This is a genomic window from Gemmata obscuriglobus, assembly GCF_008065095.1.
Lineage (GTDB): Bacteria > Planctomycetota > Planctomycetia > Gemmatales > Gemmataceae > Gemmata > Gemmata obscuriglobus.
Genome location: NZ_CP042911.1, coordinates 3,274,425 through 3,505,110, shown reverse-complemented (window position 1 = coordinate 3,505,110; position 230,686 = coordinate 3,274,425). Strand labels below are relative to the sequence as shown.

The following is a 230,686-nucleotide window of genomic DNA, read 5'->3' as shown; positions in this document are numbered from 1 at the left end:
CGGTCGCAATATAAAACACCCGGAACTGTCACCGCGTTGCCGCACAAGGAACGTTCATCATGCCGGCCGAAGTCCCGGAATCCGTTCTCGAAGCCTTGCGGAAGTACGACACGCCGACCGTGTGCAACGTGTTGGAACTCTTCGAATGCCGGTCGCGGATCGTAGGCTACACAGACGCCCGCATCAAGGCGTGTTACCCGTCCCTGCCGCCGATGGTGGGATTCGCGACCACCGCGACCTTCCGGGCCGGTGCCCCCCTGCGGGGCGGCGACACATACATGGGTTTGGGGGCACAGGTCGAGCGAATCGCTGCCCTGAGCGGACCGAAAGTGGTCGTGTTCCAGGACCTCGATGATCCGCCCGTCGCCGCGACTTTCGGCGAGATCATGTGTACCACTTACCAGGCGTTCGGGTGCGTGGGGCTCGTGACGAGCGGCTGCGGGCGCGACCTCGATCAGGTCGAGCCTCTCAAGTTCCCGTGCTTTACGGCGGGTACGATGCCGTCGCACGGCTACACACAGATCGTGGAACTGGAAGTGCCGGTGCGAGTTGGTGGGGTTTGGATCGCCCCCGGAGAGCTGCTGCACGGTGACCGGAACGGGATCACCACAATTCCGCCCGAGTTGGCCGCTTTGACCGCCGAGGGGTGCGCGGGCTTCATGGACGCGGAAGCCGTTGTGCTCAACTACCTTCGCCAGGGAAGTGCAACCGCGTCGGGGTTTGTAGCGGCCCGTGACGAGTGCAAACGGCGGATGACTGAACTCGGAAAGAGCCTCAAGTCACGGGCCGCTGCCGTCCGATAAAGAGGGTACAATTGACGCTTCGCCCCGCGACCGATAAAATTTGGTGAGTGAGTTGTCGCCGGCCTCGTAGCCAAGTGGTAAGGCAACGGTTTGCAAAACCGTCATTCCCCGGTTCAAATCCGGGCGAGGCCTCTCGGTCAAAAACCATGGACCCTCACAAGCCCCTGAAATTTCAGGAGCTTGTGTCGTTTGTCAGCACGACTTACTCGCGGCCCGTTTACCGCCGTATTCGGGCTCTTGCCTGTTCGCAACATACTCGCTATACTCAGCTCTGTAACTGGCTCGGTTCGAAGCGAATTGGGGAATGGTGTAACGGTAGCACGAGTGACTCTGACTCACTTAGTCTAGGTTCGAATCCTAGTTCCCCAACTCAACACAAAGCCCGCCACAACAACGAGTTATGGCGGGCCTTGTGCGTTTCTCAATTGGCAAGGATTTCGAGGTAGACCACGGGCTAGTGCAGCGTCAGGTTTTAATTTTAGGGTAGAGCGAGTTCAGTTTGGTTCTCGCGTCGTCGGTGCGAAATTGCCACTCGACGCCGCGCGGCTTGTCGTTGACGTACTCGTGCCACGCGACCGTCTCCGCGCGCAACGCCTCGATCGTCGCGAACCGGCGGCCGTGCACGCATTGCCGGGTCCTCGCGCTCAGCTCGTTCTCGGCGATGTTGAGCCCGCTGCCGTGCTTGGGCGTGTGGCGGAACTCGAGCCGACGCACCAGGGCCCGGGCCGTGACCGGATCGAATGCCTCGTAGAACGCCCCGATGGTGTGCGTGTTCCGGTTGTCGCACACCCGGATCACCTTCTCGGCGGCCGCGTACCGGCCCCGCAACAGCGCCCCCATCTCCACCGCCCAGTCGACCTTGGCCCGGTGCTCCCGGCCCCGCCCCTGGCGCCACCCGGCCAGGGGCTCACCGAACATGAAGATGCTCGCCGTCCCGGCCCGCTCGTACTCGTAATCGACCCGCCGCGGGTGATTCGTCGTGGCCGGGATCGGGACCCGCGTCTCCTTCAGCAACGGGATTGGCTGCTCGTCCCTGTTCAGCACCGGGTACCGGCAATCGTAGGGCGTGGTGTACGTGTCCAGGACCACCTCCATGTGGGCCACGAACTCCCCATCGGCCTTCGGTGGGATCACCCCGTACTCGATCTTGCGACTCGTCAGTCCACTTTTTTTAGGGTCCGGCGGATCGTCTCGTGGCTGATCGCGGGCACGATCTCCAGGGCCACGACGTTCTCGGCCAGGAGCCGCAAGGTCCAGTTGGCGAACCCCTTGGGGGGGCGGCCCCAACCGCATCGCGATGACCTGGGCTTCTTGCTGGCCGTCGAGCACCTTGGGCCGGGGCGCGTGGCCCCGGGGCCGACCGTTGAGGGCCACTTCGAACCCCGACGTGACGAGCCGCTCGCGCACGTTCTCCACGGTCTACGTCCGGCACCTCACGGCCTCGGCGATCTTCGCGTCGGTCCACCCCGGGCCGTCCGCGTCGGCCTTCAGCAGGATCTGCGCGCGGCGCACCTTCTGCGACGACCCCTTGAGCTTCTGGACCACGTCCGCCAGCGTCGCGCGCTCATCCGCCGTGAGCCGGACGATATACTTCTTCTGCATGACAGAGCCCCGGAGGATGCCACCAGTGCCCCACAAACCGGGCTCAGTAACATCCTAATTCCTTGGCTTGACGATGCACTAGATCAGGCTGGCTGAATCGGCCTTCCATCACGACGGGAGTTTCGTCATCCTCGCGGGGTATCCCAGATTGACACCCCGTGCGGAGCCGGTCATGCCAGGGAAGGCCGCCAAGGTGGTCATCACGGAGCGGCAGCAAGAGATCCTCCAACGGTGGGTTCGGTCCCGCTCCTGCCCGCGGGGATTGGCACAGCGAGCCGAGATCATCCTGCTCGCCTTCGACCGCCTGCAGAACGGACCGATCGCCGAGCCACTCGGGTGTGAGCGGCCCGCCGTCGGGATCTGGCGGCGACGCTGGGCGGACGTCTTCGACACCCTGGTCCGCATCGAGTGCCTCGAAGGTCTCTCGGCCCTGGAGACGGCGATCGAGGATGTCCTGAGTGACAACCCCAGGTCCGGTTGCCCGGGGACGTTTGCTCCCGACCCGATCGCCCGGATCATCGCGGTCGCGTGTGAGCCGCCGGAGGATTCGGGCCGACCCGTGACGCACTGGACCCCGGCCGAGTTGGCCGAGGAGGTCGTGGCACGCGGGATCGTTCCGGCCATCTCCGTCCGCCACGTCGGACGCTTTTTAAAAGTGCCGAACTCCAGCCCCATCGGAGTCGGTACTGGCTGAACGCGAACCCCAAGGATCCCGAGGCGTTCGCCCAACACGTCCGGGAGGTGTGCGACTGCTACCCGGCGGCCCCGGATCGGTCGAAGGCCGGGGTTCACACGGTGTGCGTGGACGAGATGACGGGGGTCCAGGCGAAGGAGCGGATCGCCCCGACCCGGCCGATGCGGCCGGGTCAGACCGAAAAGGTCGAGTTCGAGTACAAGCGGCATGGGACGCAGTGCTTGATCGGGAACTTCGCGGTGGCAACGGGTCAGGCGATCGCCCCGACGGTTCAGGCGACGCGGGGCGAGAAGGACTTCGCCACCCACATCGAACAGACGGTGGCGACGGACCCAGAGGCGGGGTGGATCTTCGTGGCGGACAACCTGACGACGCACACCTCGGCGACGCTGGTGTTGTGGGTGGCGTCGCTGTGCGGGATCGCGGCGGAGTCGCTGGGGGAGAAGGGGAAGAGTGGCATTCTGAAGTCGGTGGCGACGCGGAAGGCGTTCCTGACGGATGCGAGCTGTACTTTCCGCGAATTTGTAGGCCGGGCGGTGATGGTGGTACGTTCGAAGTAGACGAATGCCGGCCCGTCCGGGAGGATGGCGTTACCACACGACCTCCCAACCCGAACGGACGCGGCGATGCCATCTTCGCACACTCCGGCCCCGCGGTGCCAGTGGTTTTCGATTCTGGCCGGTGCCTTGGATCGGCGCTCGGGCCGGCGGTTGGCGCTGTTGTTCCTGGGGGTGCTGTTGGCCCGCGGGCGACAGGCCCGGAGTTGCTGGATCCGAGCCGCCGGGTTGTCGTCCCAGTACCGCCGCTGCTACCCCACCGCGGCCGCCGTCGGGCGCCGGGCCGAGGCCATCGCCACCCGGTTGTTGGTCGAGGTGCTCCGGCCGTTGGTGACCGGGCCGCGGGTCGTGCTCGCGTTGGATGACACCCCGACGGCGCGGTACGGTTCCCAGGTGCAAGGGGCCGGGGTGCACCACAACCCGACCCCCGGGCCGGCCGGGAGCGGGTTCGTGTACGGGCACGTGTGGGTGGTCCTCGGGTTGCTGGTGGCGCACCCGCTGGGCGGGGTCGTGGCGTTACCCCTGTTGGCCCGGCGGTACATCCGGAAGGCGAACCTGGGGGCGGTTCGGGCGGCGGACCGGCCCCCGTTCGCAACCAAGCTGACCATGGCCGTGGGCTTGGTGCGGTGGGCGCACGGGTGGCTGGCGTTGTGGGGGAAGGCGGTGTGGGTGGTGGCCGACGGGGCGTACGCCCAGGGGCCGGTGCTCAAGCCGCTGCGGAAGCTCGGGGTGACGGTGGTGAGCCGACTGCGCCGGGATGCGGCCCTGTGCTCGGTGCCACCGGCGCGAGTACCCGGGCGGCCCGGGCGGCCGCGGGTGTACGGGACCGAGCGGGTGTCGCTGGCCAAGCGGGCCGCCCACCCCGGCGGGTGGAGCACCGGCATGTTCACCGTGTACGGGAAGTCGGTCGAGAAGCGGTACAAGACGTTCGTGGCCACGTGGCGCCCGGCCGGTGGGGCGATCCGGGTGGTGTTGGTGGACGAGCCCCACGGATGGGTCGCGTTCTTCGGCACCGACACCACCGCGACCGTGGCCGACATCCTGGAGCGGGTGGCCGACCGGTTCACCCTGGAGACCTGTTTTCGGGATCTCAAACAAGTCGCCGGGGCGGGTCAGCAGCAGGTGCGCGGGGTGCCGTCGAACGTGGGGTGCTTCCACCTGTGCGCGTGGGCCCACACCCTGACCGAGGTGTGGGCCTGGAACCAGAACGCCGAGGCCCTGGTGGGGCACCGATCCGCATCCCCGTGGGACGACCCGAACCGGCGCCCGAGCCACGCGGACAAGCGCCGGGCCTGGCAACACGAGCTGTTGGCCCAGGAGATTCAGGCCGTTGTGGGCGAGCACCACGACCACGCGAAAATCCGCGACCTCGCCCACCGGTGCTTGGATCTGGCCGCGTGAGCGCGGCCGATTCGCGGAAACTACAGATGCGAGCCATCGGGTTCGTTTCGTGTACGTACCCAAGCACACGTCGTGGCGGAACCAGGTGGAGATCGGGTTCCGCGTGCTGGCCAGGCGTGTGTTGCGTCGAGGGAACTTCCGTTCGGTGGCGGACCTGCGTGAGAAGATACTGGCGTACATCGCGTACTACAACCGGACGCGAGCCAAGCCCTACAAGTGGACCTACGCGGGCCGCCCGCTCAATGTGTGAAACCAGGGAACCGTCTGCCTTGGTGGAAGGTCGATTCAGCCAACGTGATCTAGGGCGTGCGGACATAAACGCAAATCTGACTATTTTAGCTCCCCTCGATTTGGAGAGCTATTGATGCGGTCCCGCCACACCATTTCGGACGCCGACTGGGCTCGCATTGAGCCGCTGCTGCCCAAGTATGGTCCGGCGGGAACCAAGCGGCGGTTCATCGATGCGGTTCTGTTCGTGGGCAAGACCGGGATCCCGTGGCGTGACCTGCCGGACCGGTTCGGGGACTGGAACGGGGTGTGGAAGCGGTTCGACCGTTGGTCCCGAGCGGGGCTCTGGCAGAAGCTGTTCGATGCGCTCCAGGATCCGGACCTGGAGTGGTTGATCCTCGATTCGACGGTGATCCGGGCGCACCCGTGCGCCGCTGGTGCGAAAAACAGTCCGACGGAACCGGAGGCCAAGAGGAGCAGGCGTTGGGCCGCAGCCGGGGCGGGTTCGGAACTAAGATCCACGTCCGAGTGAACGGGCTCGGGTTGCCCACCCGGTTGCTGCTGAGCCCGGGCCAAGACGCGGACATCACGCACGCTGAGGAGTTGCTGGCCGGGGCTCCACCGGCGGTGACCATCGGCGACAAGGGATATGACAAACAGGAACTCGTGGATGGCATTGAGGCCCGGGGTGGCGAGGCGGTGATTCCGAGCCGCAAGAACCGGGCCGAGCAGCGGCACATCGATACCGACCGGTACAAGGACCGCAATCTGGTCGAGCGGTTCTGGGCTAAGGCCAAACAATACCGACGGGTTGCGACACGGTACGACAAAACCGCGCGCAACTCCCTCGCATTCGTTCACATTGCATCCATTATGATCTTGCTACGGTAAGGGACTCGGCAAAAAATAACTATCCCAACGGAGGCAGTTCGTGGCCAGGGATGTCCACGAACCAATCGTTGAGATCCGGCAGCCGATGAACCTCGTCTTCGACCTGCGCCATTTCCTTTTTCGTCAAGCGGACGCCCTTCGGGTAGGCATCGGTCAGTACCTCAACGGTGGGATGCTTGCCGCCCCAGGTCATCGACCGGGCGAACCCGAGGACCGCTTCGCGGGTGTCTAACAGATCTCCGCCCCAGTGGTTCTCGAGTACCCCCCAGCAGTGCTCGATCGGGTTGTACTTGCTGTGGTAGGGCGGGTAATACGCCAGCCGCACGAGCCGCCTCCGCTGACGCGCCAAGGCCACCATCCTCTTGAGGAACTGGGTTCGCCGGCCTTTGTTCTCCGGCCCGTTGTCTTGGTTGATGACCAGTGTCCGGACCCGCGGGAAGCGCGGCTGGTGCTGTACCCACCAGCGGTCCAGGATGTCCACGATGAAATCGCTCGTCACCCGCGACGTCGTGAAGTACAGCCACAGGTCGCTGTCACGCGGCAGCAACAGCCCGTAGGGTGTCAGGACCTCTTCGGCCCGGAAGTCGTGGTCCGCGGCCTTCGTTCGTACTCGGTTCTTGCCCTTGCGCGAGTACGCCCCCACCTGAACACCGGCTTTCGCGTCCAGCGACAGCCGCAGCGTGTCGGCACTAGCGTCGGCCTGCGGGTTGATCTCCTTCAGCCGTGCGAAGATGGCATCGGTCTGGGGGATCTTTTTTTGGGCACGCACTTGAGAACCTTGGTCGGGTGGAACCCGAGGTCGTTGAGCTTGGTGCGGAGGGTTCGCGCCTGGGGCAACTGGTCCGCGCGGTACCCCTTCGTGGCGACCAGCTGACGCCGCACTTCTTCGGCCGTCAGCCGGGTATACAGGCGCAGGGTGCGGAACCGCGGGTCCGCCTGGCTCTGGCTGGTGACGAGGTCCCGGATGTCGGCCAGCAGGTCGGGCAATCGGTCCTCGGCACGGTGCCGGCCTCGCGCCGAGAACGCGTCGCGGGCCACGACGCCCGAGTTCAGTTCCCGCATGCCCTTGCGGATGGTGACCCGGTTCCACCCGAACGCCTCTTCGGCTCGGCGTTGACCGCCGGGACCCAACGCACGCACCACCCGGGCCATGAACAACCGTCGTTGCGCCCCGCGCAGATCGTTCGCCGCCTCGATCAACGCGGGCGTGAGTGTCTCGCCGAACGGAATCACAGCGACCTCCTGCGGGTACCACCGAGAAGGTCATCCTACGATACGAGACTTGGGATAGTTATTTTTTGCCGAGTCCCTAACTGTCCACACGCCCTAGGCCGCCCGGACGACGACACGGTCACCCTTTTGCTGGCGACCGTCTACCGGGACCAGAAGCGCTGGACCGCGAGCGACGAGTTGTACCAGCGCGTGCTGGACAAGTTGCGCCCGCAAGCCGCGAGCAACCCGCGAACCGCTGACATGTGCGCGACCGCGATCGAGGGGCTCGCGTTCAACGCCCGTGCGGACCGTCCGCCCGGTCGACGCCGAACTGGCCCTGAAGATGGGGCTGGACGTGCTCCCCGGGCGTGCGGCCCAGTTCCACCTCCAACTCGGCCGACACTACCACGACGGCGGCCGGCCCGGCCCCGCCCGGGAGCACCTGCGGGAGGCCGCACGGCTCGACCCTCGAACGGAGCCGGAGGTCGGAAAGGTGCTGCGCCAGATCAACACCGCCACGCCCGGTTGCTTCTCCTGGCAGTAAAGTGACCGCGGCAGGTGTGCGCTGCGGCGTCGGTCCGTCCGGGTCAGGCTCGTTATGAACCGGACAACCGTCTGCTCAGCGCGAGTCGCCCGGCGCGCGTCCGTCGGCGGTGCTATCGGTGCCGCCCCCCGGCGGCGGGGTCATGACCGGGGGCGGGGTGATCGTCGCGTGCGCCCCGGTGGAACCCGGATCGGCGCCGCTCTTGGTGGTCAGCGATTCGAGCGCCAGCTTCCACTCGTGCGCGTCGCTGGGCCGACGGGCCGGGTTGTGTGACACGCTCTGCACCAGCAGCGAAACGATGCTGCGCGTCAGCCCCAGCGCGCGGAGGTCGTCGGCCATGTCCGGCCCGGGCCAGCGCGTCAGATCCCCCATCAACATCTGGAACCCGAGCACCCCGAGCGCGTACACGTCGTCCCGCGGATCCGGCGGGTCGCCGTTGCGCTGCTGCGGGCTGGCGTACCCGAAGCTGCCGGCGGCGCGGAGCAGAGTGGGCACCCGCCCACTGTTGGTCAAATACCCGTGCGTGGCCCCGTCCGCGGGGGGCGCGCTCGCGGCGCCGCCGATCCCGAAGTCGGTCACCCGGAACGTGCCCGTCGCGTCGCGCAGCACGTTAGCGGGCTTCAGGTCGCGGTGAACGATGGGGATCTTCAGGCGGTGGCAGTGTGCGATGGCCGCCGCGACCGCGAACAGCGTGCGCACCGCCCGGCGGACCCGCTTCGGCGCGGTGCGAACCTGCCACTCGCGGACCGCGTCGATCAGCGTCCCGCCCTCGACGTACTCATACATCAGCCACGGCATGTCGCCGTCCAGGTTGCACTCCAGCAGCGGGACGATGTTCGGGTGGTCGCCCGCGTGCTTCATGACGCGAACCAGCACCTTCTTTTCGTGGGTGACGAGCCGGTGCCGCACGTCGGGGTGGGTGAAGAACTTGACCGCGCGGCGCTCTGCTTTCCACTCGTGCCGCACCAGCCACACCTCGCCGAACCCGCCGGCCCCGATCTGCCGTTCCAGCACCCAACTCGATAGCCCCGGCAGCGGGTCGCCGGTCGCGAACGACAGCCGGATCGGCTCGACGGCCTGGACCGCCGAGAGCGGGTCGAGGCGGGCGCGCTCGACGCTGCCCTGCGCGCGGGTGTCCGGCAACGGGAGCGGGCCGCCGGGGGAATCCGGGCGGAGGGGGCCTCCCTCCCCGCTCAGTTCGGGGACGAAACGGAACCCGCACCGCGGGCAGGTGATAACCTTTCCGCCGCGCAGGCGCATGGGCGTTTTCAGCGCGACCCCGCAGCCGGGGTTCGGGCACCTGTACGAAACGGGCATTCGGCGCTCCCGCCTCAATGCGAACTGGGGCGATGACTGGGCGAGCTTCGGGCTCACGACGTGTGAAAAGTATGGTAGCAGCGCGGGCCACAAGTTGGAATCCGAGACCGCTTCGGCGTCGAATAACGGATATCGGTGACGACTTTCTCGACACTTCGCGCGTGGCGCGGTCGCGCCACGCGCGACCGCGCCTCCGTTCCCTAACGACGGCTCCAAAAATTACGAAATCGATCAGTTTCGCTGACGTCTAAGGCACGAGCGGGAAGGTGATCTCCCAGTGACCTCTGGGATCGGCTACAAGGTATGCCTCACGGGGGAGGTCGTGATAGCAGAACTCACGGACGACGCCCGGTGGGCCATCCTACTGGCCGCGACGCTGCTCACCGGGCACAAGCGGCGGCGATTCCAGGCCGAGATGGCTCATACCTACTGCGGCGGCTCCGCCCGCCACGCCGAGACCACCTTCGGGTGGGGACGCGACACCGTCCACACCGGCCTGAACGAATTCCGGACCGGCTATAGTGGACCCCGAAAACTGGACCGCCGGTTAAGCTATACCGGAGGCCCAGGAAAGGGGAACCCATGGCGGGCAAGCGGAAGAGTCACTCGGCGGCGTTCAAGGCCCAGGTCGCGCTGGCGGCCCTCAAGGGCGACAAGACCATCAACGAACTGGCGAGTCAGCACGGCGTCCACCCGACCCTGATTCATGGGTGGAAGAAGCAGTTGCTCACCGGGGCCGAGGCCGTGTTCGCCTCGGGGGCGAAGGGCACCGGCCCCCCGGAAGACAAGACGACCGAGTTGTACGAGCAGATCGGCCGCCTCAAGGTGGAACTCGACTGGGTGAAAAAAAAATCGGCCGCCCTCGGCTGAGGCCAAGCGTGCCCGGATCGAGGCCGAGCACCCGGAGCTGAGCGTCCGGCGCCAGTGCGAGCTGATCGGATTGAACCGCTCGACGGTGTACTACGAGCCGACCCCGGAGAGCGCGGAGAACCTGACGCTGATGCGGTTGATCGACGAGCAGTACACGACGTGCCCGTTCTACGGGAGCCGGCGCCTGGCCGCGTGGCTGGGCACCCAGGGCCACGAGGTGAACCGCAAGCGGGTGCAGCGGCTGTTGCGGATCATGGGGTTGGAGGCCCTGTACCCCAAGCCCAAGCTGTCGGTCGGGTCCGGGCACAAGGTGTACCCGTACCTGTTGCGGGGCGTGGCCATCGACCGGGTCCATCAGGTGTGGAGCACGGACATCACGTACATCCCGATGCCCACCGGGTTCATGTACCTGGCCGCAACGATGGACTGGTTCAGCCGGTACGTGGTGGCCTGGCGACTGTCCAACACGTTGGACGGGTCATTCTGCCAGGACATGCTGGAGGAGGCCTTGGGCCGGGGCAAGCCGGAGGTGTTCAACACGGACCAGGGAGTCCAGTTCACGGCCGCCGCGTGGGTCGGGCGATTGGAGCGGGCCGGGGTCGCGGTGAGCATGGACGGGCGGGGCCGGTGCCTGGACAACGTGTTCGTGGAGCGCCTGTGGCGGAGCGTCAAGTACGAGGACGTGTACCTCAAGGGTTACGAGTCGGTGCCGGCCCTGGAGAGTGGGCTCCGGGCGTACTTCGGGTTCTACAACACCGAGCGGTTACACCAGTCCCTGGACTACCGCACCCCGGCTCAGGTGTATGGCGTCGGAGCCACGAAGGCCCCGACGAAACAGTAGCGAAGGATAGCAACTTTTTGGTCTAGACAATGGGGTCCACTGTAGGCATCCGGTGCGTCGAGGACTTCGAATCCCGCGGGCGGACGGCGACCGAGGACTTGCACCCCAAGGTCGAAGTGCACATCCGCCGCCTGGTCGCTCCGCACGCCCAGGCCGGTCCCACGTTCCAGACCCCGTTGGCCTATACCCGGGTTACCGCCATGGCCGTCCGCGAGGCGTTGCTGGCCGTCCCCGAACGGGCCGGGAAGGTGCCGACCCGCCAGACCGTCGGTGACATCCTGAACCGCCTCGGGTACAAGCTCTGCCGGGTTCCGTTCGGCGTACGACGTGGAACTGGGTACCGATTGTGGACGTCAGGCCATCGGTGCCGTTGAGGTCACGACCAACGGCACCGATAGCGGACAACTCACGCCATTGGTGGGCCAGACGCGGGCACGGCACGGGATGTACCCGCGAGAGGTCTTGTCCGACGGCGGGTGCGTCGACCTGTCGGACATTCAGGCGGTTGAGGACGCGCCACGGGGATGTACCGTGTACGCGCCGGTGCCGGAGCCGAAAGATCCGACTCGGGACCGGTACCAACCGCTTGCCACGGACCATCCGACGGTCCGCCAGTGGCTCCCCCGGATGGGGACCGAGGCGGCCCAAGACGTGTACCGACATCGGGCCGCGACGATCGAGTGCGTGAACGCCCAGGCCCGGAACCGCGGTCTGTTGCGATGACTGGTTCGCGGGGTGGAGAAGGTGATGTCCGTGGTCCTGTGGTTTGCGGTCGCTCACAACCTGGCTTGCGGGGCAAGGCCGCGCGCCGCGGAAATGGTGCCCTGACGAGGCAAAAACGGTGCAGGCGCGACGCATGCCGCCAATAGCCTGGGAGCAAACCCGAGCACCGCCCCACAGACCCTCTCACCACGACTGCGAACGGAATCGATTGCCGCCCGAGAGGGTTTGATTCACAGGCTCTGAACTCGACTGATGCCGAATCTGTGACGCTTATCCGGCGGGTGCGAGCGTGGTAAGCAAGAGCTCGCGCACGGGCTCCGGGAGTTTATCAAGACCCATGGTTTGCCCGGCCTGTGGCAAAAGTGCCTCGGCCCAGAGCCACCGCCGGACCGCCGCCAACGCATCGGAGAATGTTGCGACGGTATTGCCCGGCCATTCCACGACCCCGGTTCGCTTCGATGCGGGCAGGGTGTGGAACTGGACCGCCACCACGGTGTACAACCGGAACAGGCACGGGGCCGCCCGCAACACGGTCTTCTCGCGCCGCCCGCGGGTCGTCTCCAGGCCCAGTTCCGCGCGCATTTCTTGGAACGTACTCCTCAATAGCTCAGCCATAATGCCTCCGAAGGTAGAGGTGGGGTGGCCCGGTCGGCTGGCAACCGGGCCGGTTCCAGTCTACCGCGCCGGCCGCGGTTTGGGCTTCTCCAGCTCCTCGAAGCGAGCCTTATTCGCCCATGTGCGGGGGAGTTGGTGAAGGGTTCGCAGGCGCTCTAGTTCTTCGGCGTCGACCCAGATCACGTGGTGCGCGTTCTCGTCACGACGGACGTTCACCCACTTCACTTTCACCCAACGACGGACCGTGTCGCGGTTGACGCCCAGACGATGCGCCAAACTACCCGGACGGTACTCGTCGGTCACTGCTGCGCACATCTGGCTTGGGCTATAACGTCTTGACCCATCAGGACGTTGAGGATCTGTCGTGCCATCCGCAACCGGGACGGCGTCCGCGGCGAACGGTTTCTCCGCCGAAGTGCTACACCGCCTACCGCTGGCCGAGGCGTTTTACACCGTATGGGGGTACCTCGCCTCGGACGCCGTCCTCGCGGACCTGTTCGACCGGTATCGGGGTCGGTGCTACGAGGACCAGCTCACCTTCGCCGAGTTGGTCCGGGTGCTCGCCGACGCCCTCACCCGGTACCGGGGCCACGGTCGCGGGGCCATCCTCGACGCGGTCCAGCGGAACCAGATCTCGTGCCAAGTGCGGGCCGTGTACGGCAAACTCGCGCGCCTCCCGTTGCCGCTGGCCGAGGCCCTCCTTACCACCCTCACCCCGCGCCTCCGCCCGCTGCTCCCGGCGGACGCCCGGCCGGCCGCTGTGCCGGCCAGCCTGAGCGGGCTGTCGGTGGTGGTGGTCGATGGGAAGAAGATCAAGAGGGTGGCCAAGCGGCTGCTCCCGACCCGGAACCAGCCGGGCAAACTATACGGCGGGAAGTTGCTGGTCGCGTACCTACCCGCCGAGGGCGTGGCGGTCGGTCTGGCTGCCGATGTTGACGGGGAGGCCAATGACATCCGGTCCATTCCGGCTCTGTTGCCGACCGTCCGTGAGGTGGTGACGGGGCCACGGCGGTGGGTGGCCGACCGCCAGTTCTGCGACCTGATCCAGCCCCGTCGGTTCGCCGCCGACGGAGACCACTTCGCGGTCCGGTACGGGCACAACACGGGGTTCCACCCGGACCCGACGCGGGCCCCGGTCACGGGCACGGATGATGACGGCCGCGCGGTTCGTCAGGAGTGGGGGTGGCTCGGGGCCGAAGGGCAAGGGGAGCGCCGGTTGTACGTGCGACGGGTCACCCTGATCCGCCCGGGCGACGAGGACGTGGGGGTGATTACGGACCGGCTCGACGACCGACGGCACCCCGGCGCCGATCTGCTGGCGGTGTACCTCACGCGGTGGCAAATCGAGAACGTGTTCCAACAGATCACCGAGGTGCTCCACCTGCAACGACTGATCGGGTGCCGTCCGCCCGCGACCGTGTTCCAGGGGGCCCTGTGCCTGGTACTGTTCAACGTGCTGCAACTGGTGCGAGCGTACATCACGGCCGGTCGCCCCGAGCCCACGCCCGTTGAGGATGTGTCCGCCGAGCAGGTGCTCGCGGACATGACCCGTGAGTTGATCGGGTTGCACGAGGTGCTGACGCTCGACGAGGTGACCGCCGCCCTCCCGGTGCCGGGCGGCGATGAGCGGGTGCGCGGTCGCGTGCGAGAGTTGCTCTCCACGCAATGGTCGCCGAAGTGGGCCAAGGTGCCGAACCAGAAGCCGCGACCGGAGAAGCCTCCGCCGCGAAAGTCTGGGGGGCACACCTCGATTCACAAGCTGCTCCAGCCGAAGCCGCCAAACGGTCGGACATAACGGCACGCATCAGATGTGCGCAGCAGTGGCCCCCGGCCGCCTAAGTGACTGTCCCATATGTGGCGGTTGGGTGGGTAGAATGGTCCATGCGAACCCAATCCTACCCGAGCGACGTGACCGACGAGCAGTGGGGGCTCATCGAGCCACACATCCCCGTGTACCCCGGCGGCCGTCCCCGCACCACCGCCCTGCGGGACGTCACCGACGCGGTCTTCTACGTGCTGCGGACCGGTTGCCAGTGGCGGTACCGGCCCAAGGACTTCCCGCCCAAGTCCACGGTCGGGCGGTACTTCGACGAGTGGCGACACAACGGCACCCGCGACACGATCCATGACCTTCTCCGCAAAAAGGTCCGCACCGCCGAGAGGCCGTACTCGCCCCGGACGACCGCGAGCGTGGATAGCTAGTCGGTGGACACGACCTCCGGCGGCGAGGAGCGGGGCCGGGACAACGCCAAGAACGTGGACGGGCGGAAGCGGCACATCCTCGTGGATTCCATGGGGTTGCTGCTGGCCGTGCTGGTGACGGCCGCGAGCGTCGATGATGCCAAGGCGGCGGCCGAACTGTTCGGCCGGCTGGACGAGCAACCGATGGGGAAGGTGCGCCGGGTGTTCGCCGACCGCAAGTACCACAACTACGCCCTGTACGAGTGGGTCGAGACGAACGCCCGGTGGGAGCTGGTCATCGTCCGCCGCCCGGACGGGGCCAAGGGGTGGGTGAAGTTACCGCGGCGGTGGACGGTGGAGCGGACGTTCGCCTGGCTGGGGACGTGCCGGCGGTTGTCCAAGGACCGGGAGAAGGCGGTGCGGTCGTCGGAGGCGTTCGTCAAGTTGGCCATGATCCACCTGATGCTCAACCGGCTTGAGCCGAAAGGGGGCGACGCCGAGTTTCAATACCACACGGGTAACCGTTCACGGGGTGCGGGCCGTGCATTTTCCAGGCCTTTGTGACTCGATTCTGCGCGGGGTTGCCTCAAGAGCCGGTGTTCCGTAATCGAACGGACGCGATGACATCTGTTCCTCAACCGCCGGAGCTACCGAGTGACCTGCCGCCAGCGGTGGTGGCGTACATTCGTGCGCTGGAAGCGACGGTTGCGCAGTTGCAGGCCACGGTCGCGGCTCTCCAGGTCACGGTGGCCGACCTTCAGACCCGGCTCAACCAGAATTCCAGCAACTCGTCGAAACCGCCCTCGTCGGATGGTCCGCAGGTGAAGCCGGCCCCGCCCAAGAGTCCCTCGGGGAAGCGGCGCGGCGGTCAATCGGGGCACCCCAAGGCCGAGCGCACCGTGCTGCCGCCCGACACGGTCCACACCCTCAAACCGGACACCTGCCGCGGGTGTGCGTGCCCACTCACCGGGGACGACCCGAACCCGTCGATTCACCAGGTGCATGAGATCCCGGTCGTCCGGCCGCAGGTGACCGAGTATCGGTGCCATCGGCTCCGGTGCCCGCACTGCGGCGCCGTGACGACCGCACCGGTGCCCGCCGACGCGGCTCCCGGGTACGGTCCCCGGGTCCAGGCGGTGGCCGCCATGCTCACCGGTTCGTGCCGCCTGGGCAAGCGGGTGGTGAGCCAACTGTTCGACGACCTGTTCGGGTTGCCCATCCGTCCGGCCACGGTGTGCAAACTCCAGCACACGACCGCGGCGGCTCTGGCCCCGGTGGCCGAAGCGGCTCTCGCGTACACCCGCGGGCACCCGGCGAACGTGGACGAAACGGGCTGGACGCAAGGGCGCCAGCGGGCCTGGTTGTGGGTCGCGGTGAGCACCTCGGTGGTCGCATTCCTGATCCGCGCCACCCGGGGCCGGAGCGCGTTCGACGACCTGCGGGACGGGTCCGCCCAGGTCCACACGACCGATCGGTATCCGGTGTACACGCATCTGCCGGTGCATCGGCGCCAGGTGTGCTGGGCGCACCTGCGGCGGGACTTCCAGGCGATGATCGATCGGGGCAACGACGGATCCCCGATCGGGGCCGCCCTGTTGGCCTGTTCCGACGAACTGTTCGGGCACTGGTTCCGGGTGCGGGACGGGACGTTAGCCCGGTCCACGTTCGCTCGCGTGTACGCCCGCGCCGTGCGGGCCCGGTTCCGCACGCACCTGGGGTACGGGGGCCGGTGCGGGTGCCCCAAGACCGGGGCCGTGTGCCGCGAGCTGTTGGCGGTGGAGCCGGCCCTGTGGACGTTCGCACGCGTGGGCGGGGTGGAACCGACCAACAACGCGGCCGAGCGGGCCCTGCGTCACGCCGTGTGCTGGCGCAAGACCAGCTACGGCACCGACTCCGAACGCGGTAGCCGGTTCGTGGAGCGGATCCTCACGGTCCTGGCCTCGTGTCGCCGGCAGGGCCGCAACGTGCTCGCATTCCTCACCGACGCCGTCACCGCACACCGTACCGGGGCAAAGCCACCAACACTGATCCCGGTCCCGGCTCAACAACCACCGATGATGAACCCAACTTTCGCTGGCTGTTGAGATACACCCGCATCAACTGTGAACGCTTACCCACACGGTGGCATAAATCTCACATATGGGACAGTCACTAAGCTCAGCGAGTCGCCTCCACACCGATCTCCTGCTCCCTAGTACTACTCCGTTAGATTTGAATCGGATGTAAGTGCTGTGCCCGGCAGTGGACACAATCCGGCTGGGCCCACGGGCGCAGCAGCTGTTGCAAGGCGCGCCGCACCCCGGGCAGGGTCAGGGGCGGTTCGGCGCCCCCTTTTTTACCCGCTCCGGGCGGGTGCGGTTGGCCCGATCCCGTTCGGCCCCGAGCCGGTCTCTCTCGAGCAACAGGAACCCGTACGCCAACAGGGTCATGGCCGCGTGGTGGTGGAACCCGCGCCACGACCGGCCCTCGAAGTGGTCCAACCCCAACTCCTCCTTCAATTGCTGGTACCCCTGTTCCACCGGCCACCGGCTCTTCCACAGCCGCACCGCCGCGATCCGACTCGTGCCCGCCGGTCGGTTCGAGAATGCGAACTTCAACGGACCATCCTCGCCTTGCTTCTCGACCAACACCCACAACGGCTTCTCGTCCGCACACTCGCCCGTCTTCCACCCGTGGGCCGGCCACACCCGCACCCACGCGAAGTGCCCGGACAACGTCCCCTTCGTGCCCTCGCGCCAGCCCACCCGGTGCCGCGCGACCCGTTCGGCCAACGCGCTCAGCGGCACCGGGCGCGGGTTGCTCGCCGCCAGCCGCGGCGGCTTGCGGGGGCGACCTCGACCGCCCGAGTTATCAGCCCCGGGTCGATCCCATTTGGGTTCTGCCGTGAAAACCACGAGGTCCCCGGTCACCCCCACGATGTACTTCAGCCCCCGTTGCTCCAGCCCGGCCCGGAACGCGCCGGAGACCCCGTACCCAACATCGGCCACCACCGCGCGGCCGGGTAAACCTTCGCCCCGCACCCGGTCCAACAGTTCCAGGGCGATCTCGTGCTTGGTTCGAGCGATGCGTTGATCCTCGGGCACGCCCACTCGGCCCAACCGCGTGGCGTCGGCGAGCCACGCGTCCGGCAGGTACAGTTGCAGGTCCAGGGGGTAGTGACCTTTGGGGCCGACGTACTGCACGGACACCGCGACCTGGCAGTTGACCGTCTTGCCCAGCGCGCCGCAGTATTGGCGCGGAACGCCCACGGAGTGGGTGCCCTGTTTGGGGAACAAGACGTCGTCGAACAGGAAGATCCCGTCGGGGCTGGCGAAGGTCTGAGCGAGGTGGGCACGATAGCGCGTGAGGACGGGCTTCTGATCCCAGGGGCTTTGGTTGACGAACTGTTGGAGTGCCTGCTCGGGATCGGTGCTGGTGAGCTCGTCGGGCAGGGTGATGCGGCGTGAGAGTGTGTTTTGAAACCTACGGGTTGGGGTACAATTTGCGGAGCATGCGGTGAATCATGGCGGCTTGGATCATGGCTTCGGTGGTTTCGGTGTGGTACTCGTAATCGACCATGAGCCGCCGGTACCGGACGAACCAAGCGAACGTGCGCTCCACCACCCACCGCCGGGTGTGCACCTTGAACCCGTCCTTGGCGTTGGCGGTGATGGTCACCGCCCATCGGCACACGTTGCGGACGAACTGCTGGAACCGCTTGGAGAACCCGCTGTCGGCGATCACCTCACGCACCCGCGGCAGCCGGTGCCGCACCGCGCCCAGCAGCCACCGCCCGCCGTCCCGATCCTGGATGTCGGCCGTGAGCACCGACAGGGCCCACACCAACCCGAGCGAATCGACCCCGATGAACCGCTTGCGGCCGTTCACCTTTTTTCCCCCCGTCGTACCCCTTCGGGCCGCCGCGGTGGGTGATCTTGACCGTCTGACTGTCGACCCGCAAGGTCTCCGGGGTGGCGGGGTACCCGGCCTCGATGCGCACCTCCTCGCGGAGCGCCGCATGCACCTGATCCCAGGCGCCGGCGAGGCGCCAGTCGCGGAACAGGCCGTACACCGTTTGCCACGCCGGGAAGTCGTGGGGGAGCATGCGCCACGCCCCGCCCGCGCGCCGGTGGTAGAAGATCGCGTTCACCACCTCGCGCCGGTCCACCACCACCGGGTGACCACCCTTGGCGGTCCCGCACTTGGGCTTCGGCAACAGCCGGTCCAACTGCTCCCATTGCGCATCCGTCAGATCCGTCGGGTATCGCTTCCTACTCATGGCGGCCATGAGTAGACCATCTGCTGCTCAAAATCTAGAGCGGTTTCAAAACACACTCTGAGAGCGGTTCGATGGACTTGCGCTCGCCGTCGAGGAGCAAGCCCTGGAGGTAGACCCCGGCCCAGAGGGCGGGCTTGGACTGGGGGAAGTCATCCGCAAACAGGGCCGCGTAATCACGCAACCGCTCGAGAACAGCCGCGTCGAGGGTTGGAGTAAAGGTTCTCATGCAAGATTAGAGGTCGGAACCGCTTAAAGCGATTCCGACCTCTAACGGAGTAGTACTAGCTCGGGAGACACGACCATGCCCGACGAAAGCGTCTCCACGTTCTGGACCGACCTCCTCCACCTACCGGGGTTCGCGGTCGTCCACGTGCGTGAGGACGAGGTCTGCCAGCGGTACGTCATCACCGTGGTTCCCGAACACCCCGTCGGTGTGTGCCCGCACTGCCATCGGGTGACCGAGATGGTCAAGCAACGCCGCACTCGGGAGGGCATCCTCGACTGGCCCATCGGCTCCCACGCCGTCGAGTTGACGGTCCGCGTCGGACAATTCGAGTGCCCACACTGCGACCGATGTTTTACCCTGACCATCGAGTTCTTGGCCGAAGGGGCACACGGCACGGAGCGGTTACTGGGGCGTGTCGCCGAGTTGATCCGCCACAGCGACGTGTCCAACGCGGCCCGGTTCTTCGGGGTTGCGGAGAAGACGTTGGAGGGCTGATACTACGACTACGTGGCGCGCCAGCAACCGGACCTCGCCCGGACGCCGACCGGGCCGATCCGGCGGATCGGGATCGACGAGCTGTCGCTCAAAAGCGGCACCGACAGTTCGTCGCCGTGATCATCGATCACGACCACGGGCTGAATGTGCTGGAGAACCGGGAGAAAGCCACGGTCCTGGCGTACCGGAAGGCGGCCAAGGCGAGTGGCCTGCTGGCGACCGTCGAGGAGGTGACGACGGACATGTGGGACGCCTATGTGGAGGCATCTCGGGAGGCGTTCGGGGAGGGCGTCGCCATCACCATCGACCGGTTCCATGTGATGAAGAACTTCCAGGACGGGTTGACGGCGGCCCGCCGGGAGTTGCAGCGGGGCCTGTCGGCGGAGGCCAAGACCCGGTTGAAGGGGAGCCGGTGGTGGGTGACGAACCCGGAGAACCTGCGCGAGGAGGACCGGGAACCGTTCGCCCGGTTGCGGCAGGAGTTCCCGGCATTGGGTGCGTTGTGGGACCAACGGGAGGGTCTGCGTGCCATCTTCGAGGATCGAACGATGGTCACGGCGGAGCAGGGCCGAAAGCGGTTAGAGGGCTGGATGAGTGAGGTCCGGAAACTCGGCCTGTCGGCGTTGGAGAAGTTCTGCAAGACGTTGACGAACGGGATGGGCCGGATCGCGAACTACTTCGGGAACCGGAACAGCAACGGTCGGACCGAGGGATTCAACCACGGGCGGCGCGCCATCCTGTGGCGTGCCTGGGGAATGGTCAACTTCAAGAAATTCCGGCTCTGCGTGTTGGACCGCTTCGGCCGGGCGAAAGCTTGAACGTCCCCAAGAATCGCGGAGAGCCGGACAACCCAGCGGCGCCCGCTGCTCGACCGAACAAGGCACACCCGTCCGTCGCGGACCAGGATCGCCGCCGCTTGTCGCACCCAGATCGGCATCGGTTTCTCCCCGCGCGGGCAGTTCCAGTGTGTCTTCTCGCATCGGGGAGAGTGGTCAAGCTTCTGCGGACACATTCTGCAGATTCGGGCGACGCGGACCGCGGGTTCTATAATTCCTCCTCAAAACCGCGCCCGCCGGCCCACGCCGTCGCGCGGCTTACAGGTGACGAATGTTGACGCGGCCAGACCAGTTGAGTGTGCGACAGGTGATGATGTCGACCCCCGTGCGGGTTCCGCCGTCCTGCCCGCTGCGCGACGTGATGGGGGAGATGAACCGGCTGCGGATCGGTGCCGTACTCGTAACGACCGGCGAACACAAGTTACAGGGAATCTTCACCGAGCGCGACCTACTGCGCCGCGTCGCGGACGCCGACCCGGGCTGGCGCGAGCTGCCGGTGTCGGCTTGGATGACGCCAGACCCGATCACCATTGGCCCGAATGAAGCGTGGGAGGCGGCGGTCTCCCTGATGGAGCAGAAGCGGGTGCGGCACCTGCCCGTGGTCGAGGACCGTACGGTACTCGGCTTACTTTCCACCCGGATGCTGCTGGGCCGGCGCGCGGACGACCTCAACCGGGTGGTCGAACACCGCACGCACGAACTGAAGCGGGCGCTGGGCGAGATCATGGCCCGCGATGCGGAGATGCGGCACAACCTCCGCGCCGCCGGTCAGCTTCAAACCCGGCTCCTGTTGCCGCACTCGCCCCCTCCTTGGCCGGAACTGCGGTGGGGGGTGCATTATGCCCCGCTCGATCACCTTGGCGGTGATTACTATGACGTAGCCCAGCCGGACGCGGACCACATCGGGTTCCTGATCGCCGACGCCAGCGGGCACAGCATTGCGGCGGCGATGGTGGCCATCATGTCGCGGTCCGCGTTCGCCGACATCGCGAGTGGGACCATCTCACCGGGAGTGGTGCTGTCCGAGATGAACACCCGGCTCCAAGGGCTCGCTGACGACCGTTTCGTGACGGCATTCTACGGGGTGCTGAACCGCCGCACCCGGGTGCTAACCTACGCCAGCGCGGGGCACCCGTACCCGTTGCGGTTCGTCGCCCGCACCGGCACGGTGCAGCCGCTTTCGGCTCAAGGCTTCCTCCTCGGAATCGTGCCCGACGAGCAGTACCGCGAGCGCACTGTGCAGCTCGAACCGGGAGACCGGCTGTGCTTCTATACCGACGGCTTGGTGGAAGCGCGGGACGACCGTGGCGAGGGATATGGTACAGACCGGTTGGAAGCCGCGCTCACGGCTGGCGGGGCTCTATCGGCCCAATTGCTCCTGGACCGGTTGCTCGCGGACCAGAAGCAATTTCGAGGAGATCAGAAGCTGTCCGATGATGTCACGCTCGTTGTGTGCGAGTTGGCCAAGTATTGACACGACATGCGTTGTTCGTCAGCGGATCGCGTCCGTGATACCGCACAAGCGATTCCAGTAGTTTCAAGTTGGCGGCTTGGTTTTGTTGGCCGATCGTGCAGTAGTAATGGACTTATTTTCGCCATCTGTAGGTGCCAGCCCATCGGCCAACAGTATCAGGCATACCGCCGCCAGTGTCCACCCGAGGCCGCGGGCTGAGCGGGACCACAACCAGGCGTTACGCAGGATCAGCCCGACGGCGACCCACAGGAGTCGCACGACCCCATCGGTGGTCGAGGTCCGGGGCCGAACCTGCCCCAACTGGCGGTAGCTGCTCTCGATCCCGAATCGGGTCCGGTACAGGTCCCGAATCGCCACCGGGCTCCCGCTCACCCGCCACGCCGCGTACAGTAACTTCTTGCTCCGCCGGCCCCCGGTCCGCCGGTACCGGTAGCTCTTGTGAGCGATCACCACGTGCACCCGCACCGAGGTGCCCCGATCCGCGTGGGTGTACGCATATCGACCCGCGCCCCGCCGCCGCACGGCCCGCAACCCGACCCCCTTCACCCCGGGCCGGGGCTTGCGGCCCCGGACCACGGCCGGGATCACGAACGGCACACCCCGCGCCTGGAGCAACCGCATCACCGCGATCGAGAAGAACGCCTTGTCCAGCAGCGCGACCCGGACCGTAACCCGTGCCGCCGTCACCTGATCCAACAGCCGGGTGAGCACCGCGGTCATCGGCTCCTTCTCGCCCACGGCCGTCAACCCGAGCGTGTACCGGTCCGGTCCCCCGACGAGGCACGCGGTGGCGTACGTGTGGAACGTGTGGGTGCCGCCGGCCCCCTTGGACCGGGTGGTGTCCCGGTTCGGCGTCCCGAAGTACCCGATCCGGTGGTAGTCGATCGCGACCCGAGCCGCCCGCTTCCGCTTGCCGAGCGGGGCGTGGAGGGCCGGCCGCAACCGCCGCTCGAGGGTGCGGCGCCGCTTGGGCAGCGTGAGGTACAAGCAATCCCAGATGGCCTGCCCGGACGGGGCGTCGGCGATCGCGGCACAGGCCGCGGCCACCGAGCGGGCGAACGCCGCGGCGAACAGCACCACCCGCCACACCACCTCGGGTGTACAGGTGCGGCGACGCTTGGGCAGTTGGACCGCACGGCCGAGCCAGTCGGTCAGGACCGGACGGAGGTGCCGGGTGGCGTGGGCCGGGGTGGCTCGGATAGACTGACGTTTGGGTCGCATGGGGGCTCCGACAGTGGAGGCGTGGTAACCACCATTGACCGGTAAACCCATGCGGCCCGCTACTCATAAATCGCCCAACTTGAAACTACTGGATTCCAGTAGTTTCAAGTAGGCCTGTAGTTTCCGCGAATCGGCCGCGCTCACGCGGCCAGATCCAAGCACCGGTGGGCGAGGTCGCGGATTTTCGCGTGGTCGTGGTGCTCGCCCACAACGGCCTGAATCTCCTGGGCCAACAGCTCGTGTTGCCAGGCCCGGCGCTTGTCCGCGTGGCTCGGGCGCCGGTTCGGGTCGTCCCACGGGGATGCGGATCGGTGCCCCACCAGGGCCTCGGCGTTCTGGTTCCAGGCCCACACCTCGGTCAGGGTGTGGGCCCACGCGCACAGGTGGAAGCACCCCACGTTCGACGGCACCCCGCGCACCTGCTGCTGACCCGCCCCGGCGACTTGTTTGAGATCCCGAAAACAGGTCTCCAGGGTGAACCGGTCGGCCACCCGCTCCAGGATGTCGGCCACGGTCGCGGTGGTGTCGGTGCCGAAGAACGCGACCCATCCGTGGGGCTCGTCCACCAACACCACCCGGATCGCCCCACCGGCCGGGCGCCACGTGGCCACGAACGTCTTGTACCGCTTCTCGACCGACTTCCCGTACACGGTGAACATGCCGGTGCTCCACCCGCCGGGGTGGGCGGCCCGCTTGGCCAGCGACACCCGCTCGGTCCCGTACACCCGCGGCCGCCGGGCCGCCCGGGTACTCGCGCCGGTGGCACCGAGCACAGGGCCGCATCCCGGCGCAGTCGGCTCACCACCGTCACCCCGAGCTTCCGCAGCGGCTTGAGCACCGGCCCCTGGGCGTACGCCCCGTCGGCCACCACCCACACCGCCTTCCCCCACAACGCCAGCCACCCGTGCGCCCACCGCACCAAGCCCACGGCCATGGTCAGCTTGGTTGCGAACGGGGGCCGGTCCGCCGCCCGAACCGCCCCCAGGTTCGCCTTCCGGATGTACCGCCGGGCCAACAGGGGTAACGCCACGACCCCGCCCAGCGGGTGCGCCACCAGCAACCCGAGGACCACCCACACGTGCCCGTACACGAACCCGCTCCCGGCCGGCCCGGGGGTCGGGTTGTGGTGCACCCCGGCCCCTTGCACCTGGGAACCGTACCGCGCCGTCGGGGTGTCATCCAACGCGAGCACGACCCGCGGCCCGGTCACCAACGGCCGGAGCACCTCGACCAACAACCGGGTGGCGATGGCCTCGGCCCGGCGCCCGACGGCGGCCGCGGTGGGGTAGCAGCGGCGGTACTGGGACGACAACCCGGCGGCTCGGATCCAGCAACTCCGGGCCTGTCGCCCGCGGGCCAACAGCACCCCCAGGAACAACAGCGCCAACCGCCGGCCCGAGCGCCGATCCAAGGCACCGGCCAGAATCGAAAACCACTGGCACCGCGGGGCCGGAGTGTGCGAAGATGGCATCGCCGCGTCCGTTCGGGTTGGGAGGTCGTGTGGTAACGCCATCCTCCCGGACGGGCCGGCATTCGTCTACTCCGAACGTACCACCATCACCGCCCGGCCTACAAATTCGCGGAAAGTACAGTTTTACCCATCCAATGTTCTGCCCCGGGCCACTCCCGCGCCAGCGCCCGTAGTCGATTGGAACTGCTACATGCTCGCGACACCGATCTCCTTCAGCACTTTCGCGAGCCGGTCGATCTCGGCTTCGGTCGTGTAGAAGTGGTGGCTCACCCGGATCAGCAACCGGCCCGGGCGCTCGATCACCGGGATCTCCACCCGGCGCGCCCACAGCTCCTTCCGCAACGCGGGGGCGGTCCGGCCGTCCGGCAGTTCGAACGCCGTCATCGCGCCGCACAGCCCCGGTACCGAGGGGGTTGCCAGCGGCAGCCCCAGCCCGCCGATCACCGCGCGCGTGTACGCCGCCAGTTCCGCGATGCGGCCGCGCACCGCGTCGAAGCCGTACTCGGACTGGAAGTCGATCGCCGCCGGCACCGCCAGCCACGGGCACAGGTCCCGCGTCCCCTCGAACTCCAGGAAGCGCGTCCGCGGCGTGCTGCCGTATGTGTCTTGCGCGTCGGGGCCGACCGACCGCACGGCCTCGCCGATCGGGTACTTGTCGGGGTAATAGCCCCAGCTCACGTGGAGCGGCTGGAGGCGGTCCTCGTTACCCGGTCCCACCACCAGGAATCCGGCCCCGGACGGCGCCAGCAGCCACTTGTGCAGGTTCGCGGCGTAGAAGTCCGCGCCCACGTCCGACACGTCCAGCGGGACGTACACCGGCGCGTGCGCGCCGTCCACCACGGTCACGACGCCGCGCCGGCGGGCCTCGGCGCACAGCGCCTTCGCGGGCAGCACCAGTCCCGTGGGCGAAAGCACGTGGCTGAAGAACAGCAGCCGCGTCCGCCGGGTCATCGCCTTCGTGGCGGCGTCCACAATTTCCGCCGGGTCGCTCGCCATCGTCGGCAGAGGGAACGTGCGGATCGTCAGCCCCTGCCGCTGGACGGCACGCTCCCAGCACCAGATCATCGCCCCGTACTCGTGGTCGCTCATCAGGATCTCGCCGGGGGCGTTAAGCCGCAGCCCCGACGCGACCAGGTTGATCGCCGCCGACACGTTCGACGTGAACACCAGCCGCTGCGGCGCCGTGCCGAGGAACGCGGCCGTTCGCTCGCGGGCCGCCCAGAGGAGCGGCGGCGCTTGGCGCACGAAGAAGTTCGTCGGCCCGGCGGCCAGCATCCGGCGCAGCTCTGTGGCCCGGTCGAACACCGGCACCGGGAGCGGCCCGAACGACCCGGTGTTGAGCATCGTTACGGTCGGGTCCAGCAACATCCGGGTGCGGGCCGCGGCCCAGTCGATCGTGCGGCCCGCAGCAGGTTCATTGTTTGACATTCGGCCCCCTCATTCCGCACGGGGTCCCCTCCGGGGGTTGACAGACGCCCCGCACCCCGCCATCGTCTATAAATACTCCCGCACCGTACATTTACAGACGGCGGAAGCCGCGCAGGTCGGACATGGCCCATTCTCAGGCTCAAGAGCCCGAAGACCTCCCGCCCGAGGAAATCCCGGAGGACGCCCCCCGACCGGAGGCAAAAGCCAGAACCGCGGGCCGCTCGACCGACGGCTCCGGTTCCGAACGCGCCCGGAAGCGGCGCGACGCCCCCGACGGCGATGGCCCGGCCCGGCGCAAGAAGCGCGGCCCCAAGGTGCCGTACCCGCCCAGCCCCGAGGGCGTGCCCGAGGACCTCACCGACTACCCCGCGGCCTACGTCCGGCAGCAGAACCTGCTGCTCTCCGGCCTGTTCCTGTTCCTCATGTTCTACATCGGGGCGGTGCTGTTCTTCGCCCTTGTCGGGTTCTGGTGCGTGTGGAGCCTGGGCCACTGGCTCCCCGTCAAAGTCGTCGGCATCGTCGTCTCCAGCGTGTTCTTCCTGTACCTCGTAAAGGGCTTCTTCAAGCGGCACCCGGTCGACAAGGAGCTGCACATCGAGATCACCGCGGACGAGCAACCGGTGCTGTTCGCGTTCATCGACCAACTGTGCGACGAGCTCGACGCGCCCAAGCCCAACCGCGTGTTCGTCTCCCCGGACGTGAACGCGGCAGTAATGCCGCGAGCCACCCTCATCAACCTGTTCGTCGAGCCCAAGAAGGACCTGCTCATCGGCCTGGGGCTGGTGAACTGCATGAACCTGACCGAGTTCAAGTCGGTGCTCGCGCACGAGTTTGGCCACTTCAGCCAGTCCGCCACGTCGTCCAGTTACGCCTACGTGGCGAGCCGCATCATCGGCGACCTGGTATCCGGCGAGGACTGGTTTGACCGTGCGGTGAACTGGTGCCGGCGGCAGAACAACGTCCTGTCGGTCCTCGGTCTAGGCGTTGGCGGGGTCCTGTGGGTGGGCCGGACCGTCCTGTGGCAGATCTTCAAGGTCATCACCCTCCAGCGGATGGCGGTGATGCGGGAGGCCGAGTTCCACGCCGACCTGGTGGCGGTGAAGGCGGCCGGCAGCGACGCGGTCGCGCTCAGCCTGTTCCGGCTGAAGTTCGGCAACCTGTGCCTGATGCAGGCGGTCCAGGATCTGGCCGTGGCCCGCGACCACAAGCTGCACAGCCGGGACATGTTCCTCCACCAGGACCGCGCCGCCGCGGTGGTCCGGCTGAAGCGCAAGAACCCGGATCTGGGGCTCCCGCCGGCGCTGGACCACCCGATGGCCGGCAAAACGGTGCAACTGTTCGACCCTGCGGACGGGGACGACACCGACGACGTTCCGGAGATGCGCCGCACGCACCCCCCGGCCCACGAGCTGGAGGCCAACGCCAAGCGGACCTACGTCCCGGCGGCCGCCGACCACCGGTCGCCGTGGATCCTGTTCGCCGACGCGGACGACCTCCGGGAGCGGATGACGTACAAGTTCTACCGCATGGTGTTCAAGGTGCCGAAGAACACCGAGCTGGTGAGCGCGGCCGAGGTGCAGACGTTCATCGACAACGAGCACTCCGAAACGACGTACGACTCGAAGTACAAGGAGTGCTACGACGACCGGCCGCTCGAGCCCGGCGACCTCAGCGAGCTGAACGGCCTCGTCCGGGACAAGCCCTGGGCCGAAGAGCGCATGGAGAAGGTGCTGGAGAAGCTGTACGACGGCTGCGAGCAGAACGTCGAGACGCGCAACGAGATCCACAAGGAGCTCGAATCGCTCCACAGCAGCGCGACCGGGCGCCCGTCGCCCAAGCTCAAGCGCCGGATCGAGGACGCCGAGCGGAAGCGCGACGAGAACTGGGAGTGGTTCAAGTCGTTCGACCGGCGGGTGTACCTGCTGCACGTGCAGATGGCGGCACAGGTCGCCCCCGAGCTGAAGGACGAGCTGGTCGAGCGGTACCGGTTCCAGTTGGAGGTGCAGCGGCTGTACATGGAGTCGCGGCACGCGTACGACGAAGCCGAGCGGCACCTCGCGGTCCTCTCGCACCTCCAGCAGCAGCACGGCGACCAGGTGTCCAGCGAGTTCGTCGGCGAGGTGCTGCGGGTGCTGCGGGCGTCGTGGAAGTCGCTGCGGAACATCATCCGCGACGCCAAGGAACTCAACCTGCCGGCGATGAAGAACTTCGAGGAGGGCGAGAACCTCGCCGATTTCATTCTCGAAGGCAAGATGGTGCCGGAGCCGCCGCTGAGCTACGTCAAGGGGACCTGGATCGTCAAGCTGCAGCAGCAGCTCCAGAGCGCCCGGTCCAAGTGCTTCCGGCTGCACTTCAAGAGCGTCGGCGGGATCTTGCGGATGCAGGAGGAGATCGCGGCCAAGTGGAAGGCCGAGCGCGAGCCGATCAGCGCCGAAGTGATCGGAACCAGTAGCTCCGAGACGGCGCCGGCCGAGGTTATTGAGGCGGAAGTGATCGACGCCGAAATCATCGACGCGGAAGTGATCGACGCCGAGGTCATCGACGCGGAGGTGTTACCCGGCGCGCCTCCCGCGCCGCAAGCCGCCGCCGCGGCGGTACCGGCGCTCGGCCATTTTTCGCCCGCAGAACCCGAGCCGCGGGTCGAACAACCGTCGGGACCGGTCGAACCGGAACTGAGCACGCGAGCCGCCCCCGCGGTGGTCGTTGCGGTGGAACTGCCCGTCGGTCCGCCGGTAGCCGCGGCCGATGTGTTCGCACTCGGTCGGACTCCCGAGCCGGTGCCGGAACCGTCCCCCGCGCCCACAATGGAAGGCAGACCCACACCCGGCGCCAACGAACCCGTTACCGGCGCCGCCCTGGGGCCGGCGTCCCCCGGCCCAGAAACAGACGAGTTCGTTGGCGCGGTCGAGGTGATCGGAGAAGCAACGCCGAAGCCGGCGGCGCCGGCACTCTCGGGCATCACGGAACTGCCAACGCCCCGCGCCGCGGAACCGGCCGTTATAAATTTGAGCCTCGACGCGGGCACCGATCTCGGCTTCCCGGCACCCCCGGCAACGCCCGGGCTGAAGCCGGCGAACGGCAAACGGCCGGGGATCCGAATCACGACGGTGCTGCCCGGTGACCGCTCACCGCTGGCGAAGTGACGCTTGCCCGGCCGGCGTGGATTTGTTTTCGTTGTTGGTTGTTCAGGGGGTGAGGGTGGCCGCTCGCGCCGCGAGCGGCGCCGGCACTCCCGTCCGTGACTTTCGGTCACTGAACCTTCCGGAACACCGCGGTCACGCCCTGTTCCAGGCTCGGGTGATGGAGTTCGTCGTCCTCGAAGATGACGATAAAGTTTCGCTCACCGGACGTGCCGGTCAGGAGCAGTTTCAGCCCTTTCGTTCCGACCAATCCCTTCACTTCATACTGCCCGCCGGCGGTCACAGCCCCGGAACCGGTGCGGGTCACGGTGTAAGACCCGTAGGCGGTGCATGTGAGTTGCTCGCGCGTACCGCTGCCCAGATCGGCGGCCCAGGTCCTGACCAGCGCGGCGGTGTGTTTCGCGACCAGACGCTTCGCCTCGGCCGGTGCCACCACGCCGCCGTTGAGCGCAACACTCGGCGCGCCTGACAGCCTCGGATCGGTCGGTCACTTCGGTGCGCCGGGCGGCACGACGTTGACGGCCGGCGGAGTCAACTTTGGGGCCATTTTCCCGCCCGGAACCGGCTGCACATCGACCGGCGGAATGTCTTCGGGAGCCATCCCGCCTTCGGCCGCCTCGCTCTGCTTCTTCTTGTAGAGGAAGAACGCCAGGACCAGCATGATAACGACAAGAACGCCGAGGATGACGAACCGCAGCGGGGAGTTCTTGTAAGACCCTTCGTCGTCCGCCGCGCGGCGCTTCTTCTTTTTCTTCCGGGGCCGCTCGTCCTCTTCCTCGTCGTCTTCGTCAGCGACGGCCGCCCTCACGGCCTTCACCGCGGCCCGGGGCTTGGCCGGCTCGTCGCCCTCGTCCGGGTCCTCGACCACGAAGTACGTTTCGCACTTGGGGCAGCACACGGTCTGCCCGGCCTTAAACCCCGAACCCGACTTCAAACCGGCGCGACACTCCGGGCACTTGAGTTTCAGCACGCTCACGGTTCGGCGCTCCAAAAGTATCGAAATGAGGCGGTAACGAACTGGCGCCACTGTAACCGGCCCCGTACCGGCGGGCCACCGCTACTTTCTCCCGGGCGCGTGTGGTACAATGCTGAGTTATGGAACGTCTCAACAAATATCTGGCGCACGCGGGTGTCGGGTCGCGCCGGCACTGCGACAAGCTCATCTCCGCCGGGCGAGTCAAAGTGAACGGCGTGAAGGTGACCGAACTGGGCCTGAAGATCGACCCGTCGGCCCACCAGATCGCGGTCGACGACCAGCCCGTGCGGGCCGAAAAACTGGTGTACTGGGCGGTCAACAAGCCGGTCGGTCACCTCTGCACGAACCACGACCCCGCGGGCCGGCCGCGTGCCGTGGACCTGCTCCCGCACGTGGAGCAGCGGGTGTACACCGTCGGCCGCCTCGACGAGGGGAGCGACGGCCTGCTCCTGATGACCAACGACGGCGACCTCGCGCAGGGGCTGACCCACCCGCGGTACGGGGTCCCCAAAATGTACTTCGTTCTGGTCGCCGGCCGCCCGACCGATGATGACCTCCAGAAGCTCATGGACGGGGTGTGGCTGAGCGACGGCAAGGTGCGGGCGAAGAGCGCCAAGCGGATCAAGGCGCAAGGCAACGGCACCTGGGTCCGCGTGGTGCTCACGGAAGGGAAGAACCGCGAGATCCGGCGCATGCTGGCGAAGTTCGGTCACAAGGTCATGCGACTAAAGCGGGTGGCGATCGGGCCGGTGAAGCTGGACAAGCTCCCCAAGGGCAAAGCGCGGCGGATCAGCGATGAAGAGCTGAAGGCGCTCAAGGCGTTCGTTACACGGGCGCGGCAAAAGATCACCGCGGCGCGGTTGAAAGCGGCGGACGGTGGCCGCAAAACATCACAAGACGCGCCCAAGAGGCCCCGGAAAACCGACGGCGCGTGAGCCGCGCCGGCGGCGCGGCGGGCCATCGCCGGTGTTGTCGGCGGCCCCTCCTGTGCGTTTTGTGCTCCTTTGCGGCCATCCCCGGTTCTCTGATGTTTCACCTAACAGCGCCGGTTCTCGAACACACCAAACTCGCCGCGCGCACCTACCGCGTGCGGCTCCGCGCCCCGGAGATCGCGGCGGCGATTCGCCCCGGGCAGTTCGTGATGCTCCGGCTGCCCGGCACCAGCGACCCGCTCCTGGGGCGCCCGTTCGCGCTCTACGATACCGTCCTCGAAAACGGCCAACCGGTCGCGATCGATGTCGTTTACCTCGTCGTCGGCAAGATGACGGGGCGGCTCGTGGAGGTGAACGCGGGCGAGCCCCTTCAGGTGTGGGGGCCGCTCGGCAAGCCGTTCCTCGACACGGGGCCGGCCGACCGAGTGACCCTGGTGGCGGGCGGGATCGGACAGACGCCGTTTCTCGCGTTCGCGCGCGAGCTGCTCGGCGCCCGGGGGTTCGGGGGCGATGCGCCACGGCCGCGGGCCAAACAGGTCGCCCTTTACTACGGCGTTCGGAGTGCCGAACTGGCGGCCGGGGTCGAAGATTTCCGGGCCGCGGGCGTCGAGGTGCACCTCGCCTCGGACGACGGCAGCGTCGGGACGAAAGGCTTCGTCACCCAGTTGCTCGAATCACACGGCCCGACCGGCCCGCTGGTCGGGTGCGGCCCCGAGCCGATGCTTCACGCCCTCGCCAAACTGGCGGCGCGGTGGAACGTGCCGTGTCAGGTGTCGCTGGAAACCCCGATGGCGTGCGGGATCGGGGTCTGCTTCAGTTGCGTGGCGAAGGTGAAAACGCCCGACGGCGACGACTACAAGCGCGTGTGCGTTGACGGCCCGTGCTTCGACGCCGCGAAGCTGGTCTGGGAGTGACGTAAACCCGCGCCGCTCAAGTCCAGTCGTTTCAAGTTCGCGCCGCGCGTCTCGGTTTTGAGCGCGGTCCGCTCGCTCCGAGGGTGTGATTTTTTGCCCCCGGCGTCCCCTCCCTTGCGCCCTCGCCGCCCCGCGGGTCACACGCCTTGTGGCTCGCGATTGTGTTCGCTTGCTTTTCGTGCGGCCTCGCGCAGGGTATCCGTCCATGGTCGCTGCGGGTGCTTGTGGGCGCACCGCCGGATGGTCTGGAACAAGTTGTGCACGAGCGCGTGGAGCACCACCACGGCTCGCACCGCGACCAACCCGCGGACACGGAACTGGTACAACCCGCGGTTACGCATGCCGGCGTTCACCCACTCGGCGGCCGGCGCCCGCTCCTTGTAAATGGCCTGACCGTCCGGGGTCCCCATGCGCACCCGCAGGGCCTTCATCCCGGGTCCGTCCCTCCGCTTCGGGGCGCATGGGTCCCGGCCCGCCAACCGGTCCGCTCGGGCCCCTTTCGGGGGCATGAACACGGTGACCCCGCTCCGCGCCGCCCGCTCCACATCGGCCCCGCTCGCGAACCCGCCGTCCACCAGCGCCTCACCCGGCTTCCGCCCGTAGGTCGCTTCGACCCGGTCCAGCATCGGCCCCAGCAGCCCACCATCGGTTCCTTGATTGGTCACGTCTACCGCCACGATGATCTTCTCGGCGGTGGTGGTCATCGCCGGCACGTTGTACGCCGGCCGGTACCCGCCATCGGGCATCTTCATGCGACGGCACGCGGGGTCGGTGGACGACGCCCGGGGCGCGGACCGTACCGGGTCGGCGGCCGCTTTCGCCGCCGCCGGTGGGTTCCGTCGGAGCCGCGCCGCCCGCGCGCGCCAACTCGGCCGCGTCCTGTTGGGCCACCTTCAGCCGCTCGAGCTTCTCCCGCGCGTGCCGCTCCCGGGCCGCCCGGGAGCGGCACGCGGCGGTCCCCTTGGGCTGGTCCGGTTGGTCCTGGAGCAACCGCAGCGGCTCGGCCACCTCGCGCGGACATTGCTCCAACGATTCGAGCCGGTGGAACGAGCCGGCGCCGGCGTGGGCCCGCACCCGCATCCCGTCCTGGGCCACCCGCTTCAGGTGCACCAACTCGGCGTGCATCCGGATCGCCACGTGCTCGTGGAACAGGGCCTCCAATTCGGTTCCCGCGTGGGTGCGGAAGTTGGACAGCAGGTGGTAGTTGACCGTGACACCCCCGCACAACCAACGGAACCCCACATCCCGCACGCACAACCGGGCCAACCGGCGGGCCGACCCGACCCCCTCGACCGTGGCGAACATCCACAGGGCCACCAGCAGCCGTGGGTCCGTCGCATTCCGCCCGGGGCGCCCTTCCACCGCGCGGATCGTGGCTACGAACCGATCCAGGTTCAGCGTCGTCACGTCGCTCCAGATCACCCGCACCGGGTCGTCCGCCGAAACCAACTCGTCAATCGTTAGCGACGCCACCGTCGCCGCCCGGTCCAGGGTTCGCAGTCGCGGCAACGCGTCCATCACAAGGTCCCAACAGCCCGCACCCCTGGAATCAACACTGCGACAATTATAGAGCCAATAGATTAACCAGACGCCGGGAAAATCACAGCCTTTCCGCGAGCGGTGCGCCGGGTATCCGCGAGCGGTTACGAATCTCGGCACTGACCGCAATGCAACCGCTCGCGGACCACATACACCGGACACATTCGCACAACCTCAGTCACCCGCACCGGCGCGGCAAATCGCGTTGAACACCAGCTTGAACGTGGCGTGAGGCTGCGCCCGGTACAACACCTGTGAACCATACGCCACGACCCGCCCCTTACCGACGGCGGCGTCCAGCACTGCAACCCCGCCGTCGAGGTGCTCCTGCCCGAACGCCCAGCCGCTCCGCAGGGGCGTCTTGCCCGCGAACCATCCCACGCGCTCCACCCCCGACCCGTTCGCCGGGGCGCGGAACGTCGGGCTGTTCGCGAACATCACGTCGGTCTCATCTCCCATGCCCCACGCGAGCGGGTGCGCCGGATCGACCTTCATCCGCAGCACGGACGGCGGGACGTAGAACTTGTCGCGCCCGAGCGGCTTCTCCTTACCGTCGGCGCCCTTCTCGACCAAGTGGTTCTCGACCTTCACGCCGAGTTGACCGGCCAACGCGGTCGAGCTACCGATCGTGAGGAGCGTACCCCCGGCGGCAACGAACTTCTTCAGTTCGGGCACCGTCTTGGTCGCGGTGATGCTGCCGCGACGGCCGCGGAACTCGGCGGGCAGTCCCAGTTCGTCCACCACGTTCGATTCCGGCGGCTGGTCCCCGCCCCCGCCGCCACCGCCGCGTGACCCGCCCATGCCGTCCACGAGCACAATCACGTCGAACTGCTCGCGCAGTTTGCCGCGATCCAGGTCCGGCGGGTAGACCACGGTAAACGGGTACTCGAACTGCTCGAACAGCCACCGGGTCCACCCGGACGGCATCGACCCGCCGTAGCGGTCCACCAGCGCGATCCGCGCCGGTTTGAGGGCCGCGGCCTCGCGCCCGGGGGCCTCCGGACTGCCCACGAACCGGGTTCCCAGTGCCGTCGCGATCGTTTCCAGTCGCTTCTGCGTGCCCGCTTTCTTAGTTACGAAGAACATGCCGGCCGGGTGCTTCGCGCCGCCGACCGCGGCCGGCTTCGTGAGCCGCCGCACCTCCTCCCCCGCGGCGAGCAACTGGTTCACCGCGCGGAACGCGTCGTTGGTCCGCGGGTGCAGGAAGAACCCGACCGCCCCGTCCGCGTCGAGCACCTGTCCCGGGGGCGGAGGCACTTCGCCCTTCAGTTCCTCGAACGGCCCGCTCACCGCGTCCAGAGCGCGGTCGAACTGAACGCCCATCTGGAACGCCAGCGTGTACCCGGCGGCGTCGTAGGGCGGGGTCGGCGGCGCGCCCGGGTACGCGAAATCGTCCGGGTGGTCCTGCGGCTCGAACATGTCGAGCACGTGCGCGCGGAACGCCTGGGCCGATTTCACAACGTAGGAACCGGCCCGGTACTTCTTCCCGCCGACGGTGAACCCGTCGGTCGCGCGGTGGACCGTCACGCCGGTACCGATGAGCGTGTTCACGAACTTGGTCGCGGTGAGGAAGTCCGGCTGGTCGGACGGCAGGATGTACGCGCGGGCGTCGCGCTTCGCGGGGTCACGGAAGAACTTCTGGAACGCGTCCGCGCCGCGGCCGCCCTTCGCCGCCGTCACCACCTTCGGCGTCACCGTCCAACTGTCCTTGCCGCCGCGGTCGATCGCGTTCTTGCCCATCAGCCAGATGTTGTACAGGAGCTGCTCGCGGTGCCGGGAGGCGTAGTCGAGTACCGCCCGGTTCGCGGTCACCGAGTAGTCGACCGACTGCCGGAAGTGCCACTCTTGCGGCGCGACGGGGGCGAGCAGGTCGGCCCGGGGGAGCTGGAGCGCCGGGTTGAAGGGGATGCGCGACGGCGTGGGGCTGCCGATCGTCTCCGTGAGCAGCCCGATCATGTTGTGGAAGTACGCGGTGGTGCGGAGGCCGCCGTTGAACCACGTGGAGTAGCGGGCGCCGGACCGCGTGGTGGCGCCGGGCTTGTCCTCCGCGAGGAACCGCTGCATCATCGCTGCGCCGACGGCGTCGATCCCGCTGACGACGAGCGGGTCGAAGTTGTAGTTGAACGGGTCGCGGAACGGCGGGCAAAACAGCACCGTTCCGGGCGGGCCGGTCTGGTGGTGGTTATACACGATTTGCGGCAACCACTCGCGGTACATGACGCGGTTCATGTTCCGCGTCTCGGCCTGCGTGTTGGCGTAGAAGTCGCGGTTGTTGTCGTGGCCGATGTACTTCTGGTACAGCCGCGGGAGCCCGCCCAGCGAGCGCTTCTTGGGCTCCTTCTCGCGCATGTACCAGTCCGCGACGAGGTCGTGCCCGTCCGGGTTCGCGTGGACGAACAGGATGATGACGTCGTCGAGGATGCGGAGCGATTCGGCGTCGGTCGCGCTCACGAACTGGTAGATCGTTTCGGCCAGCGCCTGCGCGCACAGGGTCTCGCTCGCGTGCAGACCGCCGTCGATCCACACCACCGCCTTGCCTTCGGCCGCGAGCCGCTTCGCGGCTTCGGGCGTGACCCCATCGGCGTTCGCGAGTTGTTTCGCGACGGCCTGGTAGCGCGCGAGCAGCTTGTGGTTCGCCGGTGCGGTGACCACCGCCATCAGTTGCGGGCGCTTCTCGGCCGTCTTGCCGATCTCCACCACCTTGATGCGGTCGGACTCTTTTTCGAGCTTCGCGAGGTACGCGGCGTACTGCTCGTAGTTGGCCAGACAGTAGTCGTCACCCAGGTTGAAACCGAAGTGCGCCTTCGGGGTGGTGACCTTCGGCGCCGGCTTCGGTTCGGCGGACCGCAGCGCCTCGTGCGGGGACAGGAACACCGTCCCGCTCAGCACGAGTGCGAGAGCGACGATTCGACGCATAAGGAGTCTCGGCGGTGTGCGAAGTGATGGCAGGGGTTGCGAGTGACCGGTGGACAGAATACAGAGCACTCACCACGAAGAAGCCCCGCGTGCGGGAGAACAGTCAACACAAAGGAACACGAAGAAAACGGGAATCAGGTGCCACGTTTCGAGTACAGAATGCTCGTTAACGCCCCGCATCCGCGGCTTCGCGTTACTGCCGTTCCCGACAAGAAGGTGCCACTTCTCTTCGTGCGCCTTTGTGTTTACGTTGTGCCTCGTTGGTGAGTCCTTCTGCTCCTTTACTTCTTCTTCGGGTTCTTGACGTACGTGTCGAGCCACGCGATCCACCGCGCCCAGAGGTCGAGGTTGGTTTCGCGGCTGATCGGCCCGTGCCCCTCGTAAGGGTACATGTACAACGCGGCCGGCTTGCCCAGCCCGTCGAGGGCGGCGAACAGTCCCTCCGAGTTCATCGGGTGCGTGCCCACGTTCGCGTCCTCCATCCCGTGGTACATCAGCAGCGCGCCGTTGATCTGGTTGGCGCGGAGCAGCGGGGACATCTCCAGGTATGTCTCGCGGGCGTCCCACAGTTGCCGCCGCTCGCTCTGGAACGTCATGCTGGTGAGCGTGCGGTTGTAGCACCCGTCGCCCGCGATGCCGGCCTTGAAGAACGGCGTGTGCGCCAGCGCGTTCGCCGTGCTGAACGCCCCGTAACTGTGCCCCCCGCACGCGAGCCGGTCGCGGTCGATGATCCCGCGCCGGTCGCACTCGTCGATGGCGGCCCAGAGGCCGTTCCGCAGGTCCGAGACGTAGTTGTCGTTCATCTTCCCGGCCGGCCCCACGATCGGCACGTCGGGCTCCACGACGGCGTACCCGGCCAGCGTCAGAATCGCGACGTGGCGCGGGGTCGGGCCGGTGAACCGCCCCGGACCGGCGGCCGCAGCGCCACCGCGGCCGGCCTTCTGGTCGTAGTCCGCTTGATCCGTGTACTCGCGCGGGTAGATCCAGAACAGCGCGGGGAGCTTCCCTTCCGCCTTCGGCGGGAGCGTCACCTTGACCCAGAACTTGAACCCGTCCACCCGCGTCACGCGGAACCGCTCGGTCTTCAGTTCGTGGAACCACGGCGCGCGGTCCACGTTGTTGGTCAACTTCGTGACCGTGCCGGTCGCCAGTTCGGTCATGAAGCAGTTGGGAACGACCTTCGTGTTCTGCCGCGTGGTGTACACGCGGGCGACGTCGTTCCCGTCCACCGCGTCGATCGTTTCGGGCAGGTCGGACTTGCTCTCGAACACCCGCGTCTTCTTGCCGGTCGTGATGTTGATCGCGTCGATGTACGGCCGCGGCTGGGTCGCCTCCCCGGCGCCGCGCCCGCGCTCCGTCCCGGACAGGTACACCTCGCCGGCGCTCGACACGCGCACGACGCTGACCCCGGCGACCGGTTGCGACAGCAGCCCCACGCCGAACGTCGCACCGCCGCGGAACCCCGGCGGCTGTTCGTCCCCGGCCGTCTCGTTCTTCTTGGGCGGCGTGTCCCCCTTTTTCGGCCCACCGAAACCGGTTCCGCCGCGCGAAATCACGTAACTCTTCTTCGAGTCGGCCAGATCGACCGCCGTGATTTGCCTCGCCGAATCGACCGTCTGCGACACGAACAGCCACTTGCCGTCAGCCGAGTACTGCGCCCCGGTGATGCGGTTCGGCGACTCGTACACCACCTTCGCGTCGTCCTTACCGAACGGCGGCAGCCACTGCATCACGCGGTCCTTGCGAACCGTTTTCGTGTCGTCCTTCTTGGCCTCTTCCTTCTTCACATCCTTTTTGGGCTCTTCCTTCTTTCCGTCCTTCTTCTCGTCCTTTGCAGTCGGCTCCAGTTGCAGGAACGACATCCCTTTCCCGTCCGGGCGCCAGTTCAGGTCACGCTTGGCGTCCGGATCGAACGGCTCGGGCGCCACCGGCGCGGGGTCGTCCGGGTTCATGGGGTTCGTCGGCACCGGCTGAGTCGGGTTGGGAGCGGGAGGTTGAGTCGGATCGGGCACGGGCACCCCACCCTTCCCGCCGGCGCCCTTCGTGAGCCCGCCTTTCGGGGCGGTCGGGGCCGTCGGCGGGGGCGCTGCCGGCTGGGGCTCGCCTTCGCGCAGGTTCCGATCGGATAGCGTCACGAGCGACTTACCGCGCCCGTCCCACACGACCTCCTGCGAGCCGAACCGCTGGAACGGGGCGTAGTACGAGAACGGCTTTTTCACCGTCGAAACGCGAAACGCCTCCTCGCCCGGCGCGGCGCTGACGCTCCGCACCATCGCCGGCTCGCCGACGTTCGTGACCGCCCCGTCCGCGACACCCACGAGCGCCACCTGCCCGGTGAGCAAGTGTTCCAGAAGCTGCATCTGGTACGGGGATTCGAGCAGATAGCGGTAGGTCCGGGACGGGTCCTTGCCGTCGCGCGCGACGCGCACCTTGGGGCTCTCCGCCACGCCCGGCTTCGGTACGGGGCGCTTGCCCCCCTCGGGCAGCAGCACCGTCTGGAGCCGCGTCCCGTCGTACGCCCACTGGAGCGTGGTCACGAGCGTCGCAAGAACGGGCGTCTTGGTGATCTGGCGGCACGCGCCGGTCTCGGTATCGGCCACGCAGATGTGGGTAGCGTCGGAGAACAGCGCCAGGAACGCGAGCTTGGAACCGTCCGGGGACCACGCCGGGCTCCCCACCCGGGCACCGGTTGGTGCCCTCACGGGCACCGTGCGGTTCTCGGCCGGGAAAAACAGTTCGAACGACTCCGCGCTGTTGACCCACAGGTCGCGGGAGCGGCACGCGACCGGGTCGAACGCCATTTCCGCGAGGTGAACGCACGGGCACCCGAGGCGCTCGACCGGCGGCAGCGGGTCGCGCTTGGCGACCAGGAACTTGCGCCCGTCGGGGCTCAGGTTCGTGAGCGCCACGATTTCGCCCCGGGACGCGAGCACCGCGTCGGCAATCTCTTTCGGCGGCAGCAGGTACGCTTCGCGGCTCAGCGGCGTCAGTTCCGCCGGCGCGGGTGCCCCCGCCAGCCGCGGGGCAGGTACGGGCTCTGGCGCCGGCGTGTCGGCAGCCCCGGCGTGCAGCAACCCGGCGAGTGCGATCAGCCCGGCGCACGCAGCCGAACGGCGGAGGAAATGGCAGGTTCCTCGCATGGTCCGGTTCCTTGAATTTGGTGGTGGGAACGGCTCGGGGAGAGGTGCGGGCCGCGGTGGCATTGTTGTACCCACCGGCGGACGTTCGGTCGCGAGAAACACCGCCTTCACATCGGTCTCTCATTATTTCGTGCCGCGGCCCCGCGCGGCATTCGTTCGCACTCCGGTTATTGATGTCTGTCTCGCGCCACAAACACAACCATCCGGCCCGAGTACAAGAGCCCTTGATTGAAGTCGGCAGTAGTTACGCCACGCCCCGTTCGGACCGGACTGGGTTTCCGATTGTTTCAAACAACGCCTGAAGTCCATGAACGTGCTTGCAGCAGTACGCGTGGCGGTACTCGCCGTGGTACACCGCATCGGGACAGGTGCAGTGCCAGTTCAGGTAACCGTCGGCGGTGCGCTCGGCAGCGATCTGGTACTCCTCGCGCCCGCCAGAGACCACCCACGTCATCAGGCACCCGGGCTCGTTCGGGTCCGGGTTGCGGTACGTCACACGGAACAGGTACGGGGCCGGCGCCCGCTTGCGATCCGGACCGGGGAGAACAACGGTCACGATCGCGTATGGCTTGTGCGCGTCGGGCGCATGTTTTTTGACCACATAGCACCTCCGATTCCAGTTGGGTTTAGTAAGGAATTTTATCCGAACAGATGTCCACTACGGATGTCCGTAGCCCAGGCGGTACATTTCCTGGAACCCGAACGGAGCGGCGCCGATGGACGACAAGACGCAACCGACCGACGCGCAGACGATTAAGCAGTTCATCCGCGAGCTGGCGCGCAAGAACCGCGTCGCGCAGAAGAACAAGGACCCGATCAGCCGCGACATCTGCGCGAAGTTCGTCGCGCTCCCGGCTTACGAATCCGCAAAAACGGTGATGTGGTACGTGGACGCCGGAAGTGAGGTGCGCACCCGCCACGCGCTGCCCGACGCCCTCACCCACGGCAAGCGGGTCGTCGTCCCGTGGTGCGTGGTCGAGACGAACGAACTCGAACTGTTCCTGCTCGAAGACATGAGCGAACTGGTCGAAGGGGCATACAAGATTCTGGAACCGAAAGAGGAACTTCGGAACCTCCCGGCGAAGAAGGTGCAGCCGGAGGAACTCGACCTGGTGATGGTTCCGGGCACCGCGTTCGACGTGCGCGGCGGGCGAATGGGTCAGGGTAAGGGCTACTACGACCGGCTGCTCGCGCGCGCCCGCCCGGACGCCCCGCTCGTGGCGATCGGGTTCGACTGCCAAGTCTTCGAAGAGATTCCGGTCGCGTCCCACGACGTGTTCATGGACCTGGTGCTGACCGAAGCCCGCACGATCACCGGGAAGGGCCGCAGCGCGGCGTGAACCATGTCGGACCGCGCCCAGGCGTCTCAGTTCTGGCAATCCGTGCTGCTCCGGCTCATTCTCATTTGGCTGCTCGGCTGGGGCACGATCGTGTGGTTCCGCGGGTGCCTCGTACCGGCGACACGCGACGAGCTGCGTGAGGACCACCGGAAGGCGCTCCCGCCGGAACCGCCCTCCCCTTCGGGGCGAGCGTCGTCTGGCTCGTGAGTCTTCACACGACAGCGGCGTTTACACCGTACTTACACGAACAGTCTGATACAGACCGAGTGGATTCAGCGTGACTGTATCGCGTCAGCGCCAGGCGCGGTTCGGGAAGCCGCGTCAGTACGTGTAATAGTAACCCGCCGACTGGCCGGGCGAGGAACTGGTATAGGTGTACGACGGGGATGGGGACGCGGACGTGCTCGTTCCCGAACTCGAACTGCTCGGTGTGGTCGGGCGGCTCGGCGCGGTGCTTGTCGCCGGCGCCGAGGTACTCGTTGCGTACGGCCCAACGCCCTGGCTCAGTTGCGTCATGAACAGCCCATAACCGACCGCTCCTTTATTGGTCGTGGCGCCCGCGTACCGAACCGTGTACTTCCCGGCCGTGAGGTACTTCGTCGCGGTCACCGGCGGTTGCCCGACCCGCGCTGTCAGCACGAACACCACGTTGCCGTCCTCGTCGTAAACGGTCATCGTGACGGCATCGCCGGCGGCGCCGGCCTGGGCACCGAGCGCGAATTGGAACACACCGGCTTCATCGAGCTGGAGCGTTTCGCCCGCGGTCGCGGCACCCGGGGCGGTGGTCCCGCTCGCGACGGCATCGAACACGAGCGGCGAGAGCTGGTTGAAGTCGGCCGCGATGAAGTACCCGCCGGTCGTCTTCGCAGCCCCTTCCCGCGCCGAAACCTGAATGTAGTAGTCCTGCCCCGCGACCGCGTTCAGCACCTGCACACTGAACAGCCCGCGGTCGTTCGACAGCACCTGAAACGCCACCGCGCTCCCGGCGGCATCGAACACCCGCACCCGCGGGTCGACGCCGTTGGCGTCCAGCGCCCATACCAGCACGTTCAGCGTCACCGCATCGCCAGGAGCGAAACCGCGCGTGCGCACCTTGTACGTGTCCACATCGAACCGGTCCTCGATCACGCCGCGGTAGACGGCGTCGAACCGGGCGTCCGCCCCCGTGTTGGCTTGGAGCACTCGGGCGCTCGCGAGTACGTCGTCGGTGTGGCCGTCGAGCACACCCGTGAGGGCCGTGGTGATCGGCGAGAGCGCTCCGCCGATCGACAGGAAGTCTACCGCGAGCTTGTACCCGCCGACGTCGAACACGTCCCCGCTCGCGCCCTCTACCTTGATCGTGTAGTTCCCGCCCAGCAGCCCGGGGTTGAACGTCAGCGTGATGTCATTGCTCAGCGGGTCGGTGCTGGCCCCGCTCGCGACCGCGCGCCCGGCGGCGTCGTACACCGTGACCTTCGCGGTCAACAGGCTCAGCCCGGCGGCCTTGAGCCGCACGGTCACGTTGCTCAGCCAGGATGTCAGCGCCGGCGCGGTGAACTTGTAGTAGTCCACGTCCGACGGGCTGCTGATGTCGGCGGTGGCGAGTAACTGGGTGACCGAGTTGCGCGGGATCGCGCTGGCGCGGGCGGCGGTATTGTTCCCGCCGGTGCCTTCGAACGCGTCCGGGGTGCGGGTGCCGTACAGTTCTTGCAGGTGCTCAATGTCTTCGGCGCTCAGCCCGGTCTGGTACTCGTACCCGGCGTGGATCGCCGAGGCGTGTCCGTCGTGCTCGTGGTCGAGCCCGAACACGTGCCCCGCTTCGTGCAGGAGCACCGAGTAGAGGTCGTACACCGAACCGAACGGCACGTTCGCGTTCAGCACCACGTCCCCGCTGAGGGTGGAGCCGGTGAAGCTGAACGGGGCCGCACTCGCGAGCACGTCCGGGGACAGCCCGGCGGCGGCGATCCGGATGTCCCCGAACCGCGTGTCGCCCTGCACCGCGCCGACCGCGCCGAGCGCCTGGCCGCCGTCGGACACGAGCCCGATGTTGATGTTCGCGTTCACCGCCCAGGTCTGGAAGGCGCGAAGGATCTCGCGCTTCCACTCCGCACTCGTGCCGCTCGAACCGAGAAGTTGCGCCAGCGAACTGGCCCCGAGCGGGGTCTGGGTGCCGTCATTAACGAAGCTGAGCGTCAGGTGCTCGGGATCGGCCCAGGGAACGCCGAACGTAGACGGGAGGGCGCGGTCTTCGAGGTATTCGAACGAAGAGCCGATCTTCGGTGCCGGGGTCATCGCGTGCTCGCTACGTGCGGCGGACGAGGGGGCGGTACACCGCCGAACCAACTGCGGTGTACCGGAGAAAGGCGGCGCCGGGCAGTCACCCGCCACGGAATTCACCGTTTCTCGGACCGTGGAGCGTTGAGCGCCTTCGCGTCTGCGACCAGAGCCTTAAAGTCTTGATCGTCGCGTAACGAATCGAGGTCCGTGTCCGTGTCCACGATGTCGAGCGCGAACCCGGTTTTCAGACCGTCCCAGAGGAGTTTGCGCGCCTCGCGCTTGTCGTCGGGGTGTGTTTTGGCGGTGAGCGCGTAGATGCACCCCACCTGATACAGGTTCGAGGCGTGGGTGTCGCGCCGGAGCGCGTCCCGGGCGTCGCGCAGCGCCTCCTCGCGCTTCCCCGCGCGGGCCAGCAGCACCCCGCGCCCGGCCCGCGCCGGAACGTAATCGGGATGCAGTTCCACCGCGCGGTCGAGCACCTTTAGTGCGTCCTCCGGGCGCTTCAGCCCTTCCGACAAGATCGCGGCCTTCATCTGAAGTGCGAAGACCGACCGACCGTTCTCCTTCAGTGCCTCGTCGGCGTCGGCGAGGGCACCCGTAGGGTCTTCCGTCCAGCGGTTTTCGGCCCGCGCGACCCAGCTCAGCTCGTCGGTCGGCGTGACCTGGAACCCGGCCTCGCGGTCGGCCTTCGCGCCGTCCCGATCGCCGGCACGGAACTTCGCGGTCGCGCGCTTGAAATAGGCCCGCGCCGGGGCGGTGCCGGTCTCGAGCGCCTGGGTGTAGTCCCCGATCGCCCCGGCGCTGTCGCCGACCGCCTCGCGCAACTGGCCGCGCTGGATGTACGCCTCGGTCAGTTTCGGGTCCAGTTTCAGGGCGCGGTCGTAGTCGTCGCGGCCGGCGTCGTAATGCCGCATCCGGAAGAACGCCAACCCGCGGTTCATCCACGCCGGCGCGAAGTCCGGGCGCAGGGCCACGCACGCCCCGAAGCACATCGCGGCCAGGTCGTTCTGCTCGAGCGCGAGGTGCGCGGTCCCGCGGAGGAACCAGGCGGAGAAGTTCTCGGGGTCCGCCTGGGTCGCCTTCTGAAGGAGCTTGAGCGACTCCAAGTGACGGCCGTTGCGGGTCAGTTGACTGCCGGCGAGGTACAGGTCGCGGGCCAGATCCAGCGGGATCGATTCGGCCTCGGCTCGGCCCCGCTCTGCGGCCGCGTGGTCGCCCTTCAGTTCCATCAGTGTGACCCGCTGCTCGCCGATCGCGCGCGGGAGGCGGTGGGCGCCGTAGCTCGCGGCCAGCGCGTGCCAGTTGTTCGCCCGGGTCAACTGAGCGGCCCGTCCCGCCCCGTCGCCTTCGGACGCCTGTAGCAGCGCGACCTGGGCCATCAGGAAGAAGGTTTCGCCAACGTTCCCACACACCTGATCGCGGTCCGCTTCTGGCAGCCGTCGGTAGGCCGCCATGTGTCGCCAATCTTCAGAAACGAACGGATCGTCCGACACCCCGTATGTGTCCAGCACCCCGCGGAGCTTGGCGAGCCGCTCGTCGAGCCTCCCTTCGGACCGCGTCTGGTCGTCGAGAAACGACTGTGCGTCGCGGAACGCGGCTTGGTGATCGGCGAACCGCCCCCGTGCCTCCACATCGCGGGTGCGTTCGCGCGAATAGACCGCCGCCCCCACCACGAGTGTCAGCACCACGCCGGCAACGGCGGCGACGCTAGCAGACGAAGTGAGGCGCGGGTGCCGACGCGCCCACTTGCGCGCCCGCTCCCGCACCGACGGCTCCGGAGCGAACTTCAGCGGGCGGTTGGCGAGGTGGCGGTCGATGTCCTCACGCAGGTCATCCGCCCGCTGGTACCGGTCCGACGGGTTCGGCGCGAGGCACCTCCGGACGATCGCCTCGGCGCCCGGTGACACCGCGGGGTTCAGAGCCCGAACCGACGGCGCGGCGGCGCGGTCGGCAATCATCTGGGGTACTGTGACCCGCGGATAGCCGCGGCGGAGCGGAAACGGGTGCCGGCCGGTGAGCAGTTCGAACAGGATCACCCCGAGCCCGTACACGTCGCACCGCGGGTCGAGCGTCCCCTCGCCGGTGCGGAACGCTTCCAGGTGCTCGGGCGCCATGTACGGGAGGGTACCGCCCATCATCGCGCGCTCGGCCGAGCCGCGCAACTTCGTGTCTTCGGCGAGGTTGAAGTCGAGCAGCATCGGGCGCCCGTCGTCGGCCAGCAGCACGTTCGCGGGCTTGAGGTCGCGGTGCAAGATGCCGCGCCGGTGCGCGTGCGCCAGCCCTTCCGCGAGTTGCCCGCCGATCGCCAGAACCGCCTCTACGTATGGGAACTGATCGAGCCGCGCCCAGCCCTCCGCAGCTTCCAGCGCGGCACCTTCGGATGCCGCGCTGGAAGCCGGCGCCGGTACCTCGTGGGGGTAAATGACCGATCCCCCCATCGACCCGGTCCGGGTGGACGAATCGAACCGCCCGCCGACGAGCGTGCTGCGGATCTCCTTACCCGAGTTGGGCACGCTCGCGCGCCGACTCAAGCTCTGGACCACGCCCGCGAGTGTGGTGCCGCCCAGGAACGGCATGCAAACCGCCTGGAACGGGCCGGCGCTGTGGTACGAGTAGATCGGGACGATGTTCGGGTGCTGCAACTGCGCCAGCGTGTTCGACTCGGCCCCCAGGCCGCGCGCCACCTTGAGCGCGACCGGGCGTCCGGCGAGGTCGCCCTGGCGCGCCAGGTACACCCGCCCGAACGCCCCGCGGCCGAGTTCCTTCGCGAGAAAGAACCCGACGAAATCGGTGCCCACGTCCGGGAGCGAGGACACCGAGTCCTGCCAGTCGGACAGCGCGTCGGCCTCGGCCAGGGCTTGCGCGCGGGCGTTCGGCAGGGGCGGCGCGCCGAGCCGATCGTGCGTCCGCTGAAGTTGCGGCACCTCGGCAGTGCGGAACTCGTCCCGCGGCTGCGGCCCCATGATCCGGTCGGTCGCCGCGTCGGCCGCGCTCACCGAGCCCGGTCGCGGGGTCTGAACCTCGGAACCGAGTTCGGCCCACCCGCTCGTGGGCACGCCGTACTTGTTGGCGTACTCCTCGGGGCGCGGGGTCTCGCCGGCCCGGACCCGCTGCCGGTACTCCTCGAACGCCACGGCCGCGAGTAGCGCGGGGTTGGTGAGCACCGCGGGGAACCGCGCCGTGTACTCGGACACCCGCTTCGGCCGCCCGCGCGTCCAGGCGAGTTCCAGGTCGACGCGCACCAGTTCGCCCAGCACGGCGAGGTACAACGGGTGATCGACCGCGGGCAACTGCCGCGCGAAATCCGCGTTCGGGTCGGTTTCGAGAGCCAGCTCGAACGCCTCGACGCGATGAGCGAGTTCGGCCGCGAGCGAGTGCGTGGCGACGGAGAGTTTCACGAGAGCGGCCCCCGGATGGTCTACTCGCTGCGGGACAGGCGGGCACGGAAGTCTTGCAACACGCGCTCGACGGTGCGGCGCGACCGGCCCGTGACCTGGGCGATCTCACCCACCTCGTAGCCCTCGGTGCGCAGCCGGATGATGGTGCGGTTCGACTCCGGCAGCGCCTCGACCTGCTCGTCCATGACGAGGCGCAAGAACGCGGCGGCGGAGTCGTCGGCGGCCAGCGCGGTGTGGGAGTCGAAGTCGCTGACGGAGGCCGTGTGCCGGACGGCCCGCTTGTCGGCCTGGTGGTGCCCGACGAGGGCGCGAATTTTGTTGAGTGCGAGCACCATCAGCAGCCCCCACAACTCCCCCTCCGGGGGAACGTCGTAGTCGCGGTACCGGGCGCCGTGGAAGAACGCACGGAACACGGACTGGATCACGTCGTCGGCATCGAACCGGCCGGCGTAGTTGGGCGTGCAGTACTGGCGCGCCAGGGCGCGCAGCCGCTGTGCGTACCGAACGTAGATGTCGGTCGCGGCGGTCTCGTCACCCGTTCGGTACCGGTGAAGAAGTGTCGCGTCGGTACCCGCGGGCGGCGGGCTCGGGTCGAATCGCCCGGCCATGTCAGGTTTTTCCCTCGCTGCGGCGCGTCGTGTCTGCGGTCACGCCTCGCCGTTTTTCGCGATGTACCGTAGTACGGGATCGTTTGCTCGGGACCGCATTTTTCGAATTCACTGCTCGGCAGGAAATTACGTCACGCCGGCACACAAATTCACCCCTCCCCTGAGCGCATCTCGCGCGGGTGAAGAGTCCGTGATCGACAGCGATCCGTTGGCCGTGCCCCCGCACCTTGCGCCGCCGACCTGACTTGAATCGATCTTCACGATCCGGACGGTTTCGTTCAGGAACGGTTCCGGTGCCGCCGATAACACCAGTGATGCCGGTGGGAGCCGTTATCCGGTTCAGGGTGCGGGAGGAGTGACCATGAGCGTTCGGCGCGGGAAAAGTGTGTTCGTCGTCGCCGGGCTGCTTCTTTCGACGGTCGGGTGTATGCACGGGTCGCCCCGCGACTACTTCGGCACCCCGCCGATGCCGCACAACTCCAACGCATCGATCCAAGTACCGCCAACGGGTGCTGTGCCCCGCGAGTTGGACATGGTTGCGCTGCCGCCCTACGTCATCGGCCCGCCGGACCAGTTGCTTATTGAGGTCGTGCAGCGGGTCACGGTGCCCAGAACGAACGAAAAAGGTGACATCCTTTACGAGGACGCCCCCACGAACAAAAAGCCGTTTACGGTCGAGGCGACCGAGAGGTTAGGCGTACAGCCCATCTCGGGTCAGTTCCAGGTGCGTCCCGATGGTACTGTCGGTCTGGGGTTCTGGGGAAACGTAACGGTCTCGGGGCTGACGCTCGATCAGGCGGCCGAGGCGATTCGCGCACATCTGGTGGAACAGGTGGAATTGAGGAAGCTGCGCCAGACTCCCAACAGTATTGTCGTGATCGTGGACGTGATCGCGTACAACAGCAAGCGTTACTATGTGATCACCGACGGCGGCGGCTTCGGGGAGCAGGTGTTCCCGTTCCCGATCACCGGGGGCGAGACCGTGCTGGACGCGATCGGCAACATCAACGGCCTTCCCGATGTCGCGAGCAAGCGGAACATCTGGATCGCGCGGCGCACCCCGCACCCCGGGCAGCCGTGGCAGCTCCTGCCGGTGGACTGGGTCGGCCTCACCCAGCACGGGATCAGTCATACGAACTACCAGGTGCTCCCGGGCGACCGGATCTACGTCAAGGCCCAGCGCCTGGTGACCATCGACCGCACAATGGCTCGGCTGTTCGCACCGGTTGAGCGGGTGTTCGGTATCACACTGCTCGGGTCGAACACGATCAACAACATCGCCGGACGCGGGAACGGGTTCAACAACAACAATTAGTGAGGCCCCGGAACCGAACCGGGCGACGAGTCGGCAGGGCGGAAACGGCGAGATGGCACAGGGTTCGCCGAGAATACAGGCGACCGTGTAACCGAGTCGTGGGAGGGACACACATGATGCGCTTCGTGCTAATCGCAGCGGGTGGGCTCGTGACGTGCGCAACCGCGTCCGCACAGTACCCCATGTCACCTTACTACCAGCCGCCGGCCGCGATGCCGAACGTGTACAACCCGGCGAACCAGCCGCTGAGCCCGTACCTGAACCTGCTCCGCGGGGGCAGTCCGGCGGTGAACTACTACTACGGCGTTCGCCCGGGCACCGTGGGCGGCACGGGTCAGGGGTTGGGCGCGCCGTTTACAGCCGGGGGCGGTCAGCGCGCACTGTTCTTCCCGCAAATGGCGAGCGCCCCGGACCCGCTCCAGCCCCGTGAGGCGGCCCCCGGAAGCGTGCTCCCGCCGGCCGGCCACCCGACCGTTTTCAACAGCACCGGAGGCTACTTCCCGTCGCCGAACAACCGCGGCGGGATGCGCCCGGGGTTAGCGGGCGTGGGCACCACCCGGCGCTAAGTGACTCGCGGCGCAGGCAACGGAATGCGGCACTGCACTCTCAAGGACGAGGCCATGCGGACGATCGTGGGTGTAATCGCGGTGCTGGGGTTGGCCGTGGCGGTGGCCAGTGCGCAACCGCCACGTGCCCGGGGCGCGTCGTTCCGACCGCCGGAACCGCTCGGCGCGAACGAAACCGCGGCGGGAACCGTGGCGCGGGGCGCGTCCGAAGAGTTCCCGCCGTCATCCTTCCCGACCACGCCGGTCGCGCGGCCCGGTAAAGCGCCGGCCGACGCCCGCGGCCCGGCGTGGCTCAGCGGAGTTGATTCGGGTGTGCTCCCGGCCGCGGGCAGCGCGTCCCGGAGCGGCAACGTACGCCCGCTGTCCCCGGCGGCAGCCTCTGCCGAACACCGGGAAGACCCGTTCACGCCGCCGAAGGGGCTGGACAAACTCAAAGGCGCGGGACGCGCACAGCAGGCGTCGGCGCCCCAGCCGCCCGAGCAACCGACCGCCACGACCCCGTTCCGCGGCACGGCCGCCGACGGCGCCCCGGTGTACGCCGGGCCGCCCGCGTACCGCTGGTACGGGTGGGGAACGGTAACGCCCGGCGCCAACCAGTTCGCGCCCACCGGCCAGTACCCGAAGGCGTCCGCGAGTTGGTACTCGATCACCGGAGCCACCCCCGGCGCGTTCCCGGTGCCGGTGATGAACCCGCTCCGCAACCCGCCGGGCATCGACCCGCCCGCCTACGCCACCGCCAAACCCGCCACAACGGTGGCCTCGGCGTCCGAGCCCGCCGCACCGGTTCAACAGCAACTGCCCGCACAGGTGCAGCCACAACTGCAACCGCAGCCGCGCCCGCTGCCGGTCGAACGACCGGAAGCGCCGAAGCCGTCCCCGAACGCGGAGTCGAAGTTCGTCGCGCCCCCGCCGCCGGTGAACGTGCCGAAACTCACGCCGCCACCGACAACCGTGCTGACACCGCCGTCAACCGTGCTGACGCCGCCGGCGACCGCTCCGGTCGCGGTGGCGCCGGTCCCGGCCCCGATCGTGCCGCCGGTCGTCCGCGAGCCGGACCCGATCGTTCCACCCGCACCGCAGAAATCCGAACCGGTCGCGTTCGTTCCGCCGACCGTTCAGCCGCTGGCCGCACCATCACCGAGCGTACCGCCTCCGGACACAGAAGCCGCGCCCGCCTTCCCTTCGGTCGAACCGACGAAACCGGTTGTAGCGGTGCCGAGCCCGCTCCCGATCTCGCTGACGACGGAAGTGAAACCGGAGGAACCGAAGCGGCCCGAGCCGAAGCCCGAGCCGCGCCGCGAGGAGCACCTGTGGCAGGCCGCGCCTGAACCGGCGCAACCCGCTCCGGGCACTTGGACCCCCGCAGGAGGCCGTCCCGCGCAACCGCCGGCCGCGGCACCGACCACCGTGCCGGCGTGGAAGTCCGGTGCGGCGAACACGAAGCCCATCGTGGCACGAGCACAAATGGGCGAAACGGGACCGGACCCGATCGAAACCCTGATCCGGCAACTGTGCCAGGACCGCGCCGAGGGCGTCGAAGTCCGGTGGTCCGGCACGAAGAAGATTATGGTGTGCTTCGAGGTGCGCACCGCACCCGAAGCTCAGAAGCTCGTGACCGATATCAGCAAGCGGCCGGAGCTGTCCCAGTACCAAATCGATTTCTGCGCGGTACTGAAGAAGTAGCGGACGAGGGGCGGCGGACGAACGCGGCGGGGCGCCCACGTGGCGCCCCGCCGCGTTCGTCCGCCGCCCCTCTTCTGTTTTCCTCCTGGTGGTAAACTGCCGTCATGGCGCTCACGAAGTTGGCCGGCGGAACGGTGTACGATCCCGCGAACGGTGTTCACGGCGAGGTCCGCGATTTGTGGATCGACGGCGGGAAGGTCGTCGCACCGCCGACCGATCCGACCGTCCACCCGGCGCGCACCATCGACCTTTCGGGCCTCGTGGTCATGCCCGGCGGCGTGGATATGCACGCTCACATCGCCGGCCCAAAGGTGAATGTCGCTCGGAAGCTGCGCCCGGAAGACCGCCGCGACAACACGCCGTTCCTCCGCACCGACCTGTTGCGGTCGGGCACGCTGGGGAGCACACCCACCACGTTCACCACCGGCTACCTGTACGCCGGGCTGGGGTACACCACGGTGTTCGACGCGGCGATCCCGCCGCTCGGCGCGCGCCACACGCACGAAGAGTTCCACGACACGCCGGTGATCGACAAGGGCTTCTTCGTCCTGGTCGGCAACAACCACTACCTGATGGACCAACTCGGGCGCGGGGAGCCGGAGCGGGCGCGCGCCTTCTGCGGGTGGCTGCTCAACGCCACCCGCGGTTACGCGCTCAAGGTGGTGAACCCCGGCGGCGTCGAGATCTGGAAGCAGGGCGGTTCCGGACTCGCACACTTTGACGACGAGGTTCCCGGTTTCGGCGTGTCCCCGCGCGTCATCGTGAACGCGGTCGCGCGCACGGCGGACGAGCTGAAGCTCCCGCACGCCGCGCACATCCACTGCAACCAGCTCGGAATGCCGGGCAACTGGTCCACCACCCTCGACACCATGCGCGCGGTCGAGGGGCACCGCGGGCACTTCACGCACATCCAGTTCCACAGCTACGGCGGCGGGCCGGACGACCAGGGGACGTTCTGCTCGAAGGTGCCGCAGCTCGCCGAATACGTTAACGCGCACCCGAACGTCACCGTGGACGTGGGCCAGGTGATGTTCGGCGAAACCACGTCGATGACCGGCGACGGTCCGCTCGGCCACTTCCTTCACAAGGTGACCGGTCGGAAGTGGTTCAACGGCGACACCGAGTGCGAGGGCGGGTGCGGGATCGTACCCATCGAGTACAAGGAGAAGAGTTTCGTTCACGCGCTCCAGTGGGCGATCGGGCTGGAGTGGTATCTTCTGGTGGAAGACCCGTGGCGGGTGGCGATGAGCACTGACCACCCCAACGGCGGCTCGTTCCTGGCGTACCCTGAGATCTGCGCTCTCCTGATGAGCCGCGACTACCGCCGCGAGGTGCTGAAACGTCTACCCGAGAAGTTGCGCGCCGTGTGTACCCTTCCCGACCTGGAGCGCGAGTACACGCTCTCCGAGATCGCCATCGTCACGCGCGCCGGCCCGGCACGGATGCTCGGGCTCACGCACAAGGGCCACCTTGGAGCCGGTGCGGACGCGGACATCACCGTGTACACGCCGGGGGCCGACCTCAAGGCGATGTTCGAGCTGCCCCGGTTCGTGTTCAAGGCTGGTGACTTGGTGGTCGAACACGGGGAAATTCGCGTGGTGCCTTACGGGCCATCGTTGGCAGTACGGCCGGCGTTCGATGAGGGCGCGGTGCCGCACATCCGCGAATGGTTCGAGGGGGCGTACTCGCTCAGGTTTGCCAACTACGCCGTCGGGCCGGAATACGCCAGTCACGGCGAAACCCTGGTGCCGACGCGCAAGTAGCCACTCGCATCGGTTGACGCCTGCGCCCACCCCTCGCTTCGTATCTCCCAAGCGAGCACGCACTTCTCTCCGTCCGTGATGCTCCCGCTCGTGACCAATATCATCCGCCCGCGGTCGTGCCACACGCTCCGACCGCGTACCGCACCGGTTGGGGTACGAACTGGTAACCCTCTGTCCCGACACCAGAACCGCAACGCCTTTCTTGCTAAGCCCTTCCGGCCGAACCACTATGGCCGGTCGTGTCGTGTTTTCCGATTTTCGGGACGGCGATCGCCCTTCGCGGGCTCTATCCGTGTAGAACGGCGATGAAACGGAGGTCTCGCGTGGTTCGCCAGCTTTCCAGCCTCGTTCACCACCTCAACTGGATAGTCGCGAGTGACCGCTTGGCGCAACTCGCGGACGGTGAGTTGCTTGAGCGCTTTACGGCGGAACAGGACGCCGCCGCGTTCGAGGCTCTGATCTGGCGGCACGGCCCGATGGTACGTGACGTGTGCCGGCGGGTACTCGGCAACGACATCGACGCGGACGACGCATTTCAGGCCACATTTCTCGTGCTCGTGAGGCGCGCCCGCGAGGTTCGATCCCGGGAATCACTCGCCGGGTGGCTGTACCGGGTGGCTCACCGAACCAGCACGCGTCTCGGTCGCGAAACCGCCCGGCGCGTCGCCCGAGAGCGGCGGGCGGCCCGGCCGGAAGCCGTTACCACCACGAACCCAGACACCTGCGACTGGCGGGCGGCACTCGATCGCGATGTGGAACGGCTGCCGGTGGTGTACCGCGACGCGTTCGTTCTGTGCCACCTTGAAGGCCGAACACAACCCGATGCCGCACGAGAACTAGGCTGCCCGGTCGGCACGCTCCAGTCCCGACTTGCGCGGGCCAAGGAACGGCTCCGCGCGGGACTCACCGCTCGCGGGGTGACGCTCCCGGCCGTGTCTCTGGGAACGGTCCCCGCAGCTCTCGTAGCCGCAACCGCGTCTGCGGCCGCCAAACTCGCAGAGGGCGCTCCGACCACGGCGGTCGCAGCGGCCGTCGCCCTTTCACAGGAAGTGGGGAACACAATGGGATTGTTCAAGGCAAAGCTGGTGCTGTTGGCCCTGGTGACGACTGCCGCCCTGGGGACAGCGATCGGACAGGTCGGACCGCCGGCGGCACCGGCGACGACGGAAGTGCCTATGCCAGTGGGAGCGACTCTCGAAGATCTCAAGAAGGAGAACGAGCGGTTGCGGCGCGAGGTGGAAGCGCTCAAGAAGAAGCTGGCTGTCGCCGAGGCACGGGTCCTAGGCGACGAGCCGACGGACCAAGAGGTGATCCGCGCGCTCCCGAAGCCTGCGGCCGGGGTCGTCCGGGACGACATTGTGATCGTAAAAGACAAGATCTTGGATCGCCTGGACACGGTAGCCCCGGCACGTCTCGACTCGGCCATCGGTCCGGCGCAGCTCCGGGTCCAGCATTGGGAGTGCCGCACCTACTGCACCGAAAGCGTGGAACTGCCGTGGCCCCTGCCGCCGAAGCTCACCAAGTCGCGCGTCTACGTGGCGTACGTTGACAGAAACGTACTCGTACCTGTGAAGGGCGAACAACGGCCGGTTCAAAAATAGTTCGGCAAGGAGAAAGAGCGAGCCGTACCTGTGCTGCGCGGGGTTGGCTCAACGGATCGGTTCTCGGGCTCGCTGTCATGGAAATAGAGCGCCCCGGGTGGGACGGCCCGCCCCTCATCTATTTCGCCATCGGTCGCCGGTGCCAAACGGTTGTCGCCGCGCTGTTCAACGGGCGGTTTGCTATTCTGGACACAAACCGCGGGGTCCTCGAACCGCGCCGCGTCCACTTCCGTCCGCCGGGTCCGAATCATGAAGCTCATCCTCGCCATCATTCAGCCGTCCAAACTCGACGCCGTGAAAGAAGCGCTGAACAAAGTTGAAGTGTTCCGGCTCACCATCGTGGATGTGCTCGGCTTCGGGCGGCAGAAGGGGCACACGGAGGTGTACCGCGGGCACGAACTGACCGTCAACATGCTGCGCAAGGTGCAGTTGCAAATCGCGGTCAACGAAGACTTTGTGGAACCGACGGTCAACGCGATCATGGACGCGGCCCGCACGGGGCCGGAGGGGCGCATCGGGGACGGGAAGATCTTCATCCTGCCTCTGGAGGACTGTATCCGCATCCGCACCGGTGAGCGTGGCCCCGAAGCGATTTGAGCCTCACCGGTAAGAGACCGCGACGACGGCTTCTTCGGCAGGCCGGACCCGGTAACCGACACGCACGCTTTGGACCCATTCGCCGGCATGTTACCGAATCCGATTGGCCCTTATCCACGCCGTATTCTGTAGCCGGCCTCTGTGAGGCCGGTGCTACCTCGGTCATGTCGCACCGGCCTCACAGAGGCCGGCTACAGGAGGCAGTTACTCTTCAATTGGGTTCGGCATCAGTCCGGCGGCCCGACGTACACGAACGGCGCCCAGAAGAACGGCGCTTCCCAGCCGGGGGTGCGTTTCACCGCCAACCGGGCGTCCTTCAGCGCTTCGGGGTACGCGGTTCCCTTCCCCCCGCCCGCACGGATCGACCCGAAGAACCCGGACATCATCTCGGCGGTCGCGCGGTCGTCCACCGACCAGCAGCTCGCCATCACCCCGCGCGAGCCGGCGCCCAGAAACGCACCGGCGAGCGTCACGCCGGCCTCCAGCGGGCGCTGCGGACCGACGTTCGTCACGCACGCGCTCAGCACGGTGAGTTCGCACCCGGTCAGCTTCAGTCGGGAGATTTCGTGGAGCGTCAGGAACCCGTCGTTGCCCGGCTCCTCGCTCCCCCGCGGCGGCGGGGTCAGCGCGACCGCGGCGAACGCGTTGCCGAACGCCTCGTCCGCGAACCCGTGCGCCGCCAAGTGGACGAACCGCTTACCGGGCATGGCGGCGACCACGTTCTGCTCGGTGGCCCTGTCCTGCTCCAGAGCGACCACTTTATCGGCGGGGAAGTGCTGGCGCACCTTCCGGCTCTCGGTGGCGGTGAACGGCAGCCGCGGGAGCTGCCCGCCGCCCGATCGCTTGGTCCCGGACGCCGCTTCCGGATATGCGGGATCGCCGACGGTGAGCAGCGAGGCCGCCGCGTCGGTCGCGCGGGGCCGGCTCAGAACCACCGCCAGCGCCCCGATCGACGGCGCGTAGCACACCGGCGGCAGCTCATCGAGCGCGTACCGCGGCCCGGCAGCGCCTGAGAGCAGCAGCGCCTCGAACGGCAGCTTGTGGAGCGCGCCGTCCGGGACGAGCACCAGCCGCTTCGCCCCGCTCGCCCGGATCTTCTCGCGCAGAGCCGGGGGCAGCACCGCGTCCCCGATGCCCTCTGCGGCGATCGCCCGGGTGCCCTGCCCCGCGGTCCGCGACACCAGCGCGATGCCCCGCGTCGGGTTGAACGACGGATCGGCGATCTGTCGCAGATAATGGTTTACGAGCCGCGCCGCGACCGCGTCCGTGAGCGCGACCGCCTCGGCGGGGGCGGGCGGCGGTCGCTCGGGTTGCGGGGCGACCGCCCGCACCGCGACCCCGCGGAACCCGGCCCGCGCGACCAGTTCGCCGGCCGGCGGCTCGCCGACATCGGCAGCAACTGCTCGGGCCACCCCGAGCCTGAACACCTGCGGGGCGGCCGCGGGGTCGGTGCAAAGGACCGCAAAGCTCGCGTCGCGCCCCACCATGTACGTGAGCAGCGCCCCGCCCACCCGGTGCGCCTCCTTGCGGACCTGTGCGAGCGCCTGCTCGGCGAACGCGGGGTCCGTGAGGACGCGCGTGATGGGGTCGGCGTTGGCGATCTCGCGCCACGCGTCGGCGTACTCCTTTTGGGCCGTTTCGAGTTCGGCGACGAGCTTCTTCGCCTCCGGCTCGTCGGCCTGCTCGGGGGTGAACAGCATCGCCCGCGAGCGGAGCCGCGACACCGCCCGGCGCGCCACCGCCTCGCGCTCGAGGAGCGTCTTGCGCGTGTCCGCGGGCAGCCGGTCGCGCGGGTCCACGCCGGCGGCCAGCATTTGGTCCAGGAGGGTGCGGCTGCGGCTGCGGGTGACGACGCGGAGCAGCCCTTCCCCGTCGCCGTCGCGGGCGCACCACGACGCCAGCAGTTCAAACATCGGCGCGAACTGCACGAAGAACTGCGCCCGCTGCGCGGCCTCGCCGAAGGTGCTCAGTCGGGCGCGGTCGGCGATGTCGAACACTTCGCCGAGGAACTTTTTGGCCTCAGCCGGCTTCCCCGCTTTATCGGTCAGTACAGCGAGGCGCCACAGCGTGATCGCACAGGTGGCGGGGGGGCAACGCGGGCGCCCCGCCTGGAACGCCCGCGACTCCGCGAACCGCTTCAGCGCGTCCGCGTCGGCCCCGCGCAGTTCGGCGCAGACCCCGAGAAAGTTGAGGGTGCGGGCCAGGAGCACGTCGCCCGTCGTCCGTTGCGCGGCGGCCAGTTCGCCCCACACCGTCTCGGCCGCTGCGAGATCCTTACGCCCGAGCGCGTCGAGCGCGCGGATGTGACGGGCGGTGGCCCAGAGGTATTCACTTTGCCGCCCGCCCTGCGCGCCGGCCGCCTCGAGTGCCGGCACCAGCGCCGCGGCGCTCTTGACCTGCCCCTGAGACAGGTACAGGTCGGCGCGGACGGCGTCGATGATGGCGGCGCTCAAGTCGTCGCGTTCGCCGAACCGGGCGAGCACCCCGGCGGCGCGGGTGAGCGCCTCGCTCGCGGCGGCGGCGTCGCCCTGCTCTTTGTGGATCAGCGCGCTGTTGAGCCACAGGTTAAAGCGCGTGGCGTCGGCGTCGGCCCCGACGAGATCGCACCGGGCCAGCCCGTCCCGGAAGAACCCGATCGCGCCTGCGAAATCGCCCCGGCGCGACGCCGCGACCCCAGAAAGGTAATCGGCTTCGACCCGCAGTGCGTCCGGCGGGAGCTTGTGCTTGCGGTACAGTTCGGCGCACCGCTTGAGGGCCACTTCGGCGTCTTCGGGCGCGTCACATCCGAGTTGTGCGGCGGCCAAATTCACCAGCACTTTGGGCAACACCCGCAGGTTCACCGGCTCAACCGGTTCGAGGGCCGACAGTGCCGCAGTAAGTGACTTTCGCGCGGCCGGGTGGGCCGCTGCCATCAGTTCTAATGCCCCCTGGTCCGATTTCAGACGGGCATCAAGAAGGGTGTCGCCCGACCACCGAGCCCCCGCCTGACGTGCGGCGTCGAGGGCCTGTGTGAACTGGTTAGCGGAGCGGGTGAGCGCCTGGAGCCGCACGAACGCGGCCAGTGCCCCTCCGGCGTCGGTGGTGGCACCGAGCGCGGCCTTGTACTCGGCCGCGGCGCGGTCGCGGAGCGTGGTGGCGTCAGCCGTCTTACCGGCGGCCAGCGCCGCCGCGGCCCATTCCGCGAGGATGTCGCCGGCCGTGACCCGCTGCTCGGGTTGGGCCTTCCGGTGCAGCGTGAGTGCTTCGGTGAACAGCGGTTCGGCGCTGGCGAACTGTCTCCGGGCGGCGAGGAGCTTGGCGCGCTGGAGTTGCGTGTCCCGCCGGCCGAGCGCGTCGGACAGCGCGTCGTGCAGTGCCGGCAGGCCTTCCAGGGCTGCCAGTGCCGCCGCGCGGTCCCCTCGCTTGGCGAGCGCGTCCGCCAGCGCGCGAGCGGCGGCCACACGAACCGCGGCGGTGTTGGTGCGTTCTGCGACCTTTAGCGTGTCCGCCGCGGCGCGCTCCAGTTCGGCCCACCGCCGGGTCTCGGAGCCGTCCCGCTTCAGGGCGGCGGTTTCGCAGCGGAGCCGAAGCGCGTCGAGCACCAGCGGCGGCGCGAGGGGCGGTCTGGCGCCCAGCGCGGCGGTGACGTGCGTCTCAGCGGTGTCGGGGTAGCCCAGGTCGAGGTGGCACTGCGCCGTGAGCAGCTCCAGGGCGCCCGAGCCGTCGGGATCGCCGACGGTTTTGAGCCACTCGCGGAAGGCATCGCCGGTACGCAGGGCTTTATCGGGACGCCCGGAACGGACGTAAAGGCTCATGAGCCGGTTGAACGCCTGGCGCTTGAGGAAGCGGTCGTCGGTGTCGAGTGCGGAGCGGTAAAGCGGCTCGGCGTCGCCGAACCGGTCCTCGGCGGCGAACCGTTCGGCCTGCCGAAACGCCTCGGCCGGAGCCGGTTGGGCTGCGAGCAGCAGAACCACTGTGGGCAACATGGTAAACCTCACGCGACGGAATCCGAGCAACTCTAGCTCAATCCGAACGCGAGAGCTTTCGGGTGTCCCAAGGATGACGTGCACAGCAACCAACACCACCCACGGCGCCCCGCGGCGCTGTAACGGGGGTTACAGCGCCGCTTCAGTTTCCACGAATTGGCTTCGAGTGGGCCTCGGGCGGGCACATGCAATACCGGCGGACTACCGGTTTACTGGGTCCGCCGCTACCCACAAATCACGCCTAAAACCTCCGATTCCGGTCCCGCAATCAGACGGGAATCGATTCCAATCAGGCCCCGAAATAATGGCGCAACATATTTTCAAGATATCACTTAAGTCAAAATCGCGAGCAGCTGAATGTGAAGCAACGAGAACGCCGCCGAGCCCGGGATACCCGATCCATCGGCCCAACGAGCAGCGGTTCACGGAATACGGCAAAAATAAGCGTCGGGAGTGCAGAATGTACCATTCGGCGCCCCCGACACCGGTACAACCTGACCGGGCAACCTTACCCGCGCACACGACACCGCAGCGAACCGAACTATTTCACTTTCCGAATGCGGTGACTGTTTGTGTCCCCAATGTACAGCGCCCCGTCCGGCCCGACTGCGACCCCGTGTGGTCGGCCGAGCGTCGCACCCGTCGCCGGACCGTTGTCACCGAGTCCCGGGGTCTTGGTTCGACCCTTCCCGGCAATGGTTGTGACGACACCGCTCTTCGCGTCGATTTTTCGGATGACTTCGTTTTCGGTGTCCACGACGAAAACGTTTCCGTCCTTATCGATGTCGATTTCTTTCGGCCCGTCGAACGTCGCGTCCAGCGCCTTCGTGCCGTCGCCGGTGTAGCCCTTCTTGCCCGTACCGGCGAACCGTTCGATACGGCCCTTGGCGAGATCGATGACGCGCACGCAGTGCCCGTTGCGCTCCACAACGTACAGCCGTCCGTTCGGCCCGACCGCGACCGCACGGGGGCCGTTGAGTGTCGCGTCCTTGATCGGCCCGCCGTCGCCTGCGGTGACACCTTTACCATTGCCGAGCAGCGTCGAAATCGTGCCCGTCGCGAGATCGACGGCGCGCACCCGGTGCCCCGCAACGTCGGCGATGTACAGTCCGCCCTTCCCGTCGAGGCACAAGCCGTTCGGCTCCACGAGCAGGGCCTTGTTCGCGGGGCCACCGTCGCCCCCGTACCCGACCTTGCCGCCTGTGCCCGCGACGGTGGAAATGACGGCCGTCTTGCCGTCCACTTTGCGCACGCAGAAATTCAGCCGGTCCACGATGTACAGGTTGCCGTCGGCATCGAGTTCGATGCCGTAAGGCTCGTTCAGACTCGCTTCGGTCGCTTTTCCACCGTCACCACCGAACCCCTTCCTCCCGTTGCCGGCAACGGTTGTAATCGTACCGGTCTTCGCGTCCACCTTGCGCACGAGGTGGTTAAACGTGTCCGAGAAGTACAGGTTGCCGGCCTTGTCGAAGGCCACGTCAAAGGGCTGATCGAGTTCGGCCTTCGCGGCCGGCCCGCCGTCGCCCGCGAAGCCCTTCTTACCCGATCCCACCGGCGAGGTGATGACCGGCGCGGCGTCCGCGCCGGCAGAAGCGAGCACCAACACGAGAGGCAGCATGTTGTTACCTTCAACGGGGGGAGCGGGCTGTTACTCGAACCGGATCACCAAGTCGCCACCTTCCACCTGTGCCCCAGGACGAACCAGCACTTCGGCCACCTTCCCGGGCCGGTCGGCGTAGATGGTGGTTTCCATCTTCATGGCTTCCAGCGTGAGCAGTTTGGCCCCGGCAGCGACCTCCTCGCCCGGGGCCACGGCCACCGCGACGACGGCGCCCGGCATCGGCGCCGCGATGTGCTTCGCGTTGCCGTTCTCGGCCTTCGGGCGCGACTTGACCGCTCCGGCGCCGAGGGTACGGTCCACGACGCGGAACTCGCGCGGCTGGCCGTTCAGCTCGAAGTAGACCACGCGGTAGCCGTCGGGCTGCGGCTCACCCACCGTGAAGAACTTGATGATCAGCGTCTTACCGGGTTCGATCTCGATGCTGACCTCTTCGCCCTTCGCGAGCCCGAAAAAGAAGCTGGGCGTCGGCAGCACGCTCACGTCGGAGTACTTCGCCTGGTGCTCCGCGAAGTCGCTGAACACCTTCGGATAAAGGACGTACGAGATGACGTCCTGGTCGGACGGCGCGCGCCGCAGCTTCGGCTCGAGTTCGGCCTTCGCCTTCGCGAGGTCGACGGGCGGGAGCGTGGCCCCGGGTCGGTCGGTGAGCGGCTTCCGCCCGCGGAGGATGCGGGTCTGGAGCGCCGGCGGAAACCCGCCCGGGGGCTGGCCGAGCTTGCCCTCGAAGAACTCCACCACCGACTCCGGGAACGCGATCTCTTTCTTCGGGTCGAGTACCATTTCGGGCGTCAGGTTGTTCGCGAGCATGAACAGCGTCATGTCGCCGACCACCTTCGATGTCGGCGTGACCTTGACGATATCGCCGAACAGCCGGTTGACCGCCGCGTACATCCGCCCCACTTCCGCCCACCGGTCCGCCACCCCGAGCGACTGGGCCTGCTGGTACAGGTTCGCGTACTGCCCGCCCGGCATCTCGTGGAGGTACACTTCCGCGGAGCCGGCGAGCTGACCGGTTTCGAAGGGCGCGTACAGACGCCGCACCCCGTCCCAGTAGGTAGCCGTTTCCTGAAGGGCGTCGAAGTCGAGTCGGGTGCTCCGGTCGGTATACCGCACGGCCTCGACGAGCGCGTTAAGGCTCGGCTGCGAGGTCACCCCGGCCATCGGCGCGAACGCGCAGTCCACGACGCTCACGCCCTCCTCCGCTGCCATCAGGTAAGAGGCGAGTTGACCGCCGGCGCTGTCGTGCGTGTGGAAGTGGATCGGCAGCCCGACCTCTTCACGAAGCGCCTTCACCAGTTTCTTCGCGGCGTAAGGTTTGAGCAACCCGGCCATGTCCTTGATCGCCAGGAAGTGCGTCCCGAGCTTCTCCAGTTCTTTAGCCAGGTTCACGAAATAGGTGAGCGTGTATTTGTCCCGCTTGGGATCGAGAATGTCGCCGGTGTAACAGATCGCGGCCTCACAGATCGCGTCGGTCTTCAGCACCGCGTCTATGCCGAGCTTGATGTTGGGGAGCCAGTTGTTCGCGTCGAAGATGCGGAAGATGTCCATTCCGGCTTGCGCGGACAGCCGAATGAACTCGTACACCACGTTGTCCGGGTAGTTGGTGTACCCGACGGCACTGGCCGCCCGCACCAGCATCTGAAACAGGACGTTGGGAACGCGCTCGCGGAGCTTCGCGAGCCGGTCCCACGGGGACTCCTTCAGGAACCGCATCGCGGTGTCGAACGTGGCCCCACCCCACATCTCCATCGAGAAGAGGTCCGCGTGCCGCTCCGCGTACCGGTCCGCGATCGCGAGCATGTCGAAGGTGCGCATCCGGGTCGCGAACAGCGACTGGTGCGCGTCGCGCATGGTGGTGTCGGTGACGAACAGTTGCTTCTGCGCCCGGGTCCACTTGGCGAACCCCGCGGCGCCGAGTTCCTTGAACCGGTCGCGGGTGCCCTTCGGCTTCTCCGCCCGCGACGCCATGGGCGGAGTTGGCGAGGGCGATGCGACTGCCGGCACGCGCTCGGCGTACTTCCCCTTCAATTCCGGGTGCCCGTTTACGATGACGTCGGCCAGGTAACCGAGCAACTTCGACGCGCGGTCGCGGCGGGCGGTGAACTGGAACAGGCCCGGGGTTTCATCAAGGAACCGGGTGGTAACGTCTCCGGCAAGGAACTGCGGATGTCCGATCAAGTTCAACAGGAACGGGATGTTCGTCTTCACCCCGCGAACGCGGAACTCCTGAAGGCACCGCTCCATCCGCGTCGCGCAGTCCTCGAACGTCAGGCCGCCGACGGTCACCTTCACCAAAAGCGAGTCGTAGAACGGCGTAATGACCGCGCCGCCGAACGCGGTGCCGGCGTCGAGGCGAATGCCCGGGCCGCCGCTGGAACGGTACGCGGTGAGCCGGCCGTAATCCGGCACGAACCCGTTCGCAGGGTCTTCGGTGGTAACGCGACACTGGATCGCAAAACCGCGCGTGCTGATCGCGCTTTGCTCCAGACCGATACGGTCGTGATTCAGGGGCAGGCCGGATGCGATCAGGATTTGCGACCGCACGATGTCGAACCCGGTGACCTGCTCGGTGACCGTGTGCTCGACCTGAATGCGCGGGTTCACCTCAATGAAGTAGAACCTCTGCGCGTCAGTATCGTAAAGGAACTCGACGGTGCTGGCGTTGTCGATGCCGCAGGCACGGCCCACCGCCAGGGCGGCGTCGAGAATGCCATGGCGCACGTCGGCGGGCAGGTTCGGTGCGGGCGCCAGCTCGACCACCTTCTGGTGCCGCCGCTGGACCGAGCAGTCGCGCTCGAACAGGTGAACCAACCCGCCGTGCCGGTCGCCGAGCAGTTGCACCTCAATGTGCTTGGCGCGCTGGACGAACTTTTCGAGGAACACGTCCGCGATGCCGAACGCGGCGCCCGCCTCCCGCTGAGCCGATTCGACCGCCTCTTGCAACTTGTCGGCGGTGTGAACCACCCGCATGCCGCGCCCGCCGCCGCCCATCGACGCCTTGACGATTACCGGATAGCCGAGCTTCTCGGCGAGCGCGTGAGCCTCATCGATCAAGGCGAGCGGCGTCTCACCACCGGAGAGGACCGGCACCTGAGCTTTCTTGGCTATACCCCGAGCAGTGACCTTGTCGCCGAGTTGCTCCAGCACCTCGGGACGCGGGCCGACGAACGTGATCCCGGCCGCGGCGCAGGCGCGCGCGAACTGCGCGTTTTCCGACAGGAAGCCGTACCCCGGGTGGATCGCGTCCACACCCACCGACTTCGCCAGTTGAACAATGCTCTCGATGTCCAGGTACGAGCGGATCGGTTCGCCCGGCTTACCCACTTGGTACGCCTCATCGGCTTTGAAGCGGTGAAGGGCGAACCGGTCTTCGTGGGAGTAGATCGCGACGGTGCGGATTCCGAGTTCGTGCGCCGAGCGGAACACCCGAATGGCGATCTCACTGCGGTTCGCGACGAGCAGCTTTTGAAACGGACGGGACTTCGGGTCCGGCATCGAACCAACCTCGGCGGGAGAGCGAGCGCGACACGTGTTGCGGCAGGACGAATGAAACCGGTGTGGCGGGCGGGAGCGGCACCAGGCGAGATGCGAACGCGCCCCCAGTGCCGACCTTGTTATATGACTGCCCCAGCGTGGCGACACCGCGATGAGGAGCGGCCGTGTGGACCCGCCGGCAAATACTCGATCACTCGCCGGAGCGGCCGAGCACCAGTTCCGAACCGCGGCGTGGCAGCAATACTGGCAAGCGGCGCAAGGCCGCTCGCCCCCGTCGCGCAGGAACACCGGAACCGAGCGGCACAAGCAATCGATGAAGAACACAAGATTTAAAGACGAAACCGTTGGTGCTCAAAATTCCATAACTCTCGTCAATTTCACGCTTGCAATGACATAATTATTACGCTGTATTTTCCGAAATATCATTCCACCTTCTGGCGTAACAGGTACAGCCGGCAGCAAAGAGACGCCGCACGACATCCCGTCGGTGTGGTAGATCTTGCCGCACACGGCGCCAACTCGTTCGCAAGTGCCTGGACGCTCAGGGACGAGTCGTCGGACACGGTACTGGCGGTGTCGAGCGGCGACGACCCGGTTGTGATCCCCGGGGGCTCGATTATGGTGCCGTCCGAGCCGAGAAGGCGAAAATGAGACAATGGCCTACGACAGATCCGACTGAACGGTCAGAGTTATCGGAGCTACGGCCGAGCGATCGTGCGCGGCCACCAGTGAGTTGTCCATCGCCATCCCACTTGGCGAATTGCGGGCAGTATCAATCTATCGCGACTTCCAAACACAACCGGAGCGATTCGCCGAACGAGTCAACTGCGAACTCACCTACCCCGACCGAAGGCGATAATGCATACAAAAATAAAACCAACAACGCACAACATTGTACACAATCACGCTCGACTTAGCCTCTACGCTGTGGCTGTCGCGGTTGTCTCGTATTGGGCGTGGCCGTGTGCGGCTCAGCCTGCAGCCGGCGCCGCGAGGACTGACACGTTTCTAAAGGATCTCAGAGCTGCCGGCTCCAAGTTGCACGACGCCATGTATCGGAACATTCGTATTTCCACCGTGATCCAAAGTTACGACCTGTCGGGCCAGTCAAGCGGGACCGTCCGCACCCTTTACCTGGGTGATGATCAGAGTTCCCTCTTAACCGTCGACAACGAAGTGTTGCAGCGGACCACTCACTCCATCATTCGGGGTGACGCCGAATACCAGCTTGTCGCGGACCAGGGCCAGTCGCTCCGTGTTACCAAATCACAACTCTTCCCCCAGTCATTGCAAGAGCAGATCATTGCAACGCCGCGGTACAAGTTCACGGGGTACGACTTCAACAGCGGGCTTGGGTTCGGCCTCGCATACTGGCAAGTCGATTACTATTCGCTGTTCACCGAGGTAAAGGAGCCGGACGGCAGCACGTGGTCCTTCTCGGTAAAGTCCATTACAGATTGTGTGGAAGACGGTAAGGCGGCTATACGGGTCGACGCTAGATTCCCCCAACCGACGCCGAAGACAGAACCCCCGTTCGGTGTCCGATCCGAGTTCTACTTTAGTCCGAACAGCCTCGTCTGCTTTAAGTACCGCGACCACCTGTCGAACGGGGCGGTCCGAAGCGCGACCCTTATCGGCGACGAGATTGACAACGTCAACAAGTTTGTGCCGAGACAAATCGTGCAAGAGTTTGTCGGCCCTCAAACGGGGGGCAAACCGGTCGTTACCCGTCGGGTCGAGATCGTCGAATACGCGAAGTTGCCCCCGGACCCATCGAGTTTCCGCCTCGAGCAGTTCGGCGTGCCGGAGTTGTCCGACCTCGCGTCTCGCCCGCGCCGGTTGAAGGCCCTACTCCGGTTTCTTGGTGTGACAGCAGGCTTGGGCATGTGCCTCGCTCTCGCTGTGCGGTACTTCCGCAGCCGCGCACGGCGCTCGAACGCGGGCGTCGGCCGTTCCGGATTCACGTTACTGGAACTGCTCGTAGCGGTTGCCATCGTCGGCGTACTCGTCGCTTTGATGGCCGGTGCAATCCTGCCGCTGCGATTGGCGGCGCCCCGCCCCCCGCGGCATTGCGCTTCGCGGCACACATGCCTCTACAGTCAGGCCACATTGAACGGGTTGGCTCATGAAGCCATCGGGAGGGAGTGGTGAGCCCAAATAGTGTGTGGTACAAGACCGAGGTCCGGGCGTCGGAAGTGACCGTCAAGCGCAAACAAAAGGGATTCGACGGCAAGCAAGAGGAGGTCAAGCTGACCGAGGAATTATCGACACGCAACAACGCCAAGATCGAATCGGCCGAAACCTTCAAAGCCGGCTGTAACGCGGTCGCACGCGACCTGAAGAGCAAATCGCTCACATCCACCTCCGACGCCCTTCACCCGGCCGTCGCGGTCGGGTATTCTTCTTTCGCGCCCTCATCTCCTGTGGAGTTGCTGCAAATGTCCTCTCCCGACCGCCGTGCTTTCATCGCGGGTTCTGCCGCTTCTGCTCTCGCGCTGGGTGCTCCCGCTATTCAGGCCCGAGGGGCGAACGAGAAGCTCAGCATCGGCCTCATCGGCAGCGGCAACCGCGGCCGCACCATCGCGACCGAGTGCGTGAAGGCGGGCCACCACGTCGTCGCGGTCGCGGACGTGGCGAAGTTCCGGCACGAGTTCATCACCGGCGAGTTGGCAAAAGTGAGGGGCGCGAAGCCCGAAGTGTACGACGACTACCGCAAACTGCTCGAGCACAAGGGGCTGGACGCGGTCATCATCGCGACGCCGGACCACCACCACAAGGAGCAACTCGTCGCCGCGATGGCCGCGGACAAGCACGCCTACTGCGAGAAGCCGCTCAGCCACACCATCGAGCAGGGCAAGGAGATGGTGGCGGCGGTGCGCAAGGCGAAGAAGGTGGTGCAGGTCGGTAACCAGCGCCACAGCGGTGAGCACTGGGTGCGGTGCAAGGAGGCCATCAACTCAAAAGACTTCGGCGACCTCGTGTGGGTGAAGGTCTGGGACTGCCGCAACTGGCTCAAGCGCGACCCGTTCGCCCCGCCGAAGACCTTCGACGCCGAGCAGATTCGAGGCGTGAACTGGGCGGCGTTCCTGGGCACCGCCAAGAAGGTCGCGTTCGACCCGGTCCGCTACTGGGCGTGGCGGTGGTACTGGGACTACGCGGGCGGGTTGCTCACCGACATCGGCGCGCACCAGCTCGACATCGTCCAGTGGCTCGGCGGCGTGGACGCGCCCGTGAGCGTGACCGCGAACGGAGGCACGTACCACTTCAAACACTGGGAAACGCCGGACGTGGTTCACGGTGTGTGGGACTACGGCAAGTTCGTGGCGACGTTCGCGGTGGAGTTCGTGAACGGTTACGACGGCGTGGGCGCGACGTTCTACGGCACCAAGCAAACGCTCCACTGCGATGCGGACGCGGGCGGCGCTATCAAGTTGTTCGACACCATCGACAAGTTCGTGCCCACGATGAAGCCCAAGGCCGAGTGGAAGGTGGAGAACGAAACGCCGCTGCACGTCCGCAACTGGCTGAACGCGGTGAAGGACAACAAGGACCCGAGTTCGCCGATCGAGCTGGGGCACAAGGTCATCACCGCGGCGCACCTCGCGAACATCTCGTACCGCACCGGGAAGAAGGTGGTGTGGGACGCGAAGAAAGAGCAGATCGTGAGCGGGTGAACCATCCGCGCAGGTGCGGCGTCTGCTCCTCGCCTTCTCCATGTGGAGAGTGCGACCCTACAACCTCCGCGTGCCCTGATGTCCGACGAAGCGGCGTTCCTCGAAGCGCTGAAAACGAACCCCGCCGACGACACCGTGCGGCTGGTGTACGCCGACTGGCTCGATGAACACAACGCCCCCCGAAAAGCCGAGTATTTGCGGCTCGTTCAAGCAGTCGCAAGCAGCGAGGGTGATGCAGCAAATCATCCGAGCGGCCCCAGAATAGTGGCGCTCGCGCAGGAGCTGCCGGCATGGTGGCGGTTCGCAAGCGCCTCGCGATTCGCGCTGATGTTGAACCAGTTCAGCGATCTCGTCAAAACCGTCAAATGGTGTCGCGAAATTACGGGGTGCGGTTTGGGCGAAGCTAAGGCCGCACTGGAAGCCTCTCCCACTACGGTTTATGCCTGTGTGCCCTTTGAGATGGCTTACTCCGCGTACAAGCTCTCACCTGGCGAATCGAATGCGCGAGTTCGAATTCTTGCGGCTACGCGCTACCCTGCGCTGGTAGAAAACAGCTTCCGAATATGTGTTCAGTGCGCTGCCCCCAGATCGCACCTTGCGCAGTCACCGCGTACCGAACTTGAGAATGAGATTCGAGCGGTGCTGAATAGGGTGTTCTTGGCAATGGGCGTACCTTTGACGGAAAGCAGCTTCCTCGAAGCGTTATCAGGGCAGGAGGTGGTTCTTGCCGGTGATCTAACCCGCGACCAAGCACAAGCCCTTACGGGCGAACTGTTCGCTACGTACCTCCAACGCCGTTCGCCAGCAGGTTGGTATCTTTGGTGCGCAACGACACAATCCACAGCAGCTTTCAACACCTAACCCCCGCAATCTCCCATGTTCATCTTCGAGAAAGCCCCCTTTCCCTCCTGCCACGCCTCCAGCCTTGTGGAGCACGAGCAGGGTAAGCTCATGGCCACTTGGTTCGGCGGCAAGGCCGAAGGCGCCAAGGACGTTGAGATCTGGGCCAGCACTTTTGACGGCAAGAAATGGTCCGAGCCGAAGGTGTTCGGCACCGAGCCCGGTCAACCGTGCTGGAATCCGGTGCTGTTCAAGTCTGCAAAAGGAACGCTGTTCCTCTGGTACAAGGCCGGACCGAAGCCCGACAACTGGACCGGATACGTCCGCACATCCGCCGACAACGGCAAGACGTGGACGAAGCCGGAAATGATGCCGAGTACGTTCATGGGGCCGGTGCGGGCGAAGCCGATTCAACTCGCGAACGGCACGATTCTCGCTGGGACCTCCTGGGAGAGCTACCGGAACTGGGTTCCGTTCGTGGACCGTTCCACCGATGAGGGCAAAACCTGGAAGCGCTCGAACCCGTTCCCGGTGCCGGAGAAGTTCAACCAGATCCAGCCCGCACTCTTTGAAGCGAAGGACGGGAAGATCGTAGTGTTGATGCGGTCGCGGAACCCGCTCACCGTCTGCCGGTCGGAATCGAAGGACGGCGGCGAGACCTTCTCGCCGGCCGAAGAAACCTCGCTCGCCAACCCGAGTTCCGGTATCGACTGTGTGCGGACTAAAGAGGGCGATGTGTTCCTGATCTACAACCCAACCTCGGTGCTCCGTACACCCATCAGCCTCGCCCGCTCGACCGACGACGGCAAGACCTGGAAGAAGGTCGCGGACCTCGAAACCGAACCCGGAGAGTTCTCGTACCCGGCCATCATCGAGTCATCGGCCGGTACGCTGGAGATCACATACACGTGGAAACGAACACACATCAAGCACCAGAGCGTCGACCCGAAGAAGCTCCGGAGTTAACCACCGTCCGCATCCTGCCGTCCCGCGAGGTGGAGGCCGAGTTGGTGATCCTCCGCGGGATCGCGAAGGTGATGGACGAGGCCGTTACCGTTCCGAACACGAACGTGAAGGTCGGGCTCGATGCGCTACTCGGGCTGATCCCCGGCGTGGGTGACATCGGCAGCGCCGCGGTGGGGGCGTACATCCTCCGCGCCGCCGCACGGCTCAACGTACCGACCGTCATTATTGCCCGGATGCTGATGAATTTGCTGATCGATGCGGCGCTCGGCATCGTGCCGTTCATCGGGGATTTTCTCGACGTGCTGTACAAAGCGAACGCCAAGAACGCCCGGTTGGTGGTGGAGGCAGTCGAGAACCGCGGCGCCGCCACACGCGGCAGTTGGCTCAAGCTGATCGGGGCGTTCACCGTGTTCGCCCTGATCGTGGGGGGCGGGATCGTGGGCACAGTGTTCGCGCTAAAAGCCCTCTGGAACGCGCTCTAGGCCCCCACCCGCGGACCCGCGGGCGGCGCGTTCTCCGCCGTCATGGGCGCCGCGACACAAATTTTCCCTATAATACCGAGCGGTTTTGGGGCGGTGCTCGTCACCTGTAACCGCCTCTCGCCGCCCGCCCGCCGCGCCTGTCGCGCGGTTCCGCGCGCGGTCCACTCCCTCGTAAAATGAGCGACCAACCGGGCGCCCACGCGGAGCCGGGCAAGGGCCACCATCAGTCGTTCTGGCTGTGGGTGATGTGCTTGACCGGCGTCGACTACTTCTCCACCCTCGGCTACCAGCCCTCGATCGCCTACGAGAACGCCGGGCTGCTTGCGCCCCTCGCGACGATCGTCCTGGTACTTGTCACTCTGTTTGGCGCGCTGCCGGTGTACTGGTATGTGTGCGGGCGGTCGCACACCGGCCAGGGCTCCATCGGGATGCTCGCGAAGCTGGTTTCTGGGTGGGGCGGGAAGATTCTCGTCCTCACGCTCCTCGGCTTCGCCGCCACCGACTTCGTCATCACCAAAACGCTGTCCGCTGCGGACGCCGCGGTCCACCTGATCACCAACCCGCACTGGCCGCTGTCCGTCGACGACGACGCCGAGAAAACACGTCAGACGATCTACGTCACGTCGTTCATGCTCGTACTGTTGGGCGCGTTCTTTCTCCGCGGGTTCCGCGAGGTGATCGGCCTGGCGGTGGTCATCGTTGGCGTGTACCTGGTGCTCAGCGCGGCCGTGGTCGGTGCCGGCGTGGAGCACCTGATCGAGCACCCGGAGCGGCTCGAACAACTGGCCCACCGCATTCGGGCGGGCGAGTGGTTCCTCAAGGAGTCCGAGCGCCCGCTCGCAGGCACCGGGCTGTTCACCGTCGTGGCCATCAGCCTGCTCATCTTCCCGAAGCTCGCACTCGGCCTTTCCGGATTTGAAACCGGTGTGGCGGTGATGCCGCTGGTCAAAGGGTCCGACACCGACGACCCGAACGAGCCGAAGGCGCGCATCGCGAACACGCGCAAGCTGCTGGTGACAGCCGCGCTCATCATGTCCGTGTACCTGATTTGCTCTTCGCTGGTGGTCGCCTGCCTGATACCTCCGGAGCACCTCACGAAGGCGGACGCGCACGGCGCCGAGCGGCACGGGGTCGCCGATAAGGAGCTGAAGGCGAAGGACCGGGCCCTGGCGTACCTGGCTCACGGGGAGAACCCGGACGGCAAACTGCTCCCGTTCTTCGGCGAGTGGTTCGGCACCGCCTACGACCTCTCGACGGTCGTGATCCTGTGGTTCGCCGGCGCCAGCGCGATGGCCGGCCTGCTGAACCTCGTCCCGCAGTACCTGCCGAAGTACGGAATGGCGCCGGAGTGGGCGCGGGCCACGCGCCCGCTTGTGCTGCTGTTCACGGTCGTCAACCTGGTGGTCACGCTCATCTTCCGGGCCAGCGTGGACGCACAGAGCGCCGCCTACGCCACCGGGGTGCTTGTACTCATCACAAGCGCCTGCACCGCGAGCGTCATCGACATCTGGGACCGGCGCGAGGGCCGGTGGTACCGGCGCCTATGCTGGCCCTTCGTGCTTATCACCATTGTGTTCATCTACACAACGATCGCGAACGTCTACGAAAAGCCAGACGGCATCAAGATCGCGGCCTTCTTCATCCTGGCGATCCTGGTGACCTCGTTCTGGTCACGGTACGCGCGGAGCCGGGAGCTGCGGTTCGCCGGGTTCAAGATCGCGGACGCCGAGAGCCGGCTCATGTGGGACACGATCCGCGACCTGGAGCTGTCGGTGCTTGTGCCGCACCGCCCCGGCCGCCGCAGCTTGGCAAACAAGGAAGGACAAATCCGGCGCGAGCACCGCATCCCGCGCGACCTCATCATCGTGTTCGTGGAGGTGGAGTTGGCCGACACCAGCGACTTCGTGAACGAGCCGGTGCTTCAGGTTATAAAAGAAGAGGGCCGGTACGTGGTGAAGATCTCCGGCGCCGCCTCGATTGCGCACACCCTGGCGGCCCTCGCACTGGAAATGGCCAAGATCGGGCGCCCGCCCGAGGTCCACTTCGGGTGGACCGACGACAGCCCGGTGTCCGGAACGCTCGGATTCCTACTGTTCGGTGAGGGCAACGTGCCGTGGATGGTGCGCGACCTGATCCGCCGGGCACAGCCCGACGAGAGCAAACGCCCGCTCATCATCATCGCCGGGACGGCGTAGGTACCGAGTCGGGTGACGCGCGACTGCCAAAGTCGCGTTTCACCCGATGTCACATTCCGTCAACGACGCACGCCGCGAGCAGACGCGTTGTCGGAAACAGTCACCCTCTGGAAATCGCAGTGGCGCCAGGAATTGCGCCACCCAGCACTCGTCAACGAAGACCTCGGCACGAGCCGTCAACGAACAACCAAGGCACTTGCGTAGAAACACAGAACCAGAAAGTTCGGGTAGACAGGCAGCCCGCACAACCCCTACACTTTCAGTCTTACGCCCGCTGCCCTTCGCCGCATGGATGCGCACAGGGATGAATCTCGTTCACCTCACCGCCAGTACCTTTTTCGGCGGCCCCGAGCGCCAGATGCTCGGGCTCGCGCTGGCACTACCCGATACCGTGCGCACCACGTTTGCCACCTTTCCTGAAGGGGGCCGCGGCACCGCGTTCCTTGACGAGGTCCGCAAACACGGGTTCCCCGCCGCGCCACTCAAGACCGACTTCCCGCGCGTGTTCTCGGCCGTCCGTGAGGTGACTGAACTGCTTCGCACGACCGCCTGTGACGTGCTCATCTGCCACGGCTACAAAGCGCACGTGCTGGGGCGGCTCGCGGCGCGGCGGGTCGGGATACCGGCCGTTGCGGTGTCGCGCGGGTGGACCGCCGAGACGCGAAAGGTCAAAGCCTACGAGTGGATCGACCGCCGACACATGCCGCTGATGGACCACGTCATCTGCGTGTCCGAAGGGCAGGCGGAGAAGGTTCGCCGCTGGTGCCGCGTGCCGGCCGATCGCCTGAGCGTCATTCGCAACAGCGCCCGGCTCGGCGCGTTCGAGAACGCGGACCCGCAAGCCCGCGAGCGGTTGCTCGGCTTCTTCCCGGCCGGCGGCCCGGTTTCGCAAGTGGTGCTCGGCGCTGGGCGGTTCAGCCCGGAGAAGGGGTTCGGCGTGCTCGTTGAAGCGGCGCACGCGATCTGCCGCGAGCACCCGAACGCCGGCGTGGTCTTATTCGGAGAAGGGCCGCTCCGGGGCGAACTCGAACGTCGCATCGCCGAACTCGACCTCACGGGCCGCGTAGCGCTCCCGGGGTTCCGGACCGACCTCGACGCCCTCATCGGCGGCGCGGACGTGGTTGTTCTACCCTCGTTCACCGAAGGTTTGCCGAACGTCGCGCTCGAAGCCAGTGCCGCCGGCGTCCCGGTGGTCGCGACCGCCGTCGGCGGAACGCCCGAAGCGATCGCCGACACCGTGAACGGTTTTTTGGTTCCGCCCGGCGATCCCGGCGCGATCGCCGCGAAAGTTGGTGAGTTGCTCCGCGACCGGTCGCTGCGGTCCCGGTTCGGTGACGCCGGCCGCGCCCGGATGCGCGACCTGTTCACCTTCCAGGCCCAGGCCGACGCCTACCTGCGCCTGCTCCGCGCCCTCACTCTTCGCCCGACACCTGTTGAAGTTGCAGCCTGATTCGATTCGAGGAGGACAAGGATGTCCGCTCTGCTCGCACCGCGCCTTATGTTCCCCGTCACCGCACCCGCACCCGCGACCGAACCGGTCCGCGTGTGCTTCATGATCGACCGGCTCAGTCGGGCCGGGACCGAAACGCAACTGCTCGCGCTGATCCGGTCGCTGGACCGCTCGCGGGTGCAGCCGACGCTCGTCCTGCTCGACGGCGAGGACGATCTCTCGCGCGACTTGGAGCCGGCCGACTGCCCGGTTGTGCGGCTGGGGCTGCGGAAGCTCGCCAGCGCGAACGCGCTCGCGGCCGCACGTCGGCTCCGCACGTTCTGGCAGCAGTGCCGTCCGGAAATCCTTCAGGTGTACTTCACAGATTCGGCTTACTTTGGCGCACCGCTGGCCAAGATGTGTGGGATTCGTAAAGTTTTGCGCGTCAGGAACAATCTGGGCTACTGGCTGACTCGCCGCCACCGCCTGCTCGGAAAACTGGTGCGTCCGTTCGTGGACCTCACACTCACCAACACCGACGCCGGAAAGCAAGCCCTCGTCACGCGCGACGGGGCCGCCCCGGACGATGTCGCCGTTCTGGAGAACGGCGTGGACACGTCGCGCTTCAAGCGGTTCATGCTCCCCGACACCTCGAAGAAGCTCGTGAAGGTCGGGTGCGTGGCCAACCTGCGCACCGTCAAGAACATTGACGGGCTGATGCGCACGGCAAAAGCGGCGCTGGCGAAGCACCCGCAGCTCTTGTTCGAGGTGGCCGGGGAGGGCGAGCAGCGTGCGCAACTCGAACGGCTTCACGCGGACCTGGGCCTGGGCGACCGGTTCGTCCTTCGGGGCTCCGTGTCCGACGTGCCCGGCTTCCTCCGCGGCGTCGATATCGCGGTGCTGCCGTCGCACTCCGAGGGGATGTCGAACGCGCTGCTCGAGTACATGGCCGCCGGCCGCGCGGTGATCGCCACCGACGTGGGCGCGAACGCCCAACTGCTCGACAACGGCCGGTGCGGCGTGCTTGTCCCCTCTGGGGACGAGGCCGCAATCGTCAGCGCGATCGGAGCGCTCCTCGCGAACCCGCTGCAAGCGGCGGGATATGGCGCCGCGGCGCGGCGCCGGGTGGCCGCGGAGTACAGCCGCGAGGCCATGACCAAGCGGTTCGAGGCGTACTACCGCAACCTCGTTAGCCGCCCCGCGTAAGTTACTTCGGCTTCCACTCGGCGGCCCACGTCCCAACGCCGCCGAGGAGTTCTTTCGCGTTACCGCCGTCGGGGTCGCTGACCCACAGCGCGGGTAGCTGGCCCTTCTCGGACCGCGCGTAGCTGAGCGACTTACCGTCCGGCGACCACCGCGTCAGCGTGTGCTCGTGCTTCGACGTGATGACCTTCGGGTCGCTCCCGTCGGCCCGCATCACCGCGACCTGAAGCTTACCGTCAACAATTTCCTCGAACGAAATGAAATTCCCGTCCGGGGACCACAGCGGGTACCTGGCCCCGTAGTTGTTCGCGCTCTTCGTGAGTTGCTTCTTGTTATTGCCGTCGGCGCCGATCACGAAGACCTGCCAGTCGCGGTCCGCGTCCAGCGTCATGAACGCGAGCTGCTGACCGTTTGGAGACCACGCCGCGTCCAAACCACCCTTCTTGTCGGTGAGTTCGGCCAGTTCTTTACCCTCCGCGGTCGCCGTGTAAATCGCGTAGCGGCCCGGAAAATAGCCGAACGAGAGCTTCTTCCCGTCGGGCGACCATGAGGCGTGGCGGCACAAGACGGTCCCGTCGATGAGCCGGCTCACCTTGCCGGTCGCGACCTCGACGGCCATGACCTGCTCGATTCCGTTCTGCCGACCGGTGAACGCGATCCGCTTCCCGTCGGGCGACCACCGCAGGCCCGTGCAGCCGCCGCACTTCTTGGTGAGTTGCTCGGGCTCGGTCCCATCGGCGTTCATCAACCACACGTCCGGTTCGCCGGCACGGTCCGAGGTGAACGCGATCCGCTTCCCGTCGGGCGACCAGACCGGTTCGGTGTCGCTCGCCGTGTTGTCGGTGAGCCGTCTGGCCGCGCCGGTGCTCGCCTGCACGAGGTAGATTTCCCAGTTCCCGTTCGTGTTACTCGTAACGACCAGCAGCCCCCGCGGCGGTCCCGCTTTCGGCACCGGGGCGGTCGAGAGCGCAGCCCCGATGGTCAAAGAGCAGAGTAACCCGGCGAAGGTGAACCGCATGGCGAGGAACTCCCGGAGCGGAAGACGTGGAAGCGACGGCGGTACCGGGCGCTACCGGAACGAGATGTTAACCGGACGTGCGCGTCGGTAGCAAGAGATCAGCCTGCAGCCCCGCGAAGTTGACGGAACACCTTCACCAGATCGGCGCCTTGGTAGTGGGCGTTGAGGCCGCTCGGGTTGGGCAACACCCACACCCGTGTTTGGCCGATCGGTTCGGGCTGAAGCCCGATGACCGCCTTGGGCCGCGCGAACCCGACCCGGTACGCACCGATGCCGAGAACCGCGAGGTACTTGGGGGCGAAGGCGAGGACCTTCTCGCGCAGCGCCGCACCGCCCGTCACGTACTCGTCGTTGGTCAGTTCGTCCGCACCGACCGTGGCCCGCGCGACCACGTTGGTGATCCCGTACCCGAGCGGGAGCAGTTCCAACTCCTCGCTCGGGTCGAGCAGGCGGGGCGTGAAACCCGCGCGGTGAAGTGTCGGCCAGAACCGGTTGCCCGGCCGTCCGAAGTGATGCCCGATCGCGGCCGTGTACAGCCCGGGGTTGATGCCACAGAACAGTACCTTCAAACCGGGGCCGATCACATCGGGAACGGTTTTGTTCTGGGCCGCCCGGAGTTCGGCCGGGGTCGGTGGTTTACTCTTCCCACTCACTTGCGACTCAACTTCGTGATCGAGGGGTCGCGGAGCCGCGGCGCGTCCGGCGGGGCCTTCAACGTGCCGAGGAACGCGAGCAGGGCGTTCTGCTCGTCGGTGCCAAGGGACTTAAACTTCTCGCTCACGCTCTTCGCGTCGCCGCGGTGGCGCAGGATCGCGTCCTTGAGGGTCGGAGACGCGCCGTCATGGAAGTACGGCGCCGAATCCGCGACGCCCCACAGCGGCGGGGTCTTCCACTCGTTCAACTTCGGTTCTCCCTCGGCGCGTTCCGGCAGTTGCAGTTCGGGCGGCGGGGCGGTGTTGTACTCGTCCCGGCCACCCGGGGGAGGCGGGTCTTCGAGGGTGTACAACAGGAAATCACTGTACACGCCCTTCACCCCGCCCATGTCCGGAACGTGGCAAACGGCGCACCCGGTCGTGTGAAACACCTGTTTCCCGTGCTCGGCTTTCGGCTCGCCGGAGACCTCGACCGGTTTCGACAGGGTCTTCACGAACGCGACCAGCGCCCGGAGCTGCTTCTTATCGAGATCGGGCTCAACGGACGGGCTCGGTCCGGAAAGCGGCTTCGCTTGTTCGGTCAGCGGCGTGCCCAGGCCGAGTTCGTTGGCACATGCGGCGGCCACGAACTCTTCCAGGGTGGCGAACTGCGCTTTCCAGCCGAATTTCCCGATCCCGCCTGATACCCGGCGTGCCCGACCAATGGGAATGTTGTCGAACTCGAGACACATTTCACGACCCGCGGCGCGGAGCCCGCGGTTGCGCTCGTTCCGTAAGATCGCGCGGTCGGAGATCAGATCGACCCACCCCGCCCCGAACAGCGCGGTGGTCTGTACAGGTTGCGTGCGCACCGGATCGAAATCGGGGATCGTGATGTTGGTGGAGCAGTGCCCCGCGTTCGTAATTGTGCGGCCCTTAATCACAGGGAACAGGGTGCGGAGGGTCCGCTCCGTTTCCCGAAGCGAAGGGTTGGTGCTAAAGTTGTGAACCGTGCCGGTGCGGAAGGTCGGGTCGCTGGGGCGCGAGTGGATCTCAAAGCTCATCGCGTTGTGTTCGACGTTCCCGCCGCCACCGAGCCCGCCCTGGAAATGGCAGGTCGCGCACGACTTCGCGTTGAACACCGGCCCGAGGCCGTCGCCGTGGGCGAGCGGGTCGTTGGGAGCCCACTCGCGCTCGAACAGCTCCCGCCCTTCGGCGATTTCGGACGCCCTCGCGGTCGGCCCCCAGAGGATCGGCAGCCCGTCCGAGAAGAGGAACCAGTACCCGAACACCGCAGCCACGCCGGCGGCGGTCAGGTAGATAAGCTTGCGTTGTGCGGCCAGCGACAGGTTGCGCATGGGTCGGTCCCGAAGGTGACGCACGAGAGGTGGAGTCAGCCGAACGACGACGGACCGCAAAGGTCATTTCAGCGCGGCGCCGAAAAGGGCGGTACGTCAGGCGAACAGGTCGGACACTTTGCACGCGAACCCGGGCAGCACGTCCCCGCCGTCGAGGGTGTCCGAGACTTCAAATGTCCGAACGGCCGGCCCGCGGAATTCGGCAACAGACCGGAGGGACGGATCAACCAGCCACAGCACACCGACACCGAACTCAACCAAGAGCCGCACCCGGCGCATAACATCGGAGTACGGTTCACCGGCATCAACGACTTCGAACGCCGCGTCCGGTGGGCGAGTCGGCCAACCGTGCTCGAGCGGGAGGTCGGTTCGGTCGCTCCAGAACGCCGCATCCGGGCCGGTCACCGTCGCGGGGTCGCGGGCGATCACCAACCCGCAGCGCAGGGAGGCGGAGCCGGTGCCGCGGCGCTGCCGGTACTCGCCCAACAAGCCACAAATGTTCCCACACACCAGCCCGTGTTGTGCGGAGTGAAAAGGTCGGTTAACCACGCGTCCGGCGATGAGATCAATCCCGTTGTCCCGATCGGGCAACCGGGCGTACTCTTCGAGCGTTACGAGCGCTTGCGCGGTCGCGGGCATCGCTCCTTCCTCCTGCGCGGCGAGCATACCGCCCGCCGTCGGTCGCACACAACCTCGGATCGGGCGAACGATCACATTCGGCGCTACACCCGTTCGTAGAAGCCAGACCAGCCCGTCGGCTCGGGATACGTCGCCTGCATTACCGTCTGAACCGCAACCTGCTGAGTTCCCCACCACACCCGAAAGTTGTCCCAATACTCCTCGCCCTCGCCCATCCGCCAGCCGATCGAAGCTCGCGGGATCGACGGGTATTTGACCCACGGCGGAATCATCATCCCGTCCGCGTCGAATGCGGGCACCGGCGGATCAGGGACTGGGTCGTCCACCTTGGCTACCTTAACAGCCTCGATCGAGCGAAGCGGCGGTCCCGGCGGGACCGCCGTTAAACCGCTGAGGGCTACGCCTTCGCCACGTCGACCCACTTTTGGCCCTTCGCGGAATCGAGGATGGCGTCGAGCACGCACTGCGTTTCGAGCGCGTCCTTGAACGTCGGGCCTTGCGGCGTGCCGCTCTCCAGCCCCTGGATGAAATCGGCCACCTGGTGCGTGAAACTCGAATCGTAGCCGATCGCCAGCCCCGGCACCCACCAGTTTTTCATGTACGGGTGGTCGCCGCCGTTGTCGGTGACGTGGATGCTCGACCAGCCGCGGAGCTTGCCCTCCACCTTGTAGTCGAAGATCTGCAACCGGTGCAGGTCGTGCAGGTCCCAGAACAGCGACATGTCCTCGCCGTTGATCTCGAACGTGTACAGCGCCTTGTGCCCGCGGGCGTACCGGGTGCTCTCGAAGTTCGCCAGCGACCCGTTCTCGTACCGCCCCATGAACGTGCAGGCGTCGTCGATGCTCACCTTCTCGACCTTGCCGGTCAGGGTGTGCATCCGCTCCTTCACGAACGTTTCGGTCATCGCGCACACGCTGTCTAGCCGGCCGTTCAGCCAGATGCTCGTGTCGATGCAGTGGGCGAGCAGGTCCCCGCTCACCCCGCTGCCGGCGGCGGCGGCGTCGAGGCGCCACAGCCCCTGCCCGCCTTGCGGCAGGTCCGATTTGATCGTCCAGTCCTGGAGGAACTTGGCGCGGTAGTGGAAGATCTTGCCGAGCCGGCCCTCGTCGATCAGCTTCTTGGCGAGCGTAACGGCGGGGATGCGGCGGTAGTTGTACCACACCATGTTCGGCACACCGGCCTTCTCGACCGCCGCCACCATTTCGCGCCCCTCGGGGACGTTCATCGCCAGCGGCTTCTCGCACAGGATCGCCTTGCCCGCCGCGGCGGCGGCAATGGCGATCTCCTTGTGCATGTTGTTGGGCGTGCAGATGTCGATGACATCAATGTCCTTGCGCTCGATCAGTTTGCGCCAGTCGGTTTCGGTGGACGCGTAGCCCCACTGGTCCGCGAACTTCTTGACCTCGTCGGCGTTCCGGGCACAGGCGGCCTGGAGCACCACTTCGTAGTTCGACGGGAAGAACTGCCCCACCTGCTTGTACGCGTTCGAGTGGGCGCGGCCCATGAACCCGTACCCGATCATGCCGACGCGAAGCGGTTTCTTGGCCATCGGAGAGGTCTCCACGGTTGGTGGCGGTGTGGTTGAGGTGGTATGCTCCTGCAACGATACCGGGGGCGGATTCGTTCGGCCATCCGGGGCACCGACGCGACCGCATTTTGTGAGGCCGGATGGAACGGGTGGCGGCGCGCCGCGGGCTGGCGCTGTGTGTAACGGGAGCGGTCGCAGCATGTGTATGGGCGCTGGCGTCGGCGGCCACGTACCGGCACGTCCCGTCGGACCTCACCCAGGACTATCTCACGGCCCGGGCGCTACGGGACGGAACACCGGTTTACGACCCGCTCCCGGCGGCGTGGGCGCATCCGGGTGCGACTGACACGGTTACGAGCGACCACCCGCCGCCGTACATCGTCGCGCTCGCCCCGCTGGAGTTACTACCGTACCCGATCGCGTTCCTGCTGTTAGCGGCAGCTAACGTTGCGGCGGGCACCGGTTGCGTCGTAATCGTCGGCCGCGAGTTGGGCTGGTCGGCCCGGGTGACGGCGCTGGTCGTCACCGCGCTGCTGCTCCACCCCGGGGCGGTGACGTGTCTGTGTGTGGGGAACGTGTCGCTCGTTCTGCTGCTGCCGATCGCGCTCGGGTGGCGGGCGCTCCGCCGTGACCGCGCCGGCCCGGCTGGCGCGTGGCTCGGGTTGGCCGGAGCAATCAAGTTGTACCCCGGCCTGCTCGTGCTGGGGTTGTTCGGTGAGCGCACCTGGCGCGGGATCGCGACCGCCGGCGTCGTTGTGATCGTCTGTTGGGGGGCCGCGACCGTCGTCACCGGCTCTGACAGTCTGGTCAATTACGTCCAGACGCGGGCGCCGGCGAACGCACGCTCGTTCGTCGGGCACGGTTTCAACTTGTCGGTCGCCGGTGCCGCGCACCGCGCGTTCGGCGCCCCGAACGAATACTCCCCGTGGCTCGAGCGAATGGCCGACCGGCCGGATGTGGCCGCTCGGCTATCCTGGGCGGCGCGGGGCGCGGTTGTTCTCCTGCTCGCGGTCGGGTTGGTCCGCGCCCGGCACCAACCCGACCGACCGGATCGGACCATCGCGATCCTGATACCCGCGATGCTTCTGCTGTCGCCGCTGACGTGGTTGCACGCGGTGCCTATGATGCTGGTCCCGATCGCGGTACTGGGCCGGCACGCGACCGGTTCCCGCCGCACGTTCTTGATCGCGTGTGCGGCCGCTCTTTGGATGAACGACCGCTGGCTCGCGACGCAGTGGGTCGCACTAACCGGCGAGAACGTACCGCCGGCGCTGAACCTGATCCTGTTGGCCCCCACCTGGGGAATGCTCGGGGTGCTCGCGCTCGCGACAACATGCCCCCGCACTCGGGAACGGTGACCGTTACTTCTTTTCCGCGAAGTGGTCGAACACTTCTTTCGCAACCTTTCCGATCAGCACCTGCCCGGCGTTGTCGGCGGCCCAGCGCTTATCCTCGTTCGCGTCGGTCAGCACACACACCGCGATCGGACCGCCTTTCGTATAAATGATCCCCGCGTCGGTCTTCGACGCGTCCACCGAGCCGGACTTGTGCGCGACCACCGTTCCCGCGGGCAGAAAGCGCACCAGTTTCTCCTTATCGTCGCACGCCTTCAGGTGCCCGAGCATCTCCTTGCACGCCTCCGGAGAAACCACCTTCCCCGCGTCGATGAGTTCGAGCAACCGGACCGCCTCTTTCGCGGTCGTACTGCCGAGACCGTACTTCTTGCCGAACTCCTGGCTGAGACGAGTTTCTGGCTTAAACACCTTCGCGTTCACTTTGGTGTTCTTGAGCCCGAGCTGCGCCATCCGCTCGCCGGTCGCCGGCAACCCGATCTGATCGATGACCATGTTGGTGGCGGTGTTGTCGGAGTAAACGATCATGAGCCTGATCGCGTCCTTCAGCGGGAACGCGGCCCCCTCAGAGAAGTGCGGCGTGAGGATGCCGCTGCCGGGCACCTTGTCCCCCTTCGCGAGCGTGACCGGCTTGTCGAACTTGATTTTGTCTTCCTTCGCCTGCCAGTACGCTTCGACCATGATCGGCAACTTGATGAGGCTCGCGGTGGGCATGGGCTCGTCGGCGTTGAGATAGAACTCTTCGCCCGTCTTGAGGTGCTTTACCGCAACCGCCACCTTGCCTTTGTGCTCTTTCACGAGCGGCGTGATGCGGCTTTCGAGGTCGGCAGCGGAAGCGTGAGGGGGAAGCAAACCGAGGCAAACGAGCGCGAGGTAACGCACGGTGCGAGGCTCCTTGAAATGCCAATAAGTGCTGCGGGCCGCTCCGGCGGGCGGGGCGCACGAGCGGGGCTGTGATGGAACACGCCCCCGCTCGTGCGCCCCGCCCGCCGGAGCGGCCCACGGTCTCTCGACGACTATGCCGCGCTGGCGGCCTGTGCAAAGGTGGTGAACAACCGGGCCATCCCAGGCTGCGTTTCCGTCAGTTCTTCTGGGTGCCACTGCACCGCCACAACGTACTGGTCGTCAACCCCTTCCACACCCTCGATGATGCCGTCGGGCGCGAAGGCGGTGGCCGCGAGCCGCGGGGCGAGGTCTTTAATCGCTTGATGGTGCATGCTGTTGACGGGCACCACCGCGTCGCCCAGGATGTTTCGCATCCGCGACCCGGCCTTCACCGTGATGTCGTGCGCGAGGTACTTGCGGCTCGGGCGGTCGGGGGTCGGGAAGAAATCGTGCTTCAGCGCGGCGGGCACCTGCGCGTGGACATCTTGGTACAGCGTACCGCCACAGGTGACGTTCAGGATCTGAATGCCCCGGCACACCGCCAGAACAGGGAGTTTCGCGGCCAGAGCGTGCTTGAGCAGCGCGATCTCCACCGCGTCGCGGTCCGTATCCGTGGTGCCGCAAAGCTCGGTCTTCGGTTCACCGTAGCGCGACGGGTCCACGTCCACGCCGCCGGTGATGAACACCCCGTCGAGCCGGTTGAAGATCTCCTGAAGCGTATCGGGGTCGTGCGGTACCAGCGGGATGACCCACGGTACCGCACCCACCTTACGCAACTCCTCAATGTAGCTACGGCCCATTAGCCAACACGCCTGCCGCTCACCCGGTACGGCGGGAAGGGTTTGGGTTGCGATCCCGATTACGGGTCGGCGCGATGACATGCGGTAGCTCCCCGGACACTTCCTCAATGGGGCGATTCTGGTGGAGAGGATTTGAGTATTGTACTCGACACGAAACCTTCATGTCGAGAATTTGAATCACAGAACTTTATCACCCCGGGGCCACATGGCCCCGCTACAACCGCGACGAGCGGTCGCCACGTACCCAGCATCTTTCGCGCCGGCTGAGCAGCATCGGCACGCGGTTCGCAGCTTGCACGCAGTGTCTGGGTGGTGAACGCACTTGGCGCCTGCTTGTCGAACGGAACCCGAATGACGGACCAGCCCAGGAGTAACGCGGTTCGCGCCCCAGGCGCGACGTACCGCGTCCAGTTTCATGCCGGCTTCACCCTCCGCGACGTCTTGGCGATCGTGCCGTATTTACACGCCCTCGGCGTCACGCATCTGTATGCGTCACCGATCCTGAAGGCCCGACCGGGTAGTACGCACGGGTACGATGTCCTCGACCATTCAGCGCTGAACCCCGAAATCGGATCGGAAGCCGACCTCGCAGAACTTTCCCGCGCGCTGCGCGACCGCGGCATGGGGCTGCTCCTCGACGCCGTGCCCAACCACATGAGCGTGGGGACCGGGAACGCGTGGTGGGCGGACGTGCTCGAACACGGCCCTGCGTCGTCCTTTGCGGCGGCCTTCGACATCGCGTGGCACGACTCGCCCCGCCCGCAAATGGCCGGCCGTCTGCTCCTGCCGGTCCTCGGCGACCAGTATGGTGCGGTGCTGGAGTCGGGCGAGTTCCAGCCGGTGTTCGAAGAGGGCGGGTTCCATGTTCGCGTTCACGACAACCGGCTCCCCCTCGACCCACGCACCTACGGACAGGTGCTCGCCCCGGCGTCCCGGGACGTGCGCGAGCGGCACGGCGCTGAGCACCCGTCCGCGATCGAACTCGCCAGCATCCTACACGCCGTTCAGGGGCTCCCCCCGCGAACCGATCCCGACGAGGCCCGACAAGCGGAAGGCCGGCTGGAGGTGATCGCGATCCGCCGCCGCTTAAGCGAACTCGCCGAACGGTTCCCGGAAGCGGCGGCGGCCGTTGCCGGCACGCTGACGAAACTGGCGGGCACGCCGGGCGATCCGACCAGCTTCGCGGCGCTGGACGAGTTGCTTGAGGCCCAGGCGTACCGGCCGTGCTTCTGGCGGGTCGCTTCGGACGAAATCAACTACCGCCGGTTCTTCGATGTGAACGACCTGGCAGCCCTCAGCACCGAGCGCCGGGAGGTGTTCGCCGCCGTCCACTCCACCTGGTTCCGGTGGCTCCGTGAGGGCATTGCCGACGGGCTGCGCATCGACCACCCGGACGGGCTGTTCGATCCGAAAGAGTACCTCGCGCGCCTTCAGACGAGCGTGGGACGCACGCCGCCCGGGCCGACCGACGACGGCACGGGCCACAACGGGGCCGGTGGGCTCTACGTCGTCGTGGAGAAAATCCTGGGCGACGGTGAGGAGCTGCCCGCCGCCTGGGAGTGCGCGGGGACCACGGGGTACGAGTTCATTCACGCGCTCAACGGGCTGTTCGTCGATCCCGCGAGCGAAGGGGCGCTCACCAACTTCTATCAGCAGTTCACCGGCCTCGACGACCCGTGGCCGGAGGTGGTGTACCGGTCGAAGCGGCAGGCGACACAGGGCGCGCTCGCGAGCGAGTTGAACGCGCTGGCCCATCAACTGGACCGCATCGCCCGGCTCGACCGCCGGAGCCGCGACTTCACCCTCAACGGCATCCGAAAGGCGCTCCGCGAGGTGGTCGCGTGTTTCCCGGTGTACCGCTCTTACGTGAACGGCTCAGTCGGCGACACGGACAAAGCGGTGGTGGGCAAGGCCACGCGCTGGGCGTACCGGCGCAACCCGGTGCTCGGGAAGGCCGTGTTCGACTTTATCCGCGACACCGTTCTGCTGAAGGATTCGCCGAGCGGACCGGCTTCGGAGGAGTACCACGCGCTGCAGCGCCGGTTCGCCGGGAAGTTTCAGCAGGTCACCTCGCCGGTGGCCGCCAAAGGCGTTGAGGACACCGCGTTCTACGTGTTCAACCGGCTGGTGTCGCTCAACGAGGTGGGCGGCGAGCCCGGCAAGTTCGGGTGGAAGCCCGAGCAGGTCCACGCGTTCCTGCACGCGCGGGCCGCGGCCCCCGGCGGGTTGTCGCCGCTCTCCACCCACGACACCAAGCGCGGCGAGGACGTGCGCGCGCGCCTCAACGTCCTCTCGGAACTGACGGCGGAGTGGACGCAGCACGTGTCGCGCTGGTCCGGGTACAACCGCGCTCACAAGACCGAAGTGGACGACCGGCTCGCACCGGACGCGAACGAGGAGTACCTCCTGTACCAGACGCTCGTCGGCGCCTGGCCCGGCCGCGCGGGCGTGTCGGACGAGTTCCGGCAGCGCATCCGCGACTACATGAAGAAGGCCCTCGCCGAGGCTAAAGTCCACACGAGCTGGATCAACCCGAACGCGGAGTACGAGGCCGCGGTCGCGGCGTTCATCGACCGCACACTCGACCCGCAGCAATCGGACACGTTCCTCCTGGAGCTGGACGAGTTCGCGGACCGCGTCGCGGGACTCGGGCGGATCAACTCCCTGGCCCAGACCCTGATCCGCTGTACCGCGCCGGGCGTGCCCGACACCTACCAGGGGACCGAGAGCTGGGACCTCTCGCTCGTCGATCCCGACAACCGCCGGCCGGTCGATTACACCGCCCGCGCGAGCTGGCTGCACGAACTCGACACACAGGGCACCGCCGCGGCGGACCTAGCGCGCAACCTCGCCGACCCGCGCGCGAAGCTGTTCGTCACCGCCACCGCGCTCCGGTGTCGCCGCGACCAGCAGGAGCTGTTCGCCCACGGCGATTACGTGCCCGTTGAGGCGACCGGCGAGCGCGGCGCCAACGCGTTCGCGTTCTTGCGCACCAGCGGCACCGGCGCGGCCCTGGTGGTGACGACGCGGCTCCCGGCGTCCCTCCGTGACGGCTGGGGGGGCACCGCGCTAACGCTCCCGTCGGAGTGGGCCGACGCGGCATGGAAGAACCTGCTCACCGGTGAGTTAATTAGCTCTCGCGACGCACAGCTTCCGCTGTCTGAAGTGCTCAAGGGGTTCCCGGTAGCGCTGCTCATCTGCGATACAGGAACCTGATTCCGGCCCCCATGTGATGCGACACACCCGTGACGCGGGCCAGCCCCGCGAGCACGGGCGAACGCACTGGTCCACAGAGCTTGAGGAGAGCAATGGCGTCCGATTACGTTCGCCGGTTCCCGGTCGGGGCCGAGCTCACAACCGACGGCACCCACTTCCGCGTCTGGGCGCCGATCCGCTCGCGGGTCGAAGTTGTGCCGGAAGCCGGCCCCCCGATCGAACTCACGCGCGAGCCCGACGGGTACTTCTCCGGGTTCGCCGCGGGGATCGGCGACGGCGCGCGTTACCGGCTCCAGTTGGACGGCGGGTCGTCGCTGTTCCCCGACCCGGCGTCGCGGTTCCAGCCCAGCGGCCCGCACGGCCCGTCACAGGTCGTCGACCACACGCGCTTCGAATGGACCGACGCGGGCTGGCCCGGCATCACCGACGAAGGCCAGGTGCTCTACGAAATGCACATCGGCACGTTCACCCCCGAGGGCACGTTCGCGGCGGCAGCGGCGCGGCTCCCGCAGCTCGCGGAACTCGGCGTCACCGCCGTGGAGGTGATGCCGGTCGCGGACTTCCCGGGGCACTTCGGCTGGGGCTACGACGGCACCTGCTTGTTCGCCCCCACCCGGCTGTACGGCGCCCCGGACGACTTCCGGCGGTTCGTCGACGCCGCCCACGCCCTCGGGCTGGGGGTGATCCTCGACGTGGTGTACAACCACTTCGGCCCGGACGGGAACTACATCCGCGAGTTCGCCCCGCAGTTCCTCAGCACGGTTCACAAAACCGAGTGGGGCGAGCCGTTCAACTTCGATGGCCCCGACTCCGGGCCGGTGCGCGAGTTCTTCATCGCGAACGCCGCGTACTGGGTCGAGGAGTTCCACATCGACGGGCTGCGGCTCGACGCGACCCAGGCCATTTACGACGACTCGCCGACTCACATCCTCACCGAGATCGCCCGCCGGGCGCGGGCCGCGGCGGGCCGGCGCACCATCTACGTTATGGGCGAGAACGAGCCGCAGGACGCGAACCTAGTGCGGCCCCCGGAGAACGGCGGGTGCGGGCTCGACGCCATCTGGAACGACGACCTGCACCACGCCGCGCGGGTCGCTCTCAGCGGTAAGAACGAAGGATACTTCATGGACTACAGCGGCACGCCGCAAGAACTCGTGAGCGCCGCGAAATACGGGTTCCTGTACCAGGGGCAGCAGTACCGCTGGCACAACCGGCGCCGCGGCCGCCCGGCGTTCGACATCCCACGCCACCGGTTCGTGGCGTTCCTGGAGAACCACGACCAGGTGGCGAACTCCGGGCGCGGGCACCGCGTGAACCAGTTGACCAGCCCGGCCCGGTTCCGCGCGCTGACCGCGTACCTGCTCCTCATCCCGTCGACCCCGATGCTGTTCCAGGGGCAGGAGTACGCCAGCACGCGCCCGTTCCTGTACTTCGCCGACCACCACCCCGAACTCGCGGCGCTGGTGTTCAACGGGCGCCGCGAGGCGATGCGCCGCTTCCGCAGCCAGGCCGGGCCGGACGGCATGAGCCTGATCCCGGACCCGGCGGACCCGAAGACGTTCGAACGGTCGAAGCTCGATCCGGCGGAGCGCGACTCCCGCCCGGAGTGGCTCGCGCTCCACGCCGACCTGCTCAAGCTCCGGAAAACCGACCCCGCGTTCCGCTCGGCGGTCGTTGACGGCGCCGTCCTGAGCGCGTCGGCGTTCGTGCTCCGCTTCTTCGTCCCCGCGGGCGGCGACCGGCTGCTGGTCGTGAACCTGGGGCGCGACCTGCACCTGGACCCGGCCCCGGAACCGCTCCTGGCCCCCCCGGACGTGGACGCGCACTGGCACCCGATCTGGTCGAGCGAGGCACCGAAATACGGCGGCCAAGGAACCGCCCCGCTCGACACCGACGACAACTGGCAGATCCCGGGCGAAGCCGCCGTGGTTCTTGCCGCACGCCCGCTCACCCGCCCGACCTAAATGCGCAACCGTGGCCGCTTTTCTTGACGAGCCACGATCGCCCAGGCGGTCGTGTGTGAATTTGCGGAGCCCTGGGTCGAAGCCCCTACCAGTCCCGTAAAATCGGCCCCATGCCGAAACCGAAAACTGCGTACATCATCTTGTTCCGAGGTGTCGGAGGCGCCACACAACTTCCCGTCGCCCCGCTGCGCGCGGCTCTGACGGGAGCGGGGTTCGAGAACGTTGCCACGTACATCAACAGCGGCAACGCCGTCCTCCGCAGCCACCTCGCTCGGAAGCAAGTGATTGCCACCGCAGCAAAACTCTGCGAGGAGAAGTTCGGCTTCACGAAAGCGATCTACGCCCCGACCCTGGAAGAGTGGGAAGCGCTAATCGCGAACAACCCGTTCCCCGACTTCAAAGAAGGGAAGCACGTCCACGCCGTGGTCCTGGGTGAGGTGCCGAAAGCGGAATCGCTCGAAGCGCTACGAACGCACGCGGTCGAAGGTGAAGCGATCGAACTCGTCGGGGGCGTCGTGTACCTGCACACCCCGTTCGGTCTGGGCACATCGAAGTTGGGTGAGAAGTTCGACAAGGGCATCGGCGTACCGAACACCGCCCGCAACTGGAACACCGTCCTCAAGCTCCGAGAGTTGGCGAAGAAAGCGGCCGGCGGCTGAGGGCAGGCTCCGAAGAAACGTTCCGGGCCCGCGTCCGACCAGGCCCGCGGCTAATCACACATTTGTCGATCCGGGACAGGTCCCCGGTAACGGCCATTCCCATGCGGCGCTCGCGTGACAGCCACTCATACTTCTCTCATCGAGAATCCCGCGGCACCCACGTTCTTCGCGCGGCCATTTGTTCTGTAGAATGTCCCAGGCGGCTCTCGCATCCGCTGGCCTGATCCGTGCTTGGCAACGCCCCGGTCGTAAGGTAGAACGGTACGGGGCATTCGGAACGGCCCACCGCCCTCCCCGGCGAACGCGCTGCACACGGAGCGTGCGTGTCCGCTTGTATCAGAGGACCACACCCATGGCGCGCCGTAGCGCCGACCCGGACAGTAGCAGCCCGAACCTGAAAACGTCGTCCACCGGTTTGCGACGCTCGGACCGGTTTCTCCTCGGTCTCTCGTCTTTCGACCGCGTTATCTTCGTCTCACACGTTCAGCCGGACCCCGACAGTCTCGGCAGCATGTTGGGGCTCGCCCACCTCGTCGAAACGCGACTCGGAAAGCCCACCCTCATTACCCGCGACGGGCTGATCAGCCGTGCCGAAAACCGCGCGATGGTGGACGTGCTCCGCCTCGATCTGGTGCCCGTTGAAAAGATGAACTGGGGGCCGAACGACGCGGTTGTCATGGTCGACAGCCAACCCCGCACCGGGCGCCACACGTTCCCCGACTCGGTGAAGTTGTACGCCGTCCTGGACCACCACGACACCCCCGGTGACCTCGAAGGCGTGACGTTCACAGACATCCGGTCCGCACACGGGGCCACCTGCACGCTCGTTACCAAGTACCTGTTGGAGCAAGGCGCCCCGATCCCGGAAAAGGTCGCCACCGCTCTCCTCTACGGGATCGAAACGGAAGTGACCGGCTTCCCGCGAGAGGCCAGTTCGTCCGACGACGCGGCACTGATCGCGTTGTACCCCATCGCCGACAAGGACATCATTGCGCGGATCCGCAACGCCCGGCTCCCACACTCGTACTTTGAATGCACGCTCCAGGCGATGCAAAGCTCCTTCATTTACGACCGGCTCATGATGAGTTGGGTCAACCCGCTCCCGCAACCCGAACAGGCCGCAGAAGTCGTGGACTTCATGATCCGGTTCGAGCGCGTGGATTACGCATTTTGCGGCGGGGTGTACGAGGACTCACTCATACTCTCGGTACGCTCGGCCATTGAGAATGCGAGAGCGGGCGAGATCCTCCGCCAGGTGGTCGGTAAGTTGGGTCGTGCCGGCGGACACGACCGCCGCGCAGGCGGTAGCATTCCGCTTTCCAGCACCGCGCCGAGCGCCATTGAGGACCTCCAAAGCGAGTTACGGCGTCGGTTCCTCAAGGCGCTTAAGATCGAAGACGTGCGCGGGCAGCGACTGGTTCCGCTTCGTGAAATGCTCCAAAACCTTCAGTCGTAAAGTCTTTCAGATCAAGATAATACGCGGGATGGCGAGCGGTCAGATCCGTTTCGCCACTGCGTTGTTGACTCGAGCGGGAATTTCAATCCTCCTGGTCGTGCAATTTTGCACCCGGCATGCTGCATTTCTGGACATTTCGCAACCGAACTACTTGGTCGCGTCTCTGGCCATACAGACAACTATCGCCAACAGTTGACTTTTCGCCTACGCCCTAATTCACACATTACCATTGGCACAACGCGCACGACACCAACGAAACTTGGGCATATTCGTCTGAAATACTGAAACTATTTGCGGTTGCCGACGATTATACTGGCACGGAATCGGCGTCAAGACTCCGGTATGGCACGCATCGTGCATTGCTTTTTGCACCGACCCTTCAGAATCTGATCCTGTTCGGTGAAAGGTACACTTGGTCGGCGCCTATACTTCACTATCCGACCGGGAAATAGACCTGACGCAGAGCTAATTGAAACTGCGCGAATCTTATGCCCGGTGAGCCTGATCTAAAACGCACAGGATCCAATAGTTACGACCGTAAGCATGTTGAACCCCCGGGAGGTACAACACCATGGCTCGCCAAGACGCATTACTGCGACTTCATAAGAGTCTGATCACACGCCGCACGGAACTCCGTAAGCGGCTCGGCCTTGAACTCGAAGAACTGGCCCACGTCAAGCATTCATCCGCTTCGGGCGACGCGGCGGATGCGGCGTTTGACGCGAGTGGTGAGGAAATTTCGTCCACATTGGCAGAACTTGAGGCAAAAGAGCTGGCGCAGATCGAGCGTGCGCTCCGCCGGCTCAAAGCGGGGACTTACGGCAAGTGCGAGGTGTGCTCGATCAAGATCCCTGTTGCCCGCCTGAACGCCCTGCCATTCAGCACGTTCTGCGTGGACTGCCAGCGTGAGATGGAGCGAGACGGCGGGTGGTCCGCGGATTACGGTGCGAACGGCTGGGATCGGATCACCGACGGGGACCCGATGGGCGAACGCGAAGTTCGGATCTCGGACCTGGAAAGCGATTTGAGCAAATAAAACCGGATGCGCCGACTGTAAAGAGCCCGCGGGTAAAAAGGCCCGCGGGCTCTATTCGTTTTGTGCCGCTCCGTTCGGAGAAATTATTTGCTCCGGCCCGGTCGCCCGGCGCGAACGGACTCCGCCGAAGAGTAGAGTGGAAGCGGTTGCACTGCGGGTGACGGACAGTTCTCGTACAACCGGTCAACTTCTGTTCAAGGCGACGAACCTATGCGGAACAAGGTGCTCTTCGCGACGGTGTGCGCTGCGTTCGCGTTCTTGGGCGGGGCTGCGGCCGAGTCTCTCGTGCGTGGTGAACGCGCCTCGGCCCAACCCGGTGATGCTGCCGTCGCACCACACGACCGGTTCCAGAACATCATTAAGCACTTTAGTTCGTCGGTGGTCGCGGTGGACGCGGTCAAGCCGGCTGCGCCCGGCTCAACGAAGAGCGACCCGGTTGAAGAATCCGGCTCCGGTGTGATCGTGAAGTTCCCGGGCGCAGCGGGTGTGGTCGTGGTGAGCAACTACCACGTCGTCGGCGCCGCGGCCCCGTCGAAGGTGTACGTCACGCTGTCCGACGGGCGCATCGTTCAGCCGGCGCGCATCTGGGCGGACCCCGAGTCCGACTTGTCGTTCCTTAACATCGAAGACGACTCCCTGCCGGCGGCGACGCTCGCCGACAGTTCGCGCGTCAAGCGGGGGCAATGGGTGCTCGCGTTCGGTAGCCCGTTCGGCCTGAATCAGACCGTGACCCACGGAATCATCTCCGCGACCGACCGCGGCCAGATCTCGCTCGGTTCGACCATACGCATCAAAGAGTTCCTCCAAACCGACGCCGCGATCAACCCCGGTTCGAGCGGCGGCCCGCTGGTCGATCTCGACGGTAAAGTGGTCGGGATTAACACGGCCATAGCATCGAAGAGCGGCAGCAGCAGCGGGGTGTCGTTCAGCATCCCGGCGAACCTCGTCAAGCGGATCGCGGGGCAGTTGATCGAGAAGGGTACGGTCACGCGGGGGTATCTGGGTGTGCAGTTGGCGAGCGCGCTGGAACCCGCCGAAGCCCTGCGCCTGGGCCTCAGCCGCGTCAGCGGCGCGCTGGTCGAAATCGTTCACCCGAACACCCCGGCCGCGGCCGCGGGGTTGCGCGTCGGCGACGTGATCCTTCAAATCGAAGATGTCACGCTGCGGGACGAGAACCACCTGATCAATTTGGTGTCGGCACTACCGCCGGGCCAGAAAGTGCGGCTAAGTGTGTGGCGCGACAGAAAGGCGGTCGCTCTGGAAGTGACGGTCGGACAGTTCGCGGGTCAGACCAGCCGGTCGAACCGGCCGTGATGATCGGCAAAAAGGAGTGCATCGGGTCGGGCCGCCGTTCGTGGCGGCCCGCTTGTTTTTGACCGGTGCGGACCGGGCTCAATCTTCATCCTTCTTGTTGTTGCGGAGGAACAGCATCAGGCCGATGAGCACCAACAGGGCGACGACCATCCCGCCCATGAAGCCCCAACTCGTCATGAACTCTGGCATCGGTTCCTCGGTTTGCCCAACAGGGCAGGTTCGGTGACAGCGGCCCGGGTGCAAGCTCAACACCGTGTGGTAGGCCGCTGGGCTGTAAAAATCAAACGTGTTCTACTCACGGCCGGCGCGCGATGCAAGCACCAGAGCAAAATTCTTCGGGGAAACGCAACCGCAGACGCGCAGCCAATGCCGGGCGGGCAACAAACACAGAGTAGGCCGACGGTGTCGGCCTGCGGCTAGGAGCGGAACAGATCGTCGGTCCACCACTCCGGCGGGGTGCCGTCCCACATCGGCCCGAATGTGGACGGGGGCACAGGCGTGTCGTGGGTCCAGCGTTCGCTTTTTGCGCGCCGCGCGAGGGCATCGAAGTCACGCGCCGGGGCGGCGAGGTGCCCCACGTTGCCGACGGTACTCGCACGAAGCAAGCAGGTGACGGCCGCGGTAACGGCGCCGCGCACCACGTCCGCGTGGGCCGCATCAGCGGCGTAAGCCGCGGCCCGAGCGGAGTCCGCTGCGCACACAGCGGCCACAGCATCGGCCGCGCCGTCGGCACGGGCGACATGGGTGGTAGCGACCGACCCGCCACCCACGTTGCGATCAGCGGCCGCAGTTTCGGCGACACGGACCGCTTTGTCGAGCGACGGGAGGAGCGGCTTCGGCGAGTCGGTCCACAGTTTCTTGATCACCGGCAGCACACGCCGCGCGCAACGAGCCGCGAACGCAACCCGCGCCCAGCGGGGCAGCGCCGCGATATCTTGCCGCGATGGAACCAGCGTGAGCCCCGCGTCCGCGCGAGCGTCGGCGCGCGCCGCCGCGCCGCCCGCCCACACAACGTCCCGCCGTCTGTACCGGGCCGGGTCGTTCCACGCTTGTTCGAGTCGCCGAACTTCCTCTTCGGTTGGAGGGGTGAGCGGACGGTTCGTCGCGCGCCCGACGGCCACGAGGCCGGTGTAGTCCCAAACGTCCGGTCCGGGTTTCTGGTGCGGGGTCATGCGGAAAGTCCCAAGGCGGTTAAGCACGCCGCGGCCGCGCCGTCCGCGTACTCCCAATAAACTAGGTCGTGATAGAGCGGATCGGGTCCGACGCGGGTCATACCGCACCGCGCGTAAAACTCGTCGGCCTGAGGAAGCGCGTGCAACCCCACCCGCCCACCGGCCGTCGTACCGACACTCATCCGGACGGCCTCGCCCAGCAGCGTTACCCCCACACCTTTAAAGCGTGCGTCGCGGACGAGCGGTAAAGCACGGTTCTGCGGCACGCAGTAGTTCCATGGCGCCAGTTCAATGTAATCGACGTACAGCACCCACGCCGCAGGGGTCAGGCGCGCGGGCCGCAACAGGTTCTCGACCGCCATCATCCCCTGCAACGTACCGTAGCACTCGACCAGAACACACGTGTGCCAGTGCGGCGGATACTTGACCTGATTCAACCGTTGCCAGTGTGTGCTTTCCAGTGATTCGCCGTGCGCGCGCAGGTCGGTCTCGAGTTGGGCACGGTCCGACGACCAGAGCCGTTCGATTTCGGAGAAGTACGCGTGCGTTTCCGGTTCGCCTCGGGTCAGCACCGCCGGAACCTCCCCGGGCGGGGGGAGGCGCGTGTCCCTGAGGCGCGGCGGCGGGTTGAACGGGCGCGGAAGGCTTGGGGCAGCGGACATGGACGAAACTCCGAAACGGTAACCCGTCCCGAGTGCGAACGGCGGGCGGCCCCTTGTGTTGAATTCTCGCGGTGCGGCGTCGCGATTCGCAGCACCTTCTACGGCAACACGAAGAGCGCACGCGCGGCACAACGCGCACCGTGATTCAGACGAACCGCGTCGCCGTGAAGCGGTTGAGTTTTTTGGCCGATCGCAGCAAGCGACGGCTCAGACGCGTTTACTCGGGGTCGGCTTCACCTTATCGTGGATCAGTTTAACGAACTGTTCCAGAAACTCGAAATATTCCGTCCCCGCGATTTCCTTTACCTTGCATACGAGGTGGCGGCGCCGCTCAATGAGGTCGACGCACGTCTCGACCCCCAGTTTGACCAGTGGGCCACTGGGGGCCTGCATGTCGAGCAGTTCCAGCACCTCGTCAGGTCGCAGTTCGGCCGCGCGGTTGCGGTTGCGCTCCAGCCACCCGACCAGGTCGGGCAACTGGGCACGCTCGTCTAGCAGCTTGAGTGACTCATCGTCGTCCGCCGGTTTCCCGTGCATCCGCGGCAGGAGGCGTTCAAGCGGAAGCGTGCGCAACTCACTGACGGTCAACCCCAACGCGTCTGCACACTGGCTCACGGTCGTGTTACGGAGTTGGCGTTTCGGTCCGCCCTGCAATATCTGCCTAACCGTATGACGATTCAGACCCGAGATGCGGGCGAAGTCTTCTTGGTTCCAGCCCCGCTCCTCGACGAGACGGGCGATTTTGTTAGCGAGTTCGGCCCCGAGCCCCGGAGATGCCGCGTTCATCCGTGCTAATCCCGTTGGCGTGTCCAGTCTACAGCCAATACTAATCCGGCACCGGGCCGGTGGAAGAGCAGAGTTGGAAACACACTCAAAAAACACCGCCCCCGGGCCGGTCCAAAGGACCGCCCGGGGGCGCGAGTTGATCGCAACGCGGTCGGGAGCCCGTTAGTAGGGGTTACCAACGCCGGCCAGACCGCTGGCCCCGGTCACCGGAGCGGCCGGAAGCGGTAGCGGAACCGCAGCCTCGTCCTTGGTGGTCTTCGGCTTGGGTTGGGTTTTGGGAGCCTCTTGCGGCTTGGGCATCTCCTTCGGCGGAGTGGTGCTCGGCGGGGTCGTGCCCGGCGTCGGGGTCGGCGGGACCACGGACAGCGGAGCTACCGCGCACGGATCGCACACCGGGCCGCAGCACGCCGACGCCTTCTTGTGCCCCATCCGCGACTTCAGTTTGTCGAGGAGGTTCGGGCGAGCGGAAACCGTGGTGGTCACGCAGTCGTTGCACGGCGCGACCGGGGCCGGGGCGCACCCACAGTCGTGCGACTTCTTACCGATCCCGCCGAGCCGGGCCTTGAGTTTGTCGAGCAGCCCGACCTTGGTCTTGCCGCAGTCGTTGCACGGCGCGACCGGAACCGCGCAGTTGCTGCACCCGGCGCCGGAGCTGATTACGGCCGGAGCGGGCGCCGCGGGCGGCGGGGCCACGTCGGCACCGGCCAGAGCGGCCGTGGACATGAGCAGGAACGCGGCGTTCACGATAACTATCCTCCGACGTGTTGGAAGTCTACAGGTGGCAGCCACTCGGTCACTACACGCATCGTCGTCCCCGCAACCGGTTCGTGAACCGCCGGAGCGCAAAAGGACTCGAATTCTTCCCCCGTGGCCCGGTGGCGCACGTAACGCCGAACGCCCCGGACGGGGCGCATGCGCCGCGCGCGCCGGACGTGCCGGGGTATCGCGAGAGCGGGTTGGCCTTGTCACGTCACTGAACACACGTTCTAAATAAGGATCGGCCCCTTGATGCAGTCGAGGAACAGGAACGTGGCGCGTGCGGAAAAACAGTGGCACCTGCTCCCGGCCGACTCCAGTGCGACCAACCGACTTGCCGGCTCCGCACGGGTGTCGTCCGTGGTCGCGCAGTTGCTCCTCAACCGTGGCGTCCGGGACGCGGCAGCCGCCCGCCGGTTCCTGGATTCTCCCCTTGGCGCGCTGCACCCGCCCCTCGCTCTGCCCGGCGTCAAAGAGGCCGCGGAGCGAGTCGTTCGGGCGGTCACCGCCCGGCGCCGGATCTGCGTGTACGGTGATTACGACGTGGACGGCGTCACCGGCACATCCATCCTCTTGCGCGTGCTCGGCAAGCTCGGCGCCGACGTTCAGTTCCACGTCCCGTTGCGCCTGTCCGAAGGGTACGGGCTAAACTCCGAGCGGCTACACGAGCTGTACCGCAACGGGGTTCAACTCGTTATCAGCGTGGACTGCGGGATCGCAAGTATCGCGGAAGCGCAGACCGCCCGCGATCTCGGGCTCGAGCTGATCGTCACCGACCACCACGAAATGAAGATGGGCCTCGACGGGCCGCTGCTGCCGGTGGCCGACGTTCTGGTTCACCCGCGACTGCGTGCTGCGGAACCGTACCCGTTCGGTGATCTGTCCGGCGCCGGTGTGGCGTTCAAACTGGCGTGGGCGGTTGCGCAGCGCGCGAGCGGCTCAGAAAAAGTGTCGGCGGACCTGCGCGAGGTGCTACTCGATTCGGTGGGACTGGCAGCACTCGGCCTTGTCGCCGACGTGGTCCCGCTGCGCGACGAGAACCGCGTGTTCGTGCGGCACGGGTTGGAGCGGATCAAAGCGAACCCCTCCGTCGGGCTGAAAGCGCTCCTCGACGCCAGCGGTGTGAAGCCCGATCAGGTGCTCACGGCGGAAGACGTGGGGTTCAAGCTCGCGCCGCGGTTGAACGCGGCCGGGCGGCTCGGCTGCGCCAGTTTCGCGGTCGAGTTGCTCACCACTCAGTCGCCCACTAAGGCGCGACAGCTCGCCGAGCAGCTCGAAGCCCAAAACGGCGACCGGCAGGCCCGCGAGCGCAAATACACCCAGGCCGCAAAAGAACTGGTGGAGGAACAGTTCGCCGACGACCCGGCGATCGTGGTCGGCTCACCCGAATGGCACCCGGGCGTCGTCGGAATCGTCGCGAGCCGTCTGGTCGATTACTTCGGCAAGCCCGCACTGGTCATCGCGATGCAGCCCAATGAAGCGGTCTCCACCGGTTCCGGGCGAAGTGTGACGGGCTTCGCGCTGCATACGGCGCTGGTCGCATGCGACGACATCCTGGAGGGACACGGGGGCCACGCCGCCGCCGCCGGATTGAAAGTCCGGCCCGACCGCATTCCGGCCCTCCGCGATCGGTTCAATGCGTACGTTCGGAGCCACTACCCAGGCGGTGCTCCGGCCCAAACGTTGACCCTTGATGCCGAGGTACCGCTCTCCGCGCTCACGTTCGGCCTGATCAACGATCTGGACAAGCTCGAACCCTACGGCGCGGGCAACCCGAGACCGAAGTTCCTGGCGGCGGGACTCAAAGTGGAAGCCGCGCGATTGATCGGTACGGGCGAAATCCAGCGGCACATGGACTTCCGGGTGCGCCAGGGCGACACAACAATCCGCTGCGTGGCCTGGGGGATGGCCGACCGAATGGAAGAACTCATGAGCGCGGGCGGGGATTGCTGCCTCGCGTTCACGCCGAAAATCAACGAGTGGAAGGGCTCGCGCAAGCTGGAGCTTCAGGTGATCGACCTGAAGCCCGGGAAAACGGCCAAACTGGTGTGAAGTATGGTCAGCACCTGCTCTCACCTCCGCGATCACATTCGACTGCGGAGGCGCGTATCAGCCTGTCGGTTACTTTGGGCGTGGCAAGGGAACCGGTGCCGGACGCTTCTTGAGCGCATCAATTTTCGTTCGCCAACTCGCCAGGAACTTTTTGTACTCCTCGCTGTTCACCGCCGCGCCGACGGCGCCGATGTTGACGTTCCCGCGCTCCAGCGGGAGCGGCACCCACGTCTCCAGTTCCACGGCGAGGACGTTCCACAGCGCCGCCTCGCGGACGGGGATCTCCTTGTCGCCCAAATACTTGACCAAATCGTCGAGCCGGTCCGGGTCGGGCTTGGTCGGCGACACGAACCCGCGGAGCAGCCGCAGCAACCGGTCCGCGGCGTCTTCGTTCTCGGTCTCCTCACCCAACCCCTTACTCACCAGAACCGACCGCAGGATCGCCGTGTTCCCCGGATCGCGCGCCACCCACGCGGTCAGCGCCGTCACCACCGACTGCCGCGCCAGCCACGGGAGTTCGGACCGCAGCAGGTCCACGAGCGGCTTCAGGTGCTCGCCGCCGGTCGGAGTGCAGTCCGCAAGCGCGGCCTGAGTGTAAACCGCCAGCCGCGCAACGAGGTCGCGGTCCGGGGTTCCCGGGGGTGGTTCGAGGCGGCCCTCGACGACCTGACGTACCACATTCTTGTCAGCCACCTTGTTGGCCGCATCCGACAGGGTGCGAGTAATGATTTTGAGGATCTCACCGTCGAGGGGCGGGTTGGGGTCCGCTTCCAGATCGTTGGGGATCGGCTTGGGATCAGACAGCGAACCGGAACCCGAGTTCCAGTCGACCTGAGTTTTGCGTTCGAGCTTCGGCACCGTCTTGAACCGTCGCGGCGCGGTCAGCGATGCAGTTCCGGCGACCACCGCGACTCGCGCCTCCTGGCGCGGTGCGGCTCCGTCCTTGCGCGCGTACATCGTCCCGGGCTCGAACCACGAGACCAGTTCCACAAGGACGTCGGCCTGCGCGTTCGGAATGGTAATGTCCCACACCTCGCGCGCAACCCGCACGCGCACCTTTGCGCTAGTGGGCTTCTTGTCCGCACCGATCGCTTTGCTCTTGAGGTAGATGCGCCCGCCGAGGAGCGTGAGGTCGGCGTCGAACCCGGTGGGCGGTTGGTGGAACTTCACCCGGGACTCGAACACGCGGTACGGCACCTGTTCCGGCACGTTCCCCCACAACAGCACCTGGACCTGCTTGTCACGCTGTCCGATCAGCAGGTGCGCCTTGTATCCCGGCAGTGCCATGACCGGGACGTTCGCAAGTATGGGGGCGTCGTCCTCGGGTTTGGTCTTCAACCGAAGCCACTGCCCGGCGGCCCCGGGGTCTTGTGCAACCACCAGCACCCGGCTCGTTTCGACGCGACCGATTTCGGCGACCTTGTCGTCGGGGGGAGCGATCGGGTCGGAGAGGTTGGGTCCCGCGGCGGCCGCAGCGGCTACCACCTCCCCCGCCACCGCGGCCCCCAAGGCCGCCGATAGCTCGGTCGGGTCGAGCGCCTTCGGCGTGGGAACAACCGGTTCTTCGTCCGTCGTTTTCGTGGCCGGCTTCGGCTCGACCTCTTTCGGCTTGGGCTCGACCTCTTTCGGCTTCGGAACGCCCTCCTCTGGTCCGGTGGCGGGCGGGGCGGTGTTGAGCTGCGCGAACGAGTTGCCGGGTGTGGTTTCGGGCGGCCTCGGCCCGCGGTGCGGCAGCGACATGTAGACGGCACATACGAGTATCAGCGCGAGCCCCCCTCCGATGCCCACCAGTGCGAGACGCCCGGCCCAGGTGTCGGACGCGGCGTAGCGCTTCAACCCCAAGAGCAGGGCCGCGTCGGCGTCGTCGGCCTCGGAGCGGTCCGGTTCGGGGGGTCGAGTGCCGCTCACCGGGAGCAACTTCTTGTTCGGTCGTCGCTTCGGGCGCGACGCGGGCGGCGGAACGAGTCCGTACATGCGCCGGTTGGCGCGCGGCGGCACACGCACCGGCTCGGTCAGGACCAGCGTCAGAATCTGGTGGACGGCCGCGACCTCTGCGAGGTGAACGTCGGACCCCAGGCAAGTCTCTTCGACTTGCTTAACGGTCGCCGAGTCGAGCGTGTTGTCGAGGTACTCGGCCACCGTGTTCGGGTCGGCGGTCTCGTCGTCAGCGTCGGTCGGGACCGGCGTACTCAACCCGCGCCGCCGGGTAACCCGCTTGATGCGGTCAATTAGTTCGCGGGCCTCGTCGCTGCCGGCGACCTTGCGGCCGAGGCTTTTAGCTTCCACGGGCGCGAGCGTGTCGTCGAGGTACGCCAACAGGGTGCGGAGCGTGAGGCGCGGCATAGCTTCTCCCGGGCGAACGGGGTCACCAGTATTAGTGGCAAGCGGGCGGTTGCGTCGTGCAACATTTCGGAAAGAACGGTAAGCTGGTTGCCGCTCCCGGAGGTGAACCGATGGTTCCGGCCCTGCTCTTCCTCGCGGCCAACGCCGCCGCGCCACCGGCCCCCGTAAACGACTTGCGACTCCCGCCGGGCTTCAGCGCGAAGCTGTACGCCGACAACCCGCTCGCGCCCGACACCTACACGATGACCGTCGACGACGCGGGCCGCGTGCTGATTGCCTCCCGCGGGTACGTTCGCGCGCTGGTGGATTCCGATAACGACGGTGTTGCGGACCGCGCCGTCGATCTCATCGACGGGCTCAAGGAAGGCCCAATGGGGCTCCTCGCGGAGGGGGACTCACTTTTCGTCGTCTCGGACGGCGGCTTGAAGCGCTACCGCGGGTACAACGGAAAAGACAAGCTTCCAGCCCCCGAGTTACTACTGGCACTGAAAACCGGCGGCGAGCACGACGCGCACGCGCTGCGCCGCAGCCCCGATGGCTGGCTCTACCTGCTGTGTGGGAACAACGCCGGCGTCAAGAAAGGCACCGCCACAGACGTCCGCTCCCCGATCGGCGAACCGATCGCCGGCGCGGTGCTGCGTCTCTCCCCCGACTTCAAGACCGTGGAAATCGTTGCGGACGGGTTCCGCAACCCGTACTCGTTCGATTTCAACCCCGACGGCGAGCCGTTCACCTTCGACTCCGACAACGAGCGGTGCTCGGGGCTGCCGTGGTACGAAGGATGCCGGTTCCTGCACATCGTCCCCGGCGGGAACTACGGCTGGCGTTCCCCGCAACTCTCGCAAACGTGGCGCAAACCGCCCCACTTCCCTGACGTCGTGAAGCCGATCGCCGATCTCGGCCGTGGATCACCAACCGGGGTCGCGTGTTACCGACACACACAGTTCCCGGAAAAGTACCGCGGCGGGTTCTTCCTCGCCGACTGGACTTTTGGCCGCATCCACTTCGTTCCGCTCACTGCGGCCGGTTCGACGTATGAAGGGAAACCGGAGGTGTTTGCAGAAGCGACGGGCACGAGTGGGTTCGCGCCAACCGCGCTCGCAATTCATCCCAAGACCGGCGAACTGTTCGTCAGCATCGGCGGGCGCGGCACCCGCGGCGGCGTGTACCGGATCACCTTCGATCGAGGCGGAGCGGAGCCGGAGCCGAAGCCGCTTCCGATCGCTCGGCGCGCGATCGAGTACACCAAAGACCGCGCCGACCTCTGGCTGCGCGACGCCGAGCCGTCCCCGCGCCGGCCCGCCCCATCGCCGGACGAACTGCGACGCCGGCGCGAGGCCCTGGAGTTGCTCCTGCGCCACCGTGACAAACTTGCCTGGGGCGAAGAACTGATCGACGCGGTAAAACCGAACCTCGCCTCGCGCGATCCGCTGATCCGCGCTGCGGCGGCGCGAGCAGCGGTCGCGCTGACGGTACCCGTTGGCGACGTTCCGGACGGAAAGCCGCCAACCCCGGCGCAACTCGCGGTCGCGCTCGTGGTCGCACCACGCGACCAGAACTGGGCGCTGAAGGTCGCGTCCGGGGTTCTCAACAACCCGCGGGCCGAGCCCGCAGACCTGCTCGCGGCGCTGCGAATCGTTCACCTGACACACGGAGACCTGACCGCGAAGGACGCGACCGGAACGGTGTGGGAAGGGTACACGTTCCGCGAGCCGGTCCCGAAGGAGCGTGCCGCGCTGTTGGGCGTCGCGATCGTCAAGCAGGCGCTCCGCGAACCCGCCCTGCCCCGCGTCGTGCTACTCGAACTGACCCGCGTGCTCACCGCACTCGGTCCCCTCGACCGGCGCTCGCTCCGCGGCGCGGCGCCCGAGATATCCGACAGCACTCCCCAAGCGGACGACTTCCATTACCTCGTCGCGCTCGCCCGTGCGGACTCGCGTGCCGTCTGGGCCACCGCCGACGAAATCGCCACTATTCTGCTGCGGCTCCAGAGAAAAATCACAGCGCAGGGCGTCACGTTGGACCGCCACTGGCCGCTCCGGTTCGACGAGTTGCTGCGGCAACTGGAAACACAATACCCCGACCTGCCGCGAGCGGTCCTCGAACACAAAGACTTCGGACAGCCGGAACACGCGGCCCTGGTGGGACCGTTGAAACTCCCACCGAAGACCGCCGCACTGAAGTTTCTGGAGCGTGCGAAGGACAACCCCAAGTACGCATGGACGCCGCGCGCGGTCGCGCTACTCGCCGAACTGCCCCGCGTTGAAGCGGGTGCGACGCTCGAAAACCTGTGGGACCGCGGCGGATTCGAGGAAGCCGTGTTACGGGTGGCCACACGCCAGCCGGACCCGTGCGACGTCCCCAAATTCCTCGTCGGTCTCAAATCCCTTGACGCAGAAATCGTCCGCGGGTCAGCAAGCGCATTGGCCAAGTCGCTCGACGCAGAACCCTCACTCGTTGCCGCCGCCGCGGTGCGAGCGCTGCGGCGGTTCCCGGACCCGAAGACCGATCTCCGCACCCGGGACACGCTCGTGACGCTACTCCAGAAGTACAGCAAGCAGAAGTTCGGACCGGACGAAAAGGCGTGGACGGCCTGGTTCGTGAAAACGTACCCCGATGAAGCAAAGGCACTCGACGCGGGCGACGGGTTCGACGCAGCCGCGTGGGGCAAGCGCCTCGCGAGAGTCGATTGGACCACGGGCGACGCCGCGCGCGGGCGGACGGCGTTCACCAAAGCGACCTGTGCGGCGTGCCACGACGGCGGCGGCGCGGTCGGGCCGTCGCTGATCGGGGTCACCAAGCGGTTCGGTCGCGACGACCTTCTCACCGCGATCCTTCAACCCAGCAAGGACATCCCGCCGCGTTACCGGGCTGTTCGCATCACCACCACCGACGAAAAGAGCTTCATCGGCGTGCCGGTGTATGAGGCGACCGACGGCATCATTCTGCAAACCGGGGCCGACACCACCGCCCGCATCGCCGGCGCCGACATCGCCTCGAAGAAGCCGGTCGAGTTGTCGCTCATGCCCGCCGGGTTACTGGACAAACTCGCGGACACCGAAATCGCCGACCTACTGGCCTACCTGGGCACACTGAAGTGATTTCCGGGCACTCGTGTCACGTGCCTCCACCTTGAGGGTTGCCTCGCGCCACCTGCTCGCGCGCATTCGCTCTCGTACCCCTCATCTCCGAAGCGCGGGCGGCTTCGTGGGAACTTCGCACCGGGGCGTACCCGACAGACGTGACGCCGGGAAAGCTCCCGGAGTCCCTAAACGGCGGGTTCGCGGACCGAAAGGCGAACTCGGCGCACGACCCGCGCCCCGCCCGCTGCCTCGTCCTCGACGCAGGATGTCAGAACACTCCAGCAGATCGGCCCCAATCCCCGAGCGCCCGTGGGCTCGGTCGATCATCGCTTGAAAGTCGCGCCACTGGTCGCCCCGCACAACTGGCGTGTGTACTCGGGCAGATGCGCATACCTCGGGTACCGGTTGGCCGCGTGATCCGCCATCGGCCCACCCCGCAGCTCATCGAAGGCGGTTCGGCCCCTCATCTTGCGGATCAGTAACGCCACCGCCGACGTGGTCACCGCCACGCACACTTGGCTCCTTGCTTCCAACCCGTCTCGTCCACGTGGGTCGGGCGCCCGCGGGTGCACATCAGAGTCTGTTCGGCAACCGTGTGCAGCGCACCATGGTGCGAGCTGAACGTAGTGCCTCAAAAGTGCTTTCGCCTTGGCTACCTCCCCGGCGCGGATCTGCAGCCACAGCCCTCGCGTCACCGTGTCGGGATGCACGCCCGCGGTCGGGAAGTCCCTTTCGACCAAACTGCGGTAGGTCGAGGCCAGCGCGTGCAGACCTTCACCCATCGAACCTTGCCACCACCGGAAGCACTCTGCCGCCGAACAACCAGTTCAGCGGCTTCGCACATCGCGACACGGTCACCAAAGTGCGTATTCAACCGCGGTCCGGTGCAGCGCCAGGTTCGGCGTCTGGGCGCTCAAGCTCGGCGACCAGTTCGCGGAGGAGTTGCCGCCGCTCGTCGTTGCTCATCCGCTCGCTGAAGAGACGCAGGCACTCGCGGAACTGCTCCAGTTGTGTGCGCTGCTCGACTCGGCCCCGCTGCTCCGGCGGATCGACGGCGTCCGTGTCGATCACTCGAACCAGAACCTCCGCCCCGACTCCGATACCCGGGACGGGCCAGCTCAGGTGCTCGTCCGAAGCGCTGTCGATCCCGCCGACACTGAGGTGGAAGCGGCGCCCACGCTCGGGCCCACCGACAATGTGGACGTTGACGGTTAGAACGCCGTCGGCGACGCCTGCGAGGCAGATTCGGTCCCCGTTGAGCCGCACCTCAAACGCTTCCACGCCGGCCTCACTTCCGCTGCCGAACAATCAAAGCTCGCCTGCACCGCCATCATCGGACGAGCGGTGCGCCCCAGATCACATTGCTGTGCCCGGTGCAGTACCGGTTCGGTATGCCTTTGCTACCCCAGCGCCGGCTGCACCGCCGCCCATACCCGCCGCATCGGGACAGACACCCGGAACTGCTCCTCCGGCTCGTCGTGCCCGAACACCGACCAGTACGCGATACGGCTGGCGTGCAGCCGCGGCCGCGCGCGGAGCAGCGCGGCGACCGCCTGCCACTGGGCCAACTCCTCCACCTCTGCCGGCGGACCATAACTCGGCACCATGTCATCGACGCACTGGATCAGCATCTCCGCCAGCGAGAAGCGCTCATCGTCGGACAGCGGCTCGTCGCGGTATACAGCCAGCCAACCGTCGAAGCGAGCCGGGTCGGCGACCTCCCACTCCCAATCCTGCGAGAACGGGTCCATGGTCAGGCCGAGTCGGGCCGCCAGAGCGTCACGCCCGGCGCAGGTCGGGTACCGCCGCAGGTGGTCCGGCAACTCGTCCACCGCCGAAGCCCTCGGGTTACCTAACCTACAGCTCACCTGCGCCGCCATCATCGGATGAGCGGCGCGTCACAAAGCAGCCAGTGGTCTCAGGTGCGGCGCCGGGTTTGGCGTGACAGCGGACTTCCTCCAGCGCACACGCCCGCTGGACCAGTTCCCGCATCCGGCCGACCACCGCCCGCATGAATTCCTGATCGGCGGCCTCTTCGGGTGTGGCCGGTGCGAACCGTTCGACGCCGGCCGCTAGTCCCGCGTGCCATTCGAGCAGCCGTGCCCGCAGGGTCGCCGGGTCGTTGACGGTTGCAAAGTACCAGTCGTCACGGAAATAGACGTACTCGCAACTCCCAGCCTCCGCGATGGCCGACAGCGGGCCGGCCATCGCGTCCTGCCAGCCCTCCAACTCGACCCAGTGTGACCGGCCTCGCGCTGATGCCCAGCGGCGCGTCGCGAACGGCGCGACGAACAGCGAGTCGAACTCCGCTCGCAGTTCCGGCGGTGCTTCCGCCATTTGAGGCGCCCTCTGTGGCCAAACGATAAGCTGAGCTGCACCGCCATCACCGGATGAGCGAAGCGACCGAATCAGCCGTCGGTGTCGGGTTCGGCGTCTGGGCTCAGCCGACCAAGTGTGGCCTCGAGTGGTACCGAGAACTCGCCCGACTGCGGGTTGAAGTAACAACACCCCAGGCTGTCCCGGCCAACCCGGATGATCCGCTCGACGACCTCTGGCCGCTCCAGCACCTTCCGCGAGCAGATCGCGAACACCGCTCGGACCGGGCGGGCGTAGAGCATCACCGAGAACATCGGGCCGAGCAACTCGTTTGGCTCGGCGATTAAGTCCGGAAACTCGGCCGCGAACGCGGCGTGGATCTCCGCCGCGGTGAGTTCGCCGATGTCATCCACCGACTCGCTGCGGCAGAGGCAGCGGTACGTATCGACCGGCGAGGCGGTACGCGCGACCGTCTGCCGCCAGAAAACCAAGTCGTAGGACATTGACGACCGCCTCTGGGGCCGAACTTACAGCTCACCTGTGCTGCCACCACCGGATGAGCGGCGCGTTCCAAATTAGCCGGCGGCGTCAGGTGCCCCGCCGGGTTCGGCGTCTGCGCTAGCGGGCGAGAACCGCGACGGTGAGCCGCCCGTCAACTGTCTCCAAAGGAACGGCGAGTTGTTCGGCACCCTGCTGCGGCACGAACTGATGGCTCGCCTCTCCCATTCGGTTGCGCCACCGCGCGCCGCCACCTTGGCCCTTGGCTGCCTGGTGCGGCAACCCGCCCCGCCGATACGGACCGGGCAGGTCCGGTGACTGCACCACCCGCCACCCACCCGCGACTTCGAACCCGACGGCATCATCGAGCGTGAGGAGCGGTGGAGGCTCGGGCTGGCGACCCGCGACGGCCAATCCGGCCACCAGCACCACGGTCAGGATCAAGAACGTCACCCCGATTCGTCCGCGCTTCCTCACTCGATCCCCTCTGGGGTTGAACGAACAGCTCACCTGCAGCGCCATCATACCGTCAGCGATGCGTCACAAATCAGCGGGCGGTGTCAGGCGCAGCGTCGGGTTCGGCGCCTGTGCCACCACAAGGAGCCGGGCACGCTCACCCCGGTGAGTAGCAAACCTACACCAGCCGGGAAGATGGCCGGGTCACGGCCGCCCCGCGCACCGGCGGCGATAGCCGACAGCCCGGCCCCCACCAGGAACAGGCCGACCGCCGCCGACACCGCCAGTCGGGGCCAGAACAGCCATCCGCGCATGGTAACCCGGTGGGGCACGAGCAGCAACGTCCCGACCCCGAACCCGGCGGCGATCGACGGCAATTGCGCCCGCAGCGGGGGCGGCTCGGGCAGGTGGTCGTAGTACAGCTCGGGCATGAAGAAATGGCTGGACACGGTGCCCAGGATGGCAACCAACCCGGCCGCCGCCACACCGCCGCGGACGAGCCAGTACGTCACCGCTTCGCTCCCACCCATCCGCGACTCCGCTGGCTCGGGCTTCCCCGCCGAACGAACAGCTCACCGGCACCGCGACGATGAGCGAGACGATCCCAACAGTACGTATTTTACAGCGGTCCGGTGCAGCGCCGGGTTCGGCGTGCCTTTAGACCGCGTCACCGATCACGCCTCGGAGCAGCTCGATACCTTCCGGGTGCCGCGCCCCGAACTTGAGGAACCCCGAGCCCGTGTCGTGGACCAAAACCCGCCCGTGTAGCAGGAGGAACGACCCCTCGTAGTTCGGGCACCCGCCCGGCTCGGCCGCCCACAAGACCTCGGCGGACGCCCGCTCTCGCCGGAGCCAGTCGGCCAGGGCGGTATCGACCGCATGCGAACTCGTCCGCGGATGTGGGGAGTTGTCCCACTCGTACACCGTCGTCATCAGACAGTGGGTGACGAGGAACCTGGACAGCGCGGCGGACACCTGCCGCGTTTTGGCCTGCGGCTCGGGGCCGTCCTCGGTCCCCTCCGGGGCGCCCTCCTCGTCCCACCGGCCGGTGATCCAGACCGGCGGGTCCGGCTCGCCCGGCGTCGTCACCCCGTACCAGTCCCCCTGGTACTCCATGAAGAACCGCAGCCGCCCGTCCACGGTCGGGCTGGCCTGGGCGAGTGGGAGCAGGTGGTGTCCGCTCCCCCCGGTGTAGAAATACTCGGCATCGCTGTCTGGGTTTGGGGACGGCCATTGGCCAGCGAACGAGTAAAACCGCCGGAGCGAGCCAGGCAGTTCGGGGTAGCCAGCGAGCGCGTCGGGTTCCCCAAACTCCGGCCGGCGGGGGCCGTACCAGTGCTGGATGAACCGCTCCAGCTCTGCCAACCGCTGGTCGGCGTCCGTTGCTGTCAGGATGTGAAACAAGCAACCGCCCTTCGGTGGCCGAACATAAAGCTCACTTGCACCGCCAGGATCCAGGTGAGCGGTGGGTCACAATGCCGATGGCGGTGTCAGGTGCAGCGCCGGGTTCGGCTTGCCTTGATGTGCGTTTCTACGACATCGCAGACATCATCCATCAAGCCATGAAAGGCGAAGGTTATAACGCTTGCGACGCAAGCCGCCTACATAAGCCCAAAGCTACGCCAATCGGCCCTAGAAATACCTAATCTTTTGTAACCGTTCACGGGGTGCGGGCCGTGCATTTTCCAGGCCTTTGTGACTCGATTCTGCGCGGGGTTGCCTCAAGAGCCGGTGTTCCGTAATCGAACGGACGCGATGACATCTGTTCCTCAACCGCCGGAGCTACCGAGTGACCTGCCGCCAGCGGTGGTGGCGTACATTCGTGCGCTGGAAGCGACGGTTGCGCAGTTGCAGGCCACGGTCGCGGCTCTCCAGGTCACGGTGGCCGACCTTCAGACCCGGCTCAACCAGAATTCCAGCAACTCGTCGAAACCGCCCTCGTCGGATGGTCCGCAGGTGAAGCCGGCCCCGCCCAAGAGTCCCTCGGGGAAGCGGCGCGGCGGTCAATCGGGGCACCCCAAGGCCGAGCGCACCGTGCTGCCGCCCGACACGGTCCACACCCTCAAACCGGACACCTGCCGCGGGTGTGCGTGCCCACTCACCGGGGACGACCCGAACCCGTCGATTCACCAGGTGCATGAGATCCCGGTCGTCCGGCCGCAGGTGACCGAGTATCGGTGCCATCGGCTCCGGTGCCCGCACTGCGGCGCCGTGACGACCGCACCGGTGCCCGCCGACGCGGCTCCCGGGTACGGTCCCCGGGTCCAGGCGGTGGCCGCCATGCTCACCGGTTCGTGCCGCCTGGGCAAGCGGGTGGTGAGCCAACTGTTCGACGACCTGTTCGGGTTGCCCATCCGTCCGGCCACGGTGTGCAAACTCCAGCACACGACCGCGGCGGCTCTGGCCCCGGTGGCCGAAGCGGCTCTCGCGTACACCCGCGGGCACCCGGCGAACGTGGACGAAACGGGCTGGACGCAAGGGCGCCAGCGGGCCTGGTTGTGGGTCGCGGTGAGCACCTCGGTGGTCGCATTCCTGATCCGCGCCACCCGGGGCCGGAGCGCGTTCGACGACCTGCGGGACGGGTCCGCCCAGGTCCACACGACCGATCGGTATCCGGTGTACACGCATCTGCCGGTGCATCGGCGCCAGGTGTGCTGGGCGCACCTGCGGCGGGACTTCCAGGCGATGATCGATCGGGGCAACGACGGATCCCCGATCGGGGCCGCCCTGTTGGCCTGTTCCGACGAACTGTTCGGGCACTGGTTCCGGGTGCGGGACGGGACGTTAGCCCGGTCCACGTTCGCTCGCGTGTACGCCCGCGCCGTGCGGGCCCGGTTCCGCACGCACCTGGGGCACGGGGGCCGGTGCGGGTGCCCCAAGACCGGGGCCGTGTGCCGCGAGCTGTTGGCGGTGGAGCCGGCCCTGTGGACGTTCGCACGCGTGGGCGGGGTGGAACCGACCAACAACGCGGCCGAGCGGGCCCTGCGTCACGCCGTGTGCTGGCGCAAGACCAGCTACGGCACCGACTCCGAACGCGGTAGCCGGTTCGTGGAGCGGATCCTCACGGTCCTGGCCTCGTGTCGCCGGCAGGGCCGCAACGTGCTCGCATTCCTCACCGACGCCGTCACCGCACACCGTACCGGGGCAAAGCCACCAACACTGATCCCGGTCCCGGCTCAACAACCACCGATGATGAACCCAACTTTCGCTGGCTGTTGAGATACACCCGCATCAACTGTGAACGCTTACAATCTTTTCTTTGGCTTCGGCGATCAATTCCTCAATGACGTCAACGGGTACCTCACTTCCGAATGTCTGCAAAAAGTAACCCGGAGCCGCATCCCAGTAGATCACCTCAGCGACAACGGTCGCCTGTGTCGCCTGTTCGGTGATCTCAAACTTGCCGTGGAGATGCAAGGTTGTGGAGCCCGCCTTGCGGTCCGACACGGGCGACGTCGTCCAGTAGTGGCTGTGGTTGCACCGTCGGTCCATGTGGTTCTCTCTTGTGTCGCAGCGGAGAACTTCATGGGCACGGGTAGTTTTGGCTCGGGGCTTCAACGCCGAACATAAAGCTCACTTGCACCGCCAGGATCCAGGTGAGCGGTGCGTCACAATGCCGATGGCGGTGTCAGGTGCAGCGCCGTGTTCGGCCGACCCGATACATGGTACCGGCCACGTTAACCGCCCGCCCCGTTCATGGGCGGTATCGGGCCGGGGGCTCGTGGGGAGCGGGCAATGGCGTTTGCGAGGCCGGAGCCGAGGCGGTACAGGAGTACCACGAGGTCACGGGCACCGATACCGGCGCACGCGAGCAGCAGGGCCGACAACAGCCACGCGATCACTGACTCGGACGATGACAGGAAGAGCCTACCAAGCGCGGCGGCCCACCACTGCGGGCTGCCGCTCGGGGACACGCCCGTCATGCTTGCGAAGGCGAAGGCTACGACGAGGGTCCACCCGCTCGTCGCAGCCCCCAAGGTGGCGACGAGCAGGCGCGCGACCAAGAAGCCCGCACCAACGTGCTTTGCCATCGCTGCACCTCGTGTTGCCGAACCCGTGTTTGGTGTGCGAGACTTTGCCCAAGCCCAATAACACAGGACCATTTCGCCCCTCGTGCTTGGGGCTCAACTCGGTGCCCTATTTCGACGGCTCGAATGTGATTAGACCAGCTCGCAACTGATGCGCCAAGCTCCGAACCGGCTCGTTTGCTCAACGACCTGCGCCGGCACCTCGCCAAATTTGGAGAGCGGCGCTTGGTTCGCAAAGCTCTGCGCCAATGGGGATGAACTCCCGGGGCCGCGCCGATGCCTTCGAGGCGAGTGGAATAACCGTTCACTCAGATTTGATCCGAAGTGTTCAATGTCGAACACTAGTCCTGGCCCAGAGCCCGAAGTAACCGCTCCGCCAGTTTCTACGGCTCCTTCCTCACCCGCATCTTCCTCGTTTGCGGAGCCGCCCAAGGCAACCAAGTGGGCCGGAAATCCGTATGCAGCGCGAAGGAAGGGCACTCGCTCAAGGTGATACAGCCGCCCACTCAGCATCGGGCGCCGTCGTTGCGTTTTTTGGTGGCGGTAAATTGGGATGCGGATTTGGCACGAGACACGATAGCCCTCTATCGTGAGATTGTCGCGAAGGCCTGAGTCGATCGGACTTCTGTCAGTGGGCGTTGAGGGACTCGAACCCCCGACTTCCTCCTTGTAAGGGAGGCACTCTAACCGCTGAGTTAAACGCCCTGGTCTCTGTCAACTTATGGCGTGGGTGCCGTGTGTCACCGCCCCGCCCGCCCGCAATGCCGCGGCGACGAGAGTCGCCTCCGTCAGTTCGGCATCCGTCGCACCCGCGGCTTTTGCCTTCTTAACGTGTGCGTCGATGCAATACGGACATTGCGTCGTCACGGCCACTGCGACTGCGATGAGTTCTTTCACTTTGAGCGACAACGCCCCGTCCTTGAACACCGCCGCGTTGAGTGCATCGAACGCCGCCATCCCCTCCGGCGCGAGTTCCCGCATCGTCTTCAGCTTTTTCATCTGTGCCGGATCGTACACGGGCCGCTCCTTTACTGCTCGGCATTGAGATCGCGAATGAGACCACGGATGTAGCGGGCCGCGTTCAATAGACCACGAATCCGGGCCAAAAGGTTCACGCGTTCGGGTGAATCTGCCGCAACCGGTTCCAAACGACCGAACGCCGCCGCAACATCATCAAGTACACCGGCGAGGCGGCTGCCGAACGCCTGTTCGAGTTGCTCGGTCTTGGTCGGTGAACCTCTCGCGGCCTCCAGTTCCTCACGGGCATCGAGCATCTCAGCCAGGAAGGCCGGCGGCATTTGCTTCTGCTCGGCCGCACTCGGCCCGCCCATCAGGCCGAGCAAATGCTCAGCCCGCAGGAACGGGTCGCGGAGGTTATTGTAAGCCTCGTTGAGTGCGGCCGACAGATCCAGGCTCGCATTCAGGTCGGCGGACGAGCCGGCGAGGTGGTAGTCCGGGTGAACGGCACGCGACCGCGCGAGATACGCTCGTTCAAGATCCGCGGCATCAACGGCGAACCGCCTCGGAAGGCCGAGGCGGTGAAAGTAGTCGGTCATGGTGTTCAGAGGCCGGCCCGATGCCGCGCACGTACGGTGCGGCGAACGGCCCACTGGCCGCCCGCCGGGAACCAACACAAACGCAGCATGTGCCAGCTTACATGGTGTACGAGCTGCCACAGCCGCAGGTGCTCTTGGCCTGCGGGTTGTTGATCGTGAACCCACGCTTGTTCAGGTCGTCGTGGAAATCGACCGTGGCGCCGGACAGGTACAGCATGGAGCGCTTGTCCACGACCACCTCGACGCCGTGGAAGTCGAACTTGTGGTCCGTCTTCTCGTCGTACTTGGCGTCGAGGTCGAGCTTGTTCTGGAACCCGCTGCACCCGCCGCCCTGAACCCGGACGCGGAGGTACAGCTTGCCGTCTGGTTCCATCTCCTTGCTCTCGATCATGCTGGCGATGTGCCGCTTCACCTCAGCGGCGGCCTTCTCGGTCACGATGATCGGGGGCGGGCCGGCCGGGGCGTTGCCCGCGAGGCCGAGTTGTTGCGTTTCGGGAGCCGTGGCGGTGGCGGTGGACATTGCGGTAGCCTTTCGTTTAAGGGTGCGAGTCGTTCGGCTGAATGCAGTATACGCTCACCGGCGGGTCACGTTACACCCCGGCCGGCTCGGGCTGCTCCGCGTGTTCGGTCGCGGCAACGTCGGCGTCTTGTTTCTCTTGGTAGTTCTTCAGCGCGGCCTTGATCGCGTCTTCCGCGAGCACCGAGCAGTGAACCTTGACCGGCGGGAGCGCGAGTTCTTCGACGATCTCGGTGTTCTTGATCGCCAGCGCCTGGTCGACCGTTTTGCCCTTGAGCCACTCGGTCGCGAGGCTGCTCGACGCGATCGCCGAGCCGCACCCGAAGGTCTTGAACTTCGCGTCCTCGATCACCCCGGTGGCCGGGTTCACCTTGATCTGGAGCCGCATCACGTCGCCGCACTCGGGGGCGCCGACGAGCCCGGTGCCGACCGTCGGGTCCTTCATGTCGAAGCTGCCGACGTTGCGCGGGTTGTTGTAATGCTCGAGAACCTTTTCGCTGTACGGCATGTCGCACTCCTATAAGTTCGATGCGGCGCCCGGCCGCGAAGATTCAGGTCGGCAGATCGGATCACTCAGTGCCCAGCCCACTCGATCGACTTGAGGTCGATCCCGGCCTGCACCATCTCGTACAGTGGGGACATTTCGCGGAGCCGCGTGACCTCGCGCGTGACCAGTTCGACGACGAAGTCCACCTCGGCCTCGGTGTTGAAGCGGCCGATGCCGAACCGGATGCTGGAGTGCGCCAGTTCGTCGCCCACGCCCAGCGCCCGCAGCACGTAACTCGGTTCCAGGCTCGCGCTCGTGCAGGCCGACCCGCTCGACACCGCCACGTCCTTGATGCCCATCATCAGGCCCTCGCCTTCCACATAGGCGAAGCTGATGTTGGCGTTGCCCGGCAGCCGCTCGGTCGGGTGCCCGTTCAGGTAGCTCTCGGGCAGCTTCGACATGATGCCGTTCCGCAGCCGCTCGCGGAGGGCGAACGTCCGCGCGACCTCTTCGCCCATCTCGTTCTTGGCGATGTCGCACGCGGTCCCCAGCCCCACGATCAGGGGCACCGGCAGCGTCCCGGACCGCATCCCGCGCTCGTGCCCGCCGCCGTCGATTTGCGGCTCCAGCCGCACCCGCGGGTCCTTCTTGCGGACGTAGAGCGCCCCGATGCCCTTCGGGCCGTAGATCTTGTGGGCGGTGAGGCTCAGCAGGTCGATGCCCATCGCCTCGACGTCGAGCGGGACCTTGCCAACGGCCTGGACGGCGTCGGTGTGGAACAGCACACCCTTTTCTTTACACAACCGCCCGATGTCCTTGATCGGTAACAGGCTGCCGATCTCGTTGTTGGCGGCCATGATCGAGACGAGCACGGTCTTCTCGGTCAGCGCCTCCCGCACCTGCTCGGCGTGGACCTGGCCGTACTTATCCACGGGCAGGTACGTGACCTGGAACCCGTCGCGCTCCAGACGCTTGCAGGTGTCGAGCACGGCCTTGTGCTCGGTCGCCTGGGTGACGATGTGGTTGCCTTTTTTCTTGTACATCGCGGCAACGCCCTTGATCGCAAGGTTGTTGCTCTCGGTCGCGCCGCTCGTGAAGATGATCTCCTTCGCGCTGGCGCCGATGATCGCGGCGATCTGCCCGCGGGCCGTCTCCACGGCCTCCTCGGCGTGCCACCCGAACGGGTGGTTGCGGCTGGCCGCGTTGCCGTACTTCTCGGTGAAGTAGGGGAGCATCGCGTCCACCACCCGCGGGTCGGTGCGGGTGGTGGCGTTGTTGTCCATGTAAACCGGCATCTTCGACATAGCGGTTCCGCGTTGGGGGTGTTCTGTCAGGTGCCGACCGCCTGCGCCGGGAACGGTTCGACCGGGGACGTCGGCGAGCAACTGCCCGCCAATAGCGGGAGCGCGTGGAGGGCGGGCGGGGGGCTCTGTGGGTCGAAGAGTTCCGCGAGCGTCACGTCGCGGAGCACGCCCATGAGCCGCTGGTACACCCCGGCCATCGGCCCTTTTACGGTACACGTTGACGAGTGCGAGCACGGTTCGGCCCCGTCCGCGTGGACGGTGTTGCATACCGTGAGCCGGAACCCGTCTTCCACGGTTTCGAGCAGCTCCGCAAGGCTCACGCCGGCGGCGTCGCGGGAGAGGGCGTACCCGCCCTTCACGCCGCGGTGGCTGGCGACGAACCCGCTCTGGCACAGCTCTTTCAGGATGTTCGCCACGAACGACCGGCTCAGCCCGAACTGCTCGGCGATCGCGCGAGCGGTCCCACCGCTCTTGTTCTGGTACAGGTACGAGAGAATCAGGAGGGCATAGTCCGCCTTGCGGCTCAGCAGCGTCACGGCTCGCCCTCGAAGTGGTCAGGTCGTGAATCAGCACTTCACCTGATCTATTTCTACCCTGGTTACCGTATTTGGCAAGTGCTATTTCGATGGCGGGTGCCCTTTACGCCGCTTCGCCGTCTCGCTATTCCCCGTCCGCCGTGCTGTTTTCCAGGGGGCCGCGATGGGCACGTTCACGCGCACCGGGTTGAGTCTGGTGATCCCGGCGTTCAACGAAGCCGCTGTCATCAGCCGCGCGATCGCCGAGGCCGAAGCCGCACTCGGGCGCTCGTTCGAGCGGTTCGAGATCCTGGTGGTGGACGACGGCAGTTCCGACGCGACCGCCACTGAGGCGAGCCGGGCGCTGGAAGCCGCCCCCCACACACGGCTGTTGCGGCACCCGACGAACCGCGGGTACGGGGCCGCCCTGCGCACGGGGTTCGAGGCGGCGCGGTTCGACCTGGTCGCGTTCACCGACGCTGACTGTCAGTTCGATCTCACCGACCTGGCCCAGTTGGCGGAACACGCGGGGAGCGTACCGGTGGTGGTGGGTTTCCGCGCGGACCGGCAGGACCCGTGGCGCCGGCGGTTCCTGTCGTGGGGCTATAACGTGCTGGCCCGCGCACTGCTCGGCACGCGCGTCCGCGACGTGGATTGCGCGCTCAAGGTCTTCCGGCGCGACACCCTGGCCGGGCTGATGCCGGAGTCGCGTGGGTTCTTCGTGAACACGGAGATGCTCACCCGGGCGCGGCAGTTGGGGCTGGAGGTGACGGAATTGCCGGTCACGCACCGGCCGCGGGCCGGCGGTGAGAGCAAGGTGTCCCTTCGTGAGGTGCCGCGGACCGCGCGAACGCTGCTCAACTTCTGGTGGCATGAAGTGGTGCGCGGCGACCGCCGAACTACCCCGGCGGTGGTTCAGGCGCGTCTCCCGGTTCCGCGAGCAGCCGGGTTACCAGGGCGTGCCCCTGCTCCTTCGTCGCCGCCCGCCCTTCGAGCTGGGCTTCCCGAACGGCATCGAGCAGGCGCTTGAACGCCGGACCGGGCTTCAGCCCCCGGGCGATCAGGTCCGCCCCGGTCAGCACGGGCGGCGGGTTCAGTTCCTCGGGCGGCGTGTCCCGCAGGACGCGTGTACAGAACTCGACCGGGGCCAGGCTCCCGCCGGTCGCGGTCGCCAGCGCCCGGTGGAGCGCGAGCAAGTCGTCGATGCCCGGGTGAACCAGCAGCGGTTTGAGCTTACTCGGGCGCATGACCTCGGCATCGGTCAGCACGCTCTGGTTCGCCACCAGCCAGCAGAGACGGTCGCTCTCAACGTTCGAGAGCTTCAGCCGCTCGGCGACGCGTTCCGTGACCGCTCTGCCGACCGCGTGGAGTGTGACCGCGAACGCGAGAGGAAAGGGGAGCCGCCCGCCCACTTCGCTCAGCGCCGCGAGTGCCGCGCTGGCACGATCCGCTGAGGGTGTCAGTTCCGGCAAAATCGGTTCGATGAGCCCCAGCTCGCGAAGCAGCGCGAGCCCGCGTGTGCGGTTCGGGTGGGCGAACAGCTTCCGCAACTCCTCGGCAACCCGCTCGGCCGAAACCACGCTCACCTGCGGCGCCATTTGTTGCGCGGCGTCACGGGTGGTGGGGTCGATGGCGAGCCCGAACCGCGTCGCCATGCGGGCCGCGCGCAGGATGCGGAGCTTGTCCTCGGTGAACCGTGCGAAGGGGTCGCCGATCGCGCGCAGCACCTTCGCGTCCAGGTCCGCCCGGCCGCCCACGAAGTCGAGCAGCTCGTTCCGAACAGGGTCGAAGAACATTCCGTTGACGGTGAAGTCGCGCCGCTGCGCGTCCTCTTCGGGCGTGGAGAAGGTGACGGTGTCCGGGCGGCGCCCGTCGGTGTACGCGCCGTCGGACCGGAAGCTCGCCACCTCGATGGTGTGCCAGGTGCCGTCGGCCTTCTTCGGGCCGATGACCTGCACCACACCGAAGTGCGCGCCGATCTCGTTCCGCCGGCGGAACAGCGGGCGCAACTGCTCCGGTCGCGCCGACGTGGCCACGTCGTAGTCTTCGGGCACGAGCCCGAGGAACTCGTCGCGCACGCACCCGCCGGCCCAGAGAGCGGTGAACCCGGCGGACTGAAGGGTGCGGACCACACTAAGAGCAAACTCGCGGTCGGTCATGGGTGCGGAAATAAAAGCGCCCCGGTCGAGCTTTCGCCGGCTCGCCGGGGCTGGGTCCCTCTCGCTCGCGCGTGTAGGTGTGCCGTCTCAGGGAGTGCTCACAGTATCCGGTCGCCGGCTTTGAGTTTGTTGACCAACTGCCTTACCGTTAGGCAACCCCCGCGTGGGTCGGGCGAAGCGCGGGGGAATGGATTCGAACCACTATAGGTTGGTTGGAGCCGGTCGTTCGATTGGGCACCTCGGCACGGGTTTGAGCTTGGCGTGACAACCTGAACCTGGGGGCAGCCGTATCGCCTCTACCGTTGGGCTACCCCGCCAGAAACAAGGCACAAGGGGAAAGTGGGGCAACAACATCTTCGGTCGCCGTTCGCCTTTCTACTGGCCCCTTTTGACTTCCCAAAGGGAGTGGCGGGGGTGGGACTCGAACCCACACTCTTCTTGGCCGCGGTTGAGCCGGAACCTGATCCTCAGCCTGCACGCCTGTGCGTTGTTCATGATGCCGCACGGGGCCGGGAGGTTCAACCCCCGCGCCGGATTTCAGGATTTCAGTCGGGCGTGCGGATGTCGGCCGCCTGGAAGTCCACCCCGATCACCGCCGTAACCGGGACCTCCTTCCCCTTGTACTCGATCAGCCCGCGGCGCAACTGCACCCGCCACTGCAACGGGCCTTTCTCGGCCTCGGCGGTGCGGATCAGGTCCGCGCCGGCGGCCGTGAACACCACGTACTCGCGGCTTTCGCCCGGTCGCAGCGGGATCGCGTCGTTGCCCTGTTGCACCTCGATCTTCCTTTTCACCCCCTTCGGCCACGGCCACTCGATTTCGCCGCCGTAGAACGCCCGCTTGCTCGTGACGAGTCGGGTAATCGGCTGATCGCTCGCGGCCTCGCGCCGGGTGAACGCCGGGTCCATCGGCAGGATCGGCAGATCCGGCGACGTGTTCTTGATGTCGAGCGTCATGACCAGCGCCGGGCCGGGGTACATCGTGCGCTCGGCCTCACGGTCGTCGGTCCCCGCGACCCGGATCGCGAGCTTGCGCTTCTCGACCTTCGTCGGCTGGACTTCGAGCTGACCGATGGAGATCGTGTTGCCGAGCCCGGCGCGCAACTCGGGCGGCAGCGGGCCGTCTACCGGGAACGTCGCCTGGGTGACCTTCTTCCGGCTCACGGGGTCGAACTCGCCGAAGGTGTCCGGGATGGTGGAAAGCGGGTGCCCGGCGGGCGTCCCGGAGCGGAAAAACAGTCCGTACACGGCGGCCACGGTGGCGATGAACGCGTAGCCCGCCAGAACCACCAGCAGCACGGTCTTCGCGCCTCCGGCACCACCGCCGGCGCGACCAGAGGTCGCCCGCATCGGCCGCTCTTCAGGCTCCTCGTCTCGTTCCTTGCGCTTCTTCGTTTGAGCTGGCTCGTCTTCGCCGGTTTCGAGCCGCTCCTCGACGGCGGGTGCGAGCGCGGGCGTCTTCGCGGCAGACTGGATGGCGCTGAGCAGCGCGAACGGGTTGTCCAGTGCGGGCGCGGGGGGCGGCGCGGGCGTCGATTTCGGCGGCGACGGTGGGGCCGCTGGCGCTGGCGGCGGTGCAGGTTTGGGATCGTCGGCGGGGGCGAGTGCCGTCGGTTTCGCGACCGGTTGCGGGAGCGGTGCCTTCACGGGCGCCGGCAGGTTTGGGAGCGGGAGCGAGCTGCTAAAGGGGTGGGCGGGAGCCGACCCACCCGCGACCGGTGCCGGCCCGGCGTTGATCGGGCGGGCGGGCGCCGGGGCCACCGGTTCCGGGGCCGGCTCGCGCGTCAGGGTCCGAAGGCGCGAGGCGGTACTGGACCCGAACACCTCGTCTTCGGACTCGTGGGGGTCGCTCAGGATGCTGTCGGCCTCTTCCTTCTGCACCGGCAGGTCGAACGACCGCAGTTCTGGCTCCGGTGGGGGAACGGGAGCGGGCGGGGGCGGAGGCGGGGGCACGATCTCCGGGGCGGCGCCGGCGGTGGCGGGCGCGACGACGACCTGCTTGCAGTGCGGGCACCGGACCTGTCGCCCGAGGAGTTCGGCCGGTACGCCCATCCGGCGCGTGCAGAAGGAACACGGGAACGTGACGGGTTGTGAAGACATAGCGGGTGTTCGGTGGTGGCGCCGGCGTTGCGAACCATCGCGTGGCCGTGACTGTGCGAATGGTACACACGAACCCGCTACCACGCAAACCCACCCTGCCGCGGGGCGGGTCAGAAGTACTCGCGCTCGAAGTAGAGGCTGGCACCGCCGAGCGCGGTCGCGCCGCGGGCGAACTTGTCGTCGAGCGAGTCGACCGGCGGGCCGGACTTCACCTTCTTGAGGCCCGGGGCGTGGGTCTTCACGAACGCGGCGCCCGGGGTCGCGGCGGCGGCCTTGATGAGCGCCTCGCGGACCGCGGGGATGTTGCTGCCGCCCCCGGTGAGGATCAGCTCCTGCATCGACGCCGGGCCGAGTTGCTGGAGGAAGGCCGTGGTCTCGTCCGTGAGGCGCGTGCAGAAGGCGGCGAGGCAGCTCTCGACGATCGGCCGGTCGGCGGAGCCGCCGATCACCTTCCCGGGGCCGATCCGGTAACCGGTCTCGGCGCTGTACGCGCTCACCTGGAACGCCGCGAAGTCCTTTCGCGCCATCCCGTTCAGCGCGGCCCGCTTCTCCTCGGGCAGCGCGTCCCGCACGGTCGCATCGAGGTCCGAAATGCCGAACGCGATCGACTGCTGGGTCACCCCGAAACCGGCACCGTTGGACGTGTCAACCTCTTTCCCGCCGGTGTCGATCCCGAGGGCGGCGAAGTCGCTCGTGAACGTGCCCACGTCGATCACCAGGGCGCGGTAGGTCGGGTGGTGCGCGTCGCCGGCCAGCACCGTGATGAGCGGGCCGCGGTTGAACATCTCGCGGAAGTTGATCTTCTTCGTGCGGACGGTGAGCGCGTTGACCGCCTTCGTCAAGATCCCGACCGCGTTGGCTTCGGGCTCCGACACGAACAGCGGGTCGGCGAGCGGCCAGCCGGCCGACGCCAGCGCGTCGCGCAGCCGCACGCACCCCGGGTGCTGGGCGAGCGTTTCGATCGGCCCGAACAGCGGGACGGTGATCCGGAGCGGGATGTCCTTGTAGTTCAGCGCGGTGTGCGGGAGCCGCTCGCACGCCTTCAGCACGCACTCCCGGAGCCACTTGAAGTAGTGGTAGGTGAGCCGCTTCGCCTCTTCCTGCCGCCGGGCCGCCGCGCCGCCGGGGCTCGCGTCCGGGGTGCCGAAGAGGGTCCGGGCCGAGGTGGTCAGCGACCGGAGGCCCGCGACCCACGCCGGCAGCACGCCGTGTTTGGCGGCCAGCGCCTCGAACTCTTCGGACCGCAACAGCGCGTCGATCGGGTGGAGGTCCGGGCCTTGCGCCGGCGGCGGAGCGAACAGCTCCCGTTTGAAGTTCGAGTAAACGACGACCTTGCCGCCCGGTTTGACATCGGCCGCACGGTGCCCGAACTCCAGACGCGCCTCGCCCCGCGTCCAGTCCGCCGAGACCACAGTGGGCGCCCAGAACTCCAACCCTTCGTCCGAGCACGGGACCAGAGCCCCCGCTTCCTGGGGCGCCGAGCGGAGCGCGACCTTGGTGTAGAACGTTCCGAAGTCCACGCAGAACACGCGCTCGGCCATTGAGAACCTCACACCGGTCCGGTTATGAGCGCCCGTTACTGGCGCTTGGTCTTTGTGGCACCGACGTTCCGGTCGGTGCGGCTTCGGGCGCTGAAGGCACACGGACGCGCGCGTCCGTGACACAAAAATGATCACAACCGGCCGACACGGGTATCACAGGTCGCCGACCGCGGCCTTCAGCGCGACGTAATCCTCGTCGTCGGTCTTGAGCAGCCAGCCCGGGCGCAGCACGGTGAGCGGGTCTCCCGGGGCGGCCGGCTGCTCCGATTCGTGGACCCGGCCGTTGAACGCGATCTGCTGCCCGGGCTCGCCGATCATTTGCATCCCGCGGATGTTCCACATCGCCGTTTCGAGGTAGTCGCGGCCCTCGGTCTTCCCGTCGGTCCAGGCGTCGCGCCACGCGGCGGCGAGTCGGTCCGCGGTGTACCGCCGGAAGTCGCGCTCCTCGTCCGTCTTGGGTTCCGGAGCCGATGCCGGTGCGGGCGCGGCGGCCTTCGGCTCCGGGCGCGGTTCCACACGCGGCGCGGGCTCGGGCAACTCGGTCGCCTTCGCGCCTTCGAGTTCGTATTCGCGACGCAGCGCGTCGAGCCGGTTCCGGCGGCGCTCTTCGAGCAGGGCTTTCGCCCGTTCCAGTGCGGCGAGCGCGATCTCTTCCGCCTCGCGGCGCTTCTTCGCCGCTTCAATTCTCGCTTCTTGCTCGGCTTTTTCGGCCGCAACCGCCTCTTCGAGCAGCGGAGTCAGTTCCGGCGCCGCGAACGGAGTTCGACCGATTACCGACTGAATGAACTCGATCCGCGCCGCGGCCGGTGCCGCTGCCGCGATCGCTTTCGCGAGCGGTCCGACCTTGTCCTCGGCGAGTTCGCCCGCGATCCGCTCGAAGCCCGCCGGCGTCAGCCCGACGATCTGCGCCTTCCCCTCGGTCCGGAGTACCGTCAGCAGGGGGACGGCGGCGGTCATGCACGCGTCGGCCGCCTCTTTGTTCGGGCCGCTCGCGGTGGGGAACAGCCCGCCCTTGCCGCCGAGTTTCACGTCGCCGGTGGCGTTCGCGACGTTCAACAGCGCGAGCCGCACAAGTTCGGCAACCGGAACCGGGGCCGCTGGTTTCTTTGCCACGTCCGTGTCCTCACCGTCGGGAGTTTAACCGTCCGTACCGGCGCGCGAAAGCGCGTTCCGAGCGAAATCGGCAAGTGCGACCTGCGCGCGGGCGGACCCTTAACGACCGGGTCCGGTTCTCGAAGTCGTGAGTATAGGAGCGGGGGCGCGACGGGCTAGAGAACGCCCTTCGTGGACGGCACCGCGGTGGACCGCGGGTCCGGTTCCACCGCCGCGCGGAGCGCACGGGCGCACGCCTTAAAAATGGCTTCGACGATGTGGTGCGTGTTGTGGCCGTGGTGCAACACAACATGCAGGTTGAACAGCCCCGTCGAACTCGCGGCGCGCCAGAACTCCTCCGCCAGTTGTGAGGAGAACGATCCGAGCGTTTCCAGCGGGACGTTCGCGCGCCACACGAGGTACGGGCGCCCGCTCAGGTCCGCGGCGGCGGTCGCCAGCACGTCGTCCATCGGGAGCGTGCAGTCCCCGAACCGCCGGATGCCGGCCTTATCGCCGAGCGCCTGAACCAGCGCCTTGCCGAAGCAGATGCCCACGTCCTCGACCGTGTGGTGCGCGTCGATGTGCAGGTCGCCCTTGCAGCTCACCGACAGGTCGAACAGCCCGTGCCGCGCGATGTGCGTCAGCATGTGGTCGAAGAACCCGACGCCGGTCGCCAACTGAGCGGTGCCGGTGCCGTCGAGGTTCAACGTCAGGTCGATCTCGGTCTCGTTCGTCTTGCGCTGGATACGTGCGGTACGGGGCATAGTCGCTCGCTTAGTCCTTGCCGGCGTGGCGTGTCCTTCCAGTCACCTGATCCCGATGGAGCGCGATCCCCGGCTCCTACACGGTCCGGGTGGTGTCTGTTATTTGTGGCACAGACATTCCTGTCTGTGCGGCGTGAGAAGACAGCACAGACAGGAATGTCTGTGCCACAAGGGTATTAGCCAAAAACGGGCACCCGCAACCGAACCGTGAATCAGAGAAAGGTCCGCAGTGCGGCGCACAGTTGGTCGATTTCCGTATCGGTTCCGACCGAGATTCGGAGGCCGTCGTAAGCCGAGCCCTCCGGGTGCCCGACCGGCCCGGCGGCGTAGCTCATGTACCGCACCAGGATCTTCCGCGCTTTGAGTGCCTCGTAAATCGGCTTGAGAGCGCGGTCCGCGCGGCGGCACCACACGAAGTTCGCGTGGCTGGGCGTCACCTCGAACCCAAGGGCGGTGAGGTCGGTTGTCATCCGGTCGCGGGTGGCGCGGATCTTCGCGCGGATGTCGCGGAAATAGTCCTGGTCTTCGATCGCCGCAGTCGCTGCGGCCAGGCTCAGCACGTCGCAGTTGTAGGAGTCTTTTACCTTGACCAACTCGCGCACGAGTTCGGGGCGGGCGACCGCGAACCCGAACCGGATACCCGCCAGCGCGTACGACTTGCTCATCGTGCGTGTGACGATAAGGTTCGGCACACTCGGGAGCAGTGCCAAGCTGTTGCCGTCGGCGAAATCGGCGTAGGCCTCGTCGCAGACAAACGGGGCCGGGGAAACGAGCCCAGCCAACGCAGCCAGTTGCGCGGGTGCGATGACGGTACCGGACGGCGAGTTCGGGTTGGGTACGAACGAGAGGTGCGCGTCGCGCGGCCAGCGGTCGGCGTCCGGCTGCCAGTCCGCCGTGAGCGGGACAGCCGCGAACCGCGCCCCCTGAATCTCCGCGAGGCTCTTGTAGAGGATGTAGCTGGGGGTCGGGGACGCGATCAGCCCGCCCTCGGGCACGAACGCGCGCGTCAGGATGGTCAGGATGTCGTCGGAGCCGTTGCCGATCAGGATGGCGTCGGGATCGACGTTCAGCACGCGGCCGGCGGCCTTGCGGAACGTGTCGCCGAGGGGCTGCGGGTACTTGCGCAGGCTGTTCGGCGTGAGCGCCGCGCGGACGGCCTCGAACACCCGCGGGCTGGGCGGGTACGGGTTCTCGTTCGTGTTCAGCTTGACGATTTCGGGGTCGTTGAGCTGCTCGCCCGGGACGTAGCCGGACATGGCGCGGACGTTGGGTCGAACGGTCATCGGGGGAGGTCCGAGAGTCGAAGCCGATTGATCCGTATCCACGCCGTATTCTGGAGCCGGCCGATGTGAGGCCGACCCCAGAAGGGGATTACTCTTCAATCGGGTGTGGTGTCACTTCTTGGCGGTCGTGGCGGCGGGCACCTTATCCGGCTTCGGCTTGGGCCGGTTCATCGGGCCGTTGTCGTTGGCCCGCAGTTCGACGCTGGCGGCGTGGCCGGTCAGCCCTTCCTTGTTGGCCAGGAAGATCACATCCGACGCGATCTCCTTCAGCCCGTTGCGGGTGAAGTGCATGACGCTGGTGCGCTTGCGGAAGTCGTTGGTGGTCAGGCCGCTCGCGAACCGGGCGGTGCCGCCGGTGGGGAGCACGTGACTCGGGCCGGCGGCGTAGTCGCCCACCGCGACCGGCGTGAACGGGCCGAGGAACACCGCCCCGGCGTTGTCGATGCGCTCCAGGATGGCTTCGGGGTCCTTGGTCTGGATGTGCAGGTGCTCAGGCGCCAGCGCGTTAGTGCAGTCGATGGCCGCCTGCTCGTCCGGGGCGAACACGAGCGCGCCGTACCGCTCCAGGCTCTCACGGGCCAGTTCGCCGCGCGAGAGTTTCGCCAGCCGCTTCTGAAGCGCGTCCTGGATCTCTTCCAGGAGTTGCTCGTGCCAGGTGACCAGCACGGCGACGCCCGGGGAGTGTTCGGCTTGCGCGATCAGGTCGAGCGCGACGTAATCGGGGTGGGCCGAGTAGTCGGCCAGCACCACCACCTCGCTCGGGCCGGCGATGCAGTCGATCGCCACTTGCCCGAACACGTGCTTCTTCGCCAGGGCGACGTACTGGTTGCCCGGACCGACGATCATATCGACCGGCTTGATCCCCTCCACGCCATAGGCCATTGCGGCGATGGCCTGCGCGCCGCCGAGCCGATACACCTCGGTGATGCCCAGTTCGTAACAGGTCGCGAGCATCTCGCGGTTGTACCCGCCGGTGGCGTTGGGCGGCATACAGACGACGATCTGCTCCACCCCGGCCACCTGCGCGGGGCAGACGGTCATGAGCAGCGTCGAGGGGTACGCCGCGGCGCCGCCGGGGCAGTACACGCCGACCCGCTTCAGGGGCCGGTAACGCACCGTCAGTTCGTGCTTGCCGGAAACCGGCATCACCGCGTCGCGCTGGAGCAACCCGGACTGGAACTGAACGACGTTGTACCGGATCTGTTTGATGACTTCGAGGAAGTCGGCACCGACGTTGGCGTGGGCCTCGGCGAGTTCCGCCGGCTTCACCTTGAGTTGGTCGGACTTCAGCTTCACGCCATCGAATTGCTCGGTGTAATGCAGGGCCGCGGACAGCCCCTTCTCTCGGACTTCGTTGCAAATGCGTTCGACGGCCCGCGTCGGGGACAGGGCCTCACCGAACACGGCAAGAGTCCTCTTCTTACTGGCGGCCGATGAGATGTCGGCATCGGTGCGAAACTGGTCGCGAAGCTTAAGGATCTGGGCCGCGGCGTTGTTGGCTGAAAGGTCGATCCGCCGCAGCTTGAGTGCTGGCATCTGTTGAACCTCGCAGGCAGCGTGAAGAGGGGCCACCTGCCCGAGCGGGACATCATGGCACGCCCCAGATTGTGCTAACCGCACACCGGGCACATGTTTCCCTCGTTATACGGGTTCACGCGTCGCGATGCAAGGAACGGCGGCACGCGTTAAGCAAAATCGGTGGTGTAAACCATTCCGACAATGCAGGTTGTGACGAATGACACTTTGCGATTCCGATAGTGCATTAATTTAGTGCTTTTCTGAATAATTGTGAAAGGTGGGTTACACCGGGTGATGTATCCCAGGTCACGATCGGCGGCGAACAACACGTGACTGCGAGCCGTAATCACCCTCGGGTTAGTTCACTGAACGCCGTTAGCCGGGCTACCGTCGCAGCCGGCGTTGTGGCGAAACGGTGAAACCCGAACCTCGCGCTTGCGTTCGGTCCCGTGCGCGGGTCTACTGGAGCCGACCTCTCGTGCTCGCCCGTGCGTGCGACGGATTGTGAGACCCCGCATCTCGGCCGCGGAGGCGGCAAATGACCGTGGCAGCCGATTTCTTCGATACCGAACCGCGGAACTGGCGGGCAAGGCTGGCCGTCAGCGTGGAGGTGATGCGCGAACTGAGTCGCGCCGCCGACCCCCAAGAGATGTACGCGGTGTTCGCGCGCCGCATGGTGCAACTGTTCCCCGTCAGCCGGCACCTGACCATCTCGCGCCGCGGGCTGCGCGACCCGGAGTACCGGGTCACGCGATTCAGCCAGTGGAACGAGCCGGTCAACCCGTGGAAGGAGCAGCACCGCTTGCCCATGCACCACGGCGGGCTGTTAGCCGAGTTGCTGTACGCCGACCAGCCGCGCGTCATCGACAACCTGCGGCTCGAACCGGACGACCCCGCGAGCGAGTACCTCGCCGGCCAGCGGTCCCTGGTCGCTATCCCGCACGTCGAGAGCGGCCCGTCGCAGAACATGGTGATCGCCACCCGCGACGATGTGGACACGTTCCCGCGCGAGCGGGTCCCGGACCTGCTGCTGCTGAGCAACCTGTTCGCCCGGGCGACGCAAACGGTGGTGCTGTCGCAGGCGGTGAAGGAAGCGTTCGACGGGCTCGACTACGAACTGCGGTCGATCGCGGAGATCCAGAAGTCGCTGCTGCCGGCCGCCCTGCCGAAGGTCCCGCACCTGGACGTGGCCGTCCACTACCAAACGGCGAAGCGGGCCGGGGGCGACTACTACGACTTCTTCCCGCTGCCGAACGACCGGTTGGGCGTGCTGATCGCCGACGCTAGCGGCCACGGCGCGCCCGCGGCGGTGCTGATGGCACTGGCCCACAGCATCGCCCACACGCGCCCCGAACCGCCGCAGCGGCCGGGCGAGTTCCTGACCTACATGAACGCGCACCTGACGCGGCGGTACACCCGCCCGACGGGCAGCTTCATGACCGCCTTCTACGCCGTCTTCGACCCGATCAACGCGACCCTGAGCTACGCGAGCGCGGGTCACAACCCGCCGCGCCTCTTGCGCTGTGCGGACGGGTTCAAGCTCGCGCTCAACCGCGCCCAGAAGCTGCCGCTCGGGATCAAGCCCGATGAAGTGTACCTCGAACAGACGCTTCCGCTGCTCCCCGGCGATCAGGTGGTGCTGTTCACCGACGGGGTGATTGAGGCGGTGAACACGGACGGCGACGTGTTCGGCTCCGCCCGGATCGACGAGGAGCTGGAGACCTGCCTCCCGACGGCGAACGCGCTGCTGCGTTCGATCCTGGCGTCGCACGCGCTGTTCACCTCGGGCACGACGCCGGCCGACGACCGCACGCTGGTGGTCGTGAAGCGAACGGAAGGCAGCAAAGCGAAGTAGCCAGTGGCCACACTCAAGGCGTCACCCGACCGGCGAAAGCGAGCCGGCCGGGTGACGCTTTTTGAGTGAGCCCCGCGAAACGAGTGGTTGCAACATCGTGCAAATCGCATTGGATACGATTAATTTGACGCGCAAAGCACCGCTCGCGGAGCGAGCGGGCCACACTGAAGGCCACAACTGTCGTCTTGTCAGAGCCGTTCATCATCAACCGGCGCGAACGGCTCCACCGCGCCGACCACATCGAGATCGAAGCGGGCTTTTTCGTCGAACCAAGACAGTTGGTCTGTGAGAACGGGAACGACGTGCGGGCCGAAGGCGTGATCGACGAAGTGCGTTCCGAGCGTGAACTTTTGGTCCTCGGAAACGAGAGTGTGGCAACCCTCCCAGAGGAACGCATGGATCTTGCCGGTGGCCGCGAGGCCGTTGAGGTAACCGTTCGCCTTCGAGCGCGTACCGAACGAGTCCGCGAGGGCCGCTACCGTTACCGGTAGGAGGCTCGTAACGCCAAGGTCCATCATCTCGTTGACGTGCCCCCGCATCATCCCGCCCGAGATGATTTCGTCCACGTAAAGGAGGTGATCAAAGCCCATCGACCGGATGCACCAGTCGCGGAGCCGGCGCAGTTCGAGGATGTTCGCATAGCGACCGCTGGCGCGCACACCCGGGCCACGAATGTTGAGCCCTTCGGGGTACGCCACGAAGCTCGACGTGACCGCGTGGTACTCCTCACACCGAGCGCGGGCATCGGCGCTGAGGTGGACCCGCACCGCCCGCCAGATCGGGAGCGCGCCGCGGAGCGGCAGGTACACGAGACACCGCCGCGTGCCGTGTAGAACGGGTTCGAGCCGGCGCGCGAGCTTCTTCGCGGCCTCACGGTAGCTCGCATGGAGTTCGGAATCGTAAGTGTAATGCGTTTCGTGCGGGTGCGACTTGGTGTAAAGGTGCTTGCCGCGGATTTGGAACCGATGCTCATCGGGTTTCAGCACGGACGTGATGATGTTCGCACCGACAGCTTCGATGTGGGCTCTCCATTCGGCTTGCGATCGCACCTCGTAACACTCATCGAACTGGACGTGTTCACGCCGCTCGCCAGCGGCCTGAGTGCGGATGTAGAGCTTCATAATAGCCGAGTGCAGGGCACGAACCGACCGCCGCCGAACGAATCGGCGGCATGGCGGATCGGATGAGCAGGAGTTAGACGCTGGTATGTGACCCCGGATCGTCGAGCGCGGTTCGCGCGCGTGGGATCAACTCAACGTGACGTGGGGCCGATGCGGGAGCGGGCGGTGACGCGGTGCCCCGTGCCTCGGTCTGGCCGTTGCCGCTTGGCGGTTCGGCGATGGGCTCACGGCACTCGGGGCAAAACGCGTCGACAACAGGGAGCCGCGTTGCGCAGTGCGGGCAAGTCGTCGCACGGAACTCTTTGCAGCGGCGAACTCGCCCGCCGGTCGCGACAGACGTCGGCGGGAAACGCCCCGGCCAGCAGCGAGACACCGTTTCGGTTACTTGGTCGGATTCGTTTCGGCTTCAGCCGGCGGTGGGATCACGTCGTACTGCGCCTCCTGTTCACACTCGTCCTGCGGGTTGGTCCATACCGAGACGCGCGCGAGAACCCCGGCATCGGCCAGCGCTTCAAGGTCAGACCAGGCCCAACCGTCGGGTAACGCCCGAGACCGGTCCGCGCTCGCGATCGTGACCCCGTGATACTGGCCGAACGGCAAATACCCGAGGTATTCCGTCCGGTACACGACTCGCGGGGTGCCGGCGGTTCCGGTGAGGTGCCGGAGCCGTTGTGCCAAGTCCTGCTGAAGCGGCGTCATGCTGTTCGCACCTCGTGGGACGACAGGGTCGCGCACTGCCTTCGCCGGCGCGACCGGGTCAAGAATGAGTTTGTGGGGGACCGGAGGCCGTCTCTGCTCGCGGCCACGTGTATCCGACAATTCGCAAACCCGTCGTCAACCGTTCGACGGGAAACCGACCGACTGTTGCCAACCCCTCCGCGACACCTGCGGCGCGCTCGTTTGGCACCTCAACCCAATCGATCTCCCGGTATGGCGAGCCCGCGGTCAGCCCGAAGTCGCCCAGGCAGGATCGCAGCAGCGCCTGCGGGGGCGGAGGAGGCTGGTAGAGAATGCGGTCGGACCGGACGAACTTCCATGCCATGCGGCCGACCCTCAACTCACCGAGCGCCCTAAACAGCTTTCGCCACTTGGCGTCGCTCATGTGGCACGCGCACGCCGTAGCGATGAACGCGTCCATCCGTCGCTGAAACTCACGCCAGTCGGTTTCGTCCTTCCGTATCACGCCAACGCCCTCCGCGTTCAAATGGGTTGCTCACCACTCCAGCCGGACACGTTGCGACAAACATTAGCCGGTAACTCGTACTGAACGGACAATACGCCGCCGGGACCTCCGTGCCATCTGGTCTTTAGGGTACTGCGCTGTTGGGCGGCCTTGGCGGTGTTCGGGACTTCAACCGCACCGTTCGCGCTTCGGTGGGTCGCCGACTGGACGTTCGCTGCCGGTGGACTGGTCCGGAGCTACCACTTCGCTGGGTCGTCGCTACCCACGAATCACAGGCTTCGGACCGGGATACGACACCCGCGGATGCTTCGAGATCGGCCCCGGATGCGTCAGCATGGCAGGAGGTAGCAATATGTTCCGCAGCAACTTACGAAGCGTGGCATGCGCGCAAGTGGTTTCGGGTTTGGATCGGAACGCGGTGTCGGGTGGTCCGTTTTGCGTGGTTCGAGGGCGGAGAAATGCCGCGAGCGGGAAGTAGTGGGAGGAAAACCCCGATGTGTCGCCGAATTGCCCGATGGTGGTTCTGCGGCCCAAAAGATCGGCTCACACCAGCCGAAGCAATACTGACGGCCCGCCTGCGGCCCGCGGCCAGTTGTTCTGAAGGGCTTGGGGATAGGTTTCCGCTCCGCACGCGATTACAATCCGCGTGTCGGCCTGCCGTTCACCTTTCCCACCTGCGGAGTCCCGTCATGCGGAGAATCGCGTTCCTCCTCGCCGTCGTCGCCCTGTGCGGTGCCGGTTCCGTTGCCCAGAGCGCCGATAAGAACAAGCGGCTGCTGCTGGTCACGCACAGCGGCGGGTTCATTCACGGGTCCGTTGGCACCGCCGAAGAGGTGCTGAAGGCCATCGGGCCGGCGAGCGGGTTCGATGTCACCTGCTGGCGGTTCACCGGCGACCCCGACGCACAAGACAAGAGTGGAAAGACGGCGCTACAGGTTTACAGCGACCGGTTCCGGGGCGCGACCAAGTTGCCCGTTGAGAAAGAGAACTGCGGGCGGATCAACAAGGAGACGCTCAAGAACTTCGACGTGGTGCTGTTCTTCACAACCGGCAACCCGCTGACAAAGGCCGAACTCACCGACCTGCGCGAGTGGGTGAAGGCCGGCGGCGCCCTCTGCGGCACGCACTGCGCCACCGACACGCAGTACACCGACACCGTTTACGGCGACCTGATCGGCGGGTACTTCAAGGGGCACCCGTCGGGGTTGCAGAAGATCAAGGTGAAGGTCGAGGACCCGAAGCACCCCGCCGCCGCCGGCTTCACCAACGGGATGGACTACCAGGACGAGATGTACATCTTCAAGGACGCCCCGTACTCGCGCGAGCGGTTGCACATCATCTTCAGCGTGAGCGATTGGACCAACACCAAACTGCCCGGCAACCTCGTCCGGAAGGACGGCGACTACGCGATCGCGTGGTGCCGCGAAGAGGAGAAGGGGAAGGTGTTCTACACGTCCTTCGGGCACGACCCGAAGGTGTGGAAGGACGAGAAGTTCCAGTCCCACCTGTTCGGCGGGCTGCGGTGGGCGACCGGTCAAGCGAAAGGCGACGCCACCCCGAGCGGCGCGAAGAAGTAAGAGGCCGGCTCCGGCGAGCCGCTCGCGACCTCCGTTCCAGTCCCGTTTCGTTGAGGCTACGTATGTTCAGCGGCGAGGAATCGGTGCGAATCCGTTCGTCCAAGCCCGAGGCCGACTTGGAAGAGGCCGTGCGCGACGCCTTCGACCGGGTGGGCCGGGTCAAGTTCTTCTCCCGCGGCGAGTTCGAGGTGCGGGCCTCGCGGTTCCAGGGCACGTTCGTGGAACCGCGGATCGACGGGAAACTGTCGCGCGGGCGGAAAGACGGCGAGTGGGTGCTGACGGTCGATTACCGGGTGGCGCCCTCCGTCACGTGCTGGGTGCTGCTGGTACTCGGGGTGTTCTTCCTGTTCCTGCTGAGACTGTTGCTGCTGCTGATCCCGTACACCACCAAGGGCGAGATGCAGCGGGTGTTGTCGAACGCGGTTCGCGACGCGCGCGACAACATCGAACGCGAGGGGGACTGACACTCTGGTGCGTTTTGTTTCTTCATCCACGGCCCGGTCGTTGGCTACTGTCTCTGCTGCCTTTGTGGCACAGACATTCCTGTCTGTGCGACGCGGGAAGGCCGCACAGACAGGAATGTCTGTGCCACAAGGAGCAGACGCAACCAGTCTGATCGCCGATCGGCGTTCCGGCCTGGATCGCGAAGACAGACCGCCATCCGGATCGGGTATCAGAGTCAGACGCCAGTGTTTACGCGGTTCCGTGCCGTGTGACATCAGCCGTATAGCGTCGCCGCTTCTGGCGTCGGTTTCCTGATCTCAACCACGGCGTATTTGTGAACTTTCTGGCGCATTTGCATTTAGCCGACGGTGATGCGGGCGACATGACCGGCGGCATCGCGGCCGATTTCGTGCGGCACCCGGACCTAGCGGCACTGGCCCCGGACGTGCTGCGCGGGGTCATGCTGCACCGGGCCGTTGACGGGTTCACCGACCGCAACCCGATCACCCTCCGCAGCATCAGCCGCATCTCCCGGGAGTTCGGCTGGTTCTCCGGGATCGTTATCGACATCTACTACGACCACATCCTCGCGCGCGACTGGCGCACCTACAGCGCGGAATCGCTGAGGGCGTTCGCGACCCGCAGTTACGCGGTGCTGGAAGACCGACACGGCGCGCTGCCCGGGCACGCACGCGACTTCATCCGCACATTCATCGATCAGGACCGGTTGAACCTTTACGCCACGCGCGAGGGGATTCAAGACACCCTGGCGCGGGTGTCGCGGGTGATCGCCGAACGGATTCCGAACCGCGCGATGTGGCTGCCCGACGCGATGCCGCTGCTCGTCGCACGCGACGCCGACTTGGCCGTGGACTTCCACGCCTTCTACCCCGAATTGATTGCGTTCGCCGCCGAGCAGAAGGCGCGCTGACCGCGGCCCGGCGAACCTCGGTGTGCCGGGCGTGTCTTCGTCTCAGACTCATTATCAAACTCACAGCCCGATTCGCAGACCATGCCCAAACTGAACCAGATCAACGCCGTCGTCACCGCACGCAAGGGCGAGGCCGAGAAGCACGTCACCGAGTTGTACAAACTGATCCAGAAGGAACAGCTCTTCACGGGCCGGGAGCGGACGTACCGCCCGCTCGACGAAGTGAACGGGCAGAAGCTCCCGCCCGAAAGCCAGCGCGTCCAGCAGCGGGCCGACGACCTGGTTCGTCAGGCGCGCGAGAAGTGGACGGAGCTGTGGAACCTCGTGTTCACCCAGGACACGGGGAACCAGTCGGCGCGGGCCGACATCGTTGTGGACGGCAAGGTGATCCTGGCAAACGTACCGGTCACCACGCTGCTGTTCCTCGACAAGCAGGTGAACGACCTCGAAACCTTCGTGTCGAAGCTCCCGACCCCGGACCCGGCGGAGGAGTGGGTACACGACCCAAACACCGGCCTGCTGCGGAGCAAAGCGACCGAGTCGCTACGCACCAGCAAGGAACCGACGGTGATCGTGAAGTACGAGGCGACGAAGGAGCACCCGGCTCAGACGGAGCTGTTCACCAAGGACGTGCCGGTCGGGACCTGGACGCAGATCGTGTACAGCGGCTGCATCGCCACCGACCGCAAGAACGCGATCCTGGCCCGGGTGCGGAAGCTCCAAGACGCGATCAAGGTGGCGAAGGAGCAGGCGAACCTGCTGGAGGTGGAACGCCAGAAGGCCGCCGAGGCGCTGTTCGCGTTCGTGCTGGGTGAGTGACCTCGGTCACATGCTTCTAGAACCGGGTTGCGGTGCCATCAAGGGCAGCAACCCGGGAAGAACAGGTGGAACCACTCCGGTCGGCGTCAGCGCCGACGACGAACCGTGCGGCGTGGCTTGGCGCCGCCGGCGATCCAATCGTGAATCAGCTTCAGTTCCTTCTCGTTCGGCCCTGGCTTCCCGTCCGGCGGCATGGTCGCGTCGGGCGGTTTCATGGACAGGTAAAGCGGACTGTTCTCAGGGTCGCCGGGTTTGACGATCGCGCCACCCGTCCCGCCCTTCAAAATGGCTGCGGCGGTGCGCAGGTCAACGCCGGCCTTCGGTTTGCCGGCAGCCCCGTGACAGTTGTTGCAGTAGGACCGGAAGATCGGTTCCAATTCCTTGAACGCGACGGGCTTTGCGTTGACCTTCTTTGGCTCGGGCTCTTTCTTCTTGGGAGCGGGTTCCGGCTCCTTCTTTTTGGGCTCGGGCTCCGGTTCTTTCTTTTTGGGTTCGGGAGTCGGCTCCGGTTCCTTTTCCTTCTCCTTGGGCATTGGTTCGGGTTCGGGCTCCTTGGCTTTCGGCTCGGGCGTCGGAGTAATCGGCGGCTTTACGACCGGCGTCGCCTGCGCCGTGGACCGTTCCGGATCTTTCTTGGCCTCAACGATTTCGACCTTGGGTCTGTTCGCACCGGCCCACACGCCGAAGCTGAACCCGATGAGGGCCAGCCCGGCGTAAAGCGAGCCGAAAAACCACTGCCCGTTTGTCGAAAGGGTGTTACGGGGGAGCGGAACTTCGTCTTCCGGATCGAAATCGCGCGGGGCGCGTTTGCTCGCCATAGGGTGCCCGGTGCGGGAGGTGTGCAATCCGGCGGGGCCGGTGGTGCTCGGGTCAACTCGATCTTAGCTCAGACAAAGCGGCGCGGCCAAGAGTTTCCGAGAGGCGAAATGCAAAGAAGCCCCGGTGTCCCGGGGCTTCCTTTCTCGACTGGAACTGGATTGAGAACCTGTGTTCCCACGCGCGCTAATCGGCCTTCTTCGCCTCGACACGAACCACCATCACCTTATCTTCCTTCTTCTCGGTGACCACCTTCACGCTGGACCCCGGCTTCAGATCCTCGACCTTACACTCCTTGCCGTCACACGTCACTTTCGCGCTGGCGGGGATGGTGTGCGTGTGCTCGTGCTTGCCGTCCTTGTCGGTCATCGTCAGCTTGCCGGCCTCGGCCTTAACCACTTTGCCCTCATGGGTGCCCGGTTTGGTGTCTTCCGCTTGAATGGGGTTGAAAGCGAACACCAGAGCCGCGACCGCAGCCAGGGCGAACGTGCGACGAAGCATAGCGAGCCTCCGTGGAGATGGGAGAAGCGTTTCCGGTTATCAGGCGGGAACGGGAGGCTGGTGTGAGCAACCGGCGCGCCGTCTGGCGTCAGGCCGCCAGCGTCACACGGGCGGTCCGCAGAGCAATCCGATAGTCCCGACGCCGGTGGCGTCGCACCGGTGCCTGGTGAATCGTTGCCGCCCGGCTTGAGACAACCGCCGATCGGGACGACGTTTGGGAGGACCGGCCTTTGCGGACGATTTTAATGGTGCAGCGAGCAAGCGCGACGATCTGAAACAGCATGCCCGCGGCGATTACGGCTTGAAGGGTGAGTGCGAGAGTCTGGGTCCACATGGCGTTGGCTGCCTGCGATTGGGGGTCGCGTGAGTAACGCCCGCTCGCAGGCAACTTGCGCCGACTCTCGTTGTTAGCGACTGCCGGCCACAAGGGCGCCGCGCGTCTTTTCGGCAGCGGTTCTTGTCGCTTCGCCCGCAGCAACTTGGGAACCACCCTCCGGGGCCGTAGCGGCGTGGGCGTCCGGGAAGAACTGAGGGGTGACGAGGTGCGGCACGATTCCGTTCACCAGCCCGAAAATCACACCGCACCCGACAAGGACCGAACACACGAACATGAGGAGCAGTTTCATGGAGAGTCCCTCCCGGTGAGCCACAGCGTTCCGGGGACATTATTCCCCACAAACGCGACTCACTAAGAAGCAATACCGGTGCCCGCCGCCGAGTTAATACGTCTTGAGTGAACCGGTAGCGGTCGGGAAAGGGATAGAAGCTGCGTGCCGCGGACGGGTCACCGTTTCTCGTCAGCTTGGGTGCGCGGCGCAGATACGCGTTCTGCCATCGGCCGGATGAAGAGGACGAGAGCGACGGAAATCACCGCCGCGCTGGCGAACACGCCGAAGATGACGTTCAGCGGCGTGTTCCGGTCGCGGAGCACGCCGAACCCCCAGTCTGCGAGTCCCCCGCAACTGATGCTGACGAGGTTCATGATGCCGTACCCGGTGGCGCGCAGTTCCGGTCGAACAATCTGGCACAGGATCGGCATGTTGTTGCAGTCGAAGAACCCCCAACCGAGGCCGAACAGCACCAGAAACGCGACCGCCACGCCGAGCGTGTCGGCGTTCCCGACGCCGAACATCGCCGGGATGATGAGACACATGCCGATTGCACTGACGTTGATTCGCCCGCGCTCGGTACGCCGCATCCAGCGGTCCGCTAGCCATCCACCAAGGAACGCGCCTCCGATTGCCGCTGCCTGCCAATAGATCGTGGCTGCGACCCCTGCCCTGCCCTGACCGATGCCGAACTGTTCCTTGAGGATGGCCGGCATCCAGTCCCGCACGACCCACCCCGCCAGGGCCGGAAGCGTGAAGTACAGCACCAAAAGCACGAACGAGACGTTCGTTAACAGTTCCTGAATTGCACGCACGGGAGAGAGACTCGCCTCGATCGGGGCGTCGGGCGGTCGCGGCGCGGCGCGAAGCAGCAGGACGAGGGGAACGGCGTACAGCATCCCGCACACGCCACAGGCGGTAAACGCGAGCCGCCAGCCCAGGTCGGGGGCGTCCGCCACGTAGCCCCCGAACCCGCCCGCGATCACCCCACAGTAGATCGCCATCTGGTGCAGGCCCACCGCCCGAGACCGTGTTCCGCGGGTGTGAAAGTCGGCAATGAGAGCGAGTGCCGCGGGGATGTAAAAGGCTTCACTGATGCCCATCAGCGAGCGCGCGACCAAGAGTTCGTTGAACGACGTGACGTGCCCGGTCGCCCACGTTACCGCGGACCACACGAACAGGCTGCCGCAAATGGTGAACCTGCGGCTGAACCGGTCCGCGACGAACCCGCCGACCGGACTGAGGAACGCGTACACCCACTTGAACTGCCCGAGCATGAAGCCCCAGTTTTCCTGGGTGGCGATATCGGGCACATCGGCCATAACCGAGAACTTCATCGACGAGAGCATTTGCCGGTCGAGGTAGTTGAGCAACGCGACCGGCCACAACAGCCCGACCGTCAACCATGCCGTGCGAGTGAGCGAGGGGGCGGGGGAGAGGAGCGACACGGTGGGACTACTCCTTCTTGCCAGGTTTGCTGAGCCCGCGGGGCCAACCCTTTTTCAGCTCCTCGAACGCGGCATCCTTGTGATATCGGCGAGTCGTCCCGCCTTCCTTTACGACGACACGTTCTTCCCTGCCGTGGCTCAAGCCATTCCACGCCTCACGATATGGCAGAGGTACTTGTTTAGCGCCTCGCCCGCTTGCGTTGCAGTTGGATGACGGCTGATCTGGTCAGGTCGTGATGTGAGTGAGCCCGTGCGCCTCAAATGTCGGGAACGGCTCCCGCGTCTGGCAGAAGATCGAAGCCCGAGTCGCGGAGTTATCCGAGGGGTTTGAAGAGCCCGTCAGCGTGGGCAAGTGACAAGCGGCCCGTTCTGCGATCCTGGTTGATGACACGCAGGTCGGCATCACGTCCATGAGCAACAGGTCTAAAACGTCGCCCGTGTGGCGCCAGATTCAAACCGGTGACCGTCTTACTCACGTTTCATTGATGCACCGGGTCGGACACGAGTCGGTCCGCCCTCCGCAAGGAGGGGAATAGCCACACCCACAACCCGGTCACAGCAAGGGCACCTGCGCCACCGAACACGACGGCGCCTACCGGCCCGAGGAACCGCGCCGCAACACCGCTCTCGAACTCACCCAACTCGTTCGACGCGCCGATGAACAGCGTCGAGACCGCCGACACGCGACCACGCATTCGGTCGGGCGTCACGATCTGCACGAGGCTCTGGCGCGTAAAGACGGATACCATGTCTGCGGCCCCCAAGACCGCCAGACACGCCACCGACAGCGGGAACGACCGTGAGTACCCGAACGCCAGCGTCATTAGGCCGAACATCGCGACGGCGGCGAACATTTTTAGTCCGATGTGCCGGCGGATCGGGCGGATGGAAAGAACACCGGCGGTGAGGAGCGCCCCGATGGCCGGCGCTCCTCGCAGCACACCGAACCCTTCCGGGCCAACGTGCAGAATGTCACGCGCAAATACAGGCAGAAGTCCGGTGGCTCCGCCGAGCAGGACCGCGAACATATCCAAGGAAATCGCACCCAGCACCAACTTATTGCCCCACACGTACGCGAGCCCCTCTTTGATCTGGGCGGCCCGCGACCGTCCGGGTTGAGTATCAGGGCGGGTGTTTGCCCGGATCAGCGACATGCACACAACCGCCGCCGCGTACAACCCCACGCTCACCACATACCCGAGTACCGGCGAAACAGCGCAGAGCACTCCACCGAGCGCCGGGCCGCTGATGTTCGCGACCTGAGCGACCAACGAATTTGTTGCGATCGCACGCGGCAACAGGTGGGAAGACACCAGCATGGGGCCAAGAGCGCTGGCTGCGGGCTGAAAGAATGCTCGCGCGCACCCGAACAGCGCCGCAAGCGCGAAAATCGGCCACAACCCGCCACTAAATTCGGACCGGATCGCGAGAGCCGCGGACGTGACGAGTTGCCCCAGGTAACACAACCGCAAGATCACGCGACGGTCGTGTCGGTCCGCGGTCTCACCAGCAACAAGAGCAAGACCGAATAGGGGAAGAAACTGAACCAGCCCAATCATTCCGACAACGAACGACGCCTCGACAACGCTCATGGTCTGCCGGGCGGTCTCGTACACCTCCCAGGCAATGACCACCGCCTGGGAAGTACTGGCGAGGACGGCGCAAAACCGCCCCGCGAGGAAAAACGTGTACGAACGGGTAAACAGCGTTCCGTCGGACGATCCCTGTGACATTCCCTGCATTTTAGGGAATGGATACCGAACAGGTTGTCGGACGGGCAAAACCTGCAACCTGCAGCAACAAAAACACCCCGGTCCAGAGACCGAGGTGTTGGGGACGTTTCATTCGTTACACGTTCCGAGATCAGTCGGACTTCTTACCACCGCTGAGGGCATCGCGGCGGCTCTTAAGGCTCTCGCTGGTCTTGATAGTCGAAGCATTGTCGTCGTAGGCAGACGGCATCAGGTTAATCTTCTCACGCTCAACCGCGAGCTTAGTCTTCAACTTCTGCATATCCTCTTTGATCCGGGCCAGCCGGGTGTCGTCGGTCTGGTACTTGCTTTCCATCTGCGCAAGTTTCACATTCGCCAGCTCGGCTTCCATCGCGTCGATGCTGTTCGCCAATTCGGACTTCTGGTTCTTCATCGCCTCGAGCTGCTTCTCAAGCGTGTCCCGCACCTTGATCCGGTTGGTCAGCAGCGACTCGTGCGCCACGATCGACTTCTTGTTGTTCTCCAATCGGACCAGCAGGCCGTCGAGATCGCGGCGGGCGTCGTTGAGCGGCACCGTGCGGTCACCGTAGGAAACCTGCTGGGTGTTCCCCTTCTCCGCCTTCTCCAGCGCCGCGTACCGGGCGTCGTAAGCCGCCAGATCCTTGTTCTGCTTGGCCGTCATCTCGTCGATCTTGGCAGTCAAGTTGACCACCTCCACCCGCTCCTTGGCGAGGTGGTTGATCAGCTTCCGGTAGTCGGCGTCGAGGTGCGACACCTCGCTCTTGAGGCGCTCGATCTCCTTCTCAGGCGGAATGCTCTCTTCGACGGTCTTACTGAACGAGCGGAACTCGGACTTGAGGTACGAGACCGCCTTGGTGCCGCCGAACGCTACGACGGCCACCGTGCCGATGACCCCCAGGATCACCATCTTCTTGAGCATTGCAGACCCTCACGTTGGAAGTTCCAGCCGGCCGTCCCGAACGCCGGGCTCCTGCCGTTCATACCAGATTGTTCGTACCCCGCGCGGCTGTATTTACTCCGATTCTACCCGATTTCGGTCTGCATCCATAATCCCGTTCTCCGGAATTTGCTGACATGCACCCAACCGTCACACCGCCGACAATTTAACGTCATTAGCGGGCGGCAGTTGCGCCAACCTGAGGTGTTTGGCGGGCAGGCGAGGCGGCGGACGTAGACCGCCCGCCGCTACTTCCCCAGTTCGAAGAGGTACTTGGCTGGAAGCGTGCCGCCCGGCCTACTTCACCAGTTCTGGCAGGTATTTCACCGGAAGCGTGCCGTGGCTCAGCACGTCCTCGTGGAACTTGCCCAGATCGAACGTGTCGCCCCGCTTCCGCTGCACGTTCTGGCGCAGGCGGTAGAAGGCGGTCCGGCCCACGAAGTAGGTCGAAAGCTGCGTGCTGCTCTGCTTCGCGCGGGCGATCTTACCCACCGCCTCCGCTTCCGTCTGGAACCCGCGCCCCACCAGCAACTCCAGCGCCTCCTCGTCGGTCAGGTTCGCGCAGTGCATCTTGTGATCGAGGATCGCGTTCAGCACGGCGCGGATGTAGAACTTGAGTTGGTGCAAGCGGAGCGACAGGTCACCGTCCCCGTAGCCCTGGTCGAGCATCATCTGTTCGGTGTAGACCGCCCAACCCTCCGCGAACGACCCCGACCACAGCACCTTGCGCACCAGGGACGGGTGACGGTTCGAGTACGCGAGCTGCACGTAGTGCCCCGGGTACGCCTCGTGGACCGTCAGGATCTGGAGCATCGCGGAGTTGTACTCGCGGAAGAACGTCTCCTGACGCGCCGGCGGCCAGTCCTTCGGCGGCGGCGCCACGGCGTAAAGGCTGTTCGCCTTCGGGTCCAGCGGCGGCGCCGGGTTAAGGTATGCGGCCGAGAATCCCCGCTGGAACTCGGGCATCGCGATGATCTGGCAGTTGTCCGGCTCGGGCAGCGTCAGGATCTTCTTCGCGCGGATGAAGTCCTTGATCGCTGCGACGGTCTTCCTCGCGTCCTCCACCAACGTGTCCGGTTTGCCGTGGTCCTTCCCGAGTTCGTCGAGGGCGGCTTTGATCGTGGCGCGGCGCCCAGCCTTATCATCGGGAGGGAGCGGCTTGTCTGTGAACAACTTGCTCCACAACTGCTTGGCTACGTAGTACATTTCCTGCTCGACGCGGTCGGCCTCGGCTTCGGCGATCTTGACCACCTCGTCGGCGGTCAGTCCGGCGTCGAGTTCCAGTTCGAGCTTCTTCGCGAACTTCTCCTTCCCGAGCCGCCACTCGCCCGTCGATTTCGGCAGCAGTTCCTTCTCGAGCCACTCCTGGTAGTCCTTGAGCGCCTTGACCGCCGCCTTGCACGGGGTGGCAAGGGGTTCGGTCCCGGGCGTTTCCTTGGCGAACTCGTAAATGTCCTTCTCGTAGAAGCTGATCGCGCCCAGGTTGCGTTTGATCGTCACCTCGGTGAGGATCTTCGGCGGGTTCTTCAAGCTCGCCTTCGCGGCCGCGACCACCTTCGGAATGTGCGCGATGCGCTTCGCCGCGTTCTCGACGTTCCGCTCGCGCGGCAGCGTCGATTGTGTCAGAAGAATGAACACGCTGTCGGAAATGAACTCACCATACGTCCGCGGGTCGTACTCGAAGCGGTTGTCGTTCTCGCTCGACCACAGCGCGTAGCGGAGGCTGTGGGTCCAGATCTCGTAATCGATCTGCGCGCCGCGCGACAGCTTCTTGAAGTCGATGTCCTTGGCGAGCGAGTCGAGCAGCGCCTTGGTGCGGCCGATGTCCTTCGCGCGGGCCTCCGGCGAGAGGTCGTCGAGTTGGTCGTCAAACTCGTGGCTGCCCTGCTGCGTGGCGAACGCCGGGTGCCGCCGAAACTCCTCGTCCAGGTAGGTTTGAAAGAGGTTCTTGAGCCGCACGTCTTCCGCAGCCGGTTGGGCGGCTGGTACGTCGGCGGGGGTAATCATGAGAACGGCCCCCAGGGGAACCAGTAACAGGAACGCAACGCGCGACATGGCGGCTCCGGAAACAAAACGAGCAGGTGCGATCGTTGTAGGCGCGTCGGCGGCGTTTGGTCCGTCAAAGGGAAGCGCCCCGGCCCAGAAGCTCCGCCGCCCCGGTTCGACTTCCGGGCGGCGCTGGGCTATGAGAGCAGCAGCAGCCGGGGTAAAAACGTACCGCCACTTCAAACACAGGTGACATCATGCGTGCGCTCGCCGCTTCGTTACTCCTGCTGGTTCTGGTCGGTTCGATCGGCTGCAAGCGCGGCCTGATCGACCGGCTCGACACCGCCGACGCCGGGGCCGGGAGCTACGCCCGCGTTGGCCCTCTCGGACTGGCTGTTGAATCCGTCCGGCACGGCAAGGTACGGGTCCGGGGAATGATGGGGCAAGAGGGCGAATCGAAGGACGACGTGTTCGTAATCAAAACGCGGTTCAAACTGCTCGACACGAGCATGCCCGTCAAGCAGCCCGCGATCCAACAGGACGGCGGCATCCAGTTCTCTTTCGGCGAGAACAAACTGCGCCTGATCGACGGCCAGGGGCGCGAGGCCAAACCGGTGGCCGCCTGGGGACTCGACGCGGTCAGCGCGCGCCGCACAGGCACAACCGTTCTCAACGCCGAGAACAGCGAATCGACCGACCTGCTCACGTTCGAGTCGATCCCCGGCGCAACGGGGGACCTCACCCTGGAGGTGCCGGCCAGCTACCAGCCCATGCAACCGAACGGGAACTATGCGATCCAGAAGAGCCCCGGGACGTTCAAAATCCGCATTCCGAAGGAAGTATGGGACGCTCAACCGCCCACGGTCGATGCCGGACCGGGGCGGTGGGCGACCGTCGGTCCCGTGAGCGTGAGCGTCGAGGGCGTCCGGCTCGGGAAGGTCAAGGTGCGCACGCTCCACGGCAACGGGGACTCGTCGGAAGACCTGTTGTGCGTCGCGGTGCGTGTAAAACTCGCGGACCCGGCCGCGCGGGTGAAGAAACCGCCGTTCGTGCCGAGCAGCATCGGAGCGGCGTTCGCCAACCCTGCTTTGGCGCTACGCCCGGCGCGGGGCGGCGAGCCCTACAAGGTGCTCACCTCGTTCGGGTTCGGCGAGGTGCTCGGGCGTCAGAGCCACGAGGCCGAATTGTCGGCCCAGCAACCCGAAGTGACCGACCTGATCACGTTCGAGGCGAAGGCCGCAGAGGCGGACGAGCTGATCCTGACGGTGTGGCCGAAATGGAAAGAGCGAAAACCCGATGGCACCTGGGCGGACACAAACTCAGAAGAAGACTTCCGGTTCCGCATCCCGAAGAGCATGTGGGCGAAATAGGCTCACGGCTCCTCGTCCGCCAGCGGCTGCCGCGAAACCGGCCGCACGGGCGTGTCCTTCCGGTTCCGCACAACGGGTGTGGAGGGGAACGCGTTCGACGAAGCGTCCGGTTGTGCCGCGACGTGCGCACTCACCGGCACCGACGGCACGGCCGCAGGCTGCACTTGCGATTGGGGTTCGGCCGATACCGGTTGCGCGGGCGGCTTCACCAGGAACACGGCCGCGAGGACAACGCCGACCACGCCAACGAGCATCCCGAGCTTCGCATCGTTCGTCATTCGTCCGCCCTGCGGCGTGAGTTGGGTACGCTGAACTATCCGCGACGATTTTGCGACCGGTCGGTTGACTTGAAGTAATTCGTGGGAAACGCTGTTCGCACCCCCGGCCCGCGCCGCAGATCGGGCACCGCCCGCACCGGCGTCATAACTTGACTTCCTTCGACCGACGGAAACGGACGACCCAATGACCTTCGCCGGCCTCCTCGCGCTGATCGTGGTCGTTGCGGCCGTGACGCTGGTCGTTCGGGGCTGGGACGTGCGGCTGGTGCTGCTCGCTGCGGCTCTAATCATCGCAAGCGCTGCGGGCGCCCCGTGGGTGGTGGTCAGCGAATTCCTGGCGACATTCTCCAATGAAAAGTTCGTCGTCCCGATCTGCACCGCGATGGGGTTCGCTTACGTCCTCAAGCATACCGGGTGCGAACGGCACCTCATCTTGCTGCTCGTCAACCCGCTCCGATACGTGCGCGGGCTCCTCGTCCCCGGCGTGATCGCCGTCGGTTTCGTCGTCAACATCCCGCTCGTGAGCCAGACCAGCACCGCGGTGTGCCTGGGCGCGGTGGTCGTGCCGCTGATGCGGGCCGCCGGGTACTCGATGGCCACCGTCGGCGCGTGCCTGCTGCTCGGCGCTTCCGTGGGCGGGGAGTTGCTGAACCCCGGCGCCCCGGAGCTGCTGACCGTTGAGTCCGTGACCAAGGTCCGCACCACCGTTCAGGCCGGGAGTTATCTGCCGCCGCTGGTGTTCACACAGTTGGCAGTCTCAGCCGGCGTGCTGTGGGCCATGAGCGTGTGGTGGGAGCGCCGGAGTGAGGGGCCGGCGGCCGCCGAACCGGCCGCCCCCCCGTCTCCGTCCCCCGAGCGCATCAGCCTGTTGAAGGCGTCCGTACCACTGGTCCCGCTGGTGCTGCTGTTCGCCGCGGCGCCGCCGTTCAGCGCGGTCGAGGTCCCCGCGGTGTGGGTAGTCGGCGACGCTCCCGGCGGTGCCCGCAACCCGGCCTATGGCAGCCGGCTCATCGGGCTCGCGATGCTGGTCGGGGTGCTGTGCGCCGCGGCGGCTGCGCCGGGGCGGTCCCGCGACTGCGTGAAGGAGTTCTTCGCGGGGGCCGGGTACGGGTTCACGAACATCATCAGCCTCATCGTCACCGCGAACTGCTTCGGCAAGGCGATCAAGGCCGCGGGGTTGGCGGACACGCTCGGCGTCCTCATCGCGGACGCGCCCCACCTGATGCTCCCGCTGGCCGCACTTGTGCCGCTCGCGTTCGCCGCCATCTGCGGGTCCGGGATGGCGAGCACGCAGAGCCTCTACGAGTTCTTTCACGGGCCGGCTGAGCGGCTCGGGCTCGACCCCGTGGCCATCGGCGCCCTGGTCTCGCTGGGCAGCGCCGCGGGCCGGACCATGTCGCCGGTGGCGGCGGTGGTGCTGATGTGCGGCACGCTGACCAACACGAACCCGTTCACGCTCGTGAAGCGGGTCGCCGGGCCGCTGCTCGCCGGCATCGTTGTTGTGATCGCGTTGCGACTGATCGGCCTCCTGAACCCGATCTGATTTTCGCGCCCCGCGGTTCCTGCCCTCCCCTCCCCCGGGCGCATACCCTGAGCGTATGGACTTCGCGACCGCACGCCGGGACTCGCTGGTCCGCTACCTCCGCCGGCACGTCAGCGGCGAGGTGCGGTTCGACGACACCTCCCGCCACCTCTACTCCACCGACGCCAGCCACTACCAGGTGCGCCCGCTCGGGGTCGTGCTGCCGCGGACCATCGACGATCTGACGGTGACGGTGCAGATCGCCGCGGAGCTGAACGTCCCGATCACCGCCCGCGGCGGCGGGACCAGCCTGTCGGGCCAGAGCATCGGGCCGGGCATCGTCATCGACTGCTCGAAGCACCTCAACGCGATCGGCGAGCTCGACGTTTCCGGCCGCCGCGTCCGCGTTCAGCCGGGGGTGGTGCTGGACCACCTGAACCGGGCGCTGGCGCCGCACGGGCTGATGTTCGGTCCCGATGTCGCGACCGCCAGCCGCGCCACCCTCGGCGGGATGATTGGGAACAACTCCGCCGGCGCCCGGTCGGTGGTGTACCGCCAGACCGTCGATCACGTGCGGTCGCTCACGGCGGTGCTCGCCGACGGCACCCGGGCCGAGTTCGGCCCGCTGTCCGAACTCGAGCACGAGCGCAAGATGGAGTTGCGCACGCTTGAAGGCGAAGCTTACCGCACCGCGGACCGTGTCGTCCGCGGGTGCGCGAACGAGATCCGTGCCCGCACGCCGGACATCGTGCGGAAGGTGTCCGGGTACAACCTCGCGGCCCTTGTTAAAGAGCCGCGCTCGCTGGTCCCTCTGTTGGTAGGCAGCGAGGGCACGCTGGCGGTCACCGCGGAGGCTGAACTCGCGCTGGTCCCGCGCCCCAAGCACCGCGGGCTGCTGGTGCCGCAGTTCGCGTCGCTCGGCGCGGCCCTCGACGCGCTTCAGGCGTGCCTGGAACTCGGCCCGTCCGCCGTCGAGTTGATGGACCGGATGCTGATCGACCTCGCCCGCGAACAGCGTTCCCTCAAGGACACGATGGCCGCGGTCCGGGGCCGCCCGGAAGCGCTCCTGATGGTCGAGTTCAGCGCCGACGACGCCTCCGACGTGTCGTACCGCGTCCACGAACTCCAGCGCCGGCTGGGCGCCTGCGCCGGCCTCACCGCGGTCGTCCCGGCACTGGACCCGGGGGTCCGCGATCCCCTTTGGGCGCTCCGGAGTTCGGCCGTCCCTCTGCTCTACGGGATGCCGAGCGACGCCAAACCGGTCACGTTCTGCGAGGACACGGCGGTGCGCCCCGAGCGCCTCCCGGAGTTCGCGGCGCGGTTCCGCGAGATCTTCCACCGGCACGGCACCGACGGCGCGTTCTACGGCCACGCGAGCGTCGGGTGCCTGCACATCCGCCCGGTGCTCAACATCCACGAGGCGAGCGGGCTCGCCGCCATGCGGAAGATCATGGAGGACGTGACCGACCTCGTGCTCGAGTTCGGCGGCAGCCTGAGCGGCGAGCACGGCGACGGGCTGGTGCGGAGCGAGTGGAACCGCAAGATGTTCGGGCCGGTGGTGTATGATGCGTTCCGTCACATCAAGCGCGGGTTCGACCCCGGCAACGTGCTCAACCCCGGCAAGATCGTGGACGCGCCGGCGATGGAAGCGGACATGCGCGTCCCGCCCGGAAAGGTGCCCGCAACCGACCCGCCCACGGTGCTCGATTTCTCCAGACAGGGCGGGTTCTTCCGCAGTGTGGAGTTGTGTAACGGGGCCGGCGTGTGTCGCAAGACGCAGGGCGGCGCGATGTGCCCGAGCTACCGCGCCACCAAGGACGAACAGGACACCACCCGCGCCCGCGCCAACGCCCTGCGCCTGGCACTCACCAACGACCCGCCCCGCAGCCGGCACGCCCCGATCGGACAGCGGTGGATTCTGGACGTAATGGACCTGTGCCTCTCGTGCAAGGCGTGTAAGTCCGAGTGCCCGAGCAACGTCGACCTGGCGAAGCTGAAGGCCGAATTCCTTCAGGCGTACTACGCGCGGCGCCCGCGCCCGCTGGGGCACCTGCTGGTGAAGCACGTTCACCGGTTGAGCCCGCTCGCGGCCCGCTTCGCGGGGCTGAACAACTGGCTCGCGCGGCGACCGCTCGTTCGGCGCGCGATCGAAGATCTCGCCGGCATCGACCGCCGGCGTAGCCTCCCCGAGTGGCACAACCACCACTTCCGGAAGTGGTTCACCCGGCGAACGGAATACGGCAAACGCGAGAGCGGTACGCGGGACGCTCGCCGGGTCGTCCTGCTCGACGACTGTTTCACCACGTACCAGGAGCCTCACATCGGGCGTGCCGCGGTCACGGTTCTGGAGCGCGCCGGGTACACGGTCGAACTGGCGGGCATCTGCTGCGGCCGGGCGATGATCTCGAAGGGGTTCCTCACCGAGGCCCGCGCCTTGGCTCGCGACGGCATCGCCAAACTCGACCACTTCGCGTCCAAGGGGATACCGATTCTCGGACTGGAACCGAGTTGCCTCCTGTCCCTCGCCGACGAGTGGCCGGAGCTGGTGCCCGGCGCCGCGGCCAAACGTGTCGCGGGAGCCGCCGAAATGGCCGACGCGTGGCTCGCCCGACAGGCCCGCGACAACGGGCTCGAACTCGCCGCCCCGACCTTCGCGGGCAAGGCGCTGCTGCACCCGCACTGCCACCAAAAGGCGCTCGTCGGTTCCAAGGGCACTCAGGACGCTCTGCGTTTGATTCACGGGCTTAACCTCACCACTCTCGACGCGGGATGCTGCGGAATGGCCGGCGCCTTCGGGTACGAGAAACAGCACTACGACATCAGCGTGAAAATCGCGAACCTCGAACTGGTGCCCGCGCTCGACGCGAACCCCGACGCGGTCGTCGTTGCGACGGGCACATCGTGCCGCCACCAGATCCGCGACCTCACCGGGCGGATCGCACGGCACCCGCTCGAAATGTTGGTTGGCGGGGAATGAGGCCGGAACGGTAACAAATCCCGTCTCGTTCGCTGGCCCTCTGTGAGCCGTGCGGTCGGCACATCGGGTCTTATCCCACCTCATTTCTCCCTCGGGGTCGTTCCGGAAGTTCGCGCCGAGCCGTACCTCCACCAATTTCGGGCCGCAAGCGTCCGGTCCCCATGCGAGCAGCGCAGCCTCTCGACGCAAAAAATTTCCACAAGTTACATCCCTAAAACACTTTACATCCAAAAACCATCATCTCACCGGTCCCGGCGCCGGGAGCTACGTCTGGGGGTTGAGACGCGCGATTCGGTGGTAGCGACCACCCAGTGAATCGCCACTCCGTAGACCAGTCGAACGCCAGCGGATGTCCAGTCGGCGCCCCGTGGGTGTAGCCCATGCGGCGGCGGCTCCCGTCACACCGTCTCGCGAGCTGAGAACGCGGTGTGCGCCCGGATGGACCTCGATCGCCGCGAGGCCAGCAACTGGCGGAACCGGCTCGCCCGGGTCGTCGGTGAGCCGGGTTCACCAGTGCGGCGCCGGTTTTCCGTCGCACAACGCGCCTCACGGGCACCCGAAGCGCTGGGACCGCGACAGGTGCGGTGCGGGCGGTACGTGTTAACGGCCCGCCTCGCGCGGAGAATGCCGGCACAGCGGATATACCCGGCAGATGTCAGTAGGGGATTTTGCCGCGGCGGCCGGATGTCGGGTGTGCATTCGCACCCGGACACTCACAGTGCGCGCCAGAGCGGCCATCAGAACGGAATCGGCTCGTCCGTATCCGGCTCGTCCGGCTCCAGTTGGTCGGCGCCCGGCCCGTCCGGCTCCGGAGCTTCCAATTCCAGTACGGCCAAACGCCGGCCGAGTGGGGACGCGGCCAGCGCCTCGGCGTCCCGCGCCCGGATCGGATTGTCGGCGAGGCGTAACACCAACAAACCCCGCAAGTGCTCGGCCTCCCCCAGCGCCCGCACCGCACGTGCGCCCAGCCGGTTCCGACACAGGTCTAGTTCCAGCAGGGTGTCCGACGCCGGTGCCGCGGCCAGCAGCTCGGCCCCCTCGGCCGTGAGGTCGTTGTCGCGCACCCGGAGGGTGTGGAGCGCCGCCGGCGGGCGCTCCAAGAGCGCGCCGAGCCCGGCCGGGCCAAAGTGGTTGTGACCGATGTCCAGCAGCCGCAGCCCGTCGAGGAACGCGGCCTTCTTCGCGAGCACGCGGGCGCCGGTGAGCCGAACCTCGCACCGGTCGAGCCGAAGGGCCTTCAGTTCGCACAAACACGGGGCCAGCGCGACGTACTCCGCGCCGACGTTTTGAAGCACGTTCTGGCCGAGGTCCAGCGTTTCCAGTCGAAGGTCCGGACGCGCGGAATCGAACTCCGCCATCGCCTGACCGTCCAGTTGCCCGTCGCGTAAAGACAGGTGCTTCAACCCCGCGACGTGCGGCGAGCGCAGCAAGGCCCTCAGGCCGTCCCGGCTCACGTCGTTCCCGTTCAGGGTCAGCGCCCGCACGGTAGCCAGGCCGGACCAGCCGATGAGCGCCCCCATCCCGGCCGCCCGGATGACCGGGTCGTGAATGTACCGCTCGTGCCGGCTCTGCGAGGAAAAGTCCAGCTCCTCGAGAGCGGACAAGGTGACCGCTTTCGCCAGACCGAAGATCCCCTCGTTGCCGAGATTGTTCGACGGCAGGCAAAGCGATTTCAGGTTCGCCAGGTGGGGCGAGCCGGCCAGCACCCCGAGCGAAGCGCCCCACAGGCTGCGGGCCGTCAGCCCGCGAAGGGTGGCCAGTTGCGGGGACCCGGCCACCCACTCGAACGCGTCGTAATCGGGGTTCCCGGTGAGGGTGAGTTCGCGCAGCTCGGCGATCGGATTCACGGTCCGGCCGCCCTCGCGGCGGCGCGGCCAGCGGACGGTGACCGCCTCGACCGGGGCCGCGGCCCGACACGCGTGGGCGTTCTTCCGCATCGCCTCGAAGCTGGCGAACGACACCTCGGCGACGATGCCCCGGCGGAACCCCTCCCACCGCGCGCCCTCAATGACCGGCAGCTCCGCGAGCCACTCCTCGCCGTACCGCTCGATCAGCGTGCGCTCGCGCAGGGCCAGGCGCACCTGCGCCGGGTGCCAGGTGGGAAGTTGCGCCCGCTCGACCTGCACCCGGATGAACTCGGCCCGCTCGTCCCGCCCTTGCTCCTGGAGCCAGTCGGCGTAGGCGAGGCGCGGCGTGTCCTCGTCGATGTGCGCGACAATGTAGTCGCGAAAGTCGCCGGCCAGCGCACCGCTCATGTCAAGCCCTCCAGTACCGGGGTCAGGCGGGCCGCGACCCCGGCGACGACGCCCGCGAGGTCTTTCGGCACGCGCTGCCCCCGCTCCTCTCGCACGAAATCCAGCCAGCGGGCGGCGGACAGTTTCATGCCCCACCACGACGAGGGGCCGAACAGCGCCCGCGCGTCGGCCCCGGTCGCGCCGAGGTCCCCGAGGTATGCCGCAACCGCGTCGCGCAGGTCCCCCTCGTCCATGCCGCCGCGGGCGAGGAGGAGGCGGAGGTCGTTGAGGTCCTTTTGCCGCCAGCCCCGCATGCCCAGGTGCCGCAGCGCCTGCACCTTCTGCCCGACGACCGCCTCGGGCCGGCAGTGCCACACCCGCGCGACGGCACCGGACGCGGCCGGAATGTCGCCCAGCACCGGCGCGGGCCGTGGGAAGGGGCCGAAGGTGACATCAATGTGAAAATCGACCTCGCCCCCGTCACACACGCCGACCGACCGCACGCGCACGCCGGGACTGCCGGTGTCCAGAAACATCCCTTCGGCGCGCGTCTCCTCAAGGTCGAACCCCACCCCGTCACCGATGTCGTTCGAAAGGGCCGGGAGGATGCGGCCCGCCGCCGCTTCAACCGCGAAGGGAATCGTCGCCACGAGGTCCAGATCGGCGGCCGGGCGCGGGACCGGGCGGAACCAGTGCCGCATCAGCATACCGCCGCGCAGCACGAACGCGCCCGCGTCGGGCCGCCGGGCCAGGCGCAGCAGGACCGCTTCGAGCACCCGGTGGCGGGCGTCGTCGGGATCGGGCGCGGCGGTTCTTGTGCTCATGCGGCTGAGTGTAACCGGCGGCCGGACCGGCCACCACCACCGTAACGGGTTCGGCCCCCACCGCTCCCGCGCTTGCAATTGATCGGGCCGGTGCGAGAATGGCCCCGACGCCGTCGCGGAGGTCGGGATGCAACTGCCGCTGTTGCCCGGGGCCGGGTTCACCGCGCACAAGAGCGCACTGGACGCGTCCGTGAACTGGGACCGGCCCGCGGAGGTCGGCCGGTTGGAAGCGCGGTACGTCCGCCGCTGCGAGGACTACTTCGTCGCCTACCTGTCGTCGCAAACCGGGTGCGCGCAAGCGTGCCGCATGTGCCACCTGACCGCCACCGGGCAGACGCACCTTCGCGACACGACCTTCAACGAGTTCCTCGAACAGGCCGAAACGGTGCTGGCCCACTACCGCCGCGAAGGAAAGCCGGCGCGTGCCGTTCACTTCAACCTCATGGCCCGTGGGGAACCGCTCGCCAGCAAGGTGATCGCGACGCGGGGCGACGAACTGCTCGGCGAACTGTCCCGGCTCGCCGTCGGATCGGGCCTGCGCCCCCGGCACCTGATCTCAACCATCTACCCGAAAGCGTTTGGCGACCGGGCACTGGAAGACGTGTTCGTGGTTCACCAGCCCGAAATCCACTACTCGATTTACAGCGTGAGTGAGCGGTTCCGCCGCCGGTGGTTGCCCAAAGCGCACCCCGCCGAGGTCGCCCTCGACCGGCTGGCGGCGTGGCAGCGGCACAGCCTGAAGTTGGTGGTGCTGCACCACGCGTACATCGCCGGCGAGAACGACACGGAGGGGGACGTTCACGCCATCTGCGACGCCCTTGAGGAGCGCAAGCTGATGGCTCACATCAACGTGGTGCGATACAACCCGTTCGACCCCGCGCGACATGGCACGGAACCGCCCGAAGCGGTCGTCGAGCGGAACGCGGCCATCTACCGCGAGCGGCTACCCGGCGCCCGCGTCGTGGTCATCGCGCGCGTGGGGTTCGACGTGGCCGCATCCTGCGGCATGTTCCTCGGACCGGATGGGCGAGACACCTCCGCAACGGGAAGCACCTCACACTCGGGCTGAGTGCCACATCCGTCGCCGGTCGTCTCGCGTGCGTCACGCGCCGGTTTCTTCTGCCTGCTGCCCCTTGTGGTAGGTCGTGTAGACGAAAATCGGGATTTTCAGATCCCCAAGGTGTTGCTCCACGAGGGGCTTCACATGCTCCCACGTGAGCCCGCCCACGCCGGTTCCGATCTTCGGAATGGCGAGGCTCTTGACCGCGTGCTTCTCCAACTCGTGGCGCAACCGGCGCAGGCAGTGGTTCACAGTCGCCTCGGTCGCCGGCCCCGGGTGCCCGCCGTGCCCGTGCTCGGTCTGGGTGAGCAGGTTGAACACACGCACGCCACCCACGCCGCCCCACTCCCACAGTTCGCCGGGCTGCGGGTGACACTGCCGGCAGTAGTGCCGGAAGTCCTTCACCATCACCGGCCATTTTTCCCGCAGGGCCAGCGCGAGGTCGTGGTCGAAGTGATCGTCGGGAGCAACCCCGTGTGCGATCGCCTGAGCTTTTGTGAGCGTGATGTCACCGGACACTTCGTGAATCATCGGGGCGGCTCCAATTGTGAACACCCGAGAGCAAAAGCTCTTCGGCACACTTTTGATAGCCGCTTTCCGAAACGTGATTCGGGAATTTCGGACTTTTTTGTCCTTTAATACCGCACTTGATTGGTTCCGATTCATCGACGACCAGCGTCGAGTCGGCGGTGCCGGGCACCACAACGCCCGGCTCGCCCGTACCCAGTATGCGCGGTAGCACGGGCCAGAGCTGACTTGCTCACGTCACTTCCGCGTGCCGGCTTCGCGCCATCGCCCGGCCACGCGGATTATCACCGATGCGTTTCGTGTCTGCTCTTGGAGCGGACGGACCACGCGGAAGGCTGAAGCCCTTCAAACGGTATTACTTGCCGCCGCTCGATGCGATGATGCCCTCGGTCGGGCTGCTGGCGTTGGCGTAGAGGCGCTTCGGGATGCGTCCCGCGAGGTACGCGAGCCGCCCGGCGTCGGTCGCGTACCGCATCGCCCACGCCATCCGCAGCGGGTCCTTGGCACTCGCGACGGCGGTGTTGAGGAGCACCCCGTCGCAGCCCAGCTCCATCGCCGCAGAAACGTCGCTCGCGGTGCCCACCCCGGCATCGACGATCACCGGGTAATCGGGGTCGTTCTCCTTCAAGTATTCCAGGCAAATGCGGATGTTGTTCGGGTTTAAAATGCCCTGCCCGCTGCCGATCGGGCTGCCCGCCGGCATCACGCTGGCCGCGCCGGCCTCTTTGATCCGTTTGGCGAGAACGGGATCGTCGCTCGTGTAGACCAGCACCGTGAACCCGTCCTTCACGAGCTGTTCCGTCGCCTTCAGGGTGTCGATCGGGTCGGGCAGGAGCGTCCGCTTGTCTGCCAGGCACTCGAGTTTGACCCAGTCCGCCCCCGGGTTCTCCAGACCCGAGAGCAGCTCGCGCGCGAGCCGGGCGTGCCGGACCGCGTCCTCGGCGCTGAAGCACCCGGCGGTGTTGGGGAGGATCGTGAGCCGCTTCAAATCGAGGTGGTCGAGGATGTTCTTGCCGTCTTTATCGATCAGCCGCTCGCGGCGCACGGCCACGGTGGTCACCTCGCACCCGCTGGCATCCATGCACTGCTGCATCAGCTCGTAAGACGGGTACTTGCCGGTGCCCGTGAACAGCCGGCTGCGGAAGGTGAACTTCCCGACCTTCAGCGGCTTGTCGGCGGGCGCCTCGTGGGTGGCGGCGGCGCCGCCGCCCACGAGCGTCACCACCTCGACCGCGTCCCCGTCGGTGAGCCGGCGGGCCGGGTGGTCGGCCCGGGGCACCACGGCGCGGTTCACCTCCACCGCGAGCGTTTTCGCGTCCTTGCCCAGGTGGCGGATCAGGTCGGCTACGGTGAAGGGGTCGGGGAAGGTGTGCGGCTGCTCGTTGACGGTGATGCTCGGCATGGTGGTGCTCCGTTCTCGTTACTCGTTAGCATATAGGCGGGCGCGGGGCTTACGCCTCCGGCCCGCCTTGGTACAAAGGCAAGGGCCGCCACTCGCACCACCGGTGACCGATCGATGAGCAGCGCCGCCGACGCGACGGCCATGTTCTACCAGAACTTGCAGGCCAGTCGGCTGTTGACCGACGCGCAGTTGCGCGACCTGTGGGGCTGGATCGCGCACGCGCGGCCCGACCTGCCCGCCGCGGCGCGGGAGGTGAGCCGCCGCGGGTGGCTCACCCCGTACCAGATCCGCGAGGTCGCGCGGGGCCGCGGGGCCGCGCTCAAGGTGGCCAGCCGGTACGTGCTGCTCACGGTGCTCGGCGAGGGGGGCATGGGCCGCGTATATAAGGCCCACGACACCCGCATGGGTCGGGATGTCGCGCTGAAGGTCATTCGCCGGGAGCGGCTCACCCACTCCGTTGCGGTCGTGCGGTTCGAGCAGGAGGTGCTCGCGCTGTCGGCGATGGACCACCCGAACGTGGTCAAGGTGTACGACGCGGAGGAGGTCGACGGGTACCACTTCTACGTCATGGAGCTGATCGACGGCACCGACCTCACGAAAATCGTTCGCGAGGTCGGCCCGCTGCCGGTTTTCCAGGCGTGCGACGTGATCCGGCAGGCGGCACTGGGGCTGCAGCACGCGCACGAGCGCGGGCTGGTGCACCGCGACATCAAGCCGTCCAACATCATCGCCCCGCGGCACGGCGGGGCCGTGAAGCTCGTGGACCTGGGGCTCGCCCGGCTGATGGAGCCGCCCGGCGGCGCGGACGCGCTCCGGATCACCCAGGAGGGGTTCGTGATCGGGACGCCCGACTTCGTGGCCCCGGAGCAGGCGCGGAACCCGACGGCCGTGGACATCCGGGCCGACATCTACGCGCTCGGCGGCACGCTCTATTTTGCACTCACGGGCCTGGTCCCGTATGAGGGCGCGACCCCGACCGAAAAGCTCCTCAAACACTGCACCGACCCGCCGCCGGACCTCCTGTCGCGGCGGGCCGACGCGCCCCCGCTGCTCGAACAGATCGTCCACTGGTGCATGGCGAAGGAACCGGATCACCGCCCCCAGACGCCACTCCAACTGGCGGCCGCGCTGCAGCCGTTCTGCCCGACCGAGGCCCCCGGAAGCGAGGCGCTCCTGGCGCCCGCGTCCGGACAGCGGGTCCCGATGGTACCGCCCGAGGCTCACCCGGGTGCGGCCCCGAGTCCGTTACCGGCGCCCGCGCCGGTAACGCAACCCTCGATCGCGGGGCCGGGCAGCCAGGTGTTCAAGCTGGCGCCGCACGAACACGGCGTCTCGGTCCGGCGGCGCCCCCGTGGCGCGTTTCCCACCGGCACGGTGCTCGCAGTGCTCGGCGGCCTGTTCGTATTCGCAGCGCTCGGGGTGGCGGTGTTTCTGGCCTTTATCAACACTGGCCCGACGGTGCCGAAACCGTTCACCAACACCGCCGGTCTGAAGATGGTCCGGCTGGAGGGGGGCACCTTCAAGATGGGCTCGCCGGAGGAGGAGCCGGGGCGCGCCGACGACGGGCGCGAGGGACCGGTGCGCGAGGTGACGGTCCGCGGGCCGTTCTTCATGAGTTCCACCGAGGTGACGCACGGGCAGTACGTCCGAATGATGGGCGGGGCGCCGTCACGGGGCGCGGCGCTGGCGGCCCGGGGCACGTCGCTGCCGGTCGATTCGGTCACCTGGGACGAGGCGAACGAGTTCTGCCGCAAGCTGCTGGAGAAGGACCGCGGGCAGGCGTGGGCGCGCAACGGGTGGGCGTACCGCCTGCCGACGGAGGCCGAGTGGGAGTACGCGTGCCGCGCCAACACGACCACGCCGTTCTCGTGCGGCGACGCGATCGCGTTCCCGACGCAAGCGGTGTTTCTCGCCACCGGCGAAGACCCACTCGAACGCGCGGGCGACGTGCCCGGCAAGCCGCTGCGGTTCGGAACGGAGGTCGGTAAGACCAAGCCGAACGACTTCGGGCTGTACGACATGCACGGGAACGTTGCAGAGTGGTGCAGCGACTGGTTCCGCATCGACGCCTACAAGGAAGGGGCCGACCCGACCGGACCGGCCGACGGCGACATGCGCGTGATCCGCGGCGGCTCGTTCCGCGACCGTGCGTCCGGCGTCCGCTCCGCGGCGCGCGACGGCAAGCGCCCCACCGACCGGCTCGACTACGTCGGCTTCCGGGTCGTGTACGCACCCCTGCAAAAATGAAGGCGGACCGCCTCCCGGGGCGCGACGCGCGCCCCCGGCCGCTGTCCCGCTCTTTGTCTGTCCGTTTCGCTCCTTCCACCCTGTCCTCGAGGCCCGCGATGAAAGTGAACTGGCAAGGCGTTTTCCCGGCCCTGTGTACGCAGTTCCATCCCGATCAATCGCTGAACATCCCCGGCACGCTCAAGCACCTCGACGCGATGCTCGATGCGGGCGTTCACGGCGTTGTGATGATGGGCAGCGTGGGCGAGAACACCACGCTCGAACTGGCCGAGAAAAAAGAGCTGCTGAAAGCGGCCGTCGAGCACGTCGGGAAGCGGGTGCCGGTGCTGACGGGCGTGGCGGAGTACACCACCGCGGGCGCGTGCCGGTGGGCGAGCGAAGCGGCCAAGCTCGGCGCCGACGGGCTGATGGTGCTGCCGCCGATGGTGTACAAGAGCGACGACCGCGAGACGGTCGCGCACTTCCGGACGGTCGCGGGCGCCAGCGACCTGCCGATCATGGTTTACAACAACCCGCCGGCCTACAAGGTGGACATCACGCCCGCGATGTTCGTCGAGATGGCCGACGAGCCGAAGTTCGCGTGCATCAAGGAGTCGAGCGACAACCCGCGGCGCATCACCGACATCATCAACCTCACCAAGGACCGCTACGTGATCTTCGCCGGGGTCGACGACCTCGTGGTGGAGTGCATGATTCTCGGCGCGGTCGGGTGGGTGAGCGGGCTGGTGAACGCCTTCCCCGCCGAGAACCGGCTGCTGTGGGACCTGGCCCAGGCCGGCAAGTGGAAGGAAGCACTGGACGTGTACCGCTGGTACACGCCGCTCCTGCACCTCGACACGCACGTGAAGCTGGTGCAGTACATCAAGCTCGCGGCGGCCGAGTGCGGGTACGGTACGGAACTGTGCCGCTCCCCGCGCCTGCCACTGGTCGGCCCGGAGCGCGAGCACGTGCTGAAACTGATCCGCACCGCGATCGCCACTCGCCCAACACGGTGAAGCCAATGCCGTCAGTGCCCCCGGGTGAACCTTTCGCCCAGCGTGAACTCGCGTTCATGACGGAATGCCTCAATCGGGCGGTAGCACTGTGCCGCCCGACTCTTTCCGAGGCGGCTGCGTCGTGTTTTGATCGTGTTCTTGTAATGGCTTGGGACTGGGTTGAAGGGGCGCCCGTTGATGGGGACGCACGCACCGCGTTGCACAGAGAATGCGAGCGGTTGGGGAAAAGAAATGCCCCCAACCGTGGCGGACGATTGGAACTTTACGAGATAGCGAACGCGGCAACGTTTATTCTCGGCGTTGTTATCAACCCCATAAATGTTCGATACGCTGGGGTGCTTCGGCACACAGTACCGAATGTCTTGAGAGCCCTCTTCCCTCGCGACTATCAGAGCCGGTGTGAGGTCGAACAGGCGTGGCAAGTCGTCGCCACCGCGCATCTCGCGACGATCGGCGCGCCGTCGCGCAATTGTTTCGCGGACATGTAGTACGTGGGCTTCAGACGAGAATCTCATCCAGCGCATTCAGGTCGTCGCTTCGCACACCGACGGGGAGCCGACGCGGGTCGTGGTCGCGGGCGGTCCCGACTGCTCGGGCCGCCGGTCGATCCCGCGAACCACGCGCGGAACTTCGTGCTGTGCCCCGGAACGGCCTACGCCCGCTCGCCGTGCGGCACCGGGACCAGCGCGGAGCTCGCGTGCCTTTACGTCGACGGTGCGCTCCAACCGGGCGAGGTGTGGCGCAAAGAGAGCATCACCGGGAGCGTGTTCGAGGGTACGGTCGAGCCGGGCGCCGTGGTGCCCGGCGCCACCGGCGCCGCGTACGTCACCGCCGAAGCGGCACTGGTCGTCGATGAAGCGGCCCCACTTAAGGACGGAACCCGGTGAGAAGCGTGGCGGAGCGAGACGTGCGCCCTCTGGGGGCAAACGTCTCGCTTCGGACGCAGAAATGGTAAAAGGGCCGCCGGGGACTTGTAGCCGGCGGCTGCGAATCGCCGCGCGTCGAACTCAGCGCGTGAGGGTGAAGTAGTAAATCAGCAGGGCGAACGAGCAACCGGCTACCGCAACAGTCGCAACCGCCGCCGAGTGGAGCCACCGGGTCACTTGGTTCTCGTCCGCCAAGTGGGTCGTGAGTGCCGTGCGCAGCAACCGCGTCACGTCCTCGAACAACCGGCCGTCATCTGACACCCAGCGGAGAGTGACGGTGCGACCGTCTTCAAAGGTGTCCAGTTCGAACAACGGCACTCCGGACACCCACAAGTTCCCGGTCCGCTCCAGGGGCCGGCCGAGCTGTGCGAACATCTCGTTCAACAGGGACTCGAACGTTTCGGGCTCGACGTTGTAGACGACCAGGGAACGCCGCCGGGCCAAGAGCGTCAGGCCGATTCCTCCCACCACCGCGATCAGGTAGAACGAAACGAGCACGGACCATGTCACCCATTCCTTGATCCACACCGCACGGAACGCTTCGAAGTTGCCGCGCATCCAGAAGCGAAAGTTGGACTGGAGCAGCGTGAGGACGACCCCGGCGCCAAAGACGATGAAACCCGAAAGTCCGAGCACAAGCGCGGTGAAGTCCCACGTACCGGCTACGGCAACGGGGTGCTCACGGCGTGTGATTTGTGCCAGCCAAAAGAGGTAAAACGCCAGCGGGATCAGGCACACGATACCCGCGAAACAGATCACGAGGATAAACGGAACGGTCAAGGGACATGTTCCCGTTTTGGAGGTTCGTCTTTGCGGGTACGCGACGAAAGTGTCCGTCTCATCATAGGTTGCACCGCCCGCCGGGTCAATTTCTCGGTCGAGGTTGCGCAAGGCGTCTGAAAGATTCCGAACGGACCAACGAGTGCCCCTTTCCGATCGTCCATGAGGAGAGTAAGATATCTTCACAAGACGCGGCGTGGAGCAGCCCGGTCAGCTCGCCAGGCTCATAACCTGGAGGTCGTTGGTTCAAATCCAACCGCCGCAACTTCTGAAGCCTGAAAAGGCAAGCACCAAGGCCACTCATCCAACGCGACGTTGGATGAGTGGCCTTGGTGCTTTATCCTCGTATCTGCATCTGCCATCTCTTGGCATCTCGCTCGGAGCGAAGGATGGGTCCGCAGGAGCCGCAAGCGGCTGGGATCAGCGTGTGTGACTTGGGGAACTGGAATCCGGCGCGCTGGATCAGGGACGAACCTGATCCAGCGCGCGACGGCATTGATCTCGCCGGATGCGGCGATCAGCCGAGACTTGGAACGGCGGTGCCAGTGACGCCGTTCAACTCCTTCAGCGGCCCGAGTGATACCACCATGTTCCGGTCGATCGGGTAGGCGTCCAGGTATGCCCGAATGTCCGCCTGCGTAACCGCGTCGAAGCGCGCGACCTCGGTGTCCACATCGCGGTACTCGCCGGTGTACGTCCACATCGACGCCAGCGCCATCATCCGTCCCATCGGGCGCTCGCTCCGGCGCACGATCCGCGACAGGATCTTGTTCTTCGCCTGCTGGAACTCTTCGTCCGTGATCCCGTTCCGCTGAACCTCTTTCAGGATCTTCTCGACCCGCTCGAGGTTCTCCGCGGTGCCCTCGGGCTCGCACGTGAGGGACACGAAGATGGCCCCGCTCCCGTCGTTCTCCGCGTACCCGAAGTCGGCGGACTCCGCGTGCCCCGGGTCCACCAGTTCCCAGTACAGCCGGCTGCCGGTGTAATCGCCGACGGCCAGCGCCAGCACGTCGGCTGCGTACCGCATGTTCGAGTCCGCGGGCGGCCCGCCGCCCACGAACAGCGCGTACTGCTGCTGAACGGTCTCCCGCGTCAGCAGGTGGAACCCCGGCTCACCGGCCCACTCGGTCCGGTTGTCGCGCCCCACGACATCCGTGTTCCACTCGGAACACGCTTTGGTGACAAGGTCGACGAACTGCTGCCAGTCGAAGTTGCCGGCGGCGGAAACGACGATGTTGTTGGCGGCGTAGCGGCGCGAGAAGTAGGCGTACATCTGGTCGCGGGTCAGCGCGCCGACGCTTTCGAGCGTGCCCAGGACCGAGTTCCCGAGCGGGTGCGACTTGTAGTACAGCCGCCGGGCGTGGTCCGCCATCACGGAATCCGGTTGGTCGTCGTACAACTTGATCTCTTCGAGAATCACCTTCTTCTCGGTGTCGAAGTCGTCCTGGCGCAAGCTGGGCCGCAGCATGTCGGCCAGCACGTCCACCACCTGCGGCAGGTACTCGGGCAGCACCGCGGCGTAGTAGACGGTGTTCTCCTCGCTGGTGGAGGCGTTGTTGCTGGCCCCGATGCGGTCGAAATCGAGGTTCACCTGCTCGGCGGTGCGCCGCGCGGTCCCCTTGAACATCATGTGTTCGAGGAAGTGCGACACCCCGGCTTCAACGGCGGTCTCGTCGCGGGCGCCGGTCTTCACGAAGAACCCGACCGCGACGGACCGCGCGGCGGGGCTCGTTTCGCCGATGATCTGGAGCCCGTTCGGAAGGCGGTACGAGTGAAACGGCATGACAACCTCTCTGCGAGCCCCGCCGCGCGGACCGGGGGTGCGGTATGTTACGGGTGGCACGTGCGGGGCGCCCGGCCCCTTGTTGGCTAGGCGTACCCGCGGAAGTGGTACACCCATGCGAGGGCGGCGCTCAGACAGACGAGCACGCCACACAGGTAGACAAAGACGAGGGGCGCGGCGATCTCGTCCGGCTCGTGCACAACTGAGCGGGTGCGGTCCGACATGCTCAACCTCAAGCGGGGATCGTGAGCGGGTGGCGCCCGAGCGTGACCAGCGTCACGTCGCGCACCGGGTAGCGTTCCAGGTGGGCCATCACCGCGGCCGGGGTCAGGGCGTTGATGCCCGCTTGGATCTCGTCGAACGAGCGCACCCGGCCAAGGAAGTACCAGTCGCTGGCGATGCTGCTGGCCCGCGCCCCGGTGGACTCTTCCGCCATGATGAGCGACGACTTCAGCCCGGCCTTCACGCGATCGATCTCGTCGGCGGTCACGCCGTCCTTCAGCTTCCGCAGCTCGGCGAGGGTCACGTCGAGCGTCTGCTGCGCACGGTCGGGGCCCGTGCCGGCGTAACCGATCATCGTGCCGCGGTCGCGGAACGTCTCGTGCCGCACCCCGACCGAGTAGCACAGCCCGCGCTTCTCACGCACCTCCGTGAACAGCCGGGCGCTCATGCCGCCGGACAACACGCCCTCGGCCGCACGGGCCGCGAAGTAGTCCGGGTGGCCCATCGGCACGCTCGGGTACGCGAACGCGATCTGCGTTTGTGCCGAGTCCTTGTTCAGGTGCGCCGATGTCGGCTGGTGCGGTTGCGGCACCACGTCGGGAATGTCGCCGGGCGACCAGCCGCCGAACAGTTGCTCCACGCGCGCCTTCAGCGGCTCCCACTCGATGTTACCGGCCACCGACAGGATCGCGCGGTTCGGGCGGATGAACTTCTCGTACTGCGCCCGGACCGCCTGGATGGTGAGCGACTCGAGGTCCTCGGCGCGGCCGCGGCGGTCCTTGTTCAGCGGCGCCGGGTAGTGCCGGCGGTGCAGCTCCACCATCACCTTACCCTGCGGCGAGTCCTCTAGGCTCTCGATCTCCTGCAGGGCGAGCGACTGGACCGGCTCAAGCTCCTCCTCCGGAAGCCGCGGGCGGAGCAGGATGTCGGCGTAGATGTCGAGCAGCGGGAGAACGTTGCGGGCCAGCGCCGAACCGCCGAGCCGCAGGTTCACCACCCCGGCGCTCTCACTGCGGTCCACGCCGAGGTTGTCGAGCGCGAGGGACAGTTGGCGGCTGTCGCGCTCACCGGCGCCGCGGGTCAGCATCTCGGCGAGCACGCTCGCGATCCCGAACTGACCGTCGGGATCGAACGCCGCGCCCGCGGGAATGAGGAAGTTGACGGCGACCGAACGCACGTGATCCATGCGTTCCGCCAACAACACCAGGCCGTTCGAAAGCGTGTGCTGGTAGACCTGTTGTCCCACGACGGGCCATCCTGTTCCATGCGCGGCGGATCGGTGCGTTCGGCATTCTACGAACCGACGCGTCACAACCCAACGCCCGCGGTGTCCGGGTCCGGCAGTTCGACCGCCCGGTAGAGTGTCTTCACCGACCGGAAGCCGACGGAGCGGTACGTGTGGACCGCGGAGGCGTTGGTCGCGGTCACCTCCAGGAACGCGTGCCGCACACCAACCGAGTGAAACCCCTCGAGCGCCCGCAACAGCAGCGCGCGACCGAGCCCGCGCCCGCGGTACTCGGGCACCACGCCGAGGTTCTGAATCCCGCCGTGGCGGTTCTCGTCGAACAGCCCCTGGACGGTGCCCGCGTAGCCGTTGGGCGCGGCGAGCAGCCACGTCGCCTGCGGGCAAAAATCGGGGCGGTACCGGATCGCGGCCATCAGGTCGTGGCAGCCGGTACGGGTGCCGAGCGAGGGAAACACGAACGCGTCCGTCTCGCTGTGGAAGCTCTGGTACTTCACCTCGGCGTGCATGGCCAGCAGCGCGTCGCTCCAGGGGACCCACGAGAAGCCCGCCGGCAAGGTCCACGGAGGCACCGGGTGCCGCAACGCCAGCTCCATCCGGTGTCGCTTGAAGTACTTGACGTTCGGCGTATTCGGCATCGGCTCGGCTCCCCACCCCTCGCCAATCGTACCAACCCACGGCACACGACACAACAGCTCCAACCGCATTGAATGGAGGAGTAATCACGGTCCCGGTCCCCTGTACGACCGAAGTAGTCCGGTCGGCGAATCGATGCGATCAGGAGGCGCGATTCGCCGCCGACACCCGCTCCTGCCATCGGTACTATTGGGAGAGCGCGGTTACCGGGCCGGCGTGGTGGTGGCGTGTACGAGCGATGGTCGGGCGAGTCGCCCGTGCCGGTCCGATGCGCGCCCGGACGCGCCGACACCAGGGTTCATGGAGTCGTGGTGTAAAGCGCCTTCTGCAGCCCCGCCGGTGGGGCGCGGACGGGACACTCGCGGGCGGAACGCTGGCCGTTCGCTACCCGTTCGATGCCAGGTTGCTACCCGGGAATCGCGTGTGCAATCCTCAAAGGTGGTACGCGCGACCGGGTGGTGGCGACACCCGTCACCGGGACAGGCAGCTACAAAGCTTGAATTTTGAATAACTTGCGGCATTCACCCTTACGATCGGTTCCCGCCGCCCGCAGCATTGCCCCGAACGTAGAGCCGTTTAAACGACTGAAGTCGACCTGATGACGATGCACGGCGGAACGCCCGGCGTGCGGAACTCGATCCCCGGAGGCCCGCGTCTTGAAGACCAAAGCGGAGATCGTGCTGGACTGGTTGCCGCGGTACACCGGGCGGCCGATCGAGCAGTTCGGGAAGTACATCCTGCTGACCAACTTCGCCCACTACGTCGACCTGTTCGCCGAACGCTACGGCGTCGAGGTCATGGGCCGCGACCGGCCGATGACCTCTGCGACCGCCGAGAACATCACCATTCTCAACTTCGGCATGGGCAGCGCAATGGCCGCAACGGTCATGGACCTGCTTTCCGCGATCGAACCCAAGGGGGTGCTGTTTCTCGGCAAATGCGGCGGGCTCAAAAGCATCAAGGTCGGCGACTTCATCCTCCCCATCGCGGCGATCCGCGGCGAGGGCACGAGCCACGACTATCTGCCGGCGGAAGTGCCCGCGCTGCCGTCGTTCCGCCTCCAGGCGGCGGTGGCGGCGGCCAGCAGCAAGCACGACGTCGATTACTGGTCCGGCACCGTGTACACCACCAACCGCCGGGTGTGGGAGCACGACGAGCGGTTCAAACAGTACCTGCGCGACATCCGGGCCAGCGCCATCGACATGGAGACCGCCACGATTTACGTGGTCGGGTTCGTGAACCGGATTCCGAAAGGCGCCCTCCTGCTGGTGTCCGACAACCCGATGACGCCGGAGGGCGTGAAGACCTCCAAGAGCGACGCTACCGTGACCGAGATGTACGTTCGCAAGCACCTGGATCTCGGGATCACGGCCCTGATGGAGCTGCGCGACTTCGGCACGTCGGTCCGCCACCTGCGGTTCGAGGAACGCCCGGGCTGACGAGACGCCAATTTAAGAGGTGTTCACCGCAGAGGGCACGAGAGGGCGCAGAGATGAAAACAGAAGAGCGAGTGAACGGCTTTGTTTTCCCAAGCATCTCCTGTTTTCTCTCCGCCCTCTGCGGTGAACACGGCCTTATTTGGGAAATAGCTCTTTCTCTTGAGCATTGAGTAAAGGTCATGCCCCTGACGTTTGAAGTGCTGGGCGGGCCGCAGCGGGACAACGCGCTGTTCGTGAAGGTCGACACCGGCCAGTCCCAGACCCGGCTGCTGTTCGACTGCGGCGACGGGTGCCCGCACCAGCTCGGCCCGTCCGAGTTGCGCGAGGTCGACCACCTCTGCTTCTCGCACCTGCACATGGATCATGTGGCCGGGTTCGACCTGTTCTTCCGCATCAACTTCGACCGCACGGCCAAGGAGAACCGCATCTGGGTGCCGCACGGCAGCGCGGAGATCATTCAGAACCGGTTCCGCGGGTTCATGTGGAACCTCGTGGACGAGAAGCAACAGGGCGAGTGGCTCGTGTCGGAGGTGGCGCCGGAGACGGTTCGCACCACTCGTTACCTCACCAAAGAGGCGTTTCGCACAGCGCACCCTCGGTCGGAACTGACACGGTACGGCCGTGAAATCCTCGAAGGAGACGGCTTCACGCTCGAAGCCACGCTCCTCGACCACGGGACACCATCGGTGGGGTACTTGGTGCGCGAACACGATCGGGTGAACGTCGATACCGCGGTGCTCGCCGCGAAAGGGTTCGCGCCCGGTCCCTGGCTGAAACGGCTGCGAGGGGCGCCGGCCCGACCGGGCGAGACCATTGAGGTGAACGGCACCGCCCACGACCTCGCCGCGCTGCAACGGGAAGTGCTGGTAACGACGCGCGGGGCGTCGATCGCGTATTTGACGGATTTCCGGCTCACGCCGGCCACCGCCAATGTACTCGCGGCGTGGCTCCGCGGCGTGACGACGGTGGTGTGTGAGAGCCAGTACCGGGCGACTGACACGGACCTCGCCGATGCGGTGAAGCACTCGACGAGCGAAGAGGTTGCGACGATGGCGGCGCGCGCCGAGATCGGTCGGCTGATCCTGTTCCACTTCTCGGACCGCTACGACGCGGCGGGCCGGCGCGAGTTGTTGCGCGACGCGCAGGCGATCTTCCCCAACGCCACATTCCCCGACGGGTGGTGAACGTAATCGTCATCGTCATGCGGGTCCGTCAGGGTGTGCCATGCGCGGCTCTCACTTCCGCATCTGCCAATGGGACCGGACCGCGCGCTCCAAGTGCCGCATGCGGTAAACGAGCCACCCGATCGCGCCGGCGATCAGCACCAGTATAACCCGCTCGACGGTCAGGCCGTCCGCGGTCGGGGCCGGACGGTCGCGGAACAGAATCCACGTGAGGAACGCGACCCATGTCAGAGCGAACAGAGCCGGGACCGACAGCGCGAGCGGCGCCGAGATGGACAGCCCGCCGCGCTTCCCGGCACAGGCTTCCAGTGTGGCTTTGTACTCGGGCACAAGGTGCTTGATGCGCTCGTTGACGTGGACGCAGTAGGCCCAGTGCCGCCGCTGGATCACGAACCACAAGAACGTGAACAGCATCCCGACGACGGTGATGGGCAGGAAGAACCCGATCGCCGACTCCTTGTTGTACATGATCCCGCAAATGGTCAGCAGCCCCATTTCCAGGAAGGAGAAGTAGTTGAGACGGTCGTGGAACAGCCGCTCCTCGTGCATCCCGTGCGCCCAGAGCCGGTTCACCTCGTCGGGGGTGGCCGGTTGCGGCCCTTCCCGTGTCTCACCCATTGGCGGAATCCTTTCAGCGTGCCCCGGCGAACTGGTACGCGTCGCCGAGGACGGTCCGGGTGATGTGGATGATTTCCTGCGTGTGCCCGCGGAAGTGGGCGACGCTGCGGACCACGGCCTCAATGCCGGTCCAGTCGAAGTTGTTTACCCGCCGCCGTTCGGTCAGCCGCTCGTCGGTCGCGCCGGTGACGGCGTCGCGAGCAAGGGCGACGGCCGAGGTTATCGTTGCCAGGAGCACGTCTTTCGGGGCCGCATCGCGGGCCTCAAACTCGGCCGGCCGGTTGCGGGTGTCTTCCGCGCCGGTGAGGTTGGCATGGATCATTTGCCGGATGTTGCCTGCGAGGTGCAGGACCAAGTTCCCGATGGCGTTCGTGCCTTCGGGCGGGCGCCACCACACCTGGGCGTCGGTGAGCTGACCGACGCAGTGATTAATTCGCGACAATGCTGCGTCGAGTTCATCGCAGAGGGCGCGGTTCAGTGCGGCGCGAAGGTCTTCGGCCATGAGAGGCGTTCCCGGGGCGACTCCTGGTTAACTTACACCCTGCCCTGCGGCAGTTGTTTTTCTATGGTTGCGGGAGCGCGTCGACCTTTGGCCCACGGCGAGCGAGGGTCGCCCGTTCGGACCGTCCTCCTCGCCGACGAGTTCTTTGCTGTCGCTCAGCGGCGCACGTCCTTGATGTCGAGCACGTGCGCGGCGGCCAAGCTGTTACCGAAGGTACGGAAGTCCTTGAACCGCCAGACCACCTTCTTGTCGCGCGTCACCTCGAACAGTTGCGGGTTCCCGTCGCCGGCGTGGCAGTTGCCGACGATCACGTTCCCGTTCGGCAGGACGTGCAGCGTCGTCACCCACGCCAGCGTGATCCCGTCCAGCTCCTTCTGGTCGATGCTCCACACGATCTTCCCGTCCTTATCGACTTCGAGCACGCGGTTGTTGTTACCGCCGGAAATCAGCGTGTTGCCGTTCGCAAGTCGGATGGCGCCGTACACCGCGGTTCCGTGCCCCTCGGGGCCGTGGCCGGGCGACTCCTTGCGCCCGCCCAGGTCGAGCTTGTACTCCCACACGATTTTCCCGGCCGTGTCGTACTCGCGCACCGCGCCATCGCCCTCGTGGCACACGAGGTAGTTACCGGTGTCGAGCTTGCGGACCATGCGGGTGTCGCGGTGCGGGTCCGGGCGGTTCACCTGGAGGGCGATCTCCTTCACGATCTTGCCGTCCTTGTTCACCTCAACGATGCGCCGGTTGCCGCTCTCGGCGACCAGCGTGTTACCGTCGGCGAGGCGCTGGAAGGCGTGAACCTCCACGCGCCCCTTGTAACCCTCCTTCTGCTTCGCGTCGTACTTCCAAACCACTTCCTTCTTGGGCGTGTACTCGGTCACCACGGTCGGCGCGGTGTGGAGCAGCAGGTTGCCGTTCGGGAGCAGGTGAGCGTCGTGGGAGTTGTGCTTGCACTCGATCTCCCATTCCACTTTGCCGTCGGCGCCGACGATCGCAACGTGCCCCTTGTCCTGCGCGAGGATGCGGTAGCCGGGGTGTTTGGAATCGGCGGCGGAAGCCACTGGCACCGCCGCAACGGCCAGGGCTGTTAAGGCGAGGAGAAGTCGCATAGCAAACCTCAGAAAGGAATCACTTGCTCAGTTTGTATTCTGGCGTCGAGATCCACGGGACGACCTTCGCGCGAACGGCCCACGCCTCCCACTTCGCGACGAGTTCCTTTAACTTGTCGGGTTGCTTTGCGGCGAGGTCGCTCGACTCGGTGCGGTCGTCCTTGATGTTGTACAGTTCCCATTTCCCGCCCGGCCCCTTCGCGACCAGCTTCCAGTCCCCGGCGCGCACCGCCCGGTTGCCCTCGTGTTCCCAGTAGATCGCCTCGCGCGCGAGCGGTTTGTTCGCGAACGCCGGAACGAGGCTCTTGCCCTCGAGCGGTGTAATCGCCTGCGCGCCGACCGCAGCCGGGTACGGCGCGCCGCTCAGTTCGATGCAGGTCGCCATCACGTCCACGAGGTGCCCGGGCTGGGTGCGCAACTCGCCCCTCGCGGCAATGCCCTTCGGCCACGACGCGATGAGCGGGGTGCTGATGCCGCCCTCGTGGACCCAGTGCTTGTATTCGCGGAACGGGGTATTCGACACGTTGGCCCACCCGCGGCCGTAGGCGAGGTACGTGTCCGCGGCCCCGGGCATCACCTTCGGCCCCATGCGCACCGGAAACCCGTCACGGGTCTGCGGCGGCACGCTCCCCGATGGCAAGAGGGCGTCGGCCTTCAGCGGCGGGAGGGTCGGCTTCTCCGGGCGGTCGATGTTCGGGTGGTTTTTGTTCCCCGTGCGCCCCTGAAGTTCGGCGCACCCGCCGTTGTCCTGCATGTACAGGATCAGCGTGTTGTCGAACCGCCCGGTGCGTTTCAGTTCGGCGACGATCTTCCCAACGCCCGCGTCCATCCGGTCCACCATCGCCGCGTACACCTCCATCCCGGCGGCCTCCCAGTTCTTATCCGCGACTGCGTTCCAGTCGCCGGCGCCGGGCGCCATCCCCTGCTTGGGGTCGATGAGGCCCAGCTTCGCGGCTTTCTCGAACCGAGCCTTTCGCACGGGATCGTACCCGTTCCCGTACTTCCCCTTGTACTTCGCGATGTCTTCCGGGAGCGCGTGCATCGGCCAGTGCGCCGCGGTGTAGGCGACGTACAGTAGCAGCGGTTTGTCCTTGTGCTCCTTATCGTGATCGGCGACGAAGCGCACCGCGTGGTCGGAGATGGCGTCGGTGTAGTAGTAGGTCTTCGGCTGATACTCCGGATCCGCGAACGCCGAAATCTGTGTGTTGTCGCGGGTGAGCGAGGCCGGATCGAAGAAGCTCCCGGCGCCCTGGATGGTGCCGTAGTACCGGTCGAACCCGCGCTGAAGCGGCCAGTTGTGGTTCGGCGCCTTCGGACCGGTGTGGGGCGTGACGTGCCACTTGCCGACCGCGTACGCGCGGTATCCGGCCGGCTTCACCGCTTCCGCAAGCGTGACGCAGTTCTTGTTCAGGTCTCCACGATAGCCGGGGAACTTCTCACCCTTGTCGTTGACCATGTGACCGACGCCCGCCTGGTGCGGGTACAGCCCGGTGAGCAGTGACGCCCGCGTCGGGCAGCACCGCGCGGTGTTGTAGAACTGCGTGAACCTCAACCCGTTCGCAGCCAGCGCGTCGAGATTCGGAGTGCTGATCTCGCCGCCGTAGCAACCGAGATCCGAGAACCCCATGTCGTCGGTGAGGACGATGACGATGTTCGGTTTCTCGGTCGCTCGCGCCGCCGGCGCGCACACGAGAAGAACCAACAGCGAGAGGTAACGCATACAACCTCAAATGGTGGCAGTGCGGCGAATGCGTGTTGATTTTTGACAGGATCAACAGGAAGGACAGGATTTCAATGACAGGACGCTGTAGTTATTGCCTTTGACATCCTGTCCATCCTGTTGATCCTGTCAAACGCTCTTCATGAATTACGACACGGCGTCGAGTTGAGCCTTGAGCTTCGCGCCGGCGTCCGGGCGGACCATACTCACGAACGCGATCTTCCCGCGCAGCCACTCGCGGAAGTTCGGCAGCTTTTCGCGGTTCTGAGCGTCCAGCCCTTCGGACTTCGCGCGGTGCAGAATCGCCCTCAACCGGCGCAGCTCGTCGCGGCACACGGACGGCTTGTCGTTCACCACCACACCCGTGACCATCTGGGCCGCGCTGCGGCGCATCACACGGGTCTTCTTCTCGTTGACGGCGAACCCTTCCTCGCTGGCGATGTGGCGCACCTTCGTAAGCAGCCAGCCGATCTTGGCAGCGGCGTCCGCATCACCGGAGAAGGTGAGGTCGTCGGCGTAGCGGGTGTAGGTGAGGCCGAGCTTCGTCGCGACCCCGAGCAGCCGCTTGTCGAGCTTGCGCGCGACTTGGTTCGACAGCCCGGGGCTGGTGGGCGCGCCCTGCGGTAGCCCGCGCGGGCCGGTCGCGGCCTCGTACTTGGTTCCGGCATAGGTTACCGCGGCGCGCGGGCACTCGGTGCAGAGCAGCGCAAGAATGGTGGCAACACAACCCGAGTAGCCGTACCGCTCGAACGCGCTCCGCACCCGCGGGAACGCGATCGAGGGGAAGAAGTCCGACAGGTCCAAGTTCACCACGAACGCCTTGCAAACGTGCGGGTTTGCGTTGGTCACGATCCCGCGATCGGCAACGAACCCGTGCGCGGCCTCGGTCACCGGCAGCTTGTTCACGACGTTCGCCAGAATCCAGTGCTGCGCGGCCTTCAAACTCTTGTGCGGCGCGGCGAGCTGGCGCGTCCCGCCGGACTTCTTCGGGACCGAGAACTTCACGTAGTGCGTGCGGGTGGCCACATCGGTGTGGAACGCCAGCCAGCGGAGCCGCGGAACGGTGAGGCCGAGGGCGTTCGCGACATCAGCGGGCGTGTGCATCACCGGCAACCCGAGTTCCGTGAGGCGCCCCTCGTCGCTCAAGCGCAGGTGGAGCCGCCCCGACACACCACGCCCCAAAAAAATGATATCGGTGGTGCGGCGCCGCCAGACGGCTTCGGCGCGCACCTTCTTGCGCAGCTCCGCTTCTCTTTTCTTGCGCTCCTTCTCCGCCTCCTTGGCCGCCCGGTACGCTTGCACGGCGGCGGTGCCGGCCAGTCCGGCTGCAGCCGCAATGCCCTGCTCGGTCGGGCGGACCTTCTCGTACTCCTCGCCGACGCGGTGGATCTCGTTCAGTTCTTCGGGCGTGAGCAGTCCGTGCGTAACGAGCGCGCGGTCGATGATCTCGGTCCGCGGGTCGCTGACGGGCGGGATGATGCTCTGGCGCCCGAACTGGAACGCGGTGGCGAGCAGGCGCCCGTGCTTCTTGGCAGCGTCGACGATCTCCTGACGCGAAATGGGCAGGAAGTCGTTCGCGGCGTACTGGTCTTCGCTCCCCTCGGACGAGCGAGGAGCATTCGCCCCCGGAGTCCCCGAGGTGGTGTTACCCGACGGTGCTTTGTCCGAAGAAGCGGGAGCAGTCGGCGCGGCTGGGGGTGGCGCCGGAGGGGTGTCCGCGTCGCGCTTCCGGCGGAACACCCAGTCGAAGAGGCTCATGAGCGATGCTCGCGGGTAACAAGGCGGCCGGCTCCGACTTCAATCGTGGACCGAGAGCGTTCACCACGCCGGTCGAATTCGTGGCCTTCCGGAGACGCAGGTCGATTCAGGCCGGAAGCGCCACGAATTCGACCGGCGAAACGAACAACACTCCCGGGAACGCAATCGCAAGCAGCCGCACCCGCGGCGGAACGCCGCAGGATGTTTAGGTCTCGGAGCCGGCCGCTTGGCTTCAGTAGTCTCTGTTACTTCATCACTTACAACACGACATCCGGTTTGAGGAACTTGAGCCCGATCGGGTGCCAGCCGCCGGCCCCGCGGTAGCAGTACAGCAGCCACACGAGGCACCCGCGCGGGTAGCGTTCCAGGTACGTGAAGCGGACGAGGTCCGGCGCGGTGACCGTTTCGCGAAAGAACTCGAACGAGCCCGCGCCGCCGTACCCTCGAACCGCCCCCTCGCGCACCCGCAGCATCGGCTGGCGGATCAGCTTGTCGAACTCCGCATCGTCGTATTCGGGGTCCCCCACACGCACCGCCGCCAGGAACTCATCCGCCTGCCCCTTCTGAAGCTTCATGAACAGGTCGTCGGCGAACGGCCGGGCCTCGTGCGGTTTCTCGACCACCACCGCCGGCGCCGCCGGGAACGCCCGCCCCAGCACAAACGCTCCGGCGCCCCCGAGTACCCCGCCGAGCACCCCCGCGAGCAGAACCGGCTTCGTCACGGTGCCCTTACCTTTGCCGTTACGCCCCGGGCGCCGTCAGTTCGTGAACCGCCGGAACCAGTTGTCGAGCGTCCCGCCGTCCCCGCCGACGCCCAGCGCCTTGTTGCGCAGCGCTTGAAGGTGCCGACACGGCCCCTTCCGCAGCCCGCCCGTGTAGAAGTACGAACAGCCGCACTTGCCCGCCACGATGCGGTCGTCCGCGTCCAGCGTCACCTCGGACGTGGAGCGGCCGTCGACCGTCCCCACAACCTGCCGCTGCCCTTTCGCGTCCGTCTTGTCGGAGTTGATCTTGCACCGCCAGCGCGTGAGTTCGCGGGCGGCGACCGTCTCCTCGTTCTCGGGGCCGATCACCTCGGCCGAAAGGGTCACCGGCATCACCTGGCGCCACCGGTACACGCCGTGCGGGAGGTCGTGAATCACTTGCCCCAGCAGGGCGAGCTTGTTTAACCCGGCCGACACCGCGGCCTCGGACCCGCGGGTCTTCGTGGCCAGCGCCGGTAGCGTCCACGTCGGGGAGTCTCTGAACGCGGCGGCCATCGCCTGCATCACGTCGTTGGACGGCGCCACCGGCGGTGCGATTTGGTCGATGGCACTGCCGCCACTCGTCCAGTCGTTGGCGGTCCACCCGGAGAGCCCGAGCGTGAGCTTCATTTCCCCCATCTTCGCGACCCAGAAGCTCGGCAGCCCCGTTCCCAGCAGGTACACGTCCACGCCGTCGAGCAGCGGCAGCAGTCGCCCGAGCACGCGGAGCCGGTCCCGCCCCCAGGTGCGAATCACCTCTTTCCGCGCCCCAGAAGACGGCAGGTCGTGGACCACGATCTCCTTGTCCCACGGCTCGAGAACCAATTTCACCGGCCGGCCGGGCGTCAGCTCGAAGCGCACGGCCCGGGGCGACCGCTTGGACTTGTTGCGGGTCAGAAACGCGATCACCGAATAGACCGCCTCGCGGCTGAGCGGCACGCGCCGCATCGGCAGGCTCATTGCGCTTTGAAGCGACGAGAACCCGCGGAGCCACGACTGCGGCAGGTCGATCTTCTCTTCGCGGTATGCCGGGTCGTCGGTGCTGGTCTGCACCTCGAAGCCGAGCGGGTCGATGGTGAAGCGCGTCTCGCGGTAACTGCGGATGGTCTGGAAGTGCTCGTACAGGCGCCAGGAGTAATCGACGTTGGTGGTACCGAGGGCAACGTCGCGCTCGGCCTCGAAGGCGTCCCGCTCGACAGTCAGGCACCCGTAGCTGCTCTCGTCCGCGCTGAAACACTCGAAGAACATCACGTCCGGGCTGACAGTGATGACCGGGTCGCACGGCATCAGCATCCGCCACAGTTCCGGGTCTTCGCGCGACAGCAGGTTGCTGTACCGCGTCCGCGCGTCCCAGTAGCGCTGCCGGCACCGCTGGAACTTGCGCTCCAGGCCGGGCGGCATGGGGCGGCCACGTTCCTTTTCGAGTTCCGCGCGTTTGAGCTTCACGGCCTCGGTGCGGATGTGGGCTTCTTTCGCGGCCTCTTCCTTCTTCCACTCCTCGTATGCGGTCTTGTCCTTCGGCTTGAACCGCAGGTCCGAAATGACCACGTCGTGAAGCGCCGACATGGCTTCGCGGAACCGAAGCGGCTGGCGCAACACGCCCGTGTAGCTGACGCGGTCGCGGCGCAGGTTCGGCGCGAGCGACACCGCCAGACCGACGGGGGTCTGGGCGACGGCACTGCGCCCGCGATACGCCGTGTTCAGTTGCATTCGGAGCCTCTCCCGAACTGCGCTGGGCGTTGAAGAGTTTTAACAGGATTAACAAGATCAACGGGATTGAAAAGGCGAAGAGCATCGCTTGTTTTCGATCCCGTTAAATCCTGTTGATCCTGTCAAAAGCTCTTCGGTCTTCGTGTATTGCGGTGTCCGCCGCGACCGACTTCAATCGTGGACCCGAGTCGTTCACGAACGCCGCCCGGGGTACTCCCGGGACGGAGATGCAGGTCGATTCAGTCCGTCCTGGGAGTACCCCGGGCGGCGAAAAGACCAACGGCTCGGGGAACGCAATCGCGAGCAACTGCACCCGCGGCGGAACGCCGCAGAGAAGGTCTCGGATCGCGACGGACACCTTAGTTGTTGGCACAGGGCTCCCGCCCTGTGCTACGTCCACCGGCCCCTCCGGGGCGGAAAATCCAACGGCGGTTGTTGTTCGTGTACTCAGTCTTTGCACCCCGTAGGGGTTGCCGAGCGTAGCACAGGGCGGGAGCCCTGTGTGTCCGACTCGCACACATTTAACATCGACAACTCAACCCCACTGCAGTTCGGGAAATACCGCCTCCACCAGAGGCTTGCGCGTCGGGTTCTTCGCAACGAATCGCGCCACCCCCGCCAGCCCGGCGCGGAACTCCGGCCCGCGCACCGACCGCAGCGAGACCGCGATCATCGGCAGCAGGTCGCCGGCCTCGTCCGGGCTCGCACTGAGCCGGTCGATGACCTGGCGCACCACGAACGGCTTTGCCCGGCTGCCGCGCTGGACGTTCAGCAGCACCGTGGCCCAGAGGAACCGCACGCGGTCCGGCGGAAGCTGCCCAAAACCGTCGCGCGACTTGATCCGCTCCTCCAGCATACCGACCAGTCGGAAGCGGATGTTGTCGTAAGGGGATTCCAGGAGGCGCTGCCACACCAGTACCGCGTCGCGGGCACGCGGCTCGATCTGGAACCACTCCCAGCCCACCTCACGCACCTCTTCAAAGCGCGAGTCGAGGAACTCGAGCACCCATACGGGGTCGAAGTCCGTCCGCGAACTCAGCACCTCGCACGCCCACTTCACCAGATCGACGCGCAAGGGTTCGCACTCGGCGTTCCGCAGCCCGAACACCGCAGTGATTTCCTCGGCGGTGTTGACCTTCTTCCCTTGAAGGAACGTCAAGCCGAGCCGGGCGAGCGGAACCGGGCGCTGCATCGCGAGCGCCACGGCGTCGGCGAACGTCACCTGTTCCGGTTTAACACTCCGCGCCACCAGTTCGCAGATGCGGTCGAGCAGGTCCGTCCGGGCTTCGTCGGTGATGCGCAACCACTGCTCGATCGTGACCTGTTCCAGCCCGCCGCGCTTTTCGAGCACCTCCAGCGCGAGTTCGTTCAGAACGCTGCTCGGCGAGACCAGCCACTCCAGAAGCTCGTCGAGCGTGAGTTGTGTCAGTCGCTCCGGGAAGTGCTTCCGGAGCATCTGCACCGCCCACATCGCGACGGGCCGGCACCTCGCACGCACCAAGAGGTCGAAGATCGGCTCGGCGCTCCGCAACCACAGTTTGCGGAACATGGGCTCGGGTTGCAAACGCGACAGTGACCCGCCGTCCGCGACGCGCCAGCCGGTCGGCTTCGCGTCGAGAACGGGCGAGTGGTGGAACAGGACGTGAACGAGCCCCCAGTTGTCGAGCAGCGCGAGGCCGTCCGGGGCGTCGGCGTCGGTGTAGAGTTTGAGCGCCGTGCAAACGGCTGAGATGTACCGCTCGGGGTGCTGGCGTCCGAGTTTCCGAAAGTACCGCCACGCCCGGCGACGCAGGTAGTTCCGCGTCGCAACGGAGAACAGGAACTTCCCGGCAGTGAACTGTTCCCGGTCGGCGGTAAACCACGGCCCGCTGTACGAGCGGTCGTCGCGTGCGAGTACGGTGTCGCTCGGGGTCACGACCGCTTCGTACTGCTCGTTCTCGCGGCGGCGGTGGTTGTAACGCACCTTCGTGACGCGACGCCGGCGGATGGTGCGATCGAACCCAGTCAGGAACCGGGCCATCACGGCGTCATCGCCGGTGGTGTCGGCGAACTTGAACAGCCGCTTGACGAGCACCTCGTGTCGCGGGGCGTTGAACGGCAGTTCGAGGTAGGTGAACAGCAGCCGTTTGGCTTCAATGCGCGGGTCGGTCCACCACGTCTCGGCAAACGTGGCCAGGGCTGCCGCGTTGGGGAGTTGGCGCACCGCTTCCACGAACTCCGGGGCGCCGGCCTGGAACATGCGCCGGGCGCGTTCCCAGTTCGCATCGTTACCGTGTGCCGGTGGTTTGCGGTCGCGGGCCATCGGAAACACTTCCCAGGTGGTGAAGTAGCGTGATAGTACGGGCCTCTTCGGGCGCGTGCAAGCGCCGTTGTGCCTGGGGAAAAGCGGGGGTCCACGACACGGTTTGCAAGTTGGGGTATCATGATAGACCGCGGCTCGAAGAAATAACGGCCGTGCGAGCCACACAAGTCGTTGGTGGAGATCAGGTATGGCACGCCCCAATAACGCTCGTCCCGAAGTCGCAGCGAATAAGGCGTACCTGGACGGGGTGGCCAAAACGTTGGTCGAGAGGCTGTTCGGACCCGATGGGCCGCCGTGGGGCACGACGTTCGAGGAACTCGAAGAACTGGTCGTCCAGTTGGGCCAAACGGTGTCACGCGAACTGCTCCGCCAAGCTCTCCAGAAACAAGCGGCCGGCACCATACCCGCCGAGAGACAACAATGCCCGGGGTGCCGACAGACGCCATCACCCGGTGATCCCGAACCACGCATCCTCACCACGCGGGTCGGGGAAGCGGAGTGGAGCGAACCGTCGGCCTACTGCACCGCCTGCCGGCGGGCTTTTTTTCCCTCAGTCGGCGAGTCTGGCGATTGACCGCGGCGGGCAATCCCCGGCCCTGTTGAAGAAAGTCGTGTTCGCGGGCACCCGGTGCGGATCGTTTGCGCTGGCCGCTGAGGCCCTGCGGGAACTGGCCGAGGTTCCGGTTACAGTGGACCCCATTGTCTAGACCAAAAAGTTGCTATCCTTCGCTACTGTTTCGTCGGGGCCTTCGTGGCTCCGACGCCATACACCTGAGCCGGGGTGCGGTAGTCCAGGGACTGGTGTAACCGCTCGGTGTTGTAGAACCCGAAGTACGCCCGGAGCCCACTCTCCAGGGCCGGCACCGACTCGTAACCCTTGAGGTACACGTCCTCGTACTTGACGCTCCGCCACAGGCGCTCCACGAACACGTTGTCCAGGCACCGGCCCCGCCCGTCCATGCTCACCGCGACCCCGGCCCGCTCCAATCGCCCGACCCACGCGGCGGCCGTGAACTGGACTCCCTGGTCCGTGTTGAACACCTCCGGCTTGCCCCGGCCCAAGGCCTCCTCCAGCATGTCCTGGCAGAATGACCCGTCCAACGTGTTGGACAGTCGCCAGGCCACCACGTACCGGCTGAACCAGTCCATCGTTGCGGCCAGGTACATGAACCCGGTGGGCATCGGGATGTACGTGATGTCCGTGCTCCACACCTGATGGACCCGGTCGATGGCCACGCCCCGCAACAGGTACGGGTACACCTTGTGCCCGGACCCGACCGACAGCTTGGGCTTGGGGTACAGGGCCTCCAACCCCATGATCCGCAACAGCCGCTGCACCCGCTTGCGGTTCACCTCGTGGCCCTGGGTGCCCAGCCACGCGGCCAGGCGCCGGCTCCCGTAGAACGGGCACGTCGTGTACTGCTCGTCGATCAACCGCATCAGCGTCAGGTTCTCCGCGCTCTCCGGGGTCGGCTCGTAGTACACCGTCGAGCGGTTCAATCCGATCAGCTCGCACTGGCGCCGGACGCTCAGCTCCGGGTGCTCGGCCTCGATCCGGGCACGCTTGGCCTCAGCCGAGGGCGGCCGATTTTTTTTTCACCCAGTCGAGTTCCACCTTGAGGCGGCCGATCTGCTCGTACAACTCGGTCGTCTTGTCTTCCGGGGGGCCGGTGCCCTTCGCCCCCGAGGCGAACACGGCCTCGGCCCCGGTGAGCAACTGCTTCTTCCACCCATGAATCAGGGTCGGGTGGACGCCGTGCTGACTCGCCAGTTCGTTGATGGTCTTGTCGCCCTTGAGGGCCGCCAGCGCGACCTGGGCCTTGAACGCCGCCGAGTGACTCTTCCGCTTGCCCGCCATGGGTTCCCCTTTCCTGGGCCTCCGGTATAGCTTAACCGGCGGTCCAGTTTTCGGGGTCCACTATAGGTTCCGGTCAAGCAGGTCGAGCGACGAACGCAACAGATCGGTACCGAGCGGTGTGCCGAACGCGATGCCGCCGTCGCGGCTTACGAGTCCTTGCCTCTGGTTGAACGCAAGAAGGCGCCTCCGGATGTCGTGCCCCCGCCGATTGCGGTGGTCCAGATGGACGGCGGAAGGCTTCAGATCCGGAACCCGACGTCACCGGAACAGCCGAAGGGCTCCGCGGTCGCGACGCCGGTACCCCCGAAGAAGAAGAAGAAGGGGGAGCATTGGCGTGAGGACAAGGTGGGTTTGCTGGCCTCAATGGCGAGTGTATCCGACACGGACGACCCGTGCCCGCAAATTCCCACGCACTATATCGACCCCGAGCGGATCCCGCGTCTGGCCCAGGAAATCAAGTCGGAATCGAAGGCCGCCGGGCGTGAGCCGGCCGGTGACGCGGTCGCCCCGGTCGATCCCCAACCGGTGCCCGAGGCGACCGGCCGGTACGAACCGCCCGAGTTGGTCGTGCGGAGCGTGGTGAGCACCAAGCAGGGGGTCGAGGTGTTCGGTGGGTTGCTGGCGGCCGCGGCTTGGGCCCGTGGGTTCTACGGGTCGAAACGCCGGGTGTTTCTGGGCGACGGGTCGAATGCCAACTGGGGCGTGTGGGAACGGCACTTCTCGAGCTTCACGCCGGTGGTCGATTTCATCCACGCGTTGGCGTATGTGTACGGTGCCGCGATGGCGGGTGGTCCGTTTGGGGAGGGTTGGTCCCGATATGTGCAGTGGATCGAGGCGCTGTGGCGTGGGGATGTTGCGACGGTCGTGTCGGGTCTGGAGTCGCGGCAACAGGTTCTCGGGATGCCCGAGGCGACCGACGGCGAGACGCACCCGCGGGTGTGCGTAGCCGAGGCCCGGTGCTACTTCGAGAACCAACGGGGACGTATGAAATACGCGGAGTATCGCCGGGCCGGTCTGCCGATCACCACCAGCCACGTGGAGTCGACGATCAAGCAGATGAATCATCGGGTCAAGGGGTCCGAGAAGTTCTGGTCCGAGCCGGGCGCCGAAGCGATCCTCCAACTCCGGGCCGACCTGCTCAGCGAAACCGCACCGCTCGATGACTTCTGGAATCGACGACAAGCCAACATCACCGGCGAACGCCGACACAGACTCGCTGGGTAGGCGCAAAGCATGTCGTACACCCGAAAAGCGGCCCCGTTGCCCTTCTCTGCAAACGCCGCGTGGTCGGCACGTTGGACAGGACAACCGCGTGCGGCCTTGCTGCCGAACGCACCAGCACTGTCGCGCGGGCATCGGCTCCTTCGCCTCGCGTTTAACCGAGTACACGATTTCGCGCCCCCAGACGACCGCAGAGGCGTGAGCGAAGCGACACCCGCCGTGGTAGTATCGCACCAGCAGCGGTGGTAGTCGGCGTCCAGCAGTTGCCCCCGTTCGAGTCCGCTCGCCGTGGGCGTCGTGGCAAGCCCCGGGACTGCGCGTATCCTTTCAGCGCAAGTGTCGATACACGAGACCGAGCCGCACCCGAAGCAACTTCACCGGCCGTCACGCCGCTCACATACACCGGAATACGCATGACCAACGGTAACCTTCTCGCGGCTCTCCCCGCCACCCGGCCCCCTGCGGAGGCGTTCGAGGTACTCGTTGAACGCGCCGGCTGGAAGGTGGAACGAATCGTGTCGTGGGGGCACGTCACCGCACCCGGCGAGTGGTTCGACCAGACGACCGACGAGTTCGTCGCGCTTCTCAGCGGCGCGGCCCGGTTGCAGGTTGAGGGTGAGCCCGCCCCTCGCGAACTCGCACCGGGCGATTGGGTGTTTCTCCCCGCCCGAATTCGGCACCGTGTTGAGTGGACTGACGAGGGCAAACCGACCGTTTGGCTCGCAATCCACGCCGTGCCGTAACACGGCAGTTTGGGATGGAACATCGTTTTCCTGCCACCGGAACGGAGAGCAACATGACCAACCACCTACACTCCAGATGTCACCAGCCCGCATCAGCCACCCGAGTTCCCACCGTGACCCGCATATCCCGTCTGCTTCTTCCCGCACTCGTACTTGCTGCGCTAACCGGTTCGACCGCGCTACCGCTCGAACCGGCAACGCCGGCTTCGGCCGCGCAACCGCCCGCGTGGACGCGCCCGGCTGCGCTCCGTCCCGGCGACACGATCGCGTTCGTCGCCCCGGCCGGTCCGGCGGACGCCGAGAAAGTTGCCAAGGCGAAAGAGCGGTTCGAGAAGATGGGGTTCAAGGTGAGCGTGCCACCGTCACTGACGACCCGCAAGAATCGGTATCTGGCCGGGACCGATGAGGAGCGCGCGGCCGAACTCAACGCCGCGTTCAAGGACAAGGGATCGCAGGCCGTCTTCGCGGTCAAAGGAGGCTACGGGCTGACTCGCATCCTCCACCTCATCGACTACGAGGCGATCCGTAATAACCCCAAAGTCGTCCTCGGCTTCTCCGACCTCACCGGGCTGCACCTCGCCATCGCCAAGAAGTGCCGACTGGTGACGTTTCACGGCCCGATGCCGCAGTACGGTCTGTACCGCGACGATGCCGGGTTCGGTTACTCCTCGGATGTGTTTTGGCGGACGGTGAGCGCGGACAAATACCCGAAGGGCGACAGCGGGTATACGGTCCCGCTTCCGACGGACGGACCGAAGCCGCGCAAGCTGGTGGGCGGGAAAGCGAAAGGACGGTTGGTGGGCGGGAACCTGACGCTAATCGGCGCGACAATGGGGACGCCTTACGAGATCGAGGCCGACGGTAACATCCTGTTTCTGGAAGACACCGGCGAGAAGGCGTATCGGATCGACCGGGTGCTTTCGCAACTGCGCCTCTCCGGCCACCTGGACCGGTTCGCCGGGGTCATCCTGGGCACGTTCGACGGTGCCGACGAGGTCGAGTTGGATGCGGTCTTCCGTGACTACTTCGCCGGGCGCAAGGTGCCGGTCGTCACCAACTTCCCGGTCGGACACACGCCGTTCAACGCCACCCTGCCCCACGGCGGGCTCGTCGAGTTGGACGCCGACGCCGGAACCGTGAAGGTGCTCGAAGCGCCCGTCACGCTCGGCGCCCGGAAGCCGTGATACACGTTCCAGTCATCGTTATCTGCTTTGCTGTGATCTTTGTGACACAGACATTCCTGTCTGTGTCAACGCTCTCACCCCGCGTACTTCGCGACCAGCGCGTTGAACTCCGGCGACGTGCGCCGCGCGGCGGCTTTCAGTTCGCGTAAGAACGTGCGTTCCAACTCGTCCACCCGCCCGTCTCGGAGGATGAACCGCTCCAGCCACCCGGCTTCCGCCGCGGTCAGGTCGCCGTCGGCGAGCATCATCTTTTTCACCACCTCGAACACGAACGTGTGGAACCGTACCACGGCCTTCGGCGCGCTGTTCCGCAAATCGATGAGGAACTCCGCCTCGGTCCGGTTGATGACGCCGTCGGCCAGGAACGCGCGCCGCAGGATCTCCGTCTCCCGCTCGCCGACCATGCCGTCGATCAGCACCAGGTCTTTCGCCAGCCGTTGCCAGTCTGCCATGAGCGTTTCTCCGGGAGGTGACGAAGCCGATTCCCCACGCGACTATACCAAATCCGACGCCCCGATCCAGCGAACCGGTGAGCACGGGGGCGCGTCCGTTTGACGACGCCCGCGAGACCACACATGAACCTCCGCCTCGACCACCTGCTCGACGACCTGCGCGCCAACGCGGCCGACATCCTCAAAGCCATCGACGCCGACCCGCTGTTGTCGAAGCGGCAATCGGGGGAGTTGGTGCTCGCGAACGCGAGCGGCGCGCTGTTCACCCCGCAAACCGCGCACCAACTGTTCGCCAAGGGGCTCGTGTACCGGCGCGACCCGTTCGAGTTGGTGTCGCTGCCGCTGGTCAAGATTTATAACCTCGGCGAGAAGAACGTTTCCGCCGCCGACCTCGCCGGCATCGCGGCGGGTCCGGGGAACGCGCGGCTCCACTTTCTCCACAAGCTCGACGGCACGCTGATCCAGCGGTTCCAGCACCGGGGCCGCGTGTACTTTACCACCCGCGGCATGATCGAGGGGGGGCCGTGCTACGGCACGCAGGACGAGGACGCGCCCGCGCGCACCCGCAACTTCGATTTTCTCGGCACCGCCCGCCGGTTGGCGGCGCGCAAGTACCCGGCGCTTGTGGAGCCGCGGCCGGAGTTCGAGAACCTCACACTGGTGTTCGAGTTCATTCACCCCGAAACGCGGGTCATCACCAACTACGGCGACCGCGAGGACCTCGTGCTCCACGCGTGCTTCGACAAAGTCGACTACCGCTACCGCACGTTCGCGGAACTCAAGGAACTGGCCGCGGCGCACGCCCTCGCGCACGTGGAAGAGTTCGCGCCGGCGGGCCACACCCTCGGGGAGCAAATCGAGAGCCTGCTGGCTTCGATCGCGGGCACCGACCAGGAAGGGACCGTTATCACCATCGAGCACGACCACCGGGTCGTGTACCGTGTGAAGGTCAAGGGGCCGGACTACCTGCGCGTGCTCAAACTGGTGGTCACCTGTACCTACGACCGGACGGTCGAGATGTTCGACGCGCACCCGGACTGGACCGGCTGGGCGGACCTGGAAACGCACCTGCGGTCGCTCGGCCGCGAGCAGGTTCCGGAAGAGGTGCTGGGCTTCTACCGCGAGCACTACGACACCTTCGCGGCGTACCTCGCGAACTGCGAGCAACTCCGTGTCTGGGCCGCAAAGGTGGGCGCCGAGGTGCGTCGCGCTGCCGAAACCGAGGCCGGAACCGGCAACGACCGGCTGCTACGAAAGTGCTTCGCGGCGCGGGCGGTCGCGTTCCCGAACAGGGCGCTACTGTTCACCGCGTTCGACGGGCGCCTGGACCTGAAGGCCGTTCGCGAGTTCGCCCGCACCCCCGACGAGGCCCGCGCGGCCCTCGCGCGCGTTTGATTCTCCCCGCCACGCGATTGGCGCGGATTCCTCCTGAACCACGAAGTCGGAACCACCCCCGCGAACCTTTCGCCCGTGCTTCGGGTCACTTCTGCGACCGTCCTCGGGGTGTGGTGGATGCACTCGACTCTGCGAAGGTCGCGGACCAGGTTCGATTCCTGGCGGGGGCACTGTCCGATTCGCGGTGAGGTGCAGTGATGGCCAAGGAAGTGTTCTATCGCCAGTGTCGGCTGGTGAAGCGAGTGGAAAACGGCGAGTGGGTGCAGGTGTCGTGGCTCCCGGAGCCCTACGCCACCACCGGGCGTGTGGTGAAGCTGCGCGCCGACGGAGCATGGGACGACGGCTGGATCGTGACCGGAGCGGGTGACCGCCGGTTGCGGGCCGACGAGGTGCCGGACTTCCACGTCCTGAGCAAGGCCCACCTCCGCGCAACGGGCGACGCCGAAACCGCGCCGAAGGGGTGACGCTGCGGCCACGAAGACGCTGTCCGACGGGTCGGGCGGGTGCCTGCAAAGCTCCCGGGGCGGGTTCAACTCCCGACGGCGTCTCTGGGGAAATGCGGATTGCGGAGTTCGGAATGCGGAGTTGAAGGCAGCGAATACACGCTTAAGCGACTGTCTTTCTGCCTTCAACTCCGCATTCCGAACTCCGCAATCCGCATTTCTCGCGGTGTTACTTCAGTTCGGCGCGTTTCTTGGCGATCAGTGCGATCAGGGCCTTGTGCGGCTCGGCGAACTTCGCCAGCCCCTCGCTCATCAGCGTCTCTTCCAGCTTCTTCATGTCCACCTTCGCGTCGATGTCCGCCAGCACTTCGGCGGGCGGGAGCTGCTCGACCTGCTTGGTGAACGTCCGGCCGCTCTTCTGCACGTCCTCGTTGGTTTGCGGCGGGTTGGTCTCGATGTCGTCGCCCGCCAGCGCCTCAACGTACTTCCACGCGGGCGGCGTGGTGCCGTCGGCCATCTTCTTGGTGCCGGTGCTCGCGAAGATCATCTCCTGCTTGCGCGGGAACCCCTTACCGGCCCAGAACTCCTTGTTCATCTTGTAGATGCGCTTGGCGTTCACGATGCCGACCTGCCCCTGCGCGGCCGGGATCAGGTTCGGAACCTGCTTCTCCGTGTACACGTCCACGCGGCTCACGAAGATGCTGTACACGCTCTTTACGTTCTCCTTATCAGAGCGGCGGGCGGCGCCGCGGGCCACCGCGTCGCGGGCCAGCAGGTACTGCCGCTCGGAGAAGATGAGCGTGATGTTGGGGCAAATGCCCGCGGCGACCAGTTCTTCAATCGCGCCGAGGCCGCCCGGGGTGGCCGGCACCTTGATCATGCGGTTCTTGTGACCGGCGGCCCACTCCTTACCCAGCCGAATGTACTCGGCGGACCGCTCCTCGGTGTTGCGCGTTTGGGCGTGGTCTTCCAGGAGCGGGTCGAGTTCGAAGCTCACCCACCCGTCGTCGCCCTTGGTCGCGGTCCACACGTCGAGGAACACGTCTTGCGCGTCCTTGACGAGTTTGTCGGTCATGGCCCACGCGACCGCCTCGTCGTCACGGCCGGCGTCGAAGAACGTCTTCATGTGGGCGTCGAACCGCCCGGTCTTCAGCAGGTCCGAGATGATGATCGGGTTCGAGGTGGCGCCGGTGGCGCCTTGGGACCGGTTCAGCTTGATGAGTTCCGGGTCCACGGAATCGAGCCACAGTTTCGTGCCGGTGGCCGCCAGCGATTGCAACGGGGTCATTGGGGTGCGCCTCGCGATGGTAATTTCTGTTCGGAGGCATCATAGGCGGGGCGCACCCGTTTGGCGCGAGCATTGTTCGCCGACCGCCCGCGCCGGGGCCGAACGACCGAAACTCCCCACACAAGCCAAAAAAGCAAACGGATCTTCCTCTCGCGCCTGATACGGGTGGGGCGTGGGGAGCACCGCGGGCATCCGCGAACGGGTCGCCCTCCGCGTTACTTTCGGGCGCCGATGGCAGCAACGTGTGCGCCGACCACGGCCAGTTCGACCCCGTTGAGTGCCGCCCACACTTCCGGCGCCAGAGCGGGCACCAGAAGCGCCACGAGCAGCGGCCGGTCGGTGACCTCGTGAAGCGTCAGGAACGGCGACGACGGACCCTCAAGCAGCCCGCGAACCACGTTCGAGTCGCTCCACTGCCGGCCGACGGTGGACAGGTACAGACGGTCCTCCACGGCGTCGCGCCCGGTCGCCAGCACCACGCAGAGGAAGAGGGCGCCGTCGAGGTGGAAGGAGCCGATGGCCCCGCCGCTCGACCCGGACCACACGACCCGCAATTCCCCCTGCGGGACGCGCACGGTGGCGTCACAGCGCAGTCCGGTGAACAGGCTCGCGAACTGGCGAACGTCCGGGTGGTCCGCGGCCGGGATTTCGGCCCAGTGCTGTTCGTGGACGGAGCCGTTCGGCAACATGACCAGTCTGTGCAGGTTCATCGCAGCTCCGGTTACCAGTGTGCGATCGGTCCGGCGGGAACCGCGATGTGCGCCTGCTGCGCGTCGTACTCGGTCCAGCCGTCGGGTGCGCGCCCGCCGGAGAACGGGGCGATCAACTGCTCGAACTCGGCGAGCGTCGAGAGCATCACGAGCCGCTGCTGCACCTTTTTGGGGAACCGCAGCGCCTTCGTGTACCACGTCGCGACCTTGCGGAAGTGGACGCACCCGTTCCGCTCGCTGCCGCGCCAGTCCACGAGCCGCTTCAGGTGCAACCGCATGAACGCGAGCCGTTCGGCGTAGGTGGCGCGCGGCCCCGGGTCTCCGGTGCGCACCCAGGCGTCGAACTGTCGGAACACCCAGGGGTTGGCGAGGGCGCCGCGGCCGATCGCGATCCCGTGGCACCCGGTTTCGGTGATCATCCGGGCCGCGTCCTGAACCGAGCGCACGTCGCCGTTCCCGAACACGGGGATCTTCTCGACCGCCTCGACCACGCGGCGGATGCCCTCGTGGTTCACGCCGCCCGCGAACCCCTGCTCGCGGGTCCGCCCGTGGATCGTGAGCGCCGCCACGCCCGCCTTCTCGAACTCGCGAGCGAAGTACGGCGCGCTCAGGTTGTCATCGTCCCACCCCAGCCGCATCTTCACGCTGACCGGCACCGGCCTCACGGCTTCCACGACCTGGCTCACGAGGCCGACCGTCGCGCCCGTGGTGTCGCACATGAGCGAAGACCCGCCGCCGGTCTTGACGACCTTCCGGACCGGGCACCCCATGTTGATGTCGATGCCGTCGGCGATGCGGTTCTCGACGAGCCACTTCGCGGCGCCGGCCATCTCGTGCGGCTTCGACCCGAAGATCTGGACGAACAGCGGGCGCTCGGCGTGGTCGTGCGCGAGCAGCAGCATCGTCTTCTGGATGCCGTCCACGATCGCGCGGGCGTTGATGAGGTCGGTGGTACACAGCCCGACGCCGCCCAGCTCGCGCACCGACAGCCGGAACGGCAGGTTCGTGTAGCCCGCGAGCGGCGCGAGGTTGAACCGCGACGCGAGCGCCACGCTCCCTACGGAGAGGGGCTCGCGGTAAAAGGGTGGCGGCGGCGGGAGTTCAGCGGTCGCGTTCGTCATGGAATTACTTTACAGCGGAAGCGAATGACCGCGTAGCCGCGTTCGGAGGCACGGACGATGACGGAAGCGGAGTGGTTCGCGGCGAGCAGTGTCCGCAAGCTGCTGGGTCACCTGTCAAAGCAACACAGTTCGGACCGTAAACTCCGCCTGTTTGCCGTCGCCTGCGGCCGTCGCAGTATGGGCGATCGTGCCTCACCGCAGTTCCGCGAGGTCACGGACGAAGTGGAGCAGTTGGCCGAATCGCGCACGAACCGAACCCGCAACCGTCTCAAACAGTTGCGTCGGGAGTTGGCAAGCGGTGCGAGTTGGCACGCTGCGGAGGCCTGGATTGTGGCCGGTCTTGTTGCCGCCACCGGATGGGCCAGCGCCAGTCGCGCCGCCGCTGCGGTTCGTGGATCTGTGTGGTTGTGGCACAAAAGTCGTGAAGAACGGGTGCTGGTGTCGCTGCTCCGTGACATTCTCGGCAACCCGTTTCAACCGTCTCGCTTCTCTTCCAAATGGCGCACGGCTGACGTGGTGCTTCTCGCACAGCAGATGTACGGGTCGCGGGATTTCAGCGCGATGCCGATCCTCGCGGACGCGCTTCAAGACGCGGGTTGCGACAGCGACGCCATCCTGAACCACTGCCGCGACCACGATTGCCCGCACGTCCGCGGGTGCTGGGTGGTTGACCTCGTGCTGCGCAAAACGTAACCGCCGTTGCGGAGCCCCCCGCGCGAGCCGATAATCGGATTGGAGGAACACGCATGACCACTGCGACCATCGACGCACCCACTCTACCAGCAGCTCCTGCGCTGCCGCGTGTCACGGTTGCGGACCTGCTTCGGCGTCTCGGTGACATCCCGGCGGACCGTGTGCGTTTCAATCCGGTACCCGGGCTCGCGACTTTCGAGGATCTGGTCCACGTAAACGCGACGCGCGACGCGCAGATTTGCGAATGGGTCGACGGCACTCTCGTGGAGAAGGCAATGGGATTCCATGAGTCGTGGCTGGCCGTCATCATCATCGGCGAGTTGTACGCTTACCTCAAAGCCAACGACATCGGAATGGCTTCTGCCCCTGACGGTGTCATGAACATCCTCCCCGGCGTCGGCCGCGCGCCGGACGTCGCGTTCATCCCGTGGGCGAAACTGAAGGACGGCAAACCGCCGGCGCGCGAGAATAAGGTGCCCGCGGTCGTACCGGACCTCGTGATCGAGATACTGAGCGCGTCGAACACACCGGCGGAGATGGCCCGCAAGCGCGACGAGTACTTCCGCGCCGGGGTGAAGCGCGTGTGGGAAATCAGCCCCGAATCCCGATCCGCCAATGTGTTCACCGGGCCGACCGCCGTGACCCCCGTTCCGGCCGATGGCACGCTCGACGGTGACGCTATCCTCCCCGGTTTCACGCTCGCGCTCCGCGACCTGTTCGACCGCGCCGACCGTCGATAACCCGACCGGTTTTCCGCCCCGGGACTCCTCCGCCCGCCCGCAGGACCATAGTATTCTGGCGTGAACCCGGATCGCCCGCCGCGTTCGCGTTCCCGCCTGCTCCCGCTTCCCTGCACGCACAGGAGACCCCGCTCGTGACCTACTCGCTCCGCCTCGTCGTCGGCTGCGCCGCGCTGGCCGCCGGCCTGTGGACGCTCGCCGGTAACGGCACCGCCGGCACCCCGGGGCTGCCCACAGACTCGTACAAAAAGGCCGCCGAGGCCGACCTCAAGTTCCTCCAAAAGCGGCTCAGCGAACTGGCGAAGTCCGCGGAGCCGTCGATCCGCTCCGCGAAGCCGGCGGTGGCGGTCACGCTGCTCATCGCGGCCTACGCGGACGTGCTCGGCGACAAGGCGCTGAAGGACGACGTGCTGAAGGTCGGCGAGGCGATCAACGCCAAGAAGTACAAGGACGCCGACGCGCTGGCCCAAAAGCTGGCGATCAAGCCGGGCGGCGGGAAGGCGGGTGGCGACCTGCCGAAGCTCGACGCGTTCGAGAAGGCCAAGGACAAGGACGTGACCTACCTGCCCACCACCATGAAGCTGTTCAGCAACACGACGGTGCTGAAGTTGCCCAGCGGCATGAACATCGAAAAGGACCTGAAGGACTGGACCGCGAAGGGGAGCGCCGTGAAGCTCGACCCCGCCGCGGTGGAACTCCTCGCGGTGCGGTCGGCGGTGCTCAACGAGTACGCGCACGATTACCCGAACGAGAAGGCCCGCACCAGCCCGCAGAACCTGAAGGAGTGGCAGAAGTTCAGCAAGGACTCGGTGGACCTGAGCAAGGAGCTGATCGCCGAGGCCACGAAGAAGGCGCCGGACTTCAAGGCGCTCCGCACGAAGCTCACCGCCCTCGAAGCCACCTGCACCAACTGCCACGGCAAGTACCGGTTCGACGACTGAGCGAGTTCGATCGGCCGGCTCCGCACCCCGAATCAAGTGGGCGCGTGATTAACGGAAAGCTCAGCTCACGTAACCGGACCGGTTGAAAGACAGTAGGTCGGTAAAAGCACAACGGCCCGCGACTGAACTATCAGTCGTGGGCCGTTGCGTTCTGAGCGTAGAAGCTGGAGCGGGTTCAGGCTGCCGAAATGTTCCCACGCGGCGGCCCCTCGAACCGGTGCGAGAGCCGCTGGCTGTTTACGTCGAGGGCTTCGAGGATTTCGTACACCGGGCCGATAGGGATGTTGTTCGAGATGGCCCAGGAGATGATGTCGAGGTTCTCGGCACCGGTCTTGAGCTTGTTCAAAATGGTGTCGAGCAGTTCGGCGTGGTTGTGGAATGCGCGGGTGAGGAGACCGAAGTCGTTGCCCGAAAGCTCGATCCAAAAGCACCGGCCCTGAAGGTGCTCGACCCACCGGGCGCGGAGGTAACCGGTCCAGTGGTCTTTCACCCACCGGTACACGCACCCCTCTCCGAGGTCGTACCCGGCCTTCTCGCTCTCCAGCCACCGGTATTTGTTCTCTTCTTCGATGCACTCACGGTGAACACTTTTCATCACCATGTCGGCACTCGGGAGAGGAGGGCACGCGTTCATGGGCCACCTACCACCTGACGCCGCACGCACGAACCGCCGGGCGAAATGAGCGGTCGAATCGTGCAACGTTTCATCTGGAATATTATGTCGCAGACAGGGGCGAATCAAGTTGGCACCGCCACATCCCTCAGCGGGCCAAGTACCCTCCGTCGACGAACAGCGTCTGGCCGGTCACGTAACTCCCGGCCTCGCTACACAACATCAGCACCGGCCCCACCAGTTCCGTCGGTTTGGCCCAGCGTCCCAGTGCGGTCCGATCCGCAAACGCCTGCTTCTCGGGTTCCGACAGCACCGACATCGGCATGTCAGTCATAAACGGCCCGGGGGCGATACAGTTGACCGTAATTCCGAACGGCCCCAAATCAAGCGCGCTCGCGCGAGCCAGCCCCATCAGCGCGGCCTTGGTGGCCGAGTAAACGTTCCGGCGCTCTTTCGACACCTGCCCCATGATCGATGAGATGTGAACCACCCGCCCCCAGCGCCGCTCTTTCATCTGCGGCACGAGTTCGCGGGTGAGAGCCATCACGGAACTCAGGTTCACCTCGACCACGCGGTCCCAGATCTCGTCGGTCACGGCGTCGATAGCCTGCGGGGCGTTCATACCGGCGTTGTTCACCAGGATGTCGACCCGTCCCATCTTCTCTAACGCGAACGCCGCGAGTTTCGTGACATCGTCTCGCACAGAAACGTCGGTCACGCGGTACGCCCCGCGGCGCCCGGTCCCGGCAAGAATGTCTTCGAGCGCCCCCTGAAGTTCGGATTCGTTCCGGCTGGCGATGACGACATCAGCCCCGGCCTCCGCGAGCCCACGAGCCATCGCCTTGCCGAGCCCCTTGTTGCCGCCGGTAACGAGAGCAACGCGGCCCGTGAGGTCGAAAAGGGTGGCGGGCACGATAGCTCACTCTCCCGCGTGTACAGATTACGTGCAATTAACTTAACAAGCTGCCGCGGCTCGGTGCAAGTGAAAAGTGTCACAAAGCCGTTCGGCGAGGTCCGGGTTCCGCGCTCCAGGGTGCAGGTACGAAAACGGAAAGTCGTTTGTGTACCTGCTTTTATCTTGAAACCTGGAACTTGGAACGCGGAACGCGGCTAGGGAACAGTGATCTGAATTTGACCCTGTTTGCGGAGCTTGGCGATCAGGTCGGCGCGGAACTCGTCGCTGTAGGTATCGAGCACGTCCGTTGCGGATTTGTCGTACGTCGTCGGGGTCCCGGGTTTGCGCTCGGTCACCTGAATGAGGTGATAGCCGAAATCGGTTTCGACCACCCCGCTCAGTTCGCCGGGCTTCAGCGCGAACGCGGCCTTTGCGAACGCCTCGTCCACGATGCCGCCCTTGCGATAAATGACGCCGATGTCGCCGCCGGCCGGGCCGCTCGGACAGTGGGAGTGCTTCTTCGCCGCGTCCGCGAAATCGAGCTTCCCGCCCGCGATGTCGGCGCGGATCGCTTCGAGCTTCTCCTTTGCGGCGGCGCGCTCCGCGGGCGACGCGCTCTTGCCGGCACGCAGCACCACGTGCCGCACCTTGACCTCCACGCGGTCGAAGTGGTCCTTGTTCGCCGCGAAGTACGCCTTCAGTTGCTCCTCAGTCGCGTTGCTCTTCACGTAACCGGTGAGCTGCATCGCGGTGGTCCACGCCTCCTTCACTTGCGCCTCGGTCTGCCCGGTCTCCCGGTAGAAGTCCGCGAGCGTTTTGCCCTCGGCCTTTAGCTTCTCGCCGAAGGCCTTGAGCTGGGCGTCGATCTCGGCGGGGTCGACCTTCGGCCCGTTCTTTCGCAAGAACTGCCGGAGCAGGACATCGTCCACCATGTCCGCGAGCACCTCGACCCGCATCTGGCGCTTCTGCGCCGCGGTCAGCGGGGTGAGCGGGAGCGTCGTTTTGAGGAGCGCGTCCACCTCGGCGAGCGTGATCTGCTCCCCGTTGACGGTCGCGGCGAGGTTCGGGTTGGCGGCCGGCGGCTGGGCGAGCGCGAACGTGCTGCCGGCGAGCAGTGTGAGCGAGAGCGCGAGCGGGTGGCGCATCGGGTGCCTCCGTGCACGGCGGGCGGTTTTTATGGAATCGCGAGCGTATAGCCCGCTTGCGCCGGGGTCGCAAGGAAATTCCGGGTTGCTAAGATGAGTAGATGAGCGAACCGAAGCGCACTTTACTGGCCGACGTGCCCCCCGAGGCGCGGCACCGCGTGACCCTTCTGCGCGACCTGCCGGCGGGCGAACTGCTGGTCCACGAGATCTACCTGAGCGTGCAGGGCGAGTCGACGTTCGCCGGCCTGCCGTGCGTGTTCGTCCGCACCTCCGTGTGCGACTCCCGGTGCCGGTGGTGCGACACCCCGCACGCGTTCACCCAAGGCACCCGCGTGCCCCGGGCCGAGGTGCTGGGGAAGGTGTTGAGTTTCGGGTGCCCGCTGGTCGAAATCACCGGCGGCGAACCGCTCCTGCAACCCGACGTGCTCCCGCTCATGAGCGAGCTGTGCGCCGCGGGCAAAACGGTGCTACTGGAGACCAGCGGCGCGCACGACGTCAGCGCCGTCGATCCGCGCGTCCACATCATCATGGACGTGAAGTGCCCCGCCAGCGGCGAGAGCCACCGAAACCGGTGGGCGAACTTCGACGCGCTGAAGCCCACCGACCAGATCAAGTTCGTGATCGCGTCCCGCGCCGACTGGGACTGGGCCGTGGGCGTGATCCGCGCGCACAAGCTGGACGAGCGGTTCGCCTGTCTGGTGAGCTGCGTGTTCTCGGACCTGAAGCCCGTGGAACTGGTCGGCTGGCTGCTCGCGTCCGGCCTGCACCGGGTGCGGATGCAGCTCCAGATGCACAAATACATCTGGGAGCCGAACGCGCGGGGCGTGTGAGCGACGGTCGAAATTTTTGCCAACGCCGGCCACGCCCCGGCGTTCGACATGGCGACGCTGCCCTTTCCCGTCAAGGAGCGCCCCATGTCGGTTCCCGCTCGGCCGCCCACGCCCCTTCCCCCTCCCCTACGCGCGAGCTTGATCCACGCCATCGACTGGCGCACGGTGGCCGCGATCGGCCTGCCGCTCTGGGCGTTTATTCTGGGCGCGATCCTGGTCCGGGTGCGCGAAACGCCCGCGCCAGCGCTCGCACTCCTCGCCCCACCACCAGCGCCGACGGCGTCGGCCCCCGAACCGCCGCTGCCGGAACCGACGCCGGTCGCCCCGAGGCCGCGCGAGATCGTGGTCCGCACGCAGTTCACCGCGGTGCCGGTGCTCGTTCCGGTCGCGGTCCCTGCCGAACCCGCGGTCGCGAACGCGCCCGCGCCGGCGGAGTTCCGGCTCCCGGCGAGCGAGTTCCTGCCCGCGGAGCGGTGCCAGACGTTCAACACCAAGGTGAAGTTCCACCCCGGGATGACCGAGGCCGCGGAGGAAGCGCGGAACTCGAAGAAGATGCTGCTGGTGTTGCACATCTCCGGTCACTTTGACGACCCGGGGTTCACGTGAAACAACGCTCAAGCCCTCCGTGAGGGGGCACTGTCCGACGATTCCGTGGGCCGGTTCCTGAGCGACAACTTCGAGGCGACGCACCAGAAGGTCGGGACGTTCCAGGTGGTGAACGGGGTCAAGATCGGCGGGAACGTGGCGTCCTACTTCTGCCTGAGCGATGGTACAGTGATTCACGCGGTGGCCGGGCCACTGGGCGCGAAAGAGTTCTTGCGCGAGGCGCGCTGGGCGGTCGATTTGCGGAAACTGGCCGCGAGCGAGGCCGGCGGCGACCCTATCAAGTATCGATTAGCGTTACGGAAAGGGCACCTGGAGCGACTCGCATCGGAGAACGGGCTGCGGCTCCCGCCGCGAACACTGCCGGTGGTCGCCAGCGGCCCGCCGCCGGTGCCGACCAGCAACGAGATCCGCACCAAAGCCGGCCGCGCGCTGGGGAACCAGGGCCAGGTTCACACGCTGCTCGCGTACTACCCGCTGCCCCAGTTGTCGCAGCTCTACACGATCGTGTTCGAGGACGTGTTGAAAGAGAAGGTGTCCACGCTCCCGGTGGACGCGCGGTGACAGCAGAGCCGGTGAGCGGACGGTATTACTTGTGCAGTTGTGTTCTTGAGTGCGGCCCGCTCGCTCCGCAAGCGGTGCTTGGGGCCTCAGATTCGCAGCCCGCGGCACGGTCCGAATGATTTCACAACCGCTCGCGGAGCGAGCGGGCCACACTCAAGAACAGAACACAGCCAGAGTACACCGCAAACGCTGCAACCAGGACGTGAACCCCGGCTCACCCTTCCGTCGTGATCGAACGAAGGCACTTCCTACAACGAACAGTACGCGATTTATTGGGTTCTCAGGGGCTCACGCCCCCGCTCGCATTTTCGGAGTTCGTTCATGTCCGCGACCGCCACACGCTCGCTCGTCGACCGGTACGCCGCCGAGTTCGCGGGCTCCAAACAGCGGTTCGAGACCGCGAAGGGCGTGTTCCCGACCGGCGTGACCCACGACGCCCGGATGATGGACCCGTTCCCGGTGTACGTCGCGCGGGCGAAGGGCGCTCACAAGTGGGACGTGGACGGGCACGAACTCGTCGATTACTTCGTCGGCCACGGGTCGCACCTGCTCGGCCACTGCCCCGACGACGTCGTGCTGGCGGTCCAGGAGCAGATGAACCGCGGCACGCACCCGGGGGCGTGCCACGAGGCGGAGATCGAGTGGGGGCAACTCGTCCGCAAGCTGATCCCGAGCGCCGAGCGGGTGCGGTTCACCGGCAGCGGCACCGAAGCCACGATGATGGCGCTGCGGCTGTCGCGGTTGTACACCGGGCGCGGCAAGTTCCTGAAGTTCCAGGGGCACTTCCACGGGTGGCACGACTACGTCACCGTGTCGGCCGACTACCCCTACGACACGGCCAGCGTTCCCGGCGTGCCCGCGGACGTGGCCGCGCACTGCGTGGCGGTCCCGCCCAACGACCTGAACCGCGTCGAGGCGGCGCTGAAAGCCGATTCCGACATCGGCGCCGTGATCCTCGAACCGACCGGCGGGCACTGGGGTGCGGTGCCGATCCGCGGCGAGTTCCTGAAGGGGCTGCGCGAACTCTGCACCCGCCACGACCGGCTGCTGATCTTCGACGAGGTGATTACCGGCTTCCGCGTTTCGCCGGGCGGCGCGCAGGCGTTCTACGGCGTCACGCCGGACCTGACCGCGATGGCCAAGATCCTGGCCGGCGGGTTGCCCGGCGGGTGCGTCGGCGGCCGCGCGGACGTGCTGGCGTTCATCGAGCCGCGCCCGGGCAAGCCGAAGATGAAGCACCCCGGAACGTACAACGCCAACCCGCTCTCGGCCGCCGCCGGGGTCGCGACCCTGACGCGCGTCGCGACGGGCGAGCCGTGCGACCGCGCGAACCGCGCCGCCGCCCGGCTGCGCAACAAGCTGAACGAACTGTTCGCGGCCCGGGATTGGTCGTGGGTCGCTTATGGCGACTTTAGCATGGTCCGTGTGGCGTCCGGTTACCGCGGCGAGCGGCCCGGCACCGCCGCGGGCGTCAACGACGGGTTCGTGCCGTTCGGGGGCGACGTGAACGCGCTCGACGGCCCGAAGAACATGAAGCAGTATTACGCCCTTCGGCAGGCGATGCTCCTCCACGGGGTCGATTGGTGGGGGTTCGCCGGGATGACCAGCGCCGAGCACACCGACGCGGTCATCGATCACACCGTGACCGCGTTCGAGGCGAGCCTGGAAGCGCTCGCGGCCGAAGGGCTAGCGTAAGGGAAGCGAGAACGCGTGACCCGTACCTGCGGGTTACGCTCTTTGCTCCGATTCCTCGTTCGTCCTGTGCATGTGCGTTTCGCGAAAGCCCTGTAAAAGATCCCCTTTCCCTCTCGCTTTCGGGTGCAGGTCCGTGCAGCATAAAAATGCTGCCCCGTAAACCGCTCCCGCCTACCACCCGAAGCGATCCCATGACTATCAGCCGCCGCGCGTTCCTACGCACCACGGCCGGCGGGCTGGCAACCGCGTTCGTCACCGGTTCCGGCTCCCCACAAGACACTAAGCCCGAGGCCGCGCCGCCGCCGCGCCTGTCGGTGGAAGCCGCACCCACGAACCTTCTGCCACAAGACACGCTGTTCCTCACCTGGCAGCGCGACCCGACGACCACCATCACCGCCCAGTGGATCGGGCCGGAAAAGGCGGACGCCACCGTGCGCGTGATCCCGCCCACCGGCGACGAGTGGAAGACCGCGAAGGTCGAATTCAGGCCGTGGCCCAAAACGGACCTGAAGGTTCACCGGGCGGAGGTGACCGGCCTCGCACCGGGGACCGAGTACCTCCTCCAGATCGGCAAGGGGCCGGAGCTGTTCCGCTTCCGCACCATGCCGGCGAAGGCCACGGACACGTTCCAGTGGGTGTCGGGCGGCGACTGCGGCACGAACGCGCACGCGATCGCCAACAACATCCTCGCGGCCAAGCAGGAACCGCACTTCGCGCTGATCAGCGGCGACCTGGGGTACGACAACGGCACGTCCGCCAAGACCGCGCTGGCGTTCGTTCAGAACTACGCCAGGCACATGGTGGACCCGAAGGGGAGGCTCATCCCGCTCGTCACGTGCCTGGGCAACCACGAGGTGCGCGGCGGGTACAACGGGAAGCGCGGCGACGCCACGTTCTACCTGCCGCTGTTCGACGGGCTGTACAAGGACACGACCTACGCCGCGCTCGACTTCGGCGATTACCTGAGCCTCGTGCTGCTCGACACGGGGCACGTGGCGAAAATCGCCGGGGAGCAGACGGACTGGCTCGAAGGCGTGCTGAAGGAGCGCGAGGACCGGCCGCACCTGTTCGTGACGAACCACGTGCCGGCGTACCCGTCCTACCGCGTCCCCGAAGGCGGCCCGGTGAGCGGCAAGCCCGGAACCGGGGAGGCGAACCGGCAGCACTGGTGCCCGCTGTTCGAGCGGCACGGCGTGGACGTCGTACTCGAGCACCACGACCACACGTTCAAGCGCACCCACCCGCTGAAGGGCGGGTTGCGGGACAAGTACGGCGTGCCGTACCTGGGGGACGGCTCGTGGGGCCAGCTTCGCGCCCCGATCGCAGCGGAGAAGCGGCCATACCTGGCGGCCGTAGCCAAGGCGTACCACATGACCGTTCACCGGCTCGAAGGCGAGGCGCGGTACCACGTCGCGCTGGAGGAGTCGGGCCGGGTGGCGGACGTCTACGGCACACACGGTAAACGCCCCGCGAAGCGGGGGTGAGCGTACCGCGCTGAGGTTGCCGCGCCACAGGCGCGGTAACCGTTTCCGCTTCCGGCCACCGGCTGCTAAACTACCGGCATGAACACGTTCCCCTCTCCCACCCCGCCCGCGCCCAACCCGGCCGACCGCGCGCGTCTGGTCGCGCGGATGCGGGCCATCGTCGGCGCGGACAACGTCCTCACCGCCACCGCCGACATGGCGGCTTACGAGTGCGACGGGTTCACCATCGCGAAAACGAAGCCCAACGTGGTCGTGTTCCCGACCACGACCGAACACATCGTCGGGATCGTGCAGGCGTGCAACGAGTTGGGCAGCCCGTTCCTCGCGCGCGGGGCGGGTACGAGCCTCGCGGGCGGGTGCGTGCTCGTGGGCGGCGGCGTGATGATCGCCCTCGCCCGCATGAAGCGCATCCTGGAGATCAACGCCCGCGACCGCTACGCCGTGGTCGAGCCCGGCGTGGTGAACGTGTGGCTGACGAACGCACTGAAGCCCTTCGGGCTGCACTACGCCCCGGACCCGAGCAGCCAGGGCGCCTGCACCATCGGCGGGAACGTCGCCACCAACTCCGGCGGCCCGCACACGCTCAAGTACGGCGTCACCGTCAACCACATCCTCGGCGTGGAACTGGTGCTGCCGGACGGGCGCGTCGTCACCTGCGGCGGCCCGACGGAAGACACCCCCGGGTACGATCTGGTCGGCACGATCGTCGGCAGCGAAGGCACGTTCGGCATCGTCTCCAAGGTGTGGGTGCGTCTGACCAAGAACCCCGAAGCGTACCGCACCCTTCTGGGCGTCTTCGAGACGATCGACGACGCCACCAGCACCATCAGCGATATCATCGGCGCAGGGATCGTGCCCGCGGCCCTCGAACTGCTCGACAAAACGATGCTGTCGGCGGTGGAGGCGGCGTTCAAGTTCGGGTTCCCGCTCGACGCCGAAGCGGTGGTAATCATGGAAGTGGACGGGCTCGCCGCCGGACTCCAGGACGAGGCCGACCGGATCGAAGGGATCGCCACGAAGAACCGCGCTCGCGAGGTCCGCAAGGCCAACACCGAGCCCGAGCGGATGGCGCTCTGGAAGGCCCGCAAACAGGCGTTCGGCACCATCGGGCGCCTGGGGTTCCCGAGCTACTGCACCCAGGACGGCGTGGTCCCGCGGACGAAGCTCCCTGACATCATGCGGCACATCCAGGCGACCGCGAAGAAGTACAACCTCGGCATCTGCAACGTGTTCCACGCCGGCGACGGGAACATTCACCCGATCCTGATGTTCGACGAGCGCGACCCGGCCCAGGTGAAGGCGGTTCTGGACGCCAGCCACGACATCCTCTCGGAGTGCGTCGCCCTAGGCGGCAGCGTGACCGGCGAGCACGGGATCGGGGTCGAGAAGATCGACTTCATGCCGCTCATGTTCACCGCCGACGACCTGAACTACATGGTCCGGCTCCGGACCGCGTTCAACCCGGACGGGCGGTGCAGCCCGGGGAAGATGCTGCCCACCGCGGGCGGGTGCGCCGAGCCGAGCGTGGTCGCGACCAAACCCGCCCGCCGTGCCGCAGTGTAAGGGTTAGCCGCGTTCAGCAATCTGTGCCCCAGTGTGACCCGTTCGCGGAGCGAGCGGTACTTCGGGCATCAAACCCGCTGGACAAGACACACCTTGAACGGGCCCCGACCACCTGCGACGCGAGCTTATCAGCGCTCCATGCTACCGCTTAGCGGCGATGGGCATATCGACGCGGTGTGACAACGTCCAAGAATTAAAACTGTTGTCAATGAAGCCAGAGAACGCATTTTCTGGAATAGGCTTCTTGGCCTCGTCCAGGCCAACGGACACATCAGTACGCCGCTCGGCGAACGGTTCTGCCGGGGCATTCCGAAAACGCTGCGCGTCCGCCTGGGTGTCAATACCCAGCACGGCACTTCGATGCAGCCCGCACGCGCCCGGTAGGAGGGCAAGAAGGGCAAGCGCCACCCATCTAGGCCGGTCGTTCATCTCGTCACTCTTATTAGGAAGGGCGTGACGATAACTGTCAAGTGTTTGGTGTCAAGACCGGACTGTCCCCGTCCACTTGTTTGGGTGCATCCAGATTTTCTGGGGGTACGGCAGTTTCTCCGAAGGGTTTGCGCTGTCGGTTGTTTGAGCCGCCGGACGGTGAAGGCAGCTTTCCCGCTGCTTGAGCTGTACTTCGCCTGGCGAATGGCCTCTGCTACTGGACGGATGACCCCCAAGAGAAGTTAGCTACACCCCACTTGTTTACAGGCTCTGACAGAACCTCAAAACCGCCTGCGGAACGGTCTGAATCCGGGCTCTGCCAGAGCCGATCAGTAACAACTGCATGAAGTCGAACGGTTCTCCGAGGTGCGCCCGCGGGCGCACCTCGGAGAACCGAATCGCTCGTCATAAGGGAAATGCACGGGCCTTCCGAAACCCAGCCGGTCAGGATGTAACCGCCGTTGTGTTACCGGTTGCGGTGTTCCCGGCTCCGTCCGTGGCCTCGGCCACCACGACGTAGCTGCCTGCAACCGGCACCGTGACCGACCACGTCGCGAACGCGTCCGCCGTCTCCGCCGTGATCCAGACCTCGGTCGCGCTGTCGAACGCCGTGCGGCTCGCGTTCAAGTACGCCTGTGCAACCGAATCGTAAATGGTCACCGCCACGCCCGTGACGCCGGCCAGGGTGTCGCCCGCGGTACCAGTTACGGCCCCGGCAACGGTGGGCACCGTGTCCACCGCGACCGTCGGCACTGTCAGGTCCACCACCACCCCGTCGGTGAGCGAGGCCGTGCCCACATTGCCAGCCACATCAGTCGCGGTCACCGAGGCGGTGTATGCCCCCTCAACCAGCGCGGTCGTGATCGCAACCGTCCAGGTATTGCCGCTCACCGTCGCCGGGTACGTCTGGCCGTCCACCGTCACCTGAACCGTGGCCGTCGAATCGCTCACCGTACCCGTCAGCGTCGGCGTCGTGCTGTTCGTGATGAGGGCGTTGATCGTAACCGTTGGGACGGTCAGATCCACTACCAACCCACCGGTCAGCGACGCGGCCCCCACGTTGCCGGCCGCGTCCATCGCGGTCACCGAGATCGTGTAAGTCCCCTCGATCAGTGCGGTCGGAACCGACACGCTCCAGGTGGTGCCGCTTACCGTCGCCGTGTACGCCTGACCGTCCACCGTCACTTGAACCGCTGCTGTAGAATCGTCCACTGTACCCGTCAGCGTCGGGGTCGCGCTGTTCGTGGTCAGCGCGTTCGCCGTTACGGTCGGGGTGGTCAAATCGATCACTAACCCGTCCGCTGGCGAGGCCGTAGCCACGTTCCCGTTCGTGTCGGTGGCAGTAGCGGAAACGGTGTACGTTCCCTCGACCAGCGCGGTCGTCACCGCCACCGACCACGTTGTCCCGCTCACCGTCGCCGTGTACGTCTGGCCGTCTACCGTCACCTGAACCGTCGCCGTCGCGTCGCTCACCGTACCCGTAATCGTCGGCGTCGTGCTGTTGGTCGCCAGCGTATCAACCGTGACCGTCAGCCCCGCCAGACTCACTACCAGTCCGTCGGTCAGCGACGTGCCGCCCACGTTCCCGGCCGCGTCCGTTGCGGAGACCGAGATCGTGAACGTCCCGTCCGTCAGCGGGTTCGTGAGCGTGACACTCCATGTGGTGCTGCTCACCGTCGCCTTATACGTCTGGCCGTTAACGGTCACGCTCACGGTCGCGTTCGGGTCGTCCACCGTGCCGGTTAGCGTCGGCGTCGCGCTGCTGCTGGTCAGCGAATTGACCGTCACAGCCGGGGCGACCGAGTCGAACGTCACCGCGACCGTGTTGGAGGCCGTGTTCGCGTTACCAGCCGCATCCTGGGCGGCGCCGGCCGCGACCGACACGGACACCGCGCCCTGGCCGGACGGGACCACCGAGAACGTGTACGTGCGCGCGTTCACGGCTCCGAACGCCGTCACGGTGCCGTTCGAGACCGTAAGACCGGCGGCCGTGAATCCGGTCACGTCCTCGTCGAACGTGACGGTGAACGGGACCGCGGCGGTTGAGGTGACCGACGCGGAGAACGTGGAGACGGTCGCGGTCGGTGCAACGGTGTCCGCGGCCGCCGCCGTCGGCGGAACGGTTGCGGTCGGCGAACCCGGCACGAACCCGCCGACCACGCTGGGCCGGCCGAGCGCGGACCCCGGCGCGTCGAAGTAGTCGGTACCGGACGGGTTCACCAGGGCGAACGCGGGCGCCGAAACGCCGGAGACCAGCACCTGGTCGTCCCCGTCACCAGTGTTCAGCGAAACGCCGTTGCGGAACCCGGACGCGTGCAACACGAACACGTCGTTCCCCGCACCACCGGTCAGAACGCTCCCGCCCTTGTGCCCCGCGTCTGAGATCCCCAGGACGTCGTTCCCGACGCCCATATCCACGTTCAGCCCGCCGCCGGAGCGGGTGCCGGTGACCAGCAGGGTGTCGTCCCCGCCGCCCATGTTGATGTGGTACCCCTGTTTCACCCCACCGATGTAAACGGAGCTCTGCCCGTTGATCGTGGTGGCACCGTCCAGCGAGCGGATAACGACCGCGTTCTCGCCGGCGCCGGCAATCCAGATCTGGTCCGTGTCGTTGGTTCCGGTGACGTAGAGCACCTTGTCGAACACGTACGCCGTCACGTTCCCCGCCGGGGTCGTGCGGTCCTCCAGCCCTTCGACGGCGGGAACGAACTGGGGCGCCCTGTGTGAGAAAGACCGAGCCGAACTCATGGAGCGTACACCTGGGTGAAAGATGGACGGGTGGTGGGCGGGGCACGGACATAAACCGCACGCCGCGTCGGGCGAGACCCGCGCGGGCGCGGTTTTAATCATTCAGTGAACCGGCACGAGTTGCCTGTTACGCAGCACATAACAACCAGCACCAACGCGCACACACATGACCACATTTCAACATCACCAAACGCGACCATGCGCCCTGCCCCTGATCAATTGCGGCAATCATACCCCTCTCCAACCTCGCAATTAAACAAATAATAGTAAATTAATTCACTAAATTATACACACGCAGCCGCGCAAACTATGAACACCGTGCCGCGCCACTCGCATGCGCCGGTCAAGACTTGCACAGATCGCTGCGCAAATTGCGCAGCCGCTTCTTACGCGACCGGGCCGGGTGCACAAGTCGTTGTGAGGCCGCGATTGCCAGACCGTTCTGGTTCGCGATAAGCTGGACCCGCCCCTGTCACGGACAGGGGGGCAGCGCGTTGGCTCTTATAAGGGAACCCATGTTGCCGGCTGTGATATGCCTGATCGCCTGTGTTGTGCTAATGGTGGTTGTGAGCGCACGGCGCGCGAGGGCCGCGTTTGAGCGGCGGTTCCCGCCGATCTCGGACGGCGAATTTGTGATGCGATGTTCGCCGAACGTGGACCCGAAAATCGCGCTCAAAGTACGGCAGATAGTGGCGGAGCACTTTGCCGTGGAGTACGAGCGGGTTCACCCCTCAACCGGCTTCGTCACAGATCTCGGCGCCGATTAGCACCCGTGACAAAACGGATGGATGGGGAGGCTCGGTTCCGGTCCACACGCGCAGCTTGGGCAGAAAGGGATTTTCTGACAGGATTAACAGGATCAACGAGATAAAGGCAACCCCATTTGGGGTCCTGTTCATCCTGTCGATCCTGTCAACATCTTTTCTGGTCAGTGCTCGCGCCGACGAAGGGATGCGGCACGCGCGTGACCGGCTCGGGCACCTCTCAGTATGGACGTGTTGTGACCGCTGGCAGGCATCCTCCGGTGGACCGGCGCGGTGGCGGTTTTGACCACGTTGCGACTCGTCCCGCGTCCGCCAAAAGTGGCCGAACTCAGCGCCACCGGGAACGAACTCATCTCACGCCGGGCGCTCCGAGTCCGGCACCCGGCGGCGCAGCCGGTCACACCCCGCCCACCGTCACCGTTAGCTCCATCTCCTTCGTCGGGAAGCGAACGATCTTCACCTTCGCCTCGCCCCCGACCGGCAACCCGCGGACCACCCGCTCGTAATCCTCCACGTTGTCGATCGGCTCGCCGTTGATCGCCACGATGAGGTCGCCGGCCTGGGTCACCACCCCGCGCGGGCTGTACGCGCACCCTTTCAGCCCCGCGGCGTCGGCCGGCCCGTTCAGCACGACGCGATCGATCATCACCCCGTGGTCGTACCGGGCGCGGCGCAACTGCCGCTCGTCGTACAACTTCACCCCCAGGTCCGGACGCAGCGACCGACCGCTCTGGATCAGCTCGGTGACCACCCGGTTCACCGTGTCCACCGGGATCGCGAAGCCGATCCCCACGTTGCCCCCGTTGGGCGTCGCGATCGAGGTGTTGACCCCGATCAGCCGGCCGGTCTTGTCGAGCAGCGGGCCGCCGGAGTTCCCGGGGTTGATGGCCGCGTCGGTCTGAATCGCCTTCGGGATCTTCACCCCGCTCGGCGCCTCGATGATCCGGTTCAGCGAGCTGATGATCCCCGTCGTCATGCTGAGGCTCAGCCCGAACGGGTTCCCGATCGCGTACACCGTGCGGCCGACTTTCAGGTCGTCCGAGGTGCCCACCTGGATCGGCTTCAGCTTCTCCTTGGGTGCGGAAATCTGGAGCACCGCGAGGTCGTTGTCCGGCGCCACCCCGATCAGCGCCGCGGTGTACGCGGTGCGGTCCGCCAGCACCACCCGCAGTTCGGTGCCCTGGCGCTTGCGCACCTCCGCGACCACGTGGTAGTTGGTGACCACGCGGCCGGACTCGTCCCACACGAACCCGGACCCGCCGCTGGTCTGAAGTTCGCTAGGGGCCTCGTCCCAGCGGCCCTGCTTCACCATCACCACGTCCACGTTCACGACCGAGGGGCGGACCTTCTCGAAGACGGTTTCTCGCTGCGCCTCCTCGGCGTCCGGGGCGGCGGCCGGGGTGGTCGTGCGGAGCTGCGCGTTCGGGTCGAGCCCGCCACGCTCCGCGCGAAACCGGCTCACCAGGTAGGTGCCGGCCGTGATCCCGAGCCCGCCCAGCGCCACGCCGAGCAGCAGGAACGCGGCGTACCACAGTATCGGACGGGCCGGCGGCCCGTCGGGCGGATACCGGTCGGGGAACCTGGGCCGGGTCGGTCGGTCGTTGTGGGGGCCGCGGTCGCGGCCGTCGTCGTCGTCGTCGCGCATGGGTTGCGCACCTCTGTTTAGGGCCGTACCGATTACGATAGCCCGAACCGGCCCGCAGATTCGCCACCGTGCCCCGGACCCGGGGGCGTTAAAAACCGGTGACACGTTCACCCGGACCGGTCCGGCGGTTACACTGGCGTGTCGAACGCGACACCGACGGGTGTACCGGTTCGCTCCCATTGTTCGAGAGGTTCCACCGTGCGCGCACGAATTTTACTGGCGGTGCTCATCCTGAGTGGGGCAGTCGGCCTCACGCGGGCGGACGACAAGCCCCTGGACCGGGCCGAACTCGACAAGCGGATCGTGAGAATCGTGTACGAGTCCGCACTGCTGGGCACGGAAATCTTTAACCGCGGCGGACACGGGGAGTGCGCTCGGCTATATCAGGGCACGCTGTCGGCCGTGGTGCCGATGCTCGACCACCGACCGAAGCTCCAGACCGACGCCCAGCAGCGGCTCGAGCGCGCCAAAGGGCTGAACAAGGCGGCCGACGCCGCCATCGAGATGCGCGCGGCACTGGACGAGATCCAGAACACCATCGCTCCGCCGATCAAAAAAGAGCCCGCACTCGAGCCGAAGGACACTAAGGAACCCAAAAACACGCAGGAGCCGAAGGACGCCAAGAAAGTGCTGTGGGACCGTCTCGGGGGTGAGAGCGTGGTGAAGGCGGTCGTTCACGATTTCGCGCTCGCGGCCCTCGAAGACCCGAAGGTGAACTTCACCCGCGGCGGCAAATACAAGCCGAGCGCCGCGGCACTGGAGAAGTCGATCGTGGACATGATCAGCGACGTGAGCGGCGGGCCGTTCAAGTACAGCGGCAAGAGCATGAAAGAGGCGCACAAGGGGATGGCGATCACCGACGCCGAGTTCGACGCTCTGGCCGTTCACCTCGTCGCGTCCCTGAAAAAGTTCAAGGTCGCGGACCCGGAAATTGCGGAGCTGGTGAAGGTCGTCGCCGGCACCCGTGAGGCAATCGTCGAGAAGGCCCCGGCGCCGACGGAAAAGGGCGCAAAACCGTAACCACCTCTCGGCCGGGCGCTCGAATCCGCGCCCGGCCGTCTGTGTCTGTCACCGTGCGCGACACACATTTTGAATCCACTCAGAATATTCACTTTGCGATCACCGAAGCAGCGCCAACTCTTCACACTATTCAACGTTCTCTTTTGCGACGCACCGTCTAGAGTACTGGAGTTGCACCGGCGCCCGAATGCTCGAAACGCTGCCGCCTCACCTGACGCCGGCCCGCCGGCTCGGCCGGTGTTTCTGTCGCTTTTCTCCTCCAGTTCAGAGGTCCGTCGATGGCTCGTTTCTCGGGTCGCAGGTCCGCGTTCACCCTGATTGAGTTGCTGGTGGTGATCGCCATCATCGCGATCCTCATCGGGTTGCTGCTCCCGGCCGTTCAGAAGGTGCGCGAGGCCGCCGCCCGGATGAGCTGCTCGAACAACCTCAAGCAGATGGGACTGGCCGCCCACAACTACGAGTCCGCCTTCAACACGCTCCCGGCCCCCGGGCAGTGCGACTCGACCGGGTCCAGCACCACTGCGTACATGGTCCACTCGTTCGGTACATACATTCTGCCGTACATTGAGCAAGAAAACGTGTACAAGCTGTTCAACATGACAGCGACGCTGGCGGAAACTGGCTACCCCGGCACGACCGGCGCGATCATGCACTCGAAAGCGACCGGTTACTCGTACACCGACACACGGTGGGCGAGCGGCCAGACGGCGGCCAAAACGCGGATCAAGACGTTCCTGTGCCCGAGTAGCCCGGTCGGCGACACTCGTGACCCGAACGGCTACGGCGGCCTCGATTACATGGTAATTGCGACCAGTGACATTGAAGACGGTAGCGGCGGCACCCCCGCGGCAGACACTCCGGTCGGCACCCGCCCCGATGGCGCCGGGCGCCGGGCGCTGATGGCCAAGCAGGGGTGCCTTTCGTGTGATGGCCGCACCGTCATTGGGGTCTCGGATGGGGCGAGCAACACCATCATGATCATTGAGGACGCCGGGCGAACGCACCCGACCCTGGGCACGAAGACGGCATCCACCCGGACCCTGCCGCACCCCGCGTCTCAAACCGCCGACAGTTTTGATGTTGGCACTCTGACGAACGCTCGCCGTGTAAACGCGTGGGCAGATCCCGACGCATTCGCGAATGGTCTGTCGGGTGCCCCAACAGGTGCGGCGGACCGCGGCTCGAAGGTATTTAACCAGTCGGCCAATCCGTTCGGCGGTCCGACGAACTGCCCGTGGACGAATAACAATTGTGGCCCGAACGACGAGCCGTTCTCCTTTCACACGGGCGGCGTGATGGCCTGTTTCGGTGACGGTAGCGTCCGTTTTCTCCGCGACAGCATCTCGCCACTCGTCGCCAAGGGGCTGGCAACGTCATCCGGTGGCGAAGTCGTCAACGCGGACTAATTGTTGAAGCGTGTTGACGACGGGCCGGCTATCCCAGCCGGCCCGTCTCTTTTTCTGGAGTTCAACACCCATGCGCCTCGCCGTTATTGCAGCACTTGTCCTGATACCTACCGCCGGGTGCTCTTCGGGTAAATCGATTTCCCTCCCAAGCCCTGTTGAGGCAGGTGGCAAGGTGACGTTCGCCAGCGGGCAACCCGTGCGAGACGTTTACATCGTCCTGACCCCAACCGATGCAATGGCTCCGGCGAATGGGAAGGTGAAGTCAGATGGCACTTTCAGTCTCAAAACCTATGACGAGAAACCAGGCGCGGTGCCCGGCAAATATCGGGTAACCTTCCAAGCCCCAGTCGGTGCACCAGTTGCTGAAGTCAAAGCTGCCGAAGCTATGCTCGCGCAGATTCCTGCAAAATACAAACAAGATAGCTCACCGCTTGAGGTCGAAATCCCTTCCGGCGGTAACACCCGTTTAGACCTCAAACTCGACGCGAAGTGATACGCGATTGGCGAATCCGACATCTTTGTACTCCACGCCCTGCTCCATCTGCGGGGCGTTTTCGTGCGCCCGCTCTCGACCAAGTCGCCGGTCGCGAGCGGTAGACAGCCCGGCGAAGCCATTTCCAGCCTGCGTCTGTTTCCCTTACGCCCCCGCGTATAGGATTGGAGCATGAGCGAATGGCACCTCGCCCGCGGCTACAGGTACGCGGGCATCGTCAGCGGGTTGCGTACCGAGCCCGACCGGCGCGACCTGGCCGTTATTGTGAGCGACACACCGGCCGCCGCGACGGGCGTGTTCACTCAAAACCGTGTGTGTGCGGCCCCCGTACAGGTGAGCCGCGAGCGGCTCCCGCGCGCCGACGCCCGCGCGATCGTGGTGTGCTCGGGTAACGCCAACGCCTGCACCGGCGATCAGGGCCTCGCCGACGCCCGGCGGATGACCCAACTCGTCGCCACCGAACTCGGGTGCGCCACGGAGCAGGTGCTGGTGGCCTCGACGGGCGTGATCGGCCGCCCCCTGCCGATGCCGGTCCTTGAGGCAGGGGTCCCGAAGGCGACCAGCGAAGTGGCCGAGGGGCGCGACGCGCTTTCGAACGCCGCTCACGCCATTCTGACCACTGACACCGGGATCAAGATCGCCACCCGCCGGCACGCGGACTTCACCGTCACAGGGTTCGCGAAGGGCGCGGCGATGATCGGCCCGAACATGGCCACCATGTTGGGCTTCGTCCTCACCGACGCCGCGGTAGCCCCCGCCGACCTGCACCGCATCCTCAAAGTGGCCGCCGAGCAGAGCTTCAACAGCATCTCGGTGGAGGGCCACACCAGCACCAACGACACCGTGTTCCTGCTGGCTAACGGTTCCGGCCCCCCGCTCGCGGGAGCCGAACTGGACGCTTTCGCGCACGAGGTGCGGCACGTCTGCGTGGAACTGGCCCGCAAAATCATCATCGACGCCGAAGGCGCTGAGCACCTCATTACCATCGAGGTCGAGGGCTGCCGCAGCGACGCCGAGGCGAAGCAGGTCGCCAAGACCATCGCGGAAAGCGCGCTCGTCAAAACCGCGGTGTTCGGCGCCGACCCGAACTGGGGGCGGGTGGTGTCCGCGGCGGGGTACTCGGGCGTCGCGTTCGAGGAGAAGGATCTGTCGCTGTGGATGGGCGACCTGCTTCTCTACCGGGCCGGTGCGCCGCTGCCGTTCGACGCCGCGTCCGCGTCCGCCTACCTGAAGCACAACCGCGAGGTGCATTTCAAACTGCGGTTCACGCTCGGCACCGGCCGTTCGACGTTTTACACCAGCGACCTGACCACCGAGTACGTCCGGCTCAACGCCGATTACACCACTTGAGAGTGACCCTAAAAGCCGTAACGTCATAACGCCCACGAACCGCGCCCGCGTGCCCGGTTGTGACGACGTTGCGGTCTTCACCGCTGCGCCTGTCGGCTTCAGACTATGAGCCTGATCGAGCTGAACGCCGTTTCGCGCACGTTCGGCGCGTTCACCGCGCTGCGGGACGTTACGCTCTCGCTGCCGGAGGGCCGGATCGGGCTGCTCGGGCCGAACGGCGCGGGCAAATCGACGCTGCTGAAGATCCTGATGGGCCTGATCCCGCCGTCGAGCGGAACGGGCCGCGTGCTCAACGAGCCACTCGGCGGGGACCGGGACGCCGCGGGGAACTGGCGGCTCCGGCGGCTCATCGGGTTCATGCCCGAGGCGGACGCCCTCGTCCCGGGGCTCACCGGGGTGGAGTACGTGGCGCTCGCCGGCGAGTTGTACGGGATGCCGCGGCGCGAGGCCACGCGGCGCGCGCACGAGGTGCTCTCGTACCTGGAACTGGAAGAGGCCCGGTACCGGCTGGTCGAAGAGTATTCCCTCGGGATGAAGCAGCGCGTGAAGCTCGCCCAGGCGCTCGTTCACGACCCGCCGGTGCTGCTCCTGGACGAGCCCACGTCGGGCCTCGACCCCGCCGGGCGCGACGCCATGTTGCGGCTCGTGAAGGCGCTCGGTGTCGATCACGGGAAGTCGGTGCTGCTCTCAACGCACCTGCTGGCGGACGTGGAAACCGTGTGCGAGCGGGTCGTCATCATCGCCGGCGGGCAGGTGCGGCGCGAGGGAACCGTGGCCGAGTTGCGCGACCGGCACCGGGACCGGTTCCGCGTTCGCGTCCAGGGCGAGGCCGCGGCGTTCCGCGCCGAACTGGAAGCGGCGGGGGTGAAGTTGCTCGCCGATAACGGCGAGGGCGAATGGCGGGTCGGGGTCCCACAGGGGTGGTCGAACCTGACGTTCTTCCAACGCGCCGCCGCACGAGGCGTCGTCATCCGCAGCCTCGTGCGCGACGAGGAAACGCTGGAGGAACTGTTCCTCAGAACGGTGATTTGAGACCGAAGTTTCAAGTTTGCAGGCGGGAGCGCCACCCGCCCGGTGACGCATGCGGTTCGACCGTGACTGGTCGAACCGCATGCGTCACCGGGCGGGTGTAACCTTGATCTGAACCCCTGGTTCGCTTCACAGCAGCGGATCGAGAACATCCATGGCGCACACCGACACCCTGCTCCGCTACCGGCCGTGGCGCGGGACCCCGCTCGGGCCGCTGTACGCCTCGACCGCGCTGGCCCGCGCGTCGCTGAAGCTCCTGCTCCGCCGGCGGCTCATGTGGGGCCTGTTCGGGCTGGCGCTGCTGATCTTCTTCTTCTTCTTCTACGCCCAGTACCTGATGGTGTGGATCACGAACCAGCTCGCCACCGAGTCGGTTCGGTTCGCCGGCATCCCCGTGAGCGCGCGCAACATCACCCGGTTCCTCGACCGGCTCGCGCTCAACGGCACGGACCACACGTTCGGCAACTTCATCTGGTACCAGGGCTACATCCTGGTGATCGTGCTGTCGCTCGCGGGCTCGGTGCTCGTGGGCAACGACTTCGCGCACGGGAGCCTGCCGTTCTACCTCTCGAAGCCGATCGGGCGGTGGCACTACGTGCTCGGCAAGTGTCTCGCGATCGGCGGGTTGATCGGCCTGCTCACGACGCTCCCCGCGGCGCTGCTGTGGGTCGAGGCCGGGCTGCTGTACGACTGGCACACGTACTACTTCGACCACTTCTCGCTGCTGCTCGGTATCATCGGTTACGGGGCAGTGCTCACCGCCGCGCTGTCGCTGCTGACGGTGGCAACGGCGGTGCTGGTGCGCCGCACGGTGCCGATGGCGATGATCTGGATGGGGCTGTTCGCGCTGCTCCCGATGCTTTCGGGGTGGCTGGTGGAGTCCACCGAGAACCGGCACTGGCGGCTGATCGACCTGTGGAACAACCTCTACCTGTGCGGGCTGAGCTGCCTCGGGGCGGACCCCGCGACGGTGCGCCCGCAGCCGCAGCCCGACTACTGGGAGGCGTGGGCGGCGGTTGCGGGCGTGACGGCCGCGTGCGGGCTGTTCCTGCGGCGGCGCATCCAGGCGGTCGAAATCGTCTCGTAAGTGGTGATCGATGAGCAACGAGTTCGTGCCGGCGGGACGAGCGACGGGCGTCAGCACCCCGGTAACCGGCCGCGCCGCCGAACACGCCGAGGTGCCCCACGTGGCCGACGAAACGGTCCCGACCGCGCACGCCGATACGCACGAGGCACAGACCGAGGCACGGGCGCCTCACGCCGCCCGCTCGTCCGGCGCGCCGCTGCTCCTCTTCGAGCAGGTCTCCAAGTGGTACGGAACGGTTCTGGCGCTCAACCAGGTGACGCTGGAACTGACCGGCGGCATCACGGGCCTCGTCGGCGCGAACGGGGCCGGCAAATCCACACTGCTCCGGATGGCGAACGGCCAGCTCCGCCCGACGCTGGGTCGGGTGAGCGTGCGCGGGGTCGACACGTGGAACTGGCGCGCCCGGCGGCTGGTCGGGTACTGCCCGGACGCGGACGCCTTCTACGAGGAAATGTCCGGCCGCCGGTTCGTCTGGACGATGGCCCGGCTGTGCGGCTACACGCGGGTCGAGTCGCACCGGCGCACGGAGGGCGTGCTCGCGCGCGTCGGCATGTTGGAGCGCGCCGACCGCAAGCTCCGCGGGTACTCGAAGGGGATGCGCCAGCGGATCAAGCTCGCGCAGGCGCTTCTTCACGAGCCCGAACTGCTCATCCTCGACGAACCACTTTCCGGGATCGACCCGATCGGGCGCCAGGAGCTGCTCGAACTGTTCCAGTCGCTCGCGGCGCAGGGCAAGTGCCTGCTCATCTCCAGCCACGAGCTGGAGGCACTGGAGAAGCTCACGAACCATGTGGTGATTATGGCCCGGGGGCGGGTGGCGGCGGTGGGCACGCTCCAGCAGATCCGCGACCTGCTGGAGGACCACCCGGTTTCCGTCCGCATCGACGTTGAGAACCCCCGCGCGGTCGCACGGCTGCTCATCGCCCTACCGGAGGTTCTGGCCGTCGATGTGGCGCCGAACATGGCCGACGGATCCGGCGCGCTGGTCGTGAAGGCCGATCACCCCAAGCGGTTCTTCGAGACGTTCGGAAGGCTCGCGGTTGAGCACGCGATCGACGTGCGGCGCCTCGAGCCGCTCGACGAGTCCGCACACGCGATCCTCGGCTACCTGCTCGGCGGCAGCGGGAAGACTTGAGCCGCGAATTGGAGAGCCGGGAGGTCAGGGCCAGAAGCAACCACCGCGAGAGCCGATGAACACCACGCACGAGTCCGCTGCTCAAGCCCTGCACCCGGCTCCTCATTCCACACTCCCCAGCGCGTTCCGCGCCTGGTGCGTGCTCGTCGTCCAGAGCTTTCAGCGGCACTGGCGAATGCGGCAGATGGGGCTCGTGTCGGCCGGCTTGCTCGCGCTGGTGGTGACGTGGGTCGGGTTCGCCACGCGCAACGGCGCCTGGGACGTTACACAGCTCCGCGCGCGCCGCACGGTCACCACCATGATCGGCCCGCGCCCGCTGGCAACCCAGGAGGCTGAGCGGCAGAGCCTCGGCGCCCGTTATCAGGTGCTGTTCGAGGGGGCGGAGGTCAACGCGCAACCGCCGCACGAGCTGCCGAACCCGCTGAACCCCACCGAGGACGCGCTCACCACCCTGCTCCTCTCGATCCCGCAGGCGGCCCTCCGGTCCGAACCGCTCCGGGAGAGCTGGGGGTTCATGAACTACTCGCGGTTCGCCGTGCTTCTGGTGTTCATGGGGTTCGTGCTGCCGCTGTTCACCCTCTCGTACGCGAGCGGGGCGTTCGGGACCGACCGGGAGACGCGCTCGCTCGTGTGGGTCATGACGCGGCCGATCCCGCGGGGAGGCATATACCTGGCGAAGTTTCTCGGCACGCTGCCGTGGTGCGTCGCGTTCGGGCTCGGCGGGTTCGCGCTGGTCTCCCTGGCCGGCGGCGCGACGGGCCGCGCCGCCTTCGCGCTGTACTGGCCCGCCGCGGCGGCCGGCACGGTCGCGTTCGCGGCGCTGTTCCACCTCGTCGGCGCGCTGTTCCGCCGGCCGGTCGTGATCGGCTTGGTCTATGTGTTCTTTTTCGAAACGGTGGTCGCCGCGCTGCCCGGGAGCCTGAAGTTACTGAGCCTGACCTTTTACGCCCGCTCGCTGATGTATAATGAGGCCGTCGCGGCCGGGCACCCCGGCGAGATGCTCCCCGCGATCACCGCGCAGGCCGTGTCCTCCGAGACCGCCTGGGCGGTGCTGCTCGCGGCCCCGGTCGCGATCACCCTGCTGGGAATGTGGCTGTTCTCCCGGTCCGAATACCGCGACGACGTGTGAGCCGACCGATGCCCCCTCCGTCTCCCGTTTCGATCCCGTTCGAGCTTCAGGGCGCACCGGTCCACGGGTTCCGTGGTGACGCCCCGGACGGCCCGCTCACGCACCCGCGGGGGCTGACGGTTGCGATCAGCCGGCAGGCGGGGTCGCGCGGCACCGAAATCGCGAAAAAGGTCGCCGACATCCTCACGTGGCAGGTGTTCGACCACGACACGCTCGATTACCTCGTTCAAAACGACGACGCCCGCGCGCAACTGTTGGCCGACGTGCCCGGCGATGCGCGGGCGTGGGCCGACGCGCAGCTCGAACACCTCCAGCGCGACCACAAGTTGAACGCGGACCCGGAGGTGCTCCCGCTGATCCGGCTCGTGCTGACGGTCGCGGCCCGCGGGAACGCCGTGATCGTGGGGCGGGCCGCCGGGTTCCTGCTGCCGCCCGAGACCACCGTACACGTCCGCGTCATCGCGCCGACCGAGGCGCGGATCGCGTATTTGGCCCAGGAACTCCGACTCACCCGGCCCGAAGCCGCCGAAGAGGTGCGCGCCCGGGACGAGCGCCGCGCACTGTTCCTCGACCGCACGCTCGCGCGCGACGCCGCGGACCCGACCGCCTACGACGCGGTGGTGAACGCCGAGCGGCTCGGCGTCGAAGGGGCGGCCCAGTTCATCGGCTGGGCCGTGCGGACCAAGCAGATGTTCGCGGAGATCGCGGAGAGCAGCCCGCCGAGCCCGTTCACCGACCTCGACGACCTGGCGGGCGTTTGATGGCCGCGTTCGCCGCGTTCGCCCGTACCGCTGCGGCGCTCGCGCCGCGGGCGGCCGTCGTGCTTGGGTCGGGATTGGGCGGCGCCGCCGCCGCGTTCGTGGAACGCGCAGCGGTGCCGTTCGGCGCCGTCCCGGGGCTGGTTCCGCCGTCGGTTCACGGCCACGGCGGCACGCTGGCGGTCGGCGAGTGGGGCGGCGTCCCGGCCCTGCTCGTTCGAGGCCGGGTGCATTTCTACGAGGGCCACCCCTGGGAGGTCGTGACCGGCACGGTGCGCACCGCGGCCGAACTCGGCGCGCGGCGCCTCGTCCTCACGAACGCCGCGGGCGGCATCAACCCGGCTCTGTCGCCTGGTGCGCTGATGGCGATTCGAGGACACCTCAAGCTCCTCGGCCCCGCCGCGTGGCGCGGCCTGGCGGCCGGCGACGGATCGGTGCGCCCGTACGCCGCGCGACTCATTGAGGTCATGCGGGCGCACGAGCGCGCCGGCGGACGCGAACTGCTCGCGGGGCTCTACGCAGCGCTGACCGGCCCGAGCTACGAGACCCCCGCGGAGATCCGCGCGCTCGCCGCTTGCGGGGCCGACGCCGTGGGCATGTCCACAGCGCTGGAAGCCGAAGCGGCAGCCGCACGCGGGCTCGAAGTGGCGGCAATTTCGTGCGTCACGAACAAGGCCGCCGGGATCGGAGGGACAGCGCTCGATCACGCCGAGGTGTTGACGAACGCCGCCCTGGCCGTTGACCGACTGGGGGCGTTACTCGGGGCGCTCATTCGCGCTCCGTACTGACACAATCCCGGCGCGACATCGGAGTCACACCGAACCGGCTTTCGCAGTGCCCGCAACGGAACGCAGGACTGAGCGCGCGTGACAGCGGTTCAGTGATTTCGAATTTTGAGCGAGGACACGTGGGGAATCGGTGGGTATTTCTCTGGGACCGCGGACGTTCTGTTCGCTGCCCGAGGGATGAGGACGCTTGCTGAAGGTCCGCAACACGGCCCCACCTCCCAACCGGCGGACGGGACGTCCGCGGTCCCAGGGAAATATAGACTCGAGTTCCGTGGCTCGAACCTGGAACGACTGGAATCCGATAGAGAGAGGCGGTAGCCGCCCCCCATCAGACTCGGGCTAACTCTACCGCGGCCCCATTGATTTCCCTTCCTTCTTCAACTGGTCCTCTACTGTCTGCACGATTCGACCACTTTTGAGGAGCTTGAGGGCAGCAGTGGGCAGTTCCAGCTCCTCCGGTTTCGACGGTGGTGTCCTGTTCGTCTTGCATGCGGCTGCTGATACGTGGCAAGGAGTTTACACCGTTCGGTGGTGTTTTCCCTCGCGCGGGTCGAGATCGGTGATGGACGACCTGAGTCGGTTCTGCTGCCGGAATGCGGATTGCCCGGACCACGGGAAGCGGGGGCACGGTAACCTGACGGTGCCGGCCCGGTACGGACCGAACCGCACCCGGGTGCTGCGGTGCTCCACGTGCCAGGCCCGGTTCTCCGAGCGCAAGGGCACGCCCTTGTATGGGACCCGGCTGTCGGCCCAAACGGTGACCGCGGTGCTGGCCCACGTGGCCGAGGGGGCGGGCACCCGCAAGACCGCCCGGTTGGTCGGGGTGCATCGGGACACGGTCACCCGGTACATCCGTCAGACCGGGCACCAGGCCCAGCAACTCCACGACGAGTTGGTGGCCCTTTCCCCCCCGGACCAACGAACTCCAGCTCGCTGAGGAGTGGAGCTTCGTGGCCCGCGAGGAGAAGAACGGTGCCCCGGAGGACCGGTGCCGCGGCGCCCGCACAAGGCTCGGTACTCCCGGCATCGGTCATGTGCGCGACCGTACATAAGGAGCGGAAGAGCAATCGGGTCATGTCCGTGAGTACCCGGGTGGTGCTCGGGACCGCGGCCGCGGTGACCGCCGGGCTGGCCGCCTCGGTCGTGAGCACGGTCGTGACACGTGCTTCGTGGGGCGGCACAACGGGACCGATCGGAACCGGTGCAGCCGCAAGGCCCGCAAGACGTATGCGTTCTCCAAGGACTGGAACACGCACCGGGCTGCGACCGCGTCCCGCTACTTTCGCTGGCCCGTCCGCACCCTGCGCGCCAAGGGTGCGGACCGCCGCTGGCGCGAGAGAACCCCGGCGCTGGCGGCCGGACTCACCGATCACGTGTAGTCGTTGCAAGAGTGGCTGGCGTTCCCGGCCGTGCAACAAAAGTAGGACACCACCAATTTCTGGCTCCTGCCTGAAAAGTACCCTTGCCGCAGCTCGTTTGCCCTTTATCATTATGTAGGTCGGAGGAGGTTGTTTTAGTTTTCGATGTCAGTATTTGTGAGACAAATTGGGGCGATAGCTCAGTTGGTAGAGCGCTTCGTTCGCAACGAAGAGGCCGTGAGTTCGACTCTCATTCGCTCCACTCGCAACCCCTGCAAATAGCATGGGTTGCGTCATTTATCCCTTCAGCTTCGAACTCTCACGTCCCATCACTGACGGGACGTGAGAGTTCACAACTCCCCTGACGTGAACGGAAGTGCCGATGTAATCTCGGAACTCACAACCCGAGATACTCCATGCCCAATCCGCCGAAAATGTACACTGTCCGGGGCGAAACCCTCACCCTCAAGCAGTGCGCCGCCAAAACCGGCGTTCCCGTCACAACCACCAACGCGAGACTCAAGCTCGGGTGTACGGCTGAGAACGCGGCGGTTACGGTTGCTCCCAACCGTCGATTCCGGCCAAAGGTAAAGCCTGTCAAAGGACCAACGCGTCCGTGCACGACTCTCAAAACGCATAAGGCAACTGATCGCGCCTATTGAGAGTGGCAGACGGCCGGCGAGCGTCACGTGCGATATTTCGGCAAGCCCGGCAGTCCAGAGGCGGAGCAGGGATACGCCCGCTTTCAGTTGGAGTGGGCTACCCGACTCGTGAAAAAGTCCCCGTTCCGCCGGGAGAAACGTTACTCGTCTGCGAGTTAGTTGAACAGTGGCTCGAATACTGTGAAACAGGCGACGACGGCGAATGTGCAGGGCAAAAGCACTCAATTTGCCTGGATTTCGATGGATTCTTACCCCGAACCGTCACCGCACACTGGAAATCCAAGCAGATGATTGAAATCGACCACGATTACGACACTTTAGCAGCGGGATTGCATCCATTGGCGGTTCGACCCTCTAACAAGGCGTAGGGACCGTTGTGGAGAAGTGCCAATGGCTCCCGGCGAATACACTCCGGACCCCACTGAGGGGATTACCCAGGTCGAAGATCTCCCCCAACCGCACATCCACCGGCGCACACGTAACGTCCGTTCGCGTCGGTGCCCGCGTTGCAACCACGCGGCCGGCCGTTGCACCACCGATACCCGCACGTTGCACGATCTGGGCGACCCACGCACCGGACGCCCCGTCGATCTGGTCGTGACCTTCTCCAGACACCGGTGCCTCTCCTGTGGCCGGTGCTTCGCCGTGGACCTCACGGACCTGGCGCGCCCCAAGTGCCTGTACACCCGGCGCGTCCAGGATCTGGCCGTGCGCCTGGTGTGCGAGGACGGACTCCCCTATCAAACCGCCAGTTGGAATCTGTGGCGGGATCACCGGGTCTTGTCCCCTTCGCCACGACCCGGTTCTGGATCGTGGCGAAGGGGGAAAAAGGTGGCGACACGTCGGACCACCTACCTCGACGACGCCCTGGCGCAGTTCTCCGGTTACGTGGCCATCGACGAAGTCGATGACGGCCCCTTCTGCATCCTTTCAGTTGTGGACAACCGCCGGTACAACCGCCTGGCCTGTTGTGTCCTCGAACACGACCCGACCCACGCCGATGTCCGGATCTTTCGGGCGGACGTTAAGGGCCAACTGGGCGCCCGTGGCAAGCGTGTGCAGGGCATTACCACCGATGGCTCGTCGCGGTACCCGGCCGTCCTTTCGCAACGCTGGCCGGGCGTGCCGCACCCGCTCTGCGTGTTCCATATCCTCAAGGAGATCAATCAGGCCGTCCCGCGTGCGTTGACTCACGTGCGTAAGCACGTCCTGGCGCCGATCCGCACGCGCAAGCGTGGTCGCCCCCGCAAACAGGACGCCGCCCCGGCGCGACGGATGACGACGCGCCAAAAGGCGGATGTGGCCGAGCTTTTCGAGCACCGCCGCCTGACGCCACCCGACGCACCCAAACCCTTCACGGCCTCCATCGGGCGCGGTCTTCGGCGCGATGGCTCAAAAATCGGCCGGTTCCACGCAAGGAACCCCAATCCCTGCACTCTCGCTGCTAAAGTGTCAAAACGAGTGCCATTAACCGCGTCCTGGCGGTTAATGGCACTCGTTTTATGTTCTCAGTGTTCACTTGTGCGCTGCGTTTGGGAAGTCTGAATTCGGCTTTGCGTCGGAAAGTTTGCTCAGGGTATCCAAATTCAGCGCACAGGCGACTAGGTAAACAGGGAAAACGAGTGCCATTACCCTGGCGGTCGCGGCTCGTCAAGAACGCGAGACCGCAGATGGGTTCATGTATCAGGCGCCGCCCCTGAACCGGGACGACCGCGTGACCACCATTCAGACGTGACAACCCCGGCCCCGCCAACGCGGAGCCGGGAACCGGTTACTCCGGCGTTACACGCTCTCCTTCAGCTCGAACCCCTTGCGGTACTCGCGGAACAGCATCGCGTTGGCCTTCGCGTTGTCCTTGAACCGCTCGGTCTTGGTGTCGATCTGGAGCAGCGGCCCGAACCGGCCCACGGTGCTGTCCAGGTTCACCTTGTTGGCCTTGAGGTGGGCCAGCATCCCGGCCGCGAACTCGTTGACGGTCTTGTTGTCGCTCACCGCCCCGGCCTTCGTGATCGACCCCTCGGTGCCGAGCCGGTAGCTGATGTTGGCCAGGTGGCACAGCGCCGCCGACAGGTGCCCCTCGGCGATGTCGCAGTTCAGGTCCTCCACCTTGCGGCTCCGCACCGCCTTCACGAAGTTGTCGAAGTGGTGCTGGTCGCCGCCACCGGAGAACTTCGCCACCTCCTTGCCGTTCTTGTCGTACGCGACGCCGCCGGAGTAGCTCGGGCACACCACGTAGCCCTCGGTCCCCACCCAAATGTTGCCCACCTTCGCCCCCTTGTAGGCGTCGGTGGTGAGGCCGCGGACCTCGAAGATCATCTTCGCCTTATCGTAATCGAACACGCACAACTGCGTGTTGGCGGTCTCGCCGTCGTCGGTGTACCCGAACCGCCCGCCGAGGCTGAACACGCTGTTCGGCATGGTGGTCTGGCCGAGCCCCCAGCGGGCCTTGTCCATCTCGTGGACGCCCTGGTTGCCCAGGTCGCCGTTGCCGAAGTCCCAGATCCAGTGCCAGTCGTAGTGGACGGTGCCGTTCTTGGTGTTCCGCGTCGGCGCCTTCAGCGGGGCCGGGCCGCACCACAGGTCGTAGTCCATCGTCTTCGGCGGGGCCTGCTCGCCGGTCACCTTGCCGATGCTGGTGCGTGGCTTGTAGCACAGCCCGATCGCCAGGTCCACCGCCCCGATCTTCCCGCCGCGGACGTAGGCGATGGCGTCCCGCATCCCGGGGTTGCTGCGGCTCTGGGTGCCCACCTGGCAGATGCGGTTGTACTTGCGGGCCGCGGCGGTCATGATCGCGCCCTCGCGCACATTGTGCGTGGCGGGCTTCTCGCAGTACACGTCTTTGCCGTTCTCCATCGCCCACACCGCCATCAGCGCGTGCCAGTGGTTCGGCGTGGCGATCGAGATGACGTCGATGTCCTTGTTCTCGACCAGCTTGCGGATGTCCTTCTCGAACCTGGGGGCCTTGCCCTGCTTGCCCTCGATCTGCTTCATCGCGGGGCCGATGACGGCCTCGTCGCAGTCGCAGACGGTGGTGATCTCGCAGTTGTTCTTGCCGAGGAACCCGCCGACGTGGCTCATCCCGCGGCCCCGCACGCCCACCACGGCGACGCGGAGCTTGTCGGCCCGGGCCTTGGCGGCGGTGGCGGTCGGCTTGTCTTCGGCGGTTGCAGTGGCGCCGGCGGCCGCGGCGGCGGCGAGGAGCGCGGAACGGTTAACGAACTCGCGGCGACTGAAGAGGTCCATGGCAGCTTCCCCGGCGTGACGCGCCGGCTTCGAGGGAGGAACGGAGAGAGTTTTTTCGAGCGCGAGAAACCGACCTACACACTGTAATCGGCCCGGGGACGGTGACGCAACAACCCGGTGACAAGAAACCGAGAGGAGACAGCCGCCGGCCCCGGGTGAGGGCCGGCCGAAAAAGTCGCGCTGGGCCACAAAACCGCGCGCGCGATGTCGCAATCCACGCCGACTTTTGCAATCGCCCCTTCACTTGATCGCATCGCAACGGTATTTTTCTGCCTGCCCGACTCGCAGGGCCGAATGCACTCCAATGTCTCACTCCGCGCTTGTTGATGCGGTGCATGCACTGGCCCGGTGCCGCGACCACGCCGCCATTCTGACCGTCGTCACACACTACGTTCGGCGCCTGGTCGGCGCCGACGGGGCGACGTTCGCGCTGCTCGCCGACGGCGAGTGCCGCTACCTCGAAGAGGACGCGGTCGCGCCGCTCTGGAAGGGGCGCCGGTTCCGGGCCGGGTGCTGCATCGGGGGGTGGGTCGCGGCGCACAAGCTGCCGGCCGTGATCCCCGACGTGTTCGCCGACCCTCGCATCCCGCACGGGTCCTACCGGGCCACGTTCGTGAAGAGCCTGGCCGTGGTGGCGGTGCGCCCGGACGATCCGCTCGGCACGATCGGGGCCTACTGGGGGACCGAGCACCACGCGACCCCCGATCAGGTCGAGACCCTCCAGGCGCTGGCCGATGCGGCGGCGGTGGCGTGGACCAACGCGGCCCTGATCGGCGACCTGTCGGCGGCGCGGGACCGGGCCGAAGCCCGCGCCACCGAGAACGCCCGGCTGCTGACCGAGCGGACCGCGCAGCTCGAGGTGCAGGCGCGGGCCGAGGCCGAGCGGGACCGGCTCCGCGAGCTGCTCCAGCGGTCGCGGAAGATGGACGCGCTCGGGCGCATGGTGGCCGGGGTGGCGCACGACTTCAACAACCTGCTCACCGTCATCATCGGCTTCGGCGAGGTCATCCAGGCGTCCGCGGCCGGTACGCCGACGCAGGACCTCGCCGCCCACGTGGTCGAGGCCGGCCTGCGCGGCCAGGCGCTGACCGGTCAACTGCTGCGGTTCGCACGCGCCCAGCCGTTCACCCCGGAGCCGCTGGACCTGAACCGGGTGGTCGCGGACGCCCAGCCGCTGGTGGCGCGGCTGGTGGGCCGCGGGGTGCGGGTCACGCTCGAACCGACCGCGGACCTGCCGCCGGTGTCGGCCGACCCGGTCCAAATCGGGCAGGTGCTGCTGAACCTCGCGAGCAACGCCCGCGACGCGATGCCCGACGGCGGTCGGCTCACGCTCGCCACGGTGCCCGGGAGCTTACCGGACGGCGCCCCGGCCGTGTGCTTGCGGGTGTCCGACACCGGGTGCGGGATGACGGACGACGTGCGGACCCGGCTGTTCGAGCCGTTCTTCACAACGAAAGAAACGGGCACGGGCCTCGGGATGAGTATCGTGGCGGACGTGGTCGCCCGGCACGGCGGGGCGATCAGCATGGAGACCGCACCGGGCTCCGGCACCACGTTCCGCATCTGCCTGCCCGTCTGCTCCGGGCAAAGCCCCCCGCCGAGCGCGTATTAGCTAGGTGCGGCCGAAACCGTCTTGAGCCGCCGGCGCCGCGACCGCTTGCGGCCCACCGATTCGGCACATTGGGCCGACACTGTTCGCACGTCATGCGTGGTAAAGACGCCGGATTCGTTTGGTGACATTCAGGCGCCTGCACACAGGAGCGTTGCGCATAATGGGGTATCGGGTAGCAACCGTAGCGGCTTGAGCCGGTGCCCGTTACCGCCTCGGGGATGATGCGTCCGGGAACACCAACCCCACAACAGCCGCAGACCGCGGTACGGAACCCGTGGCTTTCCACTTGAGCGTCGTGCTCGTTCGCCACACCTCAACGGGAGCGGCGGTGACCACGAACCGATCGGCCTTCTCTTCCAAGTGCAGGATGGTCGCCTTGTCCGCGGGGTCCACCTCCAGAACGGGCGGCGACACGAACGGGATCGGGTACATGACTTCGTGCGAAGCAACGCCGAGGGTGGTGGTGTTCCCCCTTTGAGTGATGACCACAGCATCCGCCGACGGAGCGTTCCAAGGCGTGAGGCACCCGGAGCCGAGTGCGGCGAGAAGAGCGAATCGGGCGAGCGACCGCATGCGGCCCCCCTCGGGTTGTACGATGGCCGCCCGCATACCCGGTACGCAATCGCTCGTCAACGCGGGTGCCATCTGGACAGTAGCGGGCGCGAGGATTCAATCTGGGCCGTTTCCAACCGGCGGAATTTGGATCTCGGCTTCGCCCCGCTTCAGTCGCGGCGCGTGTCGCTTTTCAGATGAATTGGGCACGTGGCTCACATCACAGGGCTGCGAGTATGGGAAAGTCGGTGCGGCGTCGGTGGCACTCGGACTGGTCGCCGACTGGACATCTGCTGTACCCGGACTGGCGATTCGCTGGTACATCGCTACCACCGAATCACGCGATTTCTCCGAACCGCCACCCCAAGGCGATCCGGCATAATAGAGTCGCAAAGCACTATCACCAAATCGCTTGCAGCAATTGACGCGGGTAAAATCGTCCGCCTCTGACGGGAACCGGGCGTCAGAGACAGCCGATGGGTTTTGGTTTCTGAAAGTGCGATTCGGACAGGACGCTCGATGTGCCGACCAAAAAGCCGCGACAGCAAAGCCGGTTAGTGAAGGGCGCGCTCGATCCGGCGGAGCAACCCGACCAGCACCGCCGGTTCGACGGGCTTCATCAGTATCAGATCGAACCCGGCCTGTTCGGCCTCCCGGAGCATGGTGCCTTGGCACCCGGTCGCCGCCACCAGAAACGGGCGCGGCGAGAGCCCCGCCGCGGACACCCGGCGCGCCAGTTCGCTCCCGGAGCACCGCGGCATCCGCAAATCCGTCACAACCACATCGGGCCGATCGGCCAAAACGGTCCGAAGTGCCTCCTCGCCATCAGCCGCAGTGCCGACCGCGAACCCGCACAGCCCGAGCAGGTCGAGCTGCGAGTCGAGCGTATCGGCGTCGTCATCCACCACCAGAACGCGCAGTGGCTTGACGGGACCCTCACGCGCGTCGGCTGACATCCCTTGGCTCCTTTGCGGAATGATTACCAGAGTAACTGAATCCCGCCGCCCGGGTTGTCAGAAAGCAGAAAACCGGTGTCAGGACAATACTACGGGCCGCGCCAAGTCCGAGCAGTCACGCCGGGTACAATACCGCCGCCCGACGCTCCCGGAGGAAGAACCACTTATGACCGCCCCACCCGCCACGGGTCTGACAGCAATCGAAGTTGCGGAGCGTGTGCGCCGGGGGGAGGTGAACCGCACCCGCCGGTCGGCGTGGGCGGACTACGGGGTGATCGTGTCCCGACACGCGTTCACGGTGTTCAACCTCGTGGTCGCACCGACGGCGGTCGCGCTGTTCTCGTTCGGCGACTGGCGGGCCGGCGTGTCTGTAACCGGTACGGCACTCGCCAACACGCTCATCGGGCTGGCCCAGGAGCTGCGCGCCAAGCGGCAGTTGGACCGTCTAGCGATTCTGACCGCCCAGAAGGCGCGCGTGGTGCGGGACGGCCGCCCGCACGAGATCCCAGTGGACGATGTGGTGCTGGGTGATCTGGTGCTGCTGCGGGTCGGCGAAACGGTAGTCGCGGACGGCACCCTGCTCGAATCGCAGTACCTGGAGGTCGACGAAGCGCTGCTCACCGGCGAATCGGACCCGGTGCGCCGGGGGGCCGGTGAACGGGTGCTGTCCGGGAGCATCTGCGTGACCGGCGAGGGGAGCTACCGGGCGGAAAAGGTGGGCTCGGCCGCGTTCGCCCAGCGCGTCACCGCCGACGCCCAGCGGTACAGCTACACCACCAGCCCCATCACCCGGGCGTCGAACCGCATCATCACCGCCCTGAGTATCGCCGCGCTCGCCCTGTGCGCCCTGTACGGCGCCCTGTACGCGCTGGGCGAGATCGGCGCGGAACACATGTTCCGGATGATCGCTGCGACGGTGGTTTCCACGATCCCGCAGGGCCTGGTGCTGACCGCGACCGTCGCCTTCACCATCGGGGCGGTGGTGATCGGGCGGCGCGGCGCGCTCGTCCAACGGCTGAACGCCGTCGAGGCGATGGCCGCGGTCGATGTGGTGTGTACGGACAAGACCGGGACGCTGACCTCCAACCGGCTGAAACTCGACACGCTTCGCGTCCTGACGGACGAGCTGCCCGAACACGAGGTGCGGCACCGGCTGGCGCAGTTCGCGTGCGCCTCGATCGATCGCGACAACAAGAACATCCAGGCAATCCGCGCGGCCCTCGGCACGGTCCCGGTGGAGGCGGTCGAGCACCTCCCGTTCAACGCACGGACGCGGTTCAGCGCCGCGCGCGTGCGCGAACCCGGTGCGGAACGCGTGCTGGTGCTGGGCGCCCCGGAAGCACTGTCCCCGGGCGTCGGCCGTTGGGACGCGGAACTGAACCGGCTGCAAACGGCCGGGCTGCGGGTCCTGCTGTTCGCCGAAAGCACCGCCGCGGCGCCGCTCGAACCGGGCACCCTCCCCCCTGCCCTGCAGCTCTTGGCACTGGTCGCGCTGGCCGACGAGCTGCGCCCGGACGCGGCGGCGGTGCTCCAGGCGCTGTCCGCGCAGGGGATCGCGTTCAAGGCGATCTCGGGCGACAACCCGCGAACCGTTCAGGCCACCGTCGCGCCACTCAACCTGCCGATGTCCCGCGAGCCGGTGGTGAGCGGGAAAGACCTCGACGCCGCCGAAGACCCGGTCGCGTTCGTGCGCGCGCACAGCGTGTTCGGCCGCGTCGAGCCGCTCCAGAAGGTCGCGATCGTGGAGGCACTTCAGAAGGGCGGCGCGAACGTCGCGATGATCGGCGACGGGGTCAACGACGTGCTGCCGATCAAGAAGGCCGACCTGGGGATCGCGATGGGCGAGGGGAGCCCGGCCGCCAAAACGGTGTCGAGCCTGGTACTGGAGACGAACGACTTCGCGGTGCTGCCCGAGGCGATCGCGGAGGGGCGGACGATCGTGCGCAACCTGCGCCGCGCGGGCAAGCTGTTCCTCACGAAGAACGTCTACTCGATGGCGTTCATCGTGGCCTACGCGGTCGGGCTGTTCGACATCCCGTTCCCGTACCTGCCGCAGCAAGTGACGCTCCTGAACTGGATGGTGATCGGCGTCCCGGCGCTACTGATGGCGCTGACCCGCGAGCGGTCCGGGGCGGCCGACAAGACCCCGTTCCTCGCGGACGTGGGTGGGTTCGCGCTGCGCACGGGGTTGGTGTTCGCGGGCTGCGGCGTCGCGCTGCTGGCCCTCGGAAAACACGTTTGGGACGTGAACGAGGACACGCAGCGCACAATGCTGCTGACCGCACTCATTCTGCTCGGCGTGACGGTGCTGTGGCGGGTGCTGAACGGCGACGGCGAACGGCTCACGACGGACCGCTGGCTTGTAAAGCTGTCGCTGGTGGTCGTCCCCATCTACGCCGGGTTCATGTACTGGCCCCTGTCGGCGGACTTCTTCCGCCTCGCCCCACTGTCCGGATCGGAGTGGCTGAAGGTGCTTGCGGTCGCAGCGCCGGCCTTCGCGGTGTCGCGCCTCGCGGAGTGGATCCCGTGGCGCAGAGCATTGGGGCGGTGAACAGCAACCGCTCGCAGGTGGTGGAGCGGTTACGAACGGTTCTGACGCACCACGAGGGCCAGATGAGAAATACGATCGCCTGCGTTCTGATCGCCTGTGCGGGCTGTGGACCGAACAGGCCGGAGTCAACGGACACGTTGAGCGAATCGCTGCCGTCGCTCGCCGAACGGTCCGCGTTCCTCGAGCGGTACGTGACGTTCCGCCGCAGCTACCGCGAGCTGGGCTTCCATGTGCGATACCAGAACAACGGCAACGGCCTCGTACCGGGGCCGTCCGATTGGGACATTCGCGTTGTCGCAACGGTGCCGCGCGAGGAACTCGGGGCCTGGGTGCCAGACGGGGTATCCGCGACGCCCACGACCGACACCCACTGGCTTAACGGAGTGCCCGGCGGCGAGCACGCGCGGCAGGTTTCCGAGTGGTACGTTGGGCAGAGAGTGGTTGTTGGGATCGATCGGGCGCGGGCGGTTGTGGCGTACCGCACCTGGAAATGGTGACGCGGCGCGACACCCTGACGCGCGTGCTCGGCCGCGTATGGTTTGACCTTGCCACTCGGCACGGCTCAGCGAACAGGGGGCCGGCGCGCCCGCGTTAATTCAACCGTTCGTTCAAGGCATCTTCGGCGGGCCGCGCAGCCCGTCCCGCGGGTCCTGCGTTCCGGCGACCGCGCCGATGAGGTGCGGATACTGTCCGAGGGGCACCGATCCGAAGTTGAGGCCACGGCCTTCGAACCGAACCGGTGGTCAGTGACGGTCAGGGCGCCCTCGGACCCGGGATCAAGCCATCGTGCCGATGACCTTACGGAACCGCGCCAGCGTCACGCCAAAGAACGTCGTCCCGATCAGTGCGAGCGCGAGGAACTGCGGCCACACGACCGACAGCCCCGCGCCGCGGTAGAGGATGCCCTGGGACAGGGCCACGAAGTGTGTGGTGGGGGCCGCCAGCATCACCGTTTGCACCCACCCGGGCATGCTCTCGCGGGGCGTCACCCCGCCGGACAACATCTGGAGCGGCAGCACCACCATCATCAGCAGCAGCCCGAACTGCGGCATCGAGCGGGCGAACGTGCCCATGAAGATGCCGATCGACGTGGCGGCAAACAGGTGCAGCGCGACGCCGCAGAGGAACAGTGCCCGCGAGCCCCCGACCGGCACCCCAAGCGCCCCCTGCACAACGACCCGCAGCGACAGTGCGCACGCGAACAGCACCACCAGTCCCATCGACCACACCTTGCCGGTCATGATCTCGAACGGGGTCACCGGCATCACCAGCAGGTGCTCGATCGTGCCCCGCTCCCGCTCCCGGATCAGGGCGGCCCCGGCCAGCGCGATCGCCAGCAGGTTCACGTTGTCGATCAGCTTCACGACCGCTCCGAACCACGACTTGTTCAGCTCCGGGTTGAACCGCGCCCGCACGGCCATGTCCACCGGCGGGGCCGGGTTCGCTCGGTACCGGTCGGCGAACGCACGGACCTCCCCGCTGGTGATCGTCTCGACGTACCCGCTGCCGGTGTACGCCTGGCTCATGCGCGTCGCGTCGACGTTGAGCTGGACCGCCGGCCGCCGCCCGGCGAGCACGTCGCGCTGGAAGTCGGGCGGGACCACCAGCGCGAACGTGTCCCGGCCGGCGTCCATGCGGGCATCCATTTCGTCCGGGGTGATCCGGGCCGGCGGCAGGAACTGCGGCGGGTAGAACGCAGCGGTGATGCGCTCGGACAGCGGCGACCGGTCGTAGTCCACCACCGCGATCGGCGCCTTGTTGAGCGTCTCCGGCTGGGCCGTCGCCCCCGCGTAGACCGACACCGTGAAGCTGAAGGCGATGAGCCCGAGCAGCATCGGGTCGCGGGCCAGGCTCCACAGCTCCTTGACGCCCAAGTGCCAGACGGTCCCGGCGCGCATCGGTCAGGCCTCCTGTTTTCGCAACAGCGCCGCGGCCAGCCCGATCAGCACCGGGAACGCGACGATCAGCGCCAGGAACGGGGCGGTCAGGTCGGCGAACCCGAGGGCCTTGGAGAACGTCCCGCGGGAAATGGTCAGGAAGTGGGCGGTCGGGTAGACGCGGCCGATCCACGCCCCGGCGCCCTCCAGGGACGACACCGGGTCGATCATCCCGGAGAACGAAACGGCGGGCAGGATGGTGAGCACCGCCGTGCCGAAGACGGCCGCGACCTGGCTCCGCATGAACACGGAGATGAGCGCGCCCAGCGCGGTCGCGCAGCCGACGTAGAGCACCGCACCGGCGGTCAGGGCGGCGAAGCTGCCGGTGAACGGCACCCGGAACGCCGTGACCGCCAGCAGGGCCAGCAGCAGGAAGTTGAGCATCCCCAGGGCGATGTACGGGAGCTGCTTGCCGAGCAGGAACTCCAGCCGGGTCGTCGGGGTGGCGTAGAAGTTGATGACCGACCCCAGCTCCTTCTCCCGAACCACAGACAGCGACACAAGCACGGCCGGGATGAGCTGCAACAACAGCGGGATCACGCCCGGAACCATCGCCACGACGCTCTTCACGTCCGGGTTGTACCGGAACCGCGTCTCGATCGTGGCGGGGGCGGACGCGCCGCGCACGCCGAGGCGGCGGCGGGCCACATCGGCCTGCCACTGTGCGTGGGCGCCCTGGACGTAGCTGCGGGCGGTCTCGCCCCGGGACGGCATGGCCCCGTCCACCCAAACCCCGATCTGCACGGCCCGGCCCCGTTCCAGGTCGCGCCCGAAGTCGGGCGGGATCTCGATCACGACGCTGAGTTCGCCCGACTGCATGCGCCGGTCCGCCTCGTCGTAGTCGGCCACCGCGGGCCGCTCGGCGAAGTACCGCGACCCCGCCAGGTTCAGGGCGTAGTCGCGGCTGGCGGCGGTCTGGTCGCGGTCCAGCACGCCGAAGGGCAGGTTCTCGACATCCATACTGATCCCGTAGCCCATAATGAGCATCAGGGCCACGCTGCCGAGCAGGGCCGTAGCCGCGCGAACCGGGTCGCGCCGGAGTTCGAGCGCCTCGCGGCGGGCGTAACTCACCATCCGCTGACCGCTGAACCAGGGGGCAGCGCTCAAGGATGGGCGGGAAGTGGGAGGTAAAGAGCGGGGGCCGGCAGCCACGGCACCATCGCGGCGAGGGGCCGGCGGGCCTTCAGGTTCCCGACCGCGAGCCGCCCCCGGGTTCGTGCTACCGGCCCCCGGGGCCTGGGCCGCGGCCTCTTCCAGGTAGCCGATGAAGGCGTCTTCGAGCGACGCCGCACCGCTCACCGCGACCAGCCCGGCCGGGGTGTCGCTGACCAGCACCCGCCCGGCGTGCATGAGCGAGATGCGGTCGCACCGGGCCGCCTCGTTCACGAAGTGAGTGGAAACGAAAATCGTCACCCGGTCCCGGCGCGACAGATCGGCCAGGAGCTGCCAGAACCCGTCCCGGGCGATCGGATCGACGCCGGAAGTCGGCTCGTCGAGGATCAGCAACTCGGGTCGATGGACGAGGGCGACGGCCAGCGACAGCCGCTGCCGCTGACCGAGCGGGAGCGCGTCCGGCAGCGCGTCAACGGCTTCACCCAAGCCGAACCGCTCGACCAGCTCGGCGACCCGCCCCGGAATCTCGTCCCCGGGGACCTGAAACAGCCGGGCGTGCAGCACGAGGTTCTGCCGCACCGTCAGTTCGCTGTACAGCGAGAAGGCCTGCGACATGTAGCCGACCCGCCGGCGGGTTTCGATGTCGCCAGCGTCGACCGGCCGCCCGAGCAGCCGGGCCGTGCCGCCGCTGGCCGGGAGCAGCCCGGTCAGGACCTTCATGGTCGTCGTCTTGCCGCACCCGTTGGAGCCGAGAAAGCCGAAGATCTCCCCCCGCTCGATCCGGAAGTTCACCCGGTCCACGGCGACGAACGCGCCGAACGCTTTCGTGAGCTCGACCGCCTCAATGGCCACTTCGCCCGCACCGGCCCGCGGCGGGATGACCACCTCCCGGTGGCTGCGGCGTCGCTCCTCCGGGAGCAGCGCGACGAAAGCCGCCTCCAGCGACGGGGTCGCGGTCCGGGCGAGCAGCTCCGCCGGGGTGCCGGTGGCGAGCACCCGGCCGGCGTCCATCGCCACCAGCCAGTCGAACCGGGCGGCCTCGTCCATGTACGCGGTCGCCACCAGCGCGGTCAGCCCCGGCCGGTCGCCCCGGATGCGGTCAATCAGCTCCCAGAACTGGCGGCGGGAGAGCGGGTCCACGCCCGTCGTCGGCTCGTCCAGGATGAGCAGGTCCGGGTCGTGAATCAGCGCGCAACACAAGCCGAGTTTCTGCTTCATCCCGCCGGACAGCTTGCCGGCGGGGCGATCGGCGAACGGTATCAGCCCGGTCCCCGCCAGCAGTTCCGTGATGCGGCGGCGGCGCTCCGCGCGGGCGTGGCCGAACAGTCGGCCGAAGAAGTCGACGTTCTCGAACACCGACAGGGTCGGGTACAGGTTCTTGCCCAGCCCCTGCGGCATGTAGGCGATCCGGGGGCACGCCCGGCCGCGGTGCCCGGCGTCGGCCATGTTGCCGCCGAGCACCTCCACGCGCCCCGCCTGAACTCGGCGCAGGCCGGCAACCAGCGCCAACAGGCTGGACTTGCCGACCCCGTCGGGGCCGATCAGGCCGACGGTTCGCCCGGCCGGCAGGTCCAGGGTGACGGCGTCGAGCGCGCGGGTCCCGCCGTATGTCAAACTGACTCCGGTTAGCCGGGCCGCCGGCGCCGGGCTCGGTTGCGGTTGGGGGCTGGTCATTCCGGCAACCTCACCCGGATGTCCGCGGGCCATTCGGCCCCGGGATCGAGTTGGGCGTAGGCTACCCCCGGCAACCCGGTCTTGACGCGGTTGATGTGCTTCTTGAGCAGGTCCGGATCGATTCGCGCCTTGATGCGGAACATCAGCTTCTGGCGCTCCTGCGCCGTCTCGACCGTCTTCGGGGTGAACTGGGCCACGTCCGCGACGTATGAGACGCGGGCCGGGATAACGAACTGCGGGGCCGCGTCGAGAACGATGTGAACCTCGGTCCCCATTCGCGCCCGGCCGGCGTCCGCGGTCGGTAGGAAGAACGTCATGTACACGTCGCCGAGGTCGACCATGTTCAGCACCTTGCCGCCGGCCGCGAGCACCTCACCGGGTTGAGCGACCCGGTACTGCACCCGGCCGTCGCGCGGGGCGCGAAGCGTGCTGTCATCGATGTCCGCCTGAAGCCGCTCGATCCGGGATTTGGCCGCGTCCACCGTCGCCTCGGCCTGAATCACCTGCGACCGGGCCGTGGCGATGGCCGCGTCCGCGGCAGCGACGTTCGCCCGAGCGGCTTTGACGGCCGCTTCCGAGCTGAAGAACTGGACGCGGGCGCCGTCGAGCACTTCGGCCGAACCGACGCCCTGGGCAGACATGGCCTCCGCCCGCGTGCGGGTCCGTTTCGCCCCGTCGAATTCGGCCTCGCGCTGGGCGACGACCGACAGCCCGGCCGCTTTCTCGCTCTCCCGCTGTACGACAGTGCTCTTGGCGGTGTCGACCGCGCTCTTTGCCTTGCGCGAGTCCGCTTCGGCCTCACGAAGTTGCGCCGCGAGCACCTCGGTGTCCATCCGGGCGAGCACCTGGCCGGCGGTGACAAAATCGCCTTCGTTTACCAGTACCTCTTTGAGCCGACCAGCGGTCTTCGCGGCTACGTCGATCTCGACCGCCTCAATACGGCCGTTGCTGCTGGCGAAACCCTCCGGTAACGGCCTGGGTCGGAGCGCCTTCCAGCCGAGGTACGCGGCGCCACAGCCCGCGAGCGCAAGAGCGACCAGAAGCCACTTTCTTCGCATCATCATCTCGGTCTTTGCGGCACGAATCGGTCCCGGCCGGGAACATCGGCCGGAACCCTCTGGTGACAACCACTCGCCGTAAGCTGACAGTGAGTTGGTGGCCCATGCACGTGCCGTGCCGGTAATCATGGGTCGAGCGGCTGAAGGGCTGATCGCGACGAGTGCGGTCGTACCTGTGGCACCCATCGTGGTACACGGCCTAACTCGGGTGTACCCGCGCTGCCATCAGTAGTTTGATGCACGAGAAATTCCAACCGTTTGCCGGCCTACCGCAAGAGCCGCGTCCGAGAACCACTCGGGCGGTCCCACTGTTCTTGACCGGCCCGGCGGTGCAACGGGCTCTCCTATGGCATGTGGGCGATCCGCTGGGTGGCCGACAGGACATTCGCTGGCAGTTAACGGGCATCGGACTACCCATTCGCTGGGCGATCGCTACCCACGAATCCACTGCTTTGAGCCCCAGTTACAATCGTCGGGCGAGTCGCCCGAGATCCCAACGGCTCCCAGATATCGTGGCGCAACATCTTGATATGGCGACTCTTGCGGCATATTTACCACGCGCCTGCGACGCCAACCGTCGGACGGGAGCACCGCTGCCAACTGCCCCAGAAGGCATGATTCGGACATCGGGAAGTGCAGCGAGTGAAAAAGGAGGGG

The 230,686-nt window shown here is 66.6% G+C and carries 191 protein-coding genes, 8 tRNA genes and 7 pseudogenes; 98 read left to right on the top strand and 108 right to left on the bottom strand.

From position 1 onward, the window contains the following. Positions 1-59: 59 nt before the first annotated feature. The 3 genes from GobsT_RS14525 to GobsT_RS14515 all read left to right on the top strand — a co-directional run bounded on the left by GobsT_RS14525 (position 60) and on the right by GobsT_RS14515 (position 1,172). The gene (locus tag GobsT_RS14525; RefSeq protein ID WP_010044560.1) at positions 60-803 is read left to right on the top strand and encodes an RraA family protein; all 744 of its coding nucleotides are present in this window, start codon (positions 60-62) and stop codon (positions 801-803) included. Between the two features lie 60 nt (positions 804-863). Beyond that, positions 864-935 (top strand) — tRNA-Cys (locus GobsT_RS14520). Between the two features lie 166 nt (positions 936-1,101). Continuing rightward, positions 1,102-1,172, top strand: a tRNA-Gln gene (locus tag GobsT_RS14515). Positions 1,173-1,268: 96 nt separating this feature from the next. Here GobsT_RS14515 and GobsT_RS14510 read toward each other — a convergent pair. Together GobsT_RS14510 and GobsT_RS14505 are read right to left on the bottom strand one after the other, a co-directional pair. Then, the gene (locus tag GobsT_RS14510) at positions 1,269-2,219 is read right to left on the bottom strand and encodes a transposase (RefSeq protein WP_081471794.1); all 951 of its coding nucleotides are present in this window, start codon (positions 2,217-2,219) and stop codon (positions 1,269-1,271) included. 3 nt (positions 2,220-2,222) lie between these two features. Then, positions 2,223-2,405 (bottom strand): hypothetical protein, encoded by a 183-nt coding sequence (locus GobsT_RS14505; RefSeq protein ID WP_010033103.1) that lies wholly within the window; start codon positions 2,403-2,405, stop codon positions 2,223-2,225. Between the two features lie 172 nt (positions 2,406-2,577). Here GobsT_RS14505 and GobsT_RS14500 point away from each other — a divergent pair, with 172 nt between their 5' ends. The 5 genes and pseudogenes from GobsT_RS14500 to GobsT_RS14480 all read left to right on the top strand — a co-directional run bounded on the left by GobsT_RS14500 (position 2,578) and on the right by GobsT_RS14480 (position 6,176). Then, positions 2,578-3,099, top strand: a complete 522-nt coding sequence (locus GobsT_RS14500) for a helix-turn-helix domain-containing protein (RefSeq protein WP_010034520.1) — start codon at positions 2,578-2,580, stop codon at positions 3,097-3,099. Positions 3,100-3,146: 47 nt separating this feature from the next. Then, the gene (locus tag GobsT_RS14495) at positions 3,147-3,659 is read left to right on the top strand and encodes a transposase (RefSeq protein ID WP_010044549.1); all 513 of its coding nucleotides are present in this window, start codon (positions 3,147-3,149) and stop codon (positions 3,657-3,659) included. 66 nt (positions 3,660-3,725) lie between these two features. Further along, positions 3,726-5,057 carry an IS701 family transposase gene (locus tag GobsT_RS14490; protein ID WP_010034542.1) on the top strand — a complete coding sequence of 444 codons (1,332 nt, stop codon included), beginning with the start codon at positions 3,726-3,728 and terminating at the stop codon, positions 5,055-5,057. Between the two features lie 49 nt (positions 5,058-5,106). Beyond that, complete coding sequence (locus GobsT_RS14485) at positions 5,107-5,307, top strand: IS3 family transposase (protein ID WP_010044547.1); 201 nt, start codon at positions 5,107-5,109, stop codon at positions 5,305-5,307. A 114-nt stretch (positions 5,308-5,421) separates the two neighbouring features. Beyond that, positions 5,422-6,176, top strand: a pseudogene (locus GobsT_RS14480) (IS5 family transposase). A gap of 19 nt (positions 6,177-6,195) precedes the next feature. Here the strand turns inward: GobsT_RS14480 and GobsT_RS41040 are convergent. Next, positions 6,196-7,406, bottom strand: a protein-coding gene (locus GobsT_RS41040) for an ISAzo13 family transposase (protein WP_417936405.1) whose coding sequence is annotated in 2 segments (ribosomal slippage) — positions 6,196-6,935 and positions 6,935-7,406 — 1,212 coding nt in all. Because the reading frame shifts where the segments join, the coding sequence is not laid out codon by codon here. Positions 7,407-7,689: 283 nt separating this feature from the next. Between GobsT_RS41040 and GobsT_RS14470 the strand changes: the two genes are divergently transcribed. After that, positions 7,690-7,932: a tetratricopeptide repeat protein gene (locus tag GobsT_RS14470; RefSeq protein ID WP_010044539.1), complete on the top strand. Its 243-nt coding sequence runs from the start codon at positions 7,690-7,692 to the stop codon at positions 7,930-7,932. 75 nt (positions 7,933-8,007) lie between these two features. On the opposite strand, the gene GobsT_RS14465 is transcribed toward GobsT_RS14470, so the two are convergent. Then, positions 8,008-9,249, bottom strand: a complete 1,242-nt coding sequence (locus tag GobsT_RS14465) for a protein kinase domain-containing protein (protein WP_010044538.1) — start codon at positions 9,247-9,249, stop codon at positions 8,008-8,010. Positions 9,250-9,831: 582 nt separating this feature from the next. On the opposite strand from GobsT_RS14465, the gene GobsT_RS14455 reads away from it, so the two are divergent. Then, positions 9,832-10,960, top strand: a protein-coding gene (locus GobsT_RS14455) for an IS3 family transposase (RefSeq protein WP_417936319.1) whose coding sequence is annotated in 2 segments (ribosomal slippage) — positions 9,832-10,110 and positions 10,112-10,960 — 1,128 coding nt in all. Because the reading frame shifts where the segments join, the coding sequence is not laid out codon by codon here. A 327-nt stretch (positions 10,961-11,287) separates the two neighbouring features. Then, on the top strand, positions 11,288-11,683 hold the full coding sequence (locus GobsT_RS14445) for a hypothetical protein (protein ID WP_157507029.1): 396 nt from the start codon (positions 11,288-11,290) through the stop codon (positions 11,681-11,683). 270 nt (positions 11,684-11,953) lie between these two features. Here GobsT_RS14445 and GobsT_RS14440 read toward each other — a convergent pair whose 3' ends face one another. Continuing rightward, complete coding sequence (locus GobsT_RS14440; protein WP_197905116.1) at positions 11,954-12,298, bottom strand: hypothetical protein; 345 nt, start codon at positions 12,296-12,298, stop codon at positions 11,954-11,956. 60 nt (positions 12,299-12,358) lie between these two features. After that, a complete protein-coding gene (locus GobsT_RS14435) occupies positions 12,359-12,601 on the bottom strand; it encodes a MerR family transcriptional regulator (RefSeq protein ID WP_010048975.1) in 243 nt (80 codons plus the stop codon). 61 nt (positions 12,602-12,662) lie between these two features. Here GobsT_RS14435 and GobsT_RS14430 point away from each other — a divergent pair, with 61 nt between their 5' ends. The 4 genes from GobsT_RS14430 (at position 12,663) to GobsT_RS14420 (ending at position 16,563) form a co-directional block, all read left to right on the top strand. Then, entirely contained in the window at positions 12,663-14,093 is a 1,431-nt protein-coding gene (locus GobsT_RS14430) for a transposase (protein WP_010048973.1), read from the top strand. Between the two features lie 86 nt (positions 14,094-14,179). Next, the gene (locus GobsT_RS39655) at positions 14,180-14,500 is read left to right on the top strand and encodes an IS5 family transposase (RefSeq protein WP_010048971.1); all 321 of its coding nucleotides are present in this window, start codon (positions 14,180-14,182) and stop codon (positions 14,498-14,500) included. Positions 14,501-14,503: 3 nt separating this feature from the next. After that, entirely contained in the window at positions 14,504-15,043 is a 540-nt protein-coding gene (locus tag GobsT_RS39650) for an IS5 family transposase (RefSeq protein WP_010048969.1), read from the top strand. A gap of 56 nt (positions 15,044-15,099) precedes the next feature. Beyond that, the gene (locus GobsT_RS14420; RefSeq protein WP_033199793.1) at positions 15,100-16,563 is read left to right on the top strand and encodes an IS66-like element ISGob3 family transposase; all 1,464 of its coding nucleotides are present in this window, start codon (positions 15,100-15,102) and stop codon (positions 16,561-16,563) included. 225 nt (positions 16,564-16,788) lie between these two features. Here GobsT_RS14420 and GobsT_RS14415 read toward each other — a convergent pair. The 4 genes and pseudogenes from GobsT_RS14415 to GobsT_RS14400 all read right to left on the bottom strand — a co-directional run. Then, positions 16,789-17,928 (bottom strand): annotated as a pseudogene (locus GobsT_RS14415) (IS701 family transposase); the annotation flags it as partial. 13 nt (positions 17,929-17,941) lie between these two features. Then, complete coding sequence (locus GobsT_RS14410) at positions 17,942-18,478, bottom strand: transposase (RefSeq protein WP_081471947.1); 537 nt, start codon at positions 18,476-18,478, stop codon at positions 17,942-17,944. A 10-nt stretch (positions 18,479-18,488) separates the two neighbouring features. Continuing rightward, a pseudogene (locus tag GobsT_RS41035) lies at positions 18,489-18,737 on the bottom strand (transposase); the annotation flags it as partial. A gap of 40 nt (positions 18,738-18,777) precedes the next feature. Then, positions 18,778-18,963: pseudogene (locus GobsT_RS14400) on the bottom strand (hypothetical protein); the annotation flags it as partial. A 75-nt stretch (positions 18,964-19,038) separates the two neighbouring features. Here GobsT_RS14400 and GobsT_RS37770 point away from each other — a divergent pair. From GobsT_RS37770 to GobsT_RS14390, 3 genes are all read left to right on the top strand, one after another. Continuing rightward, positions 19,039-19,458 (top strand): transposase family protein, encoded by a 420-nt coding sequence (locus tag GobsT_RS37770; protein ID WP_029600877.1) that lies wholly within the window; start codon positions 19,039-19,041, stop codon positions 19,456-19,458. A gap of 116 nt (positions 19,459-19,574) precedes the next feature. Further along, positions 19,575-20,276 (top strand): transposase, encoded by a 702-nt coding sequence (locus GobsT_RS14395; protein WP_010039730.1) that lies wholly within the window; start codon positions 19,575-19,577, stop codon positions 20,274-20,276. A 328-nt stretch (positions 20,277-20,604) separates the two neighbouring features. Beyond that, positions 20,605-21,768, top strand: a complete 1,164-nt coding sequence (locus GobsT_RS14390) for a PP2C family protein-serine/threonine phosphatase (RefSeq protein WP_010039727.1) — start codon at positions 20,605-20,607, stop codon at positions 21,766-21,768. 63 nt (positions 21,769-21,831) lie between these two features. Here the strand turns inward: GobsT_RS14390 and GobsT_RS14385 are convergent, their stop codons facing one another. From GobsT_RS14385 to GobsT_RS14375, 3 genes and pseudogenes are all read right to left on the bottom strand, one after another. Continuing rightward, a complete protein-coding gene (locus tag GobsT_RS14385) occupies positions 21,832-22,989 on the bottom strand; it encodes a transposase (RefSeq protein ID WP_010033207.1) in 1,158 nt (385 codons plus the stop codon). A gap of 140 nt (positions 22,990-23,129) precedes the next feature. Next, positions 23,130-24,460 (bottom strand): annotated as a pseudogene (locus GobsT_RS40845) (IS701 family transposase). A gap of 186 nt (positions 24,461-24,646) precedes the next feature. Then, on the bottom strand, positions 24,647-25,888 hold the full coding sequence (locus tag GobsT_RS14375) for an aminotransferase class V-fold PLP-dependent enzyme (RefSeq protein WP_010039725.1): 1,242 nt from the start codon (positions 25,886-25,888) through the stop codon (positions 24,647-24,649). 122 nt (positions 25,889-26,010) lie between these two features. On the opposite strand from GobsT_RS14375, the gene GobsT_RS14370 reads away from it, so the two are divergent. Further along, positions 26,011-29,031 carry a M48 family metallopeptidase gene (locus GobsT_RS14370; protein ID WP_010039724.1) on the top strand — a complete coding sequence of 1,007 codons (3,021 nt, stop codon included), beginning with the start codon at positions 26,011-26,013 and terminating at the stop codon, positions 29,029-29,031. 106 nt (positions 29,032-29,137) lie between these two features. Here GobsT_RS14370 and GobsT_RS14365 read toward each other — a convergent pair whose 3' ends face one another. Beyond that, positions 29,138-29,461 carry a hypothetical protein gene (locus tag GobsT_RS14365; protein ID WP_148087741.1) on the bottom strand — a complete coding sequence of 108 codons (324 nt, stop codon included), beginning with the start codon at positions 29,459-29,461 and terminating at the stop codon, positions 29,138-29,140. A 54-nt stretch (positions 29,462-29,515) separates the two neighbouring features. Beyond that, the gene (locus GobsT_RS14360) at positions 29,516-30,004 is read right to left on the bottom strand and encodes a hypothetical protein (protein ID WP_010039722.1); all 489 of its coding nucleotides are present in this window, start codon (positions 30,002-30,004) and stop codon (positions 29,516-29,518) included. Positions 30,005-30,123: 119 nt separating this feature from the next. Here GobsT_RS14360 and GobsT_RS14355 point away from each other — a divergent pair, with 119 nt between their 5' ends. Together GobsT_RS14355 and GobsT_RS14350 are read left to right on the top strand one after the other, a co-directional pair. Further along, positions 30,124-30,939 carry a pseudouridine synthase gene (locus tag GobsT_RS14355; RefSeq protein ID WP_010039720.1) on the top strand — a complete coding sequence of 272 codons (816 nt, stop codon included), beginning with the start codon at positions 30,124-30,126 and terminating at the stop codon, positions 30,937-30,939. 92 nt (positions 30,940-31,031) lie between these two features. Continuing rightward, entirely contained in the window at positions 31,032-31,850 is an 819-nt protein-coding gene (locus tag GobsT_RS14350; protein ID WP_010039714.1) for a dihydroorotate dehydrogenase electron transfer subunit, read from the top strand. Between the two features lie 137 nt (positions 31,851-31,987). Here the strand turns inward: GobsT_RS14350 and GobsT_RS39635 are convergent, their stop codons facing one another. The 5 genes from GobsT_RS39635 to GobsT_RS14325 all read right to left on the bottom strand — a co-directional run bounded on the left by GobsT_RS39635 (position 31,988) and on the right by GobsT_RS14325 (position 40,046). Next, entirely contained in the window at positions 31,988-32,281 is a 294-nt protein-coding gene (locus GobsT_RS39635) for a transposase (RefSeq protein WP_261341491.1), read from the bottom strand. Positions 32,282-32,432: 151 nt separating this feature from the next. Then, a complete protein-coding gene (locus GobsT_RS14340) occupies positions 32,433-33,368 on the bottom strand; it encodes a transposase (protein ID WP_109571092.1) in 936 nt (311 codons plus the stop codon). Between the two features lie 195 nt (positions 33,369-33,563). Continuing rightward, positions 33,564-36,305, bottom strand: coding sequence for a M14 family metallopeptidase (locus GobsT_RS14335; protein WP_010039712.1), 2,742 nt, complete (start codon positions 36,303-36,305; stop codon positions 33,564-33,566). A 281-nt stretch (positions 36,306-36,586) separates the two neighbouring features. Then, positions 36,587-39,445, bottom strand: coding sequence for a S9 family peptidase (locus GobsT_RS14330; protein WP_010039710.1), 2,859 nt, complete (start codon positions 39,443-39,445; stop codon positions 36,587-36,589). A gap of 244 nt (positions 39,446-39,689) precedes the next feature. After that, positions 39,690-40,046, bottom strand: coding sequence for a hypothetical protein (locus tag GobsT_RS14325; protein ID WP_010039708.1), 357 nt, complete (start codon positions 40,044-40,046; stop codon positions 39,690-39,692). Positions 40,047-40,161: 115 nt separating this feature from the next. On the opposite strand from GobsT_RS14325, the gene GobsT_RS14320 reads away from it, so the two are divergent. After that, positions 40,162-40,785: a 5-formyltetrahydrofolate cyclo-ligase gene (locus GobsT_RS14320; protein ID WP_010039706.1), complete on the top strand. Its 624-nt coding sequence runs from the start codon at positions 40,162-40,164 to the stop codon at positions 40,783-40,785. A gap of 3 nt (positions 40,786-40,788) precedes the next feature. After that, the gene (locus GobsT_RS14315; protein ID WP_010039704.1) at positions 40,789-40,992 is read left to right on the top strand and encodes a hypothetical protein; all 204 of its coding nucleotides are present in this window, start codon (positions 40,789-40,791) and stop codon (positions 40,990-40,992) included. A gap of 114 nt (positions 40,993-41,106) precedes the next feature. Here GobsT_RS14315 and GobsT_RS14310 read toward each other — a convergent pair whose 3' ends face one another. The 3 genes from GobsT_RS14310 to GobsT_RS14300 form a co-directional block, all read right to left on the bottom strand. After that, a complete protein-coding gene (locus tag GobsT_RS14310) occupies positions 41,107-43,056 on the bottom strand; it encodes a matrixin family metalloprotease (RefSeq protein WP_010039701.1) in 1,950 nt (649 codons plus the stop codon). 101 nt (positions 43,057-43,157) lie between these two features. After that, positions 43,158-46,439: a serine/threonine-protein kinase gene (locus tag GobsT_RS14305; RefSeq protein WP_010039698.1), complete on the bottom strand. Its 3,282-nt coding sequence runs from the start codon at positions 46,437-46,439 to the stop codon at positions 43,158-43,160. A gap of 20 nt (positions 46,440-46,459) precedes the next feature. Further along, positions 46,460-47,047 (bottom strand): RNA polymerase sigma factor, encoded by a 588-nt coding sequence (locus GobsT_RS14300; protein ID WP_010039697.1) that lies wholly within the window; start codon positions 47,045-47,047, stop codon positions 46,460-46,462. 361 nt (positions 47,048-47,408) lie between these two features. Here GobsT_RS14300 and GobsT_RS14295 point away from each other — a divergent pair, with 361 nt between their 5' ends. The 6 genes from GobsT_RS14295 to GobsT_RS14270 all read left to right on the top strand — a co-directional run bounded on the left by GobsT_RS14295 (position 47,409) and on the right by GobsT_RS14270 (position 54,572). Beyond that, the gene (locus GobsT_RS14295) at positions 47,409-48,362 is read left to right on the top strand and encodes a polysaccharide biosynthesis/export family protein (protein WP_010039695.1); all 954 of its coding nucleotides are present in this window, start codon (positions 47,409-47,411) and stop codon (positions 48,360-48,362) included. Positions 48,363-48,475: 113 nt separating this feature from the next. Next, positions 48,476-48,928, top strand: a complete 453-nt coding sequence (locus GobsT_RS14290; protein ID WP_010039693.1) for a hypothetical protein — start codon at positions 48,476-48,478, stop codon at positions 48,926-48,928. Positions 48,929-48,952: 24 nt separating this feature from the next. After that, positions 48,953-50,611: a hypothetical protein gene (locus tag GobsT_RS14285; RefSeq protein ID WP_109571094.1), complete on the top strand. Its 1,659-nt coding sequence runs from the start codon at positions 48,953-48,955 to the stop codon at positions 50,609-50,611. Positions 50,612-50,715: 104 nt separating this feature from the next. Further along, positions 50,716-52,374 (top strand): formylmethanofuran dehydrogenase subunit A, encoded by a 1,659-nt coding sequence (locus GobsT_RS14280; RefSeq protein ID WP_010050906.1) that lies wholly within the window; start codon positions 50,716-50,718, stop codon positions 52,372-52,374. 323 nt (positions 52,375-52,697) lie between these two features. Beyond that, on the top strand, positions 52,698-53,975 hold the full coding sequence (locus GobsT_RS14275) for a sigma-70 family RNA polymerase sigma factor (protein WP_010050904.1): 1,278 nt from the start codon (positions 52,698-52,700) through the stop codon (positions 53,973-53,975). A 249-nt stretch (positions 53,976-54,224) separates the two neighbouring features. Continuing rightward, positions 54,225-54,572: a P-II family nitrogen regulator gene (locus tag GobsT_RS14270; protein WP_010050902.1), complete on the top strand. Its 348-nt coding sequence runs from the start codon at positions 54,225-54,227 to the stop codon at positions 54,570-54,572. A 227-nt stretch (positions 54,573-54,799) separates the two neighbouring features. On the opposite strand, the gene GobsT_RS14265 is transcribed toward GobsT_RS14270, so the two are convergent. The 3 genes from GobsT_RS14265 to GobsT_RS14255 form a co-directional block, all read right to left on the bottom strand. Next, the gene (locus GobsT_RS14265; RefSeq protein WP_010041360.1) at positions 54,800-58,537 is read right to left on the bottom strand and encodes a CHAT domain-containing protein; all 3,738 of its coding nucleotides are present in this window, start codon (positions 58,535-58,537) and stop codon (positions 54,800-54,802) included. A gap of 541 nt (positions 58,538-59,078) precedes the next feature. Continuing rightward, positions 59,079-60,155 (bottom strand): NHL domain-containing protein, encoded by a 1,077-nt coding sequence (locus tag GobsT_RS14260; RefSeq protein ID WP_010041359.1) that lies wholly within the window; start codon positions 60,153-60,155, stop codon positions 59,079-59,081. 30 nt (positions 60,156-60,185) lie between these two features. Continuing rightward, positions 60,186-63,653 (bottom strand): pyruvate carboxylase, encoded by a 3,468-nt coding sequence (locus tag GobsT_RS14255; RefSeq protein ID WP_010041358.1) that lies wholly within the window; start codon positions 63,651-63,653, stop codon positions 60,186-60,188. A gap of 1,038 nt (positions 63,654-64,691) precedes the next feature. Between GobsT_RS14255 and GobsT_RS38745 the strand changes: the two genes are divergently transcribed. From GobsT_RS38745 to GobsT_RS14215, 8 genes are all read left to right on the top strand, one after another. Continuing rightward, on the top strand, positions 64,692-65,804 hold the full coding sequence (locus tag GobsT_RS38745; protein WP_197905115.1) for a type II secretion system protein: 1,113 nt from the start codon (positions 64,692-64,694) through the stop codon (positions 65,802-65,804). Beyond that, positions 65,801-67,327, top strand: coding sequence for a Gfo/Idh/MocA family protein (locus GobsT_RS14245; RefSeq protein ID WP_148087740.1), 1,527 nt, complete (start codon positions 65,801-65,803; stop codon positions 67,325-67,327). Before GobsT_RS38745 ends, GobsT_RS14245 begins: the two co-directional genes overlap by 4 nt. Before the next feature lie 78 nt (positions 67,328-67,405). After that, positions 67,406-68,188: a TIGR02996 domain-containing protein gene (locus tag GobsT_RS14240; RefSeq protein WP_071529291.1), complete on the top strand. Its 783-nt coding sequence runs from the start codon at positions 67,406-67,408 to the stop codon at positions 68,186-68,188. Positions 68,189-68,278: 90 nt separating this feature from the next. Then, positions 68,279-69,133, top strand: coding sequence for a sialidase family protein (locus GobsT_RS14235; protein WP_010041347.1), 855 nt, complete (start codon positions 68,279-68,281; stop codon positions 69,131-69,133). Then, positions 69,076-69,615, top strand: coding sequence for a DUF4112 domain-containing protein (locus GobsT_RS14230; protein ID WP_148087739.1), 540 nt, complete (start codon positions 69,076-69,078; stop codon positions 69,613-69,615). The genes GobsT_RS14235 and GobsT_RS14230 overlap by 58 nt, the downstream gene beginning before the upstream one ends. Before the next feature lie 176 nt (positions 69,616-69,791). Further along, positions 69,792-71,810: an APC family permease gene (locus tag GobsT_RS37765; RefSeq protein ID WP_010041342.1), complete on the top strand. Its 2,019-nt coding sequence runs from the start codon at positions 69,792-69,794 to the stop codon at positions 71,808-71,810. Positions 71,811-72,114: 304 nt separating this feature from the next. Further along, on the top strand, positions 72,115-73,260 hold the full coding sequence (locus GobsT_RS14220; protein WP_010041340.1) for a glycosyltransferase: 1,146 nt from the start codon (positions 72,115-72,117) through the stop codon (positions 73,258-73,260). A 21-nt stretch (positions 73,261-73,281) separates the two neighbouring features. Beyond that, positions 73,282-74,445, top strand: a complete 1,164-nt coding sequence (locus tag GobsT_RS14215; RefSeq protein ID WP_010041338.1) for a glycosyltransferase — start codon at positions 73,282-73,284, stop codon at positions 74,443-74,445. 1 nt (position 74,446) lies between these two features. Here the strand turns inward: GobsT_RS14215 and GobsT_RS14210 are convergent, their stop codons facing one another. From GobsT_RS14210 to GobsT_RS14185, 6 genes are all read right to left on the bottom strand, one after another. Next, positions 74,447-75,460: a TolB family protein gene (locus GobsT_RS14210; protein ID WP_010041336.1), complete on the bottom strand. Its 1,014-nt coding sequence runs from the start codon at positions 75,458-75,460 to the stop codon at positions 74,447-74,449. A 98-nt stretch (positions 75,461-75,558) separates the two neighbouring features. Beyond that, positions 75,559-76,113 carry a G/U mismatch-specific DNA glycosylase gene (mug, locus tag GobsT_RS14205; RefSeq protein WP_010041333.1) on the bottom strand — a complete coding sequence of 185 codons (555 nt, stop codon included), beginning with the start codon at positions 76,111-76,113 and terminating at the stop codon, positions 75,559-75,561. Next, positions 76,110-77,450 (bottom strand): di-heme oxidoredictase family protein, encoded by a 1,341-nt coding sequence (locus tag GobsT_RS14200; protein ID WP_010041328.1) that lies wholly within the window; start codon positions 77,448-77,450, stop codon positions 76,110-76,112. Before GobsT_RS14200 ends, mug begins: the two co-directional genes overlap by 4 nt. 96 nt (positions 77,451-77,546) lie before the next feature. Next, positions 77,547-78,089, bottom strand: a complete 543-nt coding sequence (locus tag GobsT_RS14195; RefSeq protein WP_162542159.1) for a Uma2 family endonuclease — start codon at positions 78,087-78,089, stop codon at positions 77,547-77,549. An 83-nt stretch (positions 78,090-78,172) separates the two neighbouring features. Then, positions 78,173-78,415: a hypothetical protein gene (locus GobsT_RS14190; RefSeq protein ID WP_029600948.1), complete on the bottom strand. Its 243-nt coding sequence runs from the start codon at positions 78,413-78,415 to the stop codon at positions 78,173-78,175. A gap of 71 nt (positions 78,416-78,486) precedes the next feature. Continuing rightward, complete coding sequence (locus GobsT_RS14185; protein WP_010041322.1) at positions 78,487-79,638, bottom strand: Gfo/Idh/MocA family protein; 1,152 nt, start codon at positions 79,636-79,638, stop codon at positions 78,487-78,489. A 119-nt stretch (positions 79,639-79,757) separates the two neighbouring features. Here GobsT_RS14185 and GobsT_RS14180 point away from each other — a divergent pair, with 119 nt between their 5' ends. Further along, positions 79,758-80,975: a glycosyltransferase family 87 protein gene (locus tag GobsT_RS14180; RefSeq protein WP_109571097.1), complete on the top strand. Its 1,218-nt coding sequence runs from the start codon at positions 79,758-79,760 to the stop codon at positions 80,973-80,975. A 3-nt stretch (positions 80,976-80,978) separates the two neighbouring features. Here GobsT_RS14180 and GobsT_RS14175 read toward each other — a convergent pair whose 3' ends face one another. Together GobsT_RS14175 and GobsT_RS14170 are read right to left on the bottom strand one after the other, a co-directional pair. Beyond that, complete coding sequence (locus GobsT_RS14175; RefSeq protein WP_029601377.1) at positions 80,979-81,851, bottom strand: serine hydrolase; 873 nt, start codon at positions 81,849-81,851, stop codon at positions 80,979-80,981. Positions 81,852-81,985: 134 nt separating this feature from the next. After that, positions 81,986-82,735: a gamma-glutamyl-gamma-aminobutyrate hydrolase family protein gene (locus GobsT_RS14170; protein ID WP_109571098.1), complete on the bottom strand. Its 750-nt coding sequence runs from the start codon at positions 82,733-82,735 to the stop codon at positions 81,986-81,988. A 270-nt stretch (positions 82,736-83,005) separates the two neighbouring features. Between GobsT_RS14170 and treY the strand changes: the two genes are divergently transcribed. The 6 genes from treY (at position 83,006) to GobsT_RS14140 (ending at position 92,299) form a co-directional block, all read left to right on the top strand. Next, positions 83,006-85,870 (top strand): malto-oligosyltrehalose synthase, encoded by a 2,865-nt coding sequence (gene treY, locus GobsT_RS14165; RefSeq protein ID WP_010037824.1) that lies wholly within the window; start codon positions 83,006-83,008, stop codon positions 85,868-85,870. Positions 85,871-85,962: 92 nt separating this feature from the next. Then, a complete protein-coding gene (gene treZ, locus GobsT_RS14160) occupies positions 85,963-87,834 on the top strand; it encodes a malto-oligosyltrehalose trehalohydrolase (protein WP_010037820.1) in 1,872 nt (623 codons plus the stop codon). Between the two features lie 110 nt (positions 87,835-87,944). Then, positions 87,945-88,493 carry a DUF1697 domain-containing protein gene (locus tag GobsT_RS14155; protein WP_010037818.1) on the top strand — a complete coding sequence of 183 codons (549 nt, stop codon included), beginning with the start codon at positions 87,945-87,947 and terminating at the stop codon, positions 88,491-88,493. A 352-nt stretch (positions 88,494-88,845) separates the two neighbouring features. Next, positions 88,846-89,949, top strand: a complete 1,104-nt coding sequence (locus tag GobsT_RS14150) for a DHH family phosphoesterase (RefSeq protein ID WP_010037817.1) — start codon at positions 88,846-88,848, stop codon at positions 89,947-89,949. A gap of 571 nt (positions 89,950-90,520) precedes the next feature. Continuing rightward, positions 90,521-90,985, top strand: a complete 465-nt coding sequence (locus tag GobsT_RS14145) for a TraR/DksA family transcriptional regulator (RefSeq protein WP_029600791.1) — start codon at positions 90,521-90,523, stop codon at positions 90,983-90,985. Between the two features lie 210 nt (positions 90,986-91,195). Beyond that, positions 91,196-92,299 (top strand): S1C family serine protease, encoded by a 1,104-nt coding sequence (locus GobsT_RS14140; RefSeq protein WP_010037810.1) that lies wholly within the window; start codon positions 91,196-91,198, stop codon positions 92,297-92,299. A 416-nt stretch (positions 92,300-92,715) separates the two neighbouring features. Here the strand turns inward: GobsT_RS14140 and GobsT_RS14135 are convergent, their stop codons facing one another. The 4 genes from GobsT_RS14135 to GobsT_RS14120 all read right to left on the bottom strand — a co-directional run bounded on the left by GobsT_RS14135 (position 92,716) and on the right by GobsT_RS14120 (position 95,663). Continuing rightward, on the bottom strand, positions 92,716-93,471 hold the full coding sequence (locus GobsT_RS14135; protein WP_010037806.1) for a hypothetical protein: 756 nt from the start codon (positions 93,469-93,471) through the stop codon (positions 92,716-92,718). After that, a complete protein-coding gene (locus GobsT_RS14130; protein ID WP_109571099.1) occupies positions 93,468-94,133 on the bottom strand; it encodes a hypothetical protein in 666 nt (221 codons plus the stop codon). Before GobsT_RS14130 ends, GobsT_RS14135 begins: the two co-directional genes overlap by 4 nt. Positions 94,134-94,340: 207 nt before the next feature. Then, on the bottom strand, positions 94,341-94,919 hold the full coding sequence (locus GobsT_RS14125) for a helix-turn-helix transcriptional regulator (RefSeq protein WP_010037799.1): 579 nt from the start codon (positions 94,917-94,919) through the stop codon (positions 94,341-94,343). Between the two features lie 162 nt (positions 94,920-95,081). Next, positions 95,082-95,663, bottom strand: a complete 582-nt coding sequence (locus tag GobsT_RS14120) for a hypothetical protein (protein ID WP_010037798.1) — start codon at positions 95,661-95,663, stop codon at positions 95,082-95,084. Between the two features lie 285 nt (positions 95,664-95,948). Here GobsT_RS14120 and recJ point away from each other — a divergent pair, with 285 nt between their 5' ends. Continuing rightward, on the top strand, positions 95,949-97,727 hold the full coding sequence (gene recJ, locus GobsT_RS14115; RefSeq protein WP_010037795.1) for a single-stranded-DNA-specific exonuclease RecJ: 1,779 nt from the start codon (positions 95,949-95,951) through the stop codon (positions 97,725-97,727). Positions 97,728-97,796: 69 nt separating this feature from the next. On the opposite strand, the gene GobsT_RS14110 is transcribed toward recJ, so the two are convergent. After that, the gene (locus GobsT_RS14110; protein WP_010037793.1) at positions 97,797-100,070 is read right to left on the bottom strand and encodes a hypothetical protein; all 2,274 of its coding nucleotides are present in this window, start codon (positions 100,068-100,070) and stop codon (positions 97,797-97,799) included. A gap of 110 nt (positions 100,071-100,180) precedes the next feature. On the opposite strand from GobsT_RS14110, the gene GobsT_RS14105 reads away from it, so the two are divergent. Continuing rightward, a complete protein-coding gene (locus GobsT_RS14105) occupies positions 100,181-103,171 on the top strand; it encodes a DUF7133 domain-containing protein (RefSeq protein WP_010037791.1) in 2,991 nt (996 codons plus the stop codon). Positions 103,172-103,414: 243 nt separating this feature from the next. Here the strand turns inward: GobsT_RS14105 and GobsT_RS39630 are convergent. The 8 genes and pseudogenes from GobsT_RS39630 to GobsT_RS14070 form a co-directional block, all read right to left on the bottom strand. Further along, positions 103,415-103,745: pseudogene (locus GobsT_RS39630) on the bottom strand (IS66 family transposase); the annotation flags it as partial. Positions 103,746-104,023: 278 nt separating this feature from the next. Further along, a complete protein-coding gene (locus GobsT_RS14100; protein WP_010037788.1) occupies positions 104,024-104,434 on the bottom strand; it encodes a hypothetical protein in 411 nt (136 codons plus the stop codon). Between the two features lie 119 nt (positions 104,435-104,553). After that, the gene (locus GobsT_RS14095; RefSeq protein ID WP_010037786.1) at positions 104,554-104,985 is read right to left on the bottom strand and encodes a hypothetical protein; all 432 of its coding nucleotides are present in this window, start codon (positions 104,983-104,985) and stop codon (positions 104,554-104,556) included. A gap of 25 nt (positions 104,986-105,010) precedes the next feature. Further along, on the bottom strand, positions 105,011-105,490 hold the full coding sequence (locus tag GobsT_RS14090) for a hypothetical protein (protein WP_010037784.1): 480 nt from the start codon (positions 105,488-105,490) through the stop codon (positions 105,011-105,013). 71 nt (positions 105,491-105,561) lie between these two features. Further along, positions 105,562-105,972 (bottom strand): hypothetical protein, encoded by a 411-nt coding sequence (locus GobsT_RS14085; RefSeq protein WP_010037782.1) that lies wholly within the window; start codon positions 105,970-105,972, stop codon positions 105,562-105,564. Between the two features lie 115 nt (positions 105,973-106,087). Then, positions 106,088-106,420, bottom strand: coding sequence for a hypothetical protein (locus GobsT_RS14080; RefSeq protein WP_010037778.1), 333 nt, complete (start codon positions 106,418-106,420; stop codon positions 106,088-106,090). Positions 106,421-106,527: 107 nt separating this feature from the next. Continuing rightward, complete coding sequence (locus tag GobsT_RS14075) at positions 106,528-106,953, bottom strand: hypothetical protein (protein ID WP_010037776.1); 426 nt, start codon at positions 106,951-106,953, stop codon at positions 106,528-106,530. 127 nt (positions 106,954-107,080) lie between these two features. After that, on the bottom strand, positions 107,081-107,827 hold the full coding sequence (locus GobsT_RS14070; RefSeq protein WP_010037774.1) for a hypothetical protein: 747 nt from the start codon (positions 107,825-107,827) through the stop codon (positions 107,081-107,083). 351 nt (positions 107,828-108,178) lie between these two features. On the opposite strand from GobsT_RS14070, the gene GobsT_RS14065 reads away from it, so the two are divergent. Further along, positions 108,179-109,642 (top strand): IS66-like element ISGob3 family transposase, encoded by a 1,464-nt coding sequence (locus GobsT_RS14065; RefSeq protein ID WP_033197688.1) that lies wholly within the window; start codon positions 108,179-108,181, stop codon positions 109,640-109,642. A 12-nt stretch (positions 109,643-109,654) separates the two neighbouring features. On the opposite strand, the gene GobsT_RS14060 is transcribed toward GobsT_RS14065, so the two are convergent. From GobsT_RS14060 to GobsT_RS14020, 9 genes are all read right to left on the bottom strand, one after another. Next, entirely contained in the window at positions 109,655-109,870 is a 216-nt protein-coding gene (locus GobsT_RS14060; RefSeq protein WP_148087737.1) for a hypothetical protein, read from the bottom strand. 230 nt (positions 109,871-110,100) lie between these two features. Beyond that, complete coding sequence (locus GobsT_RS14055; RefSeq protein WP_010037771.1) at positions 110,101-110,454, bottom strand: hypothetical protein; 354 nt, start codon at positions 110,452-110,454, stop codon at positions 110,101-110,103. A 629-nt stretch (positions 110,455-111,083) separates the two neighbouring features. Then, positions 111,084-111,156: transfer RNA gene (locus GobsT_RS14050), tRNA-Val, on the bottom strand. A gap of 9 nt (positions 111,157-111,165) precedes the next feature. Continuing rightward, the gene (locus GobsT_RS14045; protein ID WP_010037769.1) at positions 111,166-111,468 is read right to left on the bottom strand and encodes a carboxymuconolactone decarboxylase family protein; all 303 of its coding nucleotides are present in this window, start codon (positions 111,466-111,468) and stop codon (positions 111,166-111,168) included. A gap of 11 nt (positions 111,469-111,479) precedes the next feature. Further along, the gene (gene hscB / locus GobsT_RS14040) at positions 111,480-112,007 is read right to left on the bottom strand and encodes a Fe-S protein assembly co-chaperone HscB (RefSeq protein WP_010037764.1); all 528 of its coding nucleotides are present in this window, start codon (positions 112,005-112,007) and stop codon (positions 111,480-111,482) included. Positions 112,008-112,104: 97 nt separating this feature from the next. Next, the gene (locus GobsT_RS14035; RefSeq protein WP_010037762.1) at positions 112,105-112,527 is read right to left on the bottom strand and encodes a HesB/IscA family protein; all 423 of its coding nucleotides are present in this window, start codon (positions 112,525-112,527) and stop codon (positions 112,105-112,107) included. 70 nt (positions 112,528-112,597) lie between these two features. Further along, entirely contained in the window at positions 112,598-113,032 is a 435-nt protein-coding gene (gene iscU / locus GobsT_RS14030; protein ID WP_010037760.1) for a Fe-S cluster assembly scaffold IscU, read from the bottom strand. Between the two features lie 65 nt (positions 113,033-113,097). Further along, a complete protein-coding gene (locus GobsT_RS14025) occupies positions 113,098-114,315 on the bottom strand; it encodes an IscS subfamily cysteine desulfurase (protein ID WP_010037758.1) in 1,218 nt (405 codons plus the stop codon). A 26-nt stretch (positions 114,316-114,341) separates the two neighbouring features. Then, positions 114,342-114,851: an RrF2 family transcriptional regulator gene (locus GobsT_RS14020; protein ID WP_010037756.1), complete on the bottom strand. Its 510-nt coding sequence runs from the start codon at positions 114,849-114,851 to the stop codon at positions 114,342-114,344. A 163-nt stretch (positions 114,852-115,014) separates the two neighbouring features. On the opposite strand from GobsT_RS14020, the gene GobsT_RS39625 reads away from it, so the two are divergent. After that, positions 115,015-115,860 (top strand): glycosyltransferase family 2 protein, encoded by an 846-nt coding sequence (locus tag GobsT_RS39625; RefSeq protein WP_010037754.1) that lies wholly within the window; start codon positions 115,015-115,017, stop codon positions 115,858-115,860. A gap of 439 nt (positions 115,861-116,299) precedes the next feature. Here GobsT_RS39625 and GobsT_RS39620 read toward each other — a convergent pair. From GobsT_RS39620 to hisD, 8 genes and pseudogenes are all read right to left on the bottom strand, one after another. After that, positions 116,300-116,989 (bottom strand): annotated as a pseudogene (locus GobsT_RS39620) (CCA tRNA nucleotidyltransferase); the annotation flags it as partial. A gap of 178 nt (positions 116,990-117,167) precedes the next feature. Beyond that, positions 117,168-117,305: transfer RNA gene (locus GobsT_RS14005), tRNA-OTHER, on the bottom strand. Between the two features lie 229 nt (positions 117,306-117,534). Continuing rightward, positions 117,535-119,088, bottom strand: a complete 1,554-nt coding sequence (locus GobsT_RS14000; protein ID WP_148087736.1) for a hypothetical protein — start codon at positions 119,086-119,088, stop codon at positions 117,535-117,537. A 110-nt stretch (positions 119,089-119,198) separates the two neighbouring features. After that, positions 119,199-120,629, bottom strand: coding sequence for an acetate and sugar kinases/Hsc70/actin family protein (locus GobsT_RS13995; RefSeq protein ID WP_010037748.1), 1,431 nt, complete (start codon positions 120,627-120,629; stop codon positions 119,199-119,201). 153 nt (positions 120,630-120,782) lie between these two features. Next, complete coding sequence (locus tag GobsT_RS13990; RefSeq protein WP_010037745.1) at positions 120,783-121,742, bottom strand: hypothetical protein; 960 nt, start codon at positions 121,740-121,742, stop codon at positions 120,783-120,785. A 155-nt stretch (positions 121,743-121,897) separates the two neighbouring features. After that, positions 121,898-122,485, bottom strand: coding sequence for an imidazoleglycerol-phosphate dehydratase HisB (hisB, locus tag GobsT_RS13985; protein WP_010037744.1), 588 nt, complete (start codon positions 122,483-122,485; stop codon positions 121,898-121,900). Between the two features lie 212 nt (positions 122,486-122,697). Further along, a complete protein-coding gene (gene hisC, locus GobsT_RS13980) occupies positions 122,698-123,768 on the bottom strand; it encodes a histidinol-phosphate transaminase (protein WP_010048756.1) in 1,071 nt (356 codons plus the stop codon). A 111-nt stretch (positions 123,769-123,879) separates the two neighbouring features. Then, positions 123,880-125,304, bottom strand: a complete 1,425-nt coding sequence (gene hisD / locus GobsT_RS13975; protein ID WP_010048752.1) for a histidinol dehydrogenase — start codon at positions 125,302-125,304, stop codon at positions 123,880-123,882. Positions 125,305-125,824: 520 nt separating this feature from the next. Here hisD and GobsT_RS13970 point away from each other — a divergent pair. Further along, positions 125,825-127,141 (top strand): PP2C family protein-serine/threonine phosphatase, encoded by a 1,317-nt coding sequence (locus tag GobsT_RS13970; RefSeq protein WP_010048749.1) that lies wholly within the window; start codon positions 125,825-125,827, stop codon positions 127,139-127,141. A gap of 188 nt (positions 127,142-127,329) precedes the next feature. Here GobsT_RS13970 and GobsT_RS13965 read toward each other — a convergent pair whose 3' ends face one another. Both GobsT_RS13965 and GobsT_RS13960 read right to left on the bottom strand, forming a co-directional pair. Continuing rightward, positions 127,330-128,190 carry a hypothetical protein gene (locus tag GobsT_RS13965; protein ID WP_148087735.1) on the bottom strand — a complete coding sequence of 287 codons (861 nt, stop codon included), beginning with the start codon at positions 128,188-128,190 and terminating at the stop codon, positions 127,330-127,332. 453 nt (positions 128,191-128,643) lie between these two features. Next, a complete protein-coding gene (locus tag GobsT_RS13960) occupies positions 128,644-128,961 on the bottom strand; it encodes a hypothetical protein (RefSeq protein WP_010048744.1) in 318 nt (105 codons plus the stop codon). 1,173 nt (positions 128,962-130,134) lie between these two features. Between GobsT_RS13960 and GobsT_RS13955 the strand changes: the two genes are divergently transcribed. From GobsT_RS13955 to GobsT_RS13940, 4 genes are all read left to right on the top strand, one after another. Continuing rightward, entirely contained in the window at positions 130,135-131,022 is an 888-nt protein-coding gene (locus GobsT_RS13955) for a ThuA domain-containing protein (RefSeq protein WP_010048740.1), read from the top strand. A gap of 83 nt (positions 131,023-131,105) precedes the next feature. Beyond that, on the top strand, positions 131,106-131,486 hold the full coding sequence (locus tag GobsT_RS13950) for a hypothetical protein (RefSeq protein WP_148087734.1): 381 nt from the start codon (positions 131,106-131,108) through the stop codon (positions 131,484-131,486). A gap of 314 nt (positions 131,487-131,800) precedes the next feature. Next, on the top strand, positions 131,801-132,397 hold the full coding sequence (locus GobsT_RS13945; RefSeq protein ID WP_420811300.1) for an acyl carrier protein phosphodiesterase: 597 nt from the start codon (positions 131,801-131,803) through the stop codon (positions 132,395-132,397). An 81-nt stretch (positions 132,398-132,478) separates the two neighbouring features. Then, complete coding sequence (locus GobsT_RS13940; protein ID WP_010038300.1) at positions 132,479-133,216, top strand: DUF7873 family protein; 738 nt, start codon at positions 132,479-132,481, stop codon at positions 133,214-133,216. An 86-nt stretch (positions 133,217-133,302) separates the two neighbouring features. Here GobsT_RS13940 and GobsT_RS13935 read toward each other — a convergent pair whose 3' ends face one another. From GobsT_RS13935 to GobsT_RS13905, 7 genes are all read right to left on the bottom strand, one after another. Next, positions 133,303-134,034: a c-type cytochrome domain-containing protein gene (locus GobsT_RS13935; protein WP_010038299.1), complete on the bottom strand. Its 732-nt coding sequence runs from the start codon at positions 134,032-134,034 to the stop codon at positions 133,303-133,305. A gap of 184 nt (positions 134,035-134,218) precedes the next feature. Next, positions 134,219-134,533: a hypothetical protein gene (locus tag GobsT_RS13930; RefSeq protein ID WP_010038297.1), complete on the bottom strand. Its 315-nt coding sequence runs from the start codon at positions 134,531-134,533 to the stop codon at positions 134,219-134,221. A gap of 407 nt (positions 134,534-134,940) precedes the next feature. Next, positions 134,941-135,159, bottom strand: coding sequence for a hypothetical protein (locus tag GobsT_RS13925; RefSeq protein WP_010038296.1), 219 nt, complete (start codon positions 135,157-135,159; stop codon positions 134,941-134,943). 158 nt (positions 135,160-135,317) lie between these two features. Then, positions 135,318-136,589 (bottom strand): MFS transporter, encoded by a 1,272-nt coding sequence (locus tag GobsT_RS13920; RefSeq protein ID WP_010038295.1) that lies wholly within the window; start codon positions 136,587-136,589, stop codon positions 135,318-135,320. Positions 136,590-137,068: 479 nt separating this feature from the next. Beyond that, on the bottom strand, positions 137,069-138,322 hold the full coding sequence (locus GobsT_RS13915) for an MFS transporter (protein WP_010038294.1): 1,254 nt from the start codon (positions 138,320-138,322) through the stop codon (positions 137,069-137,071). A 130-nt stretch (positions 138,323-138,452) separates the two neighbouring features. Further along, positions 138,453-139,241: an SH3 domain-containing protein gene (locus tag GobsT_RS13910; protein WP_010038293.1), complete on the bottom strand. Its 789-nt coding sequence runs from the start codon at positions 139,239-139,241 to the stop codon at positions 138,453-138,455. A 315-nt stretch (positions 139,242-139,556) separates the two neighbouring features. Continuing rightward, on the bottom strand, positions 139,557-141,314 hold the full coding sequence (locus GobsT_RS13905; RefSeq protein ID WP_010038291.1) for a DUF885 domain-containing protein: 1,758 nt from the start codon (positions 141,312-141,314) through the stop codon (positions 139,557-139,559). Positions 141,315-141,502: 188 nt separating this feature from the next. On the opposite strand from GobsT_RS13905, the gene GobsT_RS13900 reads away from it, so the two are divergent. Then, entirely contained in the window at positions 141,503-142,615 is a 1,113-nt protein-coding gene (locus GobsT_RS13900; protein WP_010038290.1) for a hypothetical protein, read from the top strand. A 2-nt stretch (positions 142,616-142,617) separates the two neighbouring features. Here the strand turns inward: GobsT_RS13900 and GobsT_RS13895 are convergent, their stop codons facing one another. Next, complete coding sequence (locus GobsT_RS13895; protein ID WP_010038288.1) at positions 142,618-142,893, bottom strand: hypothetical protein; 276 nt, start codon at positions 142,891-142,893, stop codon at positions 142,618-142,620. A 184-nt stretch (positions 142,894-143,077) separates the two neighbouring features. On the opposite strand from GobsT_RS13895, the gene dcuC reads away from it, so the two are divergent. Further along, positions 143,078-144,436, top strand: a complete 1,359-nt coding sequence (gene dcuC / locus GobsT_RS13890) for a C4-dicarboxylate transporter DcuC (protein WP_010038287.1) — start codon at positions 143,078-143,080, stop codon at positions 144,434-144,436. Positions 144,437-144,491: 55 nt separating this feature from the next. After that, a complete protein-coding gene (locus GobsT_RS13885; protein ID WP_010038286.1) occupies positions 144,492-147,392 on the top strand; it encodes an FAD-binding and (Fe-S)-binding domain-containing protein in 2,901 nt (966 codons plus the stop codon). Positions 147,393-148,129: 737 nt separating this feature from the next. Here GobsT_RS13885 and GobsT_RS13880 read toward each other — a convergent pair. Next, positions 148,130-149,647 (bottom strand): TIGR02996 domain-containing protein, encoded by a 1,518-nt coding sequence (locus GobsT_RS13880; protein WP_010038285.1) that lies wholly within the window; start codon positions 149,645-149,647, stop codon positions 148,130-148,132. Then, positions 149,644-150,450 (bottom strand): nucleotidyl transferase AbiEii/AbiGii toxin family protein, encoded by an 807-nt coding sequence (locus tag GobsT_RS13875; protein ID WP_033198132.1) that lies wholly within the window; start codon positions 150,448-150,450, stop codon positions 149,644-149,646. Before GobsT_RS13875 ends, GobsT_RS13880 begins: the two co-directional genes overlap by 4 nt. A 127-nt stretch (positions 150,451-150,577) precedes the next feature. Between GobsT_RS13875 and GobsT_RS13870 the strand changes: the two genes are divergently transcribed. Next, entirely contained in the window at positions 150,578-151,519 is a 942-nt protein-coding gene (locus GobsT_RS13870) for a radical SAM family protein (protein ID WP_010038283.1), read from the top strand. Positions 151,520-151,552: 33 nt separating this feature from the next. On the opposite strand, the gene GobsT_RS13865 is transcribed toward GobsT_RS13870, so the two are convergent. Further along, positions 151,553-152,041, bottom strand: a complete 489-nt coding sequence (locus tag GobsT_RS13865) for a macro domain-containing protein (protein ID WP_010038281.1) — start codon at positions 152,039-152,041, stop codon at positions 151,553-151,555. Between the two features lie 352 nt (positions 152,042-152,393). After that, positions 152,394-153,440: a sulfur carrier protein ThiS gene (gene thiS / locus GobsT_RS13860; RefSeq protein ID WP_010038278.1), complete on the bottom strand. Its 1,047-nt coding sequence runs from the start codon at positions 153,438-153,440 to the stop codon at positions 152,394-152,396. A gap of 114 nt (positions 153,441-153,554) precedes the next feature. On the opposite strand from thiS, the gene GobsT_RS13855 reads away from it, so the two are divergent. From GobsT_RS13855 to GobsT_RS40460, 3 genes are all read left to right on the top strand, one after another. Further along, entirely contained in the window at positions 153,555-155,687 is a 2,133-nt protein-coding gene (locus tag GobsT_RS13855) for a bifunctional serine/threonine-protein kinase/formylglycine-generating enzyme family protein (protein WP_010038275.1), read from the top strand. Between the two features lie 98 nt (positions 155,688-155,785). Beyond that, the gene (locus GobsT_RS13850; protein ID WP_010038272.1) at positions 155,786-156,682 is read left to right on the top strand and encodes a dihydrodipicolinate synthase family protein; all 897 of its coding nucleotides are present in this window, start codon (positions 155,786-155,788) and stop codon (positions 156,680-156,682) included. A 491-nt stretch (positions 156,683-157,173) separates the two neighbouring features. After that, complete coding sequence (locus GobsT_RS40460; protein WP_071529265.1) at positions 157,174-157,569, top strand: proline racemase family protein; 396 nt, start codon at positions 157,174-157,176, stop codon at positions 157,567-157,569. Positions 157,570-157,689: 120 nt separating this feature from the next. Here the strand turns inward: GobsT_RS40460 and GobsT_RS13840 are convergent, their stop codons facing one another. After that, positions 157,690-158,388, bottom strand: a complete 699-nt coding sequence (locus tag GobsT_RS13840; RefSeq protein WP_010038267.1) for a hypothetical protein — start codon at positions 158,386-158,388, stop codon at positions 157,690-157,692. Between the two features lie 190 nt (positions 158,389-158,578). Between GobsT_RS13840 and GobsT_RS13835 the strand changes: the two genes are divergently transcribed. Then, positions 158,579-158,653, top strand: a tRNA-Met gene (locus GobsT_RS13835). Positions 158,654-158,905: 252 nt separating this feature from the next. On the opposite strand, the gene GobsT_RS13830 is transcribed toward GobsT_RS13835, so the two are convergent. The 4 genes from GobsT_RS13830 to GobsT_RS13820 all read right to left on the bottom strand — a co-directional run bounded on the left by GobsT_RS13830 (position 158,906) and on the right by GobsT_RS13820 (position 162,274). After that, a complete protein-coding gene (locus GobsT_RS13830; protein WP_010038265.1) occupies positions 158,906-160,171 on the bottom strand; it encodes a M16 family metallopeptidase in 1,266 nt (421 codons plus the stop codon). An 86-nt stretch (positions 160,172-160,257) separates the two neighbouring features. Beyond that, a complete protein-coding gene (locus tag GobsT_RS37760; RefSeq protein ID WP_010038263.1) occupies positions 160,258-160,395 on the bottom strand; it encodes a hypothetical protein in 138 nt (45 codons plus the stop codon). Positions 160,396-160,403: 8 nt separating this feature from the next. Beyond that, positions 160,404-161,579 carry a M16 family metallopeptidase gene (locus tag GobsT_RS13825; RefSeq protein WP_109571519.1) on the bottom strand — a complete coding sequence of 392 codons (1,176 nt, stop codon included), beginning with the start codon at positions 161,577-161,579 and terminating at the stop codon, positions 160,404-160,406. Between the two features lie 122 nt (positions 161,580-161,701). Next, a complete protein-coding gene (locus GobsT_RS13820; RefSeq protein WP_010038258.1) occupies positions 161,702-162,274 on the bottom strand; it encodes a GNAT family N-acetyltransferase in 573 nt (190 codons plus the stop codon). A gap of 654 nt (positions 162,275-162,928) precedes the next feature. Between GobsT_RS13820 and GobsT_RS13815 the strand changes: the two genes are divergently transcribed. Together GobsT_RS13815 and GobsT_RS13810 are read left to right on the top strand one after the other, a co-directional pair. Next, positions 162,929-163,711 (top strand): AMP nucleosidase, encoded by a 783-nt coding sequence (locus tag GobsT_RS13815; RefSeq protein ID WP_010038255.1) that lies wholly within the window; start codon positions 162,929-162,931, stop codon positions 163,709-163,711. 179 nt (positions 163,712-163,890) lie between these two features. Then, complete coding sequence (locus tag GobsT_RS13810; protein WP_010038251.1) at positions 163,891-164,895, top strand: MBL fold metallo-hydrolase; 1,005 nt, start codon at positions 163,891-163,893, stop codon at positions 164,893-164,895. 51 nt (positions 164,896-164,946) lie between these two features. Here the strand turns inward: GobsT_RS13810 and GobsT_RS13805 are convergent, their stop codons facing one another. From GobsT_RS13805 to GobsT_RS13770, 8 genes are all read right to left on the bottom strand, one after another. Then, the gene (locus tag GobsT_RS13805) at positions 164,947-165,513 is read right to left on the bottom strand and encodes a RipA family octameric membrane protein (RefSeq protein WP_010038249.1); all 567 of its coding nucleotides are present in this window, start codon (positions 165,511-165,513) and stop codon (positions 164,947-164,949) included. 13 nt (positions 165,514-165,526) lie between these two features. Then, positions 165,527-166,015 (bottom strand): DUF1572 family protein, encoded by a 489-nt coding sequence (locus tag GobsT_RS13800; protein WP_010038247.1) that lies wholly within the window; start codon positions 166,013-166,015, stop codon positions 165,527-165,529. A gap of 155 nt (positions 166,016-166,170) precedes the next feature. After that, positions 166,171-167,118 carry an outer membrane protein assembly factor BamB family protein gene (locus GobsT_RS13795; protein WP_010038245.1) on the bottom strand — a complete coding sequence of 316 codons (948 nt, stop codon included), beginning with the start codon at positions 167,116-167,118 and terminating at the stop codon, positions 166,171-166,173. 19 nt (positions 167,119-167,137) lie between these two features. After that, positions 167,138-168,838, bottom strand: coding sequence for an arylsulfatase (locus GobsT_RS13790; protein ID WP_010038243.1), 1,701 nt, complete (start codon positions 168,836-168,838; stop codon positions 167,138-167,140). A gap of 147 nt (positions 168,839-168,985) precedes the next feature. Next, positions 168,986-170,596: a reverse transcriptase family protein gene (locus GobsT_RS13785; protein WP_010038241.1), complete on the bottom strand. Its 1,611-nt coding sequence runs from the start codon at positions 170,594-170,596 to the stop codon at positions 168,986-168,988. A gap of 257 nt (positions 170,597-170,853) precedes the next feature. Further along, a complete protein-coding gene (locus tag GobsT_RS13780; RefSeq protein ID WP_010047149.1) occupies positions 170,854-171,318 on the bottom strand; it encodes a hypothetical protein in 465 nt (154 codons plus the stop codon). A gap of 36 nt (positions 171,319-171,354) precedes the next feature. Further along, positions 171,355-173,049 carry a hypothetical protein gene (locus tag GobsT_RS13775; RefSeq protein WP_010047148.1) on the bottom strand — a complete coding sequence of 565 codons (1,695 nt, stop codon included), beginning with the start codon at positions 173,047-173,049 and terminating at the stop codon, positions 171,355-171,357. Between the two features lie 535 nt (positions 173,050-173,584). Beyond that, the gene (locus GobsT_RS13770) at positions 173,585-175,351 is read right to left on the bottom strand and encodes a hypothetical protein (protein WP_010047145.1); all 1,767 of its coding nucleotides are present in this window, start codon (positions 175,349-175,351) and stop codon (positions 173,585-173,587) included. A gap of 187 nt (positions 175,352-175,538) precedes the next feature. Between GobsT_RS13770 and GobsT_RS13765 the strand changes: the two genes are divergently transcribed. After that, the gene (locus GobsT_RS13765; protein WP_148087733.1) at positions 175,539-175,925 is read left to right on the top strand and encodes a hypothetical protein; all 387 of its coding nucleotides are present in this window, start codon (positions 175,539-175,541) and stop codon (positions 175,923-175,925) included. 155 nt (positions 175,926-176,080) lie between these two features. Here the strand turns inward: GobsT_RS13765 and GobsT_RS13760 are convergent. Further along, a protein-coding gene (locus GobsT_RS13760) for an IS3 family transposase (protein WP_417936319.1) occupies positions 176,081-177,209 on the bottom strand; the annotation gives its coding sequence in 2 pieces (ribosomal slippage) (positions 176,081-176,929 and positions 176,931-177,209; 1,128 coding nt in all). A gap of 156 nt (positions 177,210-177,365) precedes the next feature. Between GobsT_RS13760 and GobsT_RS13755 the strand changes: the two genes are divergently transcribed. The 3 genes from GobsT_RS13755 (at position 177,366) to GobsT_RS13745 (ending at position 180,357) form a co-directional block, all read left to right on the top strand. Next, entirely contained in the window at positions 177,366-178,433 is a 1,068-nt protein-coding gene (locus tag GobsT_RS13755; protein ID WP_029601181.1) for a hypothetical protein, read from the top strand. A 410-nt stretch (positions 178,434-178,843) separates the two neighbouring features. After that, positions 178,844-179,173, top strand: a complete 330-nt coding sequence (locus tag GobsT_RS13750; protein ID WP_010047137.1) for a cupin domain-containing protein — start codon at positions 178,844-178,846, stop codon at positions 179,171-179,173. Positions 179,174-179,286: 113 nt separating this feature from the next. Then, positions 179,287-180,357, top strand: a complete 1,071-nt coding sequence (locus GobsT_RS13745; RefSeq protein ID WP_010047135.1) for a S66 peptidase family protein — start codon at positions 179,287-179,289, stop codon at positions 180,355-180,357. A 74-nt stretch (positions 180,358-180,431) separates the two neighbouring features. Here the strand turns inward: GobsT_RS13745 and GobsT_RS13740 are convergent, their stop codons facing one another. Beyond that, positions 180,432-180,809, bottom strand: a complete 378-nt coding sequence (locus GobsT_RS13740; protein ID WP_010047132.1) for a hypothetical protein — start codon at positions 180,807-180,809, stop codon at positions 180,432-180,434. A gap of 123 nt (positions 180,810-180,932) precedes the next feature. Between GobsT_RS13740 and GobsT_RS13735 the strand changes: the two genes are divergently transcribed. The 4 genes from GobsT_RS13735 (at position 180,933) to GobsT_RS13720 (ending at position 182,752) form a co-directional block, all read left to right on the top strand. Beyond that, entirely contained in the window at positions 180,933-182,204 is a 1,272-nt protein-coding gene (locus GobsT_RS13735; protein WP_010047131.1) for an RNA ligase, read from the top strand. Between the two features lie 99 nt (positions 182,205-182,303). Continuing rightward, a tRNA-Arg gene (locus tag GobsT_RS13730) sits at positions 182,304-182,374 on the top strand. A 27-nt stretch (positions 182,375-182,401) separates the two neighbouring features. Further along, entirely contained in the window at positions 182,402-182,668 is a 267-nt protein-coding gene (locus GobsT_RS13725) for a hypothetical protein (RefSeq protein ID WP_010047130.1), read from the top strand. A 15-nt stretch (positions 182,669-182,683) separates the two neighbouring features. Beyond that, positions 182,684-182,752: transfer RNA gene (locus tag GobsT_RS13720), tRNA-Cys, on the top strand. Between the two features lie 124 nt (positions 182,753-182,876). Here the strand turns inward: GobsT_RS13720 and GobsT_RS13715 are convergent. The 3 genes from GobsT_RS13715 to dusB all read right to left on the bottom strand — a co-directional run bounded on the left by GobsT_RS13715 (position 182,877) and on the right by dusB (position 185,766). Continuing rightward, a complete protein-coding gene (locus GobsT_RS13715) occupies positions 182,877-183,935 on the bottom strand; it encodes a transaldolase family protein (protein WP_010048103.1) in 1,059 nt (352 codons plus the stop codon). 215 nt (positions 183,936-184,150) lie between these two features. After that, positions 184,151-184,645: a hypothetical protein gene (locus GobsT_RS13710; protein ID WP_010048104.1), complete on the bottom strand. Its 495-nt coding sequence runs from the start codon at positions 184,643-184,645 to the stop codon at positions 184,151-184,153. A gap of 11 nt (positions 184,646-184,656) precedes the next feature. Further along, a complete protein-coding gene (dusB, locus tag GobsT_RS13705; RefSeq protein ID WP_029601222.1) occupies positions 184,657-185,766 on the bottom strand; it encodes a tRNA dihydrouridine synthase DusB in 1,110 nt (369 codons plus the stop codon). 57 nt (positions 185,767-185,823) lie between these two features. Here dusB and GobsT_RS39605 point away from each other — a divergent pair, with 57 nt between their 5' ends. From GobsT_RS39605 to GobsT_RS13690, 3 genes are all read left to right on the top strand, one after another. Further along, positions 185,824-186,459, top strand: a complete 636-nt coding sequence (locus GobsT_RS39605; RefSeq protein ID WP_010048108.1) for a hypothetical protein — start codon at positions 185,824-185,826, stop codon at positions 186,457-186,459. A 53-nt stretch (positions 186,460-186,512) separates the two neighbouring features. Further along, positions 186,513-187,199, top strand: coding sequence for a Uma2 family endonuclease (locus GobsT_RS13695; protein ID WP_029601223.1), 687 nt, complete (start codon positions 186,513-186,515; stop codon positions 187,197-187,199). A gap of 134 nt (positions 187,200-187,333) precedes the next feature. Then, positions 187,334-188,140, top strand: a complete 807-nt coding sequence (locus tag GobsT_RS13690) for a cytochrome c (protein ID WP_010048110.1) — start codon at positions 187,334-187,336, stop codon at positions 188,138-188,140. Between the two features lie 175 nt (positions 188,141-188,315). On the opposite strand, the gene GobsT_RS13685 is transcribed toward GobsT_RS13690, so the two are convergent. From GobsT_RS13685 to GobsT_RS13675, 3 genes are all read right to left on the bottom strand, one after another. After that, on the bottom strand, positions 188,316-188,741 hold the full coding sequence (locus GobsT_RS13685) for a hypothetical protein (protein WP_010048111.1): 426 nt from the start codon (positions 188,739-188,741) through the stop codon (positions 188,316-188,318). 160 nt (positions 188,742-188,901) lie between these two features. Next, positions 188,902-189,666, bottom strand: coding sequence for an SDR family NAD(P)-dependent oxidoreductase (locus GobsT_RS13680; protein WP_010048112.1), 765 nt, complete (start codon positions 189,664-189,666; stop codon positions 188,902-188,904). 197 nt (positions 189,667-189,863) lie between these two features. Beyond that, positions 189,864-190,793 (bottom strand): peptidylprolyl isomerase, encoded by a 930-nt coding sequence (locus tag GobsT_RS13675; protein ID WP_010048113.1) that lies wholly within the window; start codon positions 190,791-190,793, stop codon positions 189,864-189,866. A gap of 101 nt (positions 190,794-190,894) precedes the next feature. Here GobsT_RS13675 and GobsT_RS13670 point away from each other — a divergent pair, with 101 nt between their 5' ends. The 6 genes from GobsT_RS13670 to GobsT_RS13645 all read left to right on the top strand — a co-directional run bounded on the left by GobsT_RS13670 (position 190,895) and on the right by GobsT_RS13645 (position 197,532). Next, positions 190,895-191,623, top strand: coding sequence for a 7-carboxy-7-deazaguanine synthase QueE (locus tag GobsT_RS13670; protein ID WP_010048114.1), 729 nt, complete (start codon positions 190,895-190,897; stop codon positions 191,621-191,623). Positions 191,624-191,707: 84 nt separating this feature from the next. Beyond that, on the top strand, positions 191,708-192,229 hold the full coding sequence (locus GobsT_RS13665; RefSeq protein ID WP_148087732.1) for a hypothetical protein: 522 nt from the start codon (positions 191,708-191,710) through the stop codon (positions 192,227-192,229). A 45-nt stretch (positions 192,230-192,274) separates the two neighbouring features. Continuing rightward, positions 192,275-192,790: a hypothetical protein gene (locus tag GobsT_RS13660; RefSeq protein ID WP_010048118.1), complete on the top strand. Its 516-nt coding sequence runs from the start codon at positions 192,275-192,277 to the stop codon at positions 192,788-192,790. A 321-nt stretch (positions 192,791-193,111) separates the two neighbouring features. Beyond that, positions 193,112-194,485 (top strand): aspartate aminotransferase family protein, encoded by a 1,374-nt coding sequence (locus tag GobsT_RS13655; RefSeq protein WP_010050222.1) that lies wholly within the window; start codon positions 193,112-193,114, stop codon positions 194,483-194,485. Between the two features lie 191 nt (positions 194,486-194,676). Then, positions 194,677-195,969 (top strand): purple acid phosphatase family protein, encoded by a 1,293-nt coding sequence (locus GobsT_RS13650; RefSeq protein ID WP_010050224.1) that lies wholly within the window; start codon positions 194,677-194,679, stop codon positions 195,967-195,969. Positions 195,970-196,047: 78 nt separating this feature from the next. Further along, positions 196,048-197,532 carry an FAD-binding oxidoreductase gene (locus tag GobsT_RS13645; protein WP_010050226.1) on the top strand — a complete coding sequence of 495 codons (1,485 nt, stop codon included), beginning with the start codon at positions 196,048-196,050 and terminating at the stop codon, positions 197,530-197,532. Positions 197,533-197,673: 141 nt separating this feature from the next. On the opposite strand, the gene GobsT_RS13640 is transcribed toward GobsT_RS13645, so the two are convergent. Both GobsT_RS13640 and GobsT_RS13635 read right to left on the bottom strand, forming a co-directional pair. Beyond that, positions 197,674-197,961: a hypothetical protein gene (locus GobsT_RS13640; protein ID WP_148087731.1), complete on the bottom strand. Its 288-nt coding sequence runs from the start codon at positions 197,959-197,961 to the stop codon at positions 197,674-197,676. A 444-nt stretch (positions 197,962-198,405) separates the two neighbouring features. After that, entirely contained in the window at positions 198,406-200,709 is a 2,304-nt protein-coding gene (locus tag GobsT_RS13635; protein WP_010048132.1) for a beta strand repeat-containing protein, read from the bottom strand. 515 nt (positions 200,710-201,224) lie between these two features. Between GobsT_RS13635 and GobsT_RS13630 the strand changes: the two genes are divergently transcribed. Beyond that, entirely contained in the window at positions 201,225-201,476 is a 252-nt protein-coding gene (locus GobsT_RS13630; RefSeq protein ID WP_010048135.1) for an acyl carrier protein, read from the top strand. A 394-nt stretch (positions 201,477-201,870) separates the two neighbouring features. Here the strand turns inward: GobsT_RS13630 and GobsT_RS13625 are convergent, their stop codons facing one another. After that, the gene (locus GobsT_RS13625) at positions 201,871-203,118 is read right to left on the bottom strand and encodes a S1C family serine protease (protein WP_010048137.1); all 1,248 of its coding nucleotides are present in this window, start codon (positions 203,116-203,118) and stop codon (positions 201,871-201,873) included. A gap of 198 nt (positions 203,119-203,316) precedes the next feature. On the opposite strand from GobsT_RS13625, the gene GobsT_RS13620 reads away from it, so the two are divergent. The 14 genes from GobsT_RS13620 (at position 203,317) to GobsT_RS13555 (ending at position 216,878) form a co-directional block, all read left to right on the top strand. Beyond that, a complete protein-coding gene (locus tag GobsT_RS13620; protein WP_148087730.1) occupies positions 203,317-204,138 on the top strand; it encodes a group I truncated hemoglobin in 822 nt (273 codons plus the stop codon). A gap of 278 nt (positions 204,139-204,416) precedes the next feature. Next, entirely contained in the window at positions 204,417-205,544 is a 1,128-nt protein-coding gene (locus tag GobsT_RS13615) for a DUF1559 domain-containing protein (RefSeq protein WP_010048140.1), read from the top strand. A gap of 70 nt (positions 205,545-205,614) precedes the next feature. After that, positions 205,615-206,037, top strand: a complete 423-nt coding sequence (locus GobsT_RS13610) for a carboxypeptidase-like regulatory domain-containing protein (RefSeq protein ID WP_148087729.1) — start codon at positions 205,615-205,617, stop codon at positions 206,035-206,037. A 171-nt stretch (positions 206,038-206,208) separates the two neighbouring features. Then, positions 206,209-207,387 (top strand): bifunctional glutamate N-acetyltransferase/amino-acid acetyltransferase ArgJ, encoded by a 1,179-nt coding sequence (argJ, locus tag GobsT_RS13605; RefSeq protein ID WP_010048142.1) that lies wholly within the window; start codon positions 206,209-206,211, stop codon positions 207,385-207,387. Positions 207,388-207,492: 105 nt separating this feature from the next. Further along, positions 207,493-208,419, top strand: a complete 927-nt coding sequence (locus GobsT_RS13600) for an ABC transporter ATP-binding protein (protein WP_109571106.1) — start codon at positions 207,493-207,495, stop codon at positions 208,417-208,419. Between the two features lie 151 nt (positions 208,420-208,570). Continuing rightward, the gene (locus tag GobsT_RS13595; RefSeq protein ID WP_010040390.1) at positions 208,571-209,503 is read left to right on the top strand and encodes an ABC transporter permease; all 933 of its coding nucleotides are present in this window, start codon (positions 208,571-208,573) and stop codon (positions 209,501-209,503) included. A 10-nt stretch (positions 209,504-209,513) separates the two neighbouring features. Continuing rightward, positions 209,514-210,638 (top strand): ABC transporter ATP-binding protein, encoded by a 1,125-nt coding sequence (locus tag GobsT_RS13590; protein ID WP_010040383.1) that lies wholly within the window; start codon positions 209,514-209,516, stop codon positions 210,636-210,638. A 55-nt stretch (positions 210,639-210,693) separates the two neighbouring features. Continuing rightward, a complete protein-coding gene (locus tag GobsT_RS13585) occupies positions 210,694-211,767 on the top strand; it encodes an ABC transporter permease (RefSeq protein ID WP_081471645.1) in 1,074 nt (357 codons plus the stop codon). 8 nt (positions 211,768-211,775) lie between these two features. Then, positions 211,776-212,528, top strand: a complete 753-nt coding sequence (locus GobsT_RS13580; RefSeq protein WP_010040379.1) for a cytidylate kinase-like family protein — start codon at positions 211,776-211,778, stop codon at positions 212,526-212,528. Then, on the top strand, positions 212,528-213,313 hold the full coding sequence (locus tag GobsT_RS13575) for a purine-nucleoside phosphorylase (RefSeq protein WP_010040377.1): 786 nt from the start codon (positions 212,528-212,530) through the stop codon (positions 213,311-213,313). Before GobsT_RS13580 ends, GobsT_RS13575 begins: the two co-directional genes overlap by 1 nt. Before the next feature lie 562 nt (positions 213,314-213,875). Continuing rightward, complete coding sequence (locus tag GobsT_RS13570; protein ID WP_010040375.1) at positions 213,876-214,250, top strand: helix-turn-helix domain-containing protein; 375 nt, start codon at positions 213,876-213,878, stop codon at positions 214,248-214,250. A gap of 232 nt (positions 214,251-214,482) precedes the next feature. Next, a complete protein-coding gene (locus GobsT_RS39600) occupies positions 214,483-214,692 on the top strand; it encodes a hypothetical protein (RefSeq protein WP_010040374.1) in 210 nt (69 codons plus the stop codon). 168 nt (positions 214,693-214,860) lie between these two features. Beyond that, positions 214,861-214,933, top strand: a tRNA-Ala gene (locus GobsT_RS13560). A gap of 1,045 nt (positions 214,934-215,978) precedes the next feature. Further along, a complete protein-coding gene (locus GobsT_RS13555; RefSeq protein WP_148087728.1) occupies positions 215,979-216,878 on the top strand; it encodes a transposase in 900 nt (299 codons plus the stop codon). 237 nt (positions 216,879-217,115) lie between these two features. Here GobsT_RS13555 and GobsT_RS13550 read toward each other — a convergent pair whose 3' ends face one another. Continuing rightward, the gene (locus GobsT_RS13550; protein ID WP_010040365.1) at positions 217,116-218,576 is read right to left on the bottom strand and encodes a Gfo/Idh/MocA family protein; all 1,461 of its coding nucleotides are present in this window, start codon (positions 218,574-218,576) and stop codon (positions 217,116-217,118) included. Between the two features lie 304 nt (positions 218,577-218,880). Between GobsT_RS13550 and GobsT_RS13545 the strand changes: the two genes are divergently transcribed. Then, positions 218,881-220,188: an ATP-binding protein gene (locus GobsT_RS13545; RefSeq protein WP_010040362.1), complete on the top strand. Its 1,308-nt coding sequence runs from the start codon at positions 218,881-218,883 to the stop codon at positions 220,186-220,188. A 204-nt stretch (positions 220,189-220,392) separates the two neighbouring features. On the opposite strand, the gene GobsT_RS13540 is transcribed toward GobsT_RS13545, so the two are convergent. Further along, a complete protein-coding gene (locus GobsT_RS13540; RefSeq protein WP_010040360.1) occupies positions 220,393-220,761 on the bottom strand; it encodes a hypothetical protein in 369 nt (122 codons plus the stop codon). Between the two features lie 533 nt (positions 220,762-221,294). After that, positions 221,295-221,696 (bottom strand): response regulator, encoded by a 402-nt coding sequence (locus tag GobsT_RS13535; RefSeq protein ID WP_010040358.1) that lies wholly within the window; start codon positions 221,694-221,696, stop codon positions 221,295-221,297. Positions 221,697-221,862: 166 nt separating this feature from the next. Here GobsT_RS13535 and GobsT_RS13530 point away from each other — a divergent pair, with 166 nt between their 5' ends. Next, the gene (locus GobsT_RS13530; protein ID WP_010040356.1) at positions 221,863-224,247 is read left to right on the top strand and encodes an HAD-IC family P-type ATPase; all 2,385 of its coding nucleotides are present in this window, start codon (positions 221,863-221,865) and stop codon (positions 224,245-224,247) included. Beyond that, positions 224,223-224,744, top strand: coding sequence for a hypothetical protein (locus tag GobsT_RS13525; protein WP_010040354.1), 522 nt, complete (start codon positions 224,223-224,225; stop codon positions 224,742-224,744). Before GobsT_RS13530 ends, GobsT_RS13525 begins: the two co-directional genes overlap by 25 nt. Positions 224,745-225,023: 279 nt before the next feature. Here the strand turns inward: GobsT_RS13525 and GobsT_RS13520 are convergent, their stop codons facing one another. The 3 genes from GobsT_RS13520 to GobsT_RS13510 are packed head-to-tail and all read right to left on the bottom strand — an operon-like array spanning position 225,024 to position 230,029. Further along, positions 225,024-226,145 (bottom strand): ABC transporter permease, encoded by a 1,122-nt coding sequence (locus GobsT_RS13520; protein ID WP_010040352.1) that lies wholly within the window; start codon positions 226,143-226,145, stop codon positions 225,024-225,026. A 3-nt stretch (positions 226,146-226,148) separates the two neighbouring features. After that, entirely contained in the window at positions 226,149-228,971 is a 2,823-nt protein-coding gene (rbbA, locus tag GobsT_RS13515; protein WP_010040351.1) for a ribosome-associated ATPase/putative transporter RbbA, read from the bottom strand. Next, entirely contained in the window at positions 228,968-230,029 is a 1,062-nt protein-coding gene (locus GobsT_RS13510; protein ID WP_010040350.1) for an HlyD family secretion protein, read from the bottom strand. Before GobsT_RS13510 ends, rbbA begins: the two co-directional genes overlap by 4 nt. Positions 230,030-230,686: the final 657 nt, after the last annotated feature.

Excerpts from the sequence above, each read along its gene's own strand:
- GobsT_RS13910 (WP_010038293.1), bottom strand. The coding sequence starts at position 139,241 with ATGCTCAAGAAGATGGTGATCCTGGGGGTCATCGGCACGGTGGCCGTC.
- GobsT_RS13775 (WP_010047148.1), bottom strand. The coding sequence starts at position 173,049 with ATGCAACTGAACACGGCGTATCGCGGGCGCAGTGCCGTCGCCCAGACC.
- GobsT_RS14255 (WP_010041358.1), bottom strand. The coding sequence starts at position 63,653 with ATGCCGGACCCGAAGTCCCGTCCGTTTCAAAAGCTGCTCGTCGCGAAC.
- GobsT_RS13615 (WP_010048140.1), top strand. The coding sequence starts at position 204,417 with ATGGCTCGTTTCTCGGGTCGCAGGTCCGCGTTCACCCTGATTGAGTTG.
- GobsT_RS13955 (WP_010048740.1), top strand. The coding sequence starts at position 130,135 with ATGCGGAGAATCGCGTTCCTCCTCGCCGTCGTCGCCCTGTGCGGTGCC.
- GobsT_RS37765 (WP_010041342.1), top strand. The coding sequence starts at position 69,792 with ATGAGCGACCAACCGGGCGCCCACGCGGAGCCGGGCAAGGGCCACCAT.
- hscB (WP_010037764.1), bottom strand. The coding sequence starts at position 112,007 with ATGACCGACTACTTTCACCGCCTCGGCCTTCCGAGGCGGTTCGCCGTT.
- GobsT_RS14235 (WP_010041347.1), top strand. The coding sequence starts at position 68,279 with ATGGCCACTTGGTTCGGCGGCAAGGCCGAAGGCGCCAAGGACGTTGAG.
- GobsT_RS14125 (WP_010037799.1), bottom strand. The coding sequence starts at position 94,919 with ATGAACGCGGCATCTCCGGGGCTCGGGGCCGAACTCGCTAACAAAATC.
- GobsT_RS14130 (WP_109571099.1), bottom strand. The coding sequence starts at position 94,133 with ATGTCCGCTGCCCCAAGCCTTCCGCGCCCGTTCAACCCGCCGCCGCGC.
- GobsT_RS13800 (WP_010038247.1), bottom strand. The coding sequence starts at position 166,015 with ATGGCCGAAGACCTTCGCGCCGCACTGAACCGCGCCCTCTGCGATGAA.
- hisB (WP_010037744.1), bottom strand. The coding sequence starts at position 122,485 with ATGCCCCGTACCGCACGTATCCAGCGCAAGACGAACGAGACCGAGATC.
- GobsT_RS13655 (WP_010050222.1), top strand. The coding sequence starts at position 193,112 with ATGTCCGCGACCGCCACACGCTCGCTCGTCGACCGGTACGCCGCCGAG.
- GobsT_RS39605 (WP_010048108.1), top strand. The coding sequence starts at position 185,824 with ATGACGGAAGCGGAGTGGTTCGCGGCGAGCAGTGTCCGCAAGCTGCTG.
- GobsT_RS13880 (WP_010038285.1), bottom strand. The coding sequence starts at position 149,647 with ATGAGCGGTGCGCTGGCCGGCGACTTTCGCGACTACATTGTCGCGCAC.
- GobsT_RS13645 (WP_010050226.1), top strand. The coding sequence starts at position 196,048 with ATGAACACGTTCCCCTCTCCCACCCCGCCCGCGCCCAACCCGGCCGAC.
- GobsT_RS13960 (WP_010048744.1), bottom strand. The coding sequence starts at position 128,961 with ATGACGCCGCTTCAGCAGGACTTGGCACAACGGCTCCGGCACCTCACC.
- GobsT_RS13735 (WP_010047131.1), top strand. The coding sequence starts at position 180,933 with ATGAACCTCCGCCTCGACCACCTGCTCGACGACCTGCGCGCCAACGCG.
- GobsT_RS13520 (WP_010040352.1), bottom strand. The coding sequence starts at position 226,145 with ATGCGCGCCGGGACCGTCTGGCACTTGGGCGTCAAGGAGCTGTGGAGC.
- GobsT_RS14375 (WP_010039725.1), bottom strand. The coding sequence starts at position 25,888 with ATGTCAAACAATGAACCTGCTGCGGGCCGCACGATCGACTGGGCCGCG.
- GobsT_RS14110 (WP_010037793.1), bottom strand. The coding sequence starts at position 100,070 with ATGCCGCGCCTCACGCTCCGCACCCTGTTGGCGTACCTCGACGACACG.
- GobsT_RS13850 (WP_010038272.1), top strand. The coding sequence starts at position 155,786 with ATGAAAGTGAACTGGCAAGGCGTTTTCCCGGCCCTGTGTACGCAGTTC.
- GobsT_RS14525 (WP_010044560.1), top strand. The coding sequence starts at position 60 with ATGCCGGCCGAAGTCCCGGAATCCGTTCTCGAAGCCTTGCGGAAGTAC.
- thiS (WP_010038278.1), bottom strand. The coding sequence starts at position 153,440 with ATGCCGAGCATCACCGTCAACGAGCAGCCGCACACCTTCCCCGACCCC.
- GobsT_RS13545 (WP_010040362.1), top strand. The coding sequence starts at position 218,881 with ATGTCTCACTCCGCGCTTGTTGATGCGGTGCATGCACTGGCCCGGTGC.
- GobsT_RS14065 (WP_033197688.1), top strand. The coding sequence starts at position 108,179 with ATGACATCTGTTCCTCAACCGCCGGAGCTACCGAGTGACCTGCCGCCA.
- GobsT_RS14105 (WP_010037791.1), top strand. The coding sequence starts at position 100,181 with ATGGTTCCGGCCCTGCTCTTCCTCGCGGCCAACGCCGCCGCGCCACCG.
- GobsT_RS13595 (WP_010040390.1), top strand. The coding sequence starts at position 208,571 with ATGGCGCACACCGACACCCTGCTCCGCTACCGGCCGTGGCGCGGGACC.
- GobsT_RS13590 (WP_010040383.1), top strand. The coding sequence starts at position 209,514 with ATGAGCAACGAGTTCGTGCCGGCGGGACGAGCGACGGGCGTCAGCACC.
- GobsT_RS39635 (WP_261341491.1), bottom strand. The coding sequence starts at position 32,281 with ATGAAGGCCCTGCGGGTGCGCATGGGGACCCCGGACGGTCAGGCCATT.
- GobsT_RS14490 (WP_010034542.1), top strand. The coding sequence starts at position 3,726 with ATGCCATCTTCGCACACTCCGGCCCCGCGGTGCCAGTGGTTTTCGATT.
- GobsT_RS14170 (WP_109571098.1), bottom strand. The coding sequence starts at position 82,735 with ATGTCATCGCGCCGACCCGTAATCGGGATCGCAACCCAAACCCTTCCC.
- GobsT_RS13530 (WP_010040356.1), top strand. The coding sequence starts at position 221,863 with ATGACCGCCCCACCCGCCACGGGTCTGACAGCAATCGAAGTTGCGGAG.
- GobsT_RS14145 (WP_029600791.1), top strand. The coding sequence starts at position 90,521 with ATGGCTCGCCAAGACGCATTACTGCGACTTCATAAGAGTCTGATCACA.
- GobsT_RS13865 (WP_010038281.1), bottom strand. The coding sequence starts at position 152,041 with ATGATTCACGAAGTGTCCGGTGACATCACGCTCACAAAAGCTCAGGCG.
- GobsT_RS13935 (WP_010038299.1), bottom strand. The coding sequence starts at position 134,034 with ATGGCGAGCAAACGCGCCCCGCGCGATTTCGATCCGGAAGACGAAGTT.
- GobsT_RS14215 (WP_010041338.1), top strand. The coding sequence starts at position 73,282 with ATGTCCGCTCTGCTCGCACCGCGCCTTATGTTCCCCGTCACCGCACCC.
- GobsT_RS14085 (WP_010037782.1), bottom strand. The coding sequence starts at position 105,972 with ATGTCCTACGACTTGGTTTTCTGGCGGCAGACGGTCGCGCGTACCGCC.
- GobsT_RS14185 (WP_010041322.1), bottom strand. The coding sequence starts at position 79,638 with ATGGCCAAGAAACCGCTTCGCGTCGGCATGATCGGGTACGGGTTCATG.
- hisD (WP_010048752.1), bottom strand. The coding sequence starts at position 125,304 with ATGCCAGCACTCAAGCTGCGGCGGATCGACCTTTCAGCCAACAACGCC.
- GobsT_RS13870 (WP_010038283.1), top strand. The coding sequence starts at position 150,578 with ATGCAACTGCCGCTGTTGCCCGGGGCCGGGTTCACCGCGCACAAGAGC.
- GobsT_RS14240 (WP_071529291.1), top strand. The coding sequence starts at position 67,406 with ATGTCCGACGAAGCGGCGTTCCTCGAAGCGCTGAAAACGAACCCCGCC.
- GobsT_RS14295 (WP_010039695.1), top strand. The coding sequence starts at position 47,409 with ATGAGCGTTCGGCGCGGGAAAAGTGTGTTCGTCGTCGCCGGGCTGCTT.
- GobsT_RS13750 (WP_010047137.1), top strand. The coding sequence starts at position 178,844 with ATGACCAACGGTAACCTTCTCGCGGCTCTCCCCGCCACCCGGCCCCCT.
- GobsT_RS14180 (WP_109571097.1), top strand. The coding sequence starts at position 79,758 with ATGGAACGGGTGGCGGCGCGCCGCGGGCTGGCGCTGTGTGTAACGGGA.
- GobsT_RS14335 (WP_010039712.1), bottom strand. The coding sequence starts at position 36,305 with ATGCGTCGAATCGTCGCTCTCGCACTCGTGCTGAGCGGGACGGTGTTC.
- GobsT_RS14370 (WP_010039724.1), top strand. The coding sequence starts at position 26,011 with ATGGCCCATTCTCAGGCTCAAGAGCCCGAAGACCTCCCGCCCGAGGAA.
- GobsT_RS14505 (WP_010033103.1), bottom strand. The coding sequence starts at position 2,405 with ATGCAGAAGAAGTATATCGTCCGGCTCACGGCGGATGAGCGCGCGACG.
- GobsT_RS14265 (WP_010041360.1), bottom strand. The coding sequence starts at position 58,537 with ATGTTGCCCACAGTGGTTCTGCTGCTCGCAGCCCAACCGGCTCCGGCC.
- GobsT_RS14385 (WP_010033207.1), bottom strand. The coding sequence starts at position 22,989 with ATGCGACCCAAACGTCAGTCTATCCGAGCCACCCCGGCCCACGCCACC.
- GobsT_RS13895 (WP_010038288.1), bottom strand. The coding sequence starts at position 142,893 with ATGACGAACGATGCGAAGCTCGGGATGCTCGTTGGCGTGGTCGGCGTT.
- GobsT_RS13540 (WP_010040360.1), bottom strand. The coding sequence starts at position 220,761 with ATGCGGTCGCTCGCCCGATTCGCTCTTCTCGCCGCACTCGGCTCCGGG.
- GobsT_RS13820 (WP_010038258.1), bottom strand. The coding sequence starts at position 162,274 with ATGCCGAATACGCCGAACGTCAAGTACTTCAAGCGACACCGGATGGAG.
- GobsT_RS14155 (WP_010037818.1), top strand. The coding sequence starts at position 87,945 with ATGCCGAAACCGAAAACTGCGTACATCATCTTGTTCCGAGGTGTCGGA.
- GobsT_RS13715 (WP_010048103.1), bottom strand. The coding sequence starts at position 183,935 with ATGACCCCGTTGCAATCGCTGGCGGCCACCGGCACGAAACTGTGGCTC.
- GobsT_RS14300 (WP_010039697.1), bottom strand. The coding sequence starts at position 47,047 with ATGGCCGGGCGATTCGACCCGAGCCCGCCGCCCGCGGGTACCGACGCG.
- GobsT_RS14420 (WP_033199793.1), top strand. The coding sequence starts at position 15,100 with ATGACATCTGTTCCTCAACCGCCGGAGCTACCGAGTGACCTGCCGCCA.
- GobsT_RS13825 (WP_109571519.1), bottom strand. The coding sequence starts at position 161,579 with ATGGATCACGTGCGTTCGGTCGCCGTCAACTTCCTCATTCCCGCGGGC.
- GobsT_RS13900 (WP_010038290.1), top strand. The coding sequence starts at position 141,503 with ATGCGTGCGCTCGCCGCTTCGTTACTCCTGCTGGTTCTGGTCGGTTCG.
- GobsT_RS39625 (WP_010037754.1), top strand. The coding sequence starts at position 115,015 with ATGGGCACGTTCACGCGCACCGGGTTGAGTCTGGTGATCCCGGCGTTC.
- GobsT_RS14150 (WP_010037817.1), top strand. The coding sequence starts at position 88,846 with ATGGCGCGCCGTAGCGCCGACCCGGACAGTAGCAGCCCGAACCTGAAA.
- GobsT_RS14090 (WP_010037784.1), bottom strand. The coding sequence starts at position 105,490 with ATGGCGGAAGCACCGCCGGAACTGCGAGCGGAGTTCGACTCGCTGTTC.
- GobsT_RS14290 (WP_010039693.1), top strand. The coding sequence starts at position 48,476 with ATGATGCGCTTCGTGCTAATCGCAGCGGGTGGGCTCGTGACGTGCGCA.
- GobsT_RS14350 (WP_010039714.1), top strand. The coding sequence starts at position 31,032 with ATGTTTCACCTAACAGCGCCGGTTCTCGAACACACCAAACTCGCCGCG.
- GobsT_RS13970 (WP_010048749.1), top strand. The coding sequence starts at position 125,825 with ATGACCGTGGCAGCCGATTTCTTCGATACCGAACCGCGGAACTGGCGG.
- GobsT_RS13725 (WP_010047130.1), top strand. The coding sequence starts at position 182,402 with ATGGCCAAGGAAGTGTTCTATCGCCAGTGTCGGCTGGTGAAGCGAGTG.
- GobsT_RS14035 (WP_010037762.1), bottom strand. The coding sequence starts at position 112,527 with ATGTCCACCGCCACCGCCACGGCTCCCGAAACGCAACAACTCGGCCTC.
- GobsT_RS13575 (WP_010040377.1), top strand. The coding sequence starts at position 212,528 with ATGGCCGCGTTCGCCGCGTTCGCCCGTACCGCTGCGGCGCTCGCGCCG.
- GobsT_RS13610 (WP_148087729.1), top strand. The coding sequence starts at position 205,615 with ATGCGCCTCGCCGTTATTGCAGCACTTGTCCTGATACCTACCGCCGGG.
- GobsT_RS13785 (WP_010038241.1), bottom strand. The coding sequence starts at position 170,596 with ATGAGCCTCTTCGACTGGGTGTTCCGCCGGAAGCGCGACGCGGACACC.
- GobsT_RS39655 (WP_010048971.1), top strand. The coding sequence starts at position 14,180 with ATGCGAACCCAATCCTACCCGAGCGACGTGACCGACGAGCAGTGGGGG.
- GobsT_RS13685 (WP_010048111.1), bottom strand. The coding sequence starts at position 188,741 with ATGGTGATGAAAAGTGTTCACCGTGAGTGCATCGAAGAAGAGAACAAA.
- GobsT_RS13630 (WP_010048135.1), top strand. The coding sequence starts at position 201,225 with ATGTTGCCGGCTGTGATATGCCTGATCGCCTGTGTTGTGCTAATGGTG.
- GobsT_RS13915 (WP_010038294.1), bottom strand. The coding sequence starts at position 138,322 with ATGTCACAGGGATCGTCCGACGGAACGCTGTTTACCCGTTCGTACACG.
- GobsT_RS13710 (WP_010048104.1), bottom strand. The coding sequence starts at position 184,645 with ATGAACCTGCACAGACTGGTCATGTTGCCGAACGGCTCCGTCCACGAA.
- GobsT_RS13810 (WP_010038251.1), top strand. The coding sequence starts at position 163,891 with ATGCCCCTGACGTTTGAAGTGCTGGGCGGGCCGCAGCGGGACAACGCG.
- GobsT_RS14270 (WP_010050902.1), top strand. The coding sequence starts at position 54,225 with ATGAAGCTCATCCTCGCCATCATTCAGCCGTCCAAACTCGACGCCGTG.
- GobsT_RS14465 (WP_010044538.1), bottom strand. The coding sequence starts at position 9,249 with ATGCCCGTTTCGTACAGGTGCCCGAACCCCGGCTGCGGGGTCGCGCTG.
- GobsT_RS13805 (WP_010038249.1), bottom strand. The coding sequence starts at position 165,513 with ATGGGTGAGACACGGGAAGGGCCGCAACCGGCCACCCCCGACGAGGTG.
- GobsT_RS13580 (WP_010040379.1), top strand. The coding sequence starts at position 211,776 with ATGCCCCCTCCGTCTCCCGTTTCGATCCCGTTCGAGCTTCAGGGCGCA.
- GobsT_RS13570 (WP_010040375.1), top strand. The coding sequence starts at position 213,876 with ATGGACGACCTGAGTCGGTTCTGCTGCCGGAATGCGGATTGCCCGGAC.
- GobsT_RS14390 (WP_010039727.1), top strand. The coding sequence starts at position 20,605 with ATGATGTCGACCCCCGTGCGGGTTCCGCCGTCCTGCCCGCTGCGCGAC.
- GobsT_RS14410 (WP_081471947.1), bottom strand. The coding sequence starts at position 18,478 with ATGCGGCGCTCCGCGAGGAGGTGCGCATCGAGGCCGGGTACCCCGCCA.
- GobsT_RS14025 (WP_010037758.1), bottom strand. The coding sequence starts at position 114,315 with ATGTCGAAGATGCCGGTTTACATGGACAACAACGCCACCACCCGCACC.
- GobsT_RS13875 (WP_033198132.1), bottom strand. The coding sequence starts at position 150,450 with ATGAGCACAAGAACCGCCGCGCCCGATCCCGACGACGCCCGCCACCGG.
- GobsT_RS14440 (WP_197905116.1), bottom strand. The coding sequence starts at position 12,298 with ATGGCTGAGCTATTGAGGAGTACGTTCCAAGAAATGCGCGCGGAACTG.
- GobsT_RS14500 (WP_010034520.1), top strand. The coding sequence starts at position 2,578 with ATGCCAGGGAAGGCCGCCAAGGTGGTCATCACGGAGCGGCAGCAAGAG.
- GobsT_RS14000 (WP_148087736.1), bottom strand. The coding sequence starts at position 119,088 with ATGTCTTCACAACCCGTCACGTTCCCGTGTTCCTTCTGCACGCGCCGG.
- GobsT_RS14055 (WP_010037771.1), bottom strand. The coding sequence starts at position 110,454 with ATGGCAAAGCACGTTGGTGCGGGCTTCTTGGTCGCGCGCCTGCTCGTC.
- GobsT_RS13790 (WP_010038243.1), bottom strand. The coding sequence starts at position 168,838 with ATGCGTTACCTCTCGCTGTTGGTTCTTCTCGTGTGCGCGCCGGCGGCG.
- GobsT_RS14140 (WP_010037810.1), top strand. The coding sequence starts at position 91,196 with ATGCGGAACAAGGTGCTCTTCGCGACGGTGTGCGCTGCGTTCGCGTTC.
- iscU (WP_010037760.1), bottom strand. The coding sequence starts at position 113,032 with ATGCCGTACAGCGAAAAGGTTCTCGAGCATTACAACAACCCGCGCAAC.
- GobsT_RS13765 (WP_148087733.1), top strand. The coding sequence starts at position 175,539 with ATGGCACGCCCCAATAACGCTCGTCCCGAAGTCGCAGCGAATAAGGCG.
- GobsT_RS37770 (WP_029600877.1), top strand. The coding sequence starts at position 19,039 with ATGCCCGACGAAAGCGTCTCCACGTTCTGGACCGACCTCCTCCACCTA.
- GobsT_RS13665 (WP_148087732.1), top strand. The coding sequence starts at position 191,708 with ATGTCGGTTCCCGCTCGGCCGCCCACGCCCCTTCCCCCTCCCCTACGC.
- treZ (WP_010037820.1), top strand. The coding sequence starts at position 85,963 with ATGGCGTCCGATTACGTTCGCCGGTTCCCGGTCGGGGCCGAGCTCACA.
- GobsT_RS13535 (WP_010040358.1), bottom strand. The coding sequence starts at position 221,696 with ATGTCAGCCGACGCGCGTGAGGGTCCCGTCAAGCCACTGCGCGTTCTG.
- GobsT_RS13905 (WP_010038291.1), bottom strand. The coding sequence starts at position 141,314 with ATGTCGCGCGTTGCGTTCCTGTTACTGGTTCCCCTGGGGGCCGTTCTC.
- dcuC (WP_010038287.1), top strand. The coding sequence starts at position 143,078 with ATGACCTTCGCCGGCCTCCTCGCGCTGATCGTGGTCGTTGCGGCCGTG.
- rbbA (WP_010040351.1), bottom strand. The coding sequence starts at position 228,971 with ATGACCAGCCCCCAACCGCAACCGAGCCCGGCGCCGGCGGCCCGGCTA.
- GobsT_RS14260 (WP_010041359.1), bottom strand. The coding sequence starts at position 60,155 with ATGCTGCCTCTCGTGTTGGTGCTCGCTTCTGCCGGCGCGGACGCCGCG.
- GobsT_RS13585 (WP_081471645.1), top strand. The coding sequence starts at position 210,694 with ATGAACACCACGCACGAGTCCGCTGCTCAAGCCCTGCACCCGGCTCCT.
- GobsT_RS13795 (WP_010038245.1), bottom strand. The coding sequence starts at position 167,118 with ATGCGACTTCTCCTCGCCTTAACAGCCCTGGCCGTTGCGGCGGTGCCA.
- GobsT_RS13600 (WP_109571106.1), top strand. The coding sequence starts at position 207,493 with ATGAGCCTGATCGAGCTGAACGCCGTTTCGCGCACGTTCGGCGCGTTC.
- GobsT_RS14340 (WP_109571092.1), bottom strand. The coding sequence starts at position 33,368 with ATGGACGCGTTGCCGCGACTGCGAACCCTGGACCGGGCGGCGACGGTG.
- GobsT_RS13885 (WP_010038286.1), top strand. The coding sequence starts at position 144,492 with ATGGACTTCGCGACCGCACGCCGGGACTCGCTGGTCCGCTACCTCCGC.
- GobsT_RS13740 (WP_010047132.1), bottom strand. The coding sequence starts at position 180,809 with ATGGCAGACTGGCAACGGCTGGCGAAAGACCTGGTGCTGATCGACGGC.
- argJ (WP_010048142.1), top strand. The coding sequence starts at position 206,209 with ATGAGCGAATGGCACCTCGCCCGCGGCTACAGGTACGCGGGCATCGTC.
- GobsT_RS14355 (WP_010039720.1), top strand. The coding sequence starts at position 30,124 with ATGGAACGTCTCAACAAATATCTGGCGCACGCGGGTGTCGGGTCGCGC.
- GobsT_RS14320 (WP_010039706.1), top strand. The coding sequence starts at position 40,162 with ATGGACGACAAGACGCAACCGACCGACGCGCAGACGATTAAGCAGTTC.
- dusB (WP_029601222.1), bottom strand. The coding sequence starts at position 185,766 with ATGACGAACGCGACCGCTGAACTCCCGCCGCCGCCACCCTTTTACCGC.
- GobsT_RS13640 (WP_148087731.1), bottom strand. The coding sequence starts at position 197,961 with ATGAACGACCGGCCTAGATGGGTGGCGCTTGCCCTTCTTGCCCTCCTA.
- GobsT_RS14210 (WP_010041336.1), bottom strand. The coding sequence starts at position 75,460 with ATGCGGTTCACCTTCGCCGGGTTACTCTGCTCTTTGACCATCGGGGCT.
- GobsT_RS13635 (WP_010048132.1), bottom strand. The coding sequence starts at position 200,709 with ATGAGTTCGGCTCGGTCTTTCTCACACAGGGCGCCCCAGTTCGTTCCC.
- GobsT_RS14310 (WP_010039701.1), bottom strand. The coding sequence starts at position 43,056 with ATGACCCCGGCACCGAAGATCGGCTCTTCGTTCGAATACCTCGAAGAC.
- GobsT_RS13855 (WP_010038275.1), top strand. The coding sequence starts at position 153,555 with ATGAGCAGCGCCGCCGACGCGACGGCCATGTTCTACCAGAACTTGCAG.
- GobsT_RS13930 (WP_010038297.1), bottom strand. The coding sequence starts at position 134,533 with ATGCTTCGTCGCACGTTCGCCCTGGCTGCGGTCGCGGCTCTGGTGTTC.
- GobsT_RS13940 (WP_010038300.1), top strand. The coding sequence starts at position 132,479 with ATGCCCAAACTGAACCAGATCAACGCCGTCGTCACCGCACGCAAGGGC.
- GobsT_RS13925 (WP_010038296.1), bottom strand. The coding sequence starts at position 135,159 with ATGAAACTGCTCCTCATGTTCGTGTGTTCGGTCCTTGTCGGGTGCGGT.
- GobsT_RS13695 (WP_029601223.1), top strand. The coding sequence starts at position 186,513 with ATGACCACTGCGACCATCGACGCACCCACTCTACCAGCAGCTCCTGCG.
- GobsT_RS13675 (WP_010048113.1), bottom strand. The coding sequence starts at position 190,793 with ATGCGCCACCCGCTCGCGCTCTCGCTCACACTGCTCGCCGGCAGCACG.
- GobsT_RS14075 (WP_010037776.1), bottom strand. The coding sequence starts at position 106,953 with ATGGGTGGGAGCGAAGCGGTGACGTACTGGCTCGTCCGCGGCGGTGTG.
- GobsT_RS13670 (WP_010048114.1), top strand. The coding sequence starts at position 190,895 with ATGAGCGAACCGAAGCGCACTTTACTGGCCGACGTGCCCCCCGAGGCG.
- GobsT_RS14330 (WP_010039710.1), bottom strand. The coding sequence starts at position 39,445 with ATGCGAGGAACCTGCCATTTCCTCCGCCGTTCGGCTGCGTGCGCCGGG.
- GobsT_RS13650 (WP_010050224.1), top strand. The coding sequence starts at position 194,677 with ATGACTATCAGCCGCCGCGCGTTCCTACGCACCACGGCCGGCGGGCTG.
- GobsT_RS37760 (WP_010038263.1), bottom strand. The coding sequence starts at position 160,395 with ATGTCGGACCGCACCCGCTCAGTTGTGCACGAGCCGGACGAGATCGCC.
- hisC (WP_010048756.1), bottom strand. The coding sequence starts at position 123,768 with ATGACCGTTCGACCCAACGTCCGCGCCATGTCCGGCTACGTCCCGGGC.
- GobsT_RS14135 (WP_010037806.1), bottom strand. The coding sequence starts at position 93,471 with ATGACCCCGCACCAGAAACCCGGACCGGACGTTTGGGACTACACCGGC.
- GobsT_RS13625 (WP_010048137.1), bottom strand. The coding sequence starts at position 203,118 with ATGCGCGACGACGACGACGACGGCCGCGACCGCGGCCCCCACAACGAC.
- GobsT_RS13995 (WP_010037748.1), bottom strand. The coding sequence starts at position 120,629 with ATGGCCGAGCGCGTGTTCTGCGTGGACTTCGGAACGTTCTACACCAAG.
- GobsT_RS14285 (WP_109571094.1), top strand. The coding sequence starts at position 48,953 with ATGCGGCACTGCACTCTCAAGGACGAGGCCATGCGGACGATCGTGGGT.
- GobsT_RS14315 (WP_010039704.1), top strand. The coding sequence starts at position 40,789 with ATGTCGGACCGCGCCCAGGCGTCTCAGTTCTGGCAATCCGTGCTGCTC.
- GobsT_RS13830 (WP_010038265.1), bottom strand. The coding sequence starts at position 160,171 with ATGCCGTTTCACTCGTACCGCCTTCCGAACGGGCTCCAGATCATCGGC.
- GobsT_RS13510 (WP_010040350.1), bottom strand. The coding sequence starts at position 230,029 with ATGCGAAGAAAGTGGCTTCTGGTCGCTCTTGCGCTCGCGGGCTGTGGC.
- GobsT_RS14220 (WP_010041340.1), top strand. The coding sequence starts at position 72,115 with ATGAATCTCGTTCACCTCACCGCCAGTACCTTTTTCGGCGGCCCCGAG.
- treY (WP_010037824.1), top strand. The coding sequence starts at position 83,006 with ATGACGGACCAGCCCAGGAGTAACGCGGTTCGCGCCCCAGGCGCGACG.
- GobsT_RS14280 (WP_010050906.1), top strand. The coding sequence starts at position 50,716 with ATGGCGCTCACGAAGTTGGCCGGCGGAACGGTGTACGATCCCGCGAAC.
- GobsT_RS14200 (WP_010041328.1), bottom strand. The coding sequence starts at position 77,450 with ATGCGCAACCTGTCGCTGGCCGCACAACGCAAGCTTATCTACCTGACC.
- GobsT_RS14195 (WP_162542159.1), bottom strand. The coding sequence starts at position 78,089 with ATGCCCGCGACCGCGCAAGCGCTCGTAACGCTCGAAGAGTACGCCCGG.
- GobsT_RS13550 (WP_010040365.1), bottom strand. The coding sequence starts at position 218,576 with ATGGACCTCTTCAGTCGCCGCGAGTTCGTTAACCGTTCCGCGCTCCTC.
- GobsT_RS13770 (WP_010047145.1), bottom strand. The coding sequence starts at position 175,351 with ATGGCCCGCGACCGCAAACCACCGGCACACGGTAACGATGCGAACTGG.